The organism is Pseudomonas sp. ABa2 (assembly GCF_056676075.1).
Genome location: NZ_CM155239.1, coordinates 4,851,211 through 5,075,833, shown reverse-complemented (window position 1 = coordinate 5,075,833; position 224,623 = coordinate 4,851,211). Strand labels below are relative to the sequence as shown.

General features: G+C 66.6%; 202 protein-coding genes, 2 tRNA genes and 3 rRNA genes (2 of these 207 running past the window's edge). 106 read left to right on the top strand and 101 right to left on the bottom strand.

What is annotated here, in order from left to right:
- Window positions 1-2,133, top strand: the 3' portion of a protein-coding gene (locus AC1G9C_RS24420; protein WP_480409047.1) for a xanthine dehydrogenase family protein molybdopterin-binding subunit. The gene continues 105 nt to the left of window position 1, outside the view; 2,133 of the gene's 2,238 nt are visible here — the last part of the coding sequence; its start codon lies beyond the left edge, outside the window; it ends in the stop codon at window positions 2,131-2,133.
- A gap of 154 nt (window positions 2,134-2,287) precedes the next feature.
- Here AC1G9C_RS24420 and AC1G9C_RS24415 read toward each other — a convergent pair whose 3' ends face one another.
- Together AC1G9C_RS24415 and AC1G9C_RS24410 are read right to left on the bottom strand one after the other, a co-directional pair.
- Complete coding sequence (locus tag AC1G9C_RS24415; protein ID WP_480409046.1) at window positions 2,288-3,475, bottom strand: XdhC family protein; 1,188 nt, start codon at window positions 3,473-3,475, stop codon at window positions 2,288-2,290.
- An 83-nt stretch (window positions 3,476-3,558) separates the two neighbouring features.
- A complete protein-coding gene (locus tag AC1G9C_RS24410; RefSeq protein ID WP_480409045.1) occupies window positions 3,559-4,533 on the bottom strand; it encodes a LysR family transcriptional regulator in 975 nt (324 codons plus the stop codon).
- Window positions 4,534-4,687: 154 nt separating this feature from the next.
- Between AC1G9C_RS24410 and AC1G9C_RS24405 the strand changes: the two genes are divergently transcribed.
- From AC1G9C_RS24405 to AC1G9C_RS24390, 4 genes are all read left to right on the top strand, one after another.
- Window positions 4,688-6,103, top strand: a complete 1,416-nt coding sequence (locus AC1G9C_RS24405) for an acetyl-CoA carboxylase biotin carboxylase subunit (RefSeq protein WP_122110014.1) — start codon at window positions 4,688-4,690, stop codon at window positions 6,101-6,103.
- A 16-nt stretch (window positions 6,104-6,119) separates the two neighbouring features.
- Window positions 6,120-7,928 (top strand): sodium-extruding oxaloacetate decarboxylase subunit alpha, encoded by a 1,809-nt coding sequence (oadA, locus tag AC1G9C_RS24400; protein ID WP_480409044.1) that lies wholly within the window; start codon window positions 6,120-6,122, stop codon window positions 7,926-7,928.
- A gap of 264 nt (window positions 7,929-8,192) precedes the next feature.
- On the top strand, window positions 8,193-9,134 hold the full coding sequence (locus AC1G9C_RS24395) for a sodium-dependent bicarbonate transport family permease (protein ID WP_480409043.1): 942 nt from the start codon (window positions 8,193-8,195) through the stop codon (window positions 9,132-9,134).
- A 1-nt stretch (window position 9,135) separates the two neighbouring features.
- Window positions 9,136-9,438, top strand: a complete 303-nt coding sequence (locus AC1G9C_RS24390) for a P-II family nitrogen regulator (protein ID WP_021443749.1) — start codon at window positions 9,136-9,138, stop codon at window positions 9,436-9,438.
- A gap of 83 nt (window positions 9,439-9,521) precedes the next feature.
- On the opposite strand, the gene AC1G9C_RS24385 is transcribed toward AC1G9C_RS24390, so the two are convergent.
- The 3 genes from AC1G9C_RS24385 to AC1G9C_RS24375 form a co-directional block, all read right to left on the bottom strand.
- Window positions 9,522-10,250 (bottom strand): carbonic anhydrase, encoded by a 729-nt coding sequence (locus AC1G9C_RS24385; protein ID WP_021443750.1) that lies wholly within the window; start codon window positions 10,248-10,250, stop codon window positions 9,522-9,524.
- Window positions 10,251-10,600: 350 nt separating this feature from the next.
- On the bottom strand, window positions 10,601-11,659 hold the full coding sequence (locus AC1G9C_RS24380; protein ID WP_480409042.1) for a PA0069 family radical SAM protein: 1,059 nt from the start codon (window positions 11,657-11,659) through the stop codon (window positions 10,601-10,603).
- Window positions 11,660-11,903: 244 nt separating this feature from the next.
- Complete coding sequence (locus AC1G9C_RS24375; protein WP_480409041.1) at window positions 11,904-12,893, bottom strand: bile acid:sodium symporter family protein; 990 nt, start codon at window positions 12,891-12,893, stop codon at window positions 11,904-11,906.
- 81 nt (window positions 12,894-12,974) lie between these two features.
- Between AC1G9C_RS24375 and AC1G9C_RS24370 the strand changes: the two genes are divergently transcribed.
- Window positions 12,975-13,766, top strand: coding sequence for an AraC family transcriptional regulator (locus AC1G9C_RS24370; RefSeq protein ID WP_457788504.1), 792 nt, complete (start codon window positions 12,975-12,977; stop codon window positions 13,764-13,766).
- A 220-nt stretch (window positions 13,767-13,986) separates the two neighbouring features.
- Here the strand turns inward: AC1G9C_RS24370 and AC1G9C_RS24365 are convergent, their stop codons facing one another.
- Window positions 13,987-14,256, bottom strand: a complete 270-nt coding sequence (locus tag AC1G9C_RS24365; protein ID WP_480409040.1) for a YheV family putative zinc ribbon protein — start codon at window positions 14,254-14,256, stop codon at window positions 13,987-13,989.
- Window positions 14,253-16,298, bottom strand: a complete 2,046-nt coding sequence (prlC, locus tag AC1G9C_RS24360) for an oligopeptidase A (protein ID WP_480409039.1) — start codon at window positions 16,296-16,298, stop codon at window positions 14,253-14,255. The genes AC1G9C_RS24365 and prlC overlap by 4 nt, the downstream gene beginning before the upstream one ends.
- 135 nt (window positions 16,299-16,433) lie before the next feature.
- On the opposite strand from prlC, the gene AC1G9C_RS24355 reads away from it, so the two are divergent.
- Both AC1G9C_RS24355 and AC1G9C_RS24350 read left to right on the top strand, forming a co-directional pair.
- Entirely contained in the window at window positions 16,434-16,976 is a 543-nt protein-coding gene (locus AC1G9C_RS24355; protein WP_480409038.1) for a gamma carbonic anhydrase family protein, read from the top strand.
- Window positions 16,976-17,623 (top strand): HAD family hydrolase, encoded by a 648-nt coding sequence (locus AC1G9C_RS24350; RefSeq protein WP_480409037.1) that lies wholly within the window; start codon window positions 16,976-16,978, stop codon window positions 17,621-17,623. Before AC1G9C_RS24355 ends, AC1G9C_RS24350 begins: the two co-directional genes overlap by 1 nt.
- Before the next feature lie 102 nt (window positions 17,624-17,725).
- Here the strand turns inward: AC1G9C_RS24350 and AC1G9C_RS24345 are convergent, their stop codons facing one another.
- On the bottom strand, window positions 17,726-17,956 hold the full coding sequence (locus AC1G9C_RS24345; RefSeq protein ID WP_021443284.1) for a DUF1161 domain-containing protein: 231 nt from the start codon (window positions 17,954-17,956) through the stop codon (window positions 17,726-17,728).
- Between the two features lie 61 nt (window positions 17,957-18,017).
- The gene (locus tag AC1G9C_RS24340) at window positions 18,018-19,076 is read right to left on the bottom strand and encodes an aminopeptidase (protein ID WP_480409036.1); all 1,059 of its coding nucleotides are present in this window, start codon (window positions 19,074-19,076) and stop codon (window positions 18,018-18,020) included.
- An 85-nt stretch (window positions 19,077-19,161) separates the two neighbouring features.
- Between AC1G9C_RS24340 and AC1G9C_RS24335 the strand changes: the two genes are divergently transcribed.
- Entirely contained in the window at window positions 19,162-19,581 is a 420-nt protein-coding gene (locus AC1G9C_RS24335; protein WP_480409035.1) for a PA0061/PA0062 family lipoprotein, read from the top strand.
- A 70-nt stretch (window positions 19,582-19,651) separates the two neighbouring features.
- Here AC1G9C_RS24335 and AC1G9C_RS24330 read toward each other — a convergent pair whose 3' ends face one another.
- Both AC1G9C_RS24330 and AC1G9C_RS24325 read right to left on the bottom strand, forming a co-directional pair.
- Entirely contained in the window at window positions 19,652-20,653 is a 1,002-nt protein-coding gene (locus AC1G9C_RS24330) for an LLM class flavin-dependent oxidoreductase (RefSeq protein ID WP_457788509.1), read from the bottom strand.
- 203 nt (window positions 20,654-20,856) lie between these two features.
- On the bottom strand, window positions 20,857-21,894 hold the full coding sequence (locus tag AC1G9C_RS24325) for an AraC family transcriptional regulator (RefSeq protein ID WP_480409034.1): 1,038 nt from the start codon (window positions 21,892-21,894) through the stop codon (window positions 20,857-20,859).
- 171 nt (window positions 21,895-22,065) lie between these two features.
- On the opposite strand from AC1G9C_RS24325, the gene AC1G9C_RS24320 reads away from it, so the two are divergent.
- The 3 genes from AC1G9C_RS24320 to AC1G9C_RS24310 all read left to right on the top strand — a co-directional run bounded on the left by AC1G9C_RS24320 (window position 22,066) and on the right by AC1G9C_RS24310 (window position 27,365).
- Entirely contained in the window at window positions 22,066-23,037 is a 972-nt protein-coding gene (locus AC1G9C_RS24320) for a TAXI family TRAP transporter solute-binding subunit (RefSeq protein WP_021442629.1), read from the top strand.
- Between the two features lie 146 nt (window positions 23,038-23,183).
- Complete coding sequence (locus AC1G9C_RS24315) at window positions 23,184-25,742, top strand: TRAP transporter permease (protein ID WP_480409033.1); 2,559 nt, start codon at window positions 23,184-23,186, stop codon at window positions 25,740-25,742.
- A gap of 114 nt (window positions 25,743-25,856) precedes the next feature.
- The gene (locus tag AC1G9C_RS24310) at window positions 25,857-27,365 is read left to right on the top strand and encodes an NCS2 family permease (protein ID WP_480409032.1); all 1,509 of its coding nucleotides are present in this window, start codon (window positions 25,857-25,859) and stop codon (window positions 27,363-27,365) included.
- A gap of 8 nt (window positions 27,366-27,373) precedes the next feature.
- On the opposite strand, the gene AC1G9C_RS24305 is transcribed toward AC1G9C_RS24310, so the two are convergent.
- Window positions 27,374-29,017, bottom strand: coding sequence for a Na/Pi cotransporter family protein (locus AC1G9C_RS24305; protein ID WP_397498749.1), 1,644 nt, complete (start codon window positions 29,015-29,017; stop codon window positions 27,374-27,376).
- A 233-nt stretch (window positions 29,018-29,250) separates the two neighbouring features.
- Between AC1G9C_RS24305 and AC1G9C_RS24300 the strand changes: the two genes are divergently transcribed.
- Window positions 29,251-30,021, top strand: a complete 771-nt coding sequence (locus AC1G9C_RS24300) for a substrate-binding periplasmic protein (RefSeq protein WP_480409031.1) — start codon at window positions 29,251-29,253, stop codon at window positions 30,019-30,021.
- Here the strand turns inward: AC1G9C_RS24300 and AC1G9C_RS24295 are convergent.
- Together AC1G9C_RS24295 and AC1G9C_RS24290 are read right to left on the bottom strand one after the other, a co-directional pair.
- Window positions 30,002-30,922 carry an AEC family transporter gene (locus AC1G9C_RS24295; RefSeq protein ID WP_480409030.1) on the bottom strand — a complete coding sequence of 307 codons (921 nt, stop codon included), beginning with the start codon at window positions 30,920-30,922 and terminating at the stop codon, window positions 30,002-30,004. The genes AC1G9C_RS24300 and AC1G9C_RS24295 overlap by 20 nt on opposite strands.
- Before the next feature lie 47 nt (window positions 30,923-30,969).
- Entirely contained in the window at window positions 30,970-31,359 is a 390-nt protein-coding gene (locus AC1G9C_RS24290) for a hypothetical protein (protein ID WP_480409029.1), read from the bottom strand.
- A 70-nt stretch (window positions 31,360-31,429) separates the two neighbouring features.
- On the opposite strand from AC1G9C_RS24290, the gene AC1G9C_RS24285 reads away from it, so the two are divergent.
- Entirely contained in the window at window positions 31,430-31,831 is a 402-nt protein-coding gene (locus tag AC1G9C_RS24285) for a GFA family protein (protein WP_480409028.1), read from the top strand.
- A 67-nt stretch (window positions 31,832-31,898) separates the two neighbouring features.
- Here AC1G9C_RS24285 and AC1G9C_RS24280 read toward each other — a convergent pair whose 3' ends face one another.
- The 3 genes from AC1G9C_RS24280 to AC1G9C_RS24270 all read right to left on the bottom strand — a co-directional run bounded on the left by AC1G9C_RS24280 (window position 31,899) and on the right by AC1G9C_RS24270 (window position 34,633).
- Window positions 31,899-33,851, bottom strand: coding sequence for a DUF7844 domain-containing protein (locus AC1G9C_RS24280; RefSeq protein ID WP_480409027.1), 1,953 nt, complete (start codon window positions 33,849-33,851; stop codon window positions 31,899-31,901).
- The gene (locus tag AC1G9C_RS24275; protein ID WP_480409026.1) at window positions 33,848-34,168 is read right to left on the bottom strand and encodes a DUF2388 domain-containing protein; all 321 of its coding nucleotides are present in this window, start codon (window positions 34,166-34,168) and stop codon (window positions 33,848-33,850) included. The genes AC1G9C_RS24280 and AC1G9C_RS24275 overlap by 4 nt, the downstream gene beginning before the upstream one ends.
- A gap of 144 nt (window positions 34,169-34,312) precedes the next feature.
- Window positions 34,313-34,633, bottom strand: coding sequence for a DUF2388 domain-containing protein (locus AC1G9C_RS24270; RefSeq protein ID WP_122109994.1), 321 nt, complete (start codon window positions 34,631-34,633; stop codon window positions 34,313-34,315).
- A gap of 336 nt (window positions 34,634-34,969) precedes the next feature.
- On the opposite strand from AC1G9C_RS24270, the gene AC1G9C_RS24265 reads away from it, so the two are divergent.
- Genes AC1G9C_RS24265 through AC1G9C_RS24200 form a run of 14 tightly spaced genes read left to right on the top strand, consistent with a single transcriptional unit; the run spans window position 34,970 to window position 50,857 of the window.
- The gene (locus AC1G9C_RS24265; protein WP_457788523.1) at window positions 34,970-36,439 is read left to right on the top strand and encodes a glycosyltransferase family protein; all 1,470 of its coding nucleotides are present in this window, start codon (window positions 34,970-34,972) and stop codon (window positions 36,437-36,439) included.
- Window positions 36,436-37,989: a glycosyltransferase family protein gene (locus AC1G9C_RS24260; RefSeq protein ID WP_457788524.1), complete on the top strand. Its 1,554-nt coding sequence runs from the start codon at window positions 36,436-36,438 to the stop codon at window positions 37,987-37,989. The genes AC1G9C_RS24265 and AC1G9C_RS24260 overlap by 4 nt, the downstream gene beginning before the upstream one ends.
- Window positions 37,986-38,864, top strand: coding sequence for a class I SAM-dependent methyltransferase (locus tag AC1G9C_RS24255; RefSeq protein WP_457788525.1), 879 nt, complete (start codon window positions 37,986-37,988; stop codon window positions 38,862-38,864). The genes AC1G9C_RS24260 and AC1G9C_RS24255 overlap by 4 nt, the downstream gene beginning before the upstream one ends.
- 40 nt (window positions 38,865-38,904) lie before the next feature.
- Window positions 38,905-39,741 (top strand): class I SAM-dependent methyltransferase, encoded by an 837-nt coding sequence (locus AC1G9C_RS24250; RefSeq protein ID WP_457788526.1) that lies wholly within the window; start codon window positions 38,905-38,907, stop codon window positions 39,739-39,741.
- Window positions 39,742-39,756: 15 nt separating this feature from the next.
- Entirely contained in the window at window positions 39,757-40,914 is a 1,158-nt protein-coding gene (locus AC1G9C_RS24245) for an acyltransferase family protein (RefSeq protein WP_457788527.1), read from the top strand.
- Window positions 40,915-40,926: 12 nt separating this feature from the next.
- Window positions 40,927-41,817 carry an FkbM family methyltransferase gene (locus AC1G9C_RS24240; protein WP_457788528.1) on the top strand — a complete coding sequence of 297 codons (891 nt, stop codon included), beginning with the start codon at window positions 40,927-40,929 and terminating at the stop codon, window positions 41,815-41,817.
- Window positions 41,818-41,851: 34 nt separating this feature from the next.
- Entirely contained in the window at window positions 41,852-42,763 is a 912-nt protein-coding gene (locus AC1G9C_RS24235; RefSeq protein ID WP_457788529.1) for a GDP-mannose 4,6-dehydratase, read from the top strand.
- Between the two features lies 1 nt (window position 42,764).
- Entirely contained in the window at window positions 42,765-43,736 is a 972-nt protein-coding gene (locus tag AC1G9C_RS24230) for a GDP-mannose 4,6-dehydratase (protein WP_457788530.1), read from the top strand.
- Between the two features lie 4 nt (window positions 43,737-43,740).
- On the top strand, window positions 43,741-45,180 hold the full coding sequence (locus tag AC1G9C_RS24225) for a mannose-1-phosphate guanylyltransferase/mannose-6-phosphate isomerase (protein WP_122109983.1): 1,440 nt from the start codon (window positions 43,741-43,743) through the stop codon (window positions 45,178-45,180).
- Window positions 45,180-45,977 carry an ABC transporter permease gene (locus AC1G9C_RS24220; RefSeq protein ID WP_122109982.1) on the top strand — a complete coding sequence of 266 codons (798 nt, stop codon included), beginning with the start codon at window positions 45,180-45,182 and terminating at the stop codon, window positions 45,975-45,977. The genes AC1G9C_RS24225 and AC1G9C_RS24220 overlap by 1 nt, the downstream gene beginning before the upstream one ends.
- Window positions 45,977-47,227: an ABC transporter ATP-binding protein gene (locus AC1G9C_RS24215; protein ID WP_122109981.1), complete on the top strand. Its 1,251-nt coding sequence runs from the start codon at window positions 45,977-45,979 to the stop codon at window positions 47,225-47,227. Before AC1G9C_RS24220 ends, AC1G9C_RS24215 begins: the two co-directional genes overlap by 1 nt.
- An 11-nt stretch (window positions 47,228-47,238) precedes the next feature.
- Window positions 47,239-48,615, top strand: coding sequence for a glycosyltransferase family 4 protein (locus AC1G9C_RS24210; protein ID WP_457788533.1), 1,377 nt, complete (start codon window positions 47,239-47,241; stop codon window positions 48,613-48,615).
- Window positions 48,599-49,732: a glycosyltransferase family 4 protein gene (locus AC1G9C_RS24205; protein ID WP_457788534.1), complete on the top strand. Its 1,134-nt coding sequence runs from the start codon at window positions 48,599-48,601 to the stop codon at window positions 49,730-49,732. Before AC1G9C_RS24210 ends, AC1G9C_RS24205 begins: the two co-directional genes overlap by 17 nt.
- A complete protein-coding gene (locus tag AC1G9C_RS24200) occupies window positions 49,733-50,857 on the top strand; it encodes a glycosyltransferase family 4 protein (protein WP_457788535.1) in 1,125 nt (374 codons plus the stop codon).
- A gap of 170 nt (window positions 50,858-51,027) precedes the next feature.
- On the opposite strand, the gene AC1G9C_RS24195 is transcribed toward AC1G9C_RS24200, so the two are convergent.
- The 5 genes from AC1G9C_RS24195 to AC1G9C_RS24175 form a co-directional block, all read right to left on the bottom strand.
- Window positions 51,028-51,243: a DUF1127 domain-containing protein gene (locus tag AC1G9C_RS24195; RefSeq protein ID WP_021443449.1), complete on the bottom strand. Its 216-nt coding sequence runs from the start codon at window positions 51,241-51,243 to the stop codon at window positions 51,028-51,030.
- 358 nt (window positions 51,244-51,601) lie between these two features.
- On the bottom strand, window positions 51,602-53,038 hold the full coding sequence (locus AC1G9C_RS24190) for an NAD(P)(+) transhydrogenase (Re/Si-specific) subunit beta (RefSeq protein ID WP_397487458.1): 1,437 nt from the start codon (window positions 53,036-53,038) through the stop codon (window positions 51,602-51,604).
- 2 nt (window positions 53,039-53,040) lie between these two features.
- The gene (locus AC1G9C_RS24185; RefSeq protein WP_016490057.1) at window positions 53,041-53,355 is read right to left on the bottom strand and encodes an NAD(P) transhydrogenase subunit alpha part 2; all 315 of its coding nucleotides are present in this window, start codon (window positions 53,353-53,355) and stop codon (window positions 53,041-53,043) included.
- Window positions 53,356-53,366: 11 nt separating this feature from the next.
- The gene (locus AC1G9C_RS24180; RefSeq protein ID WP_122109976.1) at window positions 53,367-54,488 is read right to left on the bottom strand and encodes a Re/Si-specific NAD(P)(+) transhydrogenase subunit alpha; all 1,122 of its coding nucleotides are present in this window, start codon (window positions 54,486-54,488) and stop codon (window positions 53,367-53,369) included.
- A 479-nt stretch (window positions 54,489-54,967) separates the two neighbouring features.
- Window positions 54,968-55,864, bottom strand: a complete 897-nt coding sequence (locus tag AC1G9C_RS24175) for a LysR substrate-binding domain-containing protein (RefSeq protein WP_480409025.1) — start codon at window positions 55,862-55,864, stop codon at window positions 54,968-54,970.
- Window positions 55,865-56,043: 179 nt separating this feature from the next.
- Here AC1G9C_RS24175 and AC1G9C_RS24170 point away from each other — a divergent pair, with 179 nt between their 5' ends.
- From AC1G9C_RS24170 to AC1G9C_RS24115, 12 genes are all read left to right on the top strand, one after another.
- Window positions 56,044-57,222 (top strand): acyl-CoA dehydrogenase, encoded by a 1,179-nt coding sequence (locus AC1G9C_RS24170; RefSeq protein ID WP_480409024.1) that lies wholly within the window; start codon window positions 56,044-56,046, stop codon window positions 57,220-57,222.
- Window positions 57,223-57,292: 70 nt separating this feature from the next.
- The gene (locus AC1G9C_RS24165) at window positions 57,293-58,516 is read left to right on the top strand and encodes a CaiB/BaiF CoA transferase family protein (RefSeq protein ID WP_480409023.1); all 1,224 of its coding nucleotides are present in this window, start codon (window positions 57,293-57,295) and stop codon (window positions 58,514-58,516) included.
- A gap of 509 nt (window positions 58,517-59,025) precedes the next feature.
- Window positions 59,026-60,562: ribosomal RNA gene (locus tag AC1G9C_RS24160) — 16S ribosomal RNA — on the top strand.
- An 85-nt stretch (window positions 60,563-60,647) separates the two neighbouring features.
- Window positions 60,648-60,724 (top strand) — tRNA-Ile (locus AC1G9C_RS24155).
- Window positions 60,725-60,746: 22 nt separating this feature from the next.
- Window positions 60,747-60,822: transfer RNA gene (locus AC1G9C_RS24150), tRNA-Ala, on the top strand.
- Window positions 60,823-61,080: 258 nt separating this feature from the next.
- Window positions 61,081-63,972, top strand: a 23S ribosomal RNA gene (locus AC1G9C_RS24145).
- 170 nt (window positions 63,973-64,142) lie between these two features.
- Window positions 64,143-64,258, top strand: a 5S ribosomal RNA gene (gene rrf / locus AC1G9C_RS24140).
- The 16S, 23S and 5S rRNA genes sit together here with 2 tRNA genes alongside, the layout of an rRNA operon.
- Before the next feature lie 194 nt (window positions 64,259-64,452).
- Complete coding sequence (locus tag AC1G9C_RS24135; protein ID WP_457788541.1) at window positions 64,453-65,004, top strand: chorismate--pyruvate lyase family protein; 552 nt, start codon at window positions 64,453-64,455, stop codon at window positions 65,002-65,004.
- A 122-nt stretch (window positions 65,005-65,126) separates the two neighbouring features.
- Window positions 65,127-66,017 carry a 4-hydroxybenzoate octaprenyltransferase gene (gene ubiA / locus AC1G9C_RS24130; protein WP_397498664.1) on the top strand — a complete coding sequence of 297 codons (891 nt, stop codon included), beginning with the start codon at window positions 65,127-65,129 and terminating at the stop codon, window positions 66,015-66,017.
- Between the two features lie 84 nt (window positions 66,018-66,101).
- On the top strand, window positions 66,102-66,791 hold the full coding sequence (gene phoB, locus AC1G9C_RS24125) for a phosphate regulon transcriptional regulator PhoB (RefSeq protein ID WP_003464641.1): 690 nt from the start codon (window positions 66,102-66,104) through the stop codon (window positions 66,789-66,791).
- Window positions 66,792-66,833: 42 nt separating this feature from the next.
- On the top strand, window positions 66,834-68,153 hold the full coding sequence (gene phoR, locus AC1G9C_RS24120) for a phosphate regulon sensor histidine kinase PhoR (RefSeq protein ID WP_480409022.1): 1,320 nt from the start codon (window positions 66,834-66,836) through the stop codon (window positions 68,151-68,153).
- Window positions 68,154-68,225: 72 nt separating this feature from the next.
- A complete protein-coding gene (locus AC1G9C_RS24115; RefSeq protein WP_122110065.1) occupies window positions 68,226-69,566 on the top strand; it encodes a hemolysin family protein in 1,341 nt (446 codons plus the stop codon).
- On the opposite strand, the gene AC1G9C_RS24110 is transcribed toward AC1G9C_RS24115, so the two are convergent.
- The gene (locus tag AC1G9C_RS24110) at window positions 69,553-70,713 is read right to left on the bottom strand and encodes a BCCT family transporter (protein ID WP_480409021.1); all 1,161 of its coding nucleotides are present in this window, start codon (window positions 70,711-70,713) and stop codon (window positions 69,553-69,555) included. The genes AC1G9C_RS24115 and AC1G9C_RS24110 overlap by 14 nt on opposite strands.
- Before the next feature lie 224 nt (window positions 70,714-70,937).
- Between AC1G9C_RS24110 and rd the strand changes: the two genes are divergently transcribed.
- From rd to AC1G9C_RS24085, 5 genes are all read left to right on the top strand, one after another.
- Window positions 70,938-71,105 (top strand): rubredoxin, encoded by a 168-nt coding sequence (gene rd, locus AC1G9C_RS24105; protein WP_021443301.1) that lies wholly within the window; start codon window positions 70,938-70,940, stop codon window positions 71,103-71,105.
- A gap of 79 nt (window positions 71,106-71,184) precedes the next feature.
- On the top strand, window positions 71,185-72,333 hold the full coding sequence (locus AC1G9C_RS24100; protein ID WP_480409020.1) for an FAD-dependent oxidoreductase: 1,149 nt from the start codon (window positions 71,185-71,187) through the stop codon (window positions 72,331-72,333).
- A gap of 188 nt (window positions 72,334-72,521) precedes the next feature.
- A complete protein-coding gene (locus tag AC1G9C_RS24095; protein ID WP_003242571.1) occupies window positions 72,522-72,794 on the top strand; it encodes an HU family DNA-binding protein in 273 nt (90 codons plus the stop codon).
- A 160-nt stretch (window positions 72,795-72,954) separates the two neighbouring features.
- The gene (locus tag AC1G9C_RS24090) at window positions 72,955-73,350 is read left to right on the top strand and encodes a helicase (RefSeq protein WP_480409019.1); all 396 of its coding nucleotides are present in this window, start codon (window positions 72,955-72,957) and stop codon (window positions 73,348-73,350) included.
- Window positions 73,351-73,432: 82 nt separating this feature from the next.
- Window positions 73,433-74,176 (top strand): hypothetical protein, encoded by a 744-nt coding sequence (locus AC1G9C_RS24085; RefSeq protein ID WP_480409018.1) that lies wholly within the window; start codon window positions 73,433-73,435, stop codon window positions 74,174-74,176.
- 83 nt (window positions 74,177-74,259) lie between these two features.
- On the opposite strand, the gene AC1G9C_RS24080 is transcribed toward AC1G9C_RS24085, so the two are convergent.
- The 3 genes from AC1G9C_RS24080 to AC1G9C_RS24070 all read right to left on the bottom strand — a co-directional run bounded on the left by AC1G9C_RS24080 (window position 74,260) and on the right by AC1G9C_RS24070 (window position 78,773).
- Entirely contained in the window at window positions 74,260-75,666 is a 1,407-nt protein-coding gene (locus tag AC1G9C_RS24080; RefSeq protein ID WP_122110059.1) for an aminoacyl-tRNA deacylase and HDOD domain-containing protein, read from the bottom strand.
- Between the two features lie 92 nt (window positions 75,667-75,758).
- Window positions 75,759-77,834, bottom strand: a complete 2,076-nt coding sequence (gene recG / locus AC1G9C_RS24075; protein WP_480409017.1) for an ATP-dependent DNA helicase RecG — start codon at window positions 77,832-77,834, stop codon at window positions 75,759-75,761.
- A gap of 9 nt (window positions 77,835-77,843) precedes the next feature.
- Window positions 77,844-78,773, bottom strand: a complete 930-nt coding sequence (locus AC1G9C_RS24070; RefSeq protein ID WP_397488897.1) for a hydrogen peroxide-inducible genes activator — start codon at window positions 78,771-78,773, stop codon at window positions 77,844-77,846.
- 98 nt (window positions 78,774-78,871) lie between these two features.
- Here AC1G9C_RS24070 and AC1G9C_RS24065 point away from each other — a divergent pair, with 98 nt between their 5' ends.
- From AC1G9C_RS24065 to AC1G9C_RS24055, 3 genes are all read left to right on the top strand, one after another.
- Window positions 78,872-79,729: an NAD-dependent epimerase/dehydratase family protein gene (locus AC1G9C_RS24065; protein ID WP_480409016.1), complete on the top strand. Its 858-nt coding sequence runs from the start codon at window positions 78,872-78,874 to the stop codon at window positions 79,727-79,729.
- Window positions 79,730-80,530, top strand: coding sequence for an AraC family transcriptional regulator (locus tag AC1G9C_RS24060; RefSeq protein ID WP_480409015.1), 801 nt, complete (start codon window positions 79,730-79,732; stop codon window positions 80,528-80,530). It abuts the gene before it with no gap.
- Between the two features lie 69 nt (window positions 80,531-80,599).
- A complete protein-coding gene (locus tag AC1G9C_RS24055; RefSeq protein WP_480409014.1) occupies window positions 80,600-81,220 on the top strand; it encodes a LysE family translocator in 621 nt (206 codons plus the stop codon).
- A 106-nt stretch (window positions 81,221-81,326) separates the two neighbouring features.
- On the opposite strand, the gene AC1G9C_RS24050 is transcribed toward AC1G9C_RS24055, so the two are convergent.
- The 6 genes from AC1G9C_RS24050 to AC1G9C_RS24025 form a co-directional block, all read right to left on the bottom strand.
- Complete coding sequence (locus AC1G9C_RS24050) at window positions 81,327-82,058, bottom strand: hypothetical protein (protein ID WP_480409013.1); 732 nt, start codon at window positions 82,056-82,058, stop codon at window positions 81,327-81,329.
- 57 nt (window positions 82,059-82,115) lie between these two features.
- Window positions 82,116-82,496 carry a RidA family protein gene (locus AC1G9C_RS24045; protein ID WP_021446454.1) on the bottom strand — a complete coding sequence of 127 codons (381 nt, stop codon included), beginning with the start codon at window positions 82,494-82,496 and terminating at the stop codon, window positions 82,116-82,118.
- A 142-nt stretch (window positions 82,497-82,638) separates the two neighbouring features.
- Window positions 82,639-84,750, bottom strand: coding sequence for a bifunctional GTP diphosphokinase/guanosine-3',5'-bis pyrophosphate 3'-pyrophosphohydrolase (gene spoT, locus AC1G9C_RS24040; protein WP_021446453.1), 2,112 nt, complete (start codon window positions 84,748-84,750; stop codon window positions 82,639-82,641).
- A gap of 63 nt (window positions 84,751-84,813) precedes the next feature.
- On the bottom strand, window positions 84,814-85,077 hold the full coding sequence (gene rpoZ, locus AC1G9C_RS24035; RefSeq protein ID WP_003242550.1) for a DNA-directed RNA polymerase subunit omega: 264 nt from the start codon (window positions 85,075-85,077) through the stop codon (window positions 84,814-84,816).
- A 130-nt stretch (window positions 85,078-85,207) separates the two neighbouring features.
- Complete coding sequence (gene gmk, locus AC1G9C_RS24030) at window positions 85,208-85,828, bottom strand: guanylate kinase (protein WP_480409012.1); 621 nt, start codon at window positions 85,826-85,828, stop codon at window positions 85,208-85,210.
- Window positions 85,829-85,869: 41 nt separating this feature from the next.
- Window positions 85,870-86,733, bottom strand: a complete 864-nt coding sequence (locus tag AC1G9C_RS24025) for a YicC/YloC family endoribonuclease (RefSeq protein ID WP_480409011.1) — start codon at window positions 86,731-86,733, stop codon at window positions 85,870-85,872.
- 140 nt (window positions 86,734-86,873) lie between these two features.
- On the opposite strand from AC1G9C_RS24025, the gene rph reads away from it, so the two are divergent.
- Window positions 86,874-87,593 (top strand): ribonuclease PH, encoded by a 720-nt coding sequence (gene rph, locus AC1G9C_RS24020; protein ID WP_397498675.1) that lies wholly within the window; start codon window positions 86,874-86,876, stop codon window positions 87,591-87,593.
- A gap of 27 nt (window positions 87,594-87,620) precedes the next feature.
- Window positions 87,621-87,992: a DUF4870 domain-containing protein gene (locus AC1G9C_RS24015; protein ID WP_021446449.1), complete on the top strand. Its 372-nt coding sequence runs from the start codon at window positions 87,621-87,623 to the stop codon at window positions 87,990-87,992.
- A gap of 55 nt (window positions 87,993-88,047) precedes the next feature.
- On the opposite strand, the gene AC1G9C_RS24010 is transcribed toward AC1G9C_RS24015, so the two are convergent.
- Entirely contained in the window at window positions 88,048-88,827 is a 780-nt protein-coding gene (locus tag AC1G9C_RS24010; protein WP_031304344.1) for an exodeoxyribonuclease III, read from the bottom strand.
- Between the two features lie 81 nt (window positions 88,828-88,908).
- Here AC1G9C_RS24010 and pyrE point away from each other — a divergent pair, with 81 nt between their 5' ends.
- A complete protein-coding gene (gene pyrE, locus AC1G9C_RS24005) occupies window positions 88,909-89,550 on the top strand; it encodes an orotate phosphoribosyltransferase (protein ID WP_122110048.1) in 642 nt (213 codons plus the stop codon).
- A gap of 24 nt (window positions 89,551-89,574) precedes the next feature.
- Entirely contained in the window at window positions 89,575-90,165 is a 591-nt protein-coding gene (locus AC1G9C_RS24000) for a DUF4124 domain-containing protein (protein ID WP_480409010.1), read from the top strand.
- A 4-nt stretch (window positions 90,166-90,169) separates the two neighbouring features.
- Here the strand turns inward: AC1G9C_RS24000 and AC1G9C_RS23995 are convergent, their stop codons facing one another.
- The 5 genes from AC1G9C_RS23995 to coaBC form a co-directional block, all read right to left on the bottom strand.
- On the bottom strand, window positions 90,170-90,616 hold the full coding sequence (locus AC1G9C_RS23995) for an acyl-CoA thioesterase (RefSeq protein ID WP_480409009.1): 447 nt from the start codon (window positions 90,614-90,616) through the stop codon (window positions 90,170-90,172).
- Between the two features lie 208 nt (window positions 90,617-90,824).
- Window positions 90,825-91,730 carry an acetylglutamate kinase gene (gene argB / locus AC1G9C_RS23990; protein ID WP_021446444.1) on the bottom strand — a complete coding sequence of 302 codons (906 nt, stop codon included), beginning with the start codon at window positions 91,728-91,730 and terminating at the stop codon, window positions 90,825-90,827.
- 23 nt (window positions 91,731-91,753) lie between these two features.
- Window positions 91,754-93,148 (bottom strand): phosphomannomutase/phosphoglucomutase, encoded by a 1,395-nt coding sequence (gene algC, locus AC1G9C_RS23985; RefSeq protein ID WP_480410439.1) that lies wholly within the window; start codon window positions 93,146-93,148, stop codon window positions 91,754-91,756.
- 1,226 nt (window positions 93,149-94,374) lie between these two features.
- Window positions 94,375-94,830: a dUTP diphosphatase gene (gene dut, locus AC1G9C_RS23980; protein WP_122110045.1), complete on the bottom strand. Its 456-nt coding sequence runs from the start codon at window positions 94,828-94,830 to the stop codon at window positions 94,375-94,377.
- Between the two features lie 2 nt (window positions 94,831-94,832).
- Window positions 94,833-96,041, bottom strand: a complete 1,209-nt coding sequence (gene coaBC / locus AC1G9C_RS23975; protein WP_122110044.1) for a bifunctional phosphopantothenoylcysteine decarboxylase/phosphopantothenate--cysteine ligase CoaBC — start codon at window positions 96,039-96,041, stop codon at window positions 94,833-94,835.
- Window positions 96,042-96,180: 139 nt separating this feature from the next.
- Here coaBC and radC point away from each other — a divergent pair, with 139 nt between their 5' ends.
- Window positions 96,181-96,855, top strand: a complete 675-nt coding sequence (gene radC / locus AC1G9C_RS23970; RefSeq protein WP_457788556.1) for a RadC family protein — start codon at window positions 96,181-96,183, stop codon at window positions 96,853-96,855.
- A 62-nt stretch (window positions 96,856-96,917) separates the two neighbouring features.
- On the opposite strand, the gene AC1G9C_RS23965 is transcribed toward radC, so the two are convergent.
- The gene (locus AC1G9C_RS23965; RefSeq protein ID WP_480409008.1) at window positions 96,918-98,495 is read right to left on the bottom strand and encodes an ABC transporter substrate-binding protein; all 1,578 of its coding nucleotides are present in this window, start codon (window positions 98,493-98,495) and stop codon (window positions 96,918-96,920) included.
- A 353-nt stretch (window positions 98,496-98,848) separates the two neighbouring features.
- On the opposite strand from AC1G9C_RS23965, the gene rpmB reads away from it, so the two are divergent.
- A complete protein-coding gene (gene rpmB / locus AC1G9C_RS23960) occupies window positions 98,849-99,085 on the top strand; it encodes a 50S ribosomal protein L28 (RefSeq protein ID WP_021444015.1) in 237 nt (78 codons plus the stop codon).
- A 10-nt stretch (window positions 99,086-99,095) separates the two neighbouring features.
- Window positions 99,096-99,251 carry a 50S ribosomal protein L33 gene (gene rpmG / locus AC1G9C_RS23955; RefSeq protein ID WP_003464575.1) on the top strand — a complete coding sequence of 52 codons (156 nt, stop codon included), beginning with the start codon at window positions 99,096-99,098 and terminating at the stop codon, window positions 99,249-99,251.
- 161 nt (window positions 99,252-99,412) lie between these two features.
- Here rpmG and AC1G9C_RS23950 read toward each other — a convergent pair whose 3' ends face one another.
- On the bottom strand, window positions 99,413-102,292 hold the full coding sequence (locus AC1G9C_RS23950) for an EAL domain-containing protein (RefSeq protein WP_480409007.1): 2,880 nt from the start codon (window positions 102,290-102,292) through the stop codon (window positions 99,413-99,415).
- A 236-nt stretch (window positions 102,293-102,528) separates the two neighbouring features.
- Between AC1G9C_RS23950 and arsS the strand changes: the two genes are divergently transcribed.
- From arsS to AC1G9C_RS23935, 3 genes are read left to right on the top strand one after another with little or no spacing between them, the layout of a single operon-like run.
- Window positions 102,529-103,494: an arsenosugar biosynthesis radical SAM (seleno)protein ArsS gene (gene arsS, locus AC1G9C_RS23945; protein ID WP_480409006.1), complete on the top strand. Its 966-nt coding sequence runs from the start codon at window positions 102,529-102,531 to the stop codon at window positions 103,492-103,494.
- A 47-nt stretch (window positions 103,495-103,541) separates the two neighbouring features.
- Window positions 103,542-105,683 (top strand): FAD-dependent oxidoreductase, encoded by a 2,142-nt coding sequence (locus AC1G9C_RS23940; protein WP_480409005.1) that lies wholly within the window; start codon window positions 103,542-103,544, stop codon window positions 105,681-105,683.
- Window positions 105,683-106,393 (top strand): DUF3047 domain-containing protein, encoded by a 711-nt coding sequence (locus tag AC1G9C_RS23935; RefSeq protein WP_480409004.1) that lies wholly within the window; start codon window positions 105,683-105,685, stop codon window positions 106,391-106,393. The genes AC1G9C_RS23940 and AC1G9C_RS23935 overlap by 1 nt, the downstream gene beginning before the upstream one ends.
- Before the next feature lie 33 nt (window positions 106,394-106,426).
- Here AC1G9C_RS23935 and AC1G9C_RS23930 read toward each other — a convergent pair whose 3' ends face one another.
- Window positions 106,427-107,488, bottom strand: a complete 1,062-nt coding sequence (locus AC1G9C_RS23930; protein ID WP_480409003.1) for a fatty acid desaturase — start codon at window positions 107,486-107,488, stop codon at window positions 106,427-106,429.
- 104 nt (window positions 107,489-107,592) lie between these two features.
- Here AC1G9C_RS23930 and AC1G9C_RS23925 point away from each other — a divergent pair, with 104 nt between their 5' ends.
- The 3 genes from AC1G9C_RS23925 (at window position 107,593) to AC1G9C_RS23915 (ending at window position 111,464) form a co-directional block, all read left to right on the top strand.
- On the top strand, window positions 107,593-108,606 hold the full coding sequence (locus AC1G9C_RS23925; protein WP_397498695.1) for an AraC family transcriptional regulator: 1,014 nt from the start codon (window positions 107,593-107,595) through the stop codon (window positions 108,604-108,606).
- Window positions 108,603-109,679 (top strand): FAD-dependent oxidoreductase, encoded by a 1,077-nt coding sequence (locus tag AC1G9C_RS23920; RefSeq protein WP_480409002.1) that lies wholly within the window; start codon window positions 108,603-108,605, stop codon window positions 109,677-109,679. Before AC1G9C_RS23925 ends, AC1G9C_RS23920 begins: the two co-directional genes overlap by 4 nt.
- 216 nt (window positions 109,680-109,895) lie before the next feature.
- Entirely contained in the window at window positions 109,896-111,464 is a 1,569-nt protein-coding gene (locus AC1G9C_RS23915; RefSeq protein WP_480409001.1) for a methyl-accepting chemotaxis protein, read from the top strand.
- A gap of 176 nt (window positions 111,465-111,640) precedes the next feature.
- On the opposite strand, the gene AC1G9C_RS23910 is transcribed toward AC1G9C_RS23915, so the two are convergent.
- Window positions 111,641-112,240 (bottom strand): short chain dehydrogenase, encoded by a 600-nt coding sequence (locus tag AC1G9C_RS23910; RefSeq protein WP_021445377.1) that lies wholly within the window; start codon window positions 112,238-112,240, stop codon window positions 111,641-111,643.
- 113 nt (window positions 112,241-112,353) lie between these two features.
- On the opposite strand from AC1G9C_RS23910, the gene AC1G9C_RS23905 reads away from it, so the two are divergent.
- Window positions 112,354-113,268, top strand: coding sequence for a LysR family transcriptional regulator (locus tag AC1G9C_RS23905; protein WP_480409000.1), 915 nt, complete (start codon window positions 112,354-112,356; stop codon window positions 113,266-113,268).
- On the opposite strand, the gene AC1G9C_RS23900 is transcribed toward AC1G9C_RS23905, so the two are convergent.
- A complete protein-coding gene (locus AC1G9C_RS23900; protein WP_480408999.1) occupies window positions 113,258-114,181 on the bottom strand; it encodes a LysR family transcriptional regulator in 924 nt (307 codons plus the stop codon). The genes AC1G9C_RS23905 and AC1G9C_RS23900 overlap by 11 nt on opposite strands.
- A 110-nt stretch (window positions 114,182-114,291) precedes the next feature.
- Here AC1G9C_RS23900 and AC1G9C_RS23895 point away from each other — a divergent pair, with 110 nt between their 5' ends.
- From AC1G9C_RS23895 to AC1G9C_RS23865, 7 genes are all read left to right on the top strand, one after another.
- Window positions 114,292-115,152 (top strand): type 1 glutamine amidotransferase domain-containing protein, encoded by an 861-nt coding sequence (locus tag AC1G9C_RS23895; protein WP_480408998.1) that lies wholly within the window; start codon window positions 114,292-114,294, stop codon window positions 115,150-115,152.
- A gap of 3 nt (window positions 115,153-115,155) precedes the next feature.
- The gene (locus tag AC1G9C_RS23890; protein ID WP_457788567.1) at window positions 115,156-115,575 is read left to right on the top strand and encodes a VOC family protein; all 420 of its coding nucleotides are present in this window, start codon (window positions 115,156-115,158) and stop codon (window positions 115,573-115,575) included.
- Between the two features lie 7 nt (window positions 115,576-115,582).
- Complete coding sequence (locus AC1G9C_RS23885) at window positions 115,583-116,239, top strand: cupin domain-containing protein (RefSeq protein WP_480408997.1); 657 nt, start codon at window positions 115,583-115,585, stop codon at window positions 116,237-116,239.
- A 135-nt stretch (window positions 116,240-116,374) separates the two neighbouring features.
- Window positions 116,375-117,394: a hypothetical protein gene (locus tag AC1G9C_RS23880; protein ID WP_480408996.1), complete on the top strand. Its 1,020-nt coding sequence runs from the start codon at window positions 116,375-116,377 to the stop codon at window positions 117,392-117,394.
- A gap of 75 nt (window positions 117,395-117,469) precedes the next feature.
- Entirely contained in the window at window positions 117,470-117,652 is a 183-nt protein-coding gene (locus AC1G9C_RS23875) for a hypothetical protein (RefSeq protein ID WP_457788570.1), read from the top strand.
- 121 nt (window positions 117,653-117,773) lie between these two features.
- A complete protein-coding gene (locus tag AC1G9C_RS23870; RefSeq protein ID WP_480408995.1) occupies window positions 117,774-119,141 on the top strand; it encodes a glutamine synthetase family protein in 1,368 nt (455 codons plus the stop codon).
- Window positions 119,142-119,284: 143 nt separating this feature from the next.
- A complete protein-coding gene (locus AC1G9C_RS23865) occupies window positions 119,285-120,598 on the top strand; it encodes an NAD(P)/FAD-dependent oxidoreductase (RefSeq protein ID WP_480408994.1) in 1,314 nt (437 codons plus the stop codon).
- A 295-nt stretch (window positions 120,599-120,893) separates the two neighbouring features.
- Here the strand turns inward: AC1G9C_RS23865 and AC1G9C_RS23860 are convergent, their stop codons facing one another.
- Window positions 120,894-121,097, bottom strand: a complete 204-nt coding sequence (locus AC1G9C_RS23860) for a putative quinol monooxygenase (RefSeq protein WP_082457776.1) — start codon at window positions 121,095-121,097, stop codon at window positions 120,894-120,896.
- A 329-nt stretch (window positions 121,098-121,426) separates the two neighbouring features.
- Between AC1G9C_RS23860 and AC1G9C_RS23855 the strand changes: the two genes are divergently transcribed.
- From AC1G9C_RS23855 to AC1G9C_RS23825, 7 genes are all read left to right on the top strand, one after another.
- Window positions 121,427-124,078, top strand: a complete 2,652-nt coding sequence (locus tag AC1G9C_RS23855; protein ID WP_480408993.1) for an excinuclease ABC subunit UvrA — start codon at window positions 121,427-121,429, stop codon at window positions 124,076-124,078.
- A gap of 478 nt (window positions 124,079-124,556) precedes the next feature.
- Entirely contained in the window at window positions 124,557-125,642 is a 1,086-nt protein-coding gene (locus tag AC1G9C_RS23850) for a TRAP transporter substrate-binding protein (protein WP_021442119.1), read from the top strand.
- A 72-nt stretch (window positions 125,643-125,714) separates the two neighbouring features.
- Complete coding sequence (locus AC1G9C_RS23845; protein WP_031302637.1) at window positions 125,715-126,311, top strand: TRAP transporter small permease subunit; 597 nt, start codon at window positions 125,715-125,717, stop codon at window positions 126,309-126,311.
- Between the two features lie 16 nt (window positions 126,312-126,327).
- Entirely contained in the window at window positions 126,328-127,698 is a 1,371-nt protein-coding gene (locus AC1G9C_RS23840; protein WP_480410438.1) for a TRAP transporter large permease, read from the top strand.
- 84 nt (window positions 127,699-127,782) lie between these two features.
- Entirely contained in the window at window positions 127,783-129,255 is a 1,473-nt protein-coding gene (locus tag AC1G9C_RS23835; protein WP_457788576.1) for a sigma-54 interaction domain-containing protein, read from the top strand.
- A 232-nt stretch (window positions 129,256-129,487) separates the two neighbouring features.
- On the top strand, window positions 129,488-130,753 hold the full coding sequence (locus AC1G9C_RS23830; protein ID WP_480408992.1) for an OprD family porin: 1,266 nt from the start codon (window positions 129,488-129,490) through the stop codon (window positions 130,751-130,753).
- Window positions 130,754-130,887: 134 nt separating this feature from the next.
- The gene (locus AC1G9C_RS23825) at window positions 130,888-131,655 is read left to right on the top strand and encodes a 3-hydroxybutyrate dehydrogenase (protein WP_397498712.1); all 768 of its coding nucleotides are present in this window, start codon (window positions 130,888-130,890) and stop codon (window positions 131,653-131,655) included.
- A 4-nt stretch (window positions 131,656-131,659) separates the two neighbouring features.
- Here the strand turns inward: AC1G9C_RS23825 and AC1G9C_RS23820 are convergent, their stop codons facing one another.
- Together AC1G9C_RS23820 and AC1G9C_RS23815 are read right to left on the bottom strand one after the other, a co-directional pair.
- Window positions 131,660-133,609 (bottom strand): metallophosphoesterase family protein, encoded by a 1,950-nt coding sequence (locus AC1G9C_RS23820; RefSeq protein WP_480408991.1) that lies wholly within the window; start codon window positions 133,607-133,609, stop codon window positions 131,660-131,662.
- Between the two features lie 57 nt (window positions 133,610-133,666).
- Window positions 133,667-134,350, bottom strand: a complete 684-nt coding sequence (locus tag AC1G9C_RS23815) for a Crp/Fnr family transcriptional regulator (protein WP_021444129.1) — start codon at window positions 134,348-134,350, stop codon at window positions 133,667-133,669.
- 95 nt (window positions 134,351-134,445) lie between these two features.
- Here AC1G9C_RS23815 and AC1G9C_RS23810 point away from each other — a divergent pair, with 95 nt between their 5' ends.
- Window positions 134,446-134,970 carry an Mpo1 family 2-hydroxy fatty acid dioxygenase gene (locus AC1G9C_RS23810; protein ID WP_397498714.1) on the top strand — a complete coding sequence of 175 codons (525 nt, stop codon included), beginning with the start codon at window positions 134,446-134,448 and terminating at the stop codon, window positions 134,968-134,970.
- A gap of 56 nt (window positions 134,971-135,026) precedes the next feature.
- Here AC1G9C_RS23810 and AC1G9C_RS23805 read toward each other — a convergent pair whose 3' ends face one another.
- Both AC1G9C_RS23805 and AC1G9C_RS23800 read right to left on the bottom strand, forming a co-directional pair.
- Window positions 135,027-135,773 (bottom strand): hypothetical protein, encoded by a 747-nt coding sequence (locus tag AC1G9C_RS23805; protein ID WP_031303142.1) that lies wholly within the window; start codon window positions 135,771-135,773, stop codon window positions 135,027-135,029.
- Between the two features lie 164 nt (window positions 135,774-135,937).
- The gene (locus AC1G9C_RS23800) at window positions 135,938-136,723 is read right to left on the bottom strand and encodes an MmyB family transcriptional regulator (protein WP_122109267.1); all 786 of its coding nucleotides are present in this window, start codon (window positions 136,721-136,723) and stop codon (window positions 135,938-135,940) included.
- Window positions 136,724-136,847: 124 nt separating this feature from the next.
- Here AC1G9C_RS23800 and AC1G9C_RS23795 point away from each other — a divergent pair, with 124 nt between their 5' ends.
- The gene (locus AC1G9C_RS23795) at window positions 136,848-137,249 is read left to right on the top strand and encodes a hypothetical protein (protein WP_021444125.1); all 402 of its coding nucleotides are present in this window, start codon (window positions 136,848-136,850) and stop codon (window positions 137,247-137,249) included.
- A 49-nt stretch (window positions 137,250-137,298) separates the two neighbouring features.
- Here the strand turns inward: AC1G9C_RS23795 and AC1G9C_RS23790 are convergent, their stop codons facing one another.
- The 5 genes from AC1G9C_RS23790 to oscA form a co-directional block, all read right to left on the bottom strand.
- Window positions 137,299-138,285 (bottom strand): sulfate/molybdate ABC transporter ATP-binding protein, encoded by a 987-nt coding sequence (locus AC1G9C_RS23790; RefSeq protein WP_480408990.1) that lies wholly within the window; start codon window positions 138,283-138,285, stop codon window positions 137,299-137,301.
- 3 nt (window positions 138,286-138,288) lie between these two features.
- On the bottom strand, window positions 138,289-139,161 hold the full coding sequence (gene cysW / locus AC1G9C_RS23785; protein WP_021444051.1) for a sulfate ABC transporter permease subunit CysW: 873 nt from the start codon (window positions 139,159-139,161) through the stop codon (window positions 138,289-138,291).
- 10 nt (window positions 139,162-139,171) lie between these two features.
- Window positions 139,172-139,990: a sulfate ABC transporter permease subunit CysT gene (gene cysT, locus AC1G9C_RS23780; RefSeq protein ID WP_122109270.1), complete on the bottom strand. Its 819-nt coding sequence runs from the start codon at window positions 139,988-139,990 to the stop codon at window positions 139,172-139,174.
- Window positions 139,991-140,072: 82 nt separating this feature from the next.
- Window positions 140,073-141,071 (bottom strand): sulfate ABC transporter substrate-binding protein, encoded by a 999-nt coding sequence (locus tag AC1G9C_RS23775; RefSeq protein WP_122109271.1) that lies wholly within the window; start codon window positions 141,069-141,071, stop codon window positions 140,073-140,075.
- A 153-nt stretch (window positions 141,072-141,224) separates the two neighbouring features.
- Entirely contained in the window at window positions 141,225-141,407 is a 183-nt protein-coding gene (oscA, locus tag AC1G9C_RS23770) for a sulfur starvation response protein OscA (protein ID WP_480408989.1), read from the bottom strand.
- 233 nt (window positions 141,408-141,640) lie between these two features.
- Between oscA and AC1G9C_RS23765 the strand changes: the two genes are divergently transcribed.
- Complete coding sequence (locus AC1G9C_RS23765) at window positions 141,641-142,222, top strand: RBBP9/YdeN family alpha/beta hydrolase (RefSeq protein WP_480408988.1); 582 nt, start codon at window positions 141,641-141,643, stop codon at window positions 142,220-142,222.
- 112 nt (window positions 142,223-142,334) lie between these two features.
- Window positions 142,335-143,159 (top strand): sigma 54-interacting transcriptional regulator, encoded by an 825-nt coding sequence (locus AC1G9C_RS23760; protein WP_480408987.1) that lies wholly within the window; start codon window positions 142,335-142,337, stop codon window positions 143,157-143,159.
- Between the two features lie 69 nt (window positions 143,160-143,228).
- Here the strand turns inward: AC1G9C_RS23760 and modC are convergent, their stop codons facing one another.
- The 4 genes from modC to AC1G9C_RS23740 all read right to left on the bottom strand — a co-directional run bounded on the left by modC (window position 143,229) and on the right by AC1G9C_RS23740 (window position 146,557).
- Entirely contained in the window at window positions 143,229-144,353 is a 1,125-nt protein-coding gene (modC, locus tag AC1G9C_RS23755; RefSeq protein WP_480408986.1) for a molybdenum ABC transporter ATP-binding protein, read from the bottom strand.
- Entirely contained in the window at window positions 144,353-145,033 is a 681-nt protein-coding gene (gene modB / locus AC1G9C_RS23750; RefSeq protein ID WP_122109275.1) for a molybdate ABC transporter permease subunit, read from the bottom strand. Before modB ends, modC begins: the two co-directional genes overlap by 1 nt.
- A gap of 12 nt (window positions 145,034-145,045) precedes the next feature.
- Window positions 145,046-145,795, bottom strand: coding sequence for a molybdate ABC transporter substrate-binding protein (modA, locus tag AC1G9C_RS23745; RefSeq protein ID WP_480408985.1), 750 nt, complete (start codon window positions 145,793-145,795; stop codon window positions 145,046-145,048).
- 135 nt (window positions 145,796-145,930) lie between these two features.
- A complete protein-coding gene (locus AC1G9C_RS23740) occupies window positions 145,931-146,557 on the bottom strand; it encodes a class I SAM-dependent methyltransferase (protein WP_480408984.1) in 627 nt (208 codons plus the stop codon).
- A 270-nt stretch (window positions 146,558-146,827) separates the two neighbouring features.
- Between AC1G9C_RS23740 and AC1G9C_RS23735 the strand changes: the two genes are divergently transcribed.
- The gene (locus AC1G9C_RS23735; RefSeq protein ID WP_480408983.1) at window positions 146,828-148,066 is read left to right on the top strand and encodes an MFS transporter; all 1,239 of its coding nucleotides are present in this window, start codon (window positions 146,828-146,830) and stop codon (window positions 148,064-148,066) included.
- 51 nt (window positions 148,067-148,117) lie between these two features.
- Here the strand turns inward: AC1G9C_RS23735 and AC1G9C_RS23730 are convergent, their stop codons facing one another.
- The 4 genes from AC1G9C_RS23730 to AC1G9C_RS23715 form a co-directional block, all read right to left on the bottom strand.
- A complete protein-coding gene (locus AC1G9C_RS23730; RefSeq protein WP_480408982.1) occupies window positions 148,118-149,302 on the bottom strand; it encodes a YeeE/YedE thiosulfate transporter family protein in 1,185 nt (394 codons plus the stop codon).
- Window positions 149,303-149,649: 347 nt separating this feature from the next.
- Entirely contained in the window at window positions 149,650-150,576 is a 927-nt protein-coding gene (locus AC1G9C_RS23725) for a sulfurtransferase (protein WP_480408981.1), read from the bottom strand.
- A gap of 103 nt (window positions 150,577-150,679) precedes the next feature.
- Window positions 150,680-151,909: an acyl-CoA dehydrogenase family protein gene (locus AC1G9C_RS23720; RefSeq protein WP_480408980.1), complete on the bottom strand. Its 1,230-nt coding sequence runs from the start codon at window positions 151,907-151,909 to the stop codon at window positions 150,680-150,682.
- Entirely contained in the window at window positions 151,906-152,865 is a 960-nt protein-coding gene (locus AC1G9C_RS23715) for an aliphatic sulfonate ABC transporter substrate-binding protein (protein WP_397498728.1), read from the bottom strand. The genes AC1G9C_RS23720 and AC1G9C_RS23715 overlap by 4 nt, the downstream gene beginning before the upstream one ends.
- A 533-nt stretch (window positions 152,866-153,398) precedes the next feature.
- Between AC1G9C_RS23715 and AC1G9C_RS23710 the strand changes: the two genes are divergently transcribed.
- A complete protein-coding gene (locus AC1G9C_RS23710; protein ID WP_480408979.1) occupies window positions 153,399-154,718 on the top strand; it encodes an OprD family porin in 1,320 nt (439 codons plus the stop codon).
- A gap of 294 nt (window positions 154,719-155,012) precedes the next feature.
- On the opposite strand, the gene AC1G9C_RS23705 is transcribed toward AC1G9C_RS23710, so the two are convergent.
- The 16 genes from AC1G9C_RS23705 to AC1G9C_RS23630 form a co-directional block, all read right to left on the bottom strand.
- On the bottom strand, window positions 155,013-155,531 hold the full coding sequence (locus tag AC1G9C_RS23705; RefSeq protein ID WP_021445973.1) for an AacA4 family aminoglycoside N(6')-acetyltransferase: 519 nt from the start codon (window positions 155,529-155,531) through the stop codon (window positions 155,013-155,015).
- A 123-nt stretch (window positions 155,532-155,654) separates the two neighbouring features.
- Complete coding sequence (locus tag AC1G9C_RS23700; protein WP_480408978.1) at window positions 155,655-156,092, bottom strand: hypothetical protein; 438 nt, start codon at window positions 156,090-156,092, stop codon at window positions 155,655-155,657.
- 74 nt (window positions 156,093-156,166) lie between these two features.
- Entirely contained in the window at window positions 156,167-156,757 is a 591-nt protein-coding gene (locus AC1G9C_RS23695) for a hypothetical protein (protein ID WP_480408977.1), read from the bottom strand.
- Between the two features lie 87 nt (window positions 156,758-156,844).
- Window positions 156,845-157,723: a hypothetical protein gene (locus tag AC1G9C_RS23690; protein WP_480408976.1), complete on the bottom strand. Its 879-nt coding sequence runs from the start codon at window positions 157,721-157,723 to the stop codon at window positions 156,845-156,847.
- An 86-nt stretch (window positions 157,724-157,809) separates the two neighbouring features.
- Window positions 157,810-158,361, bottom strand: coding sequence for a hypothetical protein (locus tag AC1G9C_RS23685; RefSeq protein WP_480408975.1), 552 nt, complete (start codon window positions 158,359-158,361; stop codon window positions 157,810-157,812).
- A 94-nt stretch (window positions 158,362-158,455) separates the two neighbouring features.
- The gene (locus tag AC1G9C_RS23680) at window positions 158,456-159,229 is read right to left on the bottom strand and encodes a hypothetical protein (protein ID WP_480408974.1); all 774 of its coding nucleotides are present in this window, start codon (window positions 159,227-159,229) and stop codon (window positions 158,456-158,458) included.
- A 76-nt stretch (window positions 159,230-159,305) separates the two neighbouring features.
- Window positions 159,306-159,878, bottom strand: a complete 573-nt coding sequence (locus tag AC1G9C_RS23675; RefSeq protein ID WP_480408973.1) for a hypothetical protein — start codon at window positions 159,876-159,878, stop codon at window positions 159,306-159,308.
- Window positions 159,879-159,984: 106 nt separating this feature from the next.
- Window positions 159,985-160,326 carry a hypothetical protein gene (locus AC1G9C_RS23670; RefSeq protein ID WP_480408972.1) on the bottom strand — a complete coding sequence of 114 codons (342 nt, stop codon included), beginning with the start codon at window positions 160,324-160,326 and terminating at the stop codon, window positions 159,985-159,987.
- Between the two features lie 102 nt (window positions 160,327-160,428).
- Complete coding sequence (locus AC1G9C_RS23665) at window positions 160,429-160,800, bottom strand: hypothetical protein (RefSeq protein WP_480408971.1); 372 nt, start codon at window positions 160,798-160,800, stop codon at window positions 160,429-160,431.
- A gap of 178 nt (window positions 160,801-160,978) precedes the next feature.
- Entirely contained in the window at window positions 160,979-161,419 is a 441-nt protein-coding gene (locus tag AC1G9C_RS23660; RefSeq protein WP_480408970.1) for a hypothetical protein, read from the bottom strand.
- A gap of 85 nt (window positions 161,420-161,504) precedes the next feature.
- On the bottom strand, window positions 161,505-161,942 hold the full coding sequence (locus AC1G9C_RS23655; protein WP_480408969.1) for a T6SS immunity protein Tdi1 domain-containing protein: 438 nt from the start codon (window positions 161,940-161,942) through the stop codon (window positions 161,505-161,507).
- 91 nt (window positions 161,943-162,033) lie between these two features.
- Window positions 162,034-162,339: a hypothetical protein gene (locus AC1G9C_RS23650; protein ID WP_480408968.1), complete on the bottom strand. Its 306-nt coding sequence runs from the start codon at window positions 162,337-162,339 to the stop codon at window positions 162,034-162,036.
- A gap of 97 nt (window positions 162,340-162,436) precedes the next feature.
- A complete protein-coding gene (locus AC1G9C_RS23645) occupies window positions 162,437-162,988 on the bottom strand; it encodes a hypothetical protein (protein ID WP_480408967.1) in 552 nt (183 codons plus the stop codon).
- 20 nt (window positions 162,989-163,008) lie between these two features.
- A complete protein-coding gene (locus AC1G9C_RS23640; protein ID WP_480408966.1) occupies window positions 163,009-163,695 on the bottom strand; it encodes a hypothetical protein in 687 nt (228 codons plus the stop codon).
- Between the two features lie 80 nt (window positions 163,696-163,775).
- Window positions 163,776-164,333, bottom strand: coding sequence for a hypothetical protein (locus AC1G9C_RS23635; RefSeq protein ID WP_480408965.1), 558 nt, complete (start codon window positions 164,331-164,333; stop codon window positions 163,776-163,778).
- Window positions 164,334-164,422: 89 nt separating this feature from the next.
- Entirely contained in the window at window positions 164,423-164,728 is a 306-nt protein-coding gene (locus tag AC1G9C_RS23630) for a hypothetical protein (protein ID WP_480408964.1), read from the bottom strand.
- Between the two features lie 684 nt (window positions 164,729-165,412).
- Between AC1G9C_RS23630 and chrA the strand changes: the two genes are divergently transcribed.
- Window positions 165,413-166,750 (top strand): chromate efflux transporter, encoded by a 1,338-nt coding sequence (gene chrA / locus AC1G9C_RS23625; protein WP_122109286.1) that lies wholly within the window; start codon window positions 165,413-165,415, stop codon window positions 166,748-166,750.
- On the opposite strand, the gene AC1G9C_RS23620 is transcribed toward chrA, so the two are convergent.
- A complete protein-coding gene (locus AC1G9C_RS23620) occupies window positions 166,745-167,200 on the bottom strand; it encodes a GNAT family N-acetyltransferase (protein ID WP_480408963.1) in 456 nt (151 codons plus the stop codon). The two genes, chrA and AC1G9C_RS23620, sit on opposite strands and share 6 nt — an antisense overlap.
- A 127-nt stretch (window positions 167,201-167,327) precedes the next feature.
- Here AC1G9C_RS23620 and AC1G9C_RS23615 point away from each other — a divergent pair, with 127 nt between their 5' ends.
- The 7 genes from AC1G9C_RS23615 (at window position 167,328) to AC1G9C_RS23585 (ending at window position 172,793) form a co-directional block, all read left to right on the top strand.
- Complete coding sequence (locus tag AC1G9C_RS23615; RefSeq protein ID WP_480408962.1) at window positions 167,328-167,966, top strand: peroxiredoxin; 639 nt, start codon at window positions 167,328-167,330, stop codon at window positions 167,964-167,966.
- 9 nt (window positions 167,967-167,975) lie between these two features.
- Window positions 167,976-168,569 (top strand): NADPH-dependent FMN reductase, encoded by a 594-nt coding sequence (gene ssuE, locus AC1G9C_RS23610; RefSeq protein ID WP_021445967.1) that lies wholly within the window; start codon window positions 167,976-167,978, stop codon window positions 168,567-168,569.
- Between the two features lie 76 nt (window positions 168,570-168,645).
- Entirely contained in the window at window positions 168,646-169,611 is a 966-nt protein-coding gene (locus AC1G9C_RS23605; protein WP_480408961.1) for a sulfonate ABC transporter substrate-binding protein, read from the top strand.
- 61 nt (window positions 169,612-169,672) lie between these two features.
- Window positions 169,673-170,821: an FMNH2-dependent alkanesulfonate monooxygenase gene (gene ssuD, locus AC1G9C_RS23600; protein ID WP_480408960.1), complete on the top strand. Its 1,149-nt coding sequence runs from the start codon at window positions 169,673-169,675 to the stop codon at window positions 170,819-170,821.
- 76 nt (window positions 170,822-170,897) lie between these two features.
- Window positions 170,898-171,692: an aliphatic sulfonate ABC transporter permease SsuC gene (gene ssuC / locus AC1G9C_RS23595; protein ID WP_480408959.1), complete on the top strand. Its 795-nt coding sequence runs from the start codon at window positions 170,898-170,900 to the stop codon at window positions 171,690-171,692.
- Window positions 171,689-172,489, top strand: coding sequence for an aliphatic sulfonates ABC transporter ATP-binding protein (gene ssuB / locus AC1G9C_RS23590; protein WP_457788604.1), 801 nt, complete (start codon window positions 171,689-171,691; stop codon window positions 172,487-172,489). Before ssuC ends, ssuB begins: the two co-directional genes overlap by 4 nt.
- A gap of 88 nt (window positions 172,490-172,577) precedes the next feature.
- A complete protein-coding gene (locus AC1G9C_RS23585) occupies window positions 172,578-172,793 on the top strand; it encodes a TOBE domain-containing protein (RefSeq protein ID WP_003242436.1) in 216 nt (71 codons plus the stop codon).
- A 20-nt stretch (window positions 172,794-172,813) separates the two neighbouring features.
- Here AC1G9C_RS23585 and AC1G9C_RS23580 read toward each other — a convergent pair whose 3' ends face one another.
- Genes AC1G9C_RS23580 through dibA form a run of 7 tightly spaced genes read right to left on the bottom strand, consistent with a single transcriptional unit; the run spans window position 172,814 to window position 186,473 of the window.
- A complete protein-coding gene (locus tag AC1G9C_RS23580; protein ID WP_480408958.1) occupies window positions 172,814-174,475 on the bottom strand; it encodes a diguanylate cyclase in 1,662 nt (553 codons plus the stop codon).
- Window positions 174,468-174,854: a response regulator gene (locus tag AC1G9C_RS23575; RefSeq protein ID WP_021445650.1), complete on the bottom strand. Its 387-nt coding sequence runs from the start codon at window positions 174,852-174,854 to the stop codon at window positions 174,468-174,470. The genes AC1G9C_RS23580 and AC1G9C_RS23575 overlap by 8 nt, the downstream gene beginning before the upstream one ends.
- Window positions 174,847-177,750 (bottom strand): CHASE domain-containing protein, encoded by a 2,904-nt coding sequence (locus tag AC1G9C_RS23570; protein WP_480408957.1) that lies wholly within the window; start codon window positions 177,748-177,750, stop codon window positions 174,847-174,849. Before AC1G9C_RS23570 ends, AC1G9C_RS23575 begins: the two co-directional genes overlap by 8 nt.
- On the bottom strand, window positions 177,743-179,668 hold the full coding sequence (locus tag AC1G9C_RS23565) for an ATP-binding protein (RefSeq protein ID WP_122109295.1): 1,926 nt from the start codon (window positions 179,666-179,668) through the stop codon (window positions 177,743-177,745). The genes AC1G9C_RS23570 and AC1G9C_RS23565 overlap by 8 nt, the downstream gene beginning before the upstream one ends.
- Window positions 179,665-183,045: a PAS domain S-box protein gene (locus AC1G9C_RS23560; RefSeq protein ID WP_480408956.1), complete on the bottom strand. Its 3,381-nt coding sequence runs from the start codon at window positions 183,043-183,045 to the stop codon at window positions 179,665-179,667. Before AC1G9C_RS23560 ends, AC1G9C_RS23565 begins: the two co-directional genes overlap by 4 nt.
- Before the next feature lie 9 nt (window positions 183,046-183,054).
- Complete coding sequence (locus AC1G9C_RS23555; RefSeq protein ID WP_480408955.1) at window positions 183,055-184,176, bottom strand: response regulator; 1,122 nt, start codon at window positions 184,174-184,176, stop codon at window positions 183,055-183,057.
- 2 nt (window positions 184,177-184,178) lie between these two features.
- A complete protein-coding gene (dibA, locus tag AC1G9C_RS23550) occupies window positions 184,179-186,473 on the bottom strand; it encodes a phosphodiesterase DibA (protein ID WP_480410437.1) in 2,295 nt (764 codons plus the stop codon).
- A 169-nt stretch (window positions 186,474-186,642) separates the two neighbouring features.
- Between dibA and desA the strand changes: the two genes are divergently transcribed.
- The 3 genes from desA (at window position 186,643) to AC1G9C_RS23535 (ending at window position 190,617) form a co-directional block, all read left to right on the top strand.
- Entirely contained in the window at window positions 186,643-187,833 is a 1,191-nt protein-coding gene (gene desA / locus AC1G9C_RS23545) for a delta-9 fatty acid desaturase DesA (protein ID WP_021443335.1), read from the top strand.
- Window positions 187,834-187,944: 111 nt separating this feature from the next.
- Window positions 187,945-188,916: a GGDEF domain-containing protein gene (locus AC1G9C_RS23540; protein ID WP_480408954.1), complete on the top strand. Its 972-nt coding sequence runs from the start codon at window positions 187,945-187,947 to the stop codon at window positions 188,914-188,916.
- A gap of 429 nt (window positions 188,917-189,345) precedes the next feature.
- A complete protein-coding gene (locus AC1G9C_RS23535; RefSeq protein WP_480408953.1) occupies window positions 189,346-190,617 on the top strand; it encodes an OprD family porin in 1,272 nt (423 codons plus the stop codon).
- Between the two features lie 107 nt (window positions 190,618-190,724).
- Here the strand turns inward: AC1G9C_RS23535 and AC1G9C_RS23530 are convergent, their stop codons facing one another.
- The 4 genes from AC1G9C_RS23530 to AC1G9C_RS23515 form a co-directional block, all read right to left on the bottom strand.
- Entirely contained in the window at window positions 190,725-191,060 is a 336-nt protein-coding gene (locus AC1G9C_RS23530; protein WP_031302941.1) for a DUF2388 domain-containing protein, read from the bottom strand.
- Window positions 191,061-191,323: 263 nt separating this feature from the next.
- The gene (locus AC1G9C_RS23525) at window positions 191,324-191,773 is read right to left on the bottom strand and encodes an NfeD family protein (protein WP_480408952.1); all 450 of its coding nucleotides are present in this window, start codon (window positions 191,771-191,773) and stop codon (window positions 191,324-191,326) included.
- A gap of 4 nt (window positions 191,774-191,777) precedes the next feature.
- A complete protein-coding gene (locus tag AC1G9C_RS23520; protein WP_021444759.1) occupies window positions 191,778-192,713 on the bottom strand; it encodes an SPFH domain-containing protein in 936 nt (311 codons plus the stop codon).
- Between the two features lie 104 nt (window positions 192,714-192,817).
- Entirely contained in the window at window positions 192,818-194,422 is a 1,605-nt protein-coding gene (locus tag AC1G9C_RS23515) for a L,D-transpeptidase family protein (RefSeq protein WP_480410436.1), read from the bottom strand.
- Between the two features lie 129 nt (window positions 194,423-194,551).
- Here AC1G9C_RS23515 and AC1G9C_RS23510 point away from each other — a divergent pair, with 129 nt between their 5' ends.
- The gene (locus AC1G9C_RS23510; protein WP_480408951.1) at window positions 194,552-195,256 is read left to right on the top strand and encodes a murein L,D-transpeptidase catalytic domain family protein; all 705 of its coding nucleotides are present in this window, start codon (window positions 194,552-194,554) and stop codon (window positions 195,254-195,256) included.
- A 185-nt stretch (window positions 195,257-195,441) separates the two neighbouring features.
- Here AC1G9C_RS23510 and tfpB read toward each other — a convergent pair whose 3' ends face one another.
- Together tfpB and AC1G9C_RS23500 are read right to left on the bottom strand one after the other, a co-directional pair.
- Window positions 195,442-197,226: a type IV pilus assembly ATPase TfpB gene (gene tfpB / locus AC1G9C_RS23505; RefSeq protein ID WP_480408950.1), complete on the bottom strand. Its 1,785-nt coding sequence runs from the start codon at window positions 197,224-197,226 to the stop codon at window positions 195,442-195,444.
- 88 nt (window positions 197,227-197,314) lie between these two features.
- Window positions 197,315-197,650: a hypothetical protein gene (locus tag AC1G9C_RS23500; protein WP_480408949.1), complete on the bottom strand. Its 336-nt coding sequence runs from the start codon at window positions 197,648-197,650 to the stop codon at window positions 197,315-197,317.
- Window positions 197,651-197,777: 127 nt separating this feature from the next.
- Here AC1G9C_RS23500 and AC1G9C_RS23495 point away from each other — a divergent pair, with 127 nt between their 5' ends.
- On the top strand, window positions 197,778-198,245 hold the full coding sequence (locus AC1G9C_RS23495; RefSeq protein WP_480408948.1) for an Lrp/AsnC family transcriptional regulator: 468 nt from the start codon (window positions 197,778-197,780) through the stop codon (window positions 198,243-198,245).
- Between the two features lie 50 nt (window positions 198,246-198,295).
- Here the strand turns inward: AC1G9C_RS23495 and AC1G9C_RS23490 are convergent, their stop codons facing one another.
- On the bottom strand, window positions 198,296-199,660 hold the full coding sequence (locus AC1G9C_RS23490; RefSeq protein ID WP_480408947.1) for a CYTH domain-containing protein: 1,365 nt from the start codon (window positions 199,658-199,660) through the stop codon (window positions 198,296-198,298).
- A 111-nt stretch (window positions 199,661-199,771) separates the two neighbouring features.
- Here AC1G9C_RS23490 and AC1G9C_RS23485 point away from each other — a divergent pair, with 111 nt between their 5' ends.
- The 4 genes from AC1G9C_RS23485 to argA all read left to right on the top strand — a co-directional run bounded on the left by AC1G9C_RS23485 (window position 199,772) and on the right by argA (window position 204,508).
- Complete coding sequence (locus AC1G9C_RS23485; RefSeq protein ID WP_031303132.1) at window positions 199,772-200,449, top strand: TIGR00153 family protein; 678 nt, start codon at window positions 199,772-199,774, stop codon at window positions 200,447-200,449.
- Window positions 200,450-200,488: 39 nt separating this feature from the next.
- Window positions 200,489-201,760, top strand: coding sequence for an inorganic phosphate transporter (locus AC1G9C_RS23480; RefSeq protein ID WP_457788616.1), 1,272 nt, complete (start codon window positions 200,489-200,491; stop codon window positions 201,758-201,760).
- Between the two features lie 215 nt (window positions 201,761-201,975).
- A complete protein-coding gene (argE, locus tag AC1G9C_RS23475) occupies window positions 201,976-203,142 on the top strand; it encodes an acetylornithine deacetylase (RefSeq protein ID WP_397486824.1) in 1,167 nt (388 codons plus the stop codon).
- A gap of 67 nt (window positions 203,143-203,209) precedes the next feature.
- Entirely contained in the window at window positions 203,210-204,508 is a 1,299-nt protein-coding gene (gene argA, locus AC1G9C_RS23470) for an amino-acid N-acetyltransferase (RefSeq protein WP_021444801.1), read from the top strand.
- 85 nt (window positions 204,509-204,593) lie between these two features.
- Here the strand turns inward: argA and rmf are convergent, their stop codons facing one another.
- The 4 genes from rmf to AC1G9C_RS23450 all read right to left on the bottom strand — a co-directional run bounded on the left by rmf (window position 204,594) and on the right by AC1G9C_RS23450 (window position 209,393).
- Window positions 204,594-204,785, bottom strand: coding sequence for a ribosome modulation factor (gene rmf, locus AC1G9C_RS23465; protein ID WP_021444802.1), 192 nt, complete (start codon window positions 204,783-204,785; stop codon window positions 204,594-204,596).
- Between the two features lie 214 nt (window positions 204,786-204,999).
- Window positions 205,000-206,580 carry a glutamate--cysteine ligase gene (gene gshA / locus AC1G9C_RS23460; RefSeq protein WP_480408946.1) on the bottom strand — a complete coding sequence of 527 codons (1,581 nt, stop codon included), beginning with the start codon at window positions 206,578-206,580 and terminating at the stop codon, window positions 205,000-205,002.
- A gap of 102 nt (window positions 206,581-206,682) precedes the next feature.
- Window positions 206,683-207,069 carry a PaaI family thioesterase gene (locus AC1G9C_RS23455; RefSeq protein ID WP_445582105.1) on the bottom strand — a complete coding sequence of 129 codons (387 nt, stop codon included), beginning with the start codon at window positions 207,067-207,069 and terminating at the stop codon, window positions 206,683-206,685.
- Window positions 207,066-209,393: a Tex family protein gene (locus AC1G9C_RS23450; RefSeq protein ID WP_480408945.1), complete on the bottom strand. Its 2,328-nt coding sequence runs from the start codon at window positions 209,391-209,393 to the stop codon at window positions 207,066-207,068. The genes AC1G9C_RS23455 and AC1G9C_RS23450 overlap by 4 nt, the downstream gene beginning before the upstream one ends.
- A 307-nt stretch (window positions 209,394-209,700) precedes the next feature.
- On the opposite strand from AC1G9C_RS23450, the gene ompR reads away from it, so the two are divergent.
- The 3 genes from ompR to AC1G9C_RS23435 all read left to right on the top strand — a co-directional run bounded on the left by ompR (window position 209,701) and on the right by AC1G9C_RS23435 (window position 215,728).
- Window positions 209,701-210,435, top strand: a complete 735-nt coding sequence (gene ompR / locus AC1G9C_RS23445) for an osmolarity response regulator transcription factor OmpR (RefSeq protein ID WP_021443583.1) — start codon at window positions 209,701-209,703, stop codon at window positions 210,433-210,435.
- Window positions 210,436-210,547: 112 nt separating this feature from the next.
- The gene (locus tag AC1G9C_RS23440) at window positions 210,548-211,864 is read left to right on the top strand and encodes an ATP-binding protein (RefSeq protein ID WP_122109310.1); all 1,317 of its coding nucleotides are present in this window, start codon (window positions 210,548-210,550) and stop codon (window positions 211,862-211,864) included.
- A gap of 108 nt (window positions 211,865-211,972) precedes the next feature.
- Window positions 211,973-215,728 carry a bifunctional diguanylate cyclase/phosphodiesterase gene (locus AC1G9C_RS23435; protein ID WP_480408944.1) on the top strand — a complete coding sequence of 1,252 codons (3,756 nt, stop codon included), beginning with the start codon at window positions 211,973-211,975 and terminating at the stop codon, window positions 215,726-215,728.
- A gap of 75 nt (window positions 215,729-215,803) precedes the next feature.
- On the opposite strand, the gene rimK is transcribed toward AC1G9C_RS23435, so the two are convergent.
- Window positions 215,804-216,709 (bottom strand): 30S ribosomal protein S6--L-glutamate ligase, encoded by a 906-nt coding sequence (gene rimK / locus AC1G9C_RS23430; RefSeq protein ID WP_480408943.1) that lies wholly within the window; start codon window positions 216,707-216,709, stop codon window positions 215,804-215,806.
- On the bottom strand, window positions 216,706-217,176 hold the full coding sequence (gene rimB / locus AC1G9C_RS23425) for a retropepsin-like aspartic endopeptidase RimB (protein ID WP_021443740.1): 471 nt from the start codon (window positions 217,174-217,176) through the stop codon (window positions 216,706-216,708). The genes rimK and rimB overlap by 4 nt, the downstream gene beginning before the upstream one ends.
- 113 nt (window positions 217,177-217,289) lie before the next feature.
- Here rimB and AC1G9C_RS23420 point away from each other — a divergent pair, with 113 nt between their 5' ends.
- From AC1G9C_RS23420 to AC1G9C_RS23405, 4 genes are all read left to right on the top strand, one after another.
- Entirely contained in the window at window positions 217,290-217,718 is a 429-nt protein-coding gene (locus AC1G9C_RS23420) for an RNA-binding S4 domain-containing protein (protein ID WP_397486816.1), read from the top strand.
- A 216-nt stretch (window positions 217,719-217,934) separates the two neighbouring features.
- Window positions 217,935-218,822, top strand: a complete 888-nt coding sequence (hslO, locus tag AC1G9C_RS23415) for an Hsp33 family molecular chaperone HslO (RefSeq protein WP_122109313.1) — start codon at window positions 217,935-217,937, stop codon at window positions 218,820-218,822.
- A 158-nt stretch (window positions 218,823-218,980) separates the two neighbouring features.
- The gene (locus tag AC1G9C_RS23410; RefSeq protein ID WP_021443470.1) at window positions 218,981-220,522 is read left to right on the top strand and encodes a phosphoenolpyruvate carboxykinase; all 1,542 of its coding nucleotides are present in this window, start codon (window positions 218,981-218,983) and stop codon (window positions 220,520-220,522) included.
- A 166-nt stretch (window positions 220,523-220,688) separates the two neighbouring features.
- A complete protein-coding gene (locus AC1G9C_RS23405; RefSeq protein ID WP_480408942.1) occupies window positions 220,689-222,614 on the top strand; it encodes a RecQ family ATP-dependent DNA helicase in 1,926 nt (641 codons plus the stop codon).
- A 73-nt stretch (window positions 222,615-222,687) separates the two neighbouring features.
- Here the strand turns inward: AC1G9C_RS23405 and AC1G9C_RS23400 are convergent, their stop codons facing one another.
- The 3 genes in view from AC1G9C_RS23400 to AC1G9C_RS23390 are tightly spaced (each overlapping or abutting the next) and all read right to left on the bottom strand, a layout consistent with a single transcriptional unit that may run on beyond the window.
- Window positions 222,688-223,284 (bottom strand): ABC-type transport auxiliary lipoprotein family protein, encoded by a 597-nt coding sequence (locus AC1G9C_RS23400; protein WP_122109315.1) that lies wholly within the window; start codon window positions 223,282-223,284, stop codon window positions 222,688-222,690.
- Window positions 223,281-224,198: an MlaD family protein gene (locus AC1G9C_RS23395; RefSeq protein WP_480408941.1), complete on the bottom strand. Its 918-nt coding sequence runs from the start codon at window positions 224,196-224,198 to the stop codon at window positions 223,281-223,283. The genes AC1G9C_RS23400 and AC1G9C_RS23395 overlap by 4 nt, the downstream gene beginning before the upstream one ends.
- Window positions 224,199-224,623, bottom strand: the 3' portion of a protein-coding gene (locus AC1G9C_RS23390) for an ABC transporter ATP-binding protein (RefSeq protein ID WP_480408940.1). Its footprint extends 361 nt past the window's final position; 425 of the gene's 786 nt are visible here — the last part of the coding sequence; its start codon lies off the right edge, out of view — the gene reads right to left on this strand; the stop codon is at window positions 224,199-224,201.

Here is a 224,623-nt window from a genome sequence, read left to right as displayed (position 1 = left end):
GCGCCGCTGCTGCGCGGCATGGAGGCGCTGGCGGCAGGTAGCCCGCTGGAGCCGAACGCCTTCGTGCGCATCGACCTCGATGGCACGGTGACCGTGCTGGCCAAGCATCTGGAGATGGGCCAGGGCAGCTACACCGGCTTGGCCACGCTGCTGGCCGAAGAGCTGGATGCCGACTGGAACCAGGTGCGCGTCGAGGGCGCGCCTGCCGACGCCAAGCGCTACAACAACCTCGCCTTCGGAGCGATGCAGGGCACCGGCGGCAGCACCGCCATGGCCAACTCCTGGGAGCAGATGCGCACCGCCGGCGCCGTCGCCAAGGCCATGCTGGTGGCCGCCGCGGCGCAGCGCTGGGGCGTGCCGGCCAGCGAGATCGGCGTCAGCCAGGGCGTAGTCAGCCACGCCGGCTCCGGCCGCAGCGCCGGTTTCGGCGAGCTGGTCGAGGCTGCCGCGCAGCTGCCGGTGCCCGCGCAGGTGCAGCTCAAGGATGCCAAGGACTTCAAGCTGATCGGCAAGCGCGAACTGCGGCGCAAGGACAGCCTGGACAAGACCGACGGCAGCGCGATCTTCACCCAGGACTTCAAGCTGCCCGGCATGCTGGTGGCCATGGTCGCCTACCCGCCGCGTTTCGGCGGCGTGCCGCGGACCGTGGACAGCAGCAAGGCCAAGGCCGTGCGCGACGTGGTCGCGGTGGTGGAGTTTCGCGACCTGCCCCACGGCCGCGCCGGCGTGGCGGTGTTGGCGAAGAATACCTGGGCCGCGCGCCAGGGCCGCGACGCCCTGCTGATCGACTGGGACGAGAGCCAGGCCTTCACCCTCGGCAGCGCGGAAATCTTTGCCCAGTATCGGGACAGCGCAGGCAAGCCCGGCTTGCCCGCCGCGAGCAAGGGCGATGCCGATGCGGCGTTGGCGCAGGCTGCGAAAACCCTCGAGGCCGAGTACGAGTTTCCCTACCTGGCGCATGCGGCGATGGAGCCGATGAACTGCCTGGTGAAACTGTCTGCCGAGCGCTGCGAGATCTGGAACGGCGAGCAGTTCCAGACCGTCGACCAGGCCATCATCGGCGGTTACCTGGGCCTGGCGCCGGAGCAGGTGTCGCTGACCCAGCTGTATGCCGGCGGCAGCTTCGGCCGCCGCGCCAGTTCGGTGTCGGACTATCTGTTGGAGGCGGTGGCGATCGCCAAGGCGGCGCGCGCCCAGGGCGTCGAGGCGCCGGTGAAGATGGTCTGGACCCGCGAGGACGACACCCGCGCCGGCTACTACCGGCCGCTGTACCTGCACCGCGTGCGCATCGGCCTGGATCAGGCCGGCAAGCTGCAGGCCTGGCACAACCGCATCGTCGGTCAGTCGATCATTGCCGGCACCTCGATGGAGCCGTTCCTGGTCAAGGAGGGGATCGACCACACCTCGGTGGAAGGGCTGTCCAACCTGGCCTACAGCGTGCCCAACCTGCAGGTGGAGCTGAGCACGCCGAGCAATATCAAGGTGCCGGTGCTGTGGTGGCGCTCGGTGGGCCATACCCACACCGGTTACGTCGCCGAGACCATGATCGACGAGGCTGCCGTGGCCGCCGGCCAGGACCCCTACGCCTTCCGTCATGCGCTGCTGGAGAGCCAGCCGCGCCATCGTGGCGTGCTGGAACTGGCCGCCAAACAGGCCGGCTGGGACCAGCCGCTGGCTGCTGGTGCCGAGGGCGAGAAGCGCGGGCGCGGCATCGCCGTGCACGAGTCGTTCGGCTCCTTCGTGGCGCAGGTCGTCGAGGTGACGGTCAAGGCCGACGGCAGCTACCGGCTCGATCGCGTGGTCTGCGCGGTGGATTGCGGCATCGCCATCAACCCGGACGTGATCCGCGCGCAGATGGAGGGTGGCATCGGCTTCGGCCTGGCGGCGGCGTTGCATGGCGCGATCACCCTGAAGGAGGGACGCGTGGAGCAGTCGAACTTCCACGACTTCCAGGTGCTGCGGATGAACGAGATGCCCAAGGTGGAGGTGCATATCCTGCCGTCGGCGGAGAACCCGACCGGGGTCGGCGAGCCGGGCGTGCCGCCGCTGGCGCCGGCGCTGGCCAACGCGCTGTTCGCCGCCACCGGCGTGCGCCTGCGCCAGCTGCCGTTGCCGGCGCAGATCAAGGCCTGACGTCCGATACTGGAAACACGAACGCCCGGGGTAATCCCGGGCGTTTGCGTTTATGGGGCTGGTTTTCCCGGATTGCATCCGAGCTACGGTGTGGTGGGAGGCAAGAGCGTGTCGGGTGGGCGACGCGAAGCTCGTCCACCTGTTTGATGGCGGCTCAGGATGCGTTCAGCCTGGTCGCCGTTTCGAGCTCGCTGGCGTCCTGCGGGGTCGGTGCGTGGATCGCCGCCTGGCGATGCTTGAGCATGCCGCCATCGCGCTGGTTCAGCGCTGCGGTCATTTCGGCGAGGATCGCCGTGGCCACGCTTTCCGGGGTGTCGCCGCCGATATCCAGGCCGATGGGGTAGTGCAGGCGGTCCAGCGCCGGCAGACGCCTGGTGTGCTGGCGAATTTCTTCCAGCAGGCGTTCGGTGCGGTCACGCGGTCCCAGCTGACCAATATAGACCGGCGCGCCCTGCAGCACGCTGCCCAGCCAGTGGCGGTCCTGGCTGTAGCTGTGGCTCATCACCGCCACCAGCGCGCCGTCGGTCAGATGGTGCAGGGCGTAGGGCGAGCCGGTGTCGGCCTGCAGCACCGCATCGGCCTCGGCAAAGCGCTCGGCGCGGGCGAAATGGGCGCGGCCGTCGATCACCGTGACGTGCCAGTCCAGCAGCTTGGCCATATGCACCAGCGGTTGGGCATCGTGGCCGGCGCCGAAGATCACCAGACGCCGTTGCGGCGCCAGGTATTCGCAGAACACCTCGATCTCGCCGCGTGCATCGCGGTAAGCACGCAGCGAAGAGCGGCCTTGAACCAGGGTCTCGGCCAGATCGGCGCGCACCCGGGCGTCCAGCGCCGGATCGAGCAGGCGCGCGCTGTCGGCGTGAGCCGGATGCAGCAACAGGCGTTCGCCAACCCTGACGCGGGCGTTGCGGTAGCTGGCGATCACCGTGGCCACGGCGCCGGCCTGGCCGCTTTCGCGCACCCGGCGCAGCAGGCCGAGCAGCGCCAAGGGTCTTTCGCCGCTGTGGCGCTCGAGCAGCACGTGCACGGTGCCGTTGCAGCCGAGGCCGAAGGTCAGCGCGGCGTCCTGGTCGTCGTCATCGTCCTGGGTGGCGGTGCTGTAGCGGCGGATCACCGGCTCGCCGCCGTCGGTCAGCCACCAGGCCTTCTTCGCCACCTCGGACTCCAGGCAGCCGCCGCTGATGGTGCCGACCGTGCCGCCGTAGAGCGGAATCAGCATGCGTGCACCGGGGCGGCGATAGGCCGAGCCCTCGACCTTGACCACCGTGGCGAGCACGGCCTGGCCGCCGTCGCGCTCGACGGCGGCGATGGCGCCGAGCAGGGCGCTGGTTCCCGACAGCATTGGCTTCTCTCCCAGGCAGGTTCGGCGGGGCGCTGCGGCGCGCCGCCCAGGCTGCCAATGTCGCGCAGGCCGGTTACGAAGGGTTAGGCCGATCCTGCTGGATCATTGCCCGATCCTGCCGCACCGAGCTGAAAGCGCTCGGCCAGCTGGCCGATGGCGGCGCGCTCGCTGCGGATAAAGTCGAGAAAGGCCTGGGCCACCGGCGACAGGCGCCGGCCACGGTTGTTCACCGCGCACCAGCTGCGGTACAGCGGCAGCTCGGCCACCGCCAGCTCGCGCAGCAGGCCGTGGCGCAACTCCAGATGCACCGCGTGGCGCGGCAGCAGGGCCAGGCCGAGGCCGGCGATCACCGCCTCGCGCTGGGCGTCCAGCGAGCCGATCTCCAGGGTCTGGGGAAAGTGCGCGCGCTTCTGGTGGCAGTATTCCTCGCAGGCGCGGCGGGTGCCCGAGCCGCTTTCGCGGATCAGCAGCGGATAGGCGGTGAGGTCCTGCAGTTGGAGATCGTCTCGTGCGCAGAGCGGATGATCCGGCGGCGCCACCGCGATGATGGGGTTGTTGAGAAACGGCAGAAAATCCAGCGCCATGTCCTGCGGCACCTGGCTCATGATCAGCAGGTCGTCGCGGCTCAGGCTCAGGCGGCGCACCGCCAGGGCATGGTTGACCACCGTGAGGTTCAGGTTGACTTCGGGATACTGGCGGCGAAAAGCGGCGAACAGGTGGGGAATGAAGTACTTGGCGCTGGATTCCACGCACAGGTTGAGCTGCCCCTGCAGCGAGCCCTGCAGGTCCGACAGCTGCATGTCCAGACTCTCCAGGCGGCCGAAGATATCGCTGCCGGCGCGCTTGAGCGCCTCGGCCGCCTCGGTCAGGTAGAGCTTCTTGCCGACGTATTCGAACAGCGGCTGGCCGACCAGCTCCTCCAGCTGGCGAATCTGCAGGCTCACCGCCGGCTGGGTCAGCGCCATCTCGTCGGCGGCGCGGCTGTACGAGCCGTGGTCGCACACGGCACGGAACACCTGGAGTTGGCGCAGGGTCATGCGCAGCAGGGTTTTACGCACGCTTTGCTCCTCGCTGGATCAATACATAAGTAATTACTTATGCCTGATCAAATAATTATTGATTTTGGTTAATTCGTACAGCCAGCTAGGGTAACTGGGCGTTCGCCGTATTGGCCGCCGCGACCCTGACAGCTCTGCGCTGAGGATTCCAACCGTGATCAAGAAAATCCTGATCGCCAACCGTGGTGAGATTGCCGTCCGCATCGTGCGCGCCTGCGCCGAAATGGGCATTCGCTCGGTGGCCATCTATTCCGAGGCCGACCGCCACGCGCTGCACGTCAAGCGCGCGGACGAGGCGCACAGCGTCGGCGACGACCCGCTGGCCGGCTACCTGAACCCGCGCAAGCTGGTCAACCTGGCGGTGGAGACCGGCTGCGACGCCCTCCATCCGGGCTACGGTTTCCTCTCCGAGAACGCCGAGCTGGCGGAGATCTGCGCCGAGCGCGGGATCAAGTTCATCGGCCCCTCGGCCGAGGTGATTCGCCGCATGGGCGACAAGACCGAGGCGCGGCGCAGCATGATCAAGGCCGGCGTGCCGGTCACCCCGGGCACCGAAGGCAACGTCGCCGACCTCGCCGAGGCGCTGCGCGAAGCCGAGCGCATCGGCTACCCGGTGATGCTCAAGGCCACCAGCGGCGGCGGCGGCCGCGGCATTCGCCGCTGCAACTCGCGCGAGGAGCTGGAGCAGGCCTACCCGCGGGTGATCTCCGAGGCGACCAAGGCCTTCGGCAGCGCGGAAGTCTTCCTGGAAAAGTGCATCGTCAATCCCAAGCATATCGAGGCGCAGATCCTCGCCGACAGCCTCGGCAACACCGTGCACCTGTACGAGCGCGACTGCTCGATCCAGCGCCGTAACCAGAAACTGATCGAGATTGCCCCCAGCCCGCAGCTGACCCCCGAGCAGCGCGCCTACATCGGCGACCTGGCGGTGCGCGCGGCGCAGGCGGTGGGCTACGAGAACGCCGGCACCGTGGAGTTCCTGCTCGCCGAGGGCGAGGTGTACTTCATGGAGATGAACACCCGGGTGCAGGTGGAGCACACCATCACCGAGGAAATCACCGGCATCGACATCGTCCGCGAACAGATTCGCATCGCCAGCGGCTTGCCGCTGTCGGTCAAGCAGGACGACATCATCCACCGCGGCTTTGCCCTGCAGTTTCGCATCAACGCCGAGGACCCGAAGAACAACTTCCTGCCCAGCTTCGGCAAGATCACCCGCTACTACGCCCCCGGCGGCCCCGGCGTGCGCACCGACACGGCGATCTACACCGGCTACACCATTCCGCCTTACTACGACTCGATGTGCCTGAAGCTGGTCGTCTGGGCGCTGACCTGGGAAGAGGCGATGGACCGCGGCCTGCGTGCACTGGACGACATGCGCGTGCAGGGCGTGCGCACTACCGCGCCCTATTACCAGGAAATCCTGCGCAACCCGGAGTTCCGCAGCGCCGAGTTCAACACCAGCTTCGTCGAGAGCCATCCGGAGCTGACCCAGTATTCGATCAAGCGCAACCCGTCGCACCTGGCCATTGCCATCGCCACCGCCATCGCGGCCCACGCCGGCCTGTAGGGGAAGGATTCAGAACATGAGCAAAAAGATCTCGATCACCGATACCATCCTGCGCGACGCCCACCAGTCGCTGCTGGCCACCCGCATGCGCACCGAGGACATGCTGCCGATCTGCGACAAGCTCGACCGCGTCGGCTACTGGTCACTGGAAGTCTGGGGCGGCGCCACCTTCGACGCCTGCGTGCGCTTCCTCAAGGAAGACCCCTGGGAGCGCCTGCGCCAGCTCAAGGCGGCGCTGCCCAATACCCGCCTGCAGATGCTCCTGCGCGGGCAGAACCTGCTTGGCTACCGGCACTACAGCGACGACGTGGTGCGCGCCTTCGTCGCCAAGGCCGCGGTCAACGGCATCGATGTGTTCCGCATCTTCGACGCGATGAACGACGTGCGTAACCTGCGCGTGTCCATCGAGGCGGTGAAGGCCGCCGGCAAGCATGCCCAGGGCACCATCGCCTACACCACCAGCCCGGTGCACACCATCGACGCCTTCGTCGAGCAGGCCAAGCAGATGGCCGCCATGGGCGTGGATTCCATCGCCATCAAGGACATGGCCGGCCTGCTCACCCCCTACGCTACCGGCGATCTGGTCAAGGCGCTGAAAGACGCCCTACCGCTGGAGGTGGTGGTGCACTCGCACGACACCGCCGGCGTGGCCAGCATGTGCCAGCTCAAGGCCGTGGAGAACGGCGCCGACCGCATCGACACCGCCATCTCCAGCATGGCCTGGGGTACCAGCCACCCGGGTACCGAGTCGATGGTCGCAGCGCTGCGTGGCACGCCCTACGACACCGGCCTGGATCTGGAATTGATCCAGGAGATCGGCCTGTATTTCCACGCCGTGCGCAAGAAGTACCACCAGTTCGAGAGCGAGTTCACCGGCGTCGACACCCGCGTGCAGGTCAATCAGGTGCCGGGCGGGATGATTTCCAACCTGGCCAACCAGCTGAAGGAGCAGGGTGCGCTCAATCGCATGGGCGAGGTGCTGGAAGAGATTCCGCGGGTGCGTGCCGACCTCGGCTACCCGCCGCTGGTGACGCCGACCTCGCAGATCGTCGGCACCCAGGCCTTCTTCAACGTGCTCGCTGGCGAGCGCTACAAGACCATCACCAACGAGGTGAAGCTGTACCTGCAGGGGCGTTACGGCAAGGCGCCGGGCAAGGTCAATGACGAGCTGCGCAAGCGCGCCATCGGTAACGAAGAAGTCATCGACGTGCGCCCGGCCGACCTGCTCAAGCCTGAGATGGCCAAGCTGCGCGAGGAGATCGGTAGCCTGGCCAAGTGCGAGGAGGACGTGCTGACCTTCGCCATGTTCCCCGACATCGGCCGCAAGTTCCTCGAGGAGCGTGCCGCCGGCACCCTCAAGCCCGAGGCCCTGCTGCCGCTGCCGCAGGCCGGCGGCGCGGCGCCGGTGGGCGGCGAGGGCGTGCCCACCGAGTTCGTGGTGGACGTGCACGGCGAGAGCTACCGCGTCGACATCACCGGCGTCGGCGTCAAGGGTGACGGCAAGCGTCACTTCTACCTGTCCATCGACGGCATGCCGGAAGAGGTGGTGTTCGAGCCGCTCAACGACTTCGTCGCCGGCACCGGCGGCAAGCGCAAGCAGGCCAGCGCGCCGGGCGACGTGTCCACCACCATGCCGGGCAACATCGTCGACGTGCTGGTCAAGGTCGGCGACGCGGTCAAGGCCGGCCAGGCGGTGCTGATCACCGAGGCGATGAAGATGGAGACCGAGGTGCAGGCGCCGATCGCCGGTACGGTCAAGGCGGTGCACGTGGCCAAGGGCGACCGGGTCAACCCGGGCGAGGTGCTGGTGGAAATCGAAGGTTAACCTCATGGAGCCCGGCCTGTTGAATGGGCAAGTTTGATGGGATCGCCCGGGCTCCTTTTTTATTTCGGCGCGACGGCGCGCGCGTGTTGTCCCGGGGGCCGCAAGGCTCCCTTTTTTTGATCGCGCGCGTGCCGGCGCGCCTACGCTTTCCGGTCATGTCCCGGTGCGTCGCCCGGTGGCGAGGCAAAGCAGGGCGATCAGCACCGCCCTGTGCCGGGGCATGGCCTTTTCCTTCGTTGCACTCGATCTAGGAGGTGAGCTCAAGTGGCTCTGGACCCGGTGGTGCTGTTCTTCGTCTTCGGCCTGGTCGCCGGTCTGCTCAAGAGCGAGCTGAAGCTGCCGGCGGCGCTGTACGAGACGCTGTCGATCATTCTCCTGCTGGCCATCGGCCTGCATGGCGGCGTGGAGCTGGCCGAGCAGGCCAGCCTGCAGCTGCTCGGCCAGTCGGCGCTGGTGCTGGCGCTCGGCGTGTTGTTGCCGCTGCTCGCCTTCGTCCTGCTGCGCGGCCTGCGCTTCGACCGCATCAACGCCGCGGCGGTGGCCGCGCACTACGGCTCGGTCAGCGCCGGTACCTTCGCCGTGGTGGTGGCCTATCTGCTGGCCAAGGGCGTCGCGTTCGAGAGCTACATGCCGCTGTTCGTGGCCATCCTGGAGATTCCCGCGATCCTGGTCGGTATCGTCCTGGCCAAGGGCGTCTCGCGCGAGACCCACTGGGGCGAGCTGGGCCGCGAGATCTTCCTCGGCAAGAGCATCATGCTGCTACTCGGCGGCCTGGTGATCGGCGCCATCGCCGGCAAGGAGGCGATCAAGCCGCTGGAGCCGCTGTACACCAGCATGTTCAAGCCGGTGCTGGCGTTCTTCCTGCTGGAGATGGGCCTGATCGCCTCCGGTCAGCTCGGTGCGCTCAAGCAGTTCGGCCTACGCCTGGCCGCCTTCGCCCTGCTGATGCCGCTGCTCGGCGCGCTGATCGGCGCCCTGCTGGCGCGCTTCATGGGCTTGAGCCTGGGCGGCACGGCGATGCTCGCCACCCTGGCCGCCTCGGCCTCCTATATCGCGGTGCCGGCGGCCATGCGCCTGGCGCTGCCGGAGGCCAATCCCTCGCTGTCGCTGACCGCTTCGCTGGGGATAACCTTCCCTTTCAATATCCTGCTCGGCATCCCGCTGTACCTGGCGCTGGCCGAGCTATTGATCGCCTGGGGATTCTGAGATGAACGCACATAGCCGTACCCTGCTCACCGTGATCTGCGAGGCGGCGCTGGAGAAGAAGCTGCTGGCCGACCTGGAGGCGCTCGGCGCCCCCGGCTGGACCCTCTCCGACGCCCGCGGCCGCGGGCACCGCGGCGTGCGCAGCGCCGATTGGGACACCGAGGGCAATATCCGCCTGGAAATCATCTGCGGCCGCGAGCTGGCCGAGCGCATCGCCGAACACCTGCAGGCGCGCTACTACGACCATTTCGCCATGGTCTGCTACCTGGCGCAGGTGGAGGTGCTGCGCGGGGAGAAGTTCTGACGGGGGCCCGGTAGGGTGCGCTATGCGCACCCGGCGGCCCCTCGGTGCGGTCACTTGCCGCAGAGGGGTGAGGCGCGCAGCGCTCAGCTCTGCGGGTAGCGCGCGCGCGGGGTGGCCATCGGCACCTTGTCGCCATCGAGCGGCAGGAAGCCGCCCAGCTCGGCGTCGTAGGCCTTGATCTGGCTGGTTTCGATGTCGTACACCCAGCCGTGGATGAACAGTTGGCCGCGCGCCAGCTTGGCCGCCACCGAGGGATGGGTGCGCAGGTGGTCGAGCTGGGCCACCACGTTTTCCTCGGTCAGCACGGCGAGGGTTTCCTGGTCGTTGCCGCAACTGCAGTTCTCCGCCACCACCGTGCGCGCCACTTCGGCATGGCGCAGCCAGGCCTTGACCGTGGGCATGGTTTCCAGCGAGGCCGGATTGAGCACCGCCTTCATCGCGCCGCAGTCGGAATGGCCGCAGATGACGATGTGCTGCACGCCCAGGGCCATCACCGCGTACTCGATGGCGGTGGACACGCCACCCATCATCTGGCCGTAGGGCGGTACCACGTTGCCGACGTTGCGGTTGACGAACAGGTCGCCCGGGGAGCTCTGGGTGATCAGCTCCGGCACCACCCGCGAGTCGGCGCAGGTGATGAACATGGCGCGCGGGTTCTGTGCGGTGGCGAGCTTCTTGAACAGCTCTTCCTGCTGCGGGAACACCTCGTTGCGAAAGCGCTTGAAGCCGTCGACGATGCTTTGCAGCGCCTGCTCGGCGGTTTCGTTGCCCTCGTGGGTCTGAAGCGGAATGACCTGGTGTTTGTAAGGCATGCCCTGAACCTCTATGAACCTGAAAAGACGCTGCTAAGAACCTGCATACGATCTGCTGCGCGTCGGCCCTACTGCGTTAAGAACAGACTCGGACTGCTCATTTACAGCTCGTAAACTCCGCGTCCTCGTCTTCCGCGTCCTCGTCTGTTTGACTCGCTGGCGCTTGCCCTTCGGGCCAGCCTTCGGCTGTTACTCCCGTTGGTCGTTGCGCCTTGTATGGCTCTTGCTCGCGAGAGCGTAAACACGTTCTAAACCGACAGCCGCAGCCGCTGGCGAGTCACACGCCAAGTGTCGCCTCACGGCCGGTGCGGCGACAACCCGCAGGCCCGTGCAGAGTGTGGCCGGCTGCGTCAGAGCAGGGCCAGCTGTCCGCCCGGCGGGGCGAAGCGGCTGCAGTCCAGTTGCAGGGCCTGGCGCCGCTGCAGGCCGAGGCGGCGGATGGCCAGGGTGAAGCGCTGCGCCAGCAGTTCGGCGAAGGCTCCCTCGCCGCGAAAGCGCGCGCCGAACCGGCTGTCGTACAGCTCGCCGCCGCGGCTCTGGCGGATCAGGCTGAGCACGTGCTCGGCGCGCTGCGGGTGATGCGCCCGCAACCACTCCTCGAACAGCGGCGCCACCTCGCGCGGCAGGCGCAGCAGCATGTAGTTGGCGCTCTGTGCGCCGGCCTGCTGCGCCGCTTCGAGCAGGCGCTCCAGTTCCATGTCGTTGATCATCGGGATCATCGGCGAACACAGCACGCCGACCGGGATATCCTGCTGGCGCAGCACGCGGATCGCCCGCAGGCGTGCCGAAGGCGCCGCCGCGCGCGGCTCGAGGATGCGCTTGAGTTCGTCATCCAGGGTGGTGAGGCTGATATACACCGCCACCAGGCGCTGCTTGGCCAGCTCGGCGAGCAGGTCTAGGTCGCGCAGGATCAGCGCGCCCTTGGTGACGATGGTCACCGGGTGGCGGTAGTCGAGGAGGATTTCCAGGCACTGGCGGGTCAGCCGCTGCTCGCGCTCGATCGGCTGGTAGGGGTCGGTGTTGGCACCCAGGTTGATCGGCGCGCACTGGTAGCCGGGCTTGCTCAGCTGCTGCTGGAGCAGAGCGGCGGCGTTGGTCTTGGCGATCAGCCGGGTCTCGAAGTCCAGCCCCGGCGACAGGTCCCAGTAGGCGTGGCTGGGCCGCGCGTAGCAGTAGATGCAGCCGTGCTCGCAGCCGCGGTAGGGGTTGATCGAGCGGTCGAAGGGCAGGTCCGGCGACTGGTTGCGGCTGATGATGGTCTTGGCGGTTTCCGCGCGCACCTCGGTGGCGCGGCTCGGCGGCACTTCGTCGAACCAGCCGTCGTCGCTGGCGATCACCCGGGTCGGGGCGAAGCGGTTATGCGGATTGCTGGCGGTGCCACGGCCACGTGGCGGCAGGCTGACGGACATGCTCGGACTCCTCGATTTACTGTATAAAAATACAGTTATTTTGCGTCCGAGCAAGTGCCGGTCATCAGCTGTAGGTCGGGTTGAGGAGCCCGCGACCAAGCCCAACGAGCGATGGTGGGCACGACGCCGAGGTCAGGTCACCAGGTGCCGTCGTTGGGATTCGCTGCGCTCAGCGCCAAGCTACCTCGTAGCCCGGATGCAATCCGGGGCATGTGCCGCCATCGAGCCGTGGAGCGCATCCGGGCTATGCCGGGGCGGTCTCCTGCGCCATCTCCGGGCGCTTGGCATAACGTTGCGCCAGCACCGCGCAGACCATCAGCTGGATCTGGTGGAACAGCATCAGCGGCAGGATCAGCAGGCCGATGCTGCTACCGGCGAACAGCACCTGGGCCATGGGCACGCCGGTGGCCAGGCTCTTCTTCGAGCCGCAGAAGAGGATGGTGATGCGGTCTTCCAGGCTGAAGCCCAGCCACTTGCCGAGCAGGTGGGTGAGCAGCAGCGCCAGCACCAGCAGCACGCAGCAGGCCAGTACCAGGGCCAGCAGGGTGAGCAGCGGCACCTGCTGCCACAGGCCGCCGATCACCGCGGCGCTGAAGGCGGTGTAGACCACCAGCAGGATCGAGCTCTGGTCGACGTATTTGAGCCAGCCCTTGTTGCGGGTCACCCAGGCGCCGATCCAGCGCTGGGCGATCTGCCCGAGGATGAACGGCAGCAGCAGCTGCAGGCTGATCTTGCCGATGGCATCGAGGGTCGAGCCGTTGGCGCCTTCCACGCCCATCAGCAGCGCCACCAGCAGCGGGGTGAGGAAGATGCCGAGCAGGCTGGAGGCGGCCGCGCTGCAGATCGCCGCGGCGATATTGCCGCGCGCCAGCGAGGTGAAGGCGATGGCCGACTGCACCGTGGCCGGCAGGGCGCAGAGGTAGAGCATGCCCAGGTACAGCTCGGTGCCGATCAGCGGCGCCAGCAGCGGCTTGAGCGCCAGGCCGAGCAGGGGAAACAGCACGAAGGTGCAGGCGAATACCAGCAGATGCAGGCGCCAGTGCCCGGCGCCGGCGAGGATGGCCTGGCGCGACAGCTTCGCGCCGTGGAGGAAGAACAGCAGGGCGATGGCCAGGTTGGTGATCCACTCGAAGGCCACGGCCACCTGGCCGCTGGCGGGCAGGACGGTGGCGATCAGCACCACGGCGAGCAGGGTCTGGGTGAAGGCATCGGGCAGGAAGCGGCGCAGGAACATGGCGACTCTCGGGCTTGCGGTACGGGAGGCGGCCACACTATCGTGCTGGAAAATTTCCGGCTAACGCCAAAGAGCCAGCAAGTGTCGCCAAACAGACATTCGTCCACCCTGCACCGCAGCCTGCCCGAGCTGCCGAGTCTGCCGCGGCCGCTCTATGGCCGGGTCGAATCGCTGAGCAACCGCGCGCTGACCTTCCGCCACAGCCACCCCTGGGTGCAGCTGTCCTACGCCATCGCCGGGGTGCTCGAGGTGCAGACCGCCGGCGCCCGCTTCGTCGCCCCGCCGCAACGCGCGGTGTGGGTGCCGGCGGGCGTCGAGCACCGGGTGTTCAGCTCGCCGCGCACCGAGATGCGCAGCCTCTATATCGACGGCAGCGCGGTGCCCTGGGGGCCGGACGCGTGCCGGGTGCTGGCGGTCAGTCCGCTGCTGCGCGAGCTGATTCGCGGCTTCAGTGCGCTGCCGGTGGAATACGACGAACAGGGCGCGCCGGGTAGGCTGGCCGCGGTGCTGCTGGACCAGTTGCGCGCCGCCCCGGAGGTGGCGCTGATGCTGCCGCTGCCGCAGGACGCGCGGCTGCGCGAGGTGTGCCTGGGGCTGGAGGATGCGCGCCTGCGCCAGCTCGGCCTGGGCGAATGGGGCGAGCGCCTGGGCGTCTCGGAGAAGACCCTGAGCCGGCTGTTCCTGCGCGAGACCGGGCTGAGCTTTCGCGCCTGGCGTCAGCGTCAGCGCCTGCTCGATGCGCTGACCCCGCTGGAGCAGGGCGAGCGCGTCACCGACGTGGCGCTGGCCTGCGGCTACGACTCGCTATCGGCCTTTATCGCCGCCTTTCGCCGCCAGTTCGGCGCGACGCCGGGGGAGTTCTTTCGTGAGTAGCGGTGAGGGCGGGGGTAGTTCGCCTGCATCAATCGCCACGATTCGTAGGGGGGTAGCCGCTTGTCACCGGGGCTGAAAAAACCGTTGTGCCTGCTGCGGCGTAACCCGCCATCGGCGCAACACGGCCTATCGCCTGGTGGGTTACGCGGCGCGCTGCCTTTATCGGCGCTTGCAAGATCGGCGGTCGGCGCCGCTAACCCACCCTGCGGATCTTCCCGAGCTACGTCGGCTCGCTCGGCTTCTTCAGCTTGGGATTGGGGAAGAACTGCACCGCCTGCACCTTGGGGTCGGCGGCCTTGGGTTTCAGGCCGCTGACGTTGACCCGTGTTGGCAGCTCCTTGGGCACCGAATTGCCGCGTGCATCCAGGGTGTCGGCGTAGCCGCAGGCCACGCATTCGCGGTGCGGCACGCCGTCCTCGTCCCACATCTGGATCTTGTCCTGCTCGCTGCAGGCCGGGCACACGGCGCCGGCGATAAAACGCTTCTTCACGCGGCCTCCTGGCTCAGGCCGAGGTGGCGCAGCAGGGCGTCGATCTTGGGCTCGCGGCCGCGGAAATCGACGAACAGCACCATCGGCTCCTGCGAGCCGCCGCGGGCGAGGATGGCTTCGCGGAAGGCGCGGCCGGTGTCGGCGTTGAACACCCCTTCTTCCTCGAATTTCGAGAAGGCGTCGGCGCTGAGCACCTCGGCCCACTTGTAGCTGTAGTAACCGGCCGCGTAGCCGCCGGCGAAGATGTGCGCGAAGCCGTTGGCGAAGCGGTTGTAGGCCGGCGGACGCAGCACCGAGACTTCGTCGCGGATGGCTTCGAGCACCTCCAGCACGCTGCGGCCGTCGCCGTGGGTGGCGTGCAGCTCGAAGTCGAACAGGGAGAACTCCAGCTGGCGCACCATCATCAGGCCGGACTGGAAGTTCTTCGCCGCCAGCATCTTGTCCAGCATGGCCTGCGGCAGCGGCTCGCCGGTTTCATGGTGGCCGGAGATCAGCGCCAGGCCCTCGGGCTCCCAGCACCAGTTCTCCATGAACTGGCTAGGTAATTCGACGGCATCCCACGCGACCCCATTGATCCCCGAGGCGCCGGCATGCTCGACGCGGGTCAGCAAGTGGTGCAGGCCATGGCCGAACTCGTGGAACAGGGTGGTGACCTCGTCGTGGGTCAGCAGCGCCGGCTTGCCGCCGACCGGCGGGGTGAAGTTGCACACCAGGTTGGCCACCGGGCTGATCAGGCTGCCGTCGGCGGCGCGGCGCTTGTCGCGCGCGCCGTCCATCCAGGCACCGCCGCGCTTGTTGGCGCGGGCATAGAGGTCGAAGAAGAAGCGGCCGACGTGCTGGCCGTTCTCCTGGATTTCGAACAGGCGCACGTCCGGGTGCCAGCTGTCGAAGTCTTTCAGCTCGCGAATCTCGATGCCGTAGAGCTTCTGCACGATGGCGAACAGGCCGGTGAGCACCTTGTCCACCGGGAACCAGGCGCGCACCTGTTCCTGGGAGATGCTGTAGCGCTGCTGGCGCAGTTTCTCGCTGTAGTAGCCGACGTCCCAGCTTTGCAGGTCATTCAGGCCCTGCTCGGCGGCGAAGGCCTTGAGCTCGGCCAGGTCCTGCGCGGCGAAGGGCTTGCTGCGCACCGCCAGGTCGCGCAGGAAGCTCAGCACCTGCTCGGTGGATTCGGCCATCTTGCTGGCCAGGCTCAGCTCGCTGTAGTGGGCGAAGCCGAGCAGGCGCGCCAGCTCCTGGCGCAGGTCGAGGATCTCGGCCATCAGCGGGCTGTTGTCGTGCTGGCCGGCGTTCGGCCCCTGGTCGGAGGCGCGGGTGCAGTAGGCGGCGTAGATTTCCTCGCGCAGGGCGCGGTCGTCGGCGTAAGTGATCACCGCGAAGTAGCTGGGGAACTCCAGGGTGATCAGCCAGCCGTCCAGGCCCTTGGCCGCGGCGGCCTGCTGCATCTGCGCTTTGGCCGAATCGGTGAGGCCGGCAAGCACAGCCTCGTCGGTGACGTGCTTGGTCCAGGCCTGGGTGGCGTCGAGCAGCTGGTTGGAGAATTTGCTGGTCAGCTCGGACAGGCGCATCTGGATTTCGCCGTAGCGCTTCTGCTGCTCGGCCGGAAGGTCGATGCCGGACAGGCGGAAATCGCGCAGCGCATGCTCGAGGATGGTCTTCTGCGCCACGTCGAAACCGGCGGCCTCGGGGCTGCCCGCCAGCGCGTCGTAGGCCTGGAACAGCGGCTTGTTCTGGCCCAGCTCGGTCCAGTACTCGGACAGCTTGGGCAGGCAGGCCTCGTAGGCGGCGCGCAGCTCCGGGCTGTTGCACACCGCGTTGAGGTGGCTGACCGGGCCCCAGGCGCGGCCCAGGCGCGCGCCCAGCTCGTCCAGCGCCAGCACCAGGCCGTCCCAGCTCGGCTCGGCCTGCTGCTGGAGCAGTTCGGCGATGGCCGCGCGGCTGTCGGCCAGGATCTGGTCGATGGCCGGCTCGACGTGCTCGGGTTTGATCTGCGAGTAGGGCGGCAGGTCGAAGTCTTGCAGCAGGGGGTTGTTCGCGGTCACGACGAGGCACCTGTGGCGAATGGATTCCAGGGTTGCGACCCCGGGACGCGATAAACAATCCAGGGTCGATAACAACCGACATGGGGGCCATCTTAATTACAATCAAGCTTTCCCGCAGCCCAGGAGATTTCTATCGTGGCGATTCGCAGCTACCAACAGTTCAGCCCGCAGCTCGGCGAGCGGGTGTTCGTCGACGCCAGCGCCGTGGTGCTGGGCGATGTGGAAATCGGCAGCGACAGCTCGGTGTGGCCGATGGTGGTGGTGCGCGGCGACATGCACAGCATCCGCATCGGTGCGCGCACCAGCGTGCAGGACGGCAGCGTGCTGCACATCACCCACGCCGGGCCGTTCAACCCGGCCGGCTATCCGCTGATCATCGGCGACGAGGTGACGGTCGGGCATAACGTCACCCTGCACGGCTGCACCCTGGGCAACCGCATCCTGGTCGGCATGGGCAGCATCGTCATGGACGGCGTGGTGGTCGAGGACGAGGTGGTGATCGGCGCCGGCAGCCTGGTGCCGCCGGGCAAGCGCCTGGCGAGCGGCTACCTCTACGTCGGCAGCCCGGTAAAACAGGCCCGGGCGCTGACCGAGCAGGAACGCAGCTACTTCGCCTACAGCGCGGCCAACTACGTGCGCCTGAAGGACCTGCATCTGGTCGAGGGGTATGACGGCTGATGCATTACAAGACCATCCTCTTCGACCTCGACGGCACCCTCACCGACCCGCGCGAGGGCATCACCCGTTCGGTGCAGTATGCCCTGGCCAAGCTGGGCATCGACGAGCCGGACCTGGCGGCGCTGGAACACTTCATCGGCCCGCCGCTGCTGCAGTGCTTCATGGCCAGCTACGCGCTGGACGAGGCCACGGCCTGGCAGGCGGTCAATCACTACCGCGAGCGTTTCAAGGTCACCGGGCTGTACGAGAACCGCCTGTTCGACGGCGTGCCGGCGCTGCTCGGCGAGCTGGCGGGGCAGGGCCGCAACCTGTATATCGCCACCAGCAAGCCGACGGTGTTCGCCGAGGAGATCGCCCGTCACTTCGGTTTCGCCGGGCACTTCAAGCGCATCTACGGCAGCGAGCTGGACGGCACGCGCACCGACAAGGTGGCGCTGCTGGCGCATCTGCTGGAATGCGAGGGGCTGGCGCCGCAGACGGCGCTGATGATCGGCGACCGCAAGCACGACCTGATCGGCGCGCGGCGCAACGGCCTGGATGCGGCGGCGGTGGGCTACGGCTTCGGCAGTCGCGAGGAGCTGCTCGGCGAGACGCCGACCTATCACTTCGCGACGCTGGAGGAGCTGCACCGGGCATTCATCTGCTGAGGGGCTGTAGCAGCGGGCGCTGCTCGCGAATGCTGCCCAGGCGAGGGCTTCGCGAGCCAGCTCGCGCCTGCAAGAGCTGAGGTGGCCAGCTGAGGGGAGGTATCAGCCGTTCTTCTGGTAGATGATCTTCTTGCTGCCGCCGTCGCAGCTGCCGACCACCATGCTCTGATCCGTGACCTCGTCGTTGGCGACGATTTCCAGGGTGTAGCTGGGTACGCCGGCGGCCTGGATCTTCACTTCGATTTCTTCCTTGAGTTCTTCACAGGGCTTGGGCGCGGCCTGCGCGCCGGCGGCGAGCAGCATCAGGGCCAGGGTGGGTATCAGGCGTTGCATCGCTTACCTCCGGTGTCGAGCGAGTCCTGTCACTTTCGACAGGCAGATGGGTTGGCCAGTTCTAGCCGCCGGCCTGCAGCCTGTCCAATGCCGCGCGACGCTCTGCCTGCGGCAGCCGACCAAGGGCGGCCACCGCCCGGTAGAAGGCCGCCCAGTCGCCTGCGTGCTGGGCGAACAGCGCGGCGAAGGCCGGCACCCACTGGTCGTAGAGGCCGAACGGCAGCAGCTTGGCGTTGTTCAGCGGGCTTTCGATCCAGGCATCGAAGCGGCCGTTGCCGCCCCACTCGCGCTGGCGCAGGGCGCGGTAGTCGCGGCGCAGGCGCTCGAACTCGGCCTGCTTGGCGGCGCGCATCGCCGCCGCGTCCAGTTCGCTGGCGTACAGCCGCTGCAGGCGCTCGCGGCTGGCCAGCACCAGGTCGACGAACTGCTGGCGCTGGCGCTCGCCGTCGTCCGCGTGCGCTTCGCCGCGGCTGGCGTGCCACTGGCGCAGGCCTTCGCGCTCGACGAAGGTGGCGAAGGACTCGTTGAACGCGGTGTCGCCGGCCAGGTAGTACTGCTGGTGCGCCAGCTCGTGGAAGATCACCGCCACCAGGCGCTGGTCGTTCCAGCGCAGCATGGTGTTGAGCAGCGGGTCGTCGAACCAGCCGAGGGTGGAATAGGCCTCCACCCCGCCGATATGGGTGTCCAGGCCCTGCTGACGCAGCAGCGCGGCGCCGCCGCGGGCCCGGCCCAGCTGGTAATAGCCGCGGTAGGCGACGCAGCCGGCGACGGGGAAGCAGTGCAGCTCGGGCTCCAGGGAAAACTCCGGCGTGGCGAAGAGGTTCCATACCACGAAGGGCCGGCCGAGGTCGGCGTACAGGCGGTAGCTGCGGTTGTCCGGCAGGCCCAGCTGGCTGCTGGCGAAGTCGCGTGCCTGCTGCGCCAGGGCCAGGCGCCGCGCCAGCTGCGGCTCGGTGGCGGGATCGGCGATCAGGCACGCGACCGGCTGGCGTGCCTGCAGCAGCTGCCACTGGCCCTGGCCGAGGTGGGCGTAGTAGTCCAGGGTCGAGCAACCGCCCAGCAGCAGAGCGAGCAGGGGAGCGCTAAGGCGACGCAGCAGGCGGAGGCGGGCGATGGGCATGGCGCCACGCTACCCCATCGGTGCAGCTGCCTCCAGCGCCGAATGGGCGTAGGCTAGGGTTTCGCGCCACAGACTGGAGGTCGCCATGCGTGCCCTGCTTATCGCCGCCGCGCTGCTGCTCGGTGCCTGCGCTTCACCCCTGCCGAAACCCGACCCGCAACAGGCCTGGGTCGATCTCTATGCGCCGGCCGGCGACCTGCTGATGGCCGACCGCCTGGACCGCAAGCGCTGGCCGGACGGTCGCTACTTCCAGGTCGGCCCCGGTGCCCACGAACTGCTGGTGCGCCTGCAGTTCGAGGCCAGCCGCGGCGGCGGCATGGGCTTCAACAGCGAACCCTTGCTGCTGACCTGCGAACTGCGTCTGCGCTACGACCAGTTCGCCGCCGGCCAGCGCTACCGGGTGGAGGCCCGCTCGATGGCGATGACCGCCCAGGCCTGGCTCTACGACGAGCAGCGCAACGTGCTGGCGCGCGGCAAGGTGATGCGCTGCGGCACCGCGATCTAGCTGAGGCGGCAGCGTCCCCACCTCGTCCGAGCAGCAGGTTGGACAACCCGCAGCTTGTCCGCCGGCTGGTTCAGCCGCGCTGCAGTTCGGCGAGGATGTCGAAGGCGTGCAGGCGGTCGGCGAAGTCGTACATGTCGCAGGTGAAGATCAGCTCGTCCGCCTCGGTCTGCTCCAGCAGCTGCTCCAGGCGGCTGCGCACGGTCTGCGGTCCGCCGATGGCGGCCAGGCCGAAGAACTCGCTGACCCCCTGGCGCTCGTGCGGCAGCCACAGCCCTTCCATGCTCGCCACCGGCGGCCGTTGCACCAGGCTCTGCCCGCGCAGCAGGGCGAGGATGCGCTGGAACGCCGAGGTGGCCAGGTACTGCGCCTGCTCGTCGCTGTCGGCCGCCAGCAGCGGTACACCGAGCATCACATAGGGTTTGTCCAGCACCTCGGAAGGTCTGAAGTGGTTGCGGTAGATGCGCAGCGCCTCGTGCAGGTAGCGCGGCGCGAAGTGCGAGGCGAAGGCATAGGGCAGCCCCTTCATTCCCGCCAGCTGCGCGCTGAACAGGCTGGAGCCGAGCAGCCAGATCGGCACCTGGGTGCCGGCGCCGGGCATGGCGATCACCCGTTGATCCGGGGTGCGCGGGCCGAAGTAGGCCTGCAGCTCCTCGACGTCGCCGGGGAAATCCTCGGCGCTGCCGTCGCGGCTGCGGCGCAGGGCGTGGGCGGTGTACTGGTCGGCGCCGGGCGCGCGGCCCAGGCCCAGGTCGATGCGCCCGGGATAGAGCGTGGCGAGGGTGCCGAACTGCTCGGCGATCACCAGCGGCGCGTGGTTGGGCAGCATCACCCCGCCGGCGCCGAGGCGGATGCGCGAGGTGCCGGCGGCCAGGTAGCCGAGCAGCACGGCGGTGGCGGAGCTGGCGATGCCGTCCATGTTGTGGTGTTCGGCGACCCAGAAGCGCTGGAAGCCGAGGCTTTCCACGTGCCGCGCCAGCGCCAGCGAGTTGTGCAGGGCCTGGGCGGCGTCGCCGTCGTCGCGGATCGGTGCCAGGTCGAGGGTGGACAGCTTGATCGAGGCCAGTCGGCTCATGAGGGGCTCCTCGTTGCGTGGCCGGCCACTCTAACCCCTTGAGTCCGGGCGGCGCACGCCGTGCACAGGCATAGTCATCATCGACGCGGCTGATGCGCCGAGGTCGTTGCGGGCCGATTCGACGCCGAGAAGCCGGGCGACCCGCAGCCAGTTCGACCCGGCGCGCGGCCATGGCGGCGAAGGGGCTGATGCAGGGCTCGGGCTCAGGTGGCGGGGCCGCTACCGTGGCGTGCGCGGTATTCGCCGGGGGTCAGCCCGGTCCACTGGCGGAAGGCGCGGAAGAATACGCTGGGTTCGGAGTAGCCCAGCAGCAGGGCGATCTCGGCGGCCGGCAGACGCCCTTCGCGCAGGTGCTGTTCGGCCAGCTGGCGGCGGGTGTCGGCGAGCAGCTGCTGGTAGCTGCAGCCCTCTTCGGCCAGGCGCCGCTGCAGGGTGCGCTCGCTGAGCAGCAGGGCGCGCGCCAGTTCGCCGCGATCCGGTTCGCCGTGGGCCAGCTGTTCGCCGAGCAGGCCGATCACCCGCGCGCTCAGGCTGGCGCTGGGCAGGCGCGCCAGCAGCGCTTCGGCGTGCTGGCGCAGCAGCTGCTGCAAGGGCGGGTTGGCCTGCACCAGCGGCACGTCGCGCAGGGCGCGGGGCAGGGCGATGGCGTAGTCGGCGGCGGCGAACTGCAGCGGGCAGGCGAACACCTCGCGGTAGGGCGCCAGATCCGCCGGTGCGGTGTGGCGGAACTGCGCGCCGAGCAGGTGGAAGCCGTCCAGCAGCGGCGTGGTCATCTGCACCCAGCAGGTCATCATCGCCAGCACGCGGATGCGCGTCGCCGGGTGCTGCGGGTGCAGCGGGCGATAGAGCAGCAGCAGGGCCTCGCCCCGTTCCTCGATGTGCAGCTCGCCGCCTTCGCCGCCCAGGCGCTGGTAGCGCAGCGCGGCGGTCAGCGCCTCGCCGAGGGTGGCGCTGCTCTGCAGCAGGTAGCTGAGTACGCTGAACGGGCCGGGGGTGAGGCTGCGGCCGAGCAGCAGGCCGGGCTCCGGGTGCTGCAGGCGCGCATCCAGTTCGCGCCACAGCGCCTCCTGGGCACTGAACGGCACCCGCGCGTCGGGGTCGGCCAGTTGCCCTTCGTGCAGGCCGCAGGCCGTCAGCAGCGTCTGGCGGTCGAGGCCGAGGCGGCTGGCGGCGTGCAGGATCGCCTGGGTCAGGCTGGCGCTGACCGAGGCCTGCGGCGACTCGTGAATGGCGTGTGACATGTGCCGATTCTGCCCAATGGCGGAGAACGGCGATAGCCCGGCGCGCCACACGCGGTTACGACCGATTGGTCGTTGGCGCGTGCATATTGGCGCCGAGCGGTTAGACTTGCCCTCCCGAACGTCGCCCACAAGGCGCGCTCGCTCTACAACAACAGAAAAAGGAGATCTCCCATGAAAGGCAAATCCTTGGCATGGGTCCTGTCCGCCGCACTCGCAGGCACTACCCTGAGTGGCATGGCACAGGCTGAAGAGAAGTTCGTCACCATCGGCACCGGCGGCCAGACCGGCGTCTACTACGTGGCCGGCCAGTCCATCTGCCGTTTCCTCAACCGCGGTGCGGCCGAGCACGGCATCAAGTGCAACGCCCCGGCCAGCGGTGGCGGCGTGGCCAACGTCAACGGCATCCGCAGCGGCGAGTTCAACTTCGGCATCATGCAGTCGGACCACCAGTACAAGGCGCTCAACGGCGCGGCGCCGTTCGAGGCCGAAGGCGCGATGGGCGACATCCGCGCGGTGTTCTCCCTGCAGAGCGAGGTGTTCACCATCCTCGCCCGCCGCGACGCCAAGATCGCCAGCTTCGACGACCTCAAGGGCAAGCGCGTCAACGTCGGCAACCCGGGTTCGGGTCAGCGCGACACCCTGGAAGAGATCATGGCCGTCAAGGGCTGGGATCGTTCCGCCTTCGCCCTCGCCGCCGAGCTGAAGCCGGCCGAGCAGGCCAGCGCCCTGGGCGACAACAACATCGATGCCATGACCTACTTCGTCGGTCACCCCAACGGCGCGATCCAGGAAGCCACCACCACCACCGACGCGGTGCTGGTGCCGGTGACCGGCGCCGAGATCGACAAGCTGCTGGCCGAGAAGACCTACTACACCAAGGCCGACATCCCCGGCGGCCTGTACAAGGGCAACGATGCGCCGACCCCGTCGATCGGCGGCAAGGCCGTGCTCTCCACCTCGGCCAACGCCGACCCGGAAGTGGTCTACCAGCTGGTCAAGTCGGTGTTCGACAACATCGAGCGTTTCAAGCGCCTGCACCCGGCCTTCGCCGACCTCAAGGAAGCCGACATGATCAAGGTCGGCCTGACCGCGCCGCTGCATGAAGGCGCCGCGCGTTACTACAAGGAGCGCGGCTGGCTGTAAGCCGCCAGCGACCGGCCTGCCGAGCAGGCCGGTTGGCCTTCCCGGCGGGCGCTGCGCCCGATTCGCTTCTAGTGTTAAGCAAACCCGCACGGCGCAGGCCTGCGGGTTTTGCCGTTCTCCGATTACTCGAATGCAGGTTTGATCCCATGCATGACAAGCAACTCTCCACCGAGGAACTGATCGCCCAGGATGTCGGCGCGCGTCTGCCCGTCGGCGCCATGGCCCAGGTGATCGCCGGCCTGGCCCTGCTCTGGTCGCTGTTCCAGCTGTGGATCGCCTCGCCGCTGCCATTCGTGCTCGGCTTCGGCGTGCTCAACGATACCCAGACCCGCGCCATTCACCTGGCCTTCGCCCTGCTGCTGGCGTTTCTCGCCTACCCGGCGTTCAAGCAGTCGCCGCGCGACCGCGTGCCCTTGCTGGATATCGCCCTCGGCCTGGTGGCCGCCGCCAGCGCCGCCTACCTGTTCGTCTTCTACCAGCAGCTGGCGCTGCGCCCCGGCAGCCTGACCACCGGCGATCTGGTCACCGCCTGCATCGGCATTCCGCTGCTGCTGGAGGCCACCCGCCGCGCGCTCGGCCCGCCGCTGGCGATCATCGCCCTGGTGTTTCTCGTCTACAGCCTGGCCGGCCCGTACATGCCGGGGCTGCTGGCGCACCGCGGGGTCAGTTTCAACGCCCTGGCCAACCATCAGTGGATCACCACCGAAGGGGTGTTCGGCATCGCCCTCGGCGTGTCCACCAGCTTCGTCTTCCTCTTCGTGCTGTTCGGCGCCCTGCTCGAGCGGGCCGGCGCCGGGCACTACTTCATCCAGCTGGCATTCAGCCTGCTCGGCCACCTGCGCGGCGGCCCGGCCAAGGCGGCGGTGCTGTCGTCCGGGCTGACCGGGATGATTTCCGGCTCGTCGATCGCCAACGTGGTCACCACCGGCACCTTCACCATCCCGATGATGAAGCGCACCGGCTTCTCCGCGGAGAAGGCTGGCGCGGTGGAAGTGGCCTCCTCGGTCAACGGCCAGATCATGCCGCCGGTGATGGGCGCCGCGGCCTTCCTGATGGTCGAGTACATCGGCATGCCCTATGTCGAGATCATCAAGCACGCCTTCCTGCCGGCGGCGATCTCCTATATCGCGCTGCTCTACATCGTCCACCTGGAGTCGCTCAAGCTCGGCCTGCAGCCCATCGGCGGCCATCAGCCCAAGCCCTGGCTGCGCCGCCTGACCGGCTTCGCCTTCGGCGCGGCGCTGATCAGCGGCCTGTCGCTGGCGGTCTACTACGGCCTCGGCTGGCTCAAGCCGGCGCTCGGCGACTACGCCCTGCCGGGCATCGGCGTGCTGCTGGCGCTGGTCTACCTGGGCCTGCTGAAGGTCGCCGCCAGCGTGCCGGTGCTGCCGCCGGAAGACCCCAATGCGCCGCTGGAGTCGCTGCCCGAGACCCGCGCCGTGCTGCTCTCCGGCCTGCACTTTTTGCTGCCGGTGGTGGTGCTGGTCTGGTGCCTGATGATCGAGCGCCTGTCGCCCGGCCTGTCGGCCTTCTGGGGCAGCGTGATGCTGATCATCATCCTGCTCACCCAGCGCCCGCTGCTGAGCTGGATGCGCCACGACGGCAGCCACGACCACGGCACCTTCGTCGACGGCGTGATCGACCTGCGCGAAGGCCTGATCGCCGGCGCGCGCAACATGATCGGCATCGGCATCGCCACCGCGGCGGCCGGCATCATCGTCGGCGCGGTGTCGCAGACCGGCGTCGGCCTGGTGCTGGCCGACCTGGTCGAGCTGCTGTCGATGGGCAACCTGCTGCTGATGCTGGTGCTGGTGGCGGTGTTCAGCCTGATCCTCGGCATGGGCCTGCCGACCACCGCCAACTACATCGTGGTGTCCAGCCTGCTGGCGCCGGTGGTGGTGGCGCTGGGGCAGCAGAACGGCCTGATCGTGCCGCTGATCGCGGTGCACCTGTTCGTCTTCTACTTCGGCATCATGGCCGACGTCACCCCGCCGGTGGGCCTGGCCTCGTTCGCCGCCGCCGCGGTGTCCAAGGGCGACCCGATCAAGACCGGCCTGGTGGCCTTCTTCTACAGCCTGCGCACCGCGGCGCTGCCGTTCCTGTTCATCTTCAACACCGACCTGCTGCTGATCGACGTGGACTTCTGGCACGGCGTGCTGATCTTCATCGTGGCGACCATCGCCATGCTGATCTTCGCCGCCGGCACCCAGGGCTTCTTCCTGGTGCGCAGCCGCTGGTACGAGAGCCTGCTGTTGCTGCTGGTGGCCTTCACCCTGTTCCGCCCCGGCTTCTGGATGGACAGGCTCCACGACCCCTACCAGGACGTGCCGCCGGCCCAGCTGGCGCAGGCCCTCGACGGCGTCGCCGACGGCAGCCAGCTGCGCCTGCGCGTACTCGGCGAGAACGCGGTGGGCGACCCGCGCGAGTTCAGCCTGCTGCTGGCAGTGCCGGATGGCGCCTCGGGCGAGGAACGCCTGGCCAAGCTCGGCCTGAACCTCTACGAGGAGGGCGACAAGGTGCTGGTCGACAGCGTCACCTTCGGCAGCCTGGCGGCCGACGCCGGCCTGGAGTTCGACCAGCAGATCCTCAGCGTGCGGGCGCCGACCGACCGCTGGACCAAGGAGCTGATGTGGCTGCCGGGCTTTATGCTGTTCGCCCTGATCGTCTGGTTGCAGCGCCGCCGTCAGCTGCCGCAGCCGGCGTAGGGATCCGCCGTCACCACCACAAGGCAGCTTCGGCTGCCTTGTTCGTTTATGCCCCGGCGGCGGGTTGCTAGACTCGCCGACCTGACCATTCGGACAACAAGGATTCCGCCCGCCATGTCGACGCCGCGCGTGCATTACCCCTGGTACAAGAAGGAGGACACCGACGCCTTCTTCGCCCTGTTCCAGAACAACATCGCCAACTTCGTGATCATCGCCATCAGCATGCTCGGCATGGGCTTTCCCGCCGAGATCGTGTTCGGCCAGGTGTTGCCCGGTGCGGCGGTGGCGGTGATGGCCGGCAACTTCTACTACGCCTGGAGCGCGGCGCGCCTGGCCCGCAAGGAGAACCGCGCCGACGTCACCGCGCTGTCCTACGGCATCAGCACCCCGGTGATGTTCGTCTTCCTGTTCGGCGTGCTGCTGCCGGCGAAGCAGCTCACCGGCGACGCCGAGCTGGCCTGGAAGGTGGCGGTGGCGGCCTGCCTGATCAGCGGCGCGATCGAGGCGGCGATCAGCCTGATCGGCAACTGGGTGCAGCGCCATCTGCCGCGCCCGGCCATGCTCGGCGCGGTGGCCGGGGTGGCGCTGACCTTCATCGCCGGCGAGATGCTGTTCAAGACCCTGGAAATTCCCATGATCGGCCTGCTGGTGCTGGCCATCACCCTGGTCGGCCTGGTGGCGCGCATCAGCATGCCGTTGCGCCTGCCGGCCTCGCTGTTCGCCATCGTCGTCGGCACCGCGCTGGCCTACCTGGTCGGCGCCGCCGACAGCGGCAAGTTCGGCGACGCCTTCACCCACCTGGGCTTCTACCCGCTGCTGCCCAACCTGGCCTGGTACGAGGGCCTGGGTCTGCTGTTCACCAGCATGCTGGCGCTGATGACGGTGATCCTGCCGATCACTCTGTACAACGCCATCGAGACCATGAACAACGTCGAGGCCATGAGCGCCGCCGGCGACCGCTACAGCGTGGGCGAATGCCAGGCGGTGGACGGCGTCGGCACCCTGCTCGGCGCGCTGTTCGGCGGCGTGTTCCCGACCACGGTGTACATCGCCACCGTGGGCTCGAAATGGATGGGCGCCGGACGTGGCTACAGCATCCTTAACGGCGCGGTCTATGGCCTGGCCACCATGTTCGGCCTGATCGCCTTCATCGCCGCGCTGATTCCGGTGGCGGTGGTGGCGCCGATCCTGGTGTTCGTCGGCATGTCGATGATCGCCACCGCCTTCAACAGCAACCACGCCCGTTACTACCCGGCGGTGGCCCTGGCCATGCTGCCGTACTTCGCCAACTACCTGATGACCCGCTTTAACCGCGGCGCCCCCGAAGTGGTCGAGGGCATCTCCTCGGCCATCGGCGCCCTCGGCCAGGGCGCCATGTTCAGCGCCATCCTGCTCGGCGCCATGTGCGTGGCGGTGATCGACCGTCAGTTCCGCCAGGCCACCGCCTTCGCCCTGGTCGCCGCGGCCATGGCCTGCGTCGGCCTGATGCACGCGCCCAAGCTGGCCTGGTACGCCGCGCCGGACTTCGTCCACGGCTACCTGCTGATGGCGCTGTTCTTCGCCTGGTACGCCTGGCGCGGGGTGGAGCCGGCGCCGGTCGCGCGCGCCGCCGACGCGGACTGAGGCGGGGGCTATTCGCCGCCTTCTTCGAGCTGCAGCGCGCCGGTCTCGCCGCCCTCCAGCACCACGTAGGCGCTGGAGCAGAACAGCGAATTGAGGCGCTTCATGTCGGCGATCAACTCCAGGTGCAGCGAGCTGGTCTCGATGCTCTGCACCACCTGGCGCTGCAGGCGGCCGATATGCGCATGGGCCAGGCGCCGCTCCTGGGCGCGGAAGCGGCGCTTCTCGCGCAGCAGCTGGCTGGCGCTGGCGTGATCGGCGCTGAGGAACACGTTGAGGCCCAGGCGCAGGTTGGCCATCAGCTGTCCGTGCAGGCTGGTCAGCTCCTCCAGGCCCTTGTCGGAGAAGGCGCGGCGCTGCGCGGTCTTCTCGTTCTGGATCTTGCCGAGCATGCGTTCGATCAGCTCGCCGGCCTGCTCCAGGTTCACCGCCAGCTCGAGTACCTCGGCCCAGCGCCGGCTCTCGTGTTCGCTCATCGCTTCGCGCGGGATCTGCGCCAGGTACAGCTTGACCGCCCGGCACAGGCTGGCGACGTCGTCGTTGAGCAGGCGCAGCTCCTTGCTTGTCGCCGGCTGGTTGTGTTCCAGCACCGGCAGCAGGTGGCCGAGCATGGCCTCGATCAGATCGCCGATGCGCAGCGTTTCGCGCACCGCATTGGCCAGTGCCAGGCTCGGCGTGGCCAGCGCCGTGGCGTCCAGATGGCGCGCGCGGGCGATGCCGGCCTCTTCGGCGCGGTCCGGCATCAGCCAGTTGCAGAAGCGCGCCATCCAGCCCACGGTGGGCAGCATCAGCAGGGCGCGCAAACCGTTGTAGAGCAGGTGGAAGAAGATCACCAGCTCGGCCGGACGCCAGTTCAGGCCGTCCAGCCAGTTGGCCAGCGGTTGCAGCAGCGGCAGCACCAGCAGCAGGCCGATCAGCTTGTAGATCAGGCTGCCCAGCGCCACGCGGCGACCGGCCGGGGTCTGCAGGCTGCTGGTGAGAAAGGCCAGCAGACCGCTGCCGATATTGGCGCCGATCACCAGGCCGATGGCCACCGGCAGGCTGATCAGCCCGGCGCCGGCCAGGGTCGCGGTGAGCAGCACGGCGGCCAGGCTGGAGTAGGTGAGCAGGGCGAACAGCGCGCCGACCAGGGCGTCGAGCAGCAGGTCGCCGGTCAGCGAGGCGAACAGCACGCGGATGCCGCGCGCCTCGGTGATCGGCGTGGCGGCGGCGACGATCAGCTCCAGCGCCAGCAGCATCAGGCCCAGACCTATGGCCACGCGGCCGAGCTGGCCGGCGCGGGTCTGCCGCCGCGAGAGGAAGAAGATCACCCCTAGGAAGATCAGCAGCGGGCTCAGCCAGCTCAGGTCGAGGGTCAGCACCCGCGCCATCAGCGCGGTGCCGACGTCGGCGCCGAGCATGATCGCCAGCCCCGGCGCCAGCGCCATCAGGCCCTGGGCGACGAAGGAGGTGACCAGCAGCGCGGTGGCGTTGCTGCTCTGCACCAGCGCGGTGACGCCGATGCCGGCGGCGAAGGCCAGCGGCCGGCGGCCGACGTTGTGGCTGAGGATCTTGCGCAGGTGCGAGCCGTATACCCGCAGGATGCCGGTACGCACGATGTGGGTGCCCCAGACCAGCAGGGCGATGGCGGACAACAGATTGAGCAGGGTCAGCATAAGGCGGCTCCCCCTTGCGAGCCCGCTGGCGATCGGTCGTGATCGCGACGCAGGTTGCGTAGCCGGCCGGCGAGAAATGTTTTATCCGGCTTGTACTTAGCATCGGCCGGAAATCGCCGTTGCGCCAGTCGCACGGTGAGCGGGCACTGGTTAACCTAGCGGCCTCTACACTATGGCCACTGGAGCGAATTCGTTGCGTTCGGGCGCTGGGCCGACGCTAAGGCTGGGGATCGATGGCGGGAAAATGGCGGGCGGGCCTGCTTCTGGGGCTGGCGCTGAGCGGCGCCGCCTGGGCGGCCGAGCTGCGCCTGGTGACCGGCGACGATTACGCGCCCTTCACCGGCCAGAGCCTGCCCGGCGGCGGCCTGCTGACCCAGGTGGTGCACGCCGCCCTGGCCGAACGCGGGCTGTACGCCACGCTGGCGTGGCAGCCGTGGAAGCGCGGTTACCTGAAGACCCTGCGCGGCGACTACGACGCCACCTTCCCCTATGTCCCCGGCGCCCAGCGCCAGGCGGAATTCCTCTACTCGGCGCCGCTGTTCGTCGCCGAACAGCACCTGTTCAGTCGCGCCGGCGATGCCATCGAGGTGGCGGATCTGTCGCGCCTGGCCGGCAAGCGCCTGTGCTACCCGCTCGGCTGGCAGCCGCCGGCGCCGATCCAGGCATTGCTCGACCAGGGCCTGCTGACCCGCCATTCGCCGCTCGGCCTCAACGAGTGCGCGCGCCTGCTGCTGCTGGCGCGCGACGACCTGTTCATCGCCGACCGCCGCCTGGGCGAGAGCGCCCTGCGCGCCACCGGGGCGCCGGCGAGCCGCTTCTACCGCTCGCAGGGGGTGTTCGGCAACAGCACCCTGCACCTGATCGTGCCGCGTAACCATCCGCGCGGCGCCGAGCTGATCGCCGAGTTCGACCTCGGCCTGGCCGCCTTGCAGGCCAGCGGCGCCTACCAGCGCCTGCTTGAGGCCTATCTGCAGCCGCCTGAGCTCAGCCCAGCAGCGCCATGATCGCCACCAGGCTGCCCGCCGCCAGCAGCGTCTGCAGGGTGATGATGCCGGCCATCAGCTGGCTGTCGCCGCCCAGCTGGCGGGTCAGCACATAGGCCGTCGGCGCGGTGGGTAGGGCGAAGAACAGCACCAGCACGGCGCTCTCCATCGCCGGCAGGGCCAGCGCCCAGGCCACCGTCCAGGCCAGCAGCGGCATGGCCAGCAGGCGCAGGGCGCTGTTCCACCCCAGCGCCGGAATTTCCCCGCCGAGCTGCTCGGGTTTGAGCGCCGCGCCGACGCAGAGCAGGCCCAGCGGCAGGCTGGCGGCGGCCAGCAGGCCGAGCAGGCGATCGCTGCCGCCGGGCAGGCCGATGCCGGCGAGGTTGACCAGCGCGCCACCGACGCAGGCGAGAATCAGCGGGTTCTTGGCGATCGGCAGCAGCAGGCCGCGCGCGCTGACGCCGCGCTCGGCGGTCAGCGACCAGACCGACAGCACGTTCACCGTCGGCACCATCAGCGCCAGCATCAGCGCCGCCAGGGTCAGCCCCTCCTGGCCGAACAGGCTGCCCACCGCGGCCAGGCCCAGGTAGGTGTTGAAGCGCAGGATGCCCTGGGTGAAGGCGCCGAAACGCCCGGCCGGCCAGCCGCGCAGACGGCGCAGCAGCAGCAGGGCGAACCAGGCGATGCCGAGGCCGAGCAGCACCGCCAGCGCCAGGCGCGGCAGCGCCGGGTTGCTCAGCGGCGCCTGGGCCAGGCTGGAGAACAGCAGGGCGGGGAACAGGATGAAGTAGTTGAGGCGCTCGGCGCCGGGCCAGAACGCCTCGCTGGGGAAGTCGCGCAGGCGCAGCCAGTAGCCGGCGACTATCATGGCGAACAGCGGCCAGAGGGCCAGCAACAGATCGATCACGGCAGCTTCTTCCATGGGCAAAGCGGCGATAGTCGACCAGCTGCGCGCCTCGGCGCAAGCCTTCAGCTCGGCGGCAGGGCGCTGATGCGCAGGTGGAAGTCGAGCCGTTCCCAGTCCTCGCGGCGGTTGGCCAGGGTCGGCGTCGAGTGCAGGACGATGCGGTGCTCGCCGTCCGCCGTGCGGCGGTAGCCGGGGCGCGCCGGCTCCCAGTCCGAGCCGCGGAACTCCAGCGGCGCCATGCCGAACTGGCGGATCAGCAGGGCTTCCAGGGCCTCGGCCTGGCCGGCGGCGACCCGGTACAGCGCCGCGCCGTCGCCCTCCTCGGCGCAGCCGGCGAACTGCGCCGGCAGCTCCAGTTGCCAGCGCTGCAGCCAGTCGATGCAGGCGCGGTCGTCCTGCTCGGCGAGCAGGGCCGTGGCGACCAGCAGCAGGGGCAGGAGCAAGGCGCGCATGGGCAACCCGGGGCGTTGAGGTGACCGTCAGAGTCTAGACTGCTGGCGAGCCCTTCGCGGAGTTCCTGCCATGCCCGCCTCGCACCAGGGCGGCTGCCATTGTGGCCAGCTGCGCTACGCCTTCGACGCCCCGCTCGCGGATATCGCCCACTGCCATTGCGCGGATTGCCGGCGCAGCAGCGGCGGCATCCTGGTCACCTGGCTGACGGTGCCGCTGAGCAGTTTCCGCTGGCTGCGCGGCACGCCCGCCGAGTACGCCAGCACGCCGACCTGCACGCGCAGCTTCTGCCCTCACTGCGGTGCCCAGCTGACCCTGTTCAGCACGCTCAGCCCGCACAGCCTGGATATCAGCGTGGCCTGCCTCGACCAGCCCGAGCGGGCGCCGGCGGATCGGCATATCTGGGTGCGCAGCCGGCTGCCCTGGCTGAGCGTCGACCCGCAGTTGCCGGAGGAAGACGAGGAGATTCTCTAGCCGGTCGCGGGTGCGGGGTATCGCGGGGCCGCCCGGGCTGCGCGCACCAGATTCCCGGCCGTATAACTCAGGGCAACTGCAGGCCGCCGCTGTCTTGGTGCAACTTGCGCAGGTGCGCGCCGAGGGCCACCAGGTTGGCCTCGTTGGCCTGCAGCTCGGCCAGGCGCGCGGGCGCCAGCAGCTTGCGCACTTCCGCGTCGAGCTCGTCGCTGAGCTGACGCAGTTGCTGCTGGCGCTGCCGGCTCTGGGTTTCCAGGCTGTGCCATTCGCCGGCCTGGGGCAGGCCGTAGCCGCCGTCGAGCAGCTCGGCCGGGCGGCTGAGAAAGCCGCTGCCGGCCAGTATCTGCTCCAGCGCCGCACCGGCCTTGTCCAGGTTCGGGTCGCCGGCGGCGCGGCCGCTCAGGTAGCGGCGCTTGAGCTCGTCCTGGGCCAGCAGCAACTGGCGGCGCAGGGCCGCCTGTTCCAGCAGCAGCAGGGCGGCGCTGGCGCGCAGGTCGGCCTCGGCGAACCAGTCACGGCGTGCGCTGGCGGGCTGTTCCAGCCAGGCCTCGACGTTGTCCTGGGCGATTGGCAGACGCTGGCGCAGCACGGCGAACATGGCCTGGTAGCGCTCGCGGAACGAATCGAAGCGATAGCCCAGGCGCAGCGCCTCGCGGGGATCGTCGAGCACCGCAGTGTCGGCCAGGCCGCGCGCCGCCAGCAGTTGCAGCAGGCCGTTGGGCAGGATGCTGTCGAGCGCCTGCAGATCGGGATGCGCGGTGCCGCTGCGCAGCAGCTTGAGGGTCTCCACCGCGCAGTTGTTGGAGATGAAGTAGTAGTCGCCGTCGTAGCTCCAGTGCTGCTCGACGGCGCGCGCGACCAGCTGTTCCAGTTCGTCGCGCGACAGCTTGAGCGGCACCGAGGCCAGGCTGCGCAGCTCGACCTTGGTGTACTCCTCGACCACCTGCTCCAGCGGCAGGACGAACAGCCGCGAGGGGTAGACGCCGGTCAGGCCGTCCCAGCTCGACAGCTGCAGGTCGCCGACGAAGGCGCGGTAGGACAGCACCAGGTGCTGGTCGAGATCCAGCCGGCAGTCGGGGCCGCGCGGTCGGCCCGGCGCGCACACCACCAGGCGCAGCATGCTGTGGCCCCAGCGGCTCATCCATTGCTGGTTGGCCTCGGCCAGCAGGTAGTCGACCGCATAGACCCGCTCGGGATCGAGGCGGCCCAGCGGCTGGCGGGCGAAGTCGCGGCCGGCGTTGAGGTAGGCATGACCGCCGGCGCAGTCGGCCTGCGCCGGCGCCCAGGCGAAATGCTCGCGAAAGTAGCGCGCCAGCGACGGCCTACGGCAGGCGTAGCCGGGGTCGAGGAGGAAATACTCGAGGTTGACCGCGACGAACTCCAGCGGCCGGCTCAGCTCGTAGACGTCCGGGCTGCGCGCGACCTGGCCGTTGTCCTGCTCGCGCGCGCCGCGCCGGCCGACCTGCTGCGCCCAGCCGGCCAGGTCGAGCAGACGCGGGTCGTCGCTGAGGGTGAAGCGCCGCGCGGTCTGCCCGCGGCAGCTGTCCGGCAGGCCGACCAGGCCCCGCGACTCGGCGCGTTGCCGGCAGCGCTGCAGTTGCCGGCGCTGCGCCGCGGGCCAGAGTTGGGCGCGGTCGTAGAGGTGAGTCAGCTCGTGGATCAGGGTGGCGAGCAGTTCGCGGCGCTGGCTGCCGTGTACGCGTCCGGTCTGCGTCGTGGCGGCCGTGCCGTCGGTCAGCGCCGGCAGCAGGCTGGCATTGAGCTCGATGCCGGACCAGCGCCCGACGCGGCCGTAGGCGTTGGCCGGCAGGTCGTCGCGCCAGGCGACCTTCACGCTGCGCGCCAGGCGCTGGACGAAGCTCGGCGGCAGGGCGGCCAGGGCGTCGTCGAGCAGCGCCTGGCTGGCCTGGCGCTCGGCGGCGCTCAGCTGGTCGTGCTCCAGCACCAGGCGCAACTCGGCCTGGACGCCGCCGCTGAGCGCCAGCAGCGCGGCGCAGCACCAGGCGCGCAGGGACCTCACAGGGCGAGAATGGCTTCGGCCAGTTGCAGGTCGCTGGCGCTGCGCGCTTGCGGCAGTTGCGTGCGGATCGCCAGCAGCGCCGCCTCCAGCTGCGCGCCGCGGATCTCGCCGGCGCTGGCGACGAAGCTGGCGGCATCGTCGCGGGCCTGCACCACCAGCTTCATGTCGCGCAGCGAGGTGGTGGTATCGGAGGTGAAGTCGATGCTGCGATCCAGGGCGCGGACGATGATATTGCTGGTGGCGACCACGGTTTGCGCCTGGGCGAGGCCGCTGAACAGGGCGCAGGCGGTGGCGAGGATGAGAAGCGAATGACGCATGGAGAAACTCCGCAAACGGCGAATGGACGGTTGGACGAGCCCGCGCGGTTGGGGTTCCGCAGGCGGGCGCGTATGCCCGTGCAGTTTACGGGGCCGGCGCGCGCCGGTCAGCAACTGGGCCGGCCGGCGTTGCCTGGGGAGCAATCAGAGGCTGAGGATGGCCTCGGCCAGGTGCAGGTCGTCGGCCGCCGCCAGCGCCGGCACCTGGCTGCGGATATGCAGCAGCGCCGCCTCCAGCTGCACACCGCGGATCTCGCCGGCGCTGGCGACGAAGCTGGCGGCATCGTCACGGGCGGCGAGCACGACCTTGTCGTCGCGCAGCGAGGAACTGATATCCGAGGTGGCCTCGCTGGTCGCGGCGACGCCGCTGACGATGGCGTCGGTGGTGACCACGAAGCTGGTGGCGGAGGCGCTGGTGGCCAGCGCCAGGAGGGTGGCGGCGCTCAGGATGCGGAAGGCGGTCATGGGATATTCCTCAACGGGCGAGATGGGCGGTGCAGAGGGCCTGCGGCCGGAATAACAAGCCTAGCTCAGGGGCGCTTGCGCCGACCAGTTGCTGGCGTTCTGCTGGCGCGTCTTTCAGAGGAATTTCACCGCGCCACGATTGCGTCGGATGACAAAGGCTGAGATGCTCTTCGAGCATAAAAAGCAGGTATTGCTAAGTAAAATGCCGCCATCGTGCGAAGACTCTCGCCTTCAGTCGGAGTGGATCGTCTCCGGCAGCTCTGCAGATGTGTCACCAATAACAATTAAATGCGCATTCCGGGCCATGGCCCGTGTTAGTGGGGTTGTTCTCGCGTCATGATCATCCTTGTGGCATCGAAAATCGATCAGGCCAGTATCCACGGTTCTCTCGGCAAACCCGAATACAGCTACTTCTTCCTGATGAAGGATTTCCTCCCGGTGCTCGAACGCCTGGGGCGGGTGCAGGTCGTTCACCGCCTGGCCGAGATCGAGCAGCTCGCCGCGCAGCACCGTGCGGCCGGTGAAACCGTGGTGTTCCTCAGTTTCAGCCCGCCGCACCAGGCTCCATTGGGACTGAGTTGTCCGACCCTCAGCGTGTTCGCCTGGGAGTTCGACAGCCTTCCGTCGGTGGCCTGGGAGGGCAATCCGCAGAATGACTGGCGCTACGCATTCGCCCATCTGCAGGGTGCCATCAGCACCAGTCGCGAAGCCGCGGCCCTGGTTGAAGATGCCATGTCGCCCGATTACCCGGTCGTCGCCCTGCCGGCGCCGGTCTGGGATCGCTATCGCGGTGACCCGGCGACAGTGCGCAGCAGTCCGCAGCTGGGCGAACGCCAGTTCCCGTTTGCCGGTCTGGTGATCGACAGTCCGACGCTGGGGCTGTCGGCGGACGGCCTGGTACGTAAACCGGCGGTTGCCGAGCCCGCGCCCGTCGCGCAAGCGCCCACATCCAAACCGTTGCGTGACGACCGTTTCAGTCTCGCCTGGCGCGAGACCAAGGCGCTCGCCAGGGGCTGGTGGCGGGAGGTCGGTCTGCCCGCATTGGCGGTCGATACGCCCCAGCCGCAAGACGCTCCACCCGCTCCCGCGAGCGCGCCGCCGGCCGTGCCGATCAGTGTGACCGGTGTGGTCTACACCACCGTGCTCAACCCGGCCGACAGCCGCAAGAACTGGGTCGAGCTGATCACCGCATTCTGCTGGGCCTTCAAGGATCGCGACGATGCCACGCTGATCGTGAAGATGACCCACCACGATCTCGAGTACTACCGCATCGTTCTGATGACCCTGCTGTCGCGCCTGGCGCCCTTCAGTTGCCGGGTAGTCGTGTTGCACGGCTTTCTTGAGGACCAGCAGTATCGGCAACTGATCGAGGCCTCCAGCTACTACGTCAACGCTTCCTCCGGCGAGGGCCTGTGCCTGCCGCTGATGGAGTTTCTCAGTGCCGGCAAGCCGGCCATCGCGCCGACCCACACGGCCATGGCCGACTATGTCGACGAGCGGCTGGCGTTCCTGGTGAAGTGCGCGCTGGAACCCTTCTGCTGGCCGCACGATCCGACCGGGATCTTCATGACCCATCGCCATCGGCTGAACTGGCAGTCGCTGGTCGAGGCCTACCGACACAGCTATCGGGTGGCCAAGGACGAACCCGAGCGTTATCGCGAGATGGCGCGACAGGCCGATGCGCGGATGCAGGCGTTCGCCTCCATCGAGCGGGTGGCCGGGCCGCTTGGCGCGTTTCTCGAACGGATTGCCGCGACGCAATCGGCGCAGGCCGAGCTGGGTTGTGCAGGGAGTGCAGTGCTATGAGATTCCTGGTCTATTCGCAAGTGAGCGCGGCGAAGATCGCCAGCAGCATGGGCCTGCCGGAGTACAGTTACTACTTCGTCCTGCGCGACTTCCTGCCGGTGCTGCAGGCGCTGGGCGAAGTCCTGGTGGTCGAAGATCCCGAGCAGGAGGTCGACCGGCTGTACGACGAAGCGCGCGCCGCCGGCGAGCGGTGCCTGTTCCTGTCTTTCTCGCCGCCGCACAAGACTCCCCTGCAGCTGCGCTGTCCGACCGTTCCGGTGTTCGCCTGGGAATTCGACAGCATTCCCAACGAGTCCTGGCTGGATGAGCCGCAGCAGGATTGGCGGCACGTGCTGAAGATCTGCGGCAGCGCCATCACCCACTCGCAGATGATCGTCGCGGCGGTGCGTCGGGAGATGGGCGCGGATTTTCCGATCGTTTCGGTGCCCTCGCCGGTCTGGGACAAGTTCGCCGCGCTGCGCGCACAGCCGGGGTCGTTGCCCCTTGCAGACGGCGTGAGCATTCGCGTGCGCTCGGGCGTGGTGGTGGACAGCCGCGACCCCGCGCTGAGCCCCTATATCTTCGGTCCAGACGCCACTGCGCGGGTGGTGCAGGCGATCCGCGAGCACGAGAACGCCATGGCGCGCGCGCAAGGCGGCAGTGTGGCGGTCGAGCCGCCGGCCGGCCGCCGGCAGTCGCGGTATCGCATCACTCGGCGTTACCTGGGCGAGTGGTACCTGAAGGTGCTGCAGCCGCTGCTGCCTTTTCTGCCGGGGCGGGCAGAGCCATTGGTCGAGCTGGTGGCGGAGAGCCCCGATACGCCCCTGGAGCCGCGCAATACCGTCGAACCGCCGCATCCTGCGGCCAAAGGTGTCACGCCGAAGATGCCCGATTGGCAGCCCGGCGAGTCGGAGCTGCAGCTGTCCGGGGTGATCTTCACCGCGCTGTTCAACCCCTATGACGGGCGCAAGAACTGGGCCGACATGCTGACCGCCTTCTGCGCGGCATTTCGCGATACGCCCGACGCCACCCTGGTGTTCAAGCTGGGGCACCACGAGTACCTGTCGGCCATGCACGACATGCTGATCTGGATGGCGCGCATGCCCAGGTTCAGCTGTCGTGTGGTGCTGCTGCACGGCTACCTGGAGGGCGGTGACTTCGACACCCTGATCCGCGCCAGCGCATTCGCCGTCAACGCTTCCCACGGCGAGGGGCAGTGCCTGCCGCTGATGGAATTCCTGTCCTGCGGCAAGCCGGCGATTTCGCCGCGGCATTCGGCGATGGTCGACTACATCGACGAGCAGGTGGCCTTCGTGGTCGACAGCTGGCTGGACTCTACTGCCTGGTCGCACGACCCGCGGCTGGCCTACCGCACCCAGCGCCATCAGATCGACTGGGCATCGCTGCGCGATGCCTATCGGGCCGCCTATGAGTGCATCAAGACGGACCCACAGCGTTATCAACGGTTATCTCGCCATGCGATCGAGCGCATGCGTGAGCATTGTTCGCGGCAGGCGGCCATGGGCAAGTTATCGGCATTCCTGTGTCGGGAACAGGAGCTGTCGGCATGAAAAGGCTATTGGGCTGGTGGCGGGGCCGAGCTGCCAAGCATGCCGCCGTATCGGCACCTGCGGCAGCGGATACAGCGATGCCAGGCTACGTGGATTCGCGCGACTGCGGCTTGGTCGACGCGGTACAGAGTGGCTGGTTCCAGAATCACAGCGATGAGCTGTTCTCCGGGTTCCCGGTGGGTGATCAGGACGTCGTCCTGGATGTCGGTTGTGGTGCCGGCGGCGCGACCCTGTTCTGTGCCAATCGGGGTGCCCATGTGGTGTTCACCGATGTGGTGGCCGAAAAGATCGAGGCGTTGCGCGCCAAGCTCGCGAGCACGCCCGCGCGGGCCATCGAAGGGCTGGTGTCGGACAGCATGCCGCTGCCGCTGGACAACCATTACGCGACGCGAATCATCGCGCTGGAAATGCTCGAGCATGTGGACGATCCGGCTGCGGTGCTGCGCGAACTGGTACGAGTAGGGCAGCCGGGGGCGCTCTATCTCCTGGCCGTGCCCGATGCGGAAGGTGAAAAAGTGCAGCTTGACTGCGCTCCGGCGCATTACTTCCGCCAGCCGAATCACATCCACATCTTCGAGCGCGAGGCATTCGCGAAGTTGGTGGAGGATGCCGGATTGGTGGTCGAGCGCCGCTCTTCCTATGGTTTCTACTGGAGCATGTGGATGCTCATCTACTGGTCGCAGCTGCGAGCCTCCGGGCGGGAGCTGGCCGGGGAAACCCACGATGTGGTGCATCCGCCCTATTCGCCCCTGCTGGATGACTGGGCCAGTCTCTGGCATCGCCTGATCCAGATGCCGGATTTCGCGCCGATCAAGCAGCACCTGGATCGTTTGTTGCCCAAGAGCCAGGTCATCGTCGCGCGTAAGCCCTATTGAACACTGCATGTACGGCCCTCGGCCGAAACAGGAAGTCTCCATGCTGAATCGCTTGAAACGCCTCATTTCCCCCGTCAGCGAGCCAGAGCCTGCGGTTCCGTGCGAGACCGCCCTACCGGCGGCAAGCGAGCCCGAAATCGATATCGGGTTGATCGATATTCACCAGAGCGGCTGGTTGCAGAACGACACCGGCGAACTGGTCCGCGGCTTTGCGATCACCGCCGAGGATGTCGTGCTCGATATCGGCTGTGGCGAGGGGGGCTACGCGCTTTTCAGTGCCCGCCAGGGGGCCGAGATCATTCTTGCCGACGTCGCTGCCGACAAGCTCGAAACCGCCCGCGCGCGGCTGGAGAAAGAGGGCGCGCGCAGCGTTCGTACGCTGGTGACCGATGCCAATCCCATACCGCTGGCCGATGGCGTGATCAGCCGGGTCGTGGCCATGGAGGTGCTCGAGCATGTCGAGGATCCCGCCCAGTTCATGGCCGAACTGGTGCGCGTCGCCAGACCGGGCGCACTGTTTCTGCTGACGGTACCGGACGAGGTCATCGAAGGCGTACAGAAGCACATCGCGCCCCCGGTCTATTTCGAACGGCCCAACCATATTCGTATCTTCAAGCGCGGCGAACTGGAGCAACTGGCGCTGGAGGCGGGGCTGAGCGTGGAGAGCAGCATGCAGTACGGTTTCTATCACGCCGTGTGGTGGTCGCTGTACTGGGCCTGTGAGAACCAACCGCTCAGCCCACCCTGGCATCCGCTGCTGGAAAACTGGTCGCAGACCTGGTCGACGCTGTTGTCGCTGCCTGCCGGGCCGCGCATCAAGGCGGCATTGGATGCGGTTATGCCGAAAAGCCAAGTTGTAATTGCGCGCAAGCCCTGAGGCAGCCGTTACCCGATGAGAACCCGTATCGGCGATATTGAAATCCTGCGTGGCGTCGCGGTGTTGATGGTGGTCTTCCACCACGCCGCCGACAACCTGTTTACTTGGGACACGCCCAATATGGAGCGGTTCTACAGCTACTTCAGTGGCTGGGTCGGAGTGGATCTGTTCTTCGCTATCTCTGGCTTTGTGATCGCGCGTGATCTCGTGCCGCAGCTGCTGACGGTGCCGCGTGGCGAGGCGACTACGCGCATGGTTCTGGCCTTCTGGGTTCGTCGAGCTTGGCGACTGCTGCCATCGGCATGGCTATGGCTGCTGGTGATGTTGATTGCCTCGCTAGCTTTTAATCAGACCGGCGCATTCGGTTCGTTCCGCACTAATCTGGAGGCAACGGTTGCCGGGGTATTGCAGGTGGCCAACTTCCGCTTGGCCGAGGCCTTTATGCAATGGCCCTATGGAGCGAGTTTCGTTTACTGGAGTCTTTCGCTGGAAGAGCAGTTTTACCTGTTGTTCCCTCTGCTGATTCTCTTGGTGCGCCGCTATCTGCTGCACGTCATGATCTTGTTGGTGCTGTTTCAGTTTTTCTTGGTGCGTACACCTACATTGATGTTCTTTCGTACCGATGCATTGGCGCTAGGAGTGCTTTTGGCGTTATGGACACAGCATTCATCATATTGGCTTTTCAAGCCAAATTTTCTTGGGCGGTATAAATGCGGGCTGGTTGTGGTTCTGGTGGCGCTGCTCTGTCTTTGGGTACTGGGATCGGACCAATTACGCGGCGTTGACAGCAAAATCGGCATGATTGCACTGGTTTCTGCTGTGCTTGTCTGGGTGGCATCCTACGACAGGAGCTATCTGGGTTTCCCCAAGCCGCTCTCGAGCCTACTGATTTGGCTGGGCGCACGATCCTATGGCATCTACCTGATTCATATACCGGCTTTTTATTTCACGCGAGAACTCTGGTTTCGTACGGATGCGGCGGCGCAAGGTTTTAATGGCGACTTCTTCTATCCCTTCGTAATTACGGCTTGTCTGCTAATTGTGGTGTTGAGTGAGTTGAACTATCGCCTGCTGGAGATTCCATTGCGCGACCATGGAAAGCGAGTCGCGCGAAGAATCAGGGGTGGGCGCGATAGCGTCGTGGATATGTCTGAACCGGTCAGGCCTCAATAAACAGTGGAATCCATGAATAATCAGGACTTCGTCTCCCCGCAATTCATTTCCTACGCCCAGAACTTCGAGGACGTGATGCTTTGGCGCGCCCTCAAGCTGTTCGGCCCTGGCCATTACGTCGACGTAGGGGCCAACCACCCCACTCTCGATTCGGTGACCCGTTCGCTGTATGAACGAGGCTGGCGTGGCATCAATATCGAACCGGTCCGGCACTATTACCAGGCCCTGTGCGATGAGCGCCCGCAAGACACCAACCTGTGTGTGGCGGTGGGCGATCAGGAAGGCGAGTTGGTCTTCTTCGAGTCGGCAGATACCGGTCTTTCGACCCTGAGCCATGAGATGGCGGAACTGCAACAGGCCGAAGGCATTCCTTTCCTGCGGCGTACGGTGCAGACGAAACGGCTGGTGGACATCTGCGATCAATACCTGCCTGTCGCCGCGCCCTTTCATTTCCTCAAGATCGATGTCGAGGGTTTCGAGCGCAATGTGCTGCAAGGCATGGATTTTCAACGCTGGCGGCCGTGGATCATTCTGATCGAGTCCGCCTTCGACAAGACGCCCGAATGGGAGGCGCTGATTCTGCAGGCTGGGTATGAACCGGCGCTGTGCGATGGGATCAATCGTTACTACGTCGCCGCGGAACGCCACGAATTGCTGGTTCCGCTGGCCTTGCCGCCAAACATTCTGGATGAGTTCCAGCTGTGCCGCGGTCATCGCCTGAGCCACCCGCTGACAGAGGCGGATCAAGCGCAGGATCAACTGACCGCCATGCGTCAGCGGGCAGAGACGGCAGAGGCCCAGTTGGCGGCGATATACGGCAGCCGGCTGTGGTCCGTGGTCAGGCTGTTAACCGCTGGCAGGGGCAGGCTGAAAACTTTGCTGTCGTCGCGCTTCAACGGTTGAGGCTGGGACGCTACCGAGCGGAACTGGAGGTGAGGTGAGAAAGTTACTCGTTACAGGCTTGGGCGGCTTCGTAGGGCAGCATCTCGAGGCGCGCCTGCAGGAGCCAGCAGTTGGCGGCTGGCAGCTGATGGCGACGCAGCCCCACGATCTGACCGATGCGGCAACGCTTGATGCATGGCTGGCCGCCGACTGTCCCGATGCAGTCATCCACCTGGCTGGCCAGACCTTCGTGCCCGAGGCTTTCCGCGATCCTGCGCGCACTCTGCAAGTCAATCTGCTCGGTACCCTCAACCTGCTGCAGGCACTCAAGCGCAGAGGCTTCAGCGGCACCTTTCTCTACGTCAGCTCGGGCGACGTGTATGGGCAGGTGGACGAGGCGCATATGCCCATCGCGGAGGCTCTGGCACCGCGTCCGCGCAATCCTTACGCGGTCAGCAAGGTTTCCGCCGAACTGCTCTGCCAGCAGTGGAGCTACGCCGAGCCTTGGCGCATTATGGTGGCGCGCCCGTTCAACCACATAGGCGCGGGGCAGAGCGAGTCGTTCGTGATTTCCAGTATGGCCAGGCAGTTGGTACGGGTGTGCCATGGCTTGCAGCCACCACGCCTGGAGGTGGGCGATATCGATGTGACGCGGGACTTTCTCGATGTTCGCGATGTCATCGAAGCGTACCTGCTACTGCTGGACAAGGGAGTGAGTGGCGAGGTCTACAACGTGTGCTCCGGCCAGGAGCGCAAGGTGCGCGACATGATCGCGGAGATGGCCCGTTTGGCGGGGGTGGAGGTGGAACTGGTGCAGGACCCGGCTCGCATGCGGCGAGCCGAACAGCGTCGGGTTGTCGGTAGCTCCGACAAGTTGCAAAGAGAGACCGGGTGGAAACCCGGCGTACACATCACGGATACCCTGCAGAGCGTGCTCTCTGACTGGGCTGCGAGAGAATCACAATAATATGAACAAGAGTGCACTGATCACAGGAGTTACCGGCCAGGATGGCGCCTATCTCGCCAAGCTGCTGCTGGAAAAAGGCTATCGGGTCCATGGTCTGGTGGCCCGGCGCAGTACCGACACACGTTGGCGTCTGCGTGAGTTGGGTATCGAGAGTGAGATCAATTACCTGGACGGGGATCTGGCCGACGCCTGCTCCGTGCAGCGTGCACTGCTAAAGGCCGGTCCGGACGAGGTGTACAACCTCGGCGCGCAAAGTTTCGTCGGCTCGTCCTGGGACCAGCCGGTCACGACCGGCATCGTCGACGGTCTGGGCGTCACCCATATGCTCGAGGCCATTCGCCAGTTCAGCCCGCAGAGCCGTTTCTACCAGGCCTCGACCAGCGAGATGTTCGGCCTGATCCAGGCCGAGCGGCAGGACGAGAGCACGCCGTTCTATCCACGCAGTCCCTACGGCGTGGCCAAGCTCTATGGCCACTGGATCACCGTGAACTACCGCGAGAGCTTCGGCCTGCATGCTTCCAGCGGCATCCTGTTCAACCACGAGTCGCCGCTGCGCGGTATCGAGTTCGTCACCCGCAAGGTCACCGACGCGGTGGCGCGGATCAAGCTCGGCAAGCAGCGCGAGTTGCGCCTGGGCAACATCGACGCCAAGCGTGACTGGGGCTTTGCCGGCGATTATGTCGAAGCCATGTGGCTGATGCTGCAGCAGGAGCAGGCCGACGACTATGTGGTGGCCACGGGGGTGACCACCACGGTGCGGGACATGTGCCGCATCGCCTTCGAGTATGTCGAGCTGAACTATGAGGATCATGTGGTGATCGATCCGGCGTTCTTCCGTCCGGCCGAGGTCGAGGTACTGCTCGGCAATCCAGGCAAGGCCGAGCGGATGCTCGGCTGGACGCCGAAGACCAGCCTGGAAAGCCTGATCCGCATGATGGTGGATGCCGATCTCGTTCGCGTAGCCAAGGAGTAGGCCGATGTTGTTTCCCGTGATTCTGTCCGGCGGCGCCGGTACCCGTTTATGGCCGGTTTCCCGCGAAGGCCATCCCAAGCCGTTCATGGCCCTGCCGGACGGTGAGTCGCTGCTGCTCAAGACCTATCGCCGGGCGGGCGCCCTGCTGGCCGACGGCGGCGAGATCGTCACGGTGACCAACCGCGATTACTACTTCCAGAGCAAGGACGAGTTCGCCGCGGCCAGGCTGCCGCAGCGGCGCGCCCGTTACCTGCTCGAGCCGCTGGGGCGCAATACCGCGCCGGCGATTGCCGCGGCCGCGCTGGCGCTGCGTGAACGGCATGGCGACCAGGCGATCATGGTGGTGATGCCGGCCGATCATCTGATTCGCGACAGCGAGGCGTTCGTTGCCGCGGCCAGGCAGGCGGCGACTCTGGCGCAGGATGGCTACCTGGTGACCTTCGGCATCCGCCCGACTCGTGCGGAAACCGGTTTCGGCTATATCGAGGCGGGCGACGCGCTGGGCGGCGATGGCGCCGCCCGGGTTGTGCGTTTCGTCGAGAAGCCGGATCGCCAGACGGCCGAGCATTACCTGGCCAGCGGCCGCTTCCTGTGGAACTCCGGCATGTTCTGCTTCAGCGTCGGCAGCCTGCTCCGCGAGCTCGCCGAACAGGCACCGCAGTTGCTCGAACAGGTTGCCGCCTGCGTCGCCGCCAGTCCGGCGCTGCAACAGGGAGAACTGGCGCAGCAGGAGCTGAACGCCGAGCTGTTTGCCGAGCTGCCGGATATTTCCATCGACTACGCACTGATGGAGCGTTCGGACAGGGTGGCGGTGGTGCCGGCGGCTTTCGACTGGAGCGATATCGGCTCCTGGAACGCCCTGAGCGAGCTGGTCGAGGCGGATGCGCAGAACAATCGCGCGGCCGCCGATGCGCTGTTCATCGACAGCCGCAACAACTTCGTGCAGAGCGAGGCGCGTCTGGTGGCGGCGGTTGGAGTCGACGACCTGATCGTGATCGACACCGCGGATGCCTTGCTGATCGCCCACGCCGAGCGCGCGCAGGACGTGCGCCAGGTGGTCAAGCAGTTGAAGGCCAGCGAGCATGACGCTTATCGCCTGCACCGCACGGTGAGCCGTCCCTGGGGCACCTACACGGTGCTCGAGGAGGGCCCGCGCTTCAAGATCAAGCGCATCGTGGTCAAGCCGGGCGCGGCGCTGTCGCTGCAGATGCATCACCACCGTAGCGAGCACTGGGTGGTGGTGCAGGGTATGGCGCGGGTGGTCAATGGCGGCGAGCCGCGGCTGGTCAGCGCCAACGAATCGACCTTCATCCCCGCCGGGCACAAGCACCGCCTGGAGAACCCCGGGGTGATCGATTTGGTGATGATCGAAGTGCAGAGCGGCGAGTACCTGGGGGAGGACGATATCGTCCGCTTCGAGGATCAGTACGGCAGGATCAAGTAATGGCCTTGAGTATGGCGCGCGCGGTGTGGAACTACCGCGGTTTTGTCGTGGGCAGCGTCAAGCGCGAGTTTCAGACGCGCTATCGCAACTCCCTGCTGGGGGCGGTGTGGACGGTGCTCAACCCGCTGTCGATGATCATCGTCTACACGGTGATCTTCTCGCAGGTGATGCAGGCGCGCCTGCCCGGAGTCGAGCACAGCCTGGCGTACGGCATCTATCTGTGTGCGGGCATTATCGCCTGGGGCTTCTTCGCCGAGGTCATCGGGCGCAGCCAGTCGGTGTTCCTCGAACACGCCAACCTGATCAAGAAGCTGAGCTTTCCGCGCATCTGTCTGCCGTTGATCGTGGTGCTCAACGCCTCGGTGAACTTCGCCATCATCTTCGCCCTGTTCCTCGGCTTCCTGCTGCTGACCCAGACCTTTCCCGGGTTCGTATTGCTGGCGGTGCTGCCGGTGCTGCTGGTGCAACTGGCCTTCTCCGTTGGCCTCGGCATCATCCTCGGGGTGCTCAACGTGTTCTTCCGCGATGTCGGTCAGTTCACCGGCATCTTCCTGCAGTTCTGGTTCTGGTTCACGCCGATCGTCTATCCGGCCTCGATTCTGCCGGAAGCCGTTCGCCCGGTGCTCGAGCTGAACCCGATGATGCCGGTGATCGCCGCCTACCAGGGCATCTTCGTCTACGGGCGCTGGCCGGACTGGGGGTCGCTGCTGCCGATCGCGCTGGTCTCGGTGGTGCTCTGTGCCCTGGCCCTGCAACTGTTCCGCAAGCGCTCCGGTGAAATGGTGGATGAACTCTGATGGGCAGCATTCAAGTCAGCGGCCTGGGCAAGGCCTATAAACAGTACCCGTCGCGCTGGTCGCGTCTGGCGGAGTGGCTGATCCCCTTCGGCAGGGATCGTCACCAGTTGAAGTGGGTGCTGCAGGACATTTCGTTTCGCGTGCAGCCGGGGGAGGCGCTGGGCATCATCGGCGTCAATGGCGCCGGCAAGAGCACGCTACTGAAGATGATCACCGGCACCACTCAGCCCAACGCCGGCAGCATTCATATCGATGGTCGCGTCGCCGCCCTGCTGGAGCTGGGGATGGGCTTTCATCCGGATTTCACCGGCCGGCAGAACGTGTTCATGGCCGGACAACTGCTCGGTCTGAGCATGGAGGAGCTGCAGCGGCTGATGCCCGAGATCGAGGCGTTCGCCGAGATCGGCGAGTACATCGACCAGCCGGTGCGCACCTACTCGAGCGGCATGCAGATGCGCCTGGCGTTCAGCGTCGCCACCGCCCGGCGGCCCGACGTGCTGATCGTCGACGAGGCGCTCTCGGTGGGCGATGCCTACTTCCAGCACAAGAGCTTCGACCGCATCCGCGAGTTCCGTAAGGCGGGTACCACCCTGCTGATCGTGTCCCACGACCGCCAGGCGATCCAGTCGCTGTGCGATCGCGCCATCCTGCTGGTCAATGGACGACTGGCGCTGGAAGGGGCGCCGGAAGAGGTGATGGACTTCTACAGCGCGATGTTGGCCGAGAAGGAGCAGCAGACCGTGCGCCAGGAACGCCTGGAGGGCGGCCAGATCCGCACCATCTCCGGCACCGGCGAGGCGGGCTTCGCCGACATCGCCCTGTTCAACGAGCAGGGGCAGCGCATCGAGGTGCTCTCCGTCGGCAGCACCGTCACCCTGCGCGTGGTGGTGGATATCAAGGCGGATATCCCGCGGCTGGTGCTGGGCTTCATGATCAAGGACCGCATGGGCCAGCCCATCTACGGCATCAATACCCACCGCCTGCAGCGCGCGCTGGAGAACCTCGCCGCGGGCGAGCGGGTGACCTACGACTTCCGTTTCCCGGTGCGCCTCGGCAAGGGCAATTACTCCATCGCCCTGTCGCTGTCGCGTTTCGACTCGCATCTGGACAAGAACTACGAGTGGCGCGATTACGCCCTGGTCTTCCATGTCATCAACGTGCAGCAGCCCGATTTCGTCGGCTGCGCCTGGCTCGATTCGCAGGTCGCCATCGAGCGCAGCGGCTCGTTGGCCGCCGAAGCCTGTCATTGAGGAGCGCTGGCATGCGTTTGTTGGTCGAGTGCACCTATGTCTATGAACATCCCCAGGACAATTCGGGGATCCAGCGCGTGGTGCGCAATATCATCGGTCATCTCGCCGGTGTGCAGGCGGGCGTCGAGTGCGTACCGGTGATGATGACCGGCGGGCGCCTGTATCGGGTGCTGAGCCTCGAACCGCTGTCGGTCGACCGCGCCAAGAGCCGGCGGCAGAGGCTGATCATGCGCCTGGATCACGCGCGCAATCGTTACTGGTGGCTGCATTCGCGCCTCGAGCGGTTGCCGCCGTTCCGCGATTCGGCGCTGGCCAGACGTCTGCTGTACTGGCCGTGCAAGCTGCTGAGCCTGGGCATTACCCTGCCGTTGCGCGGCCTGCTCTGGCTCAACCGCAACGCCCAGCCCGCGCCGCAACGGGCGGTGGAATTGCAGGTGGAGGAAGGCGATCAGCTGCTGCTGCTCGACTCCTCCTGGCACGCCGATTTCTTCGAGCTGGCCGAACGCCTCAAGAACCAGGGCGTGGGCATCGTTTCGGTGATCTACGACCTGATCCCGCTGACCCACCCGCAGTTCTGCGATGCCGGCCTGGTCAAGGTCTTCGACCGCTGGTTCGACTGGGTGTCGAGAACCGCCGATGGCTTCATGGCCATCTCGCAGACCGTGAGCGACCAGGTGGCTGCCGAGCTGCAGGTTCGGCTGGGCGCTGCCGAGGCGGCGCGGCGTTGGCACGGGTACTTTCATCTGGGCTCGGAGCTCGACCTCAATCGCCCGGCCGCCGAGTTGCACAAGGGCGTCCGGCGGATGTTCGAGCAGCAGACGCCGGTCTACCTGATGGTCAGCACCGTGGAGCCGCGCAAGAACCACGTCTATCTGCTCGATGCCTTCGAGCGCCTGTGGGCGGACGGGGTCAATGTGCGCCTGTGCATCATCGGCAAGATCGGCTGGAAGTGCGAAACGCTGGTCGAGCGGATCAGGCGCCACCCGCAGCACGGCAAGCGCTTGTTCATGTTCAACGATGTCAACGACAAGAGTCTCGAGTTCGCCTACTCCAACGCGCGTGCGCTGGTCTTCCCCTCGCATGCCGAAGGCTTTGGCCTGCCGCTGGTCGAGGCCATGCAGCGCGGCCTGCCGGTAATGGCCAGCGATATTCCGGTATTCCGCGAAGTGGGCCAGGATTTCATGGCCTACTTCGACCTGCACGACCCGGGCAGTCTGGTCGAACGGGTCAAGGCGTTCGAGCTGTCCGGCCAGTTCCCGGCTGCCCGCGCGGTCGAACATTGGCAATGGATCGACTGGGCGGCGGCGGCTGGGCAGCTGGTGACGCGAACCCTGCACGGTATTCGTGGCACTCCGAGCAAGGCAGTGGTCGATGCGGATTGCCCTTAACGCTCGCATCCTCCAGGCGCCGCGCACCGGCATCGGCCAGTACCTGATCGAGCTGATCGCGGCGCTCGACGGCGATCCCTCGCTGGAGCTGGAGTTCTTTCATGGCTGGGGTTGGAGTCGGCAACTGCCGCCAGCGGCGTTGCCCGGCTACAGCCGCTGGGTCGCCTGGGCCAAGCAGGTGCCGGGTGCCTACCGTATTCGGCGCCTGCTCGAGCAGCGTCGTTTCGAGCGGGGGTTGCGGCATACGGCAGTGGACCTGTACCACGAGCCCAGTCTGTGGCCGCTGGATTTCCCCGGCCCGATGCTGATGACCCTGCACGACCTGACCCATGTCCACTATCCGCAGACGCAGCCGGCAGATCGCCTGGCCGAAATCGCCAGGTGCGTCGAGCCCGCGCTGGAACGGGCGCGGGTCATCCTCACCGACTCGCAGTTCGTTGCCGACGAGTTGCAGCGGCATTACGGCGTGGCGCGCGAGCGCCTCAAGGTGGCCCCGCTGGGTTATGCCCAGCGCTTTCATCCGCGACCGCTGGCCGATCTGGGCCGGGTAACGGCGCCGCTGGGCGTGACGCCGGGCGCCTACCTGCTCTGCGTCGGCACCCTCGAACCACGCAAGAACCTGGCGCTGGCGCTGCGCGCCTACGCGCTGCTGCCCGAGGCGGTGCGCCGGCGTTACCCGCTGCTGATCGCCGGCATGGCCGGCTGGCGTCGAGACGACTTTGCCGCCGAACTGCAGGCGGCCCTGGCCAGCGGGCAGGTGCGTCTGCTCGGCTACCTGGACGACGAGCGCCTGGCCGAGTTGCTGGCGGGAGCACGCATGCTGTTGTTCCCCTCGCTCTATGAGGGGTTCGGTTTGCCCGTGCTGGAGGCGATGGCCAGCGGTGTGCCGGTGCTGCTGTCGCCAAGCTCGGCACTGCCGGAGGTGGCAGGGACGGCTGGAACCTATGTCGAGGCCGGCGACCCCGAAGGCTGGTGCCGTGCCATCCTGCGCCTGATCGAGGATCAGGCCGAATGGCAGGCGCGCCGGGTGGCGGGCCTAGAGCAAGCGCAGGGCTTCTCCTGGAAGCGTTGTGCAGGTATTACCGCTGCCGCCTATCGGCAGGCGTTGGAGCACTGAATGCGCGTTCTGCACTTGTTCAAGACCTACCTGCCGGAAACCGTCGGCGGCATCGAGCAGGTTATTTTCCAGATATGCCAGAGCGGGATTGCCCATGGCATCCAGGGCGAGGTGCTGACCCTAAGCGCCGAAGACGGGCCGTCCGAGCTGATGGTGGCGGAACATCGTGTGCACCGGGCCAAGCTCGATCTGCAGCTGGCCTCGACGGGCTTTTCCTACAGCGTCCTGGCGCGACTGAAGGCATTGGCGGCCGAGGTGGACCTGATCAACTACCACTTTCCCTGGCCGTTCATGGATCTGCTGCACTTCGCTGCGCGTATCGACAAGCCGACGGTGGTGACCTACCACTCCGACATCATTCGCCAGAAATACCTGCTCAAGCTCTATCGGCCGCTGATGAACCGTTTTCTCAGCAGCACCGACCGTATTGTCGCGGCTTCGCCGAACTACCTGGAGACCAGCGAGGTCCTCAAGCGGTATCGGCACAAGACCTCGATCATCCCCTATGGTCTGGACAAGACCACCTACCCGGTGCCTTCGGCGAGCGTTCTGGATGCTTGGCGGCAGCGTTTCGGTCCGCGCTTCTTCCTGTTCGTCGGGGTCATGCGCTATTACAAGGGGCTGCACATTCTCCTGAATGCCGCCCAGGGGACGGGCTACCCCATAGTGATAGTCGGGGCCGGGCCGCTTGAGCTGGAGTTGCGTGCTCAGGCCCAGGCGCTGGGGCTGGCGCACGTGCATTTTGCCGGGCGTCTCGGCGAAGAAGACAAGGCGGCGCTGCTGCAGCTGTGCAGCGCGATCGTGTTCCCGTCGCATCTGCGCTCCGAAGCCTTCGGCATCTCCCTACTGGAGGGTGCCATGTACGGCAAGCCGATGATCTCCAGCGAGATAGGTACCGGTACCAGCTATATCAATGTCCACGGCGAAACGGGGCTGGTGGTGCCGCCCAGCGATCCGCAGGCGTTTCGCCAGGCCATGCGTACACTCTGGGACAATCCCGAACTGGCGCTGCAGATGGGGCTCAAGGCCAAGCAGCGTTATGAGCAGCTGTTTACCGCACAGCGCATGGGGCTGCAGACGGCGCAGCTGTATCGCGAACTGCTCGAGAGCAAATCACGGCACTGAAGATGAAGAACGGACTGTTCCGAGACAATTGCTCTATTGCGCTTGAGCCTGTGCGCAACTGTGCTGCTAAGCGCCACGGCTGCTCGGCCCAGATAAAACGAAAGCCCCATCGCAGCAGAGACGATGGAGCCTTCAGAAGAGCCCAACTTGGAGGGAGCTAAATCGGTGAATCAGCGCCAGAACGGCTTGCTCAGCTCGGCGTAACGCTGGTTTTCGCTGATGCCGGCGTCGGCCAGCAGGCGGGCATCCAGTCGAGCCAGCTGACGGCGGCTGACGATGCGGCGCTGCCACAGGCTGAGGGTGGCGATCAGGCGCAGCGGCCAGGAGGCCTGGTGGCTGGCGGTGCTGTGTTGGTGAAACAGGTCGGAACTGAGGGTACGTTCCATGGTGGTCATCCTTCCGCTTGTGGCGGCGCTGGTGTTTGCTTTCGATGGGCAAATTATCGCGAGCGGGGCGACGACCCAGTAGTCACAGCTGGATTAAATTGTTGTGCTATTAGATAGGTTGCTTTGTAACTGTTGCGCCTGAAACAGCGCTAATTGTACTGGTAATAAGTGAAATGGCTGGGTGCAACCGGTCAATACGAGAAAATCGCCTGCATGAGGCCTCGATTGCAGTGGCTATCAAGCGGTACAGTTTTAAATTGATCCGCTATGACGGCTGACCTGAAGTTCAGCTTTTTCCTGTCTCCCGGGCACAAAAAACCCGGCGCAAGGCCGGGTTTCCTGTCTGACTGGTCAGGGCTTAGTCCACGGCCTTGACCATGTCCTCGATGACCTTCTTGGCGTCGCCGAAGACCATCATGGTCTTGTCCATGTAGAACAGTTCGTTGTCCAGGCCGGCATAGCCGCTGGCCATCGAGCGCTTGTTGACGATCACGGTCTTGGCCTTGTAAGCCTCGAGGATCGGCATGCCGGCGATCGGTGACTTCGGATCGTTCTTCGCCGCCGGGTTGACCACGTCGTTGGCGCCGAGCACCAGCACCACGTCGGTCTGGCCGAACTCGGAGTTGATGTCCTCCATCTCGAACACCTGCTCGTAGGGCACTTCGGCCTCGGCCAGCAGCACGTTCATATGACCGGGCATACGCCCGGCTACCGGGTGGATCGCGTACTTCACGGTCACGCCGCGGTGGGTCAGCTTCTCCGCCAGTTCCATCAGCGCGTGCTGGGCACGGGCCACGGCCAGGCCGTAACCGGGCACGATGACCACGGTGTCGGCGTTGGTCAGCAGGAAGGCGGCGTCGTCGCTTGATCCCGACTTCACGTTGCGTTCCTGCTGCGCGCCGCCGGCGGCGCCGGCATCGGCATCGGCGCCGAAGCCGCCGAGGATGACGTTGAAGAACGAGCGGTTCATCGCCTTGCACATGATGTACGAGAGGATGGCACCGGACGAACCGACCAGGGAGCCGGCCACGATCAGCATCGAGTTGTTCAGCGAGAAGCCGATACCGGCCGCCGCCCAGCCCGAGTAGCTGTTGAGCATCGACACCACCACCGGCATGTCGGCGCCGCCGATGGGGATGATGATCAGCACGCCGATGACGAAGGCCAGCGCCACCAGCACGGCGAAGGCGGTGATGTCGCCGGTGAAGGTGTAGAACAGACCCAGGCCCATGATGGCCAGGCCGACCAGCAGGTTGACCAGGTGCTGGCCCTTGAACACCACCGGGGCGCCCTGGAACAGGCGGAACTTGTACTTGCCCGACAGCTTGCCGAAGGCGATCACCGAACCGGAGAAGGTGATGGCGCCGATGGCCGCGCCGAGGAACAGCTCCAGGCGGTTGCCGGCCGGAATCGCGTCGCCCAGGGCCGCGACTATGCCCAGCGACTGCGGCTCGACGACCGCGGCGATGGCGATAAATACCGCGGCCAGGCCGATCATGCTGTGCATGAAGGCGACCAGCTCGGGCATCTTGGTCATTTCCACGCGCTTGGCCATGATGGTGCCGACGCTACCACCGACCAGCAGGCCGACGATGACGAAGCCCAGGCCCTGCACGGCCAGTTCGCTGCCGAGCTTGTGGATCAGGCCGACCGTGGTGACGATGGCGATGGCCATGCCGACCATGCCGAACAGGTTGCCGCGCCGCGACGAGGTCGGGTGCGACAGACCCTTGAGCGCCTGGATGAAGCAGATCGAGGCGACGAGGTAGAGAACAGTGATCAGGTTCATGCTCATGGTCAGTGCTTCTCCGCCTGCGCTTTCGGCGCCTTCTTCTTGAACATTTCCAGCATGCGTCGGGTCACCAGGAAGCCACCGAACACGTTGACCGCGGCCAGGGCCACGGCCAGGGTGCCCATGGCCTTGCCCAGCGGGGTGACGGTGAGGGCGGCGGCCAGCATGGCGCCGACGATGACGATCGCGGAAATCGCGTTGGTCACGGCCATCAGCGGGGTGTGCAGGGCCGGGGTGACGTTCCACACCACGTGGTAGCCGACGTAGATGGCCAGCACGAAGATGATCAGGTTGTAGATGCCGTCGGAAATCAGATCCATGTCTCTACTCCTTAGCCGTTCTTGCGCACGACTTCGCCGGCGTTGCACATCAGGCAGGCCGCGACGATGTCGTCTTCGAGGTTGAGCTGGAACTGGCCTTCCTTGTCGATCACCAGCTTGAGGAAGTCCAGCAGGTTGCGTGCATAGAGGGCGGAGGCGTCCGCCGGCACCAGCGCGGCCAGGTTGGTGTGGCCTACCAGGGTCACGCCGTGCTTGACCACCACCTGGTCGGCCTCGGTCAGCGGGCAGTTGCCGCCCTGCGCCGCGGCCAGGTCGACGACCACCGAGCCCGGCTTCATCTCAGCCACTGTGCTCTCATGGAGAAGTGTCGGTGCCTTACGACCCGGAATGAGGGCGGTCGTGATGACAATATCGGCCTGCTTGGCGCGCTCGTGCACGGCCTTGGCCTGGCGCTCCATCCAGGATTGCGGCATGGGCCGGGCGTAGCCGCCGACCCCCTGGGCGCATTCGCGTTCTTCATCGGTCTCGAACGGCACGTCGACGAACTTGGCGCCGAGCGACTCGATCTGTTCCTTCACCGCCGGACGCACGTCGGAGGCCTCGATCACCGCACCCAGGCGCTTGGCCGTGGCGATGGCCTGCAGGCCGGCGACGCCGGCGCCGAGGATGAGGATACGCGCGGCTTTCACGGTACCGGCGGCGGTCATCAGCATCGGCATGAAGCGCGGGTAATGGTGCGCGGCCAGCAGCACCGCCTTGTAGCCGGCGATATTGGCCTGCGAGCTCAGCACGTCCAGGCTCTGTGCACGCGAGGTGCGCGGCGCGGCTTCCAGGGCGAAGGCGGTGATGCCGCGGGTGTTCATCCGCGCGATGGTGTCGTTGCAGAACGGGTTGAGCATGCCGACCAGCACGGCGCCGGTCTTCATATGCGCCAGTTCGGCCTCGGTCGGCGCGAGCACTTTCAGCACCAGGTCGGCGCCGAGGGCGGCGGCGTCGTTGCCGATGATCGCGCCGGCGGCGGTATAGGCCGCGTCGGGAATGCTGGCGCTGACGCCGGCACCGGCCTGGACGGTCACCTGGTGGCCTTGGCCGACCAGCTTCTTGACTGTCTCGGGCGTCGCGGCAACCCGCGTCTCCCCGGCGTGGGTTTCGAGAGGAACACCGATGTGCACTTCTAATCTCCTGCGTGATCTTTTGGGTGAACCGGCGTACTGCGCTGGCACGCTGGCGATTGGGGATCAGCACATAACCTGCCAGTTGGCGGCGGGCGCGGCGATTGTGCAATCGAACGCAGACCCTTACAAGAAGTTATGGAGTAAAAAAAATGGATTACTACAAGTAATAGGTCTATGAGAGATTTTTATATCGCGTGCAGGCCGCGCCGCATCTGAGGGGAAGCAGGTTTGCTGGGGCCTGTGCGGTCTGCCGGTCATTCATCGAACGAATGACCGTTGGTCGAATTGACTGAGGTGTAAAAAGCGGCGAACGGAACGTTCAGAATAGTGGCATGCCCCGAAAGTGCTGGGTGTGACGCGGATCGAGGCTATTGCGGCGTTGTAGTGTGACCGTAGCGGCACTACCTGTCCTTGTTGCGAGCCTTGTCTGCCGTTCTTGTCGCCTTTGTGGGCGGGTCATAAGCGCTGCTGGGGCGTTATCCCTGGCGGTAGGCGCTGGCTTGCAGCAGCAACCAGTCGCGAAATGCCTGGAGCGCTGCCGACTCGGCCTTGCGCTCCGGCACCATCAGGTAATAGGCGCGGTCGTTGTGGGGGACGGCGCGGTCGAGGGCGACCACCAGGCTGCCGTCCTCCAGTTCGCGCTGGATCAGGAAGGGTGGGATCAGCGCGACGCCCATTTCATGGCGCGCGGCCTGGGCGAGCATGGAGAACAGCTCCAGGCGCGGGCCGGTCATGTCGCGGGCCACGCTCAGGCCCTGGGCAGCGAACCACTGGCGCCAGGCATAGGGGCGGGTGGTCTGCTGCAGCAGGGGTAGCGCGGCAATCTGCTCGGCGCTGACCGGCTGCTTGCCCAGCAATGCCGGGCTACATACCGGCAGCAGGTGCTCATGCATCAGGAAATGCGCCTCGGTGCCCGACCATTCGGCATCGCCGTAGTAGATGGCGGCATCGAAGTGGGTGTCGGCGAACAGGAAGGGGCGGGTGCGGTTGGTCAGGTGTACCGTCACCTCCGGATGCAATTGTTGGAAGGCGCGTAGCCGCGGCAGCAGCCATTGGGTGCCGAAGGTCGGCACCACCGCCAGCTCGATGCTGCTGGTGCCCTGGTTGCCCATCAGCGCCAGGGTGTCGCGCTCCACGGCATCGAGTTGCGCCGCTACCTTGCGGCTATAGGCGACCCCGGCCTCGGTCAGCACCACGCCGCGCCGCGAACGACGGAACAGTTCCACATTGAGAAAACTCTCCAGGCCGCCGATCTGCCGGCAGATGGCGCTCTGGGTCAGGCTGAGCTCGTCGGCGGCCTTGGTGAAGCTCTGGTGGCGCGCGGCGGACTCGAAGGCGACCAGGGCGGCGGTGCTAGGGATCTTGCGGCGCATTTATGCCAAAGCCTCACTCATAAGCGATATATCTTGGCGATTAAGCTATCTCGAAGTGAGAAAAAAGCACAGATCTGTGCGTATTCTGCGTTTGTCCAATCGGCAAGTCAGGCCTAGGATCAATGCCATTCGGGTCGGCTCGGCCGACCGCTCACTTCACCGCTTCGAGGTTTCTCGCAATGGCCAAGGCAAGCTTCAACTGGATCGACCCGCTGCTGCTGGATCAACAGCTCACCGAAGAAGAGCGCATGGTGCAGGGCAGCGCCCGGCAGTTCGCCGCCGGCAAGCTGGCCCCGCGCGTGCTGGAGGCCTTCCGGCACGAGCGCACCGACCCGGCGATCTTCCGCGAGATGGGCGAGACCGGCCTGCTCGGCGCCACCATTCCCGAAGCCTATGGCGGCAGCGGCCTGAACTACGTGTGCTACGGCCTGATCGCCCGCGAAGTGGAGCGTATCGACTCCGGCTACCGCTCGATGATGAGTGTGCAGTCCTCCCTGGTGATGGTGCCGATCTTTGAGTTCGGTAACGAAGCCACCAAGCAGAAGTACCTGCCGAAACTGGCCAGCGGTGAATACATCGGCTGCTTCGGCCTGACCGAGCCGAACCATGGTTCCGATCCGGGCTCGATGGTGACTCGCGCCAAGAAGGTCGACGGCGGCTACCGCCTGAGCGGCAGCAAGATGTGGATCACCAACAGCCCGATCGCCGACGTGTTCGTCGTCTGGGCCAAGGACGATGCCGGCGAGATCCGCGGCTTCGTCCTGGAGAAGGGCTGGCAGGGCCTGTCCGCTCCGGCCATCCACGGCAAGGTCGGCCTGCGCGCCTCGATCACCGGCGAGATCGTCATGGACAACGTGTTCTGCCCCGAGGAGAACGCCTTCCCTGAGGTGCGCGGCCTCAAGGGGCCGTTCACCTGCCTCAACTCCGCCCGCTACGGCATCAGCTGGGGCGCCCTGGGCGCGGCCGAGTTCTGCTGGCATACCGCGCGCCAATACGTGCTGGATCGCCAGCAGTTCGGCCGGCCGCTGGCCGCCAATCAGCTGATTCAGAAGAAGCTGGCCGACATGCAGACCGAGATCACCCTGGCCCTGCAGGGCTGCCTGCGCCTGGGCCGAATGAAGGACGAGGGCACCGCGGCGGTGGAAATCACCTCGATCATGAAGCGCAACAGCTGCGGCAAGGCGCTGGATATCGCCCGCCTGGCGCGCGACATGCTCGGTGGCAACGGCATCAGCGACGAGTTCGGCGTTGCCCGTCACCTGGTCAACCTTGAGGTGGTTAACACCTACGAAGGAACCCACGACGTGCATGCGCTGATCCTCGGGCGTGCGCAAACCGGTATTCAGGCGTTCTTCTAATAGTGGGGGTGCGCCATGCGCGCCACCGAGTTGTTCATGGTGCGCGTGGCGCACCCTACGGAGAATCGCCATGCCCGGCGCCCTGTCCCATATTCGTGTGCTCGACCTGTCCCGCGTACTCGCCGGGCCCTGGGCCGGGCAGATTTTCGGCGACTTCGGTGCCGAGGTGATCAAGGTCGAGCGGCCGGGTTCGGGTGACGACACCCGGCATTGGGGGCCTCCTTATATAAAGGACGCCGAGGGCAATGATTCGCGCGAGGCGGCCTACTTTCAGAGCGCCAACCGCAACAAGCAGTCGCTGACCCTGGATTTCACCCTGCCCGAGGGCCAGGGCCTGATCCGCGAGCTGGTGCCGCAATGCGACGTGCTGCTGGAGAACTTCAAGGTCGGCGGCCTGGCGGCCTATGGTCTCGACTATGAATCGCTGAAGGCGCTCAACCCGCGGCTGATCTACTGCTCCATCACCGGTTTCGGCCAGACCGGCCCTTATGCCAAGCGCGCCGGCTACGACTTCATGATCCAGGGCCTGGGTGGCCTGATGAGCCTGACCGGGCGTCCCGAGGGTGAGGAGGGCGCCGGGCCGATGAAAGTGGGTGTGGCGCTGACCGACATCCTTACCGGCCTCTATGCGACTGTGGGTGTGCTGGCCGCGCTGAATCAGCGCGAGCAGTCCGGCGTCGGTCAGCACATCGATGTGGCGCTGCTCGACGTGCAGGTCGCATGCCTGGCCAACCAGGCGATGAACTACCTGGCGACCGGCGTGGCACCCAAGCGTCTGGGCAACGCCCATCCCAATATCGTGCCCTACCAGGACTTTCCCAGTGCCGATGGCGATTTCATTCTCGCCGTGGGCAACGATGGGCAGTTCCGCAAGTTTTGCGAGGTCGCCGGCCTTCCGGCTTTGGCTGACGATCCGCGTTTTTCCACCAACAAGGCGCGGGTCGCCCATCGTGGCGAGCTGATCCCATTGTTGCGCCAGGCGACGGTGTTCAAGACCACCGCGCAGTGGATCGAGCTGCTGGAAGCGGCCGGTGTGCCCTGTGGCCCGATCAACGACCTGGCGCAGGTATTCGCCGATCCGCAGGTTCGGGCGCGTGGCCTGCGTCTCGATCTGCCCAATGCCCTGGGCAGCAGCACGCCGCAGGTGGCCAGTCCGCTGCGTTTGTCCGCCACGCCAGTGGCTTATCGCTCGGCTCCGCCATTGTTGGGGCAGCACACCGAAGCCCTGTTGCAGCGGCTGCTAGGCATGAGCGCAGCGCAGGTCGCCGCGCTGCGCGAGGCGGGGGTGATCTGAGTCTGTTGCTCTTCTATATAAAGGGTAGCGGGGACGCTGGTCTGATATGCGCAATTTTTTGCATATCAGGGGTTTACAGCCTGCCGCGCTCATGTACAATGCGCGCCTCGCTGAGACGAACCCAGGTTCGACGAAGCGCTAAGTTGTTGAGATAGAAAGAAAATTTCTTCAAAAACAACTTGACGGAGTGAAGAGGTGCTGTAGAATGCGCGCCTCACCGAAGCGGAAGAGATGACGCTGAGGTTGCTCTAAGTTGTTGAGTAGAAAGAAAAATTCTTCGAAAAACAGCTTGACGGAAAGATGGGGTGCTGTAGAATGCGCGCCTCGGTTGAGACGAAAGACTTGACCAACTGTTCTTTAACAACTGAATCAAGCAATTCGTGTGGGTGCTTGTGGGGTAAGACTGGTAGTCGACTGATTATCAGCATCACAAGTAACACTCGTGAATTCGAGAGTTTTTTGCGATTGCTGAGCCAAGTTTAGGGTTTTCTCAAAACCCAAGCAGTATTGAACTGAAGAGTTTGATCATGGCTCAGATTGAACGCTGGCGGCAGGCCTAACACATGCAAGTCGAGCGGATGAGAGGAGCTTGCTCCTTGATTTAGCGGCGGACGGGTGAGTAATGCCTAGGAATCTGCCTAGTGGTGGGGGATAACGTTCCGAAAGGAACGCTAATACCGCATACGTCCTACGGGAGAAAGCGGGGGATCTTCGGACCTCGCGCCATTAGATGAGCCTAGGTCGGATTAGCTAGTTGGTGAGGTAACGGCTCACCAAGGCGACGATCCGTAACTGGTCTGAGAGGATGATCAGTCACACTGGAACTGAGACACGGTCCAGACTCCTACGGGAGGCAGCAGTGGGGAATATTGGACAATGGGCGAAAGCCTGATCCAGCCATGCCGCGTGTGTGAAGAAGGTCTTCGGATTGTAAAGCACTTTAAGTTGGGAGGAAGGGTATTCACCTAATACGTGAGTATTTTGACGTTACCGACAGAATAAGCACCGGCTAACTTCGTGCCAGCAGCCGCGGTAATACGAAGGGTGCAAGCGTTAATCGGAATTACTGGGCGTAAAGCGCGCGTAGGTGGTTCGTTAAGTTGGATGTGAAAGCCCCGGGCTCAACCTGGGAACTGCATCCAAAACTGGCGAGCTAGAGTACGGTAGAGGGTGGTGGAATTTCCTGTGTAGCGGTGAAATGCGTAGATATAGGAAGGAACACCAGTGGCGAAGGCGACCACCTGGACTGATACTGACACTGAGGTGCGAAAGCGTGGGGAGCAAACAGGATTAGATACCCTGGTAGTCCACGCCGTAAACGATGTCAACTAGCCGTTGGAATCCTTGAGATTTTAGTGGCGCAGCTAACGCATTAAGTTGACCGCCTGGGGAGTACGGCCGCAAGGTTAAAACTCAAATGAATTGACGGGGGCCCGCACAAGCGGTGGAGCATGTGGTTTAATTCGAAGCAACGCGAAGAACCTTACCTGGCCTTGACATGCTGAGAACTTTCCAGAGATGGATTGGTGCCTTCGGGAACTCAGACACAGGTGCTGCATGGCTGTCGTCAGCTCGTGTCGTGAGATGTTGGGTTAAGTCCCGTAACGAGCGCAACCCTTGTCCTTAGTTACCAGCACGTTATGGTGGGCACTCTAAGGAGACTGCCGGTGACAAACCGGAGGAAGGTGGGGATGACGTCAAGTCATCATGGCCCTTACGGCCAGGGCTACACACGTGCTACAATGGTCGGTACAAAGGGTTGCCAAGCCGCGAGGTGGAGCTAATCCCATAAAACCGATCGTAGTCCGGATCGCAGTCTGCAACTCGACTGCGTGAAGTCGGAATCGCTAGTAATCGTGAATCAGAATGTCACGGTGAATACGTTCCCGGGCCTTGTACACACCGCCCGTCACACCATGGGAGTGGGTTGCTCCAGAAGTAGCTAGTCTAACCTTCGGGGGGACGGTTACCACGGAGTGATTCATGACTGGGGTGAAGTCGTAACAAGGTAGCCGTAGGGGAACCTGCGGCTGGATCACCTCCTTAATCGAAGACACCGGCTTTCTCATAAGCTCCCACACGAATTGCTTGATTCATAGTCGAAGACGATGCTGTAACGCGACCCTGTTATAGGTCTGTAGCTCAGTTGGTTAGAGCGCACCCCTGATAAGGGTGAGGTCGGCAGTTCAAATCTGCCCAGACCTACCAATTGCTTGGTGCAGATGATTACGGGGCCATAGCTCAGCTGGGAGAGCGCCTGCTTTGCACGCAGGAGGTCAGCGGTTCGATCCCGCTTGGCTCCACCACTCTCGCGCGTTGCGGTAGCAGAGAAAGAGTTCAGAAATGAGCGCTTCAGGGTAGACCTGGTGAGTGCTGATTTCTGGTCTTTTGACCGGTACGAAAATCGTTCTTTAAAAATTTGGGTATGTGATAGAAGTGACTGATTAATTGCTTTCACTGGCAATTGATCTGGTCAAGGTAAAATTTGTAGTTCTCAAGACGCAAATTTTCGGCGAATGTCGTCTTCACGATTGAGATCGTAACCAGATTGCTTGGGGTTATATGGTCAAGTGAAGAAGCGCATACGGTGGATGCCTTGGCAGTCAGAGGCGATGAAAGACGTGGTAGCCTGCGAAAAGCTTCGGGGAGTCGGCAAACAGACTTTGATCCGGAGATCTCTGAATGGGGGAACCCACCCAGCATAAGCTGGGTATCACACACTGAATACATAGGTGTGTGAGGCGAACCAGGGGAACTGAAACATCTAAGTACCCTGAGGAAAAGAAATCAACCGAGATTCCCTAAGTAGTGGCGAGCGAACGGGGACTAGCCCTTAAGTTGATTTGAGAGTAGCGGAACGCTCTGGAAAGTGCGGCCATAGTGGGTGATAGCCCTGTACGCGAAACTCTCTTGTCAATGAAATCGAGTAGGACGGGGCACGAGAAACCTTGTCTGAATATGGGGGGACCATCCTCCAAGGCTAAATACTACTGACTGACCGATAGTGAACCAGTACCGTGAGGGAAAGGCGAAAAGAACCCCGGAGAGGGGAGTGAAATAGAACCTGAAACCGTATGCGTACAAGCAGTGGGAGCCCACTTTGTTGGGTGACTGCGTACCTTTTGTATAATGGGTCAGCGACTTATATTCAGTGGCGAGCTTAACCGAATAGGGGAGGCGTAGCGAAAGCGAGTCTTAATAGGGCGCTTTAGTCGCTGGGTATAGACCCGAAACCGGGCGATCTATCCATGGGCAGGTTGAAGGTTAGGTAACACTGACTGGAGGACCGAACCGACTACCGTTGAAAAGTTAGCGGATGACCTGTGGATCGGAGTGAAAGGCTAATCAAGCTCGGAGATAGCTGGTTCTCCTCGAAAGCTATTTAGGTAGCGCCTCGTGTATCACTGCTGGGGGTAGAGCACTGTTTCGGCTAGGGGGTCATCCCGACTTACCAAACCGATGCAAACTCCGAATACCGGCAAGTGTCAGCACGGGAGACACACGGCGGGTGCTAACGTCCGTCGTGAAAAGGGAAACAACCCAGACCGTCAGCTAAGGTCCCAAAGTTATGGTTAAGTGGGAAACGATGTGGGAAGGCTTAGACAGCTAGGAGGTTGGCTTAGAAGCAGCCACCCTTTAAAGAAAGCGTAATAGCTCACTAGTCGAGTCGGCCTGCGCGGAAGATGTAACGGGGCTCAAACCATACACCGAAGCTACGGGTTCATCTTAGGATGAGCGGTAGAGGAGCGTTCTGTAAGCCTGTGAAGGTGAGTTGAGAAGCTTGCTGGAGGTATCAGAAGTGCGAATGCTGACATGAGTAACGACAATGCGAGTGAAAAACTCGCACGCCGAAAGACCAAGGTTTCCTGCGCAACGTTAATCGACGCAGGGTTAGTCGGCCCCTAAGGCGAGGCAGAAATGCGTAGTCGATGGGAAACGGGTTAATATTCCCGTACTTCTAGTTACTGCGATGGAGGGACGGAGAAGGCTAGGCCAGCACGGCGTTGGTTGTCCGTGTTTAAGGTGGTAGGCTGGTTTCTTAGGTAAATCCGGGAGATCAAGGCCGAGAGCTGATGACGAGCGTTCTTTTAGAATGCGAAGTGGTTGATGCCATGCTTCCAGGAAAAGCTTCTAAGCTTCAGGTAACTAGGAACCGTACCCCAAACCGACACAGGTGGTTAGGTAGAGAATACCAAGGCGCTTGAGAGAACTCGGGTGAAGGAACTAGGCAAAATGGCACCGTAACTTCGGGAGAAGGTGCGCCGGTGAGGGTGAAGCATTTACTGCGTAAGCCCATGCCGGTCGAAGATACCAGGCCGCTGCGACTGTTTATTAAAAACACAGCACTCTGCAAACACGAAAGTGGACGTATAGGGTGTGACGCCTGCCCGGTGCCGGAAGGTTAATTGATGGGGTTAGCGCAAGCGAAGCTCTTGATCGAAGCCCCGGTAAACGGCGGCCGTAACTATAACGGTCCTAAGGTAGCGAAATTCCTTGTCGGGTAAGTTCCGACCTGCACGAATGGCGTAACGATGGCGGCGCTGTCTCCACCCGAGACTCAGTGAAATTGAAATCGCTGTGAAGATGCAGTGTATCCGCGGCTAGACGGAAAGACCCCGTGAACCTTTACTATAGCTTTGCACTGGACTTTGAGCTTGCTTGTGTAGGATAGGTGGGAGGCTTTGAAGTGGGGACGCCAGTTCTCATGGAGCCATCCTTGAAATACCACCCTGGCAACCTTGAGGTTCTAACTCTGGTCCGTTATCCGGATCGAGGACAGTGTATGGTGGGTAGTTTGACTGGGGCGGTCTCCTCCCAAAGAGTAACGGAGGAGTACGAAGGTGCGCTCAGACCGGTCGGAAATCGGTCGTAGAGTATAAAGGCAAAAGCGCGCTTGACTGCGAGACAGACACGTCGAGCAGGTACGAAAGTAGGTCTTAGTGATCCGGTGGTTCTGTATGGAAGGGCCATCGCTCAACGGATAAAAGGTACTCCGGGGATAACAGGCTGATACCGCCCAAGAGTTCATATCGACGGCGGTGTTTGGCACCTCGATGTCGGCTCATCACATCCTGGGGCTGAAGCCGGTCCCAAGGGTATGGCTGTTCGCCATTTAAAGTGGTACGCGAGCTGGGTTTAGAACGTCGTGAGACAGTTCGGTCCCTATCTGCCGTGGACGTTTGAGATTTGAGAGGGGCTGACCTTAGTACGAGAGGACCGGGTTGGACGAACCTCTGGTGTTCCGGTTGTCACGCCAGTGGCATTGCCGGGTAGCTATGTTCGGAAAAGATAACCGCTGAAAGCATCTAAGCGGGAAACTTGCCTCAAGATGAGATCTCACTGGAGCCTTGAGCTCCCTGAAGGGCCGTCGAAGACTACGACGTTGATAGGTGGGGTGTGTAAGCGCTGTGAGGCGTTGAGCTAACCCATACTAATTGCCCGTGAGGCTTGACCATATAACACCCAAACAATCTGCAAGGGCATGAGCCTGCGACAGAGGGTGTCGATGGTGAAGTCGACTGAATGCCGAAGATTTGCACGAGAGCTACAGGCCCAAGGGCCAAGCCAAACGACTGTCACATACCCAATTCGCTGTAACGGCTAACCCCGCGACAGCAACAAATTGCTTGACGACCATAGAGCGTTGGAACCACCTGATCCCATCCCGAACTCAGCAGTGAAACGACGCATCGCCGATGGTAGTGTGGGGCTTCCCCATGTGAGAGTAGGTCATCGTCAAGCTCCTATACGAAACCCCAGATCGCCAACGCGGTCTGGGGTTTCTTCTTTGCGCCGGGAAAGCTTTGCGAGCAAAGCTCGCTCTACAGCTCCTACAGGCAGAGCCGCCTGGACGAGGCATTATGCGTTTTGATCCACGAATGACTAACTGCCGCGTGCTAGACTCGCGCGCTTTCGTTCTGTGGTGATTGTCCTTCGTGCCCCACGCTGCCCTTGCCCATCCGCCGCGCTGGCTGACCTGCGCCCAGCTGCATCCGCAGCCGACCGCCGGGGTGCGCGACTGGCTGTTCAACCAGGACTCGTTGACCCGCCGCCTCACCGCGCTGTCGCATGACGGTTTCTCCGTTACCCCGCTGGACGAGGGCTGGCAGCGCCTGCGCAGCGACGAGTGCGCCGCGCTCGGCGTCGCTGAGGGCAGCCAGGGCTGGGTGCGCGAGGTGTACCTGCGCGGCCACGGCCAGCCCTGGGTATTCGCCCGCAGCGTGGCGGCGCGCAGCGTACTGGAAGGCTCCGGGCTGAACCTGGCCGAGTTGGGCAGCCGTTCGCTCGGCGAGCTGCTGTTCAGCGATCGCGCCTTCGACCGCGGCGAGCTGCAGGCCTGCCGCTATCCCGCTGCCTGGCTGCCGCAAGAGGCGCGCGCCGAGCGTCTGTGGGCCCGGCGCTCCTGTTTTAGTCGCGGGCCCCTGGGGGTACTGGTGGCCGAGGTGTTTTTACCGCAATTCTGGGCCGCAGCTGCTATCGAGCCTTAGGCCGGGGCAGGCGCAGCGGTACCCATCACCTGCATAGCCATGATGGGTTACGCCGTTACGCGCCTAACCCATCCTACACATCGCTCCCTTATACTCCGCGCAACCTCCACGGAGACGCTTCGATGTACACCCGCCTGTTGCAATCGACCACCCGCCTGCACCCACGCGCCTGGGACTTCATCCAGCTGATGCGCCTGGACAAGCCGATCGGCATCTACCTGCTGCTGTGGCCGACGCTGTGGGCGCTGTGGGTGGCGGCCGAAGGCGTGCCCAGCGCGAAGAACCTGTTCGTCTTCGTCGTCGGCGTGATCCTGATGCGCGCCGCCGGCTGCGTGATCAACGACTACGCCGACCGTAACTTCGACGGCCACGTCAGCCGCACCCGGGCCCGCCCGCTGGCCAGCGGCAAGATCCAGCCGCGCGAGGCGCTGATCCTGTTCGCCGTGCTGGTGGCGCTGAGCTTCGGCCTGGTGCTGCTGACCAACGCCGCGACCATCTGGCTGTCGTTCGGCGGCCTGGCCCTGGCGGCCTGCTACCCCTTCATGAAGCGCTACACCTTCTACCCCCAGGTGGTGCTCGGCGCGGCATTCTCCTGGGGCATGCCGATGGCCTTCACCGCCCAGACCGGCAGCCTGCCGCCCGAGGCCTGGCTGCTGTACATCGCCAACCTGCTGTGGACCGTGGCCTACGACACCTACTACGCCATGGCCGACCGTGAGGACGACCTGAAGATCGGGGTCAAGTCCACCGCCATCCTGTTCGGCGACGCCGACCGTCTGATCATCGCCACCCTGCAGGGACTGACGCTGCTCTGCCTGCTGCTGGCCGGCGCGCGTTTCGAGCTGGGGCTCTGCTTCCACGCCGGCCTGCTGGTCGCCGCCGCCTGCTTCGCCTGGGAGTACCACGCCACGCGCAACCGCAAGCCGATGGCCTGCTTCAACGCCTTCCTGCACAACCACTGGGCGGGGCTGGCGATCTTCGTCGGCATAGTGCTGGACTACGCCTGGCGCTGAAGCAGGCCGCGCACCTGTCATATCGCTGCAATAATTTCGTTATCTAATGCGGCGCAGACAGATGAACGAACCGAGGCGGTACCCATGGTTGGCAAGAACATCCTGATCGTCGACGACGAAGCACCGATCCGCGAGATGATCGCGGTGGCCCTGGAGATGGCCGGCTACGAGTGCCTGGAGGCGGAGAACACCCAGCAGGCGCATGCCGTCATCGTCGACCGCAAACCCGACCTGATCCTGCTCGACTGGATGCTGCCCGGCACCAGCGGCATCGAGCTGGCCCGCCGCCTCAAGCGCGACGAGCTGACCTGCGACATTCCGATCATCATGCTTACCGCCAAGGGCGAAGAGGACAACAAGATCCAGGGCCTGGAAGTCGGCGCCGACGACTACATCACCAAGCCCTTCTCCCCGCGCGAGCTGGTCGCCCGTCTCAAGGCCGTGCTGCGCCGCGCCGGGCCCAGCGACAGCGAGGCGCCGATCGAGGTTGGCGGCCTGCTGCTCGACCCCATCAGCCACCGCGTCACCATCGACGGCAAACCCGCCGAGATGGGCCCCACCGAATACCGCCTGCTGCAGTTCTTCATGACCCACCAGGAGCGGGCCTATACCCGCGGCCAACTGCTCGATCAGGTCTGGGGCGGCAACGTCTACGTCGAGGAACGCACCGTCGACGTGCATATCCGCCGCCTGCGCAAGGCCCTCGGTGATGCCTACGAAAACCTGGTGCAGACGGTGCGCGGCACCGGGTATCGTTTCTCCACCAAAGGCTGATCGCTGGCGCGGAGCTTCTGCGCACGCGCTCTGCTGACAAGGATGCGCTCCATCGTGAACCAAGACTGGCGTGGCGCCGTGGTGCGTCGCCTGCTGCTGCTGATCGGCGCCTGCCTGCTGCTGGGCCTGGTCACCGGCGAATATGCCTGGGCCCTGGCCGCCGGCCTGGCCGTCCACCTGGGCTGGACCCTCAGCCAGCTGCTGCGCCTGCACAAGTGGCTGCGCGAGCACAAACCCGACGAGCCGCCGCCGGACGGCTACGGCCTGTGGGGCGAGGTGTTCGACAGCATCTATCACCTGCAGCGGCGCAACGAGAAGGCGCGCGGCCGTTTGCAGGCGGTGATCGATCGCGTGCAAGAGTCCACCGCGGCGCTCAAGGACGCGGTGGTGATGCTCGACAGCCAGGGCAACCTGGAGTGGTGGAACCGCGCCGCCGAGACCCTGCTGGGCCTGAAGACGCCGCAGGACAGCGGCCAGCCCATCGCCAACCTGGTGCGCGACCCGCGTTTCAAGGACTACTTCGAGCGCGGCAACTATGCCGAGGCGCTGGAGATTCCCTCGCCGGTCAACGACCGCCGTCGTTTGCAATTCCATATCACCCAGTACGGCAACCGCGAGCACCTGCTGCTGGTGCGCGACGTCACCCGCCTGCATCAGCTGGAGCAGATGCGCAAGGACTTCGTCGCCAACGTGTCCCACGAGCTGCGCACGCCGCTGACGGTGATCGCCGGTTACCTGGAGACCCTGCTGGACAACGTCGAGGCGGTCAATCCGCGCTGGCTGCGGGCGCTGCAGCAGATGCAGCAGCAGGGCGCGCGCATGCAGACGCTGCTCAACGACCTGCTCTTGTTGGCCAAGCTGGAGGCCACCGACTACCCCTCGGACAACCAGCCGGTGGCGGTCGACCTGCTGCTGCTGTCGATCAAGAACGACGCCCAGGCGCTGTCCGGCGAGCAGCACCATCGCATCAGCCTGGAAGCCGACCCGCACCTCAGGCTCAAGGGCAGCGAGGCGGAGCTGCGCAGCGCCTTCTCCAACCTGGTGTTCAATGCGGTGAAGTACACCCCGGGCGGCGGCGAGATCCGCATCCGCTGGCAGGGCGATGAGCAGGGCGCGCATCTCAGCGTGCAGGACACCGGCATGGGCATCGAGGCCAAGCACCTGCCGCGGCTGACCGAGCGTTTCTACCGGGTCGACTCCAGTCGTGCCAGCAACACCGGCGGCACCGGCCTCGGCCTGGCCATCGTCAAGCACGTGCTGCTGCGCCATCGCGGCAATCTGGCGATCATCAGCGTGCCGGGCAAGGGCAGTACCTTCACCTGTCATTTCGCCCCGGCGCAGGTGGTGCAGCGCGTCCGCTGAGGCCGCCTCGGCTCTTGCAAAGCGCCGCGCCAGCCCCCACCCTCTAGCGGTCATTGGCCAACCCGAATCCCCATGGACCCTTCCACGAGCCTCTCCGTTTCCACCTACTTCGCCGACTTCGGCCTCGTCCTGTTCGCCCTGTTTCTGGTCCTGCTCAACGGCTTCTTCGTCGCCGCCGAGTTCGCCATCGTCCGCCTGCGCGCCACCAAGGTCGACGCCCTGGCCGAGGCGCACGGCTGGCGCGGGCATATCCTGCGCACCGTGCACAACCAGATGGACGCCTACCTGTCGGCCTGTCAGCTGGGCATCACCCTGGCCTCGCTGGGCCTGGGCTGGGTCGGCGAGCCGGCCTTCGCTCACCTGCTCGAGCCGCTGCTCGGCGCCCTGGGCGTGGAGTCGCCCAAGCTGGTGCACGGCATCGCCTTCTTCACCGCGTTCTCGATCATTTCCTACCTGCACATAGTGGTCGGCGAGCTGGCGCCCAAGTCCTGGGCGATCCGCAAGCCCGAGCTGCTCTCGCTGTGGACGGCGGCGCCGCTGTACGCCTTCTACTGGCTGATGTACCCGGCGATCTTCGTCCTCAACGCCAGCGCCAACGCCATCCTACGCGTCGCCGGCCAGGGCGAGCCGGGGCCGCACCACGAGCACCACTACAGCCGCGACGAGCTCAAGCTGATCCTCCACTCCAGCCGCGCCAGCGCGCCCAGCGACCAGGACATGCGCGTGCTGGCCTCGGCGGTGGAGCTCGGCGAGCTGGAAGTGGTGGACTGGGCCAACTCGCGCGAGGACCTGGTGTACCTGGAGCTCAACGCCAGCCTCGACCAGGTGTTCGCCACCTTCCGCCGGCACAAGTACAGCCGCTACCCGATCTTCGACGAGAGCAAGGGCGAGTTCGTCGGCGTGCTGCATATCAAGGACCTGCTGCTGCACCTGTCGCTGCTGGAGATGCTGCCCTCGGCGCTCAAGCTGGGCGAACTGATGCACCCGCTGGAGCGGGTCAACCGGCACATGCCGCTGTCGCAGCTGCTCGAACAGTTCCGCCAGGGTGGCGCGCACTTCGCCCTGGTCGAGGAGGCCGACGGCAAGGTGATCGGCTACCTGACCATGGAGGACGTGCTCGAGGCCCTGGTCGGCGATATCCAGGACGAGCACCGCAAGGCCGAGCGCGGCATCCTCGCCTACCAGCCGGGCAAGCTGCTGGTGCGCGGCGACACGCCGCTGGCCAAGGTCGAGCGCCTGCTCGGCGTCGACCTCGACCATATCGAGGCCGAAACCCTGGCCGGGCTGATCTACGACTACCTCAAGCGCATGCCCGAGGAGGAAGAGGTGCTGGAAACCGACGGCCTGCGCATCATCGTCAAGAAGATGAAGGGGCCCAAGGTGGTGCTGGCCAAGGTGCTCAAGCTCGACTGACGCCTGGGCGTGGCGCGCCGATGCCGCGCAACGCCGGGCGGCAGCGGCGCAGCAGCAGGACCAGGGTCACGGCGTACAGGCCGATCACCGTCAGGCCCACCCAGTGGATCTCGAACGGGGTGAACTTGAAGGCCAGCACCAGGGCGCCGAGCAGGGTGAAGTGGCAGGCCAGGAAGCGCCCGCGGCCCAGGCGCTGCACGCTGAGGCCGAGGTTGTCGCTGTACAGGCGCACCAGCGAATCCACCGAGTTGATCACGAAGATCACCCCCACGGTGAGCATCGCCAGCTTCCACAGCGGGGTGATGGCGATGTTCTCGGCGAAATGGTGGTGCAGCACGGCGAACCAGATCGCCAGCGGAATCGACGGGATGATCAGCAGCGCCAGCAGCAGCTGGTAGGTCTTCAGGCCGCCGACGAAGCGCGAGACGAACTGGCCGATCATGATGCTCCAGGCGAACCACCAGAACAGGTAGAAGGCGTGGTAGTCGCTCAGCGGCAGGACGAAGCGCGGCAGCTCGGCGAAGTAGCCGCTGCCGATAGCCGCCGCCGCCGCGGCGAAATGTTCGGGGCCGACCCCGCCGACCAGCGCCATGGCCAGGATCAGGGCGAAGAACAGCCAGGTGGAGGCGACGCTGAGGATCTTCAGGTAGCGGATATCGGTGCTGGAGTAGATCGCCGCCAGGAGGATCGCCACCACCGTCAGGTATTGCCAGGCCTCGCCGACCTCGGGGGCGTACCAGGCGATATTGACCAGGAACAGGTAGGCGGTGAAGGCACAGGTGGCGACTATCAGCAGGTTGTTCACCAGCTTCACCGGACGCAGCTCGAACAGTTTGACCTTGGGTTCGATCACGCAGAAGTAGAAGGTGGTGATGAAGTACAGCAGCCAGACCAGGAAGCCCCAGAAGCCGAAGGCCACCGCCAGCGGGTTGGAGAACTGGTAGGGCGCCTCGCTGGCGTACACCGGGAATTCGGTGAGCGGGAAGATGATCAGGCCCATGTCCAGGCCCGAGGTGAAGAGGATGGCGAGGAAGGTGAACAGCCCCACCGGCTCGCTGCCGGTGCAGCGTAGCCGGCCCCAGCGCAGCAGCACCCAGAAGGTCAGAGCGAGGAGGGCGAGGATCGCCGCGGAGAGAATCGCGTTCATCGGTGCGTGGCCTCGTGCTTTCTTGTTGGAATCGCCCGGTTTTCCCCGGGAGGCCCTGGATACTGCTTCAACCCTGGCCCGCGGACATATCCGAGGGCGTCACGTTGCGTACCGATTACGGCCATGCGGCGCCCCAACCTCCGTCTGGAGGGGGCGCCGCGCGCTTGGCTGGCGAACCCTATCTGGAGTAGGGTCGGTGTGAGCGGGCGCGGAAGGAGAGGGCGATGCGCAAGTGGCAATGCGTGGTCTGCGGTTTCATCTATGACGAGGCCGAGGGCCTACCCGAAGAGGGCATAGATCCCGGCACGGCCTGGGAGGACATTCCCGCCGACTGGGTATGCCCGGACTGCGGCGTGGGCAAGGCGGATTTCGAGATGATCGAAGTGTCCTGAGCGGCGCGGTTTCTTTCATTGGATCAATGGCGACGGCCCGCGGGCCGTCGCGTCGTATGCGAAGCGAGGAGTTGTGAACATGAGTGCACCTGTGGTGATCGTCGGCACCGGCCTGGCCGGCTACAACCTGGCCAAGGAATGGCGCAAGCTGGACGGCGATACGCCGCTGCTGCTGATCACCGCCGACGACGGGCGCTCCTACTCCAAGCCGATGCTGTCCACCGGTTTCGGCAAGAACAAGGACGCCGACGGCCTGGCCATGGCCGAGGTGGGCGCCATGGCCGAGCAGCTCAAGGCCGAGATCCGCACCCACACCCGCATCACCGGCATCGACCCGGAGCACCAGCGCCTGTGGATCGGCGAGGAAGCCGTGGCCTATCGCGACCTGGTGCTGGCCTGGGGCGCCGAGCCGATCCGCGTGCCGGTGGAAGGCGACGCGCAGGACGCCATCTACCCGATCAACGACCTGGAGGACTACGCACGCTTTCGCGCGGCGGCGGCCGGCAAGCACCGCGTGCTGCTGCTCGGCGCCGGCCTGATCGGCTGCGAGTTCGCCAACGACCTCAGCGCCGGCGGCTATCAGGTCGAGCTGGTGGCGCCCTGCGAGCAGGTCATGCCCGGTCTGCTGCACCCGGCCGCCGCGGCGGCGGTGCAGGCCGGCCTGGAAAGCCTCGGCGCGCGGTTCCACCTCGGCCCGGTGCTGGCCAGCCTCAACCACAAGGGTGAGGTGCTGCAGGCGCTGCTGTCCGACGGCAGCCTGATCGACTGCGACCTGGTGGTGTCCGCCGTCGGCCTGCGCCCGCGCATCGAGCTGGCCGCCGCCGCCGGCCTGGCGGTGGGCCGCGGGGTGGTGGTCGATCGCCGGCTGCAGACCTCCCATGCCCATATCTATGCCCTCGGCGACTGCGCCGAGGTGGACGGCCTCAACCTGCTCTACGTGATGCCGCTGATGGCCTGCGCCCGCGCCCTGGCCAAGACCCTGGCCGGCGAGTCGACGGCGGTCAGCTATGGCCCCATGCCGGTGACGGTGAAGACCCCGGTGTGCCCGCTGGTGGTGTCGCCGCCGCCGCGCGGCAGCCAGGGCGAGTGGACAGTGGAAGGCAGCGGCGGCGATATCAAGGCGCTGTGCCGCGACGCTGCGGGCAACCTGCTGGGCTACGCCCTGACCGGCAGCGCCGTGCAGGAAAAACTGGCGCTGAACCGGGAGCTGCCGGCGCTGTTGGCATGATTGCCGGCCGTTCTGTCGGATACGCCACGAAAATGCCCGGCCAAAGTGTCGGACGAGACTGGCGCAGTGCGATGCGGCATGCCATTCTCCCTGGGGTCTGCCGCAGCGCAGAGCTGTTGCGGCGCCTTGGGCGCTGTTCTGGAAGGACAGCACGGACACAACAACAAAAAACCGTCAAAGAGGCATCTATGCGTAAACCGGAACTCGCCGCCGCCATCGCCGAAAAGGCTGATCTGACCAAGGATCAGGCCAATCGTGTACTCAACGCCGTACTGGAAGAAATCACCGGTGCACTGAACCGCAAGGACAGTGTGACCCTGGTGGGCTTCGGTACCTTCGTCCAGCGCCACCGTGGCGCCCGCACCGGGAAGAACCCGCAAACCGGTCAGCCGGTCAAGATCAAGGCCAGCAACACCGTCGCCTTCAAACCGGGCAAGTCCCTGAAAGACGCGGTCAACTGAGCCTGTCGCCCGGAGCCGCTCGGCTCCGGGCCTCTCCCGTCTGGGTGCGTACGACGCAGCCGGCGCCTTCAGCGTCCCCACCGTGCTTTTGGCAGGCTGTAGTCCTGCAAGAAAACCACTACAATGCGCGGCCATCATCTTCGATCATTGGGGCCTGTGCATGAAATTCCGTTTTCTCCTGTGGATGCTGGGCCGCCTCATGGCCAAGGCCAGTCGCGACAACCCGGCGTTTCGTCAGCAGCTCGAAGGCCGCGATATGGTGTTCCAGCTGCATACCCTGGACGGCAAGGTGGCGCGCCACTTCATCGTCGCGGGCCTGCGCATCAGCAGCAAGCGCGGCCCGGCCAGTCAGCCCGCTTTCGCCATCGGCTTCAAGGATGCCGCCTATGGTTTCGCCACCATGACCGCGAAGAACAAGCAGCTGGCCTTCATGCAGGGCATCCAGAACAAGGACATCCAGATCCAGGGCAACCCGGCGCTGGTGATGTGGTTCCAGGGGCTGACCAAGTACCTGACACCGAAGAAGAAGGTCGATTCGGCGAAAAAGGCCGCCTGATCCCCAGTTGCGCGCGCCGTCGCTGGTCGGCGCGCTGCGCTTTGGTTAGGCTGCCCGGCAAGTCCCAGTGGAAAGCCTGGCCATGCGTCTGATCGTCCTGCCCCTCCTGCTGCTGGCGGCCGCCTCGCTGCGGGCCGAGCCGGCCTCTCCCCACGCGCTGTTGCCGTTGTTCGAACTGGCCGGTATCCATCTGCTCTGCGAGCAGAGCGCGCCCTTGCTGCAACGCGGCCAGGAGCCGGCCGAGCAGCAGCGCCTGGGGCAGCTGTTCGCCGGCCCGGCGCTGTGCCTGGAGCTGGCCAAGCGGGTCAGCGCCCAGCTCGATGCCGCGCAGCTGGCGCAGGCCCGCGAGCGCCTCGACAGCCCGCTGGCGCGGCGTTTCACCGCCGCCGAACGGGCGGTCGGCGAGCAGCCGCAGGGCCTGGTCGAGTATCGCCAGCGCCTGACCGCGCAGCCGCCGCGCGGTGTGCGCCTGGAGCTGGTCAAGCGTCTGGATGCGGCGGCGCACACCACGGTGCTGGCCAGCCTGCTGCGTTACGAGGTGGGCAAGACCCAGGCGTTGCTGGCGCTGCGCGCGCGCGGCGAGAACCTCGACGAGGCCGAGCTGCAGGCGCAGACCCAGACCCAGGCCGCGGCCATTCGCCAGTCCAGCGCGCAGGCGGTGGAATCCTTCATGCTCTATGCCTACCGGCAGATGCCCAGCGAGCAGTTGGCCGAGTATGCCGCGCTGTACGAGCACGCCAGCGTCAACCGCCTGCTCGCCGCCAGTGTGGCGGCGGTACCGCAGCTGTTCGGCGAACGCCGCGAGCAATTGCGCCAGGCGCGCTAGGCGGAGCAAGCCTCGGCAGCGTCGGGCTGCGCGCTGCGCGCGCCCGTGCATGACCCCGCGAGCAGCGCGCGGGCGGCGTCGGCTCAGTGCGGATGCTGGAACTGCGCCGCCAGTTCGCGCAGCGCCACTTCGGCGGCTAGCACCTTGCTCACCGCGTCGTCGGCCTTTTCCCGGCTCAGGCCCAGGGCCTCGAACAGTTCATCGGGAATCTCTTCCTGCGGTCCGGCGCCGATGCCGCGGTTGCGCAGCAGGCGCACGGCCAGGCACACCAGGTTGGCGAAGGCGGCGTGATCGCCGGCGTAGCTGGGGTCGTGCTGGAAGCGCAGGGCGCAGGCCAGTTCCTCGGGCATGTCCCAGTGGCGCATCAGCCAGGCGCCGATCTGTTCGCGGGTGATGCCCAGCAGGTGCTGCTCGATATGGCTGGCCGGCAGGTGCGGGTTGACCTCCAGGTGCCGGCAGATCAGCGAGAAATGCGGCGGGAACACGTGCGCCAGGACCAGGTAGCCGAAGTTGTGCAGCAGCCCGGCGAGGTAGGTCAGGCCGGCTTCCGGGCGCTGCGCGCGGGGCATGGCGCGGGTCAGGCCCTCGATCACCGCGGCGCTGTAGATCGCCTGCTGCCAGTAGGGCGTGGCGTGCTGCGGCTGGTCCTTGGGCAGGCTGAGGGTCTTGCCCAGGGCCAGGCCGAGCGCCAGGTTGATCACCAGGTCGAAGCCCAGTACGCGGACGATGGCGTCCTCCACCGAGCGGATCTTGCCCGGCGCGGCGTAGTAGGGCGAGGCGGCCCAGCTGACCACCTGGGCGGCCAGCGCCGGGTCGGTCTCGACCACGCCGGTGATGTCGTCCACCGTGGCGTCGGGGTCGACGCGCAGCTTGATGATCTTCTGCGCGGTCTCCGGCAGCGGCGGAATCTCGATGGTTTCCTCCAGGCGCTGCTGGATGCGCCGCGCGGTGAAGGCCTGCACCGCCTGGGTGATCTCGGCGCGGTCGTCGTCGGGGCGGTCGAGGTTCGGCCTGATCGCGCTGAGCGGCTCGCCGAAGCGCGCCGCGCTGGCCTTGCTCAGCAGCGTCTTGTAGGCCTCGGTGGGAATCTCCAGCAGCACGCCGGGCTGGCCGGATTCCACCAGCAGGCTGGGCACCTGCAGCAGGCGCTCGTCGTACAGGCAGGGCGAGCTGGTCAGCGGCGGCAGGCCGGGCAATAGCGCCAGGTTGTGCTTGCCGAGCATGCGCTCCAGCCGCTCCGGCTTGACCGCGGTGAGCTGGCGCCCGGTGAGTTCGGCCAGGCGGCCGAGGTCGAGCAGCTGGCTGCGCGGGTAGAGCACCAGCAGGGCGCCCACGGCATCCTCCAGCAGCACCGCCTGCAGGCGGGCGGCGGCCGGCAGGCCGGGGCGCTCGGCGCAGACCCGGTAGGGCACGGCGAGCTTGTCCAGCAGCTGCAGGATCACCGCGGGCGGCTGCGGATGGGCGTTGGGGGCGAGGGCGGCTTCAGTCATTTCGGGTATCCGGCGGTGGCGCATGTGCCCCGGAGTATAACCAGCGGGCATCGACGCGAAGGTTCGGGGCGACGGTCGCCCTGTGATTCAGTTCACACTTGACCGTATTGTTGGCCGTGACGCAACCAGCGCTCCAGCAACGGCGCGACATGCTGCGGCCAGCGCTCCAGCAGGGCGGCGGCAGCGTCGCGCACGGCCGGCAGCAGGTCGGCGTCGCGCATCAGGTCGGCCACCTTGAACTGCAGCAGACCGGTCTGGCGGGTGCCGAGCATCTCGCCCGGTCCGCGCAGCTCCAGGTCCTTCTCGGCGATGACGAAACCGTCGGTGGTCTCGCGCATTATCCCTAAGCGTTCGCGGCCCAGTTGCGACAGCGGCGCGTGGTAGAGCAGCACGCAGTGGCTGGCGGCGCTGCCGCGACCGACCCGCCCGCGTAGCTGGTGCAGTTGCGCCAATCCCAATCTTTCCGGGTTCTCGATGATCATCAGGCTGGCATTGGGCACGTCGACGCCCACCTCGATCACCGTGGTGGCCACCAGCAGCTGCAGCCGGCCCAGCTTGAATTCGTCCATCACCGCGGCCTTCTCGGCCGGCTTCATGCGCCCGTGGATCAGCCCCACGCGCAACTCGCCCAGCGCACTGGAGAGCTCCTCGAAGCTGGTCTCGGCGGCCTGGCAGGTGAGTTCCTCGGATTCCTCGATCAGGGTGCACACCCAGTAGGCCTGGCGCCCCTGCTGGCAGGCACTGCGCACGCGCTCGACCACCTCGTCGCGGCGGCTGTCGGCGATCACCAGGGTGTTGACCGGGGTGCGCCCCGGCGGCAGCTCGTCGAGGATCGAGGTGTCCAGGTCGGCGTAGGCGCTCATCGCCAGCGTTCTGGGTATCGGCGTCGCGGTCATGATCAGCTGGTGCGGGCAGAGCCGGCCGTCGATGCCCTTCCGGCGCAGGGCCAGGCGCTGCTGCACGCCGAAGCGGTGCTGCTCGTCGATGATCACCAGCGCCAGGCGCTTGAACCGTACTTCGTCCTGGAACAGCGCATGGGTGCCGACCACCATCGGGCAGCCCGCGGCTATCTGTTCCAGGGCGGCCGCGCGGGCCTTGCCCTTGAGCTTGCCGGCCAGCCAGGCGACGTCCAGGCCGAGCGGCGCCAGCCACTTGCTGAAGTTGAGAAAGTGCTGCTCGGCGAGAATCTCGGTCGGCGCCATCAGCGCCACCTGATAGCCGGCCTCCAGCGCCTGCAGCGCGGCCAGGGCGGCGACCACCGTCTTGCCGGCGCCGACGTCGCCCTGCACCAGGCGCAGCATGGGTTCGCTCTGCGCCAGGTCGTAGGCGATCTCGGCGCCGACCCGCTGCTGCGCGCCGGTGGGGGCGAAACCGAGGTTGGCGAGGTACTGCTGCGGCAGTCTTTTCGCCGGCGGCAGGGCCGGCGCCTGCTGCGCGCGCACCTGCTCGCGCAGGCGTTGCAGCGACAGCTGGTGGGTCAGCAGCTCCTCGAAGGCCAGCCGGTGCTGGGCCCAGTGGCGACCCTCGGCGAGTTCCTCGACATCGGCGTCCGGCGGTGGCCGGTGCAGGTAGCGGATGGCATCGCTCAGCGGCGCCAGGCGGTAGTCGCGGGCCAGCTCGTCGGGCAGCCAGTCCGGCAGGCTGTGCGGGCCGAGGCGGGCCAGGGCCAGTTGGCTCAGGCTGCGCAGGCGCTGCTGGGTGAGGCCCTCGGTGGTCGGGTAGATGGGCGTCAGGCTCTGTTCCACCGGGGCCGGCTCGTCGCCGCTCTGCGCGCGGTATTCCGGGTGGTAGATCTCCAGGCCGGTGGCGCCGGGGCGTACTTCACCGTAGCAGCGCAGCGCGGTGCCGCGCTTGAGGCCGTCGCGCTGCGCCTGGCTGAAGTGGAAGAAGCGCAGGCTCAGCGTGCCGCTGCCGTCCTGCAGACGCACCAGCAGGCTGCGGCGCCGGCCCATGACCACGTCGGCGCCGGCCACCACGCCTTCGACCACCGCATCCTGCCCAGGGCGCAGGGCGCCGATGGGGGTGATGCGGGTGCGATCCTGATAGCGCAGCGGCAGGTGGAACAGTACGTCCTGCAGGTTTTCCAGGCCGACCTTGGCCAGCTTCTCGGCCAGGGCCGCACCCACGCCCTTGAGCGCGGTGACGGAAACCGTCGCCAACTCGGTCATGCTGCGACCTCAGGCGCTCTTGGCCTGCGGGCTGCGGGCGACCGAGCAGAGGCGGATGGAGTCGGCCAGCACTTCGATGGCGTTGGGCCGCGGGAAGCTGGCGCGCCAGGCGATGGCCACGGTGCGGAAGGGTACCGGCGCGCTGAGCGGACGCACCTCGATCACGCCGGGCGCGTAGTGGTGGCTGTCCACCGCGGAGAACGGCAGGATCGACACGCCGAGGCCGGAGGCGACCATATGACGGATGGTCTCCAGCGAGCTGGATTCCACCGTGGTGTGCTTGCCGTGGTCGTCGCCGCCCTTGCGCAGGGTCGGGCAGGCCTCCAGCACCTGGTCGCGGAAGCAGTGGCCCTCGCCGAGCAGCAGCAGGCTCTTGTCGTTGAGCAGCTTGGTGTCGATGGTGTCCATCGCCGCCCAGGGGTGGCCGGCTGGCAGCAGGGCGTAGAACGGCTCGTCGTACAGCGGCTTGGTCAGCACATCGGCTTCCTGGAACGGCAGGGCGATGATGATGGCGTCCAGCTCGCCGGTGCGCAGCTTGTCGCGCAGGATATGGGTGAAGTTTTCCTCGATATACAGCGGCATGTCCGGGGCGACCCGGTGCAGCTGCGGAATCAGGTGGGGGAACAGGTAGGGGCCGACGGTGTAGATGGCGCCGATCTTCAGCGGTGCGGCCAGCTGGTTCTTGCCGGCCTGGGCCAGTTCGCGGATACCCTGGGCCTGCTCCAGCACCTTCTGCGCCTGGGTGACGATGCCCTCGCCGACCGGCGTCAGGCGTACCGCGCTCTTGCTGCGCTCGAAGATCAGCACGCCGAGCTCGTCTTCCAGCTTCTTCACCCCGACCGACAGGGTCGGCTGGCTGACGTGGCAGCGCTCGGCGGCGCGGCCGAAGTGCTGTTCCTGGGCGAGGGTGACGATATAGCGCAGTTCGGTGAGGGTCATAGTGTTTATCCATTAAGTTGCCGACAAGCATAGCCTTTGCATTGAGATGAACCAACCGGGCTACACTGCGCCTTCGCACAAATCTCGGGGAGAAAAGCATGTCCGCATGCAACAGCCTGCTGATCGCCGGGTGCGGCGACGTCGGCACCCGTCTCGGCCTGCGCCTGGCCGAAGCCGGTTGGCGGGTGCACGGCCTGCGCCGTACGGTGGCGCAGTTGCCCGCCGCCATCGCGCCGGTGGCCGGCGATCTGCACGCAGACGCCTGCCCGACGGCCTGGCCGCAGGGCGAGCTGGATTACCTGGTGTATTGCGCGGCGGCCAGCCAGCACGACGAGGCCGGCTATCGCGCCGCCTATGTCGACGGCCTGCGCCACCTGCTGGCCTGGCTGGCGCAGCACGGCCAACGCCCGCGGCGCATCCTGTTCGCCTCCAGCAGCGGGGTGTACGGGCAGCAGCAGGGCGAGTGGGTCGACGAGGATTCGCCGGCCGAGGCGCAGAGCTATTCGGCGCGGATCATGCGCGAGGCCGAGCAACTGGCACTGGGCAGCGGCCTGCCGGCCAGCGTGGTGCGCCTGACCGGCCTCTACGGCCCTGGCCGCGAGTGGCTGCTGAGCCAGGTGCGCGGCGGTTATCGGGTCAGCGAGACGCCGCCGCTGTACGGCAACCGCATCCATGTCGATGACGCAGCGGGGCTGTTCGCCACGCTGCTGCAGGCGGACGCCGCGGGTGCGCCCTTGGCCGACTGCTACCTGGGCGTCGACGACGAGCCGGCGCCGCTGCACGAGGTGGTGGCCTGGCTGCGCGGGCAACTGGGCGTCAGCCACTGGAGCGACGAGCAGCGCGTGCGCCGCGCCGGCAGCAAGCGCTGCAGCAACGCCCGCGCCCGCGCGCTGGGCTGGGCGCCGCAGTACCCGAGCTACCGCGAGGGCTATGCGGCGATTCTGGCGGGGCGCTAGATGGACGCCAATCGCCTGCTGGCCAAGCCCTGGCTGCCGGGTGTGGAGCTGTTCCATGCCGACTTCTCCGGGCAGGCGTTCGGCCGTCACAGTCACGATGCCTTCGCCGTCGGTGCCATCCTGGCGGGCGTCGGCGGCTACCAGTGTCGTGGTCAGCGCCACGCCTTGCCGGCCGGCACCCTGTCGCTGATGAATCCCGAGGAGCCGCACACCGGCCATGCCGAATCGCCGCGGCTGGTCTACCGCATGCTCTATATCGAGGAGGCGCGGCTGCCGGCGCTGCTCGGGCGCAAGCGCCTGCCCGATGGCTTTCGCAGCCTCAATCCGACCGACGACGGTCAGGTCGCCGCGGGTCTGGCGCGTCTGGCGCAGGAGTTCGAGCGCGGCGACGCGCTGGCGCTGGAGAGCGAGCTGCTGGCCGTGCTGGAACTGGTGTTCGTCCGCCATGGCGGCCTGCGCGCGGCGCGCCCGGCGCCGCGCGACGGCGGGGTGACGGCCTTCGTGCGCGACTACCTGGAGGCGCACTATGCCGAGGCGGTCAGCCTGGAGCAGTTGGCCGGGCTGGTGCAGCGCCATCCGCGCCACCTGATCGAAGCCTTTCGCCGCGCCTATGGCGTGCCGCCGCACACCTACCTGCTGCAGCGCCGCGTGCGCGAAGCCAAGCGCCTGCTGCTGGGCGAGCAGGCGCCGCTGGCGGTGGCGCTGAGCCTGGGCTTCTACGATCAGGCGCATTTTGCCGGGACCTTCAAGCGTTTTACCGGCGTCACCCCCGGCCAGTTCCGGCGCGGCGCGGTGACCTGAGTTTTCTCCAAGACTCCGGCGCAGAGCCCTCGGGAAACTGATCGCCCTGTTCGCCGGAGGTCGCTTTCGATGTCTGCCTTGTTCGTGCTGGTGGCCAGCACCCATTTCGCCGCCCTGCTGTCGCCGGGGCCGGACTTCTTGCTGCTGATTCGCACCGCCCTCGGCGACGGCCGGCGTCAGGCCGATGGCTGCGCCGCCGGTATCGCCCTGGCCAATCTGCTGAGCATGCTGCTGGTGTCGCTCGCCCTGGGCCTGTTGCCGGGGCAGGGCGGTGGCTTCTGGCGCGTGCTGCAGGCGCTGGGCGGCGCCTACTTCGCCTGGCTCGGCGTGCAGGCCTTGCTGTCGCGGCGTGAGCTGAACCTGCCATCGGGACAGCAGGCGGCGGCCGGCAGTTGGTGGCGCGGGCTGCGCCAAGGGCTGTTGGCCAGCAGCCTCAATCCCAAGCTGCCGCTGTTCTATGCCGGGTTGTTCGGCGTGCTGCGCGAGGCGGCCATGCCGGTCTGGGGGCTGGTCCTGGCCATGGCCTGGATGACCCTGGTGGTCTGGCTGTGGGATCTGGCGCTGGTGCGCCTGCTCGTCCGGCGACGCTGGCGGGGCTGGCTGCAGCGCCGGGTGCGCTGGCTGGACCGCGGCTGCGGGGCGCTGCTGCTGGCACTGGGGTGCTGGCTGCTGCTGGGCGCTTTGCGCTGAAGGGGGTGGCTGGTGCGGATGCAATCCGGCAATTGCCTGCCGCCACAGTCCTGGGTTGCATTCGGGCTAGGTGGCAGCCAGTTTGGCGGGATCGGCGCGACGCCGCTCAGCGCCGCCTGAGCAGCCAGCGCTGCGGGCCGGGCTGGTACTCGGGCATCTCGTCGAACTGGGCGCGGTTGTGCGCCTCGAAGATGCGCAGCTGGTCGCCCTCGTGAACGAACAGCCAGGGGCTGCCCTGGTCGCCCGCCTGCAGCCACAGGCTGTCGTGCTCGCCGCTCATGGCCGCGCAGTCGCCGGCCAGGCACAGGGCGAAGCGTTCGGCGCCGGGCAGGCCCTGGACCTGGCCGTCGGCGGCGAAACGCACCAGGCCGCCCTGGCCCAGGCCCTCGGCGATCAGCCAGTCGCCGCCGAGGTAGTCGCGGTACAGCGCCTGCTCGAAGCTGCTGCCCAGCGGCGCGCCATTGCTCTGGCCGGCACTGCGGGCGAAGCGCTGCTCCGGCCAGTAGCCGCTGGCCACCTGGGTCAGCTGGCCGCCCTGCAGGCTCAGCTGCTCCTGGTAGTCGCCGTAGAAGGTCACCTGCCAGCGCCCGTCGCCGGCCGCCTGCAGGCGCCCTTCGGCCAGTTCGAAACCGTTGCTGTAGCTGGCCTGCTGGCGCTCGGGGTCGATCTGCCATTCCAGGTTCGGCCCGTAGGCCAGCAGCGCCTCGCGCAGGCGGCCGCTTTCGCGCGCGGCGTCGATGGCCGCCTGGTTGATCCAGGTGCCGCTCGGGTCGTTGCTCGGGGTGCCGGCGCAGCCGACCAGCAGGGCGCTGCACAGCAGCAGGGAAAGCAGGCGCATGGCGGTCTCCATGCCAGGCGGGAAGAGAGGGCGGGGCAGCGGGCCCCGCCGCAGGACTTACTCGAGAACCAGAATAGCGTCCATTTCCACCTGCGCGCCGCGCGGCAGGGCGGCCACGCCGATGGCGGCGCGGGCCGGGTAGGGCTGCTCGAAGTAGCGGCCCATGACTTCGTTGACCTTGGCGAAGTGGGAGAGGTCGGTGAGGAAGATGTTCAGCTTGACGATGTCCTTGAACGAGCCGCCGGCGGCTTCGGCCACCGCCTTGAGGTTCTCGAACACCTGCACGGTCTGCGCCTCGAAGCCTTCGACCAGCTCCATGCTGACCGGGTCCAGCGGGATCTGTCCGGACATGTAGAGGGTGTTGCCGGCCTTGATCGCCTGGGAGTAGGTGCCGATGGCGGCCGGGGCCTTGTCGCTGGTGATGACGGTCTTGCTCATGAATCGCTCCTTGGAAAAGGCAGCTTCAAGCCATGGGCCTCGAGCTGCAAGTAAAGGCGGCTGTCAGGCTACAGGCTGCAAATGGCAGGCTCAAGAAACTGGCTGGTGCTTGTCGCTTGCAGCTTGAAATTTGTCGCTGGCGCTAGGCGCGCACTCGGGTGATACGCATCACGCCCTTGATCGCGCGCAGCTTCTTGATCACGCGGGCCAGGTGCACGCGGTCATGCACGCTGACCACCAGTTGCACCACGCTGATGCGGCCGTCGCGTTCGTCCATGCTGATCTTCTCGATGTTGCCGTCGGCGGCGTTGACGCTGCTGGCCAACAGGGCGATCAGGCCGCGCTGGTGCTCCAGCTCGACGCGCAGTTCGACGTTGAACTCGCCGGTGACATCCTTGGCCCAGTTGAGCTGGATGCATTTCTCCGGGTTGTGGCGGATATCGACGATGTTGCGGCAGCTTTCCATGTGCACCACCATGCCCTTGCCGGCCGACAGGTGGCCGACGATGGGGTCGCCTGGGATAGGTGTGCAGCACTTGGCGTAGCTCAGCACCAGGCCCTCGGTGCCGCGAATGGCCAGCGGCCCCTCGCTGCTCGGCAGGGTCTCGTCGCCACTTTCGGCCAGCAGGCGGCGGGCCACCACGTAGGCCATGCGGTTGCCCAGGCCGATGTCTTCGAGCAGGTCCTCGATGACGTCCTGGCGGTATTCGCCGAGCACGGCCTGCACCCGCTCGGGGGCGATCTTCTCCAGGTGCGTGTCGAAGCTGGCCAGCACCTTGTTCAGCAGGCGCTCGCCGAGGCTGATGGATTCCGAGCGGCGCTGCTGCTTGAGGGCGTGGCGGATATGGGTGCGTGCCTTGCCGGTGACCACGAAGTTGAGCCAGGCCGGGTTGGGTCGCGCGCCCGGTGCGGTGACGATTTCCACCGTCGAGCCGCTCTCCAGCGCCTGCGACAGCGGCGCCAGGCGGCGGTTGATGCGGCAGGCGATGCAGGTGTTGCCGACGTCGGTGTGCACCGCGTAGGCGAAGTCGACCGCGGTGGAGCCCTTCGGCAGCTCCATGATGCGGCCCTTGGGCGTGAACACGTAGACCTCGTCCGGGAACAGGTCGATCTTCACGCTCTCGATAAATTCCAGCGAGTTGCCGGCGCGCTGCTGCAGCTCCAGCACGCCCTTGACCCACTGCCGCGCCCGGGCGTGGTTGCCCTTGGGCGTTTCGTCCTCGTTGGACTTGTACAGCCAGTGCGCGGCGATGCCGTTGTTGGCCATCTCCTCCATCTCGCGGGTGCGGATCTGGATCTCGATGGGCACGCCGTGCATGCCGAACAGCGTGGTGTGCAGCGACTGGTAGCCGTTGGCCTTGGGAATCGCGATGTAGTCCTTGAAGCGGCCGGGCAGGGGTTTGTACAGGTTGTGCACGGCGCCGAGCACGCGGTAGCAGGTGTCGACCTTGTCGACGATGATGCGGAAGGCGTAGACGTCCATGATCTCGTTGAACGCCCGGCGCTTGCCGCGCATCTTCTGGTAGATGCTGTAGAGGTGCTTCTCGCGGCCGAGCACCTCGCCCTCCATGCCTTCGCGCTGCAGGCAGGCCTTGATCGACTCCTCGATCTTGTTGACGATTTCCTTGCGGTTGCCCCGAGCGCGGCGCACGGCGGCGCGGATGCGTTCGGAGCGCATCGGGTGCATGGCCTTGAAGCCCAGGTCCTCGAACTCCACGCGCATGGCGTGCATGCCCAGGCGGTTGGCGATGGGCGCGTAGATTTCCAGGGTTTCCTTGGCGATGCGCCGACTCTTCTCGTGCGGCATGGCATCGAGGGTGCGCATGTTGTGCAGGCGGTCGGCGAGCTTGACCAGGATCACGCGGATGTCGCGGGCCATGGCCATGGCCATCTTCTGGAAGTTCTCGGCCTGCGCCTCGGCCTTGGTCTCGAAGTTCATCTGGGTCAGCTTGCTGACCCCGTCGACCAGTTCGGCCACGGTTTCGCCGAACTGCGCGTTGAGCGCCTCCTTGGCGATGCCGGTGTCTTCGATGACGTCGTGCAGCATGGCGGCCATCAGGCTCTGATGGTCCATGTGCATGTCGGCGAGAATGCTGGCCACGGCCAGCGGGTGGGTCACGTAGGCTTCGCCGCTGCGGCGGCGCTGGCCATCATGCGCCTGTTCGGCGTAGAAGTAGGCACGGCGGACCAGGTTGACCTGGTCGTGGCCGAGGTAGGCCGAAAGTCGGTCGGCGAGAGCGTCTATGCCAGCCATGGGAGGTTCCCCCGTTGGCAGCCGTGGCTCTGCGCCGTGCGACTTCGACCCGGCTTCATCGGTTTACAGAGGCTCGTTGGCCTCTTCCTCGAAGGCGGCGAACAGCGGTTCTTCTTCGACGATGTCTTCCTGGGCGACCACTTCGTAGTCCACCAGGCCGGCGGCGATTTCGCGCAGGGCGACGACAGTGGGCTTGTCGTTTTCCCAGGCCACTTTCGGCTCTTTGCCGCCGGTGGCCAGCTGGCGCGAACGCTTGGTCGCGAGCATGACCAGTTCGAAGCGGTTATCAACGTTGTCCAGGCAATCTTCGACGGTAACGCGAGCCATGGTGTTCCTCGTAACTTGTGCGGATAAGCTTGGCCCGAGCGGGCGAGCGGACTGAATAGTCTAAAAAATCACCAGCGACAATGGAAGCGCTGATTTTCTGCGGCGCCACCGTCAGGCGGCGCGCGCCGGGTCAGGCCAGCAACTCGCTGAGCAGACCGGCGTGGCGCTGCTGCTGGGTTTCCTGGCGCAACTGGTTGCTGCGGAAAATCGCCTTGAGGTCGCTCAGGGCGTGGGCGAAATCGTCGTTGATCACCAGGTAGTCGTACTCGACGTAGTGGCTCATCTCGCTGACCGCCTCGCGCATGCGCCGCTCGATGATCTCGCCGCTGTCCTGGCCGCGGTTGGTCAGGCGGTGGCGCAGCGCTTCCTGGGTCGGCGGCAGGATGAAGATGGATTTCGACTGCGGCATCAGCCGGCGCACCTGCTGCGCGCCCTGCCAGTCGATTTCCAGGATCAGGTCGAAGCCCGCGGCCAGGGTCTGCTCGACCCAGCGCTGCGAGGTGCCGTAGAGGTTGTCGAAGACCTGAGCATGCTCGAGGAACTCGCTGCGCTCGAGCATGGCGTTGAACTGGTCGTGGTCGACGAAGTGGTAGTTGACTCCGTCCTGCTCGCCCGGACGCATGGCGCGGGTGGTGTGCGACACCGACACGCGAATCTGCGCCTCGCTGTCGATCAGCGCCTTGACCAGGCTGGTCTTGCCGGCGCCGGAGGGCGCGGAAACGATATAGAGGGTACCGGTGGTGACGGTCATGGATGCTTCCCGGAAAACGTTATGCGAAGCCTAGCAGCGGCTTACTCGATGTTCTGTACCTGTTCGCGCATCTGCTCGATCAGGACTTTCAAATTGACCGCGGCCTGGGTGCTGCGCGTATCGAACGCCTTGGAGCCGAGGGTGTTGGCCTCGCGGTTGAGTTCCTGCATGAGGAAATCCAGGCGCCGGCCGGCGGCGCCGCCGGCCTTGAGCACCCGGCGCACCTCGCTGACATGGGTGCTCAGGCGATCCAGTTCCTCGGCGACGTCGCTCTTCTGCGCCAGCAGCACCAGCTCCTGTTCCAGGCGTTGCGGGTCGAGTTCGGCCTGCAGTTCGGCGAAACGGGTCTCGATCTTGGCGCGCTGAGCGGCGAGCATCTGCGGCACCAGCTCGCGCAGTGCGGCGACCTCGGCGAGGATGGCGTCCAGACGCTCACCCAATAGCTTGGCCAGCTCGGCACCTTCGCGTGCGCGGCCAGCCTTGAGCTCGCCCAGCGCCTGGTCGAACAGCGCCAGGGCGGCGGCATTCAGCGCCTGCGGGTCGGCGGCGTCGGCCACCAGCACGCCGGGCCAGCCCAGCACTTCCAGCGGGTTGAGCGGCGCCGGTTGCTGGATCAGCGCGGCGACCTGCTCGGCGGCGGCGATCAGTTGGCGGGCGCGCTCGCCGTCGACCTGCAGCGGCTTGCCGGCATTGTCCTCGGCGAAGCGCAGGGTGCATTCCACCTTGCCGCGCGACAGGCCCTGGCGCAGGGCTTCGCGCACCGCGCCTTCGAGGTCGCGGAAGGCGTCCGGCAGGCGCAGGTGCGGTTCCAGGTAACGGTGGTTGACCGAGCGCAGCTCCCAGCTCAGGGTGCCGTGCGCGGTTGCCTGCTCGCAGCGGGCGAAGGCCGTCATGCTGTGAACCATGGGGTACCTCTCGGAAAGTCGGCTCGAAAGGCGGGCGATTGTAGCGCAGTGCGTCGGCCCTACCCAATTCGGCATGTCGCCTGTGCCGCCGGGCCCCTATAATGCGGGCAGATTTCACTCAAGAAGTAGGTATTGTCCCGATGAAACGTCCCAGTGGCCGCGCCGCCGATCAGTTGCGCTCGATTCGCATCACCCGCAACTACACCAAGCACGCCGAGGGTTCGGTACTGGTGGAGTTCGGCGACACCAAGGTGATCTGCACGGTCAGCGTCGAGTCCGGCGTGCCGCGTTTCCTCAAGGGCCAGGGCCAGGGCTGGCTGACCGCCGAGTACGGCATGCTGCCGCGCGCCACCGGCGAGCGTAACCAGCGCGAAGCCAGCCGCGGCAAGCAGGGCGGGCGCACCCTGGAGATCCAGCGGCTGATCGGCCGTTCGCTGCGCGCCGCGCTGGACATGAGCAAGCTGGGCGAGAACACCCTGTACGTCGACTGTGACGTGATCCAGGCCGACGGCGGCACCCGCACCGCCTCGATCACCGGCGCCATGGTCGCCCTGATCGACGCGCTGAAGGTGCTGAAGAAGCGCGGCGCACTCAAGGGCGAGCCGCTCAAGCAGATGATCGCCGCGGTGTCGGTGGGCATCTACCAGGGCGAGCCGGTGCTCGATCTGGACTACCTGGAAGACTCCGCCGCCGAGACCGACCTCAACGTGGTGATGACCAATGCCGGCGGCTTCATCGAGGTGCAGGGCACCGCCGAAGGCGCGCCGTTCCAGCCGCACGAGTTCAACGCCATGCTGGCCCTGGCGCAGAAGGGCATGAACGAGCTGTTCGAACTGCAGCAGGCGGCCCTGGCCGACTGACCTTTTCCCCGAGCAAGGAGCACCACCATGAGCGACGACGCGCAAACCCCGATTCCGACGCCCAGCCAGGAAGCCCGTCAATGGGCGATGTTCTGCCACTTCGCCGCCTTTCTCGGCCTGGTGTTCCCCTTCGGCAACCTGCTCGGCCCGCTGATCGTCTGGCAGATCAAGAAGGACCTCGATCCCTTCGTCGACGCCCAGGGCAAGGAGGCGCTGAACTTCCAGATCAGCGTGGCGCTGGCGGCGGTGGTCTGCTTCATCCTGATGGTGGTGGTGATCGGTTTCCCGCTGCTGGTGCTGCTGGGCATCGCGGCGCTGGTGCTGACCATCATCGCCGGGATCAAGGCCAACGAAGGCCAGGCTTACCGCTATCCCTTCGCCTGGCGCCTGCTGAAGTAGCCACGGGCGCGCAATAAAAAAGCCGGCGCGATGCCGGCTTTTTTCTACCTGTCTATCAGACGCTGAGAATCCAGTCGTAGTCGACGATCAGCGGCGCATGCTGGGAGAAGCGCGGCTGGCGCGGCAGGCGCGCGGTGCGCACGCTGCGGCGCATGCCCGGGGTGAGCAGCTGGTAGTCGAAGCGGTAGCCCAGGTTGAGCATTTCCGCCTGCTCGCTGTCCGGCCACCAGCTGAACTGGTCGCCTTCGCGGCTGACTTCGCGCAGGGCGTCGACATAGCCCATGCTGCCGATCACCTCGTCCAGCCAGGCGCGCTCGGGCGCGAGGAAGCCCGGCGACTGCTGACAGTCGCGCCAGTTCTTCACGTCCAGCTTCTGGTGCGCCACGTGCAACGAGCCGCAGTAGATGTACTCGCGACGCTTGCGCCGTTGCTTGTCCAGATAATGGGTGAAGTCGTCCATGAACTTGAACTTCTGGTTCAAGCTCTCGTCGCCGTCCCGCCCCGATGGCAGCAGCAGGGTAGCGATACTTACCTTGTCGAAATCGGCCTGCAGGTAGCGCCCATAACGGTCGGCCATTTCAAAGCCGAGGCCGCTGATCACCGCCTTGGGTTGCAACCGCGAATAGAGTGCCACGCCACCTTGGCTAGGCACTTCACCATCGCATGCATAGAGGAAATAACCATCCAGCTGGAAGGCTTGGTCGTCCATTTCAAAGGCGGAGGCACGGGTATCCTGCAGGCAGATCACGTCGGCATTCTGGGCTTGCAGCCAGCTGAGCAATCCTCGCTCGGCCGCAGCCTGAATACCATTCACGTTCACACTGATGATCCGCATAAATGGCCCCCAAAAACACGTGCGTGTATGATACCCGAGCTCATCTCAATTAGCTAAATCCGTGCCGCCCGGGGCTTTTTCATGCAAGCGTACCAGCGCGATTTCATCCGTTTTGCCATCGAACGCGGGGTGCTGCGCTTCGGTCAGTTCACCCTCAAGTCCGGGCGCACCAGCCCCTATTTCTTCAACGCCGGGCTGTTCGACAGCGGCCTGGCGCTGGCCCAGCTGGGGCGTTTCTACGCCGCGGCCATCGTCGACAGCGGCATCGACTTCGACGTGCTGTTCGGTCCGGCCTACAAGGGCATCCCGCTGGCGGCGACCACCGCGGTGGCGCTGGCCGAGCACCACGGCCGCGACCTGCCCTGGTGCTTCAACCGCAAGGAAGCCAAGGACCACGGCGAGGGCGGCACCCTGGTCGGGGCGCCGCTCAAGGGCCGGGTGCTGATCGTCGACGACGTGATCACCGCCGGCACCGCGATCCGCGAGGTGATGCAGATCATCCAGGGCCAGGGCGCCCAGGCCGCCGGCACGCTGATCGCGCTGAACCGCCAGGAGCGCGGCCAGGGCGAGCTGTCCGCCATTCAGGAAGTCGAGCGCGACTTCGGCATGCCGGTAGTGAGCATCGTGTCACTCGAGCAGGTATTGGAATATCTGGCGGGGGATGCTGAACTGAAGCAGTATCTGCCGGCTGTGCAAGCCTATCGCGCCGAGTACGGAATCTAGTCCAGCACAAGGTATCTGCCTCTTATGCCCAAGCCGCTCCTGACCCGCTGTACGCTGCTGCTCAGCCTGCTACTGCCGTTGTCGGGGGTGGCCGCCGAGCTGTATCGCTACGTCGACGACAAGGGCGTGACGGTGCTCAGCCGCCAGGGTGTGCCGCCGGAGTTCATCGCCAAGGGCTACGAGGTGCTCAACGATCAGGGCCGGGTGCTGCGGGTGATCCCGCCGGCGCCGACCGCCGAGGAGTTCGCCCGCATGCAGGCGGACAAGGCGCGCGCCAGCAGCGATGCGCAGTTGCTGCGGCTGTACACCAACCTGGACGACGTCGACCGGGCCCGCGAGCGCAAGCTCGCCGAGCTGGACGGGGTGACCAGCGTGGCGCGCGGCAACCTGCAGTCGGTGCGTACCCAGCAGGCCAATCTGCAGAGCCAGGCCGCCGACCACGAACGTGCCGGACGGGCGGTGCCGGAGCATCTGCTGGTGCAGATCGGCAACCTCAAGGACGAACAGCAGCGCCTGCTGCGCGATATCGCCCGCTACCAGGAGGCGCGCAAGAAGGCCGAGGCCGATTTTGCCGCCGACCGTGCGCGGCTGGCCGAGCTGTTCGGCGAACAGTAACGGCTCAGCGCTCCGGCGCCGTCCTCTCGAAGCCCAGAATCTTCTCCCGCAGCCAGCCCGGCAGCGGCGCGCTGCTGCGCGTGGCGCCATCGGCATGCACGTAGACGATCTCGCCGCTGGTGAGCAGCTCGCCGTCGCGCCAGATGCCGAGGGCGAAGGTCAGGCTGGAGCGGCCGAGGCGAGCGGCGCGGATGCCGATCTGCAGCTGCTCGTCGAAGCGCGCCGGGGCGTGGTATTCGAGCAGAGTGCGGATGGCGAAGAAATCGCCGCCGTCTTGCGCCAGATCGGCCGGGTAGGCCACGCCGAGGGCGCGGAAATATTCGGTGATGGCGACGTCGGCGTAGGTCAGGTAGTGGCCGTTGAAGACGATGCTCTGCGGATCGACCTCGGCCCAACGCACGCGCAGGGGGTGGAAGAAGCTGAACTGGCTGGGTTCGGGCCGGCTGCTCATGGGCGCTCCGTTACGAGGGTTGCCTGGCGAGCGTCGCTCTTGCGCGGACTTGCGGCAAGTTCGAGTCGCCAGGCGGATGGCCGGTGATAAACCGGCTCGATGGCCGGCGTTAGCCTGTAGGGGCGCGCGCACCGCCGGTTGGGCGGTACGGCCCGGGCACCCTCTCCCGGAGGGAGAGGGGCATCGGCAGGCCGCTAGCGGCCTCTTCTCAATGGCGCTTGCGGTTGGTGATCAGGGTACCGACGCCGCTGTCGGTGAAGATCTCCAGCAGCACCGCGTTGGGTACCCGGCCGTCGACGATGTGCGCGCTGTGCACGCCGCCCTGCACCGCTTCCAGGGCGCAGCGGATCTTCGGCAGCATGCCGCCGTAGATGGTGCCGTCGGCGATCAGCGCATCGACCTGCTCGGTGGTCAGGCCGGTGAGCACTTCGCCCTGCTTGTCCATCAGGCCGGCGATATTGGTCAGCAGCATCAGCTTCTCGGCCTTGAGTGCTTCGGCCACCTTGCCGGCCACCAGGTCGGCGTTGATGTTGTAGGACTCGCCGTCCGGGCCGACGCCAATCGGTGCGATCACCGGGATGAAGTCGCCCTTGACCAGCATGTTGAGCAGGTCGGTGTTGACCCCGGTGACCTCGCCGACGTGGCCGATATCGATGATTTCCGGCTGGGTCATTTCCGGCGTCTGCCGGCTGACCTTGAGCTTCTTGGCGCGGATCAGCCCGGCGTCCTTGCCGGTCAGGCCGATGGCGCTGCCGCCGTGCTGGTTGATCAGGTTGACGATGCTCTTGTTGACCTGGCCGCCGAGCACCATCTCCACCACGTCCATGGTGGCGGTGTCGGTGACGCGCATGCCGTCGATGAAATGACTCTCGATGGACAGGCGCTTGAGCAGATCGCCGATCTGCGGGCCGCCGCCGTGTACCACCACCGGGTTGATGCCGACGGCCTTCATCAGCACGATGTCGCGGGCGAAGCCCTGCTTGAGCTCCTCGCTTTCCATGGCGTTGCCGCCGTACTTGATCACCAGGGTCTTGCCGACGAAGCGGCGGATATAGGGCAGGGCTTCGGACAGTACCTTGGCAACCTGGGCGGCGGCGTCACGCTCGAGGGTCATGGGGGGCTCCTGGAACAAATCGATCAAAAGGGCAGTTGCAGGTCGGGGGCGACCTTGTGCAGTTGGCCGCGGAACACATCCTGGATGCGCTCCAGCTCTTCCTGGGTATCGGCCTCGAAGCGCAGCACCAGCACCGGCGTGGTGTTGGAGGCGCGGATCAGGCCCCAGCCCTTGGGATAGTCGACGCGCACGCCGTCGATGCTGGTGAGGTTGGCTTCGCCCCACTGGCCTTCACGCTGCAGGCGCTCGATCAGCGGGAACTTGCTCTGCTCGGTGACCTGGATGTTGATCTCCGGGGTGGAAATGTCGCTGGGGAAGGCGCTGAACACGTGTTCGGCGTCGCACTTGTCGAGGCTGAGGATTTCCAGCAGGCGCGCGGCGCTGTAGATGCCGTCGTCGAAGCCGTACCAGCGCTCCTTGAAGAAGATGTGCCCGCTCATCTCGCCGGCCAGCAGCGCGCCGGTTTCCTTCATCTTCTTCTTGATCAGCGAGTGGCCGGTCTTCCACATCACCGGGCGACCGCCGTAGCCGCTGATCAGCGGAGTCAGGCGGCGGGTGCATTTGACGTCGAAGATGATGTCGGCGCCGGGGTTGCGCGACACCACGTCCTTGGCGAACAGCATCAGCAGGCGGTCCGGGTAGACGATGGTGCCGGTGTTGGTCACCACGCCGACGCGGTCGCCGTCGCCGTCGAAGGCCAGGCCCAGGTCGGCGTTTTCCGCCTTGACCCGGGCGATCAGGTCGACCAGGTTCTCCGGCTTGCCCGGGTCCGGGTGGTGGTTGGGGAAGGTGCCGTCGACTTCGCAGAACAGCGGGATCACGCTGCAGCCGAGGGCCTCGATCAGTTGCGGGGCGATCACCCCGGCGGCGCCGTTGCCGCAGTCGACCACCACGCGCAGCGGCTTGGCCAGGGCGATGTCGTCGCGGATGGTCTTGAAGTAGCGCTCCAGCACGTCGACCTGCTGCACGCTGCCGACCCCGCTGGCCAGGTCGTTGTTGTCGATGCGCGCCTTGAGCGCCTGGATCTGCTCGTTGGCCAGGGTGTCGCCGGCGATGACGATCTTGAAGCCGTTGTAGTCCGGCGGGTTGTGGCTGCCGGTGAGCATCACCGCGGAGCGGCCTTCGAGCACGTTGGCGGCGAAGTACACCACCGGGGTCGGCACCATGCCGACGTCGGTGACCTGGCAGCCGCAGTCGAGCAGGCCCTGCACCAGTTGCTGCAGCAGCTCGGGGCCGGACAGGCGGCCGTCGCGGCCGACGATGACGTTGGGCTCGCCCTGCGCCAGGCTCTGCGAACCGACGGCGCGGCCGATCCAGTAGGCGTATTCGGCGGTCAGGCTGTCGCCCACCACACCACGGATATCGTAGGCGCGGAAGATGTCGGCGGGTAGGGTCGGGGCGCTTTGGCTAATGGTCATTGCGGGTGTCTGCTCCAGTCCCAGGAGATCCTGGTCTTCGTCGAGAATGTCGATATCGAGGATATCGGTGTCCTGGAACAGCGGGTTGACCAGCTCCGCCGGCTTGCTCGCGGGCTGGGCGGCGGGGGCCGCGGCTGTTCCGTTGCCTGTGGCACTGCCGGCACTGTCGTTGCTGCGGCGCGGCAGGCGCGCCAGGCTCTGGGCCAGGCTGTCCAGGGCCGGCAGGCTCAGGCTGAAGGCTTTGACGGCTTTGCCCGCGGAGAGTTCTTTGAGCATCTGTCCGAGCTGCTGCACGTCGCCGAGCAGACGGCGCTGTTGCGCGCCCTGCAGCAGCATCAGGCCGATCAGCGCACCGCCCAGGGCGAGCAGGGCGGCGAGGCCGAGCAGAGCCGGCGGCAGGCCGCTGGCCAGGGCCGGTCCGGGGGCGAAGCTGAGCGTCCAGTTGGGGTTGCCGGTGGCGAAGCTCTGCGCCGCGCCGCCCTCGCTCTGGCCGCGCTGCAGCAACACCTGGGGCGGGGTGTTGCCGAATTTCTGCACCAGTTGCAGCTGGCCGAGTTCGGCCGGCAGCGGCGGCAGGCTGGCGAGCAGGCGCTGGAGGTCGACGGCCAGCAGCAGGGTGCCCTGCGCCGGCTGGTTGTCGTTCAGGCGCAGCGCCACGGCGCTGTAGGCCAGCCAGCGGTCGCCGACCCGATAGGCCTCCACCGCCGGCTGCTGGCCGCTTTCGGCGCGGCGCAGCATGTCCAGCCCGGCGAAGTTCATCGGCGCGGCGCGGCTGCCGTCCTGCACCGCTTCGGCGCGGCGGTTGAGGTGGGCGTCGACCACACCGTCCCAGTAGCCCAGGCGTCGCTCGGCGTCGCGTTTCTGTTGGCTGTCGCCGCTCTGCAACGCCTGCAGCAGCTCGGGGTTGCGCGCGGCGGCGAGGCTGTCGGCCTGCAGCTGCTTGAGCGCCTGCTGCACGGCGGCGGCCTGGCTGCTGCCGATGGCCTGGGCCAGCTCGGCCTGGCGGGCCTGGCTGTCGCTGCTCTGGGCAAACCACAACAGGGCGCCGCCGGCGCCGATGCCGAGGGCGGCGGCCAGCAGGCCGGGCAGCAACGGGCCGAGCGCTTTGCCGGCCGGCTGTTTCGCCGCCGGGGCGCTGTTCAGGGGGCTGTCGGCTTCCTTGGCGGTGCGCTTGAAGAGTTTCACGCGGGGGGCTCCTCGGCGGGACGTCCTGTGGGGAATTAGGCTCAGTGGCTGCCGGAGTGGCCGAAGCCGCCGGCGCCGCGCTGGCTCTCGTCGAACTCCTCGACCAGCTCGAAGTGCGCCTGCACCACCGGTACCAGCACCAGCTGGGCGATGCGCTCGCCGACGGCGATGCGGAAGGCGCTCTGGCCGCGATTCCAGCACGACACCATCAGCTCGCCCTGGTAGTCCGAGTCGATCAGGCCGACCAGGTTGCCGAGGACGATGCCGTGTTTGTGGCCCAGGCCCGAGCGCGGCAGGATCAGCGCGGCCAGGTTCGGATCGCCGATATAGATCGACAGGCCGGTGGGGATCAGCAGGGTCTGGCCAGGCTCGAGAACGACGTCCTCCTTGAGCATGGCGCGCAGGTCGAGGCCGGCCGAACCGGGTGTGGCGTACTGCGGCAGGGGAAAGTCCTGGCCGAGGCGGGGGTCGAGGATCTTGGCTTGCAAAGCGTGCATGGTCAGTTCTTGTTCAGGCGGTCGGCGATAAGGGTGATCAACTGGCGGGCGATCTTGCCCTTGCTGGTCTGGGCGAAGCTGCTCTGCTGCAGCTCGCGGTCGATCACGGTGATGGCGTTTTCCTCGCTGTTGAAGCCGATGCTGGGGTTGGCCACATCGTTGGCGACTATCAGGTCGAGGTTCTTGTCGCGCAGCTTGCGCGAGGCGTATTCGAGCAGATTCTCGGTCTCGGCGGCGAAGCCGACGCTGAACGGGCGATCGGCGCGGCCGGCGATGGTGGCGAGGATATCCGGGTTGCGCACCATTTGCAGGAGCAGCCCATCACCGCTGGTGGGGTCTTTCTTCAATTTGTGCTGGGCGACCACTTCCGGGCGGTAGTCGGCCACCGCGGCGGCGGCGATCAGCACGTCGCAGGGCATCGCCGCTTCGCAGGCAGCGAGCATGTCGCGGGCGCTGACCACGTCGATGCGGCTGACCCGGTCCGGCGTCGGCAGGTGCACCGGGCCGCTGACCAGGGTCACCCGCGCGCCGGCTTCGGCGGCGGCCTCGGCCAGGGCGAAGCCCATCTTGCCGGAGCTGTGGTTGGTGATGTAGCGCACCGGGTCGATGTTTTCCTGGGTCGGCCCGGCGGTGATCAGGATATGCAGGCCGTCCAGCGCCTGGCGCTGGAAGCAGTCGGCGGCCAGTTGCGCCAGCTGCTCGGCTTCCAGCATGCGGCCGAGGCCGACGTCGCCGCACGCCTGGGCGCCTGCGGCCGGGCCGAACAGGCGCATGCCGCGCTGCTGCAGCAGTTCCAGGTTGGCCTGGGTGGCGGCGTCGCGCCACATCGCCTGGTTCATCGCCGGGGCCAGGGCAATCGGCGCATCGGTGGCCAGCACCAGGGTGGTCAGCAGGTCGTTGGCGATGCCCTGGGCCAGGCGCGCGATCAGGTCGGCGGTGGCCGGGGCGATGAGGATCAGGTCGGCCCAGCGCGCCAGCTCGATATGGCCCATGGCGGCTTCGGCGGCCGGGTCGAGCAGGTCGAGGTGCACCGGATGGCCGGAGAGGGCCTGCAGGGTCAGCGGGGTGATGAACTCGCGCCCGCCCTGGGTCATCACCACGCGCACTTCGGCGCCCTGATCCTTGAGTCGGCGCACCAGTTCGGCGCTCTTGTAGGCGGCGATGCCGCCACCGACGCCGACGATGATGCGTTTGCGATACAGCCGCTGCATAGGCCTGCCTTTTATATACAGGTGGATGTGCGCCGCGGTGCCAACGCCTCCCCAGGCCGGCCCCGCGTAAAAAGATGGGCTACGATAGCACAGCGCCCGCAGCGGAGCAGCGGGCGCCTGGCTCGGACAAGGAGGTGAGATGAGCATTCGCGATTGGCCCGCGGCGGAGCGCCCGCGGGAAAAACTCCTGGCCCAGGGCGCCGCCTCGCTGACCGATGCGGAGCTGCTGGCGATCTTCCTGCGCACCGGGGTGGCGGGCAGGAGCGCGGTGGACCTGGCGCGCCAGCTGCTCGCCGAGTTTGGCAGTCTGCGTGCCCTGCTGCAGGCCGATCTGGCCGATTTCAGCCAGCACCTGGGCCTGGGTCCGGCCAAGTACGCGCAGTTGCAGGCGGTGCTGGAAATGGCCCGCCGCCACCTGGCCGAACGGCTGCGCCGCGACTCCGCGCTGGAAAGCCCGCAGGCGGTGCGCGACTACCTCAAGGCACTGCTGCGCCACGAGCCGCATGAGGTGTTCGGTTGCCTGTTCCTCGACGCCAAGCACCGCGTGTTGGCCTTCGAGGCGTTGTTTCACGGCAGCATCGACAGCGCCAGCGTCTACCCGCGGCAGGTGGTCAAGCGCGCCCTGGCGCACAACGCCGCCGCACTGATCCTGACCCACAACCATCCATCCGGCGTCGCCGAGCCGAGTCAGGCCGACCGCGTGCTGACCCAGCGCCTCAAGGACGCGCTGGCGCTGGTGGACGTGCGGGTGCTCGACCATTTCATCGTCGGCGACGGCGAGCCCTTGTCGATGGCCGAGCTGGGCTGGATATAGCGGGGCGGTGGAGGCAACCGTGCAGGGCGCACCGGTACGCCCTGCCCACGAGTGTGCCCGGCTCAAGGTGCCAGGCTTACCGCGGCGAAATTCTGCCGGCCGAAGGGGCTGACTTTATAGCCCTCGACCTTGGCGCTGAGCAGGGCGAAGGCGGTGGGGTGGGCCAGCGGCAGCCACAGCGCCTGCTCCTGGATGATCTGTTGCGCCTGCCGATACAGGCGGCTGCGTTCGGCCTGGTCGCTGCTGGCCTTGCCGGCGGCGATCAGCTGGTCCAGCGCTTCGTCGCAGTAGCGGGCGAAGTTCAGCCCGGACTGCACCGAGGCGCAGGCGAATTGCGGGGTGAGGAAATTGTCCGGGTCGCCGTTGTCGCCGGCCCAGCCCATAAACAGCAGGTCGTGCTCGCCGGCCTTGGCGCGGCGAATCAGCTCGCCCCATTCGATTACGCGGATCTCGGCAGCGATGCCGACCTTGGCCAGGTCGGCCTGCAGCAGCTGGGCGCCGAGGCTGGGATTGGGGTTGAGCAGGCTGCCGCTCGGCCGGGTCCAGATGGTGGTCTTGAAACCCTCGCCCAGGCCGGCCTCGGCCAGCAGGGCGCGGGCCCGTTCCGGGTCATGGGGGTAACCGGGCAACTCGCCGGCATAGCTCCAGGTATTAGGCGGGTAGGGCCCGCTGGCCGGCTCGGCGCTGCCCTCGAACACCGCCTTGACGTAGCTGGCCTTGTCGAACGCCAGGTTGATCGCCTGGCGCACCTGCGGCTTGTCCAGCGGCGGGTGCTGGCTGTTGATGCCGACGAAGGCGGTCATAAAGGCCGCAGTCTGCGCGCTTTTGAGCTTGGCGTCGGCGGCAATCGCCTGCACGTCCTGCGGCTTGGGCGACAGGGCGATCTGGCATTCGCCGCGGCGCAGTTTCTGCAGGCGCACGTTGCTGTCCGGGGTGATGGCGAACAACAGGCGGTCGACGGCCGGCTTGCCGGCGAAGTACTCGGGGTTGGCGCGGTAGCGCACCACGGCATCCTTCTGGAAGCGCTCGAAGACGAAGGGGCCGCTGCCCACCGGCGCGCTGTTGAGTTTTTCCGGGGTGCCGGCTGCGAGCAGCTGGGCGGCGTACTCGGCCGGGTAGATCGAGGCGAAGCCCATGCTCAGAGTGGCGAGGAAGGTGGCGTCGCGGCGGTTCAGGCGGATGCGCACGCTGTGCGCATCCGGCGCCTCGATGCCGGCGATCAGGCTCGGCCACTGCATCGACTGGGCGTGCGGGTAGCCGCTGGCGGCGCTCTGGTGCCAGGGATGGGCGGGGTCGAGCATGCGCTGGAAGCTAAATAGCACATCCTCTGCGTTGAGGTTGCGACTGGGCGTAAAGTCGGCGGTCTGGTGGAAGCGCACGTCGTCGCGCAACTGGAAGTCGTAGACCAGGCCGTCGTCCGAGATCGACCAGCTGCGCGCCAGGCTCGGCAGCAGTTGGCCCTGTTCGGCGTCGAACTCCACCAGGCGGTTCATCAGCACGTCGGCCGAGGCGTTGGTGGTGGTCAGCGAGTTGTACTGCACCACGTCGAAACCTTCCGGGCTGGCCTCGGTGCACACGCTGAGAGTGGCGGCCTGGGCCAGTAGCGGGGCGCAGAGCAGGGCGGCGAGAGCCAGGCGCATGGCGAACTCCTTCTTCACGGAACGCCGGGTTGGCCGGCAACGACCTAACCCTAGTCGATTTGCCGGGAGCTGAATACCGCTTCGGGCGACGAATGGTCGAGCCTGGGTGAACCCCGGCAGGCTCCGGGGCGGCTGGGTGGTGGGGTGCGGGGGACTGTTTTTATCCTGCGCTTTCCCTTGTTGCGCCAGGGGCTTTCTGGTATAAAGCAGCGCTCTTTTCTAGGGGCCCGGTTCTTGCGCTTTGCAGTGCGCCCGGTAAGACCCTCGAGAAACGCGGCGCCGAGCGCCAATGACATTGAGTTTAAGCGGCCAACCCATGCCGGGTTGGGCATGTGGTTTTAGAGGGCTGAGGCATGTCGAGAGTCTGTCAAGTTACCGGTAAGGGTCCGGTAACCGGGAACAACATTTCCCACGCAAACAACAAAACCCGTCGTCGTTTCCTGCCGAACCTGCAGCACCATCGCTTCTGGGTCGAGTCCGAGAATCGCTTCGTGCGTCTGCGCGTATCTGCCAAGGGCATGCGTGTCATCGACAAGCGTGGCATCGACGTAGTGCTGGCCGAGCTGCGCGCTCGCGGCGAAAAGGTTTAAGGAGAGAGTCATGCGTGAATTGATCCGTTTGGTGTCCAGCGCCGGTACCGGCCACTTCTACACCACCGACAAGAACAAGCGCACCACCCCCGACAAGATCGAAATCAAGAAATTCGATCCGGTCGTGCGTAAGCACGTGATGTACAAGGAAGCCAAGATCAAGTAATTGATCGGCGACCTGTCGAAGAAGCCCGCCGCATGGCGGGCTTTTTTGTGCCTGCGATTTTTCCGCCGCCTAGCGTGCGGTCGCCCCAGGCGCTGTTTGCGCCTCTTTCCGTGTGCCTTGCCGATACCGCTTAGACGGCTTCGTCGGCAGCGCGAGCTCTATCAGGCGTCCTGAGTGCCGCGCAGGCGGACATCGTCGGCCAGCTGGCGCAGCGGTCGCGGGCGGTCGACGAAGTAGCCCTGGGCGTAGTCGATGCCGAGCCGGCGCAGGCAGTCGAGGCTGGCCTGGGTCTCGACGAACTCGGCGACGGTGAGCAGGCCAAGCTGGGCGGCGATCTGCCGCATCGAGCCGACCATGGCCTGGTTGATCGGGTCGGATTCGATGCCGCGGATAAAGCTGCCGTCGATCTTGAGGATGTCCAGCGGCAGGTGGCGCAGGTAGGCGTAGGAGGCGAAGCCGCTGCCGAAGTCGTCCAGCGCCACCTTCAGGCCCTGGCCGCGCAGCTGTTCGATCCACTGTGCAGAGACGCCCAGCTCGCCGAGGGCGACCATTTCGGTGACCTCGATGCACAGCTTGCCGGGCGGCAGGCGGTGGCGCGTCAGTTCGTCCTGCAGCAGGCGGTGGAAGTCGCGATCGAGCAGCGAGCTGGCGCTGAGGTTGACGTTGACCTGGGCCAGCTGCGCCAGATGCCGCGGGTTGGCGGCGAGCCAGGCGCACAGGTGCTGGATCACCCAGCGGTCGATGGCGCCGAGGAAACCGTAGCGCGCCGCGGCGTCGAGGAACTGCGCGGGGCTGATCCAGTCGCCGCTGTGCGGGTCGCGGTAGCGCAGCAGCACCTCGTAGTGCAGGCCGGCGGCGGCGTTCTGCAGCGCCTGCACCGGCTGGAAGAACAGCTCGAAGTGACCGCGCTCGGTGGCCTCGCGCAGGCGGGTGATCCATTGCAGCTGGCGCTGGTGTTCGAGCAGCGCGCCGTCGGCCGGGTTGAACTGCTGCACGCGGTTGCGCCCCTGGTGCTTGGCCAACTGGCTGGCGCTGTTGGCCCAGTTCAGCGCGGTTTCCCAGTCGCGCACGCCGGAGCCGAGGGCGAGCAGGCCGATGCTGGCGTGCAGGCGGAAGGGGCGGCCCTGCCAGGTGAAGACGAACTGCTCGACCGCCCGGCGCAGCGCCTCGGCCTGGCTCAGCGCGGCGGCGTCGTCGACCTCGCGCAGCAGCACGGCGAACTCGTCGCCGCCGATGCGCGCCAGTTCGGCGTGGCGCGGCAGCTGGTGGCCGAGCTGGGCGGCCAGCTGGCGCAGCAACTGGTCGCCGGCGGAGTGACCGCAGAGGTCGTTGACCTGCTTGAAGCGATCCAGGCCCAGGTGCAGCAGGTGGCTGAAGCGGCGCCGGGCGGTGCCGCTCAGGGTCTCGGCGAGCAGCCGTTCCAGCTCGCGGCGGTTGTGCAGGCCGGTCAGGGTGTCGTGCGCGGCCAGGTGCTGCAGGCGTTCCTCGAGGGCGCGGCGCTCGCTGAGGTCGACCACTATGCCCTCGATGCCGTCCTGGTTTGGCCGCCGGTGCAGCGACAGGTAGACCCAGCGTTCGCGCTGCTGCAGGTCGTGCAGCGGGCATTCGCAGCTGACGGCGCCGGCCTGGGCGTCGAGTTGCTCCAGCAGCTCGCGCCAGCGCTGCTCGCCGAGCAGGCGTTGCAGGGTCAGGCCCTGCAGGCTGGCGCCATCCACCGCGCCGCCGAGCAGGCGCGCCAGGCTCGGGTTGGCCTCCAGCAGGCTGCCGTCGCGGCGGCAACGGAAGATGCCCTCGCCGCTGTGGCGGAACAGCGCCTGGTACTGCTCGAGGTTGTCGATGGCCTGCGCCTGGCTGCTCAGCAGCACGCGGCGCACGCGCTCCAGCTGCTTGTCGAGCAGGGCGCCGAACAGCAGCATGCTCAGCGCCGGCAGGTAGGCGTAGAGGTAGTAGAAGCCGGCCGGCAGCGGGATCAGCCCGGCGCGGCTCAGCGGCACCAGCAGCATCAGCAGCAGCGCCATGCTCCAGCACAGCAGGTAGCCGGGCGCGTAGGGGCGACGCAGGCGTACGCCGAGGCTCATCAGCAGCAGCTGGTAGAGGCCGCTGAGCAGGATCAGCAGGTTCAGCGTCTGGTAGGTGCGCGGGTGTTCGAGCAGCAGGCCGCCCAGGCTGACCAGCAGGGTGGCGGCGAACAGCGCGTCGCGCAGCCAGCGCAGGCGGCCCAGTTCCAGGCGCAGGGCGCTGGCGATAAACAGCGAGCTGAAGAGCAGCATGCCGGCGGTGGACAGGTTGACCAGCCAGGGCTGCAGGCCCGGCCAGTGCCCGCCGAGCAGACCGACCAGGCCGTGCAGGCTGGCGTTGTACAGCGCCACGCACAGCGCGGTGAGGCTGAAGTAGGCCAGCTGGGGCTCGCGCAGGGTGCTGTACTTGATCAGGTAGAACAGTGCCAGGGCGAGCAGCGCGCCCACCAGCAGGCCGCTCTGCAACCAGCTGTGGGCGATCAGTTGCTGGCCCTGGGCGGCGCCGACCAGCTGCAGCGGCAGGTTGATCGCCGAATCGCTCTGTACCCGCAGCAGCAGGCTGTGCGGGCCCTGGCCGAGGCGCGGCAGGCTGAGGAGAAACTGTGGGTAGGGTTCGCCGCGTTCCGCGAAGGGGCGCCGGGCGCCGCTGTACAGCGGGCCGAGCGGCTGCGTGCCGGCGAACAGCCAGACCTCCAGGTCGTCGAGGAAGGTCTGCCCGACTATCAGCTGCAGGCGTTCGGCGGCCGGCGCCTGCAGCTGCACGGCGAGCCACCAGGCGCTGCGTGAATAGCCGATGCGTGCGCTGCCCTGCACCGGCTGGCCTTCGCTGGCGATACGCTGCAGCACCTCGGCGGCGCTCAGCTGGCCGCTCGGGTCTTCCAGCAGCAGGCTGCGTTCGACGGCCACCGGCCGCGCCAGGTCGGCGGCGTTCAGCTGCAGCAGCGGCAGCTCGCCAGCGGCCCGGGCCGCGAGGGTGCAGCTCAGGCACAGCAGAAACATCAGTGAGCGAAGCGGGTGAACCATCCAGGGCGCCTCAAGAGCAACTACGAGGGCGCCTGAATCCGGCGGATGCCGTCCAGTCACTGGAGCGGTCGGGCGCCGGAGGATTCTAGCCGAGTGCTGGCGCGATGATTGCGCGGCGGGTCTCATCGGTTCAGGCTGGGCGACGAATGACCGCCGGCATCGGGAAAATGCCGCCCATGCTGTAACGAGCCACGCCAGACCTGCTCTAATGGCTGGCCGTCGCCGAGGACTTGTTGATGCACGCCATGCTGCCCCTGCTCGACCAGTTGGCCTTTCCGCCCATCCGTCGCGGTGCGCTGGAAGCGCTGCAGGTCAACCTGACTTACCGCTGCAACCAACGCTGCCTGCATTGTCACGTCAACGCCGGGCCGACCCGCACCGAGGCCATGAGCGACGAGTGCCTGGCGGTGCTGCATCGGGTGATCGATGCCCATCCGGTGCACACCCTGGATCTCACCGGCGGCGCCCCGGAGCTGCACCCGCGCTTTCGCGAGATAGTGCGGCACGCGCGGCGCGAGGGCCTGCGGGTGATCGACCGCTGCAACCTGACCATACTCGGCGAACCGGGCCAGGAAGACCTGGCCGAGTTCCTCGCCGGCGCCGGCGTCGAGGTCACCGCCTCCCTGCCCTGTTACTCGCGCGAGAACGTCGACCGCCAGCGTGGCGACGGGGTGTTCGCCGCCAGCATCGCCGGCCTCAGGCGGCTTAACGCCCTCGGCTACGGCCAACCCGGCAGCGGCCTGCTGCTCAACCTGGTGTACAACCCGCAGGGCCCCAGCCTGCCGCCGCCGCAGGCGGCGCTGGAGGCCGACTACAAGCGCCACCTGGCCGAGGACTTCGGCGTCCGCTTTGACCACCTGCTGTGCATCACCAACCAGCCCATCGCCCGCTTCGGCAGCACCCTGGTCAGCAAGGGCCAGTTCGCCGCCTATATGCAGCTGCTGCGCGACAGCTACCGGCCGGAGAATCTGGAGGGCCTGATGTGCCGCAGCCTGGTCAGCGTCGACTGGCAGGGCTACCTCTACGACTGCGACTTCAACCAGATGCTCGATCTGCCGCTGGCGTTGATCGGCCGTGAGCGCGCCCATCTGCGCGACCTGCTCGATGCGCGTCTGGACGGCAACCCCATCGTCAGCCGCGACCACTGCTTCGCCTGCACCGCCGGGCAGGGCTCCAGTTGCGGCGGTGCGCTGCATGACTAGGCCGTGCGCCGTGCGCACCCTACGAGACGCGCGGGAGGCGCTGACCGATGAATAGCCGCAAACTGGCCCTGATGGGCCTGATCCTGGCCCTGCTGGGCAGCTTCTTCGTCTTCGACCTCGGCCAGTACCTCAGCCTCGACGCGCTCAAGGCGCAGCAAGCCGCGCTGAATGCCCAAGTCGCTGCCCAGCCCTGGCAGGCCGCCGGGCTGTTCTTTCTCGCCTATGTGCTGGTAACGGCGCTGTCCCTGCCGGGCGCGGCGCTGATGACCCTGCTCGGCGGTGCGCTATTCGGTCTGCTCGAAGGCTTGGTGCTGGTGTCCTTCGCCTCGACCCTGGGCGCCAGCCTGGCCATGCTCAGCAGCCGTTTCCTGCTGCGCGACTGGGTGCAGCAGCGCTTCGGCCGGCGTCTGGCCGGGATCGATACCGGGGTCGAGCGCGAGGGGGCCTTCTACCTGTTCGCCCTGCGCCTGGTGCCGGTCTTCCCGTTCTTTCTGATCAACCTGGCCATGGGCCTGACCCGCCTGCCGCTGCGTACCTACTGGTGGGTCAGCCAGCTGGGCATGCTGCCCGGCACCCTGGTCTACGTGAACGCCGGGCGCGAGCTGGGCCAGCTCGAGTCGCTGGCCGGCATCCTCTCGCCGGGGCTGCTCGGCGCCTTCGTTCTGCTCGGCGTTTTCCCCTTGCTGGCCCGGCGCGCGCTCGATGTGCTCCAGGCGCGCCGGGTCTATGCCGGCTGGCACAAGCCCAAGCGCTTCGAGCGCAACCTGCTGGTGATCGGCGCCGGCGCCGGCGGCCTGGTCAGCGCCTACATCGCCGCGGCGGTCAAGGCCAAGGTCGGCCTGATCGAGCAGCAGCGGATGGGCGGCGACTGCCTGCACAGCGGCTGCGTGCCGTCCAAGGCGCTGCTGCGTTCGGCCAAGCTGGCCCATGAGCTGGGCCGCGCCGAGGCGCTGGGGATTCGCGGGGTGCAGGGCCAGGTGGATTTCGCCGCGGTGATGCAGCGCATCCAGAATGTGATCGCCGCCATCGAGCCGCACGATTCGGTCGAGCGCTACAGCGGCCTGGGCGTCGAGGTGATCCAGGGCCAGGCGAAACTGGTGTCGCCCTGGGCGGTGGAGGTGAACGGTGAGCGTATTACCGCACGCAGCATCGTCATCGCCGCCGGGGCGCGGCCGCGGGTGCCGGAGATTCCCGGCCTGGAGCAGGTGCGTAGCTATACCAGCGAGAGCATCTGGAGCCTGCGCCAGCAGCCGCGCTGGCTGCTGGTGCTGGGCGGCGGGCCGGTGGGCTGCGAGCTGGCCCAGGCCTTCCAGCGTCTGGGCAGCCAGGTGATCCTGCTGCAGCGCAATGCGCGCCTACTGCCGCGCGAGGACGAGGACGCCAGCGCGCTGGTGCTGACCAGCCTGCGCGACGACGGTGTCGACGTGCGCCTGCACCACGTGGTCGAGCGCTTCGAACTGGTCGAGGGCGAGCAGCGCGTGCTGGTGCGCGACTTAGGCAGCGGCGAGCAACGCAGTATCGCCTTCGACGCCGCGCTGCTGGCGCTCGGTCGCCAGCCCCATGTCGCCGGCTATGGCGCCGAGGAACTGGGCCTGGCGCTGCGCCCCGACGGCAGCCTGGAAACCGACCAGTACCTGGCCACGCGCTTTCCCAACATCTACGCGGTGGGCGACGTCACCGGGCCCCACCAGTACACCCACGTTGCCGCGCACCAGGCCTGGTACGCCGCGGTCAACGCGCTGTTCGGCGGCCTCAAGCGCTTCAAGGTGGACTACCGCACCATCCCCCACTGCACCTTCACCGACCCCGAGGTGGCGCGGGTCGGCCTGAGCGAGCGCGAGGCGCAGGAGCAGGGCATCGCCTTCGAGCTGACTCGCTTTGGCCTCGACGACCTGGACCGGGCCATAGTCGACGACGTCGCCCGCGGCTATGTGAAGGTGCTGACCGAGCCGGGGCGCGACCGCATTCTCGGCGTGAGCATAGTCGGCGCCCAGGCCGGCGAGCTGCTCGCCGAGTACGTGCTGGCGATGAGGCACGGCCTCGGCCTGAACAAGATCCTCGGCACCACCCACAGCTACCCGACCCTGAGCGAGGCCAACAAATACGCGGCCGGGCAATGGAAACGCGCCCATGCGCCGCAGGGGCTGCTGCGCTGGGTCGAGCGTTTTCACGCCTGGAGGCGCGGCTGATGCGGGCGCTGTGGCTCGCGCTGCTGTTGGTCGCGGCGCCGGCACTGGCGGAGAACCGGCTGACGCCCTGGACGGCCGGCCCGCCGGGCGGCCCGTGGTCGCCGCCCTGGCGCCTGGCCGATATCCCGAAGATCACGCCGGCGCAGCGCAGCCTGGTCGAGCAGGACGGCCGATTGGTGCTGCGCATCCAGGCCGCTGCCGCCGCCGGCGGCCTGCTGCATCCGCTGGAGCTGCCCGGCGAGCGGCCCTGGCAACTGAGCTGGCAGTGGCGCAGCGAGCAGCGGCTGGAGCAGGCGCGCTTCGCCACCCGCGAGGGCGACGACTACGTGGCGCGGGTCTATGTGCTGCTGGATTACCCGCTGGAGTCGCTCACCTTCCTCACCCGGCAGAAGCTGCGCCTGGCGCGCACCTTCTTCGACCCCGACTTGCCGGCGGCGACCCTGAGCTACGTCTGGGACAACCGCAAAGCGCCGGGCAGCCACGCCCGCAGCGCCTACAGCGAGACGGTGGAGATGCGCGTGCTGCGCGGCCCGGAGGCGCCGCTGGGGCAGTGGCTGGCGGAGTCGCGCGACCTGCGCAGCGACGCCATCGCCGCCTTCGGCCGCGCGCCGCGGCGCATCCTCGGCGTGGTCTTCGCCGCCGACAGCGACAACACCGGCGAGCGCGTCGACAGCTCTTTCGCCGCACCCGCGCTAATCGAGACCCGCTAGGGTGCGCCGTGCGCACCGCGGCCAAGGTGAACGTCAGGCGGTCTGGGGGCGCCCGCCGGCGGCTTGCGGGGCGCGACGGGTCCAGCGATTGGCGCGGGCGAAGGTGCCGAAGTCGTTGAAGCGCACGCCCATCTCGCGCATCACCTGGTGGGCGAAGGGCACGGTCAGCTGGCGGATGTAGAAGGGCTCCTTGACAACGAAATGGTGGATCGCATGGCTGCTGCCGAAGTTGCAGCAGAACGCCTGCAGCGGCCACAGCCACCAGGGGTTGAGCACCTGGGTCTGCTGGATCACGTTGCCCGGCTCGACGTCGCCGTAGTAGTGCATGTTGGAGCTGACGAAGTGCAGGCAGAAGGTGCGCAGCACGTTGGGCCCGACCAGCACCACCACGGCGACGTTCACCACCTGCATCAGGCCCAGGGTGGTGGCCGACCAGGCGATCGGGGCGCCCAGGGTGGCGGCGGCCCAGTCGAGCAGATGGAAGCCGAGGAACAGGTACCAGGTCGCCCAGTTGAGCAGCCCCAGCGGCGCGTAGACCTTGAGCGTGCGGGTGAGGATCAGCCGGCGGTGCTCGGGGTTCTTCGCCCGCAGCCAGCGAATGAAGGAACTCATCATGTTGTCGCCGACCATCAGCAGGCGCGCCAGGCCCCAGGGCTCGCCGTTGGTGATGGCGCGCTCCTCCATGTCGGCCTCGCTGCCGGAGACCTTGTGGTGGTTCAGGTGCAGGTGACGGCGCACCCAGGGATTGATGGTGCTCGGCCGCGCCAGCCACACCAGCGCCAGCATCAGGTTGTGCGGCACGCGCCGCTTGCGGAAGTACATCGAGTGGATCAGGTCGTGCTCCAGCTCGTGGGTCAGCGAGGCGAAGAAGGCGTTGAGCAGCAGGCAGACCCACCAGGCCATGTGCCCGCCGATATAGAGCGCGGCCGAGCCGAGCATGCCGGCCAGGGCGAAGGCGAGGATGGCGGCGCCGAGGGCGTCCTGGTGCTGCAGGATCGGGTAGCGCTGGCGCAGGGCGTTGCCATGGGCCATCACCCGTTCGCGGATCAGCGCGGCGCGTTGCTGGTCATTAAGGCTTGCGGGGGAGGGGGACATGCCGACATCCTCTTGTGCTTGGACAGTGACGCTACTGTGCCGCCGCGCCCGCCAACGCGCCCGACCGAGCACGCCAACCTGCCTACCGGACACGCCAACCTGCAATGACCGCCGAACCCACCACCCTGGCCAGCTGGACCCGCGCCCTGCGCAAGCAGCTCGACGCCCTCGGCCTGGACAGCGCCGCGCTGTGCCACGCCGCCGGCCTCGACCCGGCGCTGCTCGACGACCCCAACGCGCGCTGCCCGCTGTCGGTGACCACGCGCCTGTGGCAACTGGCGGTGGCGGCCAGCGGCGACCCGGCGCTGGGCCTGAAGACCTCGCAGTACGTCAGCCCCACCACCTTCCACGCCCTCGGCTATGCGCTGATCGCCAGCAGCAGCCTGCGCGAGATGTTCGAGCGCATCGTGCGCTACCACCGGGTGGTCAGCGACGCCCTGGAACTGGAGCTGCGCCAACTGGACGACGCCTACGAGTTCCGTTTTCGCGTGCCGCCCGGCAGCCCGCCGCCGGCCCCGGAGGCGCTGGACGCCTTCGCCGCGATCTACGTGCGCAGCTGCCGCAATCGCCTGAGCCGTGATTTCGCCCCGCTGCTGGTGCAGCTGCAGCGCCCGGCGCCGGCCGATCCCGCGCCCTGGCAGGCGGTGTTCCGCGCGCCGCTGCAGTTCGATGCGGCCGAGAGCCTGCTGCGCTTCCCCCGCGCCGCCTTCGAGCAGCGCCTGGACGACGGCAACCCGGAGCTGGCCGAACACAACGAGGCGGTGCTCAAGCGCAGCCTGGAACAACTTCGCGCCGCCAGTTGCAGCGAGCGGGTGCGCAGCTGCCTGGAGACGCAGCTGCCGGACGGCGAGCCCTCGGCCGAGCGCATCGCCCAGGCCCTGCACCTGAGCCTGCGCAGCCTGCAACGCCACCTGGCCGAGGAGGGCACCAGCTACGAGGCGCTGCTCGGCGACACCCGCCACGCCCTGGCCCTGCGCCATATGCGCGATCCACGCTGCTCCATCGGCGAGGTCGCCTACCTGCTCGGCTTCAGCGACAGCAGCAGCTTCGGCCGCGCCTTCAAGCGCTGGACCGGGCAGACGCCGAGCCAGTACCGCGACGGCTTGAAGCAGCCATGAGCCAGTACGACCTGCTGCTGGCCGGCGCCGGCCATGCCCACCTCGGCGTGCTGCGCCGCTGGGCCCTGGTGGAGCGCCCGCCGGGACGCATCGCCCTGCTCAGCCCCGGCCCCGAGGCCTGGTATTCGGGCATGCTGCCGGGTCTGCTGGCCGGGCGCTACGCCGCCGCCGACTGTCGCCTGGAACTGCAGCCGCTGTGCCGCGCGGCCAAGGTGGAGCTGATCGAGGGCGAGATCGCCGCGCTGGATGCCGCCAGCCGCCAGGTCGAACTTGCAGATGGCCGGCGCCTTGCGGCCGAGTGGCTGGCGCTCAATGTCGGCGCCGCGGTGGCCGCGCCGCCGCAGCAGGGCGATGCCATGCAGCTGCTGGCGGTGAAACCCTTCGCCGGTTTTCTCGCCGGCTGGCAGCAGTGGCAGGCCGAGCCACGGCGCCTGGCCATCCTCGGCGGCGGCGCGGCGGGGGTCGAGCTGGCCCTGGCGCTGGCCGGGCAGGTGCCGGCGCTGGCGCTGTTCTGCGCCGGCCCGCTGCTCGCCGGGCACGCCCCGGGCCTGCGCCTGCGCGCCCTCGGCCACCTGCGTCAGCGCGGCGTGCAGGTGCGCGAGCACTGCCCGATCGGGCGGATCGAGGACGACTGGCTGCTCAGCGGCGACGAGCCGGTGTGGCGCGGCCGGCGTCTGCTGCTGGCCAGCGGCGCACGGCCCTGGCCCTGGCTGGCGGCCAGCGGCCTGGCCTGCGACGAGCAGGGCTTCGTCGCCATTCGCCCGAGCCTGCAGAGCCAGTCCCATGCCCAGCTGTTCGCCGTCGGCGACTGCGCCAGCCTGGCTGGCGCGCGGCGCAGCGGCGTCTACGCGGTGCGCCAGGGCCCGGTGCTGGCGGCCAACCTGCAGGCGGCATTGCAGGGCCGGCCGCTGCGTCAGTACCGCCCGCAGCGCCACAGCCTGGCGCTGCTGGCCACCGGCGACGGCGGCGCGCTGCTCGCCTGGCACGACTGGAGCGCCGGCGGGCAGTTCTACGGGCGCTGCAAGGATTGGCTGGATCAGCGCTTTATCCAGCGTCATCGTCTGGTGGGTTAAGGTCGCAGCCAGCTGCGACCAAAGTGCGATGGTGCTGCTGCTTCCAAGGTGTTCGAATCGATTCCATCCTGCCCGAGTTGCGCGCGTCTTTGCCGCCGGGCCTGTCGATCGCGTAGCCTGCGTCAGGTTGCGCGGGAAGTTCGAGGAGAACCCGCCGTGACCCCGTCCGCCTACAGCGCCTCGCCGCGCCCAAGAACAAGAACTCTGAGGTCGGTCATGCAAGCTGCCTTTGTCCGTTCCCCGATTGCCTGCCTGTTGCACGCCCTCGGCCTGGCCGGGTTGATGCTGGTCTACCAGCAGACGGCGCTTCCGCTCTATGTCAGCGTGCCGTCCTTGCTGCTGCTGGCGCTGTGGCCCTGGCTCGGCCCCTGGCAGCGTCGCGACGAGCCTGCGGCCGCGCAGCAGCCGGCCGGCGGCGACTTCGTCGAACTCAGCCGCGGCCTGTCGCGGCACACCTGCCACAACGCACTGTCCGCCGCCCAGGTGGCGCATGCGGTCAAGCAGCTGGCCGAGCGCCTGCAGTCGCAACTGGCGGCGGTGGCGCAGGTCAGCCAGGCCGCCGAGGCCATCACCCACACCGAGCAGGACAGCGCCGCCCGCGCCGAGCAGACCCTGGCCGCCGCGCGCCAGGTACGCGATGCCAGCGCCCGCGGTCAGGCCGAGCTGAGCCAGGCCATCGCGCGCATGCAGCAGCTCAGCGCGCAGACCCTGGCCAGCCGCGAGCTGATCGACGGCCTCGGCAGCCGCACCGAGCAGATCGAGCAGGTCACCCAGGTGATCCAGTCCATCGCCAGCCAGACCAACCTGCTGGCGCTCAACGCCGCCATCGAGGCGGCCCGCGCCGGCGAGATGGGCCGCGGGTTCGCCGTGGTCGCCGACGAGGTGCGCAACCTCGCCGCGCGCACCGCCAGCGCCACCGAGGAAGTCAGCCAGATGGTCGCCGACATCCGCCAGCAGAGCGCCGCGGTGGTCGCCCATATCCAGCGCCAGAGCGGCGAGCTGGAGCAGGCTGCGCAGCAGATCGAGATGGCCGGCAGCCAGCTGCACGGCATCGCCGAGCAGGCCGAGGAGGTCGAGCAGCAGGTGGCGCAGATCAGTGCCGGCACCGCCGACAACCACCAGCGCCTGGCCAGCCTGTCCGCCGCCGCGGTGCAGCTGCAGAGCGACGTGCAGGGCAGCGAGGCGCAGACCCGCCAGCTCGCCGGCGCCGCCGAACAGCTGGTGGGCCAGGCCGAGACGGTCAGCGAGCAGCTCGCCGAGGTCGGCCTCGACGCCTACCACCAGCGCGCCTACGACCTCGCCCGCGAGGGCGCCGCGGCCATCGCCGCGCAGTTCGAGGCGGATATCCAGGCCGGGCGCATCGGCCTCGACGACCTGTTCGACCGCCACTACCAGCCGATTGCCGGCACCCAGCCGCAGAAGTACCGCACCCGCTTCGACCAGTACGCCGACCAGGTGCTGCCGGCGCTGCAGGAGCCCTTGCTCGCACGCCACGAAGGGCTGGTGTTCGCCATCGCCACCACCCCGGAAGGCTACGTGCCGACCCACAACGCCGCTTTCAACCACCCGCCCAGCGGCGACCCGGCCAGGGACGCCGCGCGCAGCCGCGGCAAGCGCCTGTTCAACGACCGTACCGGCAGCCGTTGCGGCAGCCACCGCCAGCGCCTGCTGCTGCAGACCTATATGCGCGACACCGGCGAGCTGATGCACGACCTGTCGGTACCGATCCAGGTTCAGGGCCGCCACTGGGGCGGCCTGCGCCTGGGCTACAAGCCGGAGCCGTAGGGTCGCCCCGACCGCGGCATTATCCAGGCGGCGGTGAGCGTCGGCGTTGCCGGGGCTGGTGCACTGCCTTGCCGCTATCGAACCTGCGGTGCGCGTGGTACGCGCAGGCCCCCGGACGCCACGGCGCATCGGCCAGGCTGGCTCCCGTTGTCGGGCCGGCGCGACAAGCGCCCGGCTCACAGCACGCGGTACACCTGGCCGGTCTGCCGGCCCTCGGCGCTCTTGGCGTAGGCCAGCGCCACCGTGGCCGCCGGCACCGCCTTGAAGCCGCGGAAGTAGGGGCCGTAGGCCGGCAGCGACTCCTCGAGGATGGTCGGGCTCACGCCGTTGATGCGCAGGCCGCGCGGCAGCTCGATGGCGGCGGCGCGGACGAAGCCGTCCAGCGCGGCGTTCACCGTGCTGACCGCCGCGCCGTAGCGGATCGGGTCTTCGCTGAGCACGCCGGAGGTGAGGGTGAAGGAGGCGCCGTCGTTGGCGAACTCGCGGCCGATCAGCACCAGGTTGATCTGGCCCATCAGCTTGTCGTCCAGGCCTACGGCGAACTCCTTGGCGGTGAGCTCCTCCAGCGCGCCGAAGTGAGCGTTGCCGGCGGCGCTGATCAGCGCGTCGAACGGGCCGGTCTGCTCGAACAGGCGGCGGATCGAGGCCGGGTCGCTGATGTCCACCTGCAGCTCGCCGCTGTTGCGGCCGACGCGGACGATGTCGTGGCGCTCGCGCAGCTCGCGGTCGATGGCCTGGCCGATGGTGCCGCTGGCACCGACGAGGATGATTTTCATGCTGGGGCTCCTGAGTGAGGGGGTGTGGAACCAGCTTAGGCGGGATTGGGTTGCCAATAATCCGGGCAATGTGAAACCTTTGGTTCTCATATGGAAACAATGAGTGCCGCGCCATGAGCGAGCTGGAAGACCTGGTCGCCTTCGCCCTGCTGGTCGAGGCCGGCAGCTTCACCGCCGCCGCCGAGCGCCTGGGCTGCAGCAAGGGCCAGTTGTCCAAGCGCATCAGCGGCCTGGAGCGCAGCCTCGGCAGCCAGCTGCTGCACCGCACCACGCGGCGCCTGCACCTGACCGCCGCCGGCGCCGCGCTGCTGCCCGAGGCCCAGGCGCTGCAGGCCCAGGCCCAGCGCGCGCGGCAGGCGGTGCGCAGCCTGCAGGACGAGGTGGCCGGCACGGTGCGCCTGACCGTGCCGGTGTCGCTCGGCGAGACCTTCTTCGATGCCCTGCTGCTGGATTTTGCCAGCCGCTACCCGCGGGTGCGCGTCGAGCTGGACCTGGCCAACGCCTACCGCGACCTGCTGGCCGATGGCTTCGACCTGGCCATCCGCTCCGGCGTGGAGCAGGACGAGCGCCTGGTGGCGCGGCCGCTGTTCGCCCTGCAGGAGATCACCTGCGCCGCGCCGGCCTACCTGGCGCGCCACCCGGCGCCGCAGACGCCGGCCGAGCTGAGCCGGCACCAGTGCCTGCTCAACACCCACTACAGCGGCTTCGAGCAGTGGCTGTACCACCGCCAGCACCGCCTGGAGCGGGTGCCGGTGTCCGGGCAGCTGGCCAGCAACCACTACAGCCTGCTGAAGAAGGCGGCGCTGAGCGGCGCCGGCATCGCCCGCCTGCCGTCCTACATGGTCCAGGACGAGCTGGCCGATGGCCGCCTGCAATGGCTGCTGCGCGATTACCAGACGCGCAGCACCCCGGTGTTCCTCGTCCATCCCTGGCAGGGCGGCCTGCCGCGCCGGACCCAGGCGCTGGTGGACTACCTGCTGGGCTGGTTCGAACGCAGCCGCCTGGCGCTGGACGGCCTCAACGCCTGAGTTCGCCGGCCACCTGCTGGATCTGCTGGCGCAGCCAGCGGCGCAGGCGGTCGGCGTCGGTGCGCTCGTGCCAGATCTGCATCACCTCCACCTGCGGCAATTCCAGGCCCGCCGGCAGGGGGTGCAAAACCAGCGAGGCGTCGCGCGCCACCGCCTCCTCGGCCACCGAGCGCAGGCAGGTCAACAACAGTTTGCTGCCGCGCACCAGGCGGCTCGGCGCGATGAAGCTGGACAGCCCGGCCGCCACCCGGCGCGTCTGTCCCTGGGCCTGCAGGGCGCGGTCGACCAGGCCGTTGAGGTCGCCGGTGAGGGTGGTCAGCAGGTGTTCGCAGGCCAGGTAGGCCGGCAGGTCGAGCCCCCCGACCAGGCGCGGATGGTCGCGCGCGGCCAGCACCACGAAGTCCTCGGAGAGCAGGCGCTGCTGGCGGAAGGTGTCCGGCAGGTTGGCGTAGAAGCCGGCGATGGCCAGGTCGCAGGTGCCTTTCTCCAGCTCCTCGCGCGGCAACAGGCCGCGGGTGTTGTGGGTGATCAGCAGCAGGTTGGGCGCCTGCTCGCGCAGGCGCGGCAGCAGGGCGGGCAGCAGGGTCTGCTCGATGTAGTCGGTGGTGTAGAGGTGGATGCGCTCGGCGCGCTGCAGGAAGTCGCGGCCCTCGCACTGGTCGTAGAAGGCCTCCAGCTCGGCCACCAGGCCCTGCACCAGCGGCGCCAGCTCATGGGCCCGCGGCGTTGGCGTGAGGCCGCGCGGGGCGCGCACGAACAGCGCATCGCCCAGCTCGTGGCGCAGCTTGTTCAGCTTGTGGCTCAGCGCCGGCTGGCTCAGCGCCATGCGCGCGGCGGCCAGCGAGGCGTTGCGCTCCTGGTAGAGCACGTGGAAGACCAGCAGCAGGTTGAGGTCCTTGTTAGCGATATTCACTTTTTGGATACCAGAAATAAAAGCTTTCGAATTATCGAATCATAACCGCCCGCCTAAGATTCGCCTCATCCGAACGGACCCACGTTCGCCTCATTCAACGGAGACCGCCCATGAAGACCTTCCACCCGCTGGCCCTGGCCGTGCTCGCTAGTCTCGCCGCCACTGCCGCCACTGCCGCCACTGCCGCCATCGCCGCCGAGCCCAAGGGCCAGGTGCTGGTGCTGCTATCCAGCGAGAACCAGCTGGCGCTCAAAGATGGCCGGCACTACGCCACCGGCTACTACCTCAACGAGTTCGGCGTGCCGGCCGACCGCCTGCTCAAGGCCGGTTACGAGCTGGTGCTGGTGACGCCCAAGGGCAATGCGCCGAGCGTGGATCAGAAGTCCGTCGACCCGCAGTACTTTGGCGGTGACGCGGCCGAGATGCAGCGCATCCAGCAGGTGGTGGCCGGGCTGCCTGGCATCGACGACAGCCTGTCGCTCGACGAAGTGCTGGCCGGCGACCTGGAGCAGTACGAGGGGCTGTTCATCCCCGGTGGCCACGCACCGCTGATCGACCTGGCCAACAACCCGCAGGTCGGCGCGCTGCTGCGCCATTTCCACCAGGCCGGCAAGCCCACCGCCGCCATTTGCCACGGCCCCATCGCGCTGCTGGCGGCGCAGACTGACCCGCAGGGCTACGAGGCGGCGCTGGCTCGCGGCGACCAGCCGGCGGCCAAGGACTGGACCTACCAGGGTTACCGCATGACCATCTTCTCCGACCCGGAGGAGGCGGTGTTCGAGGGCTCCCTGGAGGGTGCGCGCATCCGCTACTACCCGGCCCCGGCAATGGCCACCGCCGGTGGCGACATGCAGTACGCCAAGGCCTGGCAGCCGCACGTGGTGGTCGACCGCGAGCTGATCACCGGTCAGAATCCCTTCTCCGACAAGGCCCTGGCCGAGGCCCTGCTGACCCTTCTGGAGCGGAGCTGAGCGATGAAATACCTGCATACCATGGTGCGCGTCCGGGATCTGGATGCCTCCCTGCGCTTCTACCGCGATGCCCTCGGCCTGGAAGTGCTCAAGCAGCGCGAATACCCCCAGGGCCGCTTCACCCTGGTCTACCTGGCCGCCCCGGGCGACCGGGATGCCCAGGTCGAGCTGACCTACAACTGGGACACCGAGGACTATGGCAGCGCGCGCAACTTCGGCCACCTGGCCTATGCGGTGGACGATATCTACGCCGCCTGCCTGCGCCTGCAGGAGCACGGCGTGACCATCAACCGCCCGCCGCGTGACGGCCACATGGCCTTCGTGCGCTCGCCGGACCAGATCTCCATCGAGCTGCTGCAGAAGGGCGAGCCGCTGGCGCCGGCCGAACCCTGGGCGTCCATGCCCAACGTCGGCAGCTGGTGATCGCACCGTGCGCCTGAACGCCGACTTCGCCCTGCCCGTGGTGATCCGCCCGGGCGACGCGCCCTGGGTGGCCTCGCCGCTGGCCGGGGTGGAGCGGCAGATGCTCGACCGCATCGGCGAGGAGCTGGCGCGGGCCACCTCCATCGTGCGCTACGCGCCGGGCTCGCACTTCAGCGCGCACGGCCATCCGGGCGGTGAGGAGTTCCTGGTGCTGGACGGGGTGTTTTCCGACGAGCGCGGCGACTACCCGGCCGGCACCTACGTGCGCAATCCCATCGGCAGCCGCCACGCGCCCTTCAGCCGCGAGGGCTGCACGATTTTCGTCAAGCTGATGCAGTTCGACCCGGCCGATCGCGCCGAAGTGGTGATCGACAGCCGCCGCGCCGAGTGGACGCCGGGGACGCTGCCCGGCCAGCACGAGCTGGCCCTGCACGCGTTTGCCGGCGAGCAGGTGCGCCTGCTGCGCTGGGCGCCCGGCACCGCGCAAGCGCCGCATGGCTATCCCGGCGGCGCCGAGTTTCTCGTGCTCGAAGGCAGCCTGCAGGACGAGTGCGGGGCTTATCCGGCGGGCAGCTGGCTGCGCTACCCGGCGCAGTTCAGCCATAGCCCGGGCAGTGCCGAGGGCTGCCTGGTCTGGTGCAAGACCGGGCACCTCGCGCCCTAGGCGCTTGTACTGGCGGGTGCGCCGGGCGGTCTTCAACTGCTCGGCGAGCAGCGCGCACCTATACTGGGAGAGAGCGGACGCAGCGGCGCCATCTGCGGCCGTCCCTGGCCCCGGCATGGCGCGGGAGGCATCCCGATGCCCGGCTTGCGCCTGCTGCTTGCCGTGCCGCTGCTGGCGCTGGTGGCCTGCGCCTCGGCGCCCCCGGTGCAGGTGTCGGCATATACCTGGCGCCAGGTCGACCGCGATATCGCCGCCGCCTCGCGCAGCGCCGCCAGCCAGGCCCGCGAGCAGGCGCTGGCGGCCATGGATCGCTGGCTGGACCTGGTCTACCGCCAGACCGACACCGCCTATATCCCCTGGTTTTCCAGCTACTGGACCCAGCGCTGGCTGGGCTTCAAGGTCGCCTGGTACAAGCTCGACGGTGAAGGCGAGCGCGATGAGACCGTAAGCCGGCTCGCCCAGTACCTGCAGGAGCGGTACCAGGACCTGGTGCTGGAGCCGGTGGCCAGGGATATCGCGCCGCCGCAGATTCTCCAGCAGTCCACCCAGTTCTACCTGCGCCAGCTCGACCAGCAGCTGCCGGGCATCGCCCAGCGCCACGGCATCCCCGCGGCGCAGTTCGACCAGCATCTGCAGGCCATTGCGGCCATCGCCGTGCCGCCCGGCGCCTCGCTCTACCAGGTGCTCCGGACCAAGCCGCTGGAGCGCCTGCCGGCCTATGCCGCGCTGATCGAGCGGATCGGTGCGCAGCCGGGCAACGCGCTGGCCTGGTCGGCGCATCCGGGCATCTCACAGGTGACCCGCAGCACCAGCGAACGCCTGGTCGACGACCTCACCACCAGCGGCGCCGCCAGCGTGATTTCCTCCATGGTCGGGCGCGCGGCCGGCCTGGTGGTGTCCATCGGCGCCTCGGTGTTCCGCGCCATGGTTCACGAGCGCGAGCGCCCGGCCACCGAGATGCAGCTGCGCCGCCACCTCAACGACGCCTTCGACGAGCAATGGCTGGCGCTGGTGCGCGACCCCGAGCGCGGCGTGATGGCCGGCATCGAGCACTTGTCCAGGCAGATCGAGGCCAGCCTCGGCGGACCCGGTGCGCTGCTGCCGCGCTACCGGCCGGTGCTGGCCGATGGGCAGCCGCTATGGCGCGAGCCCTGAACTCGCCGGCGCGCATTGTTTAGTCAGGGAATAACTGAATGTGTAAAAAATGCGATTTAACCGGGATTCGCCGCCATGCGAGTCTCCTTGGCCATGACTCCCGTCGCCCAGCCTCATCGCCACCCGCCCAGCGCCAGTCCGTTACGGACCCGCCTCGGCGCCGACCGGCTCAATCCCCTGCTGACCATCATCCTCGCCTTCTGGGCGCTGTGGCACTGCCGTCACGCGCGTCCACCGGACGCCGCGCCCGCCTGCTGACAGCAAGGGCTGCGCCATGCCCGCAGCCGTCCAACCCAGCCTTGTCTGCCGTAGCCAGGCGCTCGACCATCGAGCCGGCCGTGCGGACCCCGAGCGCCGAATTGGCGCAAGCGAGCGCAACATGACGAGTTTTGCCCCCGTGCAGGAAGCCGAGGATTTCCTCGCGCACAACCCCGATATCGAACTGATCGAGCTGTTCGTCCTCGACGCCAACGGCGTGCCGCGCGGCAAGCTGCTGCACCGCGAGGAGCTGCTGGCGCTGTACCGCAGCGGCCGGCCACTGCCGAGCACCATGCTCGGCCTGACCCTGCAGGGCGAGGACGTCGAGGACTCCGGCCTGGTCTGGGAGGTCGGCGACATCGACTGCCGCGCCTACCCGCTGCCCGGCAGCCTGGTGCGCCTGCCCTGGCGGCAGATCCCCACCGCCGCGGTACAGGTGTCGATGCACCCCACTGAAGGCCTGCCGGCCACCGTCGCCGATCCGCGCCAACTGCTGGTGCGGGTGATCGAGCAGCTCGAGGCCGACGGCTACCATCCGGTGATGGCCTGCGAGCTGGAGTTCTATTTGCTCGACCAGAAACCGGACGCCCAGGGCCGCCCGCAGCCGGCGCTGGACGCCGACGGCGGCCGCCCGCGGCAGACCCAGGTCTACGGCCTGCGCGAGCTGGAGCAGATCGAGCCGTTCCTCAAGGATTTGTACGCCGCCTGCAAGGCCCAGGGCATCCCGGTGCGCACGGCGATTTCCGAGTATGCCCCCGGCCAGGTGGAGATCACCCTGGAGCACGGCCCGGCGCTGGCGGCGATGGACCAGGCGGTGCGCTACAAGCGTCTGGTCAAGGGCGTGGCCCATGCCCACGGCATGCAGGCCTGCTTTATGGCCAAGCCGTTCGCCGAGATCGCCGGCACCGGCATGCATATGCACGTGAGCCTGGCCGATGGCGACGGCGCCAACCTGTTCGCCAGCGAGGACCCGGCCGGTACGCCGCTGCTGCGCCAGGCGGTCGGCGGCATGCTCTCCAGCCTGCTCGATTCGCTGCTGCTGTTCTGCCCCAACGCCAACTCCTACCGGCGCTTCCAGGCCAACAGCTACGCGCCGCTGGCGCCGACCTGGGGGGTGGACAACCGCACCGTCAGCCTGCGCGTGCCGGGCGGCCCGGCGCCGACCCGGCATGTCGAGCACCGCATCTGTGGCGCTGACGCCAACCCCTATCTGGCCGCCGCGGCGATCCTCGCTGGCATCCACCGCGGCATTCGCGAGGGGCTGGATCCGGGCGAGCCGGTGCAGGGCAACGGCTATGCCCAGGCCAAGGAGCTGCTGCCCACCGACTGGCTGACCTCGATCCAGGCGCTGGAGCACTCCGGCTGGGCGCGCGACGCCTTCGGCGCGGAGTTCCTCAAGGTCTTCCTCGCGGTCAAGCGCGCCGAGTACCGCCAGTTCATGGGCGAGGTCGGCGAGCAGGACTGGCGCTGGTACCTGAGCAACGCCTGATGGCCCCTATTTGAAAGGATCGCGGCTGAAGCCCCTCCCACATGGGACGCACGTTTAGCCGCGACGACTGATGATTCATCGGTGCGCACGGCCTAGGCGGCCCCGCACCCCCTACGGCGGCTAACCGCCCTGAAGGATATGCAATGAACGCCATCACCCAACCCGTCAAACCCGCCGCCGAGCGCGCGCCGTCCTACTACTCGGCCTCGCTCAACTTCGAGACCGACTACCCGACGCTGCAGGGCAGCGTGAGCGTCGACGTGGCCATCATCGGCGGCGGCTTCACCGGCGTCGCCACCGCCGTGGAGCTGGCCGAACGCGGCCTCAGGGTGGCCGTTATCGAGACCCACAAGATCGGCTGGGGCGCCACCGGGCGCAACGGCGGCCAGGTCACCGGCAGCCTGTCCGGCGACGAGGCCATGCGCAAGCAGATGCGCAACAGCCTGGGCGAGGAGGTGGACGACTTCATCTGGCACCTGCGCTGGCGCGGCCACCAGATCATCAAGAGCCGGGTGGAAAAGTACGGTATCGACTGCGACCTCAAGCACGGCCATCTGCACGCGGCGATGAAGCCGGTGCACATGGACGAGCTCAGGGCTTCCTATGAGGAAGCTGTGCGCCGCGGCATGGGCGAGGAGGTGACCCTGCTCGACGCCGCCGGCGTGCGCGCCCAGCTCGGCAGCGAGCTGTACTGCGGGGCGATCAGGAACAACCGCAACATGCACCTGCATCCGCTCAACCTGTGCATCGGCGAGGCCAAGGCGGCCGAGAGCCTGGGCGCGCTGATCTTCGAACATTCCGAGGTGCTGGAGATCGTCCACGGCGCGCGTCCGGCGGTGGTCACCCGCGGCGGGCGGATCGAGGCCAAGCAGGTGCTGCTGGCCGGCGACGTCTATCACAAGCTGGAGCGGCGCAAGCTCAAGGGCCTGATCTTCCCGGCCATGGGCGGCATCGTCACCACCGCGCCGCTGGGCGAGCTGGCGAAAGAGATCAACCCACAGGACCTGGCGGTGTACGACTGCCGCTTCGTGCTCGACTACTACCGCCTCACCGCCGACGGCCGCCTGCTGTTCGGCGGCGGCTGCAACTACTCCGGGCGCGATTCGCGGGATATCGCCGGCGAGCTGCGCCCGTGCATCGAGCGCACCTTCCCGCAGCTCAAGGGCGTGCAGATCGACTACCAGTGGAGCTGCGCCATGGGCATCGTGATGAACCGCATTCCGCAGCTGGGCAAGCTGTCGAGCAACGTCTGGTACTGCCAGGGCTACTCCGGCCATGGCATCGCCACCACCCACATCATGGGCGAGATCATGGCCAAGGCCATCACCGGCGACCTGGAGCAGTACGACACCTTCGCCGCCTGCAGGCACATCAAGGTGCCGCTGGGCGACCAGCTCGGCAACCCGATGCTGGCCGCCGGCATGTGGTACTACCAGATGCTGGAGAAGCTGCGCTGAGCGCATTTACCGCGCTGAAGATGCGGTGCGGCGTGCTGATGTCGGGCCGATAGGCGCCAGGGGCAGGGCGGCTATCGGCCAGTTGCGGATCCATCTGCCGGTGAATTTGCTTTAGGACACTGCTCCTGGCTTGACGCGCCGCGTTCATACCAGGTCGTCCGGTCTAAGGTCGTCCATGCGAGGGGTAAGCTAACCCGGCTTCCTGATCGGCCGGCTTCGCCAAAGGTCTACCGCTTCGAGGTATCCGCAATGGGTGTAGTTGGCGCCGGGGCGGTGAACGGCATTTTCCGCCGTGCTAGGCAATCTGGATCATCTGGCTGACAATCGGTGGCTCAACCAGTAGTTCACCAGCCAGCGCGCTGAACTGCAGATAATGCGCCTGCAGTACATGGTCATTCAGTGCTGCTTGATCCCGCCAGATCTCGTAGATCATGAAATCCTTCGGCGCTTCGACAGACCGGTGCAGGGTGTACTGAAGGCAACCAGTACGGGCTTTCATCGAGCATTTTAAAGCGTGGGCTGCTGCTCACCCCATAGATTGCGGATTCCACGGCCATCCGCCAGCTATTCCATGAACATCGGCCACTGATTCCACGGTGATCCAGCCCTCGTTTCACGCTCATCCGACCACCCTTAAGGCAGCAACGCAGGATTAATTCACTACAGCGAATTCAAACATCCTGACGAACCGATACTGGAAGTGCGTGCTTGAGGAGAGCGGATCGTTGCTGCTGATTGCCGCTTCAATGCTTGCCGCAGTACGTTGGAGTGCCGGCGTTAACCGGAATTGCAGCCCCTTGCCATCCACGAACCGTAGGACAAGAACGCATGCCAAACCCCTCCTACGGTGAATCTTCGTGTACCGCTGCAGCCAGTGGCCTTGTGGAAGTGCGCGGGGCGCGCGCGAACAACCTCAAGGATGTGGACGTCGCCATCCCGCGCAATGCACTGGTGGTGTTTTCAGGCGTCTCTGGCTCCGGCAAATCCTCGCTCGCATTCGGCACCATCTATGCCGAGGCGCAGCGGCGCTACTTCGAGTCGGTTGCGCCCTATGCGCGGCGTCTGATCGATCAGGCCGGCGTACCGGACGTCGATGCAATCGATGGTCTGCCGCCGGCGGTTGCATTGCAGCAGCAGCGTGGTGCCAGCAATGCACGCTCTTCCGTGGGTAGCGTGACCACGCTCTCCAGCCTTGTGCGGATGATGTATTCGCGTGCCGGTGCCTATCCAGCCAATCAGCCGATGCTGTATGCCGAGGATTTTTCACCCAACACGCCACAGGGCGCATGCCCGGCCTGCCATGGCTTGGGCCATGTGTACGAGGTGACGGAGGCCACCATGGTGCCGGACCCGTCGCTCAGCATCCGTGAGCGCGCGATCGCCGCTTGGCCGCCTGCCTGGCATGGGCAGAACCTGCGCGACATCCTGGTCACCCTGGGTTATGACGTTGACCGACCGTGGAAGGATCTGCCGAAGAAGGACCGAGAGTGGATTCTGTTCACCGACGAAACACCGACGGTGCCGGTGTACGCTGGCTTCACGCCTGCTGAAACCCGTGCGGCGCTCAAGCGGAAAATGGAACCCAGTTACATGGGGACCTTTACAGGCGCCCGACGTTATGTACTGCACACCTTCGCCAACACACAAAGTGCGCTGATGAGAAAGCGGGTGTCGCGCTACATGGAAGGACGGTCGTGCCCGTCTTGCCATGGCAAGCGACTCAAGTCCGAAGCGCTGTCGGTGACTTTTGCCGGGGTGGATATCGGTGAGTTCATGCAAATGCCCCTCGACCGGTTGGCGGCCTTGCTTGAGCCGATCTCTGCGGGCGATTTCCGCGCCCATACGGCAGGTGCAGAGACTGACAGGGACACGACGAGGCGCGACCGGGGCGAACGTGCTGCAGCGGGCCGCGCGGTCCACGCGATATCGCCTGATGTGCGCCGCACCTCCGCGTTTTCGGAAGAGAAGCGCATCGCCGCCCAGCGACTGGCCGGCGGTGTGATGGCACGCCTGCGCCAATTGCGCGGACTGGGCCTGGGGTATCTAACGCTGGATCGTGCTACGCCCACACTATCAGCCGGCGAACTGCAACGCTTGCGTCTAGCCACGCAACTGAGTTCCATGCTGTTCGGCGTGGTTTATGTGCTCGACGAACCCTCGGCGGGCCTGCATCCCGCGGACAGTCGGGCACTCTACGACTCCCTCGACAAGCTGCGGGATGCTGGCAATTCGGTGTTCGTGGTGGAACACGACCTGGACTTGATGCGCCGCGCGCAATGGCTGGTGGACGTGGGGCCGGATGCCGGCGAGCGCGGCGGTCGCGTGCTCTACAGTGGTGTGCCGGAAGGCCTGCGCGAGATTGCTGAGTCACGCACCGCGCGTTACCTGTTCGATGAGGTCCCCGCTCCGGGGAGCCGTGGCCGCGAACCGGACGGATGGCTGGAGCTACGGGGCATCCGTCGTCACAACCTGCATGGTGTGGATGCACGCATCCCGCTAGGCGTGCTGACGGCAGTTACCGGTATCTCCGGTTCGGGTAAATCGAGCCTTGTTGCCCAGGCCCTGCCGGAGTTGTTGCTCCTGCACCTGGGGCACGAACCCGAGGACGATGCGACAGGCAGCGCTAGCAGCGAAGGGCCGGCGGTGATCGAAGTTACCGGTGGTCATCTGGCGGGCGATGTGGATGTTGTGCAGCGCCTGGTTCAGGTGGATCAGAAGCCGATTGGTCGCACGCCACGCTCTAATCTGGCCACCTACACGGGCCTGTTCGACCACGTGCGCAAGTTGTTCGCCGCCACGCCCGATGCGCGCCGCCACCGCTATGACGCGGGGCGATTCTCTTTCAATGTGCCCAAGGGGCGCTGCGAAACCTGCGAGGGTGAAGGCTTCGTCAGCGTTGAGTTGCTGTTCATGCCCAGTGTCTACGCGCCGTGTCCGACATGCCATGGGGCCCGCTACAACGACGCCACGCTCACAGTGCAGTGGAACGGGCGAAACATCGCTGAAGTGCTGCAGATGACGGTGGAGGAGGCCCACGACTTCTTCGCAGGCGAAGATGCGGTGGCGCGACCACTCCAATTACTGCGCGAGATAGGGTTGGGCTACCTGCGCCTGGGGCAGCCTGCTACCGAGCTGTCGGGCGGCGAAGCGCAGCGCATCAAGCTCGCCACGGAGTTGCAGCGCAGCCAAAGGGGCCGCAGCCTTTACGTGCTTGATGAGCCGACCACTGGGCTGCATGCATCGGACGCTGACCGTTTACTGGTGCAGCTACAGCGCCTGGTCGATGCCGGCAATACCGTGGTGATGATCGAGCACGACATGCGCGCTGTGGCGCAAGCCGATTGGGTGCTCGACGTGGGGCCGGGGGCAGGTGATGCCGGCGGCCGCATCGTGGCGGACGGTACTCCTCAACAGGTGGCTCGGGCGCCAGGCAGCCGGACTGCTCCATTTCTTGCCGAAGCACTCATACGAGCTGAGTAGAGCCTATATGGCGTCAATTCTGCACGCCCCGGTCGAGCCCCTTCTGTGCACTCCGGCATTTATCGGGCGTTACCGGCCGCCTCCCCAAACGCTTTAATGGCCGATAGAACACCTTCACACTGAAGCATCCAGGGGCGACTGCGCTCATGCAGTCGCTCCTTGCACCTCTCCAAGCCATCACACTCCCGGCGGGCCTTCGCTGCCCTCCCATGTCCACCACTCCAGCCGCCAATGTCCGGATTTCTGGACATGTCTGGCGGGCTCTTCGCGCAACTGTCCAGATTTCAAGACTTGGCCGCCGTGCTGGCGGTGTGAATGCGCTCTAACTCTTTGTTTTGTAAGGGTGCATGAAGCTGGCATAGAGATCGCATTGCCACACAGGCTACTGGCAGGCGCTGCCGCGGCGCGGAGCGTTCCATGCACGCGCGAGCGACCTGACCGTTGTTCGAAAACAATTACAACAAGAAGGAACTCCAGCATGTCCGTCACACATTCGTTTTCCCGCCTGACCCTGGGTATCTCTGCCGCCGCGCTGCTCGCCGGCAGTCTGCTGGCCGGCCCGGCGCTGGCCAGCGAGAAGATCCGCTGGCAGGTGCCCCTGGCCTTCCCCTCCCACCTGGTGGGCCTGACCACCCCGGTCAAGCACCTCTCCGAATCGCTCAAGGCCATCTCCGGCGGCGACATCCAGCTGCGCTACTACGAGCCGGGCGAGCTGGTGCCGCCGTTCGAGATCATGAATGCGGTGAGCAGCGGCAAGTACCCGGCCGGCTACACCTGGATCGGCTACGACCAGGGCAGCATCCCGGCGCTGCCGCTGTATTCCGGCGCGCCCTTCAACATGGAGCCGCCGGCCTACCTGGCCTGGTATTACCAGGGCGACGGCAAGCAGCTGTTGGAGGAGATCTACGCGCCGCACAAGATCCACCCGATGCTGTGCAGCATCATCGGCCCGGAAGGCGCCGGCTGGTTCGCCAAGCCGATCGAGCAGCTGCAGGACTTCGACGGCCTGCGCATCCGCTTCGCCGGCATCGGCGGCAAGGTGCTGGAGAAGCTCGGCGCCTCGGTGACCATGATCCCCGGCGGCGAGATCTACCAGGCGCTGGAGCGCAAGACCATCGACGCCACCGAGTTCTCCCAGCCGGCGATCGACAAGATGCTCGGCCTCGACCAGATCATCAAGAACTACATCATGCCGGGCTGGCACCAGACCCTGACCACCTCGCACCTGCTGGTCAACCAGGAGGTGTGGGACAAGTTGGAGCCGCAGAGCCGCGCGCTGATCGAGATGGGCTGCGAGTCGGCCACCCTCAAGGGCTTCGCCGAAAGCGAGTGGGCGCAGCCGACCGCCCTGGCCGCTTACCAGCAGGAGGGGGTCAAGCCGCAGGTGCTGCCCGAGCCGGTGCTGCGCGAACTGCAGCGCGTGAGCAACGAGGTGCTCGACGAGATGGCCGCCCAGGACCCGATGTTCAAGCGCGTGCTGAGCAGCCAGCGCGCGTTCATGGCGCAGCACGCCACCTGGCACGGCATGGGCTACCTGCCGCGGGACTACTACCAGCACGACTGATCGCGCCCAGTGACCCTGCACGGGCCCGGCCACGCCGCGGCCCGTCGCGTCTTCCTGTCCGAGGTTTTCCCGATGCAGCAACCTGCTTCCGCTGCGGCGCCTGGCGCCGAGCTACCCCATAACCGCCTGTCCAGGTTTCTGGACCGTCTCGTCGCCGCCATCGGCAAGGCCAGCGCCTGGCTGTGGCTGGCCGTGCTGCTGGTGGTGCTGTGCAACGTGTTCAGCCGCTTCATCCTGGCGCGCGGCTCGATCGCCCTGGAGGAGCTGTCCTGGCATCTGTTCGGCGCCGCCATGATGCTGTCGCTGGGCTACGCCGTGGTGCGCGACGACCATGTGCGCGTCGATGTGCTGCGCGAGAAATTCCCGCTGCGCGCCCAGGCCTGGATCGAGCTGCTGGGCATCGTCCTGCTGGCGCTGCCGGTGATCGGCCTGATGATCGACAGCCTGCTCGCCTATGCCCACACCGCCTTCGTCTACCTGGAGCATTCGCAGGCGCCGAGCGGGCTGCCCTATCGCTTTGTGTTCAAGAGCGTGCTGCCGCTGGGGCTGATCCTGGTGGCCATCGCCCTGATCGCCCGCGCCTCGCGCTGCAGCACCCTGCTGCTGCATTTCCCCCGGGCCGTCGACGCGCCCGCCGAGCCATCCAACGGCGCTCACCCGCACCCCTGATCACGAGGCTGAAATGATGGGTCTGGAACAAATTCTGGTTATCGCCATGTTCGCCGCCTTCATGGGGTTGCTGCTGCTCGGCTTTCCCGTGGCCTGGTCGCTGGCCGGCGTCGGCCTGATCTTCGCGGTCGTCGGCCATGTGCTGGTGAACCATTTCGACGCCGAACTCTGGTTCACCTGGAGCGGCACCATCGGCGTGCTGGACGCGCGCATCTACGGCATAGTCGCCAACGAGCTGATGGTGGCGCTGCCGCTGTTCATCTTCATGGGCATCATGCTCGACCGCTCCGGCATCGCCGAGCGCCTGATGCACAGCCTGGTGCGCGTGCTCGGCCCGCTGCGCGGCGGCTACGCCATCACCGTGGTCATAGTCGGCGTGCTGCTGGCCGCCTCCACCGGCATAGTCGGCGCCTCGGTGGTGCTGCTCGGCCTGCTCTCGCTCGGGCCGATGTTGCAGGCCAACTACAACAAGAGCCTGGCGGTGGGCACCGCCTGCTCGGTGGGCACCCTGGGCATCCTGGTACCGCCGAGCATCATGCTGGTGCTGATGGCCGACCGCCTCGGCACGCCGGCGGCCTCGGTCGGCAAGCTGTTCATGGGCGCGCTGATTCCCGGGCTGATGCTCGGCGTGCTCTACGTGCTGTACATCCTGATCGCCGCCTGGCTGAACAAGGACTTCGCCCCGGCGCCCAAGGACCGCCAGCCACTGGACGCTTGCGCGCTGCTCGACGTGCTGCTGGCCGTGGTGCCGCCGCTGGGGTTGATCCTCGCGGTGCTCGGCTCGATCTTCTTCGGCATCGCCACCACCACCGAGGCCTCGGCGGTGGGCGCCGCCGGCGCGGTGCTGATGGCCTGGTTCAGCCGGCGCCTGGACCTGGGCGTGATCAAGGAGGCGCTGTACCAGACCAGTCGCACCACGGCGTTCATCTTCGGCATCTTTATCGGCGCCACGGTGTTCGCCGCGGTGCTGCGCGGCCTCGGCGGCGACGACGTGGTGCGCGCGGCGCTGACCAGCCTGCCGTTCGGTCAGACCGGCGTGCTGCTCACGGTGCTGCTGATCACCTTCCTGCTGGGCTTCTTCCTCGACTGGGTGGAGATCACCCTGATCGTCCTGCCGCTGGTGGCGCCGGTGCTGTTCGCCATGGGCGTGGACCCGCTGTGGTTCGCCATCCTCTTCGCCCTGTGCCTGCAGACCTCCTTCCTCACCCCGCCGGTGGGCTTCGCCCTGTTCTACATCAAGGGCGTGTGCCCGCCGGGGATCACCACCCGGCACATCTACCTCGGCGTGCTGCCCTTCATCCTCCTGCAACTGCTCGGCCTGGCCCTGGTGTTCCATTTCGAGGCGCTGGCCACCTGGTTGCCCAACGAGGTGTATGGCGGGCCATGACCGCCATCGCCGCATGCGCGATGCCCTGCCCGGGTGGCAGGGCTTGCGTCATTTCCCGGATCAACCGATGGAGGCGCAACTGCCATGGCCATTTCCCGTGACGACCTCGACCAGCACGGCCTGATCATCGGCGTGTCGCCCGAGCGCTTTCGCGCCGTGGCCATGCCGCTGCTGTTCGACCACCTCGATGCCCAGTGCGAAGGCACCATCGCGGTCAACCGCCAGGCGCGCATCGTCTGGATCAACGACAAGTACGCGCAGAAGGTCGGCATCAGCGACCCGCGCAGCGCGCTGGGCAAGGAGGTCGAAGAGGTGCTGCCGGCCAGCCGCCTGCGCGAGGTGGTGGAAAGCGGCCAGCCGAGCATGCTCGACCTGATGGCCTTCGGCGACGAGCACTTCGTGGTCACCCGCATCCCCCTGCGCGACGCGGACGGCACCCTGGTCGGCGCCCTCGGCTTCGTGCTGTTCGACCGCGCCCGCCATCTCAAGCCGCTGATGGCCAAGTACAACCAGCTGCAAAGCCAGCTGCTCGCCACCCAGCACGAGCTGGCCAAGGCGCGTCGCGCGCGCTACACCATCGCCGGTTTTATCGGCGCCAGCGCGGCGGCCAGCGAGGTCAAGCGCCAGGCGCGCCGCGCCGCGCAGCTGGACGCCACGGTGCTGCTGCGTGGCGAGACCGGCACCGGCAAGGAGCTGCTGGCCCAGGGCATCCACAACCTGTCGCCGCGGGCCAACGGCCCCTTCGTCGCGGTCAACGTCGCGGCGATCCCGGAAACCCTGGTCGAGGCCGAGCTGTTCGGCACCGCGCCGGGCGCCTTCACCGGCGCCGAGCGCAAGGCGAGGATCGGCAAGTTCGAGGTGGCCAACGGCGGCACGCTGTTTCTCGACGAGATCGGCGACCTGCCGCTGCCGCTGCAGGCCAAGCTGCTGCGGGTGCTGCAGGAGCAGGAGGTGGAGCCGCTCGGCTCCAACCAGGTCAAGCCGCTCAACGTGCGGGTGATCGCCGCCACCCATATCGACCTGGAGGCCAAGGTGGCCGCCGGGCAGTTTCGCGGCGATCTGTACTACCGCCTCAACGTGCTGGCCCTGCAGGTACCGCCCTTGCGCGAGCGGCGCGAGGACATCCCGGCGCTGGTGGAATACCTGCTCGACGATATCGCCAACCGCTCCGCCCAGGCGCCCATGGAGCTGAGCCACAAGGCGCTGGCCCTGCTCGCCCGCCAGCCCTGGAAGGGCAACGTGCGCGAACTGCGCAACCTGCTCGAGCGCGCCCAGCTGGATGTCGACGGCCCGCTGCTGGATGTGGCCCAGTTGCAGCCGCTGCTGGCCGCGCCCGGCAGCGCCGGAGCGCTGGAACCTCCGGCCAGCCCCGCCTCGCCCGGCGCCGACGAGCCGGTGCAGCCGCTGGCGCAGACCATCGCCCAGGCCGAACGCCGCGCCCTGCAGAGCATGCTGCTCGCCTGCCAGGGCAACCGCCGCCGCGCCGCCCTGCAGCTGGGCATCTCCCGCGCCAGCCTGTACAGCAAGCTGCAGCAGCACGGCCTGAGTCAGCGCTGAGTGACATCGGTGCGTCCGGCGTCCAGTCGGCTGGACAGCGAGTGCCGCCGCCAGCCGACATGTCCAGCGCGGCAGACGCTTTGCAGTCCCGCGCTCACCCCTCTGCATTCTCGGCGAAAGGCTCTGGCCCGCGGCATTGCGCCGATGGGCCGCGTGCCGGCAGGGGCTGGCACGCTTCTCGCTCTGCCTCCTGCGCCGCGCAACGCGGCCCATAACAACAAGAGGAAATACCATGCGACTGCACCACAGCTCCCTCTGCCAGCTGCTCTGCGGCGGCGCCGTACTGATCGCCGCCGGCCCCGCCAGCGCGGCCTTCGTCGACGACAGCAAGGCGGTGCTCGATGCCCGCAATTTCTACTTCAACCGCGACTTCCGGCAGAGCGGCGCGACCCAGGCCAAGGCCGAGGAATGGGCCCAGGGCTTCATGCTGCGCTTCGAGTCCGGCTACACCGAGGGCCCAGTCGGTTTCGGCATCGACGCCATCGGCCTGCTCGGCCTCAAGCTCGATTCCAGCCCGGACCGGGTCGGCACCGGCATCCTCAAGAGCGACCGCGAGGCGCCCAAGCGCGCCCAGGACGAATACGGCGAGGCCGGCCTGACCGCCAAGCTGCGCGCCTCCAACAGCACCCTCAAGCTCGGCACCCTGCAACCTGTGCTGCCGGCGCTGATGCGCAACGACAGTCGCCTGCTGCCGCAGACCTTTCGCGGCGCCTGGCTGAACAGCAACGAGATCGAGGGCCTGAGCCTGGACCTCGGCCGCCTCGACCGGGTCAACCAGCGCGATTCCTCGGATAACGAGGAGATGACCGTGTTCAACGGCGGCAAGCGCAATATCGTGCTGGGCAGCGCCAAGAGCAGCGACGAGTTCCTCTTCGCCGGTGGCCGCTACCAGTGGGCCCCGGAATTGGCCACCAGCTACTACTACGGCGGCCTCGACGGCATCTACACACAGCACCTGGTCAACCTGGTGCACCAGCTGCCGCTGGGCGAGGGGCAGAGCTTCAAGTCGGACATCCGCTTCGCCCGCTCCAGCGACGACGGCGGCAGCAATGTCGACAACGACGCCTTCGGCGCGCTGTTCACCTACCGCCTCGGCGCCCAGAGCTTCACCGCCGGCTACCAGCACCTGTCCGGCGACACCGGTTTCGCCTACATCGCCGGGGCCGACAACGCGCTGATCAACCTGGTGCAGATCAACGACTTCGGCAACCAGGACGAGCGCTCCTGGCAGCTGCGCTACGACTTCGACTTCGCCGCGCTCGGCGTGCCGGGGCTGACCTTCATGACCCGCTACCTGTCCGGCGACAACGTCGACCGCGGCGCTGGCTTAAGCGAAGGCAAGACCTGGGAACGCAACACCGACCTGGCCTACGTGGTGCAGAGCGGCCCGCTAAAGAACCTCGGCCTGCGCCTGCGCAACGCCACCACCCGCAGCAACATCGGTGCGGATCTGGACGAGAACCGCTTCATCGTCAGCTACAGCCTGCCGCTCTGGTAAGGCCGCGCCCACGCATTGCGCTTACTCCTCGTGAAAGCCTTGCCGGGCCAGCGTGGCCCGGCCTTTTTTCCGGCAAGCGAGAGCGGTGCGCCCCAGCCGCTGCACCTTCATCTCAAACGACAAGGAACCCCAAGATGCTCAGTGGAAAGACCGCCCTGATCACCGGCTCGACCAGCGGCATCGGCCTCGGCATCGCCGAGGTGCTGGCGCGCAACGGCGCCAACGTCATTCTCAACGGCTTCGGCGACTGGCAGGCCGCCGCCGAGCAGCTGGCCCGCCACGACGGGCGCATCGGCTACCACGCCGCCGACCTCGCCGACCCGGCGCAGATCGAGGCGCTGTTCGACTACGCCCGCCGCGAGTTCGGCCGGGTCGATATCCTGGTCAACAACGCCGGCATCCAGCACGTCGCGCCGCTGCAGGACTTCCCGGCCGAGCGCTGGGACGCGATCCTCGCGCTCAACCTCAGCGCGGTATTTCATTGCACGCGCCTGGCCCTGCCCGACATGCGCGCGCAGGACTGGGGGCGCATCGTCAACATCGCCTCGGTGCACGGCAGCGTCGGCTCCCTCGGCAAGGCGGCCTACGTCGCGGCCAAGCACGGCGTGCTCGGCCTGACCAAGGTGGTGGCGCTGGAAACCGCCCTGAGCGGCGTCACCTGCAATGCCATCTGCCCCGGCTGGGTGCTCACCCCGCTGGTGCAGCGGCAGATCGACGCGCGCATCGCCGCCGGCGAGTCACCCGAGCAGGCACGCACGGCGCTGCTGGCGGAGAAGCAGCCGTCGCAGGCCTTCGTCACCCCGCAGCAGCTGGGCGAGCTGGCGCTGTTCCTCTGCAGCCCGGCGGCGCAGCAGGTGCGTGGCGCGGCCTGGAACATCGACGGCGGCTGGCTGGCGCAGTGAGACGCTACGGGCTGGCGGGAATCTCGCGCGGCTGAGGCTCGTCGCGTTCGGCGACGAAGGCCACCGGCTTTGATCCGTCGGCATTGAGCTGGAGAATGCGCTCGGGCCGGCCCTGCTCGTCGAAGAACACCTGGCCGAGGCCGGCGCTGTTCCACAGGCGTTCGCCGGCGCGGCTGCGCTCGGGGATCAGCGGGCTGACGCGCATGCGCCGGCGCTTGGTCAGCCAGTTCAGCGGCGACCAGGGCGCGTAGAGCCAGCGGTTGAGGCGGTCGAACCAGTCCAGCAGGCGCGGCGGGAACTCGTTCTTGATGCCGCTGCTGGTGATCTGCCAGATGGTCGGGCTGGCGCGCTTGTGGCGGATGCTCACGCGATAGACGAAGGAGTAGTGCACGTCGCCGGAGAGCACGACGAAATCCCCCGGCGTGCGCGAGTGGCGGAAGATGTTGAGCATCACGCTGGCCGCGCCGCGGTGGGCCATCCAGTTCTCCGCGTCGACCAGCAGCGGGTGGCCGGCGTAGGTGAACAGCTTCTGGATGCCCTCGATCAGCTTGACCCCGAACATCGGCGCCGGCGAGACGATGATGCAGGCCGGGTGATCGAGCAGCGCCTGCTGGAATTCGCACAGCGCCTCCCAGTCCATCAGCCCGGACGGCCGCGACAGGCGGCCCTCGCTGCGCCAGCGGCGGGTGCGGGTGTCCAGCACCAGCAGCGCCGGGGTGGTCGGCAGCACGTAGTGCCAGTGCTGGAACTGCAGCAGGGCGTCGATCAGCGCGTCCTGCGCCCGGGCGTCGAGCTGGTCGTCCTGGCGCTGCTGCAGCAGCTCGCCGCAGGCGTGCAGCGGCTCCGCGAAGGCGTCCGGGTCGTTGCCCCAGCCCTGGCACAGCAGGTAGGCGAGCAGGGCGTTGCCGATGATGCGCTTGGAGAAGGGGTGGCCGTAGGCGGTCTGCTCCCAGCGCGCGGAGAGGTTCCAGTCGTCGGTGACGTCGTGGTCGTCGAAGATCATCAGCGTCGGCAGGTGCGCCAGCACCCGTGCCGCCTGGCCGAGCGACTGGCGGAAGGCCGCGATGCACGGCCGCTGCTCGGCGTAGCGGCGCTGCTGCTCGGCGTCCAGCGGCGGCTGCTCTTCCTCGATCAGGCTCCAGGGCACGGGCGACCAGACCAGCAGGTACATGGCGATCATCTCGGCGAAGGTCACCAGGTGGTTGTCGGCGTTGCTGCTGGTGAAGATCGGCTTCTCCACGCCGCCGAAGAACTTGTCGCGCAGGGTCTGGTTGCTCTTCAGCGCCGGCAGCAGCTCGGCGCGCCGGTAGTAGCCGATCGGGTCGGCGTACAGCGCCTGGCTGCCTGTGACCACCGCGCCCTCGAGGCGCTCGTCGAACAGGCCGAGGCGGGCGATCAGCTGGTGGATGGCGCACAGCATCGGCCCGGCGACATCGTCGACGTAGACCTGGTCGCCGCTCATCAGCAGCAGAGCCGGGCGCTGCGCCGCCTCGGGCTGCGCGGCCAGCAGGCGGTCGGCGCAGAGCAGGCCGTCGGCCGCGCTGTGGTGCGGCTTGCGGCAGGAGCCGTGGAGCAGCTGGTCGATGCGCGCCTTGAGCACGAAGTCGGCGCGGCTGCGGCCGTCGTACAGCAGATGCGGGGCCCAGTCGGCCAGGCCGCGCGGCGCCGGGTCGCCGAGAGTCTGCAGGTCGTAGGCGATGCGCACGTCCTGCGGCAGGGGCTGCGTCAGCGCCAGGTCGATCAGGTGCAGCACGGCGTGGCGGCCCAGCGGCAGCTGCCGGCAATGCTCGTCGAGGGCGTGCCGCTGCTCGGCCTCGCCCTCGGGCTGCAGGCACAGCTGCAGCCTCAGCGGCCGGCTGGCCACCAGCCACAGCACCAGGCGGCCGGGTTCCAGGCGGCGCAGCAGCGGGCCGGCGAGTATCTCGGGGAGGGTGGAGGCGGCGGTGGACGGCATCGGACGGCAGACTCGGTCAAGTGGACAGGTTATCGACAGTGGCACAGCGCCAGCGGTTCAGCCGGCGACCCGGCGCAGGCGTTCGAGGTCGAGCACTTCAATCTCGCCGTAGCTCAGGCGCACGATGCCCTGGGCCTCCAGCTCCTTGAGTATCTGGTTGGTGGTCTGCCGGGACACCGCCAGCATCAGCGCCAGCTGTTCCTGGGCCAGGTGCAGCACCCGCCGCGGCTCGCCCTCGCCGTAGTTCTCGGCGATCAGCAGCAGGCGCCTGGCCAGGCGCGGCGCGGCCGGCAGCAGGCTCATCTCCTCCAGGGCGATAAACGCCAGGCGCAGCTTCTGGCTCATCAGCAGGGCGAAGTCGCGCCAGTAGCGCGGCTGCGCCTCGAGCAGGGCGAGCAGCTCGGCCTGGGGCAGCAGCAGCAGGCTGCTGGCGCTTTCGGCGAAGGCGTCGTGGGTGCGCGGCAGGCCGTCGAACAGGGAGATCTCGCCGAACCAGTAGGGCGGCTCGACCAGGGTCAGCAGCGCCTCCTTGCCGCTCTCGCTGACCGCGCCGATGCGCATCGCCCCCTCGACCACCGCATACAGCCCGCTGGGCTTGTCGCCGCGGCGGAACAGGCGCTGGCCGGGTTGCAGCTGCAGCACCTGGGCCATGTCCAGCAGCGCGCCCTGCAGCTCGCCGGGCAGGCCGGCGAACCAGTGGCCCTGCTGCAGGCGGGCGAGGAAGGGGTGGGGGTCGTGCATCGAGGCTCCTTGGGCTTTGTCGCCTAGCTGACAGAGTGGCGGACGAGCGGGGCGCGATGATGCCAGGGCCTGTCGTGAAAAAGGACCGCAACCACATGAAAACCCTAGTCGATCACCTGGCCCAATATGCGGCCTACCACCGTGACCGGCGCAATATCGCCAGTCATTTCATCGGTATTCCCATGATAGTGCTGGCGGTGGCGGTGCTGCTGTCGCGCCCCGGCTTCGAGCTGCTCGGCCTGTGGCTGGCGCCGGCGACGCTGCTGGCACTGGCCTCGGCCCTGTTCTACCTGCGCCTGGACACCCGCTTCGGCCTGCTCATGAGCCTGCTGCTGGGGCTCTGCCTGTGGGCCGGCGCGGCCCTGGCGGCGGCCTCCACCGCGCTGTGGCTGAGCGCGGGCATCGGCCTGTTCGTGGTCGGCTGGGTCATCCAGTTCGTCGGTCATTACTACGAGGGGCGCAAGCCGGCCTTCGTCGACGATATCACGGGGCTGGTGATCGGCCCGCTGTTCGTCGCCGCCGAGGCGGCCTTCCTGCTCGGCCTGCGCAAGGAGGTGGAGCGGGCGGTGGTGGACATCGCCGGGCCGACCTGCATCCGCGAGAAGAAGTCGCTGGCCTGATCTCAGGCTGCGCCGTGCGTACCCTCTAGGCGGTGCGCACGGCGCAGCCTACGGCTCTAGAACATCGCCATCCACTGCGCGGTCAGCGAGCGTGCGTGGCGATCCACGGTGATCGGCGCGAAGGGCCGGCCGGAGACGCTTTCCAGGGCATTGCTCTGGCTGTTCATGTCGGCCAGGGCGGCGCGCAGGTAACTCCAGCGGGTCTGCAGCTTGCTCAGCTGCGGGTTGGCCTTCTTGTCCAGGGCCCCCAGCTCGGCATCGATGGCCGGCAGCAGCAGGCGTTCGTCCTGGCCCAGGTAGGTATCCGGCTGCTCGCGGGCGATCTCGAAGGTGCCCAGGTAGGCACGGCTGAGGTACTGCACGCCGAGGTACTCGACCTTGGCCGCCAGCTCGCTCTGCCCCTCGCCGCCCGGCAGGGCGCGGGCGGCGCTGAGGAAATCGCGCAGGGCGCGGCTGAGGTCTTCCGGGAAACGCCAGGGCACGTTCTCCTCGCCGGGGCCATAGGAAACACCGGCGCGCAGTTGGGTAACAAGGGTCTGGTGGGCGTTGGAGAGTTCGGCGCTGCCCTGCGGCAGGCTCTGCATGGCCCCGGCCAGAGCGGCCAGGTCGGCTTCCAGGCGTTGCTGATGAACCTTCTGGAAGCCTTCGCCGCGTAACAGCATGAGGCTGCTGGTAGCACGGCTGGCATGCACCTGAATCTGTTCCTGGGGGCTGACCGCTTCGGCGAAGGCCAGTGGCGAGAGCCCGGCGAAGAGCCCGAGCGTCCAGAGAAAAACGTGGCGCAACAATGCTTTACAGCGCATCCGGGGTGCTCCTTGTTATTGTTGTGAGCGGGCGGCGTCAAAGGCGCAGCGTCAAGACTACTGCGTCGCAGGCCGCGAAGCATGACCCGAAAGTGTGATTTCGTCGGAAAAAGGCCGGCGGCGCGGCAGAGCGGCCGTTGCAGAAGCCCGTGCGCCGGTGGCCGCTACGGCCGCCCGGCCAGTTCGCGCAGATAGGCCGCGGTGAAGGCGTCGGCGGGGAAGAAGGTTTCCAGCGCCAGCTCGGCCAGGGTCACGTCGTTGGGCGTGCCGAACACCGTGATGGTGCTGATCAGGCTCAGTACGCCGCGCTCGCTGTGCAGCTGCAGGGGCACCAGTACGGCGTCGCTCGGCGGCGCGGCGACTTCCGCCGGCGCGGGGTAGCCGCGCAGCTCTTCGAGCAGGGCAAACAGGCTGTCGTCGCCGCTGATTTCGGCATCGCGCTGCAGGCGCATCAGCAGGTGCGCGCGCCACAGCGCCAGGTTGGCGATGCGCGGCGCCAGGCCCTCGGGGTGCAGCGACAGGCGCATCACGTTGAGCGGCGGGCCGAGCAGGAACGCCGGCATGCCGGCGAGGAAGGCGCCCACGGCGGCATTGGCCGCCAGCAGATTCCACTGCCGGTCGATGGCCAGCGCCGGGTAGGGTTCGTGGGCCTTGAGCAATTGCTCGATGGCCTGACGCGCCGGTGCCAGCGCCGGGTCGGCCAGGTCGTGCTGGCTGTACAGCGGCGCGTAGCCGGCGGCGCCGAGCAGGCGGTTGCGTTCGCGCAGGGGAATCTCCAGCTGCTCGGCCAGGTGCAGCAGCATGTCGCGGCTGGGCTGGGCGCGGCCGGTTTCGACGAAGCTCAGGTGGCGGGTGGAAATCTCCGCCTCGCAGGCGAGGTCGAGCTGGCTGAGGCGGCGCCGCTGGCGCCATTGGCGCAGCAGGGCGCCGGCGGTCTGGGAATCGTTCATGGTCAGCACGATAGTCCAGCGGCGTCATGCCGGCCATTACCTGGCAGGTAATCGACGCCCGGCACGATTCGGCGAAATCTGTGCGCCAGGCACCGCTCCGGTGCCGCCTTCTGGAGGATTCGCCATGAACGCACTGCAACCTTCTCCGCTGCTGCGCAATGCCCTGCTGGTCGACGGCCTGCTTAGCGGCGTCACCGGCCTGCTGCTGGTCCTGGCCGCCGGCTGGCTGGGCGCCTTTCTCGAACTGCCGCGCATGCTCCTGCTGGTCGCCGGCAGCGCGCTGCTGCCGTTCGCCGCCATGCTGGTATGGCTGGCCAACCGCGCCGAACTGAGCCGCCCGGCGGTGTGGGCGGTGCTCGCGGTCAATGTCGTCTGGGTGATCGACAGCTTGCTGTTGCTGGTGATCGGCTGGGTCTCGCCGAACCTGTTCGGCTACGCCTTCGTCGTCGCCCAGGCGGTGGCGGTGGCGCTGCTCGCCGAGCTGCAGTGGTATGGGCTGAAGTATTCGCGGGCGGCGACGCTCTGAGAGCCCGGCGGCCACCGCGAAGCCCAGGCTGCGCGGTAGCCGCCCGGCCTTAGGCCGTCGGCTGCCCGGCCTTGGGCTTGAAGTACAGCGTCTCGCCGCGGCTGAGACCGGCCAGGCTGAGGTGGTCCTTGGCCACTTCCGCTTCGATCGGCTCCGCTTGGCCGGCGACCTTGAGGGTCACCCGGGTGATCGCGCCGAGCGGGCGGATGTCGCGTACCTCGCCGGCCTGGTGGCCCTCCTCGGCCTGGCGCGAGAGGTGGATCTCGTGCGGGCGGAACAGCACATGATGGTCGCCGTCGCCGACATAGAGGCGGTTGGCGTCGCCGAGGAAGTGGTAGACGAAGTCGCTGGCCGGGTGCTCGTAGACCTCGGCCGGCGAGCCGATCTGTTCGATCACGCCCTTGTTCATCACCACGATGCGGTCGGCCACTTCCATGGCCTCTTCCTGGTCGTGGGTGACGAACACGCTGGTCAGGTGCACGTCCTCGTGCAGGCGCGCCAGCCAGCGGCGCAGCTCCTTGCGCACCTTGGCGTCGAGGGCGCCGAACGGCTCGTCGAGCAGCAGCACGCGCGGCTCCACCGCCAGGGCGCGGGCCAGGGCGATGCGCTGGCGCTGGCCGCCGGAGAGTTGCTCGGGGTAGCGGTCGCCGAGCCAGTCGAGCTGCACCAGGTCGAGCAGTTCGTGCACCTTGCGCTTGATCACCTCTTCGCTCGGGCGCTGGCCCTTGGGCTTCATGCGCAGGCCGAAGGCGACATTGTCGAACACCGTCATATGGCGGAACAGCGCGTAGTGCTGGAATACGAAGCCGACGTTGCGATCGCGCACGTCGTGGTTCGACACGTCCTCACCATGGAACTGGATGCTGCCGCTGTCCGGGGTTTCCAGGCCGGCGATGATGCGCAGCAGGGTGGTCTTGCCGCAGCCGGAGGGGCCGAGCAGGGCGACCAGCTCGCCGCTCTGGATGTTCAGGTTGATGTCGCTCAGCGCCTTGAACGCATTGAAGTTCTTGCTGACGTTGCGGATTTCGATGCTCATGGCTTATTCCTCGCCGGCGCTGGCTTTCAGGCGGTTGATACGGGACTCGCTCCACTGCTTGAGCAGCAGGATCAGCAGCGCCAGCAGCAGCAGCAGGCTGGCCACGCTGAAGGCGGCGACGTGGTTGTATTCGTTGTAGAGAATCTCGACGTGCAGCGGCAAGGTGTTGGTGTAGCCGCGGATATGCCCGGACACCACCGACACCGCGCCGAACTCGCCCATGGCCCGCGCGGTGCACAGCACCACGCCGTAGATCAGGCCCCATTTGATGTTGGGCAGGGTCACGTGCCAGAACATCTGCCAGCCGTTGGCACCGAGCAGGCGCGCGGCCTCTTCCTCCTGGGTGCCCTGTTCCTGCATCAGCGGGATCAGCTCGCGGGCGACGAAGGGCACGGTGACGAAGATGGTGGCGAGGACGATGCCCGGCAGGGCGAAGATGATCTGGATGTCGTGCTCGCGCAGCCAGGGGCCGAAGAAGCCCTGGGCGCCGAACAGCAGCACGTAGATCAGCCCGGCGATCACCGGCGACACCGAGAACGGCAGGTCGATCAGGGTCACCAGGATGCTCTTGCCGCGGAACTCGTATTTGCTCACGCACCAGGCGGCAGCTACGCCGAACACCAGGTTGAGCGGCACGGCGATGCCGACGGCGAGCAGGGTCAGTTTCAGCGCGCTGATCGCATCGGGCTCGAGGATCGCGGCGACGAAGGTGCCTGCGCCCTGCTTGAGCGCCTCGCTCGCCACCACCAACAGCGGCAGCAGCAGGAAGAAGGCGAACACCAGCCAGGCTGCCAGGATCAGCAGGCGCCGGCCCAGGGCGTTGCCGCGACGGGCGGCGTTGTTGACGGCACTGGCCGTCAGGGTCGTGGAAGTCATGCCCGGCTCCTCAGGAACGGCTGATGCGGCGCTGCAGCAGGTTGATCAGCAGCAGCAGGATGAACGACACCACCAGCATCAGCACGCCGATGGCGGTGGCGCCGGCGTAGTTGTACTGGTCCAGTTGCACCATGATCAGCAGCGGCAGGATCTCGGTCTTCATCGGCATATTGCCGGCTATAAAAATTACGGATCCGTACTCGCCGACGCCGCGGGCGAAGGCCAGGGCGAAGCCGGTCAGCCAGGCCGGCAGCAGTGCCGGCAGCAGCACGTGGCGAGCCACCTGCAACGGCTTGGCGCCCAGGCAGGCGGCGGCTTCCTCGACCTCGCGGGGGATGTCGGCCAGCACCGGCTGGATGGTGCGCACGACGAAGGGCAGGGTGACGAAGGTCAGCGCCAGGGTGATGCCCAGCGGGGTGTAGGCGATCTTGAAACCCAGGGACGTGGCGAACTGACCGATCAAACCGTTGGGCGCATAGAGCGCGGTGAGGGCGATACCGGCCACCGCGGTGGGCAGGGCGAACGGCAGGTCGATCATCGCCTCGATGATCTTGCGTCCGGGGAAGGTGTAACGCACCAGCACCCAGGCCAGCAGGGTGCCGATCACGCCGTTGATCACGGCGGCGAGCAAGGCGGTGCCGAAGCTGAGCTTCAAGGCGGCCAGCACGCGTGGCGAGGAAATGATTGCCCAGAACTGTTCCCAGGTGAGCTGGGCGGCGTGGACGAACATGGCACCCAGGGGAATCAGCACCAACAGGCTGAGGTACACCAGGGTGTAACCCAGCGTCAGCCCGAAGCCGGGTATGACGGGGGAAGTACGGCGAGACATGGCCTGTCCTTAAATCGGTTGGCGTTGGAACGCTCTAACAAACCAAGGGTGGGCAGGCTTCAGCCCCACCCACCCTTGCGCATCACTGGGCCTGGTAGATCTGGTCGAACACGCCGCCGTCGTTGAAGAACTTCGGCTGCGCGGTTTTCCAGCCGCCGAAGTCACCGTCGATGGTCACCAGCTTGAGCTGCGGGAACTGCTGGGCGAACTCGGCGGCAATCGCCTGGTTGCGCGGGCGGTAGAAGTGCTTGGCGGCGATGCGCTGGCCTTGCTCGCTGTACAGGTAGTTCAGGTAAGCCTCGGCGACCTGGCGCGTGCCCTTCTTGTCGACGTTCGCATCGACCACGCTCACCGGCGGTTCGGCGAGGATCGACAGCGACGGCGCGACGATCTCGAAGTTCTCCCCGCCTTCTTCCTTGAGCGCCAGGAAGGCCTCGTTCTCCCAGGCCAGCAGCACGTCGCCGATGCCGTTGTTGACGAAGGTGATGGTCGAGCCGCGCGCCCCGGTATCCAGCACCGGGACGTTCTTGTAGAGCTTCTCGGTGAAGGCCTTGGCCTCGGCTTCGCTGCCGTACTTCTGCTGGGCGTAGGCCCAGGCGGCGAGGAAGTTCCAGCGCGCGCCGCCGGAGGTCTTCGGGTTGGGGGTGATCACTTCCACGCCCGGCTTGACCAGGTCGTCCCAGTCCTTGATGCCTTCGGGGTTGCCCTTGCGCACCAAGAACACGATGGTCGAGGTGTAGGGGGTGCTGGCGTCCGGCAGGCGCTCCTGCCAGTTCTCCGGGATCAGCTTGCCGAGCTTGTACAGCTCGTCGATGTCGCCGGCCAGGGCCAGGGTCACCACGTCGGCGCGCAGGCCGTCGATCACCGCGCGGGCCTGCTTGCCCGAACCGCCGTGGGATTGCTGGATGGTCACCGCCTCGTTGCCCTGGGCCTGCCAGTGCTGGTTGAAGGCGGCGTTGAATTCGCTGTAGAGCTCGCGCGTCGGGTCGTAGGACACATTGAGCAGGGTCTGGGCGGCGGCGGCCGGGCCGGCGATCAGGGCACTGGCCAGCGCGGCCAGGGCAAAACGACGAATGGACATGGTGCAGCTCCTAACTGGATTTTTATCTTGGTTCTGGTTCGTGGCGGTCAGTCGCACATTCGCGGGCGACAGCAACGGTGGCGGTGCGTGTTCATGGCTGGGCTCTGTTCATGGTCACGCCCTCCGGTGGTCCAGTCGGGCTGCTTGCTTGGTTCAGGCGTTCTTGCTGCCGGGCGGCTGCAGGCGAATCTTTTCCTTGCGTTCGATCTGCACCACCTGGCCGTTGTGCACGGTGATTTCCACCGAGCCGAATTTCAGGCCCTGCAGGGCGGTCTGGATCTCGCGGAGGATCACGGCTTCGTCCTGGCCTTCGAGGGTTCTCAGCGTCGCGGTCATTTCCAGGTTCCTTGTGACGGATTCGCCACGACGACGGCGGGCGGCCGACGCTGGCGTGGAGCGGATAGTAGAGAGGCCGAAATATTCATAAAAATATTGTTTAAGAACATTTATAGATCTTTCTGGAATATATAGATTTCCGAATTAATGGAATAAGTAAATAAATTCTTATTCTTTTTAGAGTTGATCCATGCTGCCTAGACTGGCGCCATTCGACTTCAGGAGGCGCCGTCATGGGCAGCGAAGCAATCCGTTATCTGATCCTGCCGGGCTGGCAGGGCTCGCCCGAGGAGCATTGGCAGAGCCATTGGCAGCGCAGCCTGCCGAACAGCGCGCGGGTGGAGCAGGCCGACTGGCTCAACCCCCGACGTGGCGATTGGGTGGCGGCGCTGAACCAGGCCGTGGCGGCCGATCCGCGCCCGACCATCCTCATCGCCCACAGCCTGGGCTGCGTGACGGTGGCGCACTGGGCGGCGCAGGCGCCGCTCGAGTTGCTGCGCCGGGTGCGTGGCGCCTTGCTGGTGGCGCCGGCCGATGTCGAGCGGCCCGATTGCCCCGAAGCGCTGCGAAACTTCGCGCCCATTGCGCGCGATCCGCTGCCATTTCCCAGCCTGCTGATCGGCTCCGACAACGACGCCGCGGCCAGCGCCGCGCGGGCTCTCGAGCTGGCCCGGCAGTGGGGCAGCGAGGCGGCGATCCTGCGCGGTGCCGGGCATATCAACGTCAAGTCCGGGCATCGCCACTGGGAGCAGGGCTTCGGCTATCTGTATCGCCTGCAGGGGCGGATCGAGCAGCAGGCGCGGTTGCGCGCCTGATTGGTCAGCCCTAGACCCTCTTCGAGGCGGGATCGGGCCAGGCAGCCGCCCGCCTCATTTTTATTCGCGTACAGGCTGCGCCGAGTGAGGTGCGGCTTTGGAGCTGCACGTTATGAGTTTTCCACCGAACTTCTCACCGCCGCTGACCTTTGCCGAGTCGGACAAGAGCCCGCTGAGCATCCGTGCCAAGGCGCTGGTATTCGTCGACCCGCGCTCGCGCCAGCTGCGCGAGCGCGCCGAGGCCCTGGCGCCGGGCAATCAGGCGCTGCTGATCCGCGGCGAGACCGGCACCGGCAAGGAGCTGCTGGCCCGCTACATCCACCGCCACAGCGAGCGCGGCGGCCTGTTCGTGGCGGTGAGCAGCGGCGCCATCAGCCCGCAATGGGGCGAGGCCGAGCTGTTCGGTCACGTCGCCGGCGCCCATGTCGGCGGCGCCAGCAGCCGCGTCGGCTGGTTCGGCTCGGCCAACGGCGGCACGCTCTACCTGGACGAGATCGCCGACCTGCCACGGCCGCTGCAGGGCAAGCTGCTCGCCGCGCTGGAAACTCGCGAGCTGTACCGCGTCGGCGCCAGCCAGGCGTTGCCGGTGGACGTCAGGCTGGTGGCGGCCAGCAGCATCGACCTGGCCCGCGCGGTGGCCGCCGGCACCTTCGACGAGCGCCTGTACGCCTACCTGGGCGATGGCCTGCTCGAGCTGCCGGCGCTGCGCCAGCGGGTCGGCGACATCCTGCCGCTGGCCGAGTATTTCCTCGGCAGCCATGCCCAGCGCCTGGGCCTGGCGATCCCGCCGATCAGCCCCGCAGCGCAGAGCGTGCTGGAGGCGCACAGCTGGCCGGGCAACACCCGCGAGCTGGAGAACGTCATCCACTTCGCCCTGCTGCTGGCCGGCAGCGCCGAGATCGGGCCACAGCACCTGCAGCTGCCCGGCACGCCGTAACTGGCGACGCTCGCCGTAGCCCGGATGCAATCCGGGAAATCCTTCGAACGCCCCCGGATTGCATCCGGGCTACGGCGCGAGCAGCGACACCGATTTCACCTGCGCCCACAGCGCCTGGCCGGCCTGGATGCCGAGCTGGTCGAAGGAGTAGCGGGTGATCCGCGCCAGCAGGCGCTGCTCGCCCAGGCGCAGGGTCAGCAGCACCTGGGCGTCGAGGGCGCGCCAGTCGTCCACCGTCACCGGCAGCAGGTTGAGCAGGCTGCTGCCCTCGGCGCGTTGCAGGCCGAGGCTGACGTCGCGCGCCTTGATCTTCACCCGCACCCCATGGCCGACCGGCAGCGCCGCATGCGGCAGGCGCAGGCGCGCCTCGCTGCCGGGCAGATACAGCTCCAGCAACTGGTAGGCGGCGTCGTGGCCCGCGACCCGGCCGTCGATCACCGCCTCGGCGTCGTCTTCCAGGGCGAAGGGCAGGTCGGCGCGCAGCAGGGTTTCCTTGAGCGGGCCGCTGGCGCGCACCTGGCCTTCGTCGAGCAGCACCAGGTGGTCGGCCAGGCGCGCCACCTCGTCCGGCGCGTGGCTGACGTAGAGCACCGGAATCTCCAGCTCCTGGTGCAGGCGCTCCAGATACGGCAGCACCTCCAGCTTGCGCTTGAGATCCAGCGAGGCCAGCGGCTCGTCCATCAGCAGCAGGCGCGGGCTGGTCAGCAGGGCGCGGGCGATGCCGACGCGCTGGCGTTCGCCGCCGGACAGGCTGGCCGGCAGGCGCTCGAGCAGGTGACCGATGCCGAGCAGCTCCAGCGCCTGCTCCAGCGCCACCTGGCGCTGCGCGGCGGGGATGCGGCGTTGGCCGTACTCCAGGTTGCGCCGCACGCTGAGGTGGGGGAACAGGTTGGCGTCCTGGAACACGTAGCCGATGGCGCGCCGGTGCGCCGGCAGGAAATGGCCGCTGGCGCTGTCCTGCCACAGCTCGCCGGCCACCTGCAGATAGCCCTGCTGCGGGCGATCCAGGCCGGCGAAGCAGCGCAGGCAACTGGTCTTGCCCGAGCCGGAGTGGCCGAACAGGGCGCTGACGCCGCGGCCCGGCAGGTCGAGGTCGACGTCCAGGCGAAAGCCCGGGTGCTGCACCACGAAGCGCGCGCGAATGCGCCCGTCGTCCGTCACGGCGGGGGCCGCGGGTCTGGCGAAGGCGAACATCACCACAGCCTCGCTTTGCCGGCGCGCCCGGAGTAGAGCGCGAGCAGCACGATAAAGGAGAACAGCACCATGCCGCCGGCCAGCCAGTGGGCCTGGGCGTAGTTCATGGTTTCCACGTGGTTGTAGATCTGCACCGAGGCCACCTGGGTCTTGCCGGGGATATTGCCGCCGATCATCAGCACCACGCCGAACTCGCCGACGGTATGGGCGAAGCCGAGCACCGCGGCGGTCATCAGGCCGGGGCGGGCCAGCGGCAGCACCACGCTGAAGAAGGCGTCCCAGGGCCCCGCGCGCAGGGTCGCGGCGGCCTCCAGCGGGGCGCGGCCGATGGCCTCGAAGGCGTTCTGCAGCGGCTGCACGACGAAGGGCAGCGAGTAGAACACCGAGGCGATCACCAGGCCGGTGAAGCTGAAGGTGAAGGTGCCCAGGCCGAGGCTCTGGGTCAGCTGACCGATGAAACCGTTGGGCCCCATGCTCACCAGCAGGTAGAAGCCGATCACCGTCGGCGGCAGCACCAGCGGCAACGCGACTATGGCGCCGATCGGCTGCTTCAGCCGCGAGCGGGTGCGCGCCAGCCACCAGGCGATGGGCGTGCCGATCAGCAGCAGCAGCAGGGTGGTCAGCGAGGCCAGCTGCAGGGTCAGCCAGATCGCGTCGAGGTCGTGCTTGGACAGCGGCATGCGGGGTTCCGATTACAGCTTATAGCCGAAGGATTCGATGATCGCGGCCGCTTCCGGGCCCCTGAGGTATTCCAGCAGCGCGGCGGCGGCCGGGTTGTTCGCGCCCTGCTTGAGGAGCACCGCGTCCTGCTTGATCGGATCGTACAGCGCCTGCGGCACCATCCAGGCCGAGCCGCTGCTGAGCTGGCCGTTCCGGTACACCTGGGACAGGGCGACGAAGCCCAGCTCGGCGTTGCCGGTGGCGACGAAGTGCAGGGCTTTGGCGATGCTCTGGCCTTCCACCAGCTTGGGCCGCAGCGTCTCGTGCAGGCCCAGTTTTTCCAGCACCTGGATGGCGGCCAGGCCGTAGGGCGCGGCTTGCGGGTTGGCGATGGCCAGGTGGGTGAAGGCGCCGGCGTGCAGGGCGGCGGGGCTGCCGTCGAGGGTGTCGACGTCGGCCGACCACAGCACCAGGCTGCCGATGGCGTAGGTGAAACGCGAGCCGGGCACGGCATCGCCCTCGCTCTCCAGCCTGGCCGGGGTGCTGACGTCGGCGGCCAGCAGCACATCGAAGGGCGCGCCATGCTTGATCTGCGCATAGAACTGCCCGGTGGCGCCGAAGGAGGCGACCAGCTTGTGCCCGGAGGCCTGCTCGAACCTGGGCGCGATGGCCTGCAGCGGCGCGGTGAAGTTGGCGGCCACGGCCACCTGCACCTCGGCGGCGAGGGCCGGGCCGGCGCCGGCGAGCAGCAGGACGAACAGCAGATGGCGGGAGCTGAACATGGCGCCTCCGTGGCGTTGTTTAGTTTTCTATATAGCGCGTGGCCTGCGACGCCGCCAAGGGCTGTCGGCCCTGGCGCGCTGGCTGAGGGGAAGGCGGCATCTTGGGCAATAGCTGACCGGCAAGTCAAGCCCGTGTCAGCGCCGCCGCCAGACGCTGGCCAGCCAGGGCTGCTGCTCGCGCGGCAGGCCGGCGGGGCGGTAGTAGTGCTCCAGTTCGACGAAGCCGGCGGCCTCGAGCCGTGCGCGCCAGTGCGCCAGGTCGTGGTAGGCGCCGTAGCGCGGGCCGTTCCAGCCCTCCTGGTTGTCGCCGCGCGGGTTGGAGCTGAACAGCACGCCGCCGGGTTTCAGCGCGGCATGCAACTGGCCGAGCACCTGCGGCAACTGCTGGTCCGGCACGTGGAACAGGCTGGCGTTGGCGAAGATGCCGTCGAAGTGCGCGCTGGGCAGGTCGAGGGCGAGAAAGTCCTGCAGCCAGACCTCGCAGCCGCTGTCCGCCCGCGCCATCTCGACGAAGCGCGGGCAGCCGTCGAGGCCGACCGGCTGGTGGCCGAGGGCGGCGAAGGTGCGCAGGTCGCGCCCCGGGCCGCAGCCGAAGTCGAGAATCCGGTAGGGCGACTCGGCCTGGATATGCGCGAGCAGCGCGGCGACGTTCTGGCTGACGTCGTGATCGCGGGTGCCCTCGCGAAAATCCTCGGCGCAGTCCTGGTAATGGGCCAGGGTCAGGGTGCTGATCCGGGCGAGTTCGGCGGGGCTCAGGGGCATGGTCATGGTCCGGCAAATACAGGCATTAAACCCGCTCCCGGTCGGCCGGGGTAGCCGCGCTTGCCTCGCCGCTGCGACTCGGTCGAAAGCGCCTCCCACGGCTGGCGCCGCGGGAGCGGCGTTAGCCGCGACCAGGGTGAAGCCCCCGCCGCTCAATGGCGCAACCTGCGCAACAGCCTGTTCGCCCGTTTGCCCCGCTGCTGCGCTTTGTCTTAGATTGCCCGGCTCACCTCGACCGGCACCCGCCGGTCATGCCCCGAGGTTCGCACCGTGTCCGCTGCCGTTTCCGTTTACCGCCTCCCCGGTTTCCTGCCCTTTCTCACCGCGCGCCTGCTGGCGGTGTTCGCCATGCAGATCCAGGCCATAGTGGTCGCCTGGCAGGTCTACGACATCACCCGCGATCCGCTGTCGCTGGCCTACGTCGGCCTGGCGCAGTTCGTGCCGATGCTGCTGCTGTTGATGCCGGCGGGCGACCTGATCGACCGCTTCGACCGCAAGCTGATCCTCCTGCTCAGCTGGCTGGTGGAAGGCCTGTGCGCCGCCGCGCTGCTCTGGCTGTCGCTGAGCGAGGCGCCGGTGAGCGGGTACTACGCCGTGCTGGTGCTCTATGGCAGTGCCCGCGCCTTCACCGGGCCGGCGCTGTCCAGCCTGCTGCCGCAGATCGTGCCGCGCGAGCGCCTGGCCGCGGCCATCGCCGCCAACAGCATGATCATGCGCGGCGCGACCATCTCCGGCCCGGTGCTGGGCGGCGGCCTGTACGCCATCGGCGGCGGCGGGCTGACCTACTCGGTGTGCCTGCTCGGCTTCCTCGCCGGCGCCGCGCTGCTGCCGCTGGTGCCGGTGCGCTATGCGGAGAAGATGCAGGCGCTGGAATCCACGGCCTGGGCGCGTTTCACCGCCGGCATCGGCTTTATCCGCTCGCGGCCGATCATCCTCGGCACCATCTCCCTGGACCTGTTCGCCGTGCTGCTCGGCGGCGTGGTGGCGCTGCTGCCGATCTACGCCCAGGAGGTGCTGGAAGTCGGGCCCACCGGCCTCGGTCTGCTGCGCAGCGCCATGGCCATCGGCGAGGTGACGGTGGGCCTGTACCTGAGCATGAAGCCGTTCAACCGCCGGGTCGGCCTGACCATGTTCGCCGCGGTGGCGCTGTTCGGTGTGGCCAACCTGGTGTTCGCCCTGTCCAGCCTGTTCTGGCTGTCGTTCGCCGCGCTGGTGGTGGCCGGCGGTGCGGACATGGTGAGCATGTACATCCGCTCCTCGCTGGTGCAGTTCTCCACCCCGGACGCCATGCGCGGCCGGGTCAACGCGGTGAACATGCTGTTCATCGGCTCGTCCAACGAGCTCGGCGAATTCCGCGCCGGCACCAGCGCCGCCTGGTTCGGCGTGGTGCCGGCGGCGCTGATCGGCTGCGCCTGCACCCTGACCGTCACCGGCGGCTGGCTGCTCGGCTTCAAGAGCCTGCGCCAGGTCGACCGCTTCGAGGATGCCTCGCCGGGCAAGACGGCGTAGCGCGAGCGCCGCATAGCGGTGTAGCCCGGATGAAATCCGGGCTAGGGAGCCTTACCCCAACCGCAACAGCGGCCGCAGCTTCAGCCCGAGCACGATGCCGAGCAGGCAGAACAGGCCGAACAGCCAGCCCGACGCCGCCCCGGCCATGATCCCGGAGAGCAGCGTGCCCACGGTGCAGCCCAGCGCCAGCAGGCTGCCCCAGCCCAGCAGCACGCCGCCGAGCAGGCCGCGCAGCCAGTCGCGGGGCGCGCCGCCGCTGGGGCGGAAGTCCCCCGCGGCCAGGGCGCTGGCCCAGGCGGCGAGCACCAGGCCGCCGACGAACAGGCCGTTGTTCGACAGCAGCGTCTGCTTGACCGCCGTGGCGCAGCCGGCAAAACCGTCCAGCCCCTCCAGACGCGCCGGAAGCCAGCCCAGGCCGTCGGCACCGGTGCGCGCCAGGCTGCCCAGCTCGGCCGTCACCCCCAGCGGGCCGACGCGGAAATAGGCCAGCACCGCCAGGGTGCCGATCAGCACGCCGCCGACCCAGGTCGGCCAGCGCGCGCCAAATAGCAGCGCCCACAGCCCGCGCACCTCGCCCGCCGCGCCCGCCTGGCGATAGCGCAGCAGCCAGGCGGCCAGGGCGCCGAGCAGCGCCAGTTGCAGCAGCAGCGAGCCGCCGTAGCCGAGCTTGCCGGGCAGCCAGAGCACCGGCGCCTGCTGCAGCGCGGCCAGGTACAGCGGGTTCCAGCTGAGAAAACCCAGGGCGAAGCCGAGCAGCGCGCCGGCCAGCGCCGCCAGCGAGGTGAAATTGCCCTCGCCGAGGCGATACAGGTGGGCGCTGAGGCACGAGCCGGAAATCGCCATGCCGAGGCCGAACACCGTCGCCGCCAGCGCCAGCACCCAGCTCAGCGGGCCGATATGGGCGTCCGGCGGCAGGCGACCGGAGAAGGGATCGGGCAGGAAGGCGCCAAACACCGCGTGATAGCCCAGGGTGCCCACGGCCAGGGCGGCGAGCAGGCCGAGCAGGCCGTCCGGTATGCGCCGTTCGATAAAGTCGCGGCTGATGCAGAAGAAGCAGAAGCGCGAACGCTGCAGCAGCAGGCCGAACAGCGCGCCGCCGAGCAGCGAGAAGCTGAAGGCGCGGCCCTGGTTGCTGCCGTCGGCCAGTTGCCAGGCGGCGGCGAGCAGGGCGACGGCGAGCAGGCCCGACAGGGCGATGGGTAGTGTTGCGCGAGGGGAGGAAAGGCTGGCGGTCATGGGTTGTCCTTGCCGACCCTAATGACGGGAGCGGCCCTGGGCTTCAGACCAGGGCCACTGTCTACGCCGAAGTTGCCGCCCGAGCCTTAGGGATAATCTGAAAAAGCCATTTATCGTCACTCCCGCGAAGGCGGGAGCCCAGGAAATCCGCAGGTTCTGGATTACCCCCCCTTCGGCCCAGCGCAAGCGCTGTTCAGTGATAAAGCTGCTGTCCCGCCTGCGCTGAACGCACTTCAGTGCGGCCCGAACAGGCGAGCGCAGCGAGTAATGACGGCTGTCTCAGCACTTCCCTAGGGTGGATCGGTGCGGCGTGATCCACCCTAGGCTGAGCTCGGCCGGCGGCGCGCTTACTGGCCGCCCCAAACCGTGCCGGCCAGGTTGGTCACCGGCACGCCCACGGCGTTGCCGTACTCGGTCCAGGAACCGTCGTAGTTGCGCACCTCGTAGCCGAGGATCTTCTTCAGGGCGAACCAGCTGTGGCTGGAGCGCTCGCCGATGCGGCAGTAGGTGATGATCGGCTTGCTGCCGTCGATGCCCACCGCGGCGTAGACCTTCTTCAACTCCTCGGCCGACTTGAAGGTGCCGTCGGCGGCCACCGCCTGGCCCCAGGGCACGTTCACCGCGCCGGGCACGTGGCCGGCGCGCACCGCCAGTTCCTGCACGCCCTGCGGGGCGAACACCTTGCCGCTGTACTCGTCCGGCGAGCGGATATCCACCAGCTGCACGTCGCTGCGTTTCTCGGCGGCGGCCAGCACGTCGGGGAGGAAGGCGCGCAGCTCCTGGTTGGCGGCCTTCACCGTGACGTTGCCGGCGCTCGGCGTGCTGGCGCGGCTGTCCAGGGCGCGGCTCTCGGCCTCCCACTTGGCGCGGCCGCCGTCGAGCAGCTTGACGTTATCCACGCCGTACACGTCGAACACCCAGGCGCCCCAGGCGGCGAACCAGTTGTTGTTGTCGCCGTAGAGGATGGTGGTGCTGTCGTCGTTCACCCCGGCCTTGCGCAGCAGGGCCTGGAAGGCCTCCTGGCTGGCGATGTCGCGGCGCACCGGGTCGACCAGGTCGCTGTGCCAGGCGAAATTGACCGCGCCGGGAATATGCCCGCGCTCGTAGACGCCGGGCACCACGCTGACCTCGACGATGCGCAGCTTGGGATCGTTCAGGTTCTGCTCCAGCCAGTCGGTGCTGACCAGGTATTCGCTGGCGGCCTGCGTCGGCAGCGCCTGCAGCAGGGCGGCGACGGCGAGCAGGCCGGCGCCGAGGAGGGACTTGATCTTCATGGTGCATGACCTCTTGAGGGGGCAGTTTTCAGGCTAGTTAGCCCTGTTCGATGCGAGATAACGCTTTTTCCTATGCATATTCCCTGTGGTTCGCACCTCCTGCTCAGCCGTACAGCGACGGCCGCGGGCCCTGGCCGCTGAGCAGCCAGTGGCCGAGGTCGCGCACCTTGTAGTCGACGGGGTCGTGCAGGCTGTGCACCCGCACGTTGCGCCAGAAGCGGTCGAAGCCGTAGCGCGAGCTGGTGGCGCGGGCGCCCATGGCCTCGAAGACCTGACTGGTGATCTCCAGCGCGGCGCGCACCGCCAGCACCTTGGCCTCGCTGATGGCCAGCGCCACCTCGGCGCGCTCGGCGGCGGTCAGCGCCGGCTTTTCCCAGGCGCTCTGCAGGCGCTGGGCAGCATGCTCGGCCAAGGGCAGGGCGCTGCGGTAGCGCAGCCATAGCTCGCCGTAACGCTGCTGGATGAACGGATCGTCGCTGGCCTGCGCCACCCCCGAGGCCGGCCAGGCGCGGCTGTGTTCGCGGGTGTAGCGCAGCGCCGCGTCCAGCGCACCTTGGGCGTTGCCCAGGTAGAGCTGGGTGAGGATCAGCTGCGACAGGCAGGCGCGCAGGGTGGTGCGCGGGCTGGCGCCGACCGGGCCGAGCAGCTCGCTGGCGTCGACGAACACCTGCTCGAACTGCACCGTGCCGCTGTCGGTCTGGCGCTGGCCGAAGCCGTCCCAGTCGGCGTTGATCGCCAGGCCGTCGCGCTGGCTGGGCAGGACGATGAACACCCGATCCTCCGGGTTCTTGCCGCGTGGCGCGCTGACCACCAGGGCATCGGCGCCGAGCGCGCCGGAGCAGAACGACTTGCTGCCGTTGAGCTCGTAATGCTCCTCGCGCCGGCTGAGCGTCAGGCCAGTGTCGCGGCCGTTGGTGGCGTTGCCCCAGAACCAGCGCTGCTGCACCGTGCGGGTCAGCCAGTGGCGCTGCTGCTCGGGGCTGCCGAACAGCAGAATGGTCGCCACCTGCAGGTGCTGGAAGGCGAACAGGTGGGCCAGCGAACTGTCCACCGCCGCCAGGTAGCGCACGATGCGGTAGATCTCCGGCCACACCAGGCCCTGGCCGCCGTACTGCTGCGGCACGGCCAGGCTCAGCAGGCCGCTGTCGCGCAGCAGCTCGCGTTCGGCCGGCGCGCTGCCACCGGCGCGATCCCGCTCCACCGCGCTGGCGGCCAGACGCCGGGCCAGGCGCTCGACCCTGGCCGTACGGCTGCCGAAATCCACGGGGAACAGGTGCGCGGCGAACAGTGGCTCGTCGCGCAGGCTGGGATGCAGGCGGGCCTGGGCGCTCATTTGGGGCTCCAGATGCTCACGTCGCGGGCATCCACCGACTTGGGCAGCAGGCTGGCATTGAAGAAGGCATCGGCGATCTTCTGCTGCTCGGCGAGGCTGCCCGGCTGCACCAGGCGCACTCGGTAGCTGCGCTTGGCGTTGGCCTGTTCGACGATGGCCGGGTCGAGGTTGCCCCACAGCGGGCCGAGGATTTCAGCCGCCTGGCGCGGGTTGGCGCGCAGCCAGTCGCCGCTCTTCACCAGCTCGGCGAACACGGTCTGCAGCACCTGCGGGTGGCGCTTGGCGAAGGTGGCGCTGGTCAGGTAATAGCGCTGGTAGTCGGCCAGGCCCTGGCCGTCGGCGAGGATGCGCGTCGGCAGCTGCTGCTGGGCGCCGCTGAGGAAGGGTTCCCAGGTGACCCAGGCGTCCACCTTGCGGTTCTCGAAGGCGGCGCGGCCGTCGGCCGGGGTCAGGTAGGCCGGTTCGATATCGCCGAATTTCAGCCCGGCCTGGGCCAGCGCGGCGATCAGCAGGTAATGCACGCCGGCCGCCTTGGTCACGGCGACCTTCTTGCCCTTGAGGTCGGCCAGGGTTTTGATCGGCGAGTCCTCGCGCACGATGATCGCCTGCGCGCGCGGCGAGGGCGCTTCCTGGGCGAAGTAGGCGAGGTCGGCGCCGGCCGCCTGGGCGAACACCGGCACGGTGTCGGCGACATCGGCGGACAGGTCGATATTGCCGACGTTGAGCGCCTCCAGCAGCGGCTGGCCGTTGGGGAATTCATGCCAGCTGACGGCAATGTCCTGATCGGCGAGCGCCTTTTCCAGGGTGCCCTGGCTCTTCAGCAGGCTGATCAGCGTGGAGGATTTCTGGTAGCCGATGCGCAGTTGCTCGGCGGCATCGGCCAGTGGCGCGGCAAGCAGGCCGATGGCCAGGGAGGCGGCGATCAGTGTGCTGCGCTTGGAATGGGTGTTGGACATGGCGGCTCTCGCTACGAACACGTGCCGGCCATGGGGGGCGGCGGATCACGCGTACTTCAGTTTTAGGGAAAGAAGTCCGGTGATCCGGTGAGGAGAAGCTAGACGATCTAAAAAACCAGCAATAAATAATTTTTAGGAATTAGCTTAGGAGCAGCGCGCAGGCCGGCCCGGGACGCCGGCCGCTCGTAGTGCAGCCAGCAGTCCGCCTTTTGCTTGCGGCAGCTTTCTCCCCGATGCCGCGAAGCGTTCACGGCGTACTGCTATGCGAACGGATCGCCGCCCGGTACGCCCTACGGCCTTCACTTCGCCCCTTCATATGTCTTTTTGTTACTACAAGATAAAAAATAATTCTTTTTAGGGATTAGCAATCGTCTCGTAGATTAGCCACCAGCCGACAGCGGACCACCGCATCGGGCCCGAACCAGGGGCTCTTATTGCCAATCCGCCGAGGCCAGCGCCAAGTACGCTGTCCTGCCGAGCCCCTGTGCAGTGCCATACCGATAACAGCACACACAGCACCTGGAGCATCGAGCATGAACAAGTCCAATCTGGCGCTGGCCGTCGCCCTGGCCGCACTGGCCAGCGAAGCGACTGCCGCCGGTTTCATCGAAGACAGCAAGGCCAGCATCGGCCTGCGCAACTTCTATTACGACCTCAACACCAAGAACACCGCCAACAACAACGGCGAGGCCAGCGAGTGGGGCCAGGGCTTTATCTTCAACTACAGCTCCGGCTTCACCGAGGGCACCCTCGGCTTCGGCCTCGATGCCATCGGCCTGCTGGGGGTGAAGCTGGACTCCGGCGGCACCGCGAGCAAGGCCGGCCGCGAGCGCACCCCCGGCCAGCTGTTCCCGCTCGATAGCGACGGCAGCGCCGTGGACGATTACAGCAAGGCCGGGGTGACCGCCAAGGTGCGCCTGTCCAAGACCGAGGCACGCCTCGGCACCCTGCTGCCGAAGCTGCCGGTGGTGACCTTCAACGACGGTCGCCTGCTGCCGCAGACCTTCGAAGGCGGGCAGATCACCTCCAACGAGATCGACGGCCTGACCCTGACCGCCGGCCAGCTGGAAAGCACCAAGACCCGCAGCTCCACCGACGACATCGCCCTGCGTATCGCCGGGGCCAGCGGTGACGCCGACAGCAACAAGTTCTACTTCGCCGGCGGCGACTACAAGCTGAGCAAGGACCTGACGCTGCAGTACTACTACGGCAACCTGGAAGACTTCTACAAACAGCACTTCCTCGGCCTGGTGCACAGCTGGGCCATCGGCCCGGGTTCGCTGAAGAGCGACCTGCGCTACTTCGACAGCGGTTCCGACGGCAAGAACGGCAGCGCCGCCGGTCGCGCCGACGGCTACCGCAGCGCCGGCTTCTGGCGTGCTGGCGACAGCAGCACCGGCGAGGTCGACAACCAGACCTGGAGCGCCCTGTTCACCTACAGCCTGGGCAGCCACTTCGCCAGCCTGGGTTACCAGCAGGTCGAAGGCGACAGCGCCTTCCCCTTCCTCAACCAGGGTGGCGGCTCTTCGTCCTACCTGATCACCGACCGCCAGATCGGCAAGTTCCAGAACGCCGGCGAGCGTACCTGGCTGGCCGAGTACGGCTACGACTTCGCCAAGCTCGGCGTGCCGGGCCTCAAGGCCAGCGTCGCTTACCTCAAGGGCGACAACGTCGATTCCGCCACGGGCGATCTGAAGGAATGGGAGCGCGATTTCCGTCTCGACTACGCCCTGCAGGACGGCCCGCTCAAGGGGCTCGGCCTGTCCTGGCGCAACGCGACCCAGCGCGGCAACGTCACCACCGATGCTGACGAGAACCGCCTGATCCTGAGCTACACCCTGACCCTGCTGTAACCCAGCTGCGACATCTCCTGACCGGCCCGCCAACGGGCCGGCAACGAACTCTTCAAGGTGGAGTACTTTTCGGGCCAGATGGCCCGATTTTTTTGGGCGTCTTTCAGGCGCGTAGGTTGGGCTGAGCGCAGCGAAGCCCAACAGGGCCGGAATGGGCCGGAATGGGGGGAGGCGTTGGGCTTCGTCGCTACGCTTCTCAACCCAACCTACGCGCTGGCCGCGGAAGGAAAATGACCACTGTGGCCTGGAGCGGCCAGGCGGCGGCTGCCGTAGCGCGTCGGCTTGAGCGAGGGGTTAGGCAGCACCTCGCGCCGCCTCGTACGCTTGCCGGGTTTGGACCATATAGATGGCCGGTCCATCCGGCGTTGTGATGCGGCCTTGCTGCACAAAGCCAGCCTTCTCATAGCAGCGGATGGCTCGATGGTTCTCCGGTGCCGGGTCCGTTTGAATCTTGGTCACGGCAGGATCAGAGAAGAGCTGCCGCACCAGCGCCCGCACAAGCGCAGTCCCGAGACCCTTGTTCAAGTCCGTCGGGTTTGCAAGAGATTGGTCGATTCCTCGAACGCCTGGGTCACTCTCGTCTTCCCACCAGCCATCACCACTGCCCATGGCGATGTAAGACTGCGCAAACCCGATAGGCTCGTTCCCCAGCATTGCGATATACGGTGTCACGGCTTCTTCAGCAAGGACGCGCGGCAGATAGTGCAGCCGGACCTCCTCCAAGCTGGGGCGTGCTTCCTCTCCACCCCACCACTCGACGATGTGTGGACGGTTGAGCCAGTCGTGAAGCATGCCCAAGTCCGCCTCGGTCATGAGGCGGAGAGTAACTTCAGACTTGGTGGAGTGCACGGTGATTGTCCTGTGCTGCCTAACGTTTGGTTAAGGGGCGGGCTTTAGCCCGTCCCAGTGAGCGCAGCGAACGGTTTGAACCACTAGTTAGGCGCTATTTTCCGCAATTTCATTAATTGCCTCTCTGATCAAAGACTCTGAATCTGAAAAAGACTTAATCCCTTCGCTGCATAGATGTATTTCATCTGATGCCCAGTGCAGTAACTCACAAGCCCGGCCTCTTGAAATTAACGCCAATCGATAACAATAAAGCCCGAACTCATCAAGGTCAGCTGTCCTGTTTAGTATTTCCAGAATCAGCCGCGCGAGGCGGGATATTTCCACTTCACTTGCTTCGTTACGAATAAAGTCTAGTTCTTGGGGGCTAACTGGTATATCACCTAACGCAAGATCAATAACAAAGCTGGGCGGCTCATCTGTGCTAAGTATTTTTTCATCTGCCCATGCGGTCAATTCCGCCATAGATACTGCCCCGATGCGGTTCGCAAGGATTAGGAATCTTGATTCACAGAGTAGTATGTTCATAGTGCCTAACGTTTAAGCTAAGGGGTGGGCTTTAGCCCGTCCCAGTGAGCGAAGCGAACGATTTGAGCACATAGTTAGGTATCTGCTCCGCGTTGCATGCGTGCCTTGCGCCAGTGCTCAAGAAGCTCAGTATTGCCAGAGGCTACCTCGATGAGCATTTGAAGTGACAAGACAGAGCCAGGGACAATGCCTTCCTCATCAATTTCCTGACTATCGATATCTGGGTTGATAGCGATTTCAAGATTTACAATCCACCATACTTCTACCTTGCGTAATAGTTCTACAAGCTCTTCGAATTGAGTTTCGTGCTTCGATTCAACTTGCCCGGTTACCACCTCGAATAGTTGATGTGCCAGTAGGTTTCTAGTTTTCTTTAGGCACTCATATTTCTCTAGGTCCGTACTGTCAATTGCACCGCTTTCATGCAGCCACTCAAGTGATGCATAGAGTGGGCTCTTGTTCCGGGATATGACTTTGCTTTGGTATTCGGAGCTAATAATTGGTCCGTTTTCATCCCAGCCATTTGTGTAGAAATTTCGGAGGTGATCGACCACAGAGTTTTTTAATATCTCGAATGTGGTGATAAACATTGTCGCCAAGAAAAGAGAGGGCCTGACTACGTCAGGGTCTAGAAATCGTTCCCAGCGTTCGGAGGTGGTTTCCATCAGGTACCTAACGGTTAAGCTAACAGGCGAGCAAAAGCGCAGCTTTTGCGAGTCCAGTGAGCGAAGCGAGCGGTGTTGAGCGTATTGTTATCTGAATACTTTGCTGCCAAATTGATCGTGATCATACATAAAGGCTTCGATTAGCTTTGAGTTTTCTGCTTTTTCTGGGTTATTTCTGATGTATTCATCAAAACTGTCTTTATGTTTTTCCGGTATTTTATCGTAAGCATCTGAAACTGCCTTGGCCTTTTCTATGATGTAATTTATAAAACCATCGGGCCACCAATATTTTCTGGGGCTAATTTGTCCGTGCTTAATGGCTATTCTGCTTGAGCGCATCTTGTTAAGGCTCTTTGCCTTAACGGCTCCGAGAATAATGAAGCGGGGCAGTTTTGTGTATATGAATAGATCTGTTGAATTGCCAATAATGTCCATTGACATTGTGCGCAAGAAATATCTATTTATATTTGGCGGCAATCCTGTCTCTGTTGTGGATTCAATTCGCTCTAGCGGAAATACATGTTGCTCGTATTGATTAAGGTTTGTCTCTTCGCCAAGAAGAAATTTCCGTAAATGATGCTCGGCGTCATCTAAGGACTTGTTATATTCTTCTGATTTTTGCTCGCTATCGTTTTTGCTGCGAATGTATGTAAGCGTTCGCCAAGATAGCGAGGCGCATAATTTTGGCATCCACTCATCATAAGTTGCTACGGAGACGCCTTGGTCTGCGAATGGGTAAAAAATCTTGTTCGCAAACTCTCGCTCCCACTGTGAAAATAGCGCTTCACAATCTCCGCAAAGCCAATGCTCTTTCGCGATATCCTGAGCGCGCTTATTGACTTCGTTGCTTTCTCTAATGTAGCCGGTAATGCCAGTTTTCTTGACCCACTTGCCAATGAACTTAGGGATAAAGTGGCTTTCTTTCAGTACCGCTTCTGAATGACAAAGGCGACATGTTCCTTGCACTTTGGTCTCCTAGCTCAGATAACGATTAAGCTAAGGGGCCGGCTTCGCCGGTCCCAGTGAGTGAAACGAGCGATTTGAGCGCATTGTTAGAGGATGCCTCGCTGTTTTTGATAAACGTGTATCCCAAGAGAGCCAAAAGCTACGGTTAGCGAGCTGAACATAAGTATAAAGGCTGCAAGGCAACCAAGATCCCAAGGGTCACCTTTTACGCTGCGTACTTCTGAAGGGTCAGGGGCAGTCGATGTGTATATTTTTTCTGTATACATTATGAGGCCTTTGTTTTTGGCTTCTTGTATAACCACATTTCTTTCTCTATCAATTGTTCTGTGCTCGAAATCAATATCGAGTGCAAATGTTCGTATTCCGACAAAGGTGAATAATGCAAGGACTGCTAGTGTGGCTGCAGTGGTTGAAATTTTCCTCGCAACATCTAGAGATGCTAATTTGTCTTGGTATGCGGTAAGTAGCAACAGCGAAAATGCAGCTATGACGCTGCCGAACGCTGGATAAAGCTCGGCTATTTTTGAGTTCTCCACGGCAATTGGTAGCTTCAGAATTGCGGCAGCGCCAGGAAATAAAACTGTAACAGCAGTAAGAACTCCCCAAAGAGATGTTAAGAAGTTTACAAGGCGCATCATGGGGAACTTCCTCTAACGTTTGGTTAAGGGGCCGGCTTTAGCCGGTCCCGAGTGAGCGAAGCGAGCGACTTGAACCAGTTGTTAGGCTTGGCCACTACTCGGTGCCGCCATAATTTTTCATTGCCCCAAGCTGTACTGCGGTGACTACCGATAATAGGCTGGTTCCAATCATTAAGCCTTTTCTTTCTTTATAGGTATGAAATATTCCTACTAAGCGAGTAAGAGACCAATCGTTTGAAAGCTCATGGCTGGCAGGCCAAGAAAATATTCCACCACCACTTACACCCCGTGGGCTAAGCGGGTTCATTTTTTTACCATCGATTGGGGAGATGGCGTTTTTTTTACGGAATCGAACGATTATGCTGGAGTCACTAGTTAAATCTAGTTCATTGTATGTTTCGGTTGTGGCCGAAAGTCCGCGATAGGATGCAAGCTCTGAGCTAAAAACATCACCATTTTGGCGTGATTTACTTGCTGGGTAGCCGCAAATTGAGTACATACTTAACTCAGTTGCGTTGTGGATAATTTCGCATCTTGACTGATGTAAAGGCTTGAAGTGGGCAAGTAAACTTCGGGCGAAGGTTGAGTCTAGCCTGAAATAAGCTATATCTACTGTGTCTTCCGATCTTTTGCTTTCAGGCAACAAGTCCACATATGCCATGTATCCTTCAACTGCAGATATGCCGTTTGCGGTCGGGGCCATCAAGCTCCCGTACTCAGTTATATCTGTAACGTGTGCTGCGGTGAAAAGAAACGGGGCACCTTGAAACTCTACAAAGATACCAGTTCCAACCTGCTCAACTTTTCCTGAGCTTATGTGCTCTACAAAGATAGGGACAAGAGAGTCGTGTGGGTCGACAGCGTACATATAGAGCCTAACGTTTGGTTAAGGGGCCGGCTTTAGCCGGTCCCGAGTGAGCGAAGCGAACGACTTGAACCGATTGTTAGATGCCATGCACGACTAAGCCGATGGCTGCAAATATCATGAAGACTTGAGCGCCAAGTATTTTGATTTGGTTGGTGAATCGTGTTATTTGCGTGTTTGGTTTTGGTTCCTTTTGGGAACCTTGATTCCAGCTTTTGATTATTTCATCTCTATAGGGTTTTGGTAGTGATAAAAGATAGTGGGCTGCAACCTTGGCTGTATCTGTGTTTTCTTGGAGATACTGGGAGGCGTCAGAGACTTTTTCTTTTGAATGCATTGCAGTAATTTTAGATTGCGCTTCTTCTGCAGCCTTATCAACGATTTTTAATGCACTTATTTGGACGGCAAGAATTTTCTGCGTAAGACCAAGCAAAATTGATAGGGCCAAAATGACTATGAAGCTCTTGGTGTACCCTTGGCCGATGTTGGAAATCAAACTTTCCAGGCTGGATATTGAAAGTGCAATTGATGCTGCTGCGCCCCCAGTTAGCCAGGTAGAAAATTTATCAAGCTCAGGGCTTGGTGAGGTGGTTGCATCAATAATTGCGTTTAGGGAGCGCTTTTCAAGGTCTTGTAAGTTATTGTCTGGCACTTAGCCCTCCTTGGTATCTAACGTTTGGTTAAGGGGCGGGCTTTAGCCCGTCCCAGTGAGCGAAGCGAACGGTTTGAACCAGTTGTTAGGCCTTTGTTTGATGACTTTACTGATCATAATTATGAATTGGTACTTCGTTCAGATAGTCGGTTAGCTCTTCGGCGCTGATGCCGGGAGCCCCCAGTTCTAACCAATGTTCAAACTCCGCTGAATACGATGAATGAACATATGTACCTTTGATGACTCTCTGCTGCGAAAGACCGAACTGCGCTGCGTACCTAACATGATAAATCGCCATGACCCAAGCACGGCTTTCTTCTCTGCTTGCCTTTGAGATGCCAATGCTGTGCGGTAGCGTGTAACTAGATTCGCCCTCCATCAACTCTCGCAAGTCTTCAGGCCGATTTGCTACCAACCAGCGTAGTGCCTGTTTATGTAGATGAGTCACAGCTGACTTCATGAGAGGCCTAACGATTAAGCTAAGGGGCAGGCTTTAGCCTGTCCCAGTGAGCGAAGCGAACGATTTGAGCGCCTTGTTAGGCATGATAACTCAAAACTGTAAAAGTTCTTCATTAACACAGTCGTTCAAAACACCTGAAATTTCCTTGCCGATAATTGCTAATACATTTGATATGTCACTGTTTCTTGGGTCAACGACACCACCAAAAGCAAATGCGATAATTTCTTTGCCTGTGAGTGTTATTTGATCTGGGGCTGTGGATTGAATAGCAAGTCTTGCATCACAACGCGACAGTTTAAGAAATAGTTCGTTTTCTTCGCTCAAGCCTGCCCATTCTGCGAACTCTTTGTTTTCTTCTGGAACCCATTCTGGATCGTTTTCGATTTGAATTATAAACGGTGTTGGAGTTAGGACTATTAGCTGAGGTATGACTATGCCGCAGTCGCTCCACTCGGTAGGCATGGTTTTCCAGCTTGTATTTTGCTAAATGAGTGTGCCAAGCAATTGAAGCTCTAAATTGGTCTTGCTTGATTCATAGCAGATGTGGGCTGAAGTAATCATTCGAAGAGTGCCTAACGTTTGGTTAAGGGGCGGGCTTTAGCCCGTCCCAGTGAGCGTAGCGAACGATTTGAACCACTAGTTAGGCCGAGAGATTGGTAGTACATGACTTCCCCGCTCTGTTCTTAATTAGCTCAAGGCAACGATACGCAAGCTCTGAGTTCGTATTTGCCAGCCTGGAAAGCACCTCTCTCATTTCGGCTTCGTCTACAAACGGAAACACCTCCAAATGAAGCGCAATACGTAATTTACGGTTGTCTTTGCCCTCGCGAAGCCAATCTTCAACGGCGCGTGTGATGCTCGCGCCGTTATCGTTAGTGCGCCAAGCGAGTAAGTCAAACAGGCCGCAGACTACCTCGTAGGGCACAGAGCGAGGAATTTCGCTAAACAAGCGGTCTGCCAAACCACCATCGCCAAACTCCTCAACTAACGTGAATAAGGCTTCTTCATCAAGCGATTTCCAGGTGCCATCGTCTCGGCTGAGGCAAATCGTATCGATTGCGCGTGCTACCAGTGGATGCATTAGTGGCCTAACGTTTGGTTAAGGGGCGGGCTTTAGCCCGTCCTAGTGAGCGAAGCGAGCGATTTGAACCAATTGTTATGCGATTTCACGGAACCACTTTAAGTTCAATTTTGGCACCATCTGGAAGTTGCTCAATTTGCTTGCCGAGGTCACCAGAGAACCTAACAATTTCTAGTAACGGTGCTACCTTAACGTTTGAGCCACCATACTCACCGCCTAAAGCACCTGGAATTACCATGTGGTATTTATACCCTGGCTCTAACTTTCCGAGTGTTTTCTCAGCTTCTAAGACCATAGCTGACATAAACCAGTCCTCGAGGAATTCTTCATTTTTAATGAGGGCGTTGTACTCTTCGATTGATTCAGCTACAACCTCACAATAAACATCTTCAGGACATAGGCGCCAAAACCTGTCACTGAAGTCTTTCACGATTAGATTACCAAACTCGTTTTCTATAACGATTTCTTGGGGATCAATACCTACCCAGCCCCAAGCATTTTTGATTTCGTTAAGTATGCTCATATTTTTAATTTCGCATAACGATAAGCTAAGGGGCGGCGGAACGCCGTCCCAGCGAACGGAGTGAGCGATTTGAGCGACTTGTTATGCTCGCTCATTTTTTTAACTGCTCTGATGCGTGCCAAAGCTGGTTATAGGCGGCTATTGAGTCTTCGCATTCTTTAAAGAAAGTTTCCTGCGATTTACCAAGTCTTGCAAACTCGGTACGCCAGAAACGTTCAATAAACTCACTCCCGCCAGACATCTTAGTGGATGACTGAAAGGCAGCCATCTGCTGCATTACACCGCAAACGCCAGTCATTTTTGACACCAAGAGCATGTCTTGCAAAGAAGACTCTTCGTTTGCGTGTGCCGAGCTGGCGAGCCCCAAAATAATGAAGAGGAACTGAAGTGTTTTCATGGAGAGGCTCCGATCAGGCATAACGTTTGGTTAAGGGGCCGGCTTTAGCCGGTCCCGCAGTGAGCGAAGCGAACGACTTGAACCATTTGTTAGGCCGTTACGCAAAAAGGTTTGGGTCACGGAATTGGATGCATATGTGGTCGCGAACAGATTCAGGGCGACCCCAAATATCGTTCAGAGCGAATTTCTTGCCGAACACTGTTATAGCTAAACCTTCAGCGGTGCGTTCACCGGAGTTTTCGGGGGCAATGATTACTGCTAGAGACATGCCTACGATGTAGCTAATGGGTAGATTCCAGTGATCCTTTCCTATTTGTAGCCCACCTTCGATATTGAAGGTCAGCCGTGGGTCTAACTCCCCCTCGTGTGCAATTGGGGTGCGGCCAAAATTATATAGGGCATCGTGAAACGATACCCCGTCAAAGCTGCAGCCCTTGAAGACATTGCCAGTTGCTATGGCTGTAATTAACACCTCTTCATCTTGAAGAAATGCTTTTATACGTTTTCCAACGCCATCTTTGGGGCGACGTTTCTTGGCTGTTTTATCTATTGCGGGGAATAAATTTACCAGGGCTCCCTCGCAGTCTTGAGACCCTAGCCGCTCTATACATTGCTGGAGGCGGCGACTAACTCCACTTGGTGCATTCATGTTTTAGGCCTAACGTTTGGTTAAGGGGCGGGCTTTAGCCCGTCCCGAGTGAGCGCAGCGAACGGCTTTGAACCAATTGTTAGAGGAATATCCTCTTGCCTAATCTCGATTGGCCCTGCAATTTTGATTTTTTCTAGCGCGTCATTCAGTAGTTCATTTCTTTTTATGGCAAAAACATCTTGAATGTAAATGCTGCTTAAACACTGGGTTAATGAACTCCAGATTACAGCTTTAGGTGTTTTTATTAGAAGGTTAACGCCTTCAATAATTTCGTTTTTTGATGAAATTCTTTCTAGACGGAGGTTTAAGGCAGAATGGAGGCTTTTCTGTTTTTCTTTGGTTAGGCTTGAGAAATATTTTTCCAGAGAAAATGTTACATTCGATGCGTTGTGCACAAGCATATTCCTGAGCTCCGAGAGCTCGGATATAAATCGCCTTTCTGCTTTACTTAGCAGTTTGAGGGCCGAGATAAAGGCGGTTTTTCCACATTTCTTATTGCTCATATCGAGATGCGCAAATATGTCGCCGAGTTCGTACTTGCCAAAGTAATGGCAAAGCATATCTGCACACGCGGATTCCAATAATGCGTGCGACTTGATGATGAGAGACCAATCATCTTCATTGATGAGGCTGTCGATGAATCCTTTAGGAAGGCCGAAAGCTTCCTCAAGAGCAGCAAGGTCATCGATGCCTTGTTTCATCGTCACGCGTAATTCCTCTAACGATTAAGCTAAGGGGCGGGCTTTAGCCCGTCCCAGCGAACGAAGTGAGCGATTTGAGCGCATAGTTAGCCTCTTAGGTACGCAATATATGTTTCGCTAACTGGGAGTGCGATTGCTACAGTTGCCCACAGGATTGGGAGGTCGTACTCAATAAACTGTAGGTCTGTGGTTGCGTATTTTAAATATGTGGATATTTCTAGCGCAAAAACTGCCATAAGTGAGATGTTAACGGACCTTGGCTCTTGATGACCGTTGTTGTTTGCAATGTATGTGATGTTTCTTTTAAAGATGCCGCGCTTTATTGTTGGGTAGCCTTTTTGGACTTCCATGAACTGTGGGTCATGAGCTTTTATATGGCTCAGTATTTTTTCACGCTTTGCTATGTATTTTTCTGTGGCTAGCGTGTGGCTGGGGTTGTGGTTCTTGTGCAAATGATTAAATCTAATTAACTCGTAAAACATGGCTAACCAGATAAAGTAGCTTAATATTTCCGGCCTGCTCAGGGTTACCGCCATTCCGGGTGCGTTGATAGCGTTTATCTCGGCACCCGCTAGCCAAAATATTATCAGGACGCTGCAGGCTATCAGTAAGTTACGTCTGCATTTTGATAGTTCTTCGCTCACGCGCAGATTTCCATTAAGGGGCTAACGTTTGGTTAAGGGGCGGGCTTTAGCCCGTCCCAGAGAGCGAAGCGAACGATTTGAACCAGTTGTTAGAGGGTGGCAAGTTCGCGGAGCTTCTTTCCTAAATTCTGCATTTCTTCACGAGTGTACCCAACAAGTGTGGGCATTTCCCAGTCGTAAAATTTGGTATCTGATGTTGCTTGAAATACTAAATTGCTCAGTGCCGCTAGTTCTTGATTTGTGAAGATGCCTGCATATACGGCTTTCACCGCTTCTGCCATTGGCTCGGTGATATTGTTAATAACACTCGTGGCAATAACGACATCACCTTTTTCTTCGGATTTAACCAGTGCTTCGGCTATCGCGTCTTTGATGCTTTGAGTGGAGTCGGCCATGACAACCTCTAACTATTAATTAGGCGACACGGCTGTCGCGTTTGCCCACGACAGCTGTCGCATAACCTTCCTTGTCGTCCTGCAAGTCCTTGTCTGGCCTGAAGATGCTCGCGGCAAACGCGACAGCGCTCAGGGAGAAACGCGACAGGGATGACGGCAAGCCCAAGCTGCTGGATCGACTGCACCAGCAGATTCACGCCCGAAACTAGTCCATCCATAGCGAGCCTGTCCATGACGGGTGGGCGAAATGCCATTGCGCCTGCGTCGCTATCGGTATCCGCCTGGAAGGGCGGGGGGCGAGGCCTCCCTTACCACCCACAGAATCTGTTGGCAGTCCTGTGGATAAACTGCGCAAAAGCCGCTGCCGGCCAGCGTTCAGGCGGGCTGGCGGGGGCCGTGCAGTTTTTGTTCAAGGGCATCTCATAGGGGTTATCGCCAGGCGCTATATCCTTGTGGATCAATGCCTTGCTCCGAGTTTTCAACAGTGGCGGGTGGCCATGAGGCCGTCCGCGCGCTCATGCACAGAATCTGGGGAAAGTGCTGTGGATAAGATGCGGGAAAACCGCGCCGGGCCAGGCGGCATCGGGGCTGCGCGGCGCTGGTGATTTTCCGTGCAGGGTCATGCTTGTGGCATAGCGAGCGGCTATAGTGATCGGCCGATTTTTACCCCGTGGAGTGCATTCGATGTCCGATGCTGGTGAGCGACCCGCCCCCGTCAGTCTGCTGCAGGCCTTCTGGTTCTGGCTCAAGCTGGGGCTGATCAGCTTCGGCGGGCCGGCCGGGCAGATCGCGATCATGCACCAGGAGCTGGTGGAGAAGCGCCGCTGGCTGTCCGAGCGGCGTTTTCTGCATGCGCTGAACTACTGCATGTTGCTGCCCGGGCCAGAGGCGCAGCAGTTGGCCACCTATATCGGCTGGCTGCTGCACCGCACCTGGGGCGGGGTGATCGCCGGGGTGCTGTTCGTGCTGCCGTCGCTGCTGATCCTGATCGTCCTGTCCTGGGTCTATATCGCCTTCGGCGACGTGCCGCTGGTGGCCGGGATCTTCTACGGCATCAAGCCGGCGGTGACCGCCATCGTGGTGCAGGCGGCCTGGCGCATCGGCGGCCGGGCGCTGAAGAATCGCTGGCTGTGGGCGATTGCCGCGGCGGCCTTCGTCGCCATCTTCGTGCTGCAGCTGCCGTTCCCGCTGATCGTGCTCGGCGCCGCGCTGCTCGGTTATCTCGGCGGGCGCCTGGCGCCGCAGCATTTCGCCGTCGGCGGCGGCCACGGTGCGGCGGACAAGTCCTATGGCGCGGCGCTGATCGACGACGACACGCCACCGCCGGCGCATACCCGCTTTCGTTGGCCGCGCCTGGCGCTGATCCTGCTGGTGGGCGCTGCGCTGTGGCTGCTGCCGATGGGTCTACTCACCGCGCTGTTCGGCTGGGACGGCAGCCTGACGCAGATGGGCTGGTTCTTCACCAAGGCCGCGCTGCTCACCTTCGGCGGCGCCTACGCGGTGCTGCCCTACGTCTACCAGGGCGCCATCGGCCATTACGGCTGGGTGACGCCGACGCAGATGATCGACGGCCTGGCCCTGGGCGAGACCACACCGGGGCCGCTGATCATGGTGGTGGCCTTCGTCGCCTTCGTCGGCGCCTATGGGCAGCCGGTGTTCGGCGCCGATTCGGCCTTCGCCAGTGGCGCGCTGGCGGCCTGCCTGGTCACCTGGTTCACCTTCCTGCCGTCGTTTCTGTTCATCCTCGCCGGCGGGCCGCTGGTGGAGTCGACCCACGGCGAGCTGAAATTCACCGCACCGCTGACCGGCATCACCGCGGCGGTGGTCGGGGTGGTCCTCAACCTGGCGCTGTTCTTCGGTTACCACGTGCTCTGGCCGGAGGGTTTCGCCGGCCGCTTCGACTGGCCTTCGGCGCTGATCGCCCTGGGCGCGGCGCTGGCCCTGTTCATGTTCAAGCGCGGGGTGATCGAGACCATCGCCGGTTGCGCCCTGGTCGGCCTGGCGGTGCATCTGCTGCTATAGGGTCAATGCCAGGCGCAGCCGGTCCCTGTGCTGCAGGCCGTGCTCGAACAGCGGCTCGGGGTAGTGGGTGAGGAAGTAATCCGGCTCCACCGCCACCACGCGAAAGCCGGCGCGCTGGTAGAAGGTCAGCTGGTGGCCGAAACTGCCGGTGCCCAGCTCCAGGCGCCGTGCGCCCAGTAGTCGGGACTGGGTGATGGCGTCGTCCAGCAGCAGGCGGCCGATGCCCTGGCCCTGGTGCTCGGGCGCCACGGCGATGTTCATCAGCTCCCAGGTGTCGGCCGTCAGCGCTTTGAGCAGGTAGACGCCGACGGTTGTTCGGCCCAGGCGTGCCACCACGCAGTGGCAGTCGTGCAGATAGCCGGCGATGGTCTCTGTGCTGGGATCGGCTTCCAGCAAAAGGTGCATCGGCGCCTGGTCCCCGGGGACGCTGTGCAGGCTCGGGTTGGGCATGGGGCGGTTCCATCCGTTTCGTTTAAATAGCTTTAAGTTATAAATAAATTTTTATTTATTCTTTTTGTTTCTCTGCGTTCCTCAGCATAGTGAGCCCCACGCAAGCCACTGGCACAGGAGCGCCACCATGAGTATTCGTCTGGGCGACATCGCCCCCGACTTCGAACAGGATTCCAGCGCAGGCCCCATTCGTTTCCACGACTGGCTGGGCGACAGCTGGGGCATCCTCTTCTCCCACCCGGCCGACTTCACGCCGGTGTGCACCACCGAACTGGGCTTTACCGCCAAGCTCAAGGACGAATTCGCCCAGCGCGGGGTCAAGGCCATCGCCCTGTCGGTCGACCCGGTGGATTCGCACCTCAAATGGATCGACGACATCAACGAGACGCAGCACACCGCGGTCAACTTCCCGATCATCGCCGATGCCGACCGCAAGGTCTCGGACCTCTACGACCTGATCCACCCGAACGCCAACGACACCCTGACCGTGCGTTCGCTGTTCGTCATCGACCCGAACAAGAAGGTGCGCCTGACTATCACCTATCCGGCCAGTACCGGGCGCAACTTCCACGAGATCCTGCGCGTGGTCGATTCGCTGCAGCTGACCGACAACTACAAGGTGGCCACCCCGGCCAACTGGCAGGACGGTGACGAGGTGGTGATAGTGCCGTCGCTCAAGGACGAGGCCGAGATCGCCGAGCGCTTCCCCAGGGGCTATCGCGCCGTGAAGCCGTATCTGCGCCTGACCCCGCAGCCGAATCGCTAAGGACTGACCATGCATGTCGTGTTGCTGTCCGGCAGCCCCGCGGCGCGTTCGCGCACCGAAGTGCTGCTGGACCATGTGCGCCGGCGGCTGGAGGCGCAGCAGGTGGAAGTGAGCCTGCTGCGGGTGCGCGATTTTCCCGCCGAGGACCTGCTGCATGCGCGCGCAGGCAGCCCGGCTATCCAGCAGCTGCAGGCCGTGGTGGCCAGCGCCGATGGCCTGGTGGTCGGCACGCCGGTGTACAAGGCGTCCTTCACCGGTGCGCTGAAGGTGCTGCTGGATCTGCTGCCCGAGCGTGCCTTGGCGCACAAGGTGGTGCTGCCGCTGGCCAGTGGCGGCAGCCCGGCCCATCTGCTGGCGGTGGATTACGCGCTCAAGCCGGTGCTGGCCGCGCTCAAGGCGCAGGAAATGCTCTCCGGCGTGTTCGCCGTGGACCAGCAGATCGCCTACCCGGAAGGCGGCGAGCCTGCGCAGCTCGACGAGGAGCTGCGCGAACGCCTCGACGAGTCGGTCGAACAGCTGCTCGCCGCATTGGCGCGGCGGCCGCAACCGCTCGATCCGAAGCTGTTGAACGACCGGCTGGTAAACGCCCGCTGGAGTATTTGATCCACCCGTAATACCCCGCCTTACTCGCCCGCCAACGGGCAAGCAGGCCCACACTCAACTTGCAAAGGAGGTCGCCATGGGCGCCAACACTTTGCGTCGGAGTCTGGTCGCCCTGTTTGCCGCGGCCATTTCCTTCGGCGCCATCACTCAAGCTCAAGCCGAGACGCTGCGGATCGGTTATCAGAAATACGGCACCCTGGTGCTGCTCAAATCCAGCGGTGCGCTGGAAAAGCGCCTGGCCGCACAGGGCGTCAAGGTGCAGTGGACCGAGTTCCCGGCCGGCCCGCAGCTGCTCGAAGGGCTCAACGTGGGCTCCATCGACTTCGGCACCACGGGCGAGACGCCGCCGGTATTCGCCCAGGCCGCCGGTGCCGACCTGCTCTACGTGGCGTTCGAGCCGCCGGCGCCGCTCAGCGAGGCGATTCTGCTGCCCAAGGATTCACCGATCAAAACGGTGGCCGAACTCAAGGGCAAGAAGGTCGCCCTGAACAAGGGCTCCAACGTGCATTACCTGCTGGTGCGCGCACTGGAGGAAGCCGGTCTGAGCATCACCGATATCACGCCCGTGTACCTGCCGCCGGCCGATGCCCGCGCCGCCTTCGAGCGTGGCAGCGTCGATGCCTGGGTGATCTGGGACCCCTTCCAGGCTGCCGCCGAACAGCAGCTGCAGGCCCGCACCCTGCGCGACGGCCAGGGCCTGGTGAGCAACCACCAGTTCTACCTGGCCGCGCGCCCCTTCGCCGAAAAGCACCCCGAGGTAGTGGTCGCCCTGGTGGACGAAATCCGCAAGACCGGCGAGTGGACCCGCGCCAACGTCGACCAGGCCACCGCCCAGGTTGCACCGCTGCTGGGCCTGTCCCCCGAGATCACCCGCACCGCGGTGCAGCGGCAGAGCTACGGCGCGCAGCTGATCACCGCCGAGGTGGTGAGTGCGCAGCAGAAGATCGCCGACACCTTTAGCGAGCTGAAGCTGATCCCCAAGCGCCTGAGCATTGCCGAGGTGATCTGGCGGCAGCCGGCCAAGGTCGCCCAGGCGCAATAGAACCCTCACCCCCAGCCCCTCTCCCGGCGGGAGAGGGGAGCGAATCCAAGGAGACCCCTCCATGAGCCTCAATATCTTCTGGTTCCTGCCTACCCATGGTGATGGCAAGTACCTGGGCACCGCCGAAGGCGCGCGCGCCGTCGACCACGGCTACCTGGCGCAGATCGCCCAGGCCGCCGACCGCCTCGGCTACGGCGGCGTGCTGATCCCCACCGGGCGTTCCTGCGAGGACTCCTGGCTGGTGGCGGCCTCGCTGATCCCGGTGACGCAGACCCTGAAGTTCCTGGTCGCCCTGCGCCCGGGGATCATTTCGCCGACCGTGGCCGCGCGCCAGGCGGCGACCCTGGATCGCCTGTCGAACGGCCGCGCGCTGTTCAACCTGGTGACCGGCGGCGACCCGGACGAGCTGGCCGGCGATGGCCTGCACCTGTCGCATGCCGAGCGCTATGAGGCGTCGGTCGAGTTCACCCGCATCTGGCGCCGCGTGCTGGAAGGCGAAACCGTCGACTACGCCGGCCAGCACATCCAGGTCAAGGGCGCCAAGCTGCTCTACCCGCCGATCCAGCAGCCGCGTCCGCCGCTGTATTTCGGCGGTTCCTCCGACGCGGCGCAGGACCTGGCCGCCGAGCAGGTCGAGCTGTACCTGACCTGGGGCGAGCCGCCGGCCGCGGTGGCCGAGAAGATCGCCCAGGTGCGCGAGAAGGCGGCCAGGCAGGGCCGTGAAGTGCGCTTCGGCATTCGCCTGCACGTGATAGTGCGCGAGACCAACGAGGAAGCCTGGGCCGCGGCGGATCGCCTGATCAGCCATCTGGATCAGGACACCATCGACCGCGCCCAGGCCTCGCTGGCGCGTTTCGACTCGGTCGGCCAGCAGCGCATGGCCGCCCTGCACGGCGGCAAGACGGACAACCTGGAGGTGTCGCCGAACCTCTGGGCCGGTGTCGGCCTGGTGCGCGGCGGCGCCGGCACCGCGCTGGTCGGCGATGGCCCGACCGTGGCGGCGCGGGTGAAGGAGTATGCCGAGCTGGGCATCGACACCTTCATCTTCTCCGGCTACCCGCATCTGGAAGAGTCGTACCGCGTCGCCGAACTGCTGTTCCCGCACCTGGACGTGGCCCAGCCGCAGCGTCCGGAGAGTCGCGGCTACGTCAGCCCGTTCGGCGAAATGATCTCCAGCGACATTCTGCCGAGGGCGGCTTCGGCGAGCTGAAAAGCATCCCGCTCGCTCCCACGGCGGTCCGCAAATGCAATCCGGGAACAGAAACACAGGATTCTTCGAGGCAACCATGAGCAACACGACCCTTAACACATTGGCCCTGCGCGCCGCGCCCTGGGCCCTGCCGCTGGGACTGCTGGCCGCCTGGCAGCTGGCGGTGGCCGGCGGCTGGCTGTCCAGCCGCATCCTGCCGGCGCCCAGCGCGGGGCTCGCCGCCGGCTGGGCGCTGCTGGCCTCCGGCGAAATCTGGCAGCACCTGGCGATCAGCGGCCAGCGCGCCGGCATCGGCTTCGCCATCGGCGGCGGCATCGGCCTGCTGCTGGGCTTTATCACCGGCCTGTCGAAATGGGGGGAGCGCTTTCTCGACAGCTCGGTGCAGATGATCCGCAACGTGCCGCACCTGGCGCTGATCCCGCTGGTGATCCTCTGGTTCGGCATCGACGAGGCGGCCAAGGTGTTCCTGGTCGCGCTCGGCACCCTGTTCCCCATCTACCTCAACACCTACCACGGCATCCGCAACGTCGACCCGGCGCTGGTGGAGATGGCGCGCAGCTATGGCCTGTCCGGCTTCGCCCTGTTCCGCCAGGTGATCCTGCCCGGTGCGCTGCCGTCGATCCTGGTCGGCGTGCGCTTCGCCCTGGGCTTTATGTGGCTCACGCTGATCGTGGCGGAAACCATCTCCGCCAGCAGCGGCATCGGCTACCTGGCGATGAACGCCCGCGAGTTCCTGCAGACCGACGTGGTGGTGCTGGCGATCCTGCTTTATGCGCTGCTCGGCAAGCTGGCCGACGTCGCGGCCAGGGGCCTGGAGCGCGTGTGGCTGCGTTGGCACCCGGCCTACCAGGCCAAGGCAGGTGGGCAATGACCGCACTGCACAGCATCCGCCAGGGCATCCCCCTGGCGATCGAGAAGATCGAGAAATCCTTCGGCGAGCGTCGGGTGCTCAAGGGCATCGACCTGCATATCCCGGCCGGCCAGTTCGTCGCCGTGGTCGGTCGCAGCGGCTGCGGCAAGAGCACGCTGCTGCGCCTGCTGGCCGGGTTGGATCAGCCCAGCGGCGGTCAGCTGCTGGCCGGCAGCGGTGCGCTCAACGCGGTGCGCGAGGACATCCGCCTGATGTTCCAGGACGCCCGCCTGCTGCCCTGGAAGCGGGTGATCGACAACGTCGGCCTGGGCCTGTCCGGCAACTGGCGTCAGCAGGCCGAGGAAGCCCTGGCCGCGGTCGGCCTGGCCGACCGCGCGGGTGAGTGGCCGGCGGCGCTGTCCGGTGGGCAGAAGCAGCGCGTGGCGCTGGCCCGGGCGCTGATCCATCGCCCGCGCCTGCTGCTGCTCGACGAGCCGCTGGGCGCGCTGGATGCGCTTACCCGCATCGAGATGCAGCAACTGATCGAACGTCTGTGGCAGCAGCATGGCTTCACCGTGCTGCTGGTCACCCACGACGTCGCCGAGGCGGTGGCCGTGGCGGATCGGGTGATCCTGATCGAGGACGGCCAGATCGGCCTCGACCTGGATGTGCAACTGCTGCGTCCGCGCCCGCACGGCTCGCCGCTGCTGGCCGCGCTGGAAGCGCGCGTGCTCGACCGGGTACTGGCGCAGCCGGAGCTGCCGACACCGCCCGACCCCCTATCACCCCTGCCCACGCAATTGCGCTGGGCACTGTGAAGCCGTAGCCCGGACTCTGTCCGGGGCGGCCCCAAGACTCCCCCGGAGTGCATCCGGGCTACATCAGTCGACCATCAGGAGCAATACCATGACCATCAAAGCCATCAACGTGCGTAACCAGTTCAAGGGCAGCATCAAGGAGATCGTCATCGGCGACGTGCTGTCGGAAATCGACGTGCAGACCGCCGCCGGCATCGTCACCTCGGTGATCACCACCCGCTCGGTGCGCGAGCTGGAACTGCAGGTGGGCAGCGAGGTGATCGCCTTCGTCAAATCCACCGAGGTGTCCATCGCCAAGCTCTGAGGGCCCGTGCCGGGCGCGGCTCATTCGGCCAGGCGCACCTGGTTGCGGCCGCCGTGCTTGGCCGCGTACAGCGCCTTGTCGGCGCGTTCGCGCAGTTGTTCGGCGTCGCTGTGCACGTCGGTGCCGGCGATGCCGACGCTGAGGGTGCAGGAGAATTCGCCGCCCTCGGCGATAAAGCGCAGCTCGGCGAAGCGCTGGCGGATCTCGTCGAGGATCAGCCTGGCCTGCTCCGGCGGGCAGTCCGGCAGCACCGCGAGGAACTCCTCGCCGCCGTAGCGACCCAGGCTGTCGATGCGCCGCAGGCGCTGGCGCAGCAGGTTGGCCAGGGCGCGGATGACGTTGTCGCCGGCGGCGTGGCCGTGGCTGTCGTTGACCCGCTTGAAGTGGTCGATGTCGAGCATCGCCACGCTGGCGCGGTCGCCGCTGCGCAGCGCGCGCTCCAGTTCGATGGCCACCTGTTCCTTGATGTCGCCGTGCTTGAGCAGGCCGGTCAGGCTGTCGCGGGCCAGGGCGGTGGACAGCAGGCGGGCGCGCTGGGCGCGGGAGAACACCGTGGCGACCAGGGCATGATCGGAGATGGGTTTGCTGACGAAGTCGTCGCCGGCCTTGATCAGCGCGCTCATCTGCTTGGCGATGTCGGTTTCCGCCGACAGGTAGATGATCGGGATGCGCAGCCAGTCGTCGTTGCAGCGGATGATCTGCGCCAGCTCCGGGCCGGTGCAGTCGGGCATGTTGACGTCGAGCAGCACCACCTCGGGGTTGAAGTCGCGCAGGTGGGCGAAGATCTGCGCCGGCTCGCGCAGCACCTCCACCAGCATGCCGGCGCCGCGCAGCACCAGGCTGTAGCGGCTGGCCAGGTCCTGGTCGTCGTCGACGATCAGCACCCGGTAGGGCTCGCCGTGCTGCTGGGCGAAGCAGCGCTCCAGGCGGCTCTCCAGCTGCGGGATGTCCACCGGCTTGGCGAAGAAGCCCAGGGCGCCGGCGCGCACCGCCTGCAGCTGGGTGGCGAAGTCGTCCTGCTGGGTCAGCACCAGCAGCGGCAGCGGCGCGTCCAGGCGCTGCTGCAGGCGCGCGGCGTAGTCCAGGCCGCTGCAGCTTTCCCCGGGCAGGTTGACGTCGACGATCAGCGCGTCCGGCAGGTGCTGCTGCAGGGCGGCGTCGAGGCCGGCGATGGAGTTGAAGTGCTCGGCCTGGTAGCCGAAGTTGTTCAGCGTCAGGCGCATGCTTTCGCCCGCCGCGGCCTCTTCCTCGAGGATGTAGATGTGCCGGCTGCCGCTATCGCTGCGCGGCGCCTTGCGCGCCGGGCGCGGCGCTTCGCCGACGGCGGTCGCGGCCAGCGGCTGGTTGCCCAGTTGCTGCAGCGCCGCGACGAACTCGCCGAGGCCCTGCTGCTGGCGCTGCAGGCGTTCCAGCCAGCGCTCGGCCTGCTGCTCCAGCTCGCGCGCCTGCTGGCCGAGCTGGACGAAGCCGAAGGTGCCGGCGCTGCCGGCCAGGCGGTGCAGCTGCTCGCGCAGGGCTTGCAGCAGGCGCTGGCGTTCGTCGGCGGCGGCGTCGAGCAACTGCCCGGCCTGCTGCGCCAGTTGCGGCAGCTCCTGGCGCAGGCGCTCGGCGAACTGCTGGCCGAGCTGCTGCAGGTGCTGCTGCAGGGCCTGGGGAATGGCATTGCCTTCGTGCTTATCCATGGCGCTGGCTCCAGATCTGGCGCACCTGGGCGGCGAGCTGCATGGGGTCGAAGGGTTTCACTATCACGTCGCGCGCGCCCAGGCTGCGGTAATGCGCCACTTCGCCGGGCTGCACCTTGGCGGTCATGAAGGCCACCGGGATCTCGCCGATGTCGACCAGCGCGCGCAGCCGCTCCAGGGTCTGCGGGCCGTCCATGCCGGGCATCATCACGTCGAGCAGGATGAAGTCGGGGGCGAAGCCCTGTACCTGGTCGAGGGCCTCCTGACCGCTGGCGCAGCTGAGCACCTGGAAGCCACCGACGGCCTCCAGGGCGACCTTGGCCACGGCCTGGATCGACGGGTCGTCCTCGACGTGGAGGATGCGCTTGAGTTCAGTCATGGCCGGTCTCCTTGGCGGGTAGCAGGCGAGTGAGCAGCTGCAGCAAGTGTTGTCCATCGTTGCGCGATTTGGCCAGCGCGGTGCGTACCTTGGCCAGCTGGGCGCCGTCCAGCTCGCTGGCCGAGAGCACCACCACCGGCAGTTGCGGCTGGCTGCGGCGCAGTTCCTCGACCAGCTCCAGACCGTTGCCGTCGGGCAGGCCGAGGTCGAGCAGGACCAGGTCGAAGGGTGGGCCGGCGAGCAGGCGGCGGGCCTGGGCGAGGTTCTCGGCGGCGACGAACTCGGCCAGTTCGCGGCCCTGTTCGGCGACCACCTGGCGCAGGTCGTGGTCGTCCTCGACGTGCAGCACCCGCGGTCTTTCCGGGAGGCCGCGCAGGGCGCGCGCCAGGCTGTCGAGCAGGCGCTGTGGGTCGATCGGCTTGCTCAGCCAGTCCAGCGCCGGCACGCCGCCGCCGAGTGCCAGGCGGCCCTGTTCGCAGGCGGCCGAGACTACCAGGATCGGCAGCTCGCGGTAGCGCGCATCGGCGCGCAGCTCGCGCACCAGCTGCAGGCCGTCGCCGTCCGGCAGCTTGAGGTCGAGGCTGATCGCCGCCGGACGCTCGGCGGCCAGGGCGCGGCGTGCCTCGGCCAGGCTGTGCGCCAGGCGCACGCGGTAGCCGGCATGCTCCAGCAGCTGACGCAGCAGCGCGGCGATGTCCGGTTCGTCCTCGACCACCAGCAGGCCGGGATGCGCGCCATCGGTGGCCGCTGTAGGCGGATCGGCGAGCAGGGCCAGCTCGAACCAGAAGCTGGCACCCTGGCCCTCGACGGAGTCGAAGCCGATCTGCCCGCCCATGCGCTCGATCAGCTCCTTGCTGATCGCCAGGCCGAGGCCGGTACCGCCCTTCTTGCGGCTGTCGCTGGCGTCGGCCTGGGAGAACTTGGCGAAGACGCGCTCGCGGAAGGCCGCGGCGATGCCCGGGCCGCTGTCGCTGACCGCAACCCGTACCCGCGCGCCGCGGCGCTCGGCGTGCAGCAGCACCTCGGCGCCGGGCGGCGAGTACTTCACCGCGTTGGAGAGGAAGTTGGCCAGCACCTGCTGCAGGCGCATGGCGTCGACCCGCACCCGCAGCGGCGGGCACTCGGCCAGGCGCAGCTGCACCTGGTGCTGGGCGGCATAGGCCTGGTTGCTGGCCAGGGCCTCCGCCAGCTGCTCGTCGAGCGCGCAGGGCTGCAGGTCGAACTGCATCTTGCCGGCTTCCAGCTTGTCCATGTCCAGCAGGTCGTTGATCAGGTGGCTGAGGCGCTGGCTGTTGGCCTGGGCGATGCCGAGCATCTGCTGCATGCCCGCCGGCACCGCGCCGAGGGCGCCGCCATTGATCAGGCCGAGCGAGCCGGCGATGGCGGTCAGCGGGGTGCGCAGCTCGTGGCTGACGGTGGAGACGAACTCGCTTTTCAGCCGTTCGATGCGCTTGGCCTCGCTCTGGTCCATGGTGGTACCGGTGATGCGCAGCGGATAGCCGTCGGCACCGCGCTGGATATAGCCGCGCAACAGCACCGGCAGCGGCGTGCCGTCGACGCACAGCAGGCGGCAGTCGATGGTGAAGTAGGTGGCACCCTGGCGCAGCGCCTGCATCAGGCTGGTACGCGCCGCCGCCAGGTCGTCCGGGTGCACCAGGCGCTCCCAGCCCAGCGGGTCGTCGGCGAAGCCAGGCGGGCCCTGTTCGGGGTGGCCGAGCATCTGCCAGCCGCGCGCCGAGGCGAAGAAGCTGCCGGCCTTGAGGTCGATGTCCCACCAGCCGTCGTTGCTGCCCTTGAGCGCCAGGGCCAGGCGTTCCTCGCTCAGGCGCAGCTGCTCGGTGATGCGGTCGGCCAGTTGCTGCACCTGCGCGCGGCGCTGGCTGAGGCTGCTGACCAGGAAGAACAGCAGCAGGCCGATGCAGCCGCCGAGCGCCAGCAGCGAGCTCTCGCCGCGGTGGGCGTCGGCGAGAAAGCCCGGGGCATGGTGAAAGTGCAGGCGCCAGCTTTGGCCGAACAGCTCCAGCTGGCGCTGGGCGGCGGCCGGTGTGCTGGCCGGGGTATCGCCGCGGCTGCTGTAGAGCAGCTCGCCGGCCGCGGCGGCGGGGCTGGCGTAGAGCTCGAAGTCCAGCTCGCGCTGGCGGCCGCCGAGGATGCCGTGCATCAGGTCGTGCACCCGGTAGGGGCTGTAGGCGAAGCCGCGCAGGGCGGCCAGGCGTTGCTCGGGGCTGTCCAGCGGCTGCCCCGGCCAGTACACCGGCACGTACAGCAGCAGGCCCGGCTGCACCCGGCCGTGGGTTTCCTGGACCAGGGTGACGCGCCCGGACAGGCGGCTCTGGCCGCTGCGCGCGGCATCCAGCATGGCGGCCCGGCGCACCGGCTCAGACAGCATGTCGAAGCCGAAGGCGACCAGGTTGCGCCCGGCGAACGGCTCGATATAGCGGATGGCGCTGTACAGCGGGCGCTGGCCGAACGGGCGCACGCGGAAGTTGATAAAGCCCTCGGTGCGCAGCGCGGTTTCGAAGGCGGGCAACTGCTCGGCGCGCAGCACCTGGCTGAAACCCAGGCCCTGGATGCCCGGGTAGCGCTCGCCCAGGCGCAGGCGCTCGGCATAGCGACGCCAATCGTCGCGGCTGACCTCGTCGCTGGTGTCGAGCAAGGCGGCGGCGCCGAGCAGGATGCTTTCCTGATTCTGCATGCGCTGGACTATGGCTTCGCTCAGCTCGTCGGCGAGCAGCTCGAGCTGGCGCGCGGCCGCTTCGCTCTGGCTCTGGCGCAGGTTGTGCCAGGCCAGCAGCGTGGCGCCGAGGGCCAGCGCCAGCACGCCCCAGGCCAGCAGATTGGCGCGGCCGAACAGCTGGCCGAGCAGTTGCAGACGCAGCCCGTTGGCGTTACTCATGGCTGCCCCCAGCCAGCGGCAGGTCGATCCAGAAGGTGCTGCCCTGGCCCGGCGTCGAGTCGAAGCCGATCTGCCCGCCCATGCGTTCGACCAGCTCCTTGCTGATCGCCAGACCGAGGCCGGTGCCGCCCTGCTGGCGGGTGTCGCCGGCATCGGCCTGGGCGAACTTGCTGAAGATGCGCGGCTGGAAGCTCTCGGCGATGCCCTGGCCATGGTCGCGCACGCTGATCCGCACCCAGCCCTGGCGCGGCGCGGCACTCAGCTCCACGCGTTGGCCGGCGGCGGAGAACTTGGCGGCGTTGGCCAGCAGGTTGGCCAGCACCTGCTCCAGGCGCTGGGCATCGGCCAGCACCTGGCAGTCGGCGCCGGGCAGCAGGCGCAGCTGCACCCGATGGTGCTCGGCATAGGGCTGGTTGCTCTGCAGCGCCTGCGCCAGCAGCGCGCGCAGGGCCAGCGGCTGCAGCTCGAGGCGCATCTTGCCGGCGACCAGCTTGTCGATGTCGAGCAAATCGTCGATCAGCTTGCGCAGGCGCTGGCTGTTGCTCTGGGCGATCTCCAGCATCTGCCGCATGGCCTCCGGCACCGCGCCAAGGGCGCCGCCGTTGATCAGGCCGAGCGAGCCGGCGATGGCAGTCAGCGGGGTGCGTAGCTCGTGGCTGACGGTGGAGACGAACTCGTTCTGCAGCTGCTCGCCGCGCTTGCGTTCGCTGATGTCGCTGATGAAGCCGTGCCAGAGGACGTCGCCGCCGGGCAGGCGCTGCGGCGCGGCGCGCCCCTCGACCCACAGCGGGCCGTGCAGCGGGTGCAGCACGCGGTATTCCTGGTGCCAGGTGCTCAGGTCTTGCGCCGAGCGGGCGATGGCCGCGCGCACCTGCGGCGCGTCGTCCGGGTGCAGGCGGGCGAGGGCCGGCGCGGCGTCCTCGGCGACCTCCTCGGGGGCGCAGCCGTAGATATCCAGGATGCCGGCGCTGGCATAGGGAAAGCAGCTGCTGCCGTCGGCGCGCAGCAGGTACTGGTAGACCATCCCCGGCAGCTGCGCGGCGATGCGCTGCAGGCGCAGGCGCGCCTCGTCGCGCTGGCTGAGGTCGTTGGCCACCAGCAGGTAGCCTTGCAGCGCCTGCTCCTCGGCGCGGATCGGCGACAGGTTCAGGCGTACCGGCAGGCTCTGCCCGCCGCGTGTGCGCAGGCGCCCCTCGGCGCTCTGCGGGCCGTTGGCGCAGGCGGCGCAGAGGCGCTCGAACTGGCCGGCCTCGACCAGCAGGCGCGGCATGTGCTGGCCGCTCAGGGCCGCGGCCGAATGCTCCAGCAGCTGCTGCGCCTCGGGGTTGCTGCGCAGCACCCGGCCCTGCGGGTCGAGCACCAGCACCGCGCTGCCGGCGTTGTCCAGCATGGCCTGGTGCATGGCGCTCTGCTCGGCCTGGCGGCGCGCCTGCAGGCGCAGCTCGAACAGCTCGCCGGTGAGTCGCGCCAGGTGCTGCAGCTGCTGGCGCTGGTGCGCATCGAGGTGGCGCGGCTGGCGGTCGATCACGCACAGGGTGCCGAGGGCCAGGCCGTGGCGGTCGTGCAGCGGCATGCCGGCGTAGAAGCGGATATGCGGCGCGGCGGTGACCAGCGGATTGTCGCGAAAGCGCGCATCCTCCAGGGCGTTGTCCACTTCCAGCGGCGCGTCGGCGGCCACGGCATGGGCGCAGAAGGCCAGTTCGCGCGCGGTCTGCTCGGTGTCCAGGCCGACCCGGCTCTTGAACCACTGGCGCTCGGCGTCGATCAGCGAGATCAGCGCGATGGGGGTGGCGCAGATCTGCGCGGCCAGCGCGGTGATGTGGTCGAACAGCGTCTCGGCCGGGGTGTCGAGCAGCTCCAGGGCCTGCAGCGCGGCCAGCCGCTGCTGCTCGTTGTGGGGGATCGGCGCTTGGCTCATGTCTCGCTCCCGGTGATGGGCAGTTCGAACCAGAAGCAGGCGCCCCGGCCTTCGCGCGAGTCGAAGCCGATATGCCCGCCCATGCGTTCGACGATTTCCTTGCAGATTGCCAGGCCCAGGCCGGTGCCGCCCATTTGCCGGGTGTCGCCGGCGTCGGCCTGGGAGAACTTGCTGAAGATGCGCGGCTTGAAGGCGTCGGGGATGCCCGGGCCGTGGTCGGTGACGGCGACTCGCAGCACCTCGGCGTTGCGCTGCAGGCGCACCTCGACCTGGCCGCCCGGCGGCGAGAACTTGGCCGCGTTGGACAGCAGGTTGGCCATCACCTGGGCCAGGCGCTGGGCGTCGACACGCACCGCCGCGTCGCCTTCGACCTGCAGCCGCAGGCGTACCCGGTGCTGGTCGGCGTAGGGCTGGTTGTGCAGCAGCGCCTGCTCCAGCAGTGGTTGCAGCGGCTGCGCCTGCAGCTCGAAGTGCATCTTGCCGGCCACCAGCTTGTCCATGTCGAGCAGGTCGTTGATCAGCTCGCTGAGGCGCTGGCTGTTGCTCTGCGCGATGGTCAGCATCTGCTGCATGGCGTCCGGCACCGCGCCGAGGGCGCCGCCGTTGATCAGGCCGAGCGAGCCGGCGATGGCGGTCAGCGGGGTGCGCAGTTCGTGGCTGACGGTGGAGACGAATTCGTTCTTCATCTGCTCGATGCGCTTGCGCTCGGCAATGTCGCGGATCACCGCGATGAAGCGGCGCTGGCCCTGGTGACTGATCTGCGACACCGCCAGCTCCATGGCGAAGCGCTCGCCGCTGCGCCGCAGACCCTCCAGCTCGCGACTCTGGCCGACCACCCAGGCCTCGTCGGTACGCAGGTAGCGCTGGATGTAACCGTCGTGGGCACTGCGGTAGGGCTCGGGCATCAGCAGGCTGACGTTGCGCCCGGCCACCTCGGCGTGGCGGTAGCCGAAGATGTGTTCGGCGGCGTGGTTGAAGGTCTCGATGCGGCCCGTCTCGTCGATGGTGACGATGGCGTCGATGACGTTGTCGAGCAGGGTGCGCAGGTAGTGCTCGCGCTCGCGCACCGCGCGCTCGGCGGCGACGCGGTCGCTGAAGTCCTGGATCTGCGCGACGAAGTGCACCGGCCGGCCCTCGCCGTCGCGTACCAGCGACACGCTGAGCAGCACCCAGAGCACCTGACCCTGCTTGTCCAGGTAGCGCTTCTCCATCTGGTAGGCGTTGATCCGTCCGGCCAGCAGGTCCTGGGCGTTCTCCAGGTCGGCGTCGAGGTCCTCGGGATGGGTGACGGACTGGTAGGAGGTGGCCAGCAGTTCCTCGCGCGGGTAGCCGAGCATCTGGCACAGCGCGTCGTTGACCTCCAGCCAGCGGCCGTCCGGGGCGACCAGGGCCATGCCCTGCGGCGCGGTGGTGAAGGCGTTGCGAAAGCGCTGCTGGCTCAGGCGCAGCTCGTCCTCGATGGCCTGGCGCTCGCTGATGTCCCAGATGAAGCCGTCGACCCACAGCAGCCGGCCCTGGCTGTCGTACTCGCCGCGGCCCTTCTCGCGCACCCAGACGTTGTGGCCGTCGGCGTGGCGCAGGCGGTAGGTCAGTTCGAAGATTTCCTGGCGCTCGATGGCCTCGCCGGCACGGTAGGTAATGGCCAGGTCGTCGGGGTGGACGATGCTGGAGAAGCTGCGCACGCGGTTGTCGATGAAGTCGCTGGGCGGGTAGCCGCTGAGGCTGAGGATCTCCTCGCTGACGTAGCGCATGCTCCAGTCGGCGTCGTTGGCGCAGCGGTAGACCACCCCGGGCAGGTTGGCGACCAGGCCGCGGAAGCGGCTCTCGCTCTTCTGCAGCGCGCGGGTGGCCTGCTGCAGTTCGCCGATGTCGCTGGCGATGCCGAGGAAGCCGGTGATCTGGCCGTTGCCGTCGAACATGGCGCTGACGGTCAGGTTGACCGGGCGCAGGCTGCCGTCCTGGCAGCGGTAGGTCCATTGGCGGGTTTCCGGCTCGCCGCCGCGGGGGTTGTGCACGAACACCTCGAAACCTTCGACGGGGCGGCCGGCCTGCGCGCTCAGTTCGGCGGCGCGCGCCTGCATCTCCTCGGCGAGGTGGAACACCGCCGGGGTCTGCTTGCCGATCATCTCTGCGGCGCTATAGCCGAGCAGGCGTTCGGCGCCGGAATTGAACAGGTTGATGCGGCCCTGCGGATCGGTGGCGATGATCGACACCCCGGTGGCCGAGTCGAGCAGCGCCTGCAGGTAGGCGCGCGCCTCGCGCACCGCCGCCTGCTGGTGCCGCATCAGGCGCTGGGTGCTGCGCTTGGTGGTGCGCAGCAGCACCAGCAGCAGGGCCTCGGCGCCGCACCAGGCGAGCAGCCACTTGACCACCAGCCAGCGCTTGTCGCTGCGGTGCAGGTCGAACTGCTCGCTGACGTCGCGCCACACCAGGGCCACGGCCTGCGGCGCGGCGGTCGGGTCGTGCCGCTGGCGGTAGCTGGTCAGGGCGATCTGGTTGAGCAGGTAGTGGCGTTCGCCGTCGGCCAGCAGGCGCACCGCATCGCCGGCGGCCGGCGACGGCAGCGCCTGCTGGCGTTGCCAGGTCCGCACCTGCGGCCGCGATGCGCCCATCAGCCGCCAGCGCTGCGGGTCGCGGGCCAGGCCGCGCAGCTCCTCGCCGCTGTCGGTGCCCAGCAGCAGGTCTTCGCGCAGCAGCAGGGCGACGCCGCTGCCGAGGTCGCGGTCGAGTTGGGCGAGGTCGTCGAGCACGCCCATGGCCACCTCGATGGCGCCGACCTGCAGCGGTGTGCCGGCGCCCTCGACCAGCAGCGGGGCGATGGCGCGCATGCCGATGCTGCCGCGGCTCAGGCCCAGGCCGGCCTGGCTGGTGGCGCTGCGCAGCGCTTCCAGCACCATCGGCCGCCAGCCGATCTGCAGGTCGCCGAAATGTTCGGGTTCGTGTACCCGCAGCAGCACCTTGATGTCCGGCGCCAGGTGCACGTAGAGGCGAAACGTCTGGTGCGCCTGCAGGTTGCGCCAGCGCGGCGCCAGGCGGGTGTAGAGCTGGCTGCGGATGCTGGCCAGGGCGTCCAGCTCGTTGGCCGGCAGGGCGTGGGCCTGGCGCACCAGTTCCACCACCCAGGCGTCGGCGGCGATGGTTTCGGCGAGCAGCTGGGCGCGCTCCTGCAGGCCGTGCTGGGTGCTGTGCAGGGCCATGCGCTCGACTTCCGCCTGCTTGTTCATCTGCAGTTGCCAGAGGGTCTCGCGCTCGTCCAGCGCCTGGCGCCCGAGAAAGGCGAAGAACAGCGCCAGGCACAGGCTGCCGCCGATCACTACCCAGTGGCTGGCATTCCAGCGGCTGGCGTCCCAGTGGCGGAGCAGGGCCGGACGTCTCATCCGCTCGCCTCAGGCCAGCCCGGCGAGGCGGCGCAGGCGTTGCAGTTCCTGGTCGTCGGCGCCCTGCAGTTCGGCGCTGGCCAGGCGCATCAGGATCGGCTCGCGGCGGGTGTTGCCGGGCGCCAGGCCGTAGCAGGCGCCGATCAGCTCGCGCAGCGCTATGGGCAGGCGCCAGTGCGCCTTGAGCCGGTTGGCCAGCTCGCCGCTGTGCTGGCGCAGCGCCTGCTGCAGCTGTTCGTCGCTCAGCGCCAGGTCGCGTTGGCGCCACAGTTGCGCTTGCTGCAGCACGGCCAGCTCACCCATGCGCTGCAGCAGGGCGGCGCTCTGCAGCGGCGCCGGGTCGAGGCGGCAGGCGCCGGCCAGTTCGCCGACGCGCTGGTGCAGGTGCAGCAGCGCCTGCACCTGGGCCTGGCCGAGGGCCTGGAGCGCGGCGTCCTGCAGGCGCGCCGCCGGGCGCAGCGCCAGGCCCTGGATCAGGTTCAGCGCGGTGGCCGCACCCAGGCGCTGGACGGCTTCTGGCAGGCTGATACAGGGCTGCCCGGCGCTGTTGTAGACGGTGCTGTTGGCCGCGGCGATCAGCCGCGCCTGCACCGCCGGGTCCTGCTGCCAGTGCTCGCCGAGCTGCTGCAGGCTGCTCGGCGCGCCTGCGGTGCCATGCAGCTGCTGGTACAGCTCGTCGCGCAGCGGCAGGTCGAGGGCCTCGGCCGGCAGCTCGCCGAGGTGGCGAACGAAGTCGTCGTCGCTGTGTGACGCCGCCGGCGCGGCGTCGTCGGCGGGCAGCAGGCGCTGCAGGCAGTCGAGCACCTTGGGCACCTGGAACGGCTTGCTGATAAAGGCGCTGATGCCCAGCGGACGCACTTCCAGCACGCTGTCGCGGTCGGCGCGCGAGGTCACCATCAGCAGTGGCACCGCGCGGTCGCTGCGGCGCACCGCCTCGAGCAGACGGGTGCCGCTGCCGTCGGGCAGGTTCCAGTCGCAGATCACCAGTTGCGCCGCCTCCTGCTGCCAGGCGGCGAGGGCGTCGGCGACCCGCGTGCGGCAGTCGACCCGCGCCCCCGGGCGCAGGCTGAGGACGATCTGCTTGAGCAGGTCGGCGATCCAGGGATCGTCTTCGAGGATCAGCACGCGCATGTTCAGTCTCCCGTGCTGGCCCGCTCAGCCTGGGTGGCTTCGGGCACGCCGATGGGCTGGCTGGGCACCGGCTGCGGACGGCCGAAATGGTAGCCCTGGCCGTAGTGGCAGCCGAGTTCGCGGAGGAAATCGGCCTGTGCGGCCTGTTCGATGCCTTCGGCCAGCACCTTGATCCCCAGGCTGTGGCCGAGGGCGATCACCGCGCGGGCGATGGCGGCGTCCTCGGCGTCGTCGGGCAGGCCGCGGACGAAGCTCTGGTCGAGCTTGAGCTTGTCCACCGGCAGGCGCTTGAGGCGCGCCAGCGAGCTGTAGCCGGTGCCGAAGTCGTCGATGGCCAGGCGCACGCCGAGCCCGCGCAGGCGGGTGAGCAGCAGCAGGGCGGCGTCGGGGTCTTCCATGATCGCGCTCTCGGTCACTTCCAGCTCCAGTTGCGCCGGCGCCAGGCCGGTGTCGGCCAGCACCTGGGCGACGTGCTGCTCCAGCTCGCCGCGGCCGAACAGGCGGCTGGAGACGTTCACCGCGACGAAGTGCAGCGCGCTGCCGGCGGCGTGCCAGCGCACCATCTGGCGGCAGGCCTGTTCCAGCACCCAGGCGTCGATGGCGCCGATCAGGCCGTTGTCCTCGGCGATCGGGATGAACTCGGCGGGCGACACCAGGCCGCGCTGCGGGTGCTGCCAGCGCACCAGCGCCTCCATGCCGACCGCGCTGCCGTCCTGCAAATCGTGCAGCGGCTGGTAGTAGACGCGCAGCTCCTGGTTGTCGAGGGCGTGGCGCAGGCTGCTGGCCAGCTCCACGCGCTGGCGGGCGTAGTCGGTCAGCTCCTGGACGTAGAAGGCGTAGCCCTCGCGGCCGCTGCTTTTGGCCTTGAACAGCGCCGAGTCGGCGTTGCGCAGCACCTGTTCGACGCTGGCGGCGTCGTCCGGGAACAGGCTGATGCCGATGCTGGCGCCGATGTACAGCTCGTGGCCGTGCAGGCGGAACGGCGCATCCAGGCTGCGCAGCAGGCGCTGCGCCAGCTCGGCGGCCTGGGGCGCCTCGGCGCAGTGCTCGCAGAGCAGGCCGAACTCGTCGCCACCCAGGCGCGCCAGGGTGCTGGCCGCCGGCACCGCTGCCAGCAGGCGCTCGCCGACCTCCTTGAGCAGCAGGTCGCCGACGTTATGGCCGAGGCTTTCGTTGATGTGCTTGAAGTGGTCCAGGTCGATCAGCAGCACCGCGCCGCGCAGCTGTTCGCCGGCGCTGCGCTCCAGGGCATGGGCGACCCGCTCGGTGAACAGCAGGCGGTTGGGCAGGTTGCTCAGCGGGTCGTGGTGGGCCAGGTAGTCCAGCTCGCGCTGCGAGCGCTTGAGCGCGGTGATGTCGGAAAACACCGCGACGTAGTGGCTGATGCGCCCCTGCTCGTCGTGGATGACGCGGATGCACTGCCACTGCGGGTAGATCTCGCCGCTCTTGCGCCGGTTCCACACCTCGCCGCTCCAGGCGCCGCGGCTGTGCAGGGCGTGCCACAGACTGTGGTAGAAGGCCGCGTCGTGACGGCCGGACTTGAGCAGGCTGGGTTGCTGGCCGAGGATTTCCTCGGCGCTATAGCCGGTGATGCGGCTGAACGCCGGGTTGACGTGGACGATGCGCTGCTCGGGGTCGGTGACCAGCACGCCTTCCTGGGTGGCGTCGAACACCGCGGCGGCCTGGCGCAGGCTGTCCTCGTCGGCGCGGCGCTGGGTGATGTCGCTGGCCACGCCGATGAAGCGCTGCGGCTGACCTGCCTCGTCGCGCAGCAGGCGGCCGCGCGAGTGCAGCCAGCGGTAGCTGCCGTCGGCGTGGCGCATGCGGTAGATGTTCTCGTACTGCGCGCCGCTCATTTCCGCGTCGAGCGCCTGCAGCGCGCGTTCGCGATCCTCCGGGTGCAGGCGCGCGACCCAGGCCTCGCGGGTATCGCCGAGGGCCTGCGGGGTGAGGCCGAGTAGGGCGGCGTAGCCGTCGGAGAAGAACACCCGCTGGCTGGCGAAGTCCCAGTCCCACAGGCCGTCGCAGGTGGCGTCCAGGGCCAGGCGCAGGCGTTCCTCGTTGTCCGCCAGCTGCAGCCGCGCGCGCCGATGGTGCCGGGCGTGGCGCTGCAGCACCAGGTACAGCAGGGCGCCGGTGAGGGCGACGAACAGCAGGCCCTTGAGCGACTGCAGGCGGTCCTGCTGGGCCGCGGACAGGCCGAGGGCGGCCAGCAGCTGGTCGCTGAGGAGAATCCACGAGGCGGCGAGCAGCAGATAGCCCAGGGTCAGGCGCAAGGCGGCGGTGTCGATACGCATGGGCAAGCGGCTACGCTCCCTGTAAATGCTGGGCAGTATAGATGTCCTGGAGGCTGAAACATTCTTATCTAAAAGACCAACTGGTTTTCTGCCTTGGGTCAGGGATAATGCGCCCAGGCTCGTCCTTGTAGGACAGGCCGCGTTCCCCTTTCAAGAGGCAACAGTGTCCATGTGGTACAACGGTTTACTCGACCTGTCGGTCTGGCAGCTGGTGGCTGCGACCCTGCTGATGACGCACGTGACCATCGTCAGCGTCACCGTCTATCTGCACCGCTACTCCGCGCACCGTGCACTGGAACTGCACCCGGCGCTCAAGCATTTCTTCCGCTTCTGGCTGTGGCTGACCACCGGCCAGAACACCCGCGAGTGGACCGCCATCCACCGCAAGCACCACGCCAAGTGCGAAACCGTCGACGACCCCCACAGCCCGGTGGTCAAGGGCCTGGGCACCGTGCTGCGCAAGGGCGCCGAACTCTACCAGGAGGAGGCGAAGAACCAGGAAACCCTGCGCATCTACGGCAAGAACTGCCCGGATGACTGGATCGAGCGCAACGTTTATAGCCGCTATCCGATTGGCGGCGTGACGCTGATGGCGATCATCGACCTGGCCCTGTTCGGCGTGCTCGGCATCACCGTCTGGGCGATCCAGATGATGTGGATTCCGGTGTGGGCCGCCGGCGTCATCAACGGCCTCGGCCATGCCGTCGGCTACCGCAACTTCGAGTGCCGCGACGCCGCCACCAACCTGGTGCCCTGGGGCATCCTGATCGGCGGCGAGGAGCTGCACAACAACCACCACACCTACCCCAACAGCGCCAAGCTGTCGGTGAAGAAGTGGGAATTCGACATGGGCTGGGCCTGGATCAAGCTGTTCAGCTTCCTCGGCCTGGCCCAGGTGCAGCGCGTCGCGCCCATCGCCCACCGGGTCGAGGGCAAGCGCAGCCTGGACATGGACACCGCCATGGCCATCCTCAACAACCGCTTCCAGATCATGGCGCAGTACCGCAAGCTGGTGATCGCGCCGCTGGTCAAGCAGGAAGTGGCCAAGGCCGACGAGTCGGTGCGCCACCTGTTCCGCCGCGCCAAGCGCCTGCTGTCGCGCGAGCCGAGCCTGTTGGAAGAGCAGCACCAGGCACGCATCAGCGAGCTGCTGGCGCAGAGCCAGGCGCTCAAGGTGATCTACGAGAAGCGCCTGGCGCTGCAGCAGATCTGGGTCAAGACCAGCAGCAACGGCCACGACATGCTCGAGGCGATGAAGCAGTGGGTGCACGAGGCCGAGGCCAGCGGCATCCAGTCGCTGCGCGAGTTCGCCGAGCAACTCAAGACCTACTCGCTGCGCCCTGCCGCAACCGCTGCCTGATCGCCGCGCGTTTCCTGCAAAGGCCCGCCGAACGGCGGGCCTTTGTGTTTGTCCAACAGCTCGCACTATGCTCATTGCAATGCTGATGCGAGGGATTGGATGGCCGCTGTAATGGACGATCAAGGCAACGCCGTTTCCGAGTTGGAAGAACTGACCCTAGCCCTGCTGCACAGCCGGGCCGAGGTGGAGCGCCTGCGCGAGCGCGAGCAGCTGTTCAGCAGCCTGCTGGGCAGCGTCAACGCCGCGCTCTGGGCGTTCGACTGGGACGCACAACGGGTGATCTACGTCAGCCCGGCCTACGAGCGCATCTTCGGCCGCTCCGCCGCGCTGCTGCTGGCCGATTACGGCGAGTGGCGCAACAGCATCTACCCCGACGATGTGGAGTACGCCGCGGAAAGCCTGGCCAAGGTGCTGGAAACCGGTGCGGTGGAGTTTCGCGAGTACCGCATCATCCGCGCCGACGGCCAGCTGCGCTGGCTCAGCGACAAGTGCTTCGTCAGCCCGCGGCCCGGCTCGGCTCAGGGCAAGGTGATAGTCGGTATCGCCGAGGACATCACTGAGAAGAAACGCCTGGAGGGCGAGCTGCATCGCCTGGCCACCACCGATGTGCTGACCCAGAGCAGCAACCGCCGGCATTTCTTCGAGTGCGCCCGCCGCGAGTTCGAGCATGCGCGGCAGTACGGCAGCCCGCTGGCCTTCCTCCTGCTCGACCTCGACGACTTCAAGAAGATCAACGACCAGTACGGTCACCAGCTCGGCGACCAGGTGCTGCAGCGCCTGGCCCAGTGCGGTGCCAACGCGCTGCGCCGCGGCGACCTGTTCGGCCGCATCGGCGGCGAGGAATTCGCCGCCCTGTTCCCCGGCTGCGAGCCGGATATCGCCCTGCAGGTGGCCGAGCGTCTGCAGCGCGAGGTGCAGCGCCTGAACTTCCAGCACGATGGCGCAAGCTTCGGCATCACCGTCAGCCAGGGGCTGACCAGCCTGCGCGCCGTCGACGCCAACCTGGAGGCGCTGTACGCCCGTGCCGACGCGGCCATGTACCTGGCCAAGCGCCAGGGCAAGAACCAGATCGTGCTGGGTTGAGGCGTTGGCGATTTTCCGCCTGAGCGGCGCGTCGCATAAGCGGAAAATTGCCGGTCGCGTAGCGTAATAGAGCGGTAACGCCCCTGCAAAAAAGCGCCAACCCCTCGTTCTAGAGGCGTTGCACGGCGCTCTGGAAGAGCTGGCACGCTATCTGCCTGAACTCACGTCAAGATGCTGGCCCGGATGCCGGCGCACAATAACAACGACGCGAGAGCCCTCCCATGAGTCGTCCTGCCCGTTCCCGTCCGTTCGCCCCGTTGCGTCCGCCGTTGTCCCGTTCTTCCTGAGTTTGCCACGCACCCGCGCCAGCGAGGGCCCTGCCGTGCCCGCGCGCGCCTGCGTTCGCCTGATTCGTCCCGAGCCTGCCTCTTCGTGCCGAAGTCGGTGTTCGGGCGATGCGTCACCTTAAACACACTGGAGAGAAACATAATGAGAAAGACCTCCCTGGCACTGGCCGTAGCCGCCAGCACCCTGGGCCTGAGCCAAGTGGCCTCTGCCGATTTGATCGGCGACACCAAGGTCAGCCTGGAAGCCCGCAATTTCTACTTCAATCGTGATTTCCGTCAGGGGCACAACGATACGCCAACCCCCACTCGTTCCAAGTCCGAAGAGTGGGCCCAGGGCTTTATCCTGCGCATGAACTCCGGCTTCACCGAGGGCACCGTGGGCTTCGGCGCCGACGCCATCGGCATGTTCGGCTTCAAGCTGGATTCCGGCGACGGCACCGCCGGCAGCGGTCTGCTGGTCCCGGATCGTTCCTCGGGTGGTTCGCAGGACAACTACTCGGATCTGGCCGTCGCCGCCAAGGCCAAGATCTCCAACAGCACCCTGCGTGTCGGCCAGATGCAGTTCAAGAACGCCGCCATCGCCTCCAGCGACGCCCGCCTGCTGCCGCAGGTGTTCGAAGCCGGTCACCTGGTATCCCAGGAAATCGACGGCCTGATGCTGGAAGCCGCGCACGTGCGCGAGGTGAACCATCGTGACTCCGGCGACTACGAAGATATCGCCATCACCAGCGGCGGCCGTCGCGGCATCGCCACTTCTGGCGGCGCCACCGCCAATTCGTTCGACTTTATCGGCGGCACCTACAAGCTGACCAACGACCTGACCGCCGGTTACTACTATTCCAACCTGGACGAGCTGTACAAGCAGCACTCCTTCAACGCCGTGCACGTGCTGCCGCTGGGCGACAAGCAGAGCCTGAAGACCGACGTCCGCTATGCCCGTTCCACCGACGACGGCAACCGCAGCAACGTCGACAACAATGCCTTCGGCGCCATGGTCACCTACGGCCTGGACGGCCACGCCTTCGGCCTGGGCTACCAGAAGATGAGCGGCGACACCGGCTTCGCCTACATCAACGGTACCGACCCGTTCCTGGTCAACTACGTGCAGATCAGCGACTTCGCCAACAAGGACGAGAAGTCCTGGCAGGCGCGCTATGACTTCAACTTTGCCTCCATCGGCATCCCGGGCCTGACCTTCATGACCCGCTACCTGACCGGCGACAACGTCGACCGCGGTGCTGGCGTATCCGAAGGCCGCGAGTGGGAGCGCAACACCGAGCTGATGTACGTGTTCCAGGAAGGCGCGCTGAAGAACCTCGGCGTACGCTGGCGCAATGCGAGTGTGCGTTCGAACTTCGCCAACGACATCGACGAGAACCGTCTGATCGTCAGCTACACCCTGCCGCTGATGTAATCAGCCGACGGAGGTTCGACAGGCTCATCAGGCCTGTCGTCCCGAGCGCGATAAGAAAAATGCCCGCATCCTTCCGGATGCGGGCATTTTTTATGCGCGCGTTGGGCTTAGCGGGCGTCGCTGGCCTCGAGCGGGCCGGCCGAGGCGGCGAGAATGGCGCTGGCCAGTTCCATATCGTCGGCGCCCTGCAGCTCGGGGTTTTCACTGCGCAGCCGCTGCAGCGCCGCCTCCAGGTGCGGGCCGCGTATCTCGCCGGCGCTGGCGACGAAGCTGCTGGCGTCTTCCTCGGCGGCGACGACCAGCTTCTTGTCCTTGAAGGTCAGGTAGGTGGAGGCGGTGGTCGCCCCGGAGGAAAGGATGTCGCGCAGCAGGCTGTCGGCTGCGGCGGTTTGGGCGATCAGGCAGGCGGCCAATGCCAGGGCTGCTCGGCTCGATACACGCATGGGGTGGTACTCCTGTGGGTTTACTCACCTGATAGGAGTACCGGTGGCTGCCCCGGGTTCCACCTGAGCGATGGTTGGTCGCCATGGAGCCAGACGGGCGCGGGATCACGCAGACACAATTTTCCGCAGCGCCCGAGCCCCACTAGAGTCCGGCTTTCCACCGTTCACGGATAGCGACGGCAGGCTCACGTAGGGTGCGCGCGACGCACCCTACGAACTGGAGTCGCCGAAGCGATAGTTCTGAGAGCACGCCAGACCCTGACTCATATATCGCGTTCGACCCGCAGAATCACACCATCCTGGGCCACCACCTTGACCGAGCTGCCGGCCGGCAGGTCGGGGCCGCTGACCAGCCACAGGCTGTCGCCGGCCTTGATCTTGCCGCGGCCGCCGACTATCGCCTCGTGCAGGGCGAAACGCCGGCCGAGCAGTTCGCTGCCGCGCTGGTTCAGCCCCGGCTGGTCGCTGGGGCGCGTGGCGCTGCGCTGGCGGCGCCACCAGAGCACGGCGGTGAGGATCGCCAGCAGGCCGAACAGGAAGAATTGCCAGACCCAGGGCAGCTCCGGAAACAGGTAGGTGAGCACGCCGACGCAGGCGGCGGCCAGGCCGATCCACAGCAGGTAGCCGCCGGCGCCGAAGACTTCGAGGATCAGTAGGACGGTGGCCAGTGCCAGCCAGTCCCAGAACGACAGGTGTTGCAGGTAATAGATCATGACGTCAGCCCTGCTTCTCGCCTGGGCCGCCGGCACCGAAAGTGGCCTTGACGATTTCGCCGATGCCGCCGACCGCGCCGATCACCTGGCTGGCCTCCAGCGGCATCAGCACCACCTTGCTGTTGTCGGCCGCCGCCAGCTGGCCGAGCGCTTCGATGTACTTCTGCGCGACGAAGTAGTTGACCGCCTGCACGTTGCCGCTGGCGATGGCCTGGGACACCACGCGGGTCGCCTCGGCTTCGGCCTGGGCCGCCCGTTCGCGCGCCTCGGCCTCGAGGAAGGCGGCCTGGCGTTCGCCCTCGGCACGCAGGATCTCGGCCTGCTTGTGGCCTTCGGCGGTGAGGATGGCGGCCGAGCGCGAGCCCTCGGCCTCGAGGATCTGCGCGCGCTTGAGGCGTTCGGCCTTCATCTGGCTGGCCATGGCTTCGACCAGGTCGGCGGGCGGGCTGATGTCCTTGATCTCGATGCGGGTAATCTTGATGCCCCAGGGCGCGGTGGCTTCGTCGACCGTCTTGAGCAGACGTTCGTTGATCGCGTCGCGCTGGCTGAGCATGGCGTCCAGCTCCATGGAGCCGAGCACGGTGCGGATATTGGTCATCACCAGGTTGCGGATGGCGTGCTCCAGGTTGTTCACCTCGTAGGCGGCCTGGGCGGCGTTGATCACCTGGAAGAAGCACACCGCGTCGATCTGCACTATGGCGTTGTCGGCGCTGATCACTTCCTGCGGCGGGATGTCCAGCACGCTTTCCATGACGTTGAGCCTGCGGCCGATGCGGTCCATCACCGGCACTATGATGTTGAGCCCGGGCTTGAGCGTGGTGGTGTAGCGGCCGAAGCGCTCCACCGTCCACTCCGAGCCCTGCGGCACCACCTTGAAGCCCATGTAGACGATGGCCAGAGCCAGGCCGACGAACAGCAGCAGGACGCCACCGATTTCCATAAAGCGATCTCCCTCTTGCGTGCGTGCAGTTGACCGTCGCGACGTGACGAACGGCCTTGTCGGCATCTAAGCATAGCCGCTGGCCAATTGCCGCCGACCCCTTCTCACTGCCTGGCGGCGATGGCGCGCTGCATATCGGGCTGAGATGCAGCGCTCAGGCCTTGCGCGCGGGCCAGGGCGGCGATCAGCTGGGCGTCGCGGGCATAGATGTCGGGGGCGTAGCGCAGGGTGCCGTCGCTGCGCGCCTCCACCGTCCAGTAGGCGATCAGCAGCGGCACCGGCTGCTGCAGGCGGTATTCCTGGGTCTTGCCGCTGGCGATGCGCTGCTGCACCGGCTCCAGCTCCTGCGGCCGGAGCAGCCAGGCCAGCAGGGTGCCCACTGCCTCGACGCGCACGCAGCCGGAGCTGAACACCCGCGGCGACTTGTCGAACAGGCGCTGGCTGGGGGTGTCGTGCAGGTACACCGCGAAGGGGTTGGCGAAGCGCAGCGCCACCCGGCCCAGCGGGTTGCGCGTGCCGGCGGCCTGGCGCAGGACGATGGCGCCGGGGTTGTCCCAGTCCACCAGCTCCGGGTCGAGCGGCTGGCCGTCGCGATCGAGCACGCTGAGCTCCTGCTGGGCGAGGTAGGCGAGATCGTCGCGGATCGCCGGCAGCTTGTCCTCGCGCAGGATGGTCGGCGGCACCGTCCAGGTGGGGTTGAGCGTCAGACGCTGGATGCGCGAGGCCAGCAGCGGCGTTTCGCGACCGGCGCGGCCGACCTGGGTGCGGGTGCGCCACAGCACCCGTTGCTGGCGCAGCACCAGCAGCTCGGCGGCAGCGACGTTGATCAGCACCTCGGTCGCGGCCAGGTCGTCGGCCAGCCAGCGCAGGCGCTCCAGGTTGATGCGCAGCTGGGCGCGGCGCATCGGCGCGGCGACGTTCAGTTCGGCCAGGCTGGCCGGGCCGAGGATGCCATCGGGATTCAGCCCGTGGTCGTCCTGGAAGGCCTGCAGGGCCAGCACCGTGGCCGGGTCGAAGGCTTCGCCGGCAACCGTCGTCACGCTCAGGTAGCCCTCGGCGCGCAGGCGTTCGCGCAGCGCCGGCACCCGTGCATCGCGGCGCTGCGCCTTGAGCAGCGGGCCGTCGGCCAGGGGTTGCCAGTCGGCCAGCGGCCGCTGGCGCAATTCGGCGTAGGCGGCGCGCAGGCGGCGGTAGGCGATGCCGGCCGGGCGCGCCGCGGCGAAGGCCTCGGCCGGTGCCTGCAGGTGCAGCAGGGCGAGCGACAGGGTGGCCAGGCGCAGGTCCGGCAGCGGGTTGGCGGGCGAATGCCACAGGCTTTCCTGGCGCGGCGGTGGCAGGCGCCCGCGCCGCAGATGGAGTAGCGCCTGCAGGTAGCTGTGGCTGTGCAGCAGCTCGCTGCACGGGCCGTCGTACGCGGGCAGGGCGTATTCGTCGGGCTCCAGGCCGTCGTCGGCGAGGGCGGCAAGCTGCGCCGCGAGCTGCTGGCGTCGGCTGGCGTCGGCCCAGGCCGGCTGGTTCTCGCGCTGGGCGTAGAAGTCGCGCAGTTGCTGGCGCGCGTTATCGTCTAGATTTGTCGGTAAGGGTGCGCAGTGCTGCGGCAGCTGCTCCAGCAACGGGCGCAGGTCGGCGCTGGCGGCGGCATCCGTGGTGGCGACCAGTGGCAGGGTGAGCAGCAGGCCGCTCAGGTAAGATGCACGTTTTTTGAACAACATACTGCTCCAGTCCTTGGCTCAGAAAAGGCGCCACCCGGGTCGGCGCCGCGCGTCCAGTATAGGCGGGCCGCCATGGGATTCAGCGACAGGACGTCCCGGAGTCTGTGCGCAGAGGTGATTACGCAGATGTTTGGACGTATCGGCCGGTGCTGGTTGGCGGGTTTGTGGTTGCTCGGTGCGCCGCTGTGGGCGAGCGCGGCGCAGGATGGGCTGTTCGCCGAGCTGGCGCGGCAGGCTCCCGGGCTCGAGCCGCAGGCGCTGCGCCATGCCCTGGCGGCCATGCAGTGCGCGGTCAACCATGGGGCCGGCGATGCCCGGCGCCTGGCGGTGATCGACTATTCGCGGCCGTCGACCGAGCGCCGCCTGTGGATCTTCGACCTGCAACGCAAGCGCCTGCTGCTGCGCGACTTCGTCGCCCATGGCCGGCGCTCCGGGGAGAACTTCGCCGAGGCCTTCTCCAACGACCTGGGCAGCCACCAGACCAGCCTCGGCCTGTTCCGCACCGCCGAGAGCTACCGCGGCAAGCACGGCTATTCGCTGCGCATGGACGGCCTGGAGCCCGGCCTCAACGACCTGGCGCGCGAACGTGCGATCGTCATCCACGGCGCCGACTACGTGAACCCGCGCTGGGTGCAGCGGCATGGCCGCATCGGCCGCAGCCTGGGTTGTCCGGCGGTGCGCCGCGAGGTGGCGCGGCTGGTGGTCGATCAGCTCAAGGGCGGCCAGTTCCTCTTCGCCTGGCATTCCGACCCGAGCTGGCTGGCGGGCTCGGCCTACCTGGCGTGCAAGCCGCAGCAGATGGCGGCATTGAGCCGCGCTGGCGAGGGGTAGGTTGGCGCTGAGCGCAGCGAAGCCCAACGGGGAGTGCGCAGCACTCCGCCCGGCGTCCGTAAGGCGTCCTCACGCGCCGATGCCCGGTCTGGTGCCGTCGTCGCGCCGACCATCGCCTGTTGGGCTTCGTCGCAGGCTCCTCAGCCCAACCTACACAGTCAGCCGAGCGTTGCGCCCCGGATGCGTCACTTCTGCTCGCTCTGCGGGGTCACCCGCAGCACTTCCTCGATGGTGGTCAGGCCGGCGGCGACCTTCTGCGCGCCGGACAGGCGCAGGCTGCGCATGCCTTCCTTGAACGCCGCGCGGCGCAGGGCGACGAGGTCGGTGTCGGCGGTGATCAGCGGCTTGATCGCATCGCTCAGCAGCATGATCTCGTACACCCCGGCGCGGCCGCGGTAGCCGGTGTCGCGGCATTCCAGGCAGCCCACGGCCTGCTGCGCGCCGGTCGGCAGCGGCGCGCTCCAGGGTTTGGTCAGGCTCTGCCAGCCGTCCTCGTCCAGTTGCAGCGGCGCCTTGCAGTGCGGGCACAGGGTGCGCACCAGGCGCTGGGCCATGACGCCGAGGATGGTGGCCTTGAGCAGGTAGTGCGGCACGCCCAGTTCGAGCAGGCGGGTGATGGCGCTCGGCGCGTCGTTGGTATGCAGGGTCGACAGCACCAGGTGGCCGGTGAGCGCCGCCTGGATCGCCATTTCCGCGGTCTCCAGGTCGCGGATCTCGCCGACCATGATGATGTCCGGGTCCTGGCGCATCAGCGCGCGCACGCCGCTGGCGAAGGTCAGGTCGATATTGTGCTGCACCTGCATCTGGTTGAAGGCGCCCTCGATCATCTCGATCGGGTCCTCGATGGTGCAGACGTTGACCTCGGCGGTGGCCAGCTGCTTGAGCGTGGTGTACAGCGTGGTGGTCTTGCCCGAGCCGGTCGGCCCGGTGACCAGGATGATGCCGTTGGGCTGGCGGGTCATGCTCTCCCAGCGGCGCAGGTCGTCGGCGGAGAAACCCAGCTGGTCCGGGCTCTTCAGCAGCACCTCGGGGTCGAAGATACGCATCACCATCTTCTCGCCGAAGGCGGTGGGCAGGGTCGACAGGCGCAGCTCCACCTCGCCGCCGTCCGGGGTCTTGGTCTTGACCCGGCCGTCCTGCGGCTTGCGTTTCTCCGCCACGTTCATCCGGCCCAGGGACTTGAGGCGGCTGACCACCGCCATGGTCACCTGCGGCGGGAACTGGTAGACGGTGTGCAGCACGCCGTCGATGCGAAAGCGCACGCTGCCCTGTTCGCGGCGCGGCTCGATATGGATATCGCTGGCACGCTGCTGGAAGGCGTACTGGAACAGCCAGTCGACGATATTGACGATATGCGCGTCGTTGGCGTCCGGCTCCTGGTCCTGGGCGCCGAGGCTGAGCAGTTGCTCGAAGTTGCCGACGCCGCTGATCTTCTGATCCACCGAGGTGGCGCCGCTGACCGAGCGGGCCAGGCGGTAGAACTCCACGGTAAAGCGCTGGATGTCCGCCGGGTTGGCCACCACCCGCTTGATCGGGCGCTTGAGCACGTGCACCAGGTTGGCTTCCCAGCTGTGCACCAGCGGCTGGCTGCTGGCGATGGTCACGCTCTCGGCATCCACCGCCACGGCGAGAATCTTGTGCCGTTGGGCGAAGGCGTAGGACATCAGTGGGGTGATGGCGGCGACATCGATCTTCAGCGGGTCGATGCGCAGGTAGGGCTGGCCGGCGAACTGCGCCAGCCAGACGGTGAGGCTCTCCAGGTCGAGCTTCTTGCCCGGGCGGCTGAGGTCGTCGACCTGCTGCGCGGCGAGAAACTCCAGCGGGTGCTGCTGGTGGTTCAGCGAACTGCGGCGAATCGCCAGGCACTGCTCGGCCGCGTCCTGATCGACCCGGCCCTGGGCGACCAGCTCGCGCAGCAGGTCGCCGAGATCCAGTACGCGGTCTTGGGCGGTGGTGGCGAAGGCGGACATGCGGGCTCCTCGGTGGTTCGGCCTGAACAAGCGTAGCCGCTAGGATGCCCGAAAAGCGCGGACGGGGCTAAGGCCCCGGCGTGACCCATTACCCAGTGCGCAGCGCCGCCTGCTCCGGGCTGTGATCCAGCTGCCGCCAGTCGACCTGCCAGACGCACACCAGGCCGCGCAGTTTCTCCGCCAGCACCCCGGCGCGATGCAGCGACAGGCCGTGCAGCTGCAGCCGCACCTGCAGGTCGCCGTCCTGGCGCAGCACCTGCAGCTGTTGCGGCAGCAGCTGCAACTGGGCGAACAGGCCGAGCAGGCGACACAGCACGTCGGCCTCGGCCTCGGTGCGCAGGTGGTATTCGACGGCCGACTCGGGGCGATCCTGCCAGGGATCGCGGCGGCTGTGCGGAGCGGGGAAGGGCGTGGCGTCGGGCATGGCGGCATCTCGCGGTGGATTTGCTCCAGTTTCGCCCTTCGCGCGGCAAAAGTTCTGCCTGGTTTTCTGTGAAAACCCGAGTTTTGTGGATAGTCTTGCCGTTGACTGCCGTTATCGAGGAATTTTTATGTCCGTCGTCCTGGATGTTTACGACCAGCGCATTCTCGCCCTGCTGCAGGAGGACGCCGGCCTCTCCACCGCCGAGATCGCCGAGCGCGTCGGCCTGTCGCAATCGCCCTGCTGGCGGCGCATCCAGCGGCTCAAGGAGGAGGGGGTGATCCGCCGCCAGGTGACCCTGCTCGAGCGCAAGAAGGTCGGCCTGCACACCCAGGTGTTCGCCCAGGTCAAGCTCAACGCCCACGGCCGCTCCAACCTCACCGAGTTCGCCGAGGCCATGCGCGAGTTTCCCGAGGTGCTGGAGTGTCACGTACTGATGGGCGCGGTGGACTTCATGCTGCGCATCGTCACCCGCGACATCGAGGCCTACGAGCGCTTCTTCTTCGAGAAGCTGTCGCTGGTGCCGGGCATCCAGGAGGTCAACTCCATCGTCGCCCTGTCGGAGATCAAGTCCACCACCAGCTTGCCGTTGGCTTAGGCGGTGCTGCGCGGCCGCCTAATCCGGGCGCCCGGAGGCGGCCCGGGGATTTATTTCACCAGCGCCTTCCAGGGCTTCAGGCTTTGCAGGATCTGCGCCTGGCTGGCGCGCAGTTGGCGTTGCTCTTCGTCCAGCGGCTGCTGGGCCAGCAACTGGAACTTGTTCAGCTCGCCGTACAGGCGGTCGACCTCGGCCACCTCGAGCACGCCGCGGGCCAGGCGCAGCCAGACCAGCAGGCGCTCGAGACGCGGCAGCTGCTCGGCCAGGTCTTCCGGTTGCTGCTGGTAGCGGCGCAGTTGCAGCGCCGCGCCTTCCTCGGCGAGCAGGGTCGGCAGCCAGTTGCCCAGCGCCGCGCCGCCCTGGCGGTTGCCGCGGTTGTTGCGCGCGGCGGTCCAGCCGCGGTTCAGCAGCCAGTGCGACAGCTGCAGTGACAGCAGGCCCCAGCGGCAGCCGTCCAGCTCGGCGGCGAACAGCGCCGGGGCGTTGCGCCGCATGCTGTCGTCCAGCTGGCCGGCGGCCAGGCGCGGGCGCCAGTCGGCCAGCAGGGCGTCGAGCTGCTCGCGCAGTTCCCGCGAGCTGGCGCGCGGCGCGGCCTGGCCGAGGCTGGCGAGCAGCGCGCGCAGGTCGACCAGTTGCTGCAGCCAGTCCTGCAGCAGGCTCCAGTGTCCGTTGAAGCGGTATTGCTCGGCCAGGCGCTGGCTGGCGCCGAGCAGGTGCCAGGCGAGGGCGGCGAAGGCATCGTCCAGGGGCATCTCGGCGCTCGGCTGCGGCGCCGGCAGGCTCAGGCTGTAGCTGCCGGCGTCGAACAGGCGGTAGCCGCGCTCGGCCTTGCTGATGTCGCAGGGCATCAGCGGCAGCTCGGCGGCCAGTTCGCAGGCCAGCTCCAGCAGCGCCGCCGGTTCGCCCTGGCGCAGTTCCAGCTCCAGCTCGCAGATTTCTTCCTCGCCCTCGCCGGCGATCACCTTGCCCAGGTCCAGGGCGGCCTCGATGACCACCTTGGCCTTGCCGCGGCCCCAGGCGATCTCGGCCTTCTCGCGAACGAAATCGGTGGTGAACAGCGGCTGCAGGGTCTTCTTGTCCAGCTCGGCCAGGCTGGCCGGCCAGCAGCTGTCGTCGAGCTTCTTCAGGTCCAGCTTGGGTTTGGCCAGGTACCAGTCCCATTCGTTGCGTTCGGACAGGCCGGCGACGCTCTGGCCGCGGGTCTTCAGGGTCTGGATATATTGCTCGCCGTCGCGGCGCAGGCGCAGCGCGACACGGGCCCCGGCCAGCTCGCGGGCCGGGGTGTCGTAGTACTGGTTGAACAACTCGGCGCGCTGCCAGCCGCTCTTGTTGCGCTTCTTCAGCAGCGGGTGTTCGCGCAGGGCGGCCAGGGTGGCACGGCTGGCGCGCAGTTTGATTTCGGTTTCTTTGACCATGGTCGGAAGCGAGGTGCCTTGTATGAAAATATGACAGTCCGATGACGCGCGCTGGCGATAGACGAAGGCGATCCCTATACTTGCCGCCTTCTCAAAACGGGGGCTTACCCTATGCCTATCAATCCCTTTGTCAGCCTGTTCGGTCGTTCACCCATCGGCCCCATGCAACAGCATATCGCCAAGGCCAATGAGTGCGCGGCGAACCTGGTGCCCTTCTTCGAGGCCGTGATGGCCGAGGACTGGGATCGGGTGGAACAGGTGCAACAGGAGATGTCCCGGCTCGAGCACGAGGCCGACAAGCTGAAGAAAAGCGTGCGCCTGCACCTGCCCAAGAGTCTGTTCCTGCCGGTGCCGCGCTCGGACCTGCTGGAGCTGCTCAGTGTACAGGACAAAGTCGCCAACCGTGCCAAGGACATCGCCGGGCTGATGCTCGGCCGCCAGATGGCCATTCCGCAGGCGCTGCAGCCGTTGATGCGCACCTACGTGCAGCGCAGCGTGGATGCCAGCGCCCAGGCGCTGAAGGCGATGAACGAGCTGGACGAGCTGCTGGAAACCGGCTTCGCCGGCCGCGAAGCGGTGCTGGTGGAGACCCTGATCGAGGAGCTGGGCGTGATCGAGCAGGACACCGATCGCCTGCAGATCGAGGTGCGCCGCAACCTGTTCAAGCTGGAGAAGGACCTTCCCCCGGTCGATGTGATGTTCCTCTATCAGATCATTGACTGGATCGGCGATGTCGCCGACCGCGCCCAACGTGTGGGCAACCGACTGGAACAACTGCTGGCGCGCTAAGCGCCAGTGTCCTTTCTGGGATCTACGGAAAACTAACTTATGTCTCTGATTGCGGACTACGGGCTGATTCTGCTCGTTCTTGCCTGCCTTTTCGGTTTTTTCATGGCCTGGGGTGTTGGGGCCAACGATGTAGCCAATGCCATGGGTACATCCGTTGGCTCGCGTGCACTGACTATCAAACAGGCGATCATCATCGCCATGGTCTTCGAGTTCTGCGGCGCCTACCTGGCCGGCGGTGAAGTCACCGAAACCATCAAGAACGGCATCGTCGATGCTTCGCTGATCAGCCCCAACCTGATGGTGCTGGGCATGATGTCGGCGTTGCTGGCGGCCGGCAGCTGGCTGCTGGTGGCCTCGACCAAGGGCTGGCCGGTATCCACCACCCATACCATCGTCGGCGCGGTGATCGGCTTCGCCGCGGTCGGCGTGTCGGTGGATGCGGTGCACTGGGGCGGCGTCGGCCCCATCGTCGCCAGCTGGGTGGTCACCCCGCTGCTCGCCGGGATCATCTCCTTCGGCCTGTTCGTCAGCGTGCAGAAGCTGATCATCGACACCGACAACCCCTTCCTCAATGCCAAGCGCTACGTGCCGCTGTACATGTTCCTCACCGGTTTCATGATCTCGCTGATGACCATGACCAAGGGCCTCAAGCACGTCGGCCTGAACCTCTCCAGCAGTGAAGGCTTCATGCTTTCGCTGGGCATCGGCGCTGCCGTCATGCTGCTCGGCATCGCCCTGCTCAGCCGCATTCATGTCGACGCCGAAGCCGACAAGGCCTTCCATTTCGCCAGCGTGGAGAAGGTGTTCGCCGTGCTGATGATCTTCACCGCCTGCGCCATGGCCTTCGCCCACGGCTCCAACGACGTGGCCAACGCGGTCGGTCCGCTGGCGGCCATCGTCGGCGTGATCCAGAGCGGCGGCGACCTGGCCGCCGGCGAGAAGTCCCTGGTGCCGGGCTGGATTCTGCTGCTCGGCGCGGTGGGCATCGTGGTCGGCCTGGCCACCTACGGCTACAAGGTGATCGCCACCATCGGCAAGGAAATCACCGAGCTGACCCCCAGCCGCGGCTTCGCCGCCGAGCTGGCCGCCGCCACCACCGTGGTCAGCGCCTCCGGCCTGGGCCTGCCGGTGTCCACCACCCACACCCTAGTCGGCGCCATTCTCGGCGTCGGTCTGGCGCGCGGTATCGGTGCGCTGAACCTGGGCATGATCGGCAAGATCTTCCTGTCCTGGATCATCACCCTGCCGGTGGGTGCGGCGCTGTCGATCCTGTTCTTCTTTATCCTGCGCGGGCTATTCGGCGGCGTCTGACGGTTCCCGTTAGGGGGCCTCTAAAAACGTAGGCGAGGCAGTCAGCGCAAGGCGAAAGCAGGCGAAGAACGCACTGGGCCCGCATTCGGGTTTACGAGCTGTAAATGAGCTTCTGAGCCTGCTTTCAACGCAGCGATGACAACGCAGGTAGTTTTTAGAGGTGCCCCTGGCCGACGATGCCCCTATGATTGGGACACCGTCCAAGGAGAGCACCGATGCCGCTGCCGTCCTTCCAAGAGCAATTCGCCGCGCTGATCGCCGCGCCGTCGGTGAGCTGCACCCAGCCGCACTGGGATCAGAGCAACCGGCCGGTGATCGAGCTGCTCGCCGCCTGGCTCGGCGACCTCGGCTTCGCCTGCGAAACCCAGCAGATCGCCCCCGGCAAGTTCAACCTGCTGGCCAGCTACGGCAGCGGCCCCGGCGGCCTGGTGCTGGCCGGCCACAGCGACACCGTGCCGTTCGACGCCGCCCTGTGGCAGAGCGACCCGCTCAAGCTGACCGAGGTCGACGGACGCTGGGTCGGCCTCGGCAGTTGCGACATGAAGGGCTTCTTCGCCCTGGCCATCGAGGCCGTGCGGCCCTTGCTCGATCAGCCCTTCCAGCAACCGCTGCTGATTCTCGCTACCTGCGACGAAGAAAGCTCGATGGCCGGCGCCCGCGCCCTGGCCGAGGCCGGGCGGCCGCTGGGGCGCGCCGCGGTGATCGGCGAGCCGACCGGCCTCAAGCCCATCCGCCTGCACAAGGGGGTGATGATGGAGCGCATCGATATCCTCGGCCAGAGCGGCCATTCCTCCGACCCCAGTCTCGGCCATAGCGCGCTGGAGGCCATGCAGGACGTCATGGGCGAGCTGCGCGGCCTGCGCGCGCAGTGGCAGCGCGAGTTCAACAACCCGCAGTTCGGCGTGCCGCAACCGACCCTGAACCTCGGCTGCATCCATGGCGGCGACAACCCCAACCGCATCTGCGGCCAGTGCGCGCTGGAGTTCGACCTGCGCCCGCTGCCGGGGATGGACCCGGAGCAGCTGCGCGCGGCGATTCGCGGCAAGCTGCAGCCCTTGGCGCTCAAGCACCAGGTGCGCATCGACTACGGCCCGCTGTTCCCGGCGGTGCCGCCGTTCGAGCAGGCCGCCGACGCCGAACTGGTGCGTCTGGCCGAACGCCTCACCGGGCACGCGGCGCAGGCGGTGGGGTTCGGCACCGAGGCGCCTTATCTGCAGCAGCTGGGCTGCGAGACCCTGGTGCTCGGCCCCGGCGACATCGACTGCGCCCACCAGCCCGGCGAGCACCTGGAACTGGCGCGGATCGAGCCGACCGTGCAGTTGCTGCGCCAACTGATCCAACACTATTGCCTGAGTCGGAGCGAAGACGTGCTGCGACGATGAGAGAAGCCTTCGAACCTGCCATGGCGGCTTGACCCGCCCCCTGTCTCGACGCTCACACGGATCTCTCATGCACGACTACGTCAACTGGTTACGCCACGCTTCGCCCTATATCAACGCCCACCGCGACTGCACCTTCGTGGTCATGCTGCCCGGCGAGGGCATCGCCCACCCGAACTTCGCCAATATCGTCCACGACCTGGTGTTGCTGCACAGCCTCGGCGTGCGTCTGGTGCTGGTGCACGGCTCGCGCCCGCAGATCGAGGCGCGCCTGGCCGCCCGCGGGCTGACCCCGCACTATCACCGTGACCTGCGCATCACCGACGGGCCGACCCTGGAGTGCGTGATCGACGCCGTCGGCCAGCTGCGCATCGCCATCGAGGCGCGCCTGTCGATGGATATGGCCGCCTCGCCGATGCAGGGCTCGCGCCTGCGCCTGACCAGCGGCAACTTCGTCACCGCGCGGCCGATCGGCGTGCTCGACGGCGTGGATTACCACCACACCGGCGAGGTGCGCCGCATCGACCGCAAGGGCATCAACCGCCAGCTCGACGAGCGCAGCATCGTGCTGCTGTCGCCGCTCGGCTACTCGCCCACCGGGGAAATCTTCAACCTGGCCTGCGAAGACGTCGCCACCCGCGCCGCCATCGACCTGGGGGCGGACAAGCTGCTGCTGTTCGGTGCCGAGGACGGCCTGCTCGACGAGCACGGCCAGCTGGTGCGCGAATTGCGCCCGCAGCAGGTGCCGGCGCACCTGGCGCGCCTGGGCAGCAACTACCAGGGCGAGTTGCTCGATGCCGCGGCCGAGGCCTGCCGTGGCGGCGTCAAGCGCAGCCATATCGTCAGCTACGCCACCGACGGCGCGTTGCTCAGCGAGCTGTTCACCCGCACCGGCAACGGCACCCTGGTGGCCCAGGAGCAGTTCGAGTCGTTGCGCGAGGCGACCATCGAGGACGTCGGCGGGCTGATCGAGCTGATCAGCCCGCTGGAGGAGCAGGGCATCCTGGTGCGCCGTTCGCGCGAGGTGCTGGAGCGCGAGATCGAGCAGTTCAGCGTCGTCGAGCGCGAGGGGCTGATCATCGCCTGCGCCGCGCTCTATCCGCTGGCCGACTCCGACTGCGGCGAGCTGGCCTGTTTGGCGGTCAACCCGGATTATCGCCACGGCGGCCGCGGCGACGAGCTGCTGGCGCGGATCGAGGCGCGGGCGCGGGCGCTGGGGCTCAAGACCCTGTTCGTGCTCACCACACGCACCGCCCACTGGTTCCGCGAGCGCGGCTTCGAGCCGAGCAGCGTCGAACGCATGCCGGCGGCGCGCGCCTCGCTGTACAACTACCAGCGCAATTCCAAGGTGTTCGAGAAGACCTTGTAGAGGGGCGAATGCGCTGGGAGGGGCTTTAGCCGCGACTTGGTTGACCGGTCGCGGCTAAAGCCCCTCCCACGATGCGTGCAGAACCTCAGGCGCTGTGCTGCTGCAGGCGCAGCTGCTCGAAGCCGTCGTCCCAGCCGGCCTCCCAGGCCGCGGCGGGGACTTCGTCGGGGTAGGGTTGGCGGTCTTTGGCCTGGCCGGTGAGGCCGGCCATATAGCCTTGCTGGTAGGCCTTGGTCAGGCTCTCCAGGCTCCATTGCGGCGTGGCGTCGTCGGCCATGGGCGCTGCTCGTCTGCATCCGTTACCCGCCATGCTAGCCGCCCGGGCGCGCCGCGACGCGGCCGCCCATCCCGGCTTTTGCTCCGTTGGCGGCCTTTGTGATGCAGTCGACGAATCTCGCTCGGCGCCGGCCAGGGGCCGTTGCTCCCGCGGAATGGGGCGTCAGGGGCGCAAGCGGATCGCCGCCCGGCCCACCCCACAGGGCGTAGCCCCCTTACACCGCCAGGGCCAGGATGCTGGCCTGGTAGGCGGCGACGAAGGCATCGAAGTCGCCTTGCGGCTGGGCTTCCAGCTCGGCCTGTTCGGCCAGCGAGCGCTGCGCGGCCTGCTCGAACGCGGCCTGCTGCTCGGTGTCGAGCGGCCGGCTGCGCAGGTACTCGGCGTGGCGCCGGCTCTGCTGCAGGGCGAAGTCGGCGAAGCTGGTGCCCTGGCGCAGCGCCGCCAGCACCTGCGCCGAGGGCGTCAGGTCGGCGTCCTCGACCTTGGTCTGTTGCGCCGCCAGGGCCTCGCCGTGCGCCGCGCCGCCCTGGCTGCGGTCGAGCAGCTCGGCCAGCGGGCGGATCTGCTCGATCAGCTCCAGGGCCCAGGTCTTGAGTTCCACCGGGCGGCCGTCGCGCTGCAGGTGCAGGCCGGGACGGCGGCCTTCCTTGACCACCTTGAGGAAGTTGTCGGTGCAGCTGCGGCACTCGCCGCCTTCCAGCAGCGGGCTGTCCGCCAGCGCGCAGAACAGCAGGAAGGCGTCGATAAAGCGCGATTCGCTGAGGTCAAGGCCCAGCGGCAGGAAGGGGTTGATGTCCAGGCAGCGCACTTCCACGTACTGCACGCCGCGGCTCATCAGCGCCTGGATCGGCCGTTCGCCGCTGCGGGTGACGCGCTTGGGGCGGATGCTCGAGTAGTACTCGTTCTCGATCTGCAGGATGTTGGTGTTCAGCTGCAGCCACTCGCCGTCGCGTTTGATGCCGGCCTCGACATAGGCCGGGTAGGGCGTGGCCACGGCCAGGCGCAGGCTGTCGGTGTAGCTGGCCAGGTCGTTGTAGCAGGGGGTCAGGCCGGACTGGGCGCTGCTCTGGTAGCCCAGATCGCTCATGCGCAGGCTGGTGGCATGGGGCAGGTACAGGGTGCTGGCGTCCAGTTCCTGCAACTGGTGCGGGCGGCCGCGCATGAAGCCTTTGTCCAGCGCCGGCGAGGCACCGAACAGGTACATCAAGAGCCAGCTGTAGCGGCGGAAGTTGCGGATCAGCGCGATATAGCGCGCCGACTGGTAGTCGCGCGCGCTCTGCGTGTCGCCTTCGGCCTGCTGTTGCAGCTGCCACAGGCCCTCGGGCAGGGAGAAGTTGTAGTGAATGCCGGCGATGCACTGCATGGTCTTGCCGTAGCGCAGCGCCAGGCCCTTGCGGTAGACGTACTTGAGCCGGCCGATATTGGAGCTGCCGTAGCGGGCGATAGGGATAGTTTCTTCATCCGGCAAGGCGCAGGGCATCGACGGGCTCCACAGCAGCTCGTCGCCCAGCTTGGCGTAGGCGAAGCGGTGGATGCGTTCCAGCTCGTCGAGGGTGGCCGCCGGGTCGGTGGCGGTGCCGGTGATGAATTCCAGCAGCGATTCGGAATAGTCGGTGGTGATCTGCGCATGGGTCAGCGCCGAGCCCAGCCCCTGCGGATGCGGGGTCAGGGCCAGCTGGCCGTCCTGGTCGATGCGCAGGCATTCGCGTTCGATGCCGTGCAGGCACTGGCCCAGCAGGGACAGGTGGGCCGGCTCGCCGAGCAGGGCCAGGCGGCGGGAGAGAAGGTCGCTCAAGATGCACTTCCTAACTGGGCAGTCGCCACAATATGGGGATCGCCCCGGCACTCTGCAAGGGGCGAGCGGTTACCCAGGTTAGACCAGCCCGAGCGGTGCCGATTACACGCAGGCGAAGGTGCCTTGTGCCTTGGCGACCAGCTTGTCGCCCTGCAGCACTTCCGCTTCCACCACCTGGGTACGGCGACCGGCGTGCAGCACCTTGGCGTGGCACAGCACGCTGCCTTCGGACACCGGGCGGATGTAGTTGATCTTGCACTCCAGGGTCACGCTGCTCGGCCCGCCATCGCCGAGGCTGTGGCTGGCCTGGCCCATGGCGGTGTCGATCAGCGAGAACAGTGCGCCGCCGTGCAGCTTGCCGTGCAGGTTGCGCAGCTCGTCGGTGAGGCTCAGGCGCACACGCGCCTCGCCGCCGCCGACCTGGAGAATCTCCAGGCCGAGCAGGCGGGAAAAGGCGCTGCTGGCGCCGACCTTGTCGCTTGTGCTCATTTCTTCAACTGCTTGGCGTTGGCGAACAGGGCGGCCATGCCGCCGCTGGCGGGGGCCGGTTTGTCCTGGCTGGAATGACGCTCGCTGCGCGGCGCGTTGCCGCCACGGTTGCCAGCGCGCGATTGTCCGCCGCGTTGGCCGTCGACCTTCTCGCCGGGGGTATCGCCCATGCGCATGGACAGGGCGATGCGGTTGCGCGGGATATCCACCTCCATCACCTTGACCTTGACCACGTCGCCGGCCTTGACCGCCTCGTGCGGGTCCTTGATGAACTTCTCCGACAGCGCGCTGATATGCACCAGGCCGTCCTGGTGCACGCCGATGTCGACGAAGGCGCCGAAGTTGGTGACGTTGGTCACCACGCCTTCCAGCACCATGCCCAGCTCGAGGTCCTTGAGGGTTTCCACGCCTTCCTGGAACTCGGCGGTCTTGAACTCCGGACGCGGGTCGCGGCCAGGCTTGTCCAGCTCCTTGAGGATGTCGCCGACGGTGACCAGGCCGAAGCGCTCGTCGGTGAACTTGGCCGGGTCGAGGCGCTTGAGAAAGCCCGAGTCGCCGATCAGCGAGCGGATGTCGCGGCCGGTGTCCTGGGCGATGCGCTCGACCAGCGGGTAGGTTTCCGGGTGTACCGCGGAGGCGTCCAGCGGGTTGTCGCCGTTCATCACGCGGAGGAAGCCGGCGGCCTGTTCGAAGGTCTTCTCGCCCAGGCGCGGCACCTTCTTCAGCTCGGCGCGGGTCTTGAATGCGCCGTTCTGGTCGCGGTGGGCGACGATATTCTGCGCCAGGGTCGCATTCAGCCCGGAGATGCGCGCCAGCAGCGCGGCGGAGGCGGTGTTCACATCCACGCCGACGGCGTTCACGCAGTCCTCGACCACCGCGTCCAGCGAGCGCGCCAGCTTGAGCTGCGACACGTCGTGCTGGTACTGGCCGACGCCGATGGATTTCGGGTCGATCTTCACCAGCTCGGCCAGCGGGTCCTGCAGGCGGCGGGCGATGGACACGGCGCCGCGCAGCGACACGTCGAGATCGGGGAATTCGCGCGCGGCCAGCTCCGAGGCCGAGTACACCGAGGCGCCGGCCTCGGAGACCATCACCTTGGTCAGCTTCAGGCCCGGCACCTTCTTGATCAGCTCGGCGGCCAGCTTGTCGGTCTCGCGGCTGGCGGTGCCGTTGCCGATGGAGATCAGGTCGACGCCGTGCTTGGCGCACAGCTTGGCGAGGACCGCCAGGGTGCCGTCCCAGTCGTTGCGCGGCGCGTGCGGGTAGACGGTGGCGGTTTCCAGCACCTTGCCGGTGGCATCGACCACCGCCACCTTGCAGCCGGTACGCAGGCCCGGGTCCAGCGCGAGGGTGGCGCGCGGGCCGGCCGGCGCGGCCAGCAGCAGGTCGTGCAGGTTGCGGGCGAACACGGCGATGGCCTCGTCCTCGGCCTTCTCGCGCAGCTCGCCGAGCAGGTCGGTTTCCAGGTGGTTGTACAGCTTGACCTTCCAGGTCCAGCGCACCACCTCGGCCAGCCACTTGTCGGCGGCGCGGCCTTGCGCGCTGATGCCGAAGCGCTCGCCGATCATCAGCTCGCAGGGGGGCAGGGTGCCGGGCAGCTCCTCGCCGACCTTCAGGCTGGCGCTGAGGATGCCCTCGTTACGGCCGCGGAAGATCGCCAGGGCGCGGTGCGACGGCACGCCCTTGAGCGGCTCGTCGTGCTCGAAGTAGTCGCTGAACTTGGCCCCTTCGTTTTCCTTGCCCGGCACCAGGCGGGCGCTGAGGGTGGCGTGGTCCTTGAGGAAGCTGCGCAGCTTGTCGAGCAGGCCCGCATCCTCGGCGAAGCGCTCCATCAGGATGTACTTGGCGCCCTCGAGCACGGCCTTCACATCGGCGAAGCCCTTGTCGGCGTCGATAAAGCGTTCGGCTTCGCTTTCCGGGCTCAGCTCGGGGTTGCCGAACAGCGCATCGGCCAGCTCGCCGAGGCCGGCTTCCAGGGCGATCTGGCCCTTGGTGCGGCGCTTCTGCTTGTACGGCAGATACAGGTCTTCCAGGCGCGTCTTGGTGTCGGCCAGGGCGATCTCGCGCTTGAGTTCCGGAGTGAGCTTGCCCTGTTCCTCGATGCTGGCGAGGATCGCCACGCGGCGCTCGTCCAGTTCGCGCAGGTAGCGCAGGCGCTCTTCCAGGTGGCGCAGCTGGGTGTCGTCGAGGCTGCCGGTCACCTCTTTGCGGTAACGGGCGATAAAGGGCACGGTGGAACCTTCGTCGAGCAGGGCCACGGCGGCGGCGACCTGTTGCGGGCGCACGCCCAGTTCTTCGGCGATGCGGTTGTTGATGCTGTCCATAAAAAAAGCTACCCACAGGGCGGCCATGCCGGCGGCACGGCGCGCGCGAATCAATTGAGTCGACTTGGCCGTGAGCACCCTGGCCCGCTTCCATGCCATGGCGGCTGAGGGGCGGAGAAGGGGCGCTGCGCGACTGCCAGGTCGAGGCGGCGGCGCATTATAAACACCGCATCCGCCGGCGCTGGGAACCGTTCGGGGAAAAATCTGCTAACAATGGCTGGAGCGCCCGCCAGGGCGCCTGAGCCATAATGCCGCCATTCCAGCCTGGCCGCGCGGCGCGCGAGCGGGCTTCAGCCAAGGAGTTGCCATGAGCCACAGCGCCCCCGCCGCCGAAGGCGAGAAGATCCTGATCGTCGACGACGACGCCCGTCTGCGTCGCCTGCTCGAGCGTTTCTTCGACGAACAGGGTTATCGCGTGCGCGCCGTGGAGAACGTCGAGCAGATGGATCGCCTGCTGGCCCGCGAGCTGTTCAACCTGGTGGTGCTCGACCTGATGCTGCCCGGCGAGGACGGCCTGTCCGCCTGCCGCCGCCTGCGCGAGGCGAACAACCAGATCCCGATCATCATGCTCACCGCCAAGGGCGACGAGTCCAGTCGCATCCAGGGCCTGGAGCTGGGCGCCGACGACTACCTGGCCAAGCCATTCAATCCGCGCGAGCTGCTGGCGCGGATTAAGGCCGTGCTGCGCCGCCAGGCGCCGGTGGTGCCGGGCGCGCCGGGCAGCGAGGACGAGAGCGTCAGCTTCGGCGAGTACGAGCTGTCGCTGGCCACCCGCGAGCTGAAGCGCGGCGAGCAGGTGCACATGCTCACCACCGGCGAGTTCGCCGTGCTCAAGGCGCTGGTGCAGCATGCGCGCGAGCCGCTGACCCGCGACAAGCTGATGAACCTGGCCCGCGGCCGCGAGTGGGACGCGCTGGAGCGCTCCATCGACGTGCAGATCAGCCGTCTGCGCCGGCTGATCGAGCCGGATCCGTCCAAGCCGCGCTATATCCAGACGGTGTGGGGCGTGGGCTATGTGTTCGTGCCGGACGGCAATAAGTGATTCCTGGGTTGGCGCTGCGCGGAGCGAAGCCCAACGCCCACTGCGTCCTGTCCGATAGCCCGGCGTCGGGCTTCAGCGCTGCGCGCCTCAACCCAACCTACATCGAAGCGTTATGAAAACCCCGCTCTGGTTCCCGCAAAGCTTCTTCGCCCGCACCCTCTGGCTGGTGCTGATCGTCGTGCTGTTCTCCAAGGCGCTGACCCTGGTCTATCTGATGATGAACGAGGACGTGCTGGTCGACCGCCAGTACAGCCACGGTGCGGCGCTGACCCTGCGCGCCTACTGGGCGGCCAACCCCGCGGAGCGCGAACACATCGCCCAGGCCGCCGGGCTCAAGCGCATCCCCCGCGACAAGGTGCCGGCCAGCGAGCAGCACTGGCCCTACAGCGAGATCTTCCAGCGCCAGATGCAGACCGAGCTGGGGCCGGACACCGAGGTGCGGGTGCGCGCCACCACGCCGCCGGCGCTCTGGGTGCGCGCGCCGAGCCTGGGCGACGAGTGGCTGCGGGTGCCGATGTACCCGCACCCGCTGCGCGGCCAGCGCATCTGGAGCGTGCTCGGCTGGTTCCTCGGCATCGGCCTGCTGTCCACCGCGGCGGCCTGGATCTTCGTCCGCCAGCTCAGCGCGCCGCTCAAGCGCCTGGTGTTCGCCGCCCGCCAGCTGGGTCAGGGGCGCAGCGTGCGCCTGCCGATCAGCGACACGCCGAGCGAAATGGCCGAGGTCTACCGCGCTTTCAACCAGATGGCCGAGGACGTCGAGCAGGCGGCGCGCGAGCGCGAGCTGATGCTGGCCGGGGTGTCCCACGACCTGCGCACGCCGCTGACTCGCCTGCGCCTGGCGCTGGAATTCATGCAGAGCGATTCCGAACTGACCGAGGACATGGTGCGCGACATCGAGGACATGGACGCCATCCTCGACCAGTTCCTCGCCTTTATCCGCGACGGCCGCGACGAGCCGGTGGAGCAGGCCGACTTCGCCGAGCTGGTGCGCGAGACGCTGGCGCCCTACAACCAGAACGGCGAGCGCGTGCGCCTGTGCCTGGAGGCCATTCCGCCCTTCCCGCTGCGCCGGGTGTCGATCAAGCGCCTGCTCACCAACCTGGTGGAGAACGCCCTCAACCATGGCGGCGGCGACGCCGTGGAAGTGGTCGCCAGCCTGGCCGGCGACCACAACGCGCCCTACGTGGTGCTCAGCGTGCTGGACCGCGGCAACGGCATCGACCCGGCCGAGCTGGACAGCATCTTCAACCCCTTCATCCGCGGCGACCGCGCCCGCGGCGGGCGCGGCACCGGCCTCGGCCTGGCCATCGTCAAACGCATCGCCGCCCTGCACGGCGGCAGCGTGGAGCTGCGTAACCGCTCCGGCGGCGGCCTGGAGGCGCGCGTGCGCCTGCCGCTGGGGCTGCTGCTGCCGCGCGACGCGGTCTGAGCGACTCGGGCGGCCAGCCGTCCGAGTCGGCCGAGGCATGCTGGCAATCTGCGCTCAGAGGCTCTGGCGCTGGGCTATGCTGTGCCAGCGTACCCACTCGAGGCCCGCATGCCCGCCGCCTTATCCGACCGCCTGCCCAAATGGACTTGGTGGCTGCCGCTGCCGCTTTTCCACCTGGGAACCTGGTTATCCCTGACCACCCGCCTGGATGACGGGGTGGCGCTGTGCTACCTGCCGCTGCTGCTCGGCCTGGTGCTGTGCCTGTGGTGGGGGCCGCGGGTGCTGCCGGCGCTGTACCTCAACGCCCTGCTCAGCACGCCCTTGTGGGGCCTGCCCTGGCAGTGGGCGCCGCTCTATGCCGTGCCGGAAACCGCCGCGGTGGCGCTGGGCTGGTGGCTGTTGCGGCGCCAGCCGTTCGACCCCGCGCTCGGCCGCCTGGCCGATCTGCTGCGCTTTCTCGCCTTCGGCGTGCTGCTGCCGACCACCCTGGTGGCCTTCGGTCTGCAGGGCAACCTGTGGCTCACCGGCCTGCAGGGCGGCGAGCAGTGGCCGCTGGCCGTGCTGGGGGTGTGGCTGAGCGACGGCATCGGCCTGCTGGCGCTGGCGCCGCTGCTGCTGGCCTACGCCAGCCCGCTGCTGCGCGTACGTGGCTGGTTGCATAAGGACGTGCCGGACGCCGCACCGGCGCTGAGCCTCAGCCGCTCGCCGCTGGGCTGGCTGTTCGCCGGCGGTGCCCTGCTGCTCTTGGCGGCGCTGCTCGGCAGCCTGCCGACGCTGCTCGGCCTGCCACTGCTGGGCATCTGCATGCTGGTGCTGGCCCTGCGGCACGCCTTCGCCGGGGCGTTGTACGGCGTGGTCCTGGCCTTCGCCGCGACCCTGCTGCTGCCGCTGCTGCGCGATGGCCTCGGCCTCGGTGCTCCGGATCTGCAACGCAGCCAGCTGCAACTCACCGTGCTGTTGCTGATGAGCGCCGCGCTGCTGGTCGGCCGCGCCCTCGGCGACCTGCGCCAGGCACTGGCGCGTAGCGCGCAGATGCAGCAGCAACTGGCGCGCGCCAACCTGGCCATGGAGGCCAGCCCGTTGGGGGTGACCATCGCCGACGCGCGCCAGCCCGACCTGCCGCTGATCTACTGCAACCCGGCGTTCAGCCGCATCACCGGCTATGCCGTCGAGGAGGTGCTGGGGCGCAACTGCCGTTTCCTCGCCGGCGACGACCGTCACCAGCGCGACCTGAAACAGCTGCGCGCGGCGCTGCGCGAGGGGCGCAGCGGCCATGCGGTGCTGCGCAACTACCGCAAGGACGGCAGCCCGTTCTGGAACGAGGTGGTGCTGGCGCCGATGCGCGACGAGCAGGGCATCAGCCACTTCGTCGGCCTGCAGCACGACGTCACCGAGCGCGAGGAGCTGGCCGCCAAGGTCGAGCAGCAGCGCCTGGCCATGCTGCGCCAGAGCCACCTGTTCAGCCAGACCGAGAGCATCGCCGACATCGGCGGCTGGGTGCTGGAGCTGGCCGACCTGAGCATGTTCTGGAGTGAGGGCTGCTACCGCATCGTCGGCCGCGACCTGGCGCTCGGCGCACCGCTGCTGGAGCAGGCGCTGGACTACTACGACGGCGCCAGCCAGGCGCTGATCCGCGCCAACCTGGCCGAGGCGCTGGCCGGGCGCAATCACTTCGACCTGGAGGCGCGCCTGGCGGCGCGCAACGGCTGGGTGCGCCTGCGCGGGGTGGCCGAGCGCGACGGCACGACGCTGGTGCGGGTCTACGGCGCGATCCAGGACATCAGCGAGCGCAAGCGCGCCGAGCAGCAGCTGCGCGAGCGCGACGAACGCCTGCGCCTGTTCTTCGAGGCGCCGCTGATCGGCATGGCCCTGACCACGCCGACCTTCGGCTGGGAGGAGGTCAACCACAAGCTGTGCGCCATCCTCGGCCGTTCGCGCGAGGAGCTGCTGCGCTGCACCTGGGACGAGCTGTCGCATCCGGACGACCTGGCCGCCGAGCAGCAGCATCTGGATGCGGTGCTGGGCGGCAGCAGCGACGGCTTCGAGCTGGACAAGCGCTTCCTGCGCGCCGACGGCCAGCAGGTGCACACCCGCCTCAGCCTGCGCGCGGTGCGCAACGGCCAGGGCCGCCCGGGCATGTTCCTGCTGCTGGTGGAGGACGTCAGCGCCCGTCGCGAGGCCGAGGCGCGCTATCGCACCCTGGTCGAGCACGCGCCCGAGGCGATCATGCTGTTCACCCCCAAGGGCGGCATGGTCGATTTCAACGAGAACGCCCTGCGCCTGTTCCGCTACCGCCGCGAGGAACTGCTGGGCAAGACGGTGCTGGAGATCAGCCCGCTGCGTCAGGCCGACGGCCAGCTCTCGGCGGAGATCGGCAAGGTGCATCTCAAGCGCGCCATCGCCGGCGAGGCGCCGGTGTTCGAATGGCTGCACCGCGACAGCGCCGGCCGCCAGCTGCCCTGCGAGGTGCGCCTGGTGCGCATGCCCGGCGAGCAGCTGCTGATCCGCGGCAGCGTCACCGATATCTCCGAGCGCCAGCGCTACCAGCGCGAGATCGAGCGCCTGGCCTACAGCGACGAACTGACCGGGCTGCCCAATCGCCGCCTGCTGCTCGACCGCCTGCAGCACGCTATGGACCGCGAGGCGCGCGAGGGCAGCCTAGGTGCGTTGCTGTTCATCGACCTGGATCACTTCAAGACGGTCAACGACAGCCTCGGCCACCTGATCGGCGATGCCCTGCTGCGTGAGGTGACCAGCCGCCTGGCGCGCGAGCTGCGCGCCGAGGACACCCTGGCGCGGCTCGGCGGCGACGAGTTCGTGGTGCTGCTGGAGGCGCTCGGCGACGACCCGCGGGTGGTCGCCGAACACGCCGCGGCGGTGGGCGACAAGCTGCTGCGCGGCCTGCTCGGCAGCTGCACCATCGACGGCCACGAGCTGTCGATCAGCGCCAGCATCGGCATCGCCCTGCACCCGCTGGAGCGGCAGAACGCCGCCGACGTGCTCAAGCAGGCCGACACCGCGATGTACCGGGCCAAGCACGCCGGGCGCAACGCCCTGCATTTCTTCGCCCCGGAAATGCAGGCGGCCATCGACCAGCGCCTGCAGCTGCAGAGCGAGCTGCGCCAGGCCATCGCCCGCGAGCAGCTGCATCTGGTGTTCCAGCCGCAGCTGGCGTTGGCCACCGGCAAGGTGGCCGGCGCCGAGGTGCTGCTGCGCTGGCGTCACCCGGAGCGCGGCGAGATCGCCCCGGATCAGTTCATCCCCCTGGCCGAGGAAACCGGGCTGATCCAGGACGTCGGCCACTGGGTGCTGGAGCAGGCCTGCGCGGCGCTGACGCGCTGGCATCGGCAGTGGCCGCAGCTGGTGCTGGCGGTCAACCTCAGCCCGCGCGAGCTGCGCCAGGCCGATTGCGTGGCGCGTATCCAGGCCTGCCTGCAGCGCCATGGCGTGGCGCCGGCCTCGCTGGAGCTGGAGATCACCGAGGGGGTGCTGCTGGAGGACGTCGACCAGTGCATCGCCACCATGCAGCGGCTCAAGGCCCTCGGCGTGCGCTTCGCCATCGACGATTTCGGCACCGGCTACTCGTCGCTGACCTACCTCAAGCGCCTGCCGCTGGACCGATTGAAGATCGACCGCAGCTTCGTCGCCGACCTCGACGGCGAGGAGAGCGGACGCCTGCTGGTGCAGACCATCCTGGTGATCGCCCGCAACCTCGACCTGGAGTGCGTGGCCGAAGGCATCGAACGCGCCGCCCAGTTGGAGCTGCTGCGCGAGCACGGCTGCTCGCTGGGCCAGGGCTACCTGCTCAGCCGGCCGCTGGCGGAAGCGGAGTTTCTCGCCTGGCTGGAGGCGCATCACCGCTAGAGTGGCGCGGGACCGCCCAGGCCGTGTGGGGAGAAGGGGGAGGGGGCGTTTGCGGCCGACCCGGTGTAGCGCGGCTCAGCCTCGCCCCTTGGTACGGGTCTGCCCGGGTTCGGCGTACTTTTCCAGGTGTTCGACGATGATCCCGGCGACGTCCTTGCCGGTGGTGGTCTCGATGCCTTCCAGGCCCGGCGAGGAGTTCACCTCCATCACCAGCGGGCCGTGATTGGAGCGCAGGATGTCCACCCCGGCGACGTTCAGCCCCATCACCCGGGCGGCACGCACAGCGGTCATGCGCTCCTCGGGGGTGATCTTGATCAGGCTGGCGGTGCCGCCGCGGTGCAGGTTGGAGCGGAACTCGCCGGGCTTGGCCTGGCGCTTCATCGAGGCGATCACCTTGTCGCCGACCACGAAGCAGCGGATATCGGCGCCGCCGGCCTCCTGGATGTACTCCTGGACCATGATGTCCTGCTTGAGGCCGAAGAAGGCTTCGAGCACCGACTCGGCCGCCTTGTGCGTCTCGGCCAGCACCACGCCCTTGCCCTGGGTGCCTTCCAGCACCTTGATCACCAGCGGCGCGCCGCCGACCATCTGGATCAGGTCGGGGATGTCGTCGGGGGAGTGGGCGAAGCCGGTCACCGGCAGGCCGATGCCCTTGCGCGACAGCAGCTGCAGGGCGCGCAGCTTGTCGCGCGAGCGGCTGATGGCTACCGATTCGTTGAGCGGGTAGACGCCCATCATCTCGAACTGGCGCAGCACCGCGCAGCCATAGAAGGTCACCGAGGCGCCGATGCGCGGGATCACCGCGTCGAAGCCTTCCAGCGCCTGGCCGCGGTAGTGGATCTGCGGCTTGTGGCTGGCGATGTTCATATAGGCGCGCAGGGTGTCGATCACCTGCATCTCGTGGCCGCGCTGCTGCCCGGCCTCCACCAGACGGCGGGTGGAATACAGACGCGGGTTGCGCGACAGCACGGCGATCTTCATTGGGCACCTGGAACGGAGGAGGGCAGGGTGGGTTTGTCTTGCACGTAGCTGAGCGCCGGGTTGACCACCAGTTGCCCGGCGATCAGCGCCTTGGAGCCGAGCAGCACGCGGTAGCGCATGGTCTTGCGGCAGGCCAGGGTGAACTCCACCGGCCACAGGCGATCGCCCAGGGCCAGGTGGGTGCGGATCACGTAGCGGCTTTGCGCCAGGCCGTTGGAACTCTTGATGCGCTTGACCGAGACCATCTGCGCCTCGCAGCGGTGGCGGCGCTGCACCTGGGTGCCGAGGTAGGCGGTGAAGCGCACCCAGTCCTCGCCATCGCGCTGGAACGGCTGGATATCGCTGGCGTGCAGGCTCGAGGTGCTGGCGCCGGTGTCGATCTTGGCGCGCAGGCCGATGATGCCGAGCTCGGGCAGGTTGATCCACTCGCGCAGGCCGATCACGCTGAGCTGGTCGAAGGTCTTCAAGCGGGCGGTATCCCTCTGCGGCTGACAGGCCTATGATTTCGCGCATTCTAGTAGCGCCGTGTGACAACTGCATCAGGCAGTTTCTGCCGGCTGGCAAACCCAGCAGAGGTGAGATGAGCGACAAAGACGACGACAAGGTGCGCCTGGACAAATGGCTGTGGGCAGCACGCTTCTACAAGACCCGCGCGCTGGCCAAGGCGGCCATCGAGGGCGGCAAGGTGCACCACCGTGGCGAGCGCTGCAAGCCGGGCAAGGAGCCCAGGGTGGGCGACGAATACGTGCTGCGCACCGGCTTCGACGAACGCACCGTGGTGGTGCTGGCGCTGTCGGCGGTGCGCCGCGGCGCGCCGGAGGCGCAGCTGCTGTATCGCGAGACCGAGGCGAGCATCGCCCGCCGCGAGCAGGCCGCGGCGCTGCGCAAGGCCGGCGCCCTTGGCGTGCAGACCGACGGCCGGCCGAGCAAGAAACAGCGCCGGCAGATCCAGCACTTCAACGAACAGCAGGACGGCGGCCTGCGCCATCCCTGGGCGGACGAGGAGTAGGGGCGTAGGGTCGATATGGCGCAGCCTTGTCCACCGCCCGGTCAGGCGGCGCGATGGCGGACAAGCCTGCGGCGTATTCGCCCTACCATCTGCCCGAGCGTTCGCCGCCGCCGCTCGGCTGAGATCGCCCTTGCGCGACACCCGGGCCTTGGTTGTCCGGGCATTTGTGCATAAAATCGCCAGCCTTTTTTGCAGACCCAGGCAGGCCAGCCCGCTATGACCGATTTCAGCCAACGCTTTCTCTTCGACGACACCGACGTGCGCGGCGAGATGGTTGCCCTGCGCGAGAGCTACGCCCATGTGCTGGCCAAGCACGCCTACCCGCAGCCGGTGGCGCAACTGCTCGGCGAACTGATGGCCGCCGCCGCCCTGCTGGTCGGCACCCTCAAGTTCGACGGCCTGCTGGTGCTGCAGGCGCGCTCCGAGGGGCCCGTGTCGCTGCTGATGGTGGAATGCTCCAGCGCCCGCGAACTGCGCGGCATCGCCCGTTACGACGGCGAGCGGGTCACGGCCGACGCCGACCTGCACGACCTGATGCCCGACGGCGTGCTGGCGATCACCATCGACCCGGCCAAGGGCCAGCGCTACCAGGGCATCGTCGCCCTCGACGGCGTCGACCTGGCCGAGTGCCTGTCCAACTACTTCGCCAGTTCCGAGCAGCTGCCCACCCGCTTCTGGCTCAAGGCCGACGGCCAGCGCGCTCGTGGCCTGCTGCTGCAGCAGCTGCCGCCGCATCAGCAGACCGAGCCGGAGGCGCGTCAGGAAAGCTGGAACCACCTGCTGACCCTGGCCGACACCCTGTCCGCCGAGGAGCTGCTCGGCCTGGACAACCCGACCCTGCTGCACCGTCTCTACCACCAGGAGACCGTGCGTCTGTTCGACGAGCAGGCGCTGCAGTTCCGCTGCAGCTGCTCGCGCGAGCGCTCGGCCAGCGCCCTGGTCAGCCTCGGTCAGAGCGATGCCGAGCTGCTGCTCGGCGAGCAGGGCGGCAAGGTGGTGATCGACTGCCAGTTCTGCAACGAGCGTTACGCCTTCGACGCCGCCGACATCGCCCAGCTGTTCGCCGGTGGCGGCAGCGAGGCGCCGTCGCAGACCCGTCATTGATGAACTTTTCTGGGCGATAGCCGCTCTCTATCGGATCGGAGGCTGCCAAGCAGTTCGCTTTTCTGGCATACTCCCGCGACTTTTTTACCGCTGTAGTGCAGTTGCCCCTGTACTACACAACGTTCGGAAGACTCGGCCAGCGGCCGACGGGGACCCTCATGACGCAAGCCAACACCGCCGTGTACACCGACATCAGCGCCGCGCAACTGGTCGAAGAAGCCATCCGCCGTGGCGAAGGCGAACTGGCCGCCAACGGCTCGCTGGTGGTACGCACCGGCCACCGTACCGGTCGCTCGCCGGCTGACCGCTTCATCGTTCAGGAGCCGAGCAGCGAGGCGCAGATCGCCTGGGGCGCGATCAACCGTCCGTTCCCGGCCGACAAGTTCGATGCCCTGTGGGACCGCGTCGAGGCGTTCAACAACGCCCAGGATCATTTCGTTTCCCACGTGCACGTCGGCTCCGCCGAAGCGCACTACCTGGCGGTCAAGATGACCACCGCCACCGCCTGGCAGAACCTGTTCGGCCGCTGCCTGTTCATCGAGCCGGAAACCTACAACCCGGCGGGCAAGACCGAGTGGCAGATCCTCAACGTCGCCAACTTCGAGTGCGTGCCTGAGCGTGACGGCACCAACTCCGACGGCTGCGTGATCATCAACTTCGCCGCCAAGAAGGTACTGATCGCCGGCATGCGCTACGCCGGCGAGATGAAGAAGGCCATGTTCAGCGTGCAGAACTTCCTGCTGCCGGAAGCCGACGTGCTGCCGATGCACTGCGCCGCCAACATCGGCGAGGAAGGCGACGTCACCCTGTTCTTCGGCCTGTCCGGCACCGGCAAGACCACCCTGTCCGCCGACGAGTCGCGCTACCTGATCGGCGATGACGAGCACGGCTGGGGCGAAGGCGTGGTGTTCAATATCGAAGGCGGTTGCTATGCCAAGTGCATCGACCTGTCCGAGAAGAACGAGCCGGTGATCTGGAAAGCCATCCAGTTCGGCGCCGTGCTGGAAAACGTCGTGCTCGACGAAAACCGTATCCCGGATTACGCCGACGACAGCCTGACCCAGAACAGCCGCGCGGCCTACCCGCTGACCCACGTCGAGAAGCGCAGCGAGCGGAACCTCGGCGGCGAGCCGAACGCGGTGATCTTCCTCACCTGCGACCTGACCGGCGTACTGCCGCCGGTGTCGATCCTCAACGAGGAACAGGCCGCCTACCACTTCCTCTCCGGCTACACCGCGCTGGTCGGCTCCACCGAGATGGGCAGCGGCGCCGGCATCAAGTCGACCTTCTCCACCTGCTTCGGCGCGCCGTTCTTCCCGCGCCCGGCCGGCGTCTACGCCGAGCTGCTGATCAAGCGGATCAAGGCCTTCGGCTCCAAGGTCTACCTGGTCAACACCGGCTGGACCGGCGGCGGCTACGGCGTCGGCAAGCGTTTCAGCATCCCCACCACCCGTGGTGTGATCGCCGCGATCCAGAGCGGTGCGCTGATCGGCACCGAGACCGAGCAACTGCCGATCATCAACCTCAATGTGCCGAAGTCGGTACCGGGCGTCGAGACCAACCTGCTCAACCCGCGCAACACCTGGGCAGACCAGAACGCCTACGACGAAGCCGCCAAGGCCCTGGCCAAGCTGTTCATCGACAACTTCCAGAAGTTCGACGTCAGCGACGCCATCAAGAACGCCGGCCCGCAGCTCTAAGCTCGCGCCGCGCTACGACAAAGCCGCCTTCGGGCGGCTTTGTCATTTCCGGGTAGGGGGCGCCGCGCGCACCGGTTCTCCACGGGACTCTGCCGGTGCGCATGGCGCACCCTACCGAACCGCGTTATGGTCATGGGCCATTCGGCGGTCAATGGAGTGACGGCTTATGTCCACCCTTAAACGCGTCTTCGGTTTCGATCAGCTGCGCCCCGGCCAGGAGCAGGTGGTCAGCGCCGTGCTCGCCGGTCGCTCGGCGGCGGCGATCTTTCCCACCGGCTCGGGCAAGTCGCTGTGCTACCAGCTGCCGGCATTGCACCTGCCCCATCTCACCCTGGTGATCTCGCCGCTGCTGGCGCTGATGCAGGATCAGCTGGCCTTCCTCCACGCCCGCGGCATCGCGGCGGCCAGCATCGACTCGGCGCAAAGCCGCGAACAGGCCAGTGCGGTCATGGCCAGGGCCAAGGCCGGCGAGCTGAAGATCCTGATGATCTCGGTGGAGCGCCTGAAGAACGAGCGCTTTCGCCATTTCATCGCCCAGGTGCCGATCTCCCTGCTGGTGGTCGACGAGGCTCACTGCATCTCCGAATGGGGTCACAACTTCCGCCCCGACTACCTCAAGCTGCCCGACTACCAACGCCAGTTCGGCATCGCCCAGGTGCTGCTGCTCACCGCCACGGCGACGCCCAAGGTGATCGCCGACATGCGTGAGAAATTCGTCATCGCCGACGCCGACGTGGTCACCACCGGCTTCTACCGGCCCAACCTCAACCTGCTGGTCGAGCCGGTGGCAGGCAGCGCCAAGCTGCGCCGTCTGCAGGACTGGCTGACGCCGCGGCGCGAGCAGGCCAGCATCGTCTACGTCACCCAGCAGAAGACCGCCGAGCAGGTCGCCGAGCGCCTGGCGCGCGACGGTCTGGCGGTCAGCGCCTACCACGCCGGCATGGCGCACGAGGTACGCGAGTCGATCCAGCGCCGCTTCATGGCCGGCGAACTGCAGTGCATAGTCGCCACCATCGCCTTCGGCATGGGCATCGACAAGCGCGATATCCGCAACGTGGTGCATTTCGACCTGCCGAAATCCATCGAGAACTACAGCCAGGAGATCGGCCGCGCCGGCCGCGACGGCCAGGCCTCGGATTGCCTGGTGCTGGCTAACCGCGACAGCCTCAGCGTGCTGGAGAACTTCGTCTATGGCGACACACCGGAGCTGGCCGGGATTCGCCGCGTGCTCGACGAACTGCAGGCAGCCGGCATGGGCGGGCAGTGGGAGCTGATGCTGGGCCAGCTGGCCGAACAGAGCAATATCCGCGCGCTGCCGCTCAAGACCCTGCTGGTGCAGCTGGAGCTGCGCGGCATCATCGCGCCGCGCTACGCCTACTTCGCCGAATACCGCTTCAAGCTGCTGCTGGACGAAGCGGCGCTGCTGGCGCAGTTCGAGGGCGAACGACGCCGGTTCGTCGAGGCGATTCTCTCCAGCTCGCGCCGGGCGCGCACCTGGTTCACCCTGGATTTCGATGCGCTGTATCGCGACCACGGCGCCGAGCGCCCGCGGGTGATCAAGGCGCTGGACTACTTCCAGGAGAAGGGCTGGGTCGAGCTGGAAAGCAAGCAGATGACCGAGGTCTATGCCCTGCTGGACGCCGAATTCGACCCCGTCACCCTGGCCGAGCAGCTGCACGGCCATTTCCGCGCCCACGAGGCCAGCGAGATCGCCCGTATCCAGGCCATGCTCGCCCTGTTCGAGAGCCGCGACTGTCTGAGCCGGCGCCTGGCGCTGTACTTCGGCGACGCCCAGGCGCCCGAGCGCTGCGGGCATTGTTCGGTGTGCCGGGGGCGTGTCGCCACCTTGCCGGCGCCGCCAGACCGGCCGCCGCTAAGCGGGCGCGATGCGCAGGCGCTGTGTGCGGCCTTTAGCGAAACGCACCTGCAGCACGCTGGACAGATGCCGAGCCGCGAATGCCTGACGCGCTTTCTCTGCGGCGTGACCACACCGCTGTTCACCAAGCTCAAGGCGCGCCAGCTGGCCGGCTTCGCCGCGCTGGAGGACTACCCCTACGGCGAAGTGCGCGATTGGCTGGCGGCCCGTTCGTAGGGTGCGCCGCGCGCAGCGATACCGGCTGCTGCGTACGACCTGAGCGGTCCCGCGCCACCCCATGGGATCGCGCTTAGCGGCGGCGTTGCCCTTCGGCCACCGTCCAGTCCACCAGCTCCTGGGCCAGGCGATCGCCAGCCTGGCCGAAGGCGGCGACCACCGCCGGTACCGAGCTATCGCTGGCCGGCTGGGTCGCGCTGAAGCGGCGGCTGGCGAGGATGCGCTGGTCGCGCGCATCGACCAGGCGCACGTCGAGCTGGATCAGCGCCTCGGGCCGCTCGCCCTGGTACTGGCTGTGGAAGGCGCGCAGCTCGCTGACCAGTTCCAGGTCGGCCTGCAGGCGCTGCGCGTCGCTGCTCAGCGCGCGGATGCGGCCGTCGTCGTGGAAGGCGTCGAGCAGGCGCGCCTGCAGCAGCTGTGGGGTGCGCTCGCTCCAGCGCACGCCCTGGTAAGTGTTGACCCGCTCCGGCTCGGGCAGCACGACGATGCGCGTGCCGTCGAGCAGCTGATTGCTGCTGGGACTATTGATCCGCAGCGCCCAGTCGACCCGTTGAGTCTGGGCCGGCAGTTGCGCCGCCGGCAGCAGGTAGACGTCCAGCGGCTCGCTCTGCGGCAGGATCGAGCAGGCGCCGAGCAGGCCGGCGGCCAGCAGCAGGGGCAGAGGCTTCATGGTTGGAACTCCTTGATGCTGTCGTTGCGCAGCAGGTAGCCGGTGGGGTCCCGTTCCAGGCGCTGGGAGAAGCTGCGCAGGGCGCCGAGGGTGTCGCGCAGCTCGCCGATCGCCGGGCCCAGTTCGCCGAGGCCCTGCAGGCCGCTGTCCAGCGCGCTGCGGTTGCTTTCCAGCAACTGCTCGATGCTGCGGCTGCTGCGCTCCAGCGAGGCCATCAGGCGCTCGGCGTTGTCCAGGGCCTGGCTGCCATGGCCGTCGAGCAGGCGGTTGGCCGTGCGCATCAGTTCGGCCGCCTCGCGGGTGGCGGCACCGGCCTGCTGCAGGGCGGCGCTGAGTTCGTCGCGCTGGTCGGCGAGGCCGGCGCTGGCCTGTTCCAGGTTGTCCAGGGTGCGCGCCACGCGCTCGGCGTTCTCCCGCGAGAGCATGCGGTTGGCGCGGTTGAGCAGGCGGGTGATGTTGACCACCAGGTCCTCGCCGTTGGCCATCAGCCGGGACAGCGGCGAGCGGTCGGCGATGATGATGCCCGGTTGGCCGTCCTCGCCTCGCAGCGGCGGGCTCTCCGGGCTGCCGCCGTGCAGCTGGATCACCGCCAGGCCGGTGATGCCGGTGATCGACAGGCGCGCGCGGGTGTCCTGCTTGATCGGCGTGTGGCCGACGATGCGGATGCGTGCGCGCACGGTGCGCGGGTCGTCCGGGTCGAGGCCGAGGCTGATCACGTCGCCGACCTTGATCCCGCTGTACTGCACCGCGCTGCCCTGCGACAGGCCGCTGACCGCCTCGTTGAAGATCACCTCGTAATCGGTGAAGGCGCGCTCGGCGCCGGCCTTGTTCAGCCACAGGGCGAACAGCAGCGCGGCGCCCAGCGTGAGCACGGTGAACAGGCCGATCAGCACGTGATGGGCTCTGGGTTCCATTCATCCACTCCCTGCCGCGGTGGCGGCCTGTGCGGCCGCGCGTCCACGCGGGCCGTGAAAATATTGCTGAATCCAGGCGTCGTCGGTGGCGGCCACCACCTCCAGGCGGTCGGCCACCAGCACCTTCTTCTGCGCCAGCACGGCGACCCGATCGCAGATGCTGTAGAGCGTATCCAGATCATGGGTGACCAGAAACACGCTCAGGCCCAGGCTGTCGCAGAGGGTGCGGATCAGCTGGTCGAAGGCCGCCGCGCCGATGGGATCGAGGCCGGCGGTGGGCTCGTCGAGAAACAGGATGTCCGGGTCCAGCGCCAGGGCGCGGGCCAGGGCGGCGCGCTTGACCATGCCGCCGGACAGCGAACTGGGGTATTTGTCGGCGGCGTCCTGCGGCAGGCCGGCGAGGGCGATCTTGACCCGCGCCAGGC

Bases quoted from the DNA above. Each gene is read 5' to 3' on its own strand.
- AC1G9C_RS23920 (WP_480409002.1), top strand. From the start codon at position 108,603: ATGAGCCAGTACGACCTGCTGCTGGCCGGCGCCGGCCATGCCCACCTC.
- AC1G9C_RS24340 (WP_480409036.1), bottom strand. From the start codon at position 19,076: ATGCCCATCGCCCGCCTCCGCCTGCTGCGTCGCCTTAGCGCTCCCCTG.
- tfpB (WP_480408950.1), bottom strand. From the start codon at position 197,226: ATGTCCGCCTTCGCCACCACCGCCCAAGACCGCGTACTGGATCTCGGC.
- AC1G9C_RS24345 (WP_021443284.1), bottom strand. From the start codon at position 17,956: ATGCAACGCCTGATACCCACCCTGGCCCTGATGCTGCTCGCCGCCGGC.
- AC1G9C_RS24260 (WP_457788524.1), top strand. From the start codon at position 36,436: ATGAGATTCCTGGTCTATTCGCAAGTGAGCGCGGCGAAGATCGCCAGC.
- AC1G9C_RS24015 (WP_021446449.1), top strand. From the start codon at position 87,621: ATGAGCGACGACGCGCAAACCCCGATTCCGACGCCCAGCCAGGAAGCC.
- AC1G9C_RS24300 (WP_480409031.1), top strand. From the start codon at position 29,251: ATGGCGGGAAAATGGCGGGCGGGCCTGCTTCTGGGGCTGGCGCTGAGC.
- AC1G9C_RS23825 (WP_397498712.1), top strand. From the start codon at position 130,888: ATGCTCAGTGGAAAGACCGCCCTGATCACCGGCTCGACCAGCGGCATC.
- AC1G9C_RS23665 (WP_480408971.1), bottom strand. From the start codon at position 160,800: ATGCCTACCGAGTGGAGCGACTGCGGCATAGTCATACCTCAGCTAATA.
- AC1G9C_RS24350 (WP_480409037.1), top strand. From the start codon at position 16,976: ATGCATTACAAGACCATCCTCTTCGACCTCGACGGCACCCTCACCGAC.
- AC1G9C_RS23905 (WP_480409000.1), top strand. From the start codon at position 112,354: ATGAGCGAGCTGGAAGACCTGGTCGCCTTCGCCCTGCTGGTCGAGGCC.
- AC1G9C_RS23860 (WP_082457776.1), bottom strand. From the start codon at position 121,097: ATGAAAGCCCGTACTGGTTGCCTTCAGTACACCCTGCACCGGTCTGTC.
- AC1G9C_RS24315 (WP_480409033.1), top strand. From the start codon at position 23,184: ATGCATGACAAGCAACTCTCCACCGAGGAACTGATCGCCCAGGATGTC.
- AC1G9C_RS24080 (WP_122110059.1), bottom strand. From the start codon at position 75,666: ATGACTGAAGCCGCCCTCGCCCCCAACGCCCATCCGCAGCCGCCCGCG.
- AC1G9C_RS23965 (WP_480409008.1), bottom strand. From the start codon at position 98,495: ATGCGCCTGGCTCTCGCCGCCCTGCTCTGCGCCCCGCTACTGGCCCAG.
- chrA (WP_122109286.1), top strand. From the start codon at position 165,413: ATGTCCGATGCTGGTGAGCGACCCGCCCCCGTCAGTCTGCTGCAGGCC.
- AC1G9C_RS24210 (WP_457788533.1), top strand. From the start codon at position 47,239: ATGCGTTTGTTGGTCGAGTGCACCTATGTCTATGAACATCCCCAGGAC.
- AC1G9C_RS23685 (WP_480408975.1), bottom strand. From the start codon at position 158,361: ATGATGCGCCTTGTAAACTTCTTAACATCTCTTTGGGGAGTTCTTACT.
- AC1G9C_RS23880 (WP_480408996.1), top strand. From the start codon at position 116,375: ATGCCCGGCTTGCGCCTGCTGCTTGCCGTGCCGCTGCTGGCGCTGGTG.
- AC1G9C_RS24055 (WP_480409014.1), top strand. From the start codon at position 80,600: ATGTCTGCCTTGTTCGTGCTGGTGGCCAGCACCCATTTCGCCGCCCTG.
- modC (WP_480408986.1), bottom strand. From the start codon at position 144,353: ATGTTCGCCTTCGCCAGACCCGCGGCCCCCGCCGTGACGGACGACGGG.
- AC1G9C_RS23405 (WP_480408942.1), top strand. From the start codon at position 220,689: ATGTCCACCCTTAAACGCGTCTTCGGTTTCGATCAGCTGCGCCCCGGC.
- AC1G9C_RS23865 (WP_480408994.1), top strand. From the start codon at position 119,285: ATGAACGCCATCACCCAACCCGTCAAACCCGCCGCCGAGCGCGCGCCG.
- AC1G9C_RS24190 (WP_397487458.1), bottom strand. From the start codon at position 53,038: ATGAGCATGAACCTGATCACTGTTCTCTACCTCGTCGCCTCGATCTGC.
- AC1G9C_RS23850 (WP_021442119.1), top strand. From the start codon at position 124,557: ATGTCCGTCACACATTCGTTTTCCCGCCTGACCCTGGGTATCTCTGCC.
- AC1G9C_RS24010 (WP_031304344.1), bottom strand. From the start codon at position 88,827: ATGCGGATCATCAGTGTGAACGTGAATGGTATTCAGGCTGCGGCCGAG.
- AC1G9C_RS23760 (WP_480408987.1), top strand. From the start codon at position 142,335: ATGAGTTTTCCACCGAACTTCTCACCGCCGCTGACCTTTGCCGAGTCG.
- hslO (WP_122109313.1), top strand. From the start codon at position 217,935: ATGACCGATTTCAGCCAACGCTTTCTCTTCGACGACACCGACGTGCGC.
- algC (WP_480410439.1), bottom strand. From the start codon at position 93,148: ATGACCATTAGCCAAAGCGCCCCGACCCTACCCGCCGACATCTTCCGC.
- gmk (WP_480409012.1), bottom strand. From the start codon at position 85,828: ATGACCGTCACCACCGGTACCCTCTATATCGTTTCCGCGCCCTCCGGC.
- AC1G9C_RS23540 (WP_480408954.1), top strand. From the start codon at position 187,945: ATGGACGATCAAGGCAACGCCGTTTCCGAGTTGGAAGAACTGACCCTA.
- AC1G9C_RS23435 (WP_480408944.1), top strand. From the start codon at position 211,973: ATGCCCGCCGCCTTATCCGACCGCCTGCCCAAATGGACTTGGTGGCTG.
- AC1G9C_RS24320 (WP_021442629.1), top strand. From the start codon at position 22,066: ATGAAAGGCAAATCCTTGGCATGGGTCCTGTCCGCCGCACTCGCAGGC.
- rpmG (WP_003464575.1), top strand. From the start codon at position 99,096: ATGCGTGAATTGATCCGTTTGGTGTCCAGCGCCGGTACCGGCCACTTC.
- AC1G9C_RS23585 (WP_003242436.1), top strand. From the start codon at position 172,578: ATGACCATCAAAGCCATCAACGTGCGTAACCAGTTCAAGGGCAGCATC.
- dut (WP_122110045.1), bottom strand. From the start codon at position 94,830: ATGCACGCTTTGCAAGCCAAGATCCTCGACCCCCGCCTCGGCCAGGAC.
- AC1G9C_RS24195 (WP_021443449.1), bottom strand. From the start codon at position 51,243: ATGGAACGTACCCTCAGTTCCGACCTGTTTCACCAACACAGCACCGCC.
- AC1G9C_RS24085 (WP_480409018.1), top strand. From the start codon at position 73,433: ATGCGTCTGATCGTCCTGCCCCTCCTGCTGCTGGCGGCCGCCTCGCTG.
- AC1G9C_RS24230 (WP_457788530.1), top strand. From the start codon at position 42,765: ATGAACAAGAGTGCACTGATCACAGGAGTTACCGGCCAGGATGGCGCC.
- arsS (WP_480409006.1), top strand. From the start codon at position 102,529: ATGCACGCCATGCTGCCCCTGCTCGACCAGTTGGCCTTTCCGCCCATC.
- spoT (WP_021446453.1), bottom strand. From the start codon at position 84,750: ATGGCTGGCATAGACGCTCTCGCCGACCGACTTTCGGCCTACCTCGGC.
- rph (WP_397498675.1), top strand. From the start codon at position 86,874: ATGAAACGTCCCAGTGGCCGCGCCGCCGATCAGTTGCGCTCGATTCGC.
- AC1G9C_RS24215 (WP_122109981.1), top strand. From the start codon at position 45,977: ATGGGCAGCATTCAAGTCAGCGGCCTGGGCAAGGCCTATAAACAGTAC.
- AC1G9C_RS24295 (WP_480409030.1), bottom strand. From the start codon at position 30,922: ATGGAAGAAGCTGCCGTGATCGATCTGTTGCTGGCCCTCTGGCCGCTG.
- AC1G9C_RS23525 (WP_480408952.1), bottom strand. From the start codon at position 191,773: ATGATCTATTACCTGCAACACCTGTCGTTCTGGGACTGGCTGGCACTG.
- rmf (WP_021444802.1), bottom strand. From the start codon at position 204,785: ATGGCCGACGACGCCACGCCGCAATGGAGCCTGGAGAGCCTGACCAAG.
- AC1G9C_RS24250 (WP_457788526.1), top strand. From the start codon at position 38,905: ATGCTGAATCGCTTGAAACGCCTCATTTCCCCCGTCAGCGAGCCAGAG.
- AC1G9C_RS23660 (WP_480408970.1), bottom strand. From the start codon at position 161,419: ATGCATCCACTGGTAGCACGCGCAATCGATACGATTTGCCTCAGCCGA.
- AC1G9C_RS23535 (WP_480408953.1), top strand. From the start codon at position 189,346: ATGAGAAAGACCTCCCTGGCACTGGCCGTAGCCGCCAGCACCCTGGGC.
- AC1G9C_RS23995 (WP_480409009.1), bottom strand. From the start codon at position 90,616: ATGAGCAGCCGGCCCGAACCCAGCCAGTTCAGCTTCTTCCACCCCCTG.
- AC1G9C_RS24305 (WP_397498749.1), bottom strand. From the start codon at position 29,017: ATGCTGACCCTGCTCAATCTGTTGTCCGCCATCGCCCTGCTGGTCTGG.
- AC1G9C_RS24025 (WP_480409011.1), bottom strand. From the start codon at position 86,733: ATGGTTCACAGCATGACGGCCTTCGCCCGCTGCGAGCAGGCAACCGCG.
- AC1G9C_RS23500 (WP_480408949.1), bottom strand. From the start codon at position 197,650: ATGCCCGACGCCACGCCCTTCCCCGCTCCGCACAGCCGCCGCGATCCC.
- AC1G9C_RS24335 (WP_480409035.1), top strand. From the start codon at position 19,162: ATGCGTGCCCTGCTTATCGCCGCCGCGCTGCTGCTCGGTGCCTGCGCT.
- AC1G9C_RS23835 (WP_457788576.1), top strand. From the start codon at position 127,783: ATGGCCATTTCCCGTGACGACCTCGACCAGCACGGCCTGATCATCGGC.
- AC1G9C_RS23815 (WP_021444129.1), bottom strand. From the start codon at position 134,350: ATGCACGACCCCCACCCCTTCCTCGCCCGCCTGCAGCAGGGCCACTGG.
- AC1G9C_RS23495 (WP_480408948.1), top strand. From the start codon at position 197,778: ATGTCCGTCGTCCTGGATGTTTACGACCAGCGCATTCTCGCCCTGCTG.
- AC1G9C_RS23935 (WP_480409004.1), top strand. From the start codon at position 105,683: ATGCGGGCGCTGTGGCTCGCGCTGCTGTTGGTCGCGGCGCCGGCACTG.
- AC1G9C_RS24110 (WP_480409021.1), bottom strand. From the start codon at position 70,713: ATGAACGCGATTCTCTCCGCGGCGATCCTCGCCCTCCTCGCTCTGACC.
- AC1G9C_RS23810 (WP_397498714.1), top strand. From the start codon at position 134,446: ATGAAAACCCTAGTCGATCACCTGGCCCAATATGCGGCCTACCACCGT.
- AC1G9C_RS24045 (WP_021446454.1), bottom strand. From the start codon at position 82,496: ATGAGCAAGACCGTCATCACCAGCGACAAGGCCCCGGCCGCCATCGGC.
- AC1G9C_RS23580 (WP_480408958.1), bottom strand. From the start codon at position 174,475: ATGGATAAGCACGAAGGCAATGCCATTCCCCAGGCCCTGCAGCAGCAC.
- AC1G9C_RS24415 (WP_480409046.1), bottom strand. From the start codon at position 3,475: ATGCTGTCGGGAACCAGCGCCCTGCTCGGCGCCATCGCCGCCGTCGAG.
- AC1G9C_RS23510 (WP_480408951.1), top strand. From the start codon at position 194,552: ATGTTTGGACGTATCGGCCGGTGCTGGTTGGCGGGTTTGTGGTTGCTC.
- AC1G9C_RS23950 (WP_480409007.1), bottom strand. From the start codon at position 102,292: ATGGTTCACCCGCTTCGCTCACTGATGTTTCTGCTGTGCCTGAGCTGC.
- AC1G9C_RS24255 (WP_457788525.1), top strand. From the start codon at position 37,986: ATGAAAAGGCTATTGGGCTGGTGGCGGGGCCGAGCTGCCAAGCATGCC.
- AC1G9C_RS24390 (WP_021443749.1), top strand. From the start codon at position 9,136: ATGAACGCACATAGCCGTACCCTGCTCACCGTGATCTGCGAGGCGGCG.
- AC1G9C_RS23910 (WP_021445377.1), bottom strand. From the start codon at position 112,240: ATGAAAATCATCCTCGTCGGTGCCAGCGGCACCATCGGCCAGGCCATC.
- AC1G9C_RS23830 (WP_480408992.1), top strand. From the start codon at position 129,488: ATGCGACTGCACCACAGCTCCCTCTGCCAGCTGCTCTGCGGCGGCGCC.
- AC1G9C_RS24090 (WP_480409019.1), top strand. From the start codon at position 72,955: ATGAAATTCCGTTTTCTCCTGTGGATGCTGGGCCGCCTCATGGCCAAG.
- AC1G9C_RS23520 (WP_021444759.1), bottom strand. From the start codon at position 192,713: ATGGAAATCGGTGGCGTCCTGCTGCTGTTCGTCGGCCTGGCTCTGGCC.
- AC1G9C_RS24220 (WP_122109982.1), top strand. From the start codon at position 45,180: ATGGCCTTGAGTATGGCGCGCGCGGTGTGGAACTACCGCGGTTTTGTC.
- AC1G9C_RS23615 (WP_480408962.1), top strand. From the start codon at position 167,328: ATGAGTATTCGTCTGGGCGACATCGCCCCCGACTTCGAACAGGATTCC.
- AC1G9C_RS23570 (WP_480408957.1), bottom strand. From the start codon at position 177,750: ATGAGTAACGCCAACGGGCTGCGTCTGCAACTGCTCGGCCAGCTGTTC.
- AC1G9C_RS23705 (WP_021445973.1), bottom strand. From the start codon at position 155,531: ATGACCGAGGCGGACTTGGGCATGCTTCACGACTGGCTCAACCGTCCA.
- AC1G9C_RS24285 (WP_480409028.1), top strand. From the start codon at position 31,430: ATGCCCGCCTCGCACCAGGGCGGCTGCCATTGTGGCCAGCTGCGCTAC.
- rimK (WP_480408943.1), bottom strand. From the start codon at position 216,709: ATGAAGATCGCCGTGCTGTCGCGCAACCCGCGTCTGTATTCCACCCGC.
- AC1G9C_RS24205 (WP_457788534.1), top strand. From the start codon at position 48,599: ATGCGGATTGCCCTTAACGCTCGCATCCTCCAGGCGCCGCGCACCGGC.
- AC1G9C_RS23930 (WP_480409003.1), bottom strand. From the start codon at position 107,488: ATGTCCCCCTCCCCCGCAAGCCTTAATGACCAGCAACGCGCCGCGCTG.
- AC1G9C_RS23790 (WP_480408990.1), bottom strand. From the start codon at position 138,285: ATGAGCATCGAAATCCGCAACGTCAGCAAGAACTTCAATGCGTTCAAG.
- AC1G9C_RS23795 (WP_021444125.1), top strand. From the start codon at position 136,848: ATGAACGCACTGCAACCTTCTCCGCTGCTGCGCAATGCCCTGCTGGTC.
- AC1G9C_RS23715 (WP_397498728.1), bottom strand. From the start codon at position 152,865: ATGTCCAACACCCATTCCAAGCGCAGCACACTGATCGCCGCCTCCCTG.
- AC1G9C_RS23480 (WP_457788616.1), top strand. From the start codon at position 200,489: ATGTCTCTGATTGCGGACTACGGGCTGATTCTGCTCGTTCTTGCCTGC.
- AC1G9C_RS23630 (WP_480408964.1), bottom strand. From the start codon at position 164,728: ATGGCCGACTCCACTCAAAGCATCAAAGACGCGATAGCCGAAGCACTG.
- AC1G9C_RS23765 (WP_480408988.1), top strand. From the start codon at position 141,641: ATGGGCAGCGAAGCAATCCGTTATCTGATCCTGCCGGGCTGGCAGGGC.
- AC1G9C_RS23740 (WP_480408984.1), bottom strand. From the start codon at position 146,557: ATGCCCCTGAGCCCCGCCGAACTCGCCCGGATCAGCACCCTGACCCTG.
- AC1G9C_RS24270 (WP_122109994.1), bottom strand. From the start codon at position 34,633: ATGACCGCCTTCCGCATCCTGAGCGCCGCCACCCTCCTGGCGCTGGCC.
- oscA (WP_480408989.1), bottom strand. From the start codon at position 141,407: ATGACCGCGACGCTGAGAACCCTCGAAGGCCAGGACGAAGCCGTGATC.
- AC1G9C_RS24265 (WP_457788523.1), top strand. From the start codon at position 34,970: ATGATCATCCTTGTGGCATCGAAAATCGATCAGGCCAGTATCCACGGT.
- AC1G9C_RS24165 (WP_480409023.1), top strand. From the start codon at position 57,293: ATGCCCGGCGCCCTGTCCCATATTCGTGTGCTCGACCTGTCCCGCGTA.
- AC1G9C_RS24225 (WP_122109983.1), top strand. From the start codon at position 43,741: ATGTTGTTTCCCGTGATTCTGTCCGGCGGCGCCGGTACCCGTTTATGG.
- argE (WP_397486824.1), top strand. From the start codon at position 201,976: ATGCCGCTGCCGTCCTTCCAAGAGCAATTCGCCGCGCTGATCGCCGCG.
- AC1G9C_RS23680 (WP_480408974.1), bottom strand. From the start codon at position 159,229: ATGTACGCTGTCGACCCACACGACTCTCTTGTCCCTATCTTTGTAGAG.
- ssuC (WP_480408959.1), top strand. From the start codon at position 170,898: ATGAGCAACACGACCCTTAACACATTGGCCCTGCGCGCCGCGCCCTGG.
- ssuD (WP_480408960.1), top strand. From the start codon at position 169,673: ATGAGCCTCAATATCTTCTGGTTCCTGCCTACCCATGGTGATGGCAAG.
- AC1G9C_RS23645 (WP_480408967.1), bottom strand. From the start codon at position 162,988: ATGAATGCACCAAGTGGAGTTAGTCGCCGCCTCCAGCAATGTATAGAG.
- pyrE (WP_122110048.1), top strand. From the start codon at position 88,909: ATGCAAGCGTACCAGCGCGATTTCATCCGTTTTGCCATCGAACGCGGG.
- cysT (WP_122109270.1), bottom strand. From the start codon at position 139,990: ATGTCTCGCCGTACTTCCCCCGTCATACCCGGCTTCGGGCTGACGCTG.
- AC1G9C_RS23895 (WP_480408998.1), top strand. From the start codon at position 114,292: ATGAAGACCTTCCACCCGCTGGCCCTGGCCGTGCTCGCTAGTCTCGCC.
- AC1G9C_RS23490 (WP_480408947.1), bottom strand. From the start codon at position 199,660: ATGGTCAAAGAAACCGAAATCAAACTGCGCGCCAGCCGTGCCACCCTG.
- coaBC (WP_122110044.1), bottom strand. From the start codon at position 96,041: ATGCAGCGGCTGTATCGCAAACGCATCATCGTCGGCGTCGGTGGCGGC.
- AC1G9C_RS24245 (WP_457788527.1), top strand. From the start codon at position 39,757: ATGAGAACCCGTATCGGCGATATTGAAATCCTGCGTGGCGTCGCGGTG.
- radC (WP_457788556.1), top strand. From the start codon at position 96,181: ATGAGCATTCGCGATTGGCCCGCGGCGGAGCGCCCGCGGGAAAAACTC.
- AC1G9C_RS23450 (WP_480408945.1), bottom strand. From the start codon at position 209,393: ATGGACAGCATCAACAACCGCATCGCCGAAGAACTGGGCGTGCGCCCG.
- AC1G9C_RS23565 (WP_122109295.1), bottom strand. From the start codon at position 179,668: ATGAGCCAAGCGCCGATCCCCCACAACGAGCAGCAGCGGCTGGCCGCG.
- AC1G9C_RS23410 (WP_021443470.1), top strand. From the start codon at position 218,981: ATGACGCAAGCCAACACCGCCGTGTACACCGACATCAGCGCCGCGCAA.
- AC1G9C_RS24385 (WP_021443750.1), bottom strand. From the start codon at position 10,250: ATGCCTTACAAACACCAGGTCATTCCGCTTCAGACCCACGAGGGCAAC.
- AC1G9C_RS24065 (WP_480409016.1), top strand. From the start codon at position 78,872: ATGTCCGCATGCAACAGCCTGCTGATCGCCGGGTGCGGCGACGTCGGC.
- phoR (WP_480409022.1), top strand. From the start codon at position 66,834: ATGCGCTCCATCGTGAACCAAGACTGGCGTGGCGCCGTGGTGCGTCGC.
- AC1G9C_RS24240 (WP_457788528.1), top strand. From the start codon at position 40,927: ATGAATAATCAGGACTTCGTCTCCCCGCAATTCATTTCCTACGCCCAG.
- AC1G9C_RS23800 (WP_122109267.1), bottom strand. From the start codon at position 136,723: ATGAACGATTCCCAGACCGCCGGCGCCCTGCTGCGCCAATGGCGCCAG.
- recG (WP_480409017.1), bottom strand. From the start codon at position 77,834: ATGACCGAGTTGGCGACGGTTTCCGTCACCGCGCTCAAGGGCGTGGGT.
- AC1G9C_RS24100 (WP_480409020.1), top strand. From the start codon at position 71,185: ATGAGTGCACCTGTGGTGATCGTCGGCACCGGCCTGGCCGGCTACAAC.
- dibA (WP_480410437.1), bottom strand. From the start codon at position 186,473: ATGCGTATCGACACCGCCGCCTTGCGCCTGACCCTGGGCTATCTGCTG.
- AC1G9C_RS24330 (WP_457788509.1), bottom strand. From the start codon at position 20,653: ATGAGCCGACTGGCCTCGATCAAGCTGTCCACCCTCGACCTGGCACCG.
- AC1G9C_RS23915 (WP_480409001.1), top strand. From the start codon at position 109,896: ATGCAAGCTGCCTTTGTCCGTTCCCCGATTGCCTGCCTGTTGCACGCC.
- AC1G9C_RS24185 (WP_016490057.1), bottom strand. From the start codon at position 53,355: ATGGATCTGATTTCCGACGGCATCTACAACCTGATCATCTTCGTGCTG.
- AC1G9C_RS23605 (WP_480408961.1), top strand. From the start codon at position 168,646: ATGGGCGCCAACACTTTGCGTCGGAGTCTGGTCGCCCTGTTTGCCGCG.
- AC1G9C_RS23805 (WP_031303142.1), bottom strand. From the start codon at position 135,773: ATGCGCTGTAAAGCATTGTTGCGCCACGTTTTTCTCTGGACGCTCGGG.
- ubiA (WP_397498664.1), top strand. From the start codon at position 65,127: ATGTACACCCGCCTGTTGCAATCGACCACCCGCCTGCACCCACGCGCC.
- AC1G9C_RS23560 (WP_480408956.1), bottom strand. From the start codon at position 183,045: ATGAGACGTCCGGCCCTGCTCCGCCACTGGGACGCCAGCCGCTGGAAT.
- phoB (WP_003464641.1), top strand. From the start codon at position 66,102: ATGGTTGGCAAGAACATCCTGATCGTCGACGACGAAGCACCGATCCGC.
- AC1G9C_RS24060 (WP_480409015.1), top strand. From the start codon at position 79,730: ATGGACGCCAATCGCCTGCTGGCCAAGCCCTGGCTGCCGGGTGTGGAG.
- AC1G9C_RS23400 (WP_122109315.1), bottom strand. From the start codon at position 223,284: ATGAAGCCTCTGCCCCTGCTGCTGGCCGCCGGCCTGCTCGGCGCCTGC.
- modA (WP_480408985.1), bottom strand. From the start codon at position 145,795: ATGTTCAGCTCCCGCCATCTGCTGTTCGTCCTGCTGCTCGCCGGCGCC.
- AC1G9C_RS23775 (WP_122109271.1), bottom strand. From the start codon at position 141,071: ATGTCCATTCGTCGTTTTGCCCTGGCCGCGCTGGCCAGTGCCCTGATC.
- AC1G9C_RS24070 (WP_397488897.1), bottom strand. From the start codon at position 78,773: ATGACCCTCACCGAACTGCGCTATATCGTCACCCTCGCCCAGGAACAG.
- AC1G9C_RS23720 (WP_480408980.1), bottom strand. From the start codon at position 151,909: ATGAGCGCCCAGGCCCGCCTGCATCCCAGCCTGCGCGACGAGCCACTG.
- AC1G9C_RS23695 (WP_480408977.1), bottom strand. From the start codon at position 156,757: ATGGAAACCACCTCCGAACGCTGGGAACGATTTCTAGACCCTGACGTA.
- rpmB (WP_021444015.1), top strand. From the start codon at position 98,849: ATGTCGAGAGTCTGTCAAGTTACCGGTAAGGGTCCGGTAACCGGGAAC.
- AC1G9C_RS23820 (WP_480408991.1), bottom strand. From the start codon at position 133,609: ATGCCGTCCACCGCCGCCTCCACCCTCCCCGAGATACTCGCCGGCCCG.
- AC1G9C_RS24170 (WP_480409024.1), top strand. From the start codon at position 56,044: ATGGCCAAGGCAAGCTTCAACTGGATCGACCCGCTGCTGCTGGATCAA.
- AC1G9C_RS23710 (WP_480408979.1), top strand. From the start codon at position 153,399: ATGAACAAGTCCAATCTGGCGCTGGCCGTCGCCCTGGCCGCACTGGCC.
- oadA (WP_480409044.1), top strand. From the start codon at position 6,120: ATGAGCAAAAAGATCTCGATCACCGATACCATCCTGCGCGACGCCCAC.
- AC1G9C_RS24050 (WP_480409013.1), bottom strand. From the start codon at position 82,058: ATGCGCCTGCTTTCCCTGCTGCTGTGCAGCGCCCTGCTGGTCGGCTGC.
- AC1G9C_RS23655 (WP_480408969.1), bottom strand. From the start codon at position 161,942: ATGAGCATACTTAACGAAATCAAAAATGCTTGGGGCTGGGTAGGTATT.
- AC1G9C_RS23855 (WP_480408993.1), top strand. From the start codon at position 121,427: ATGCCAAACCCCTCCTACGGTGAATCTTCGTGTACCGCTGCAGCCAGT.
- AC1G9C_RS23725 (WP_480408981.1), bottom strand. From the start codon at position 150,576: ATGAAGATCAAGTCCCTCCTCGGCGCCGGCCTGCTCGCCGTCGCCGCC.
- ompR (WP_021443583.1), top strand. From the start codon at position 209,701: ATGAGCCACAGCGCCCCCGCCGCCGAAGGCGAGAAGATCCTGATCGTC.
- AC1G9C_RS23485 (WP_031303132.1), top strand. From the start codon at position 199,772: ATGCCTATCAATCCCTTTGTCAGCCTGTTCGGTCGTTCACCCATCGGC.
- AC1G9C_RS23620 (WP_480408963.1), bottom strand. From the start codon at position 167,200: ATGCCCAACCCGAGCCTGCACAGCGTCCCCGGGGACCAGGCGCCGATG.
- AC1G9C_RS23575 (WP_021445650.1), bottom strand. From the start codon at position 174,854: ATGACTGAACTCAAGCGCATCCTCCACGTCGAGGACGACCCGTCGATC.
- AC1G9C_RS24290 (WP_480409029.1), bottom strand. From the start codon at position 31,359: ATGCGCGCCTTGCTCCTGCCCCTGCTGCTGGTCGCCACGGCCCTGCTC.
- AC1G9C_RS23555 (WP_480408955.1), bottom strand. From the start codon at position 184,176: ATGCGCGTGCTGATCCTCGAAGACGATCCCTGGATCGCCGACCTGCTC.
- AC1G9C_RS24115 (WP_122110065.1), top strand. From the start codon at position 68,226: ATGGACCCTTCCACGAGCCTCTCCGTTTCCACCTACTTCGCCGACTTC.
- AC1G9C_RS23420 (WP_397486816.1), top strand. From the start codon at position 217,290: ATGAGCGACAAAGACGACGACAAGGTGCGCCTGGACAAATGGCTGTGG.
- AC1G9C_RS23700 (WP_480408978.1), bottom strand. From the start codon at position 156,092: ATGAACATACTACTCTGTGAATCAAGATTCCTAATCCTTGCGAACCGC.
- AC1G9C_RS23845 (WP_031302637.1), top strand. From the start codon at position 125,715: ATGCAGCAACCTGCTTCCGCTGCGGCGCCTGGCGCCGAGCTACCCCAT.
- AC1G9C_RS24275 (WP_480409026.1), bottom strand. From the start codon at position 34,168: ATGCGTCATTCGCTTCTCATCCTCGCCACCGCCTGCGCCCTGTTCAGC.
- AC1G9C_RS23875 (WP_457788570.1), top strand. From the start codon at position 117,470: ATGCGAGTCTCCTTGGCCATGACTCCCGTCGCCCAGCCTCATCGCCAC.
- rd (WP_021443301.1), top strand. From the start codon at position 70,938: ATGCGCAAGTGGCAATGCGTGGTCTGCGGTTTCATCTATGACGAGGCC.
- rpoZ (WP_003242550.1), bottom strand. From the start codon at position 85,077: ATGGCTCGCGTTACCGTCGAAGATTGCCTGGACAACGTTGATAACCGC.
- modB (WP_122109275.1), bottom strand. From the start codon at position 145,033: ATGCCGCTGTCCAAGCACGACCTCGACGCGATCTGGCTGACCCTGCAG.
- AC1G9C_RS24375 (WP_480409041.1), bottom strand. From the start codon at position 12,893: ATGTTCCTGCGCCGCTTCCTGCCCGATGCCTTCACCCAGACCCTGCTC.
- AC1G9C_RS24095 (WP_003242571.1), top strand. From the start codon at position 72,522: ATGCGTAAACCGGAACTCGCCGCCGCCATCGCCGAAAAGGCTGATCTG.
- AC1G9C_RS23395 (WP_480408941.1), bottom strand. From the start codon at position 224,198: ATGGAACCCAGAGCCCATCACGTGCTGATCGGCCTGTTCACCGTGCTC.
- desA (WP_021443335.1), top strand. From the start codon at position 186,643: ATGTGGTACAACGGTTTACTCGACCTGTCGGTCTGGCAGCTGGTGGCT.
- AC1G9C_RS23440 (WP_122109310.1), top strand. From the start codon at position 210,548: ATGAAAACCCCGCTCTGGTTCCCGCAAAGCTTCTTCGCCCGCACCCTC.
- AC1G9C_RS24200 (WP_457788535.1), top strand. From the start codon at position 49,733: ATGCGCGTTCTGCACTTGTTCAAGACCTACCTGCCGGAAACCGTCGGC.
- AC1G9C_RS23925 (WP_397498695.1), top strand. From the start codon at position 107,593: ATGACCGCCGAACCCACCACCCTGGCCAGCTGGACCCGCGCCCTGCGC.
- AC1G9C_RS23650 (WP_480408968.1), bottom strand. From the start codon at position 162,339: ATGAAAACACTTCAGTTCCTCTTCATTATTTTGGGGCTCGCCAGCTCG.
- AC1G9C_RS23455 (WP_445582105.1), bottom strand. From the start codon at position 207,069: ATGAGCACAAGCGACAAGGTCGGCGCCAGCAGCGCCTTTTCCCGCCTG.
- AC1G9C_RS24310 (WP_480409032.1), top strand. From the start codon at position 25,857: ATGTCGACGCCGCGCGTGCATTACCCCTGGTACAAGAAGGAGGACACC.
- AC1G9C_RS23890 (WP_457788567.1), top strand. From the start codon at position 115,156: ATGAAATACCTGCATACCATGGTGCGCGTCCGGGATCTGGATGCCTCC.
- cysW (WP_021444051.1), bottom strand. From the start codon at position 139,161: ATGACTTCCACGACCCTGACGGCCAGTGCCGTCAACAACGCCGCCCGT.
- AC1G9C_RS23730 (WP_480408982.1), bottom strand. From the start codon at position 149,302: ATGACCGCCAGCCTTTCCTCCCCTCGCGCAACACTACCCATCGCCCTG.
- AC1G9C_RS24380 (WP_480409042.1), bottom strand. From the start codon at position 11,659: ATGTCCGTCAGCCTGCCGCCACGTGGCCGTGGCACCGCCAGCAATCCG.
- AC1G9C_RS24000 (WP_480409010.1), top strand. From the start codon at position 89,575: ATGCCCAAGCCGCTCCTGACCCGCTGTACGCTGCTGCTCAGCCTGCTA.
- AC1G9C_RS23530 (WP_031302941.1), bottom strand. From the start codon at position 191,060: ATGCGTGTATCGAGCCGAGCAGCCCTGGCATTGGCCGCCTGCCTGATC.
- argB (WP_021446444.1), bottom strand. From the start codon at position 91,730: ATGACCCTCGAGCGTGACGCCGCCGCCCAGGTTGCCAAGGTACTGTCC.
- argA (WP_021444801.1), top strand. From the start codon at position 203,210: ATGCACGACTACGTCAACTGGTTACGCCACGCTTCGCCCTATATCAAC.
- ssuB (WP_457788604.1), top strand. From the start codon at position 171,689: ATGACCGCACTGCACAGCATCCGCCAGGGCATCCCCCTGGCGATCGAG.
- AC1G9C_RS23940 (WP_480409005.1), top strand. From the start codon at position 103,542: ATGAATAGCCGCAAACTGGCCCTGATGGGCCTGATCCTGGCCCTGCTG.
- AC1G9C_RS23840 (WP_480410438.1), top strand. From the start codon at position 126,328: ATGGGTCTGGAACAAATTCTGGTTATCGCCATGTTCGCCGCCTTCATG.
- AC1G9C_RS24175 (WP_480409025.1), bottom strand. From the start codon at position 55,864: ATGCGCCGCAAGATCCCTAGCACCGCCGCCCTGGTCGCCTTCGAGTCC.
- AC1G9C_RS24325 (WP_480409034.1), bottom strand. From the start codon at position 21,894: ATGTCACACGCCATTCACGAGTCGCCGCAGGCCTCGGTCAGCGCCAGC.
- ssuE (WP_021445967.1), top strand. From the start codon at position 167,976: ATGCATGTCGTGTTGCTGTCCGGCAGCCCCGCGGCGCGTTCGCGCACC.
- AC1G9C_RS23870 (WP_480408995.1), top strand. From the start codon at position 117,774: ATGACGAGTTTTGCCCCCGTGCAGGAAGCCGAGGATTTCCTCGCGCAC.